The sequence below is a fragment of the Janthinobacterium sp. C22 genome (assembly GCF_057919405.1).
On the sequence record NZ_CP193659.1, the window covers coordinates 5,204,040 to 5,428,133 of the forward strand.

The window sequence follows — 224,094 nt, forward strand, 5'->3', positions numbered from 1 at the left end:
TGGCAAAGCTGCCGCTGATCGTGCCCGCATTGCTGCCGGCCAGTGCGCCCACATTGGTGCCGCCCGCCACGCTGCCGCCGGACAAGCCCACGTTCGCCACCACGCCCCCGCTGCCGATGGTGCCGAACAGGCCCACGTCGCTCACGCCCGCCTTGGCGATGTTCAGACTGGAAATGATATGGCCGGTGCCATCCAGGCTGCCCGTGAAGGCCGAAGCCGCCGTGCCGACGGGGATGAAGCCCGTGCTGCCCCAGATATCCTTGCCATTGGCCGCCGTCGTGGCGGCGCTGAAACTGCTGCCCAGCGTGTAGCTGGCAGCCTTGTTCATCGCCATCAATTGCAGCTGGTGCGTGGAATTGATGGTATTCGACCACTCCGACGCCAGCATGGGGCGCGTGCCGGCGCTTGCGCCATTGATCGCGCCATCGCCGCTGACGAGGACCCAGTTGTTGCCCGTCGCGCCGCCCGTGGTCGTGAAATTGAAGCCCACATAATTACTCGATACCAGCATCTGCGCTGTGCTCAGCCCTTGCGCATTCGAGGTGGCGCCATTGAAGCTTTGGCCGATGCCATTCAGGCCGGAATTAATCGTGCTGTCAAAATAGGCGCGGTTGACGCTACCGCCGTTATGCTCGCCGACGATGGCGCCCACGCTGGCGCCGCCACCCGTCACCTTGCCTGTGGTGTACACATTCGTGATGGTGCCGCCCACGTTGTAGCCGACGATGCCGCCCGCCAGCGAGGTGTTCTGCACGTCGCCCGTCGCATAGCTGTTGCTCAAGGTGCCGCGCAACAGGCCCACCAGGCCGCCGACGTAGCCGCCGGTGGAGATGACCTTGCCTGTCGCATAACTGTTGCTGATGCTTGACTCCGAGCTGTCGCTCGTGCCAACCAGGCCGCCAGCACTGCCCGAGGCATTCATCGTCCCGGTGGCGTAACTGTTACTGATACTGCCCGTATTCACGCTGACCAGGCCTCCGCCGTAGTTGCCGCCAGAATTGACCGTGCCGGTGGCATAGCTGTCGCTGATCGCGCCGCGGTTAATCACAACCATGCCGGCCGCCATGTAATGCGGCGTGGTGACGGTAGCGGCGCTGGAGCTGTTCTTGACAAAGGCGCCCAAGGCATTGGTGCCCACCAGGCCGCCCGCCGCCGCATAGCCGCCGGCCGTCACCGTGCCTGCACTGGCACTGTTGCTGATCGTGCCATTGTTAATGCCCACGAGGCCACCGAGATTGACATAACCTGAGCCGGTGACGCCGCCGCTGCTGCGCACATTATCGATCTTGCCGCTGTTGACGGCAGCCAGTGCGCCTATGCCCGCATAGGTGCTGCTATAGTTGGCGGCCGATCCGGCAACGCTGACGCCGCTAAAACCCAGATTGCGCACGGCAGCGGCGGCGCCGATATTGCCGAACATCCCGACAGGCACTTCAGGGCGGTTGATCGTCAATCCCACGATTTCATGGCCCAGGCCATCGAGCGTGCCCGTGAATGGCGTCGCATCGCTGCCGATGGGCGCGAAGCCCTTGCCGCCATCCCAGCCGGAGGTGCCGCGCGCATCGATATTGCTGCCCAGCACATACTTGCCGGACAAATTGCCCTGCATGCCCTGCACGTCGCTGCCGGTCGTGCTGTTGAACGCGCCCAGGCTGTTGATCACCTGATACACGACGACGCTGCCATTGCTGCCCAGCTTGGTGCTGAAGTTATTCCCCGATGGCAAGTCCACTTCGGCCTTGACGTTGTACGTGGACAAGTTACCGGCGGCGAGCCCGCTCTGTCCGTATTCGAGCGCCAGGCTGGCCGTGCCCGCGCCGCGCATGGCCTTGTTGATATTGATATTGTTCTGTGCCGTCAGGGTCAGCTTGTTGGCCGTCCAGTTGACGTTGTCGTTGACGTTGATGTTGCCCTGCGTGCCGCTGCCGCCGGACACGCTCTGGATCTGCACATTGCCCGACTTCAAGGAGTTGCTGAGGAAAGCGCCCGTCATGTCGCCGCCGGAAACGGCGATATTGAAGTCGGTCGGGTCGATCAGCCAGGTGCCGGACAGGCCCTTGGCCGACGCCGTCGTCACCTTCAGCGCATCGTCGATCTTCACGTGCGCGGCCGAGGTGTCGATGAAGCCGCCATTGCCTTCAGCGGGCGCGCTGGCGTCCAGGGTGCCGGCCGCGTTCACCGTGCCGCTTTGCATGTCACCGAGCAACTTGATCGTGCCGCCGCGCGTGTCGATGGTGTGCGCCTCGATCACGCCCGTGTTGTTGACCACGGTTTTCAGCAAGTCGCCCGCCGCCTGCGCCGTGAGCACCACGCTGCCGCCGTCCGCCTGGATCATGCCGCCATTGTTGACCAGCGCGCCCACGGCGCCCTGGTCCACCGCCACGTTCAGCAAACCGTCACCGGCCACGTCCAGGGTGATGGCGCGGCCCGCCGCCAGGGCTACCGAGCCCAGGCGCGCCTGGATCGTGCCTTCGTTCGAGACGTTGGCGCCCAGCAAGGCCACATAGCCGCCCGGCGCGCTGATGCTGCCCTGGTTCAAGACCTTGCCGCTGCCGTTGCCGGAAAACTGGTACTTGCCCGCCATGAAGTCGCTATTCGAGATGTCCAGGGTGGAGGCCACCAGGCCCGCCGTGTTCACGGACGCGCCCTGCCCGAACAGCACACCGTTCGGGTTGACGATGAACACCTTGCCGTTGGCCGACAAGTTGCCCAGGATGGTAGTACCGTCGCCGCCCAGCACGCGGTTCAGGGCCACCGCATTGCTGTTGGGCTGCTGGAACTGCACCGACTCGCCCTTGCCGATATTGAAACTGGCCCAGTTGATGACGGCGTTCTGGCTGCCCTGCTGGATGACGGTGGAGCCGGGCGCGCCGTTGATCGTTGCCTGGCCCGCCACCACCGTGCCGCCCGCCGGCCCCGCCAGGGCCAGCGAGCCATAACCGAGCATCAGCGCCGCCGCCATGCTCTTCAAGGCGAAATGCGCCCCGCCCCCGCTGCATCCGGGCATCGAGCGCTTGCCTGCGGATTTGACGTTTTCGGAAACGGCGGCGTAAGCGCCGGTGGCCTGGTTCCAGATGGAGCGGTAGATGCGGTTCATGGCAATGTCCTGATGTCTTTATTGATGTAGTAATTTAGAAATATTTGATCGCTTGCAGCCAGAAGCGGCCTGCCGCATCGGGTGCCGAGGTCGCCTTGGCATTGCCCAGCTTGTGCGCGTAATACGCTTTCAGGACGAGCGCATTGGCGCCCGTCCACGTCACGCCCACGCCGGCGCCGCTGAGGGTGCGGCGGTTCTCGCCCGCACTCCAGGCGTCGCGGTTCAGCTTGACGGTGCCCGTATCGGCAAAGGCCAGCACCTGCAGCTGGCCGGGAAACGCCGTGAACGCCGTCACGTTCTGGCGCAGCTCCAGGTTCAGCACGTAACCCTGGTCGCCATACGCCTCGCCGCCCGGATAGGCGCGCACGCCGCCCACGCCGCCGATACCCATCTTTTCGGAAACATCGAGGTTTTTCGACGCCGCCTGGCCGCTGATGATGCCGAACAAGCTCGTCTCGCCGCCCAGGCTTTGCACGCGCGCCGCGTTGAAGGCAAGCTTGTTGAAGTGGCCGTTGCTTTTCACCGTCAGCTGGTCGATCAGCAAGGCTACCGGCGTCTCGATATCGATCTTGCCCGTGGTGTACGTGACGGAATAGGTGCTGACGCCACCGCCGCCCCAGCCGTCCTTGCTGTCGCCATTCAGGTTCAGCATCCACACTTTGGCCGTCTTGTCGTTGACGCTGCCCGTCGATTCCGTCCTGTCCTGGAATTTCTTGTCGTCGTAGCTCACTTGCGCATACAGATTGTTGCTGCGCGAGCGGATCAGCGGATAACTGCCATACGCGCTGGCGATCTTCGCCGTTCCCTTAGCGTCGAGCACGGCAAATTCCTTGCCCAGCTTGTAATCCATATACGTGTAGGCGCCGCCCAGACGCAACAGGCCCGCCTGTCCCTGATAGGCCAGGCGGCCGTAGTTCAAGCCGTCAGCCGAGGTAAAGGCGCGCACGGTGGCCACGTCGCCGATGCCGGCCAGTTCATTGATGTTCAGGGTGGCGCCGATGCGGTTGCGGCCCGTGTAGCGGTTGCCCTGGTTGTCCAGGTCGATGCTGCCGTTGAAGCGCGCGCCAGGCTGCACGTCGACGATCAGGTCGGACGCACCCAGGGACGCCCCCGGCGCCAGGGTCGAGCTGACCTGCACGCCCGGCAAGTCCGACAGCAGCAGCAAGCGCCGCTCCAGTGGCGGCGTGGCGATCACCTGCCCATCCAGGCCGGCCAGTATCGTGCCGGCCAGGCCGTCGGACAGATTGCTCTGATTGCGCAACTGCACCTGGCCATATTGGCCCGGCAGCACGTGGATGGCGACGATGCCATCGTGGATATCTTGCGCGGGCAGATAGGCTTGCGCAAGGAAATAACCGCGGTTCTGATAATAGCTGGCAATTTTTGACGCCATCCCGCGCAGTTCGCCCAGGGTCAGCTCGCTGCCCGGGACAAAACCCGTGGCGGCGACCAGTTCACTCTCGGCAAAGACGGGCGGCGCCGTGATCTGCAGGCGCCGTACCGTGATGCGCGTGGTATCGCCCACCGTGGTGGCCGGCACATTACCCTGCTGCACGCGGATGGCCGGCGGCGCTTTCGGCAACTGTGGCGCGGCGGGTATCTGCTGCAATTGGCTACCGGAACTTGGCGGATCGACGGCCCAGGCGGTCTGGATCAGCGCCAGCAAGGTCAATGGAAGTAATTTGGTATTCAAGGTCATCCTTTCAGGCGGCGCGCCCGCGCCAGGCACGCCGTTTCCGGCTGCACTGGCGGGGAATACAAGAGCTTGAAGAAAAATATTCTTTTGCCACCAATGTTAAATAGAATGGCAACTAAAAAATAAAATTCTCAACGGCAACATTGCTCCATTTTAGCGCGTCATGAGACGCGAAAATACCTGTCCGGGGGAGTAACTCACTCTGTTGGTGCAGCCAAAACACGTGCGTCAGCAAAATCCGTAAAATCACCTGAAAACGCATCTTTCCGCTCAGAAATTCGTTGTCTTCACGCAACAAACTTCCCTGATTCTTACTATCGAGATGCTACTTTTCACTGCCCAAATATTGGTTTCAATGATGAATTATTGATATTGTCGCAAGATAAAACAATGTTACTATTTTGCATACACCGCTTCTCTTCCAGCGGCGCAATTTCTTGCACCATCAGCGCATGTAACATTCTTGCAAAAATGAATTTCCAATGAATCAATATCGATAGTGGAAATGACTGAAAAAACAGGCGGGACAGCCAGCTTGCATGTCGGGCACAGGGCCGACATGCAAGCTGGCTGCGGATAGGAAGAGAAGGTGAAGTGCGTTACCTGTTCAGCACGTATTTCGCCAGGGTCGCCGCATCGGCTACACTGAGCTGGCTGAATGGCGGCATGGGCACGGGGCCCCATTTGCCGGCGCCGCCATTGCGGATGTTGGCCGCCACAGCGGCAACGCTGTCCTTGCCCTTGTATCTGGCCGCCACTTCCGCAAAGCCGGGGCCGACGACTTTCTGGTCGAGGGCGTGGCAAGCCATGCAGCCATTTGCCGCCAGCAGGGTTTTCACATCCTTGCCGCCGGCGGCCGGGACAGCCGCTGCGGCGGGCTTCGTTGCGACGGCAGGCGCCGCGGCGCCCGCTCCGCGCCATAGGTTTTCACCAGGTAGTCGACCATGGCCGGCACGTCCGCGTCGTCAAACTGGGCGCCGAACGGCTTCTTCATCTTCTTGACGGTCGCTTCCCAGTAGGCGCGCGGCGAAGCGGGCGGCTGGCTCGATGCATACTGGGCCGCGTGACACGTCATGCAGTTGCGCTGCACCAGCTGGTAGCCGGGCAATTCGCTGGGTTTGTAGGTGGCCGTTTCCGGCGGCAAATGAATTTCCAGCGCGCCCGCGCTGCCGGCAAGCGCCAGCGTCACGGCGGTAGCAAGTGTTCTGATCAGCATCTGGTTCTCCTCACACTGCGTCGATGCGCGTGGTTTCCACCACGTTGCGCATATAACCCATGGGATTCCACAGGGCTTTCATCGGCTGGCTCTGGCCGATGCGGTTGACGGCGCGCACCATCAGCACGTGCTTGCCCTTGCGCGGCGCCTTCATGACCATGGTCCACTCGCGAAACGAGAAGCGGCCCAGGTCCTTGCCCAGCTTCGCTTCCTGCCACGTCTGGCCGCCGTCCACCGACACCGTCACCTCGCTGATGCCCTGCCCGCCATCGAAGGCGATGCCGCGCAAGGCCAGGTCGCGCCCCGCCTTCACCCGCGCGCCATCCTGCACGCTGGTAATAAAAGAGCGCACGTTGAGGCGGCTGATCGGCGTCGTCTTGCCCACGGGGGCGCCCGGCTCGATGAAGCCGGTGCCGTTGTCGGGAATGCGGTAGCCCGTGCTCATCCAGAAGCCGTCGAAGGGTTTGTCGAGCACGGTGATGTCGCTCAGGTGCTTGACCCAGTAAGTGCCATAGTAGCCCGGCACGATCAGGCGCAGCGGGTAACCGTTCAGGAAAGGAATGTCCTCGCCATTCATGGCCCAGGCCAGCATCACGTCGCCGGCCATGATGTGCTCGACGGACAAGGCTTTCTGGAAGTCGGGGCCGTCGCCCACGGGCGGCGTTTCCAGGCCATCGAAGGCCACCTGCACGGCACTGGCCCCGATGCCGGCCTTTTCCAGCACGGTTTTCAGGGGGACGCCCGTCCAGCGGGCATTGCCCATGGCGCCATTGCCCAGCTGCCCGCCGTTGGCGCGCGGGGCGAAGAAGCCGCGGCTGTTGCCCGAACATTGGGTCACGGCCACCACCTCGACGGGGTCGGCCAGCTGTTTGAGTTCGGCCAGCGACAGCTCCAGCGGCGTCTTGACGAGGCCGCCGATGCGCAGGCGGTAGCTGCCGCCATCTATGCTGGTCGGCAAGCCGCTCCAGTGATAGCGCACGAAAAACGCGTCGTTGGGCGTGATCGCGCCTTCATTGAAGACGCTGAACGGCGTTTCCAGCTGGGGCGGACGGCTGGTCAGTAAAATCAGCGGGCGCTTTTGCGGGAAGGCCACCAGTTCGCGCTCGCCATTTTCAAACGGCAAAGTAAGGGAAGCGGAGGCAGCCAAGGCTGACCCAGGCCCCGCCACGGCGGCGGCGCCCAGGGCGGCCGTCGTGCGCAGGAAGCGGCGCCGGCCTGCAGGCAACAAGGTTGTATCAGACATGTTTGAGCTCCACTTTGGTGTCGGCCGCTTCGCCGCCGTTGCGGTCATCGTTGACCAGTTTCTTGATGTAGTACATGACGCTCATGATGACCACGCTCAACAGGCCGAACCAGAACGACACGCGCTGCTCCGTATCGGACGACACGCTCATGGCGCCCAGGATCACCAGCATGGCGAAGATGGTGAAATACGTCAGGTAGGGAAACAGCCACATGCGCACCTTGATGCGTTCCGGGCATTCGCGCTCCAGGCGGCGGCGCAAACGCAATTGAGATATCGCGATCAGCAGGTAGACGAACAGGATCAGGATGCCGTAGGAATTGACGATGAAGGGGAATACGAGGTCGGCCGACACATACGAGACGGCAATGGCGAAATAGGCGAACAAGGTGCTGAACAGGATGGCGCGAATGGGCACGCCATTCTTGCTCAGCTTGACCAGGCCCGTCGGTGCGTCACCGCGGCGCGTCAGCGCAAAGATCATGCGCGACGAGGCGTACAGACTGGAGTTCAGGGCCGACAGCACGGCCGTCAAAATGATGGCGTTCATGATGTGGGCCGCGTACGGGATGTTCATGACGGTCAGGGCGCTGACGAAAGGCGTGGCGATGGCCGGCGAATCCCAGGGCACGATGCAGACGACGACAAACATGGAACCGACATAGAACATCAGCACGCGCGTGACGACGGAATTGGTGGCGCGGGCGATGGCCTTGGCCGGGTCCGACGTTTCGGCGGCGGCGATGGTGACGATTTCGGCGCCCGAATAAAAGGCCGTGGCGGCGACGGCGCCACTGAGCACGGGGCCCCAGCCGTGCGGCATGAAGCCGCCATGGCTGGTCAAAAAGCCCAGGGTCGGGATGCTGTTAGGCAAGCTGCCCGTGATGAACAGGGCGCCGACGAACAGGAAGACGATGATGGCGACCACCTTGATCGAGGCAAACCAGAATTCGAATTCGCCGAAGGCTTTCACCGAGAACAGGTTGAGCACCGTCATCGACACGAGCAAGACCAGGCTGATGGCCCACGAAGGCACGTCGGGCAGCCAGAAGTTGACCAGCTTGGCGCCGGCGATGGCTTCCAGGGCGACGACGACGACCCAGAAATACCAGTACATCCAGCCGCTCATGAAGCCGAGGAATTTCGAGACCTTCGGCTTGTCGTCGAAGGCCAGGCGCGCATATTCGTAAAAGGAGCCGACCACGGGCAGGGACGAGGCCAGCTCGCCCAGCATGCGCATGATCAGGACGACCAGGCCGCCCGTGAGCAGGAAGGATAGGATGGCGGCCGGGCCGGCGGCCTTGGCGATGACGCCGCTGCCGACAAAGAGGCCGGCGCCGATCACGCCGCCGATGGCGATCATGCTCATGTGGCGTTGCTTCAGCGAGTGCTGCAAGCCCGTGTTATTGTGGTTGTCGCTAATCATGTTTGTCTCCTGTTAAAACACCTGACAACGCCTACTGCGCGTCGCGATTTGCGGCCTCCGATGCTCACTGTGCATCCGCACAGCTCCGCTTCTCAGCCACAACTCACTGCCGCTCGCTACGGCGATTGTCATGTGTTGTCAATATCTGAAGCTCGGTGCGCCCTGGCCTGCTGCGGCCTGTTCTTGCCGCGCGGCTTTGTTTTATTTGGGCAACACCGTCAAGCAGCATCGATACATCATCAAATCAGTCTGGTTGGCTGCATGCCATAAGTCAATCTGGAAATGCAGCGGCCCGGCGCGGCGCCCAAGGGGCAAGCGCGCTGGAGGATACGTACGGGGTATGGCTCAGTTATTGCTGGTTAAAAAATGGGAGCGGCGGCAACACTTGTGGCATTAGCGCCACTCCCGGGAACGTCTTACACCTTGCCCTTCCATGGCACGAGGGTACGTTCGAGGTAGCGCATCATCAAATCAAACAGGAAAGCGAAGAAGCCGATCACGATGATGCCCATGATCACCACATCGCTGGCCAGGAACTCGGAAGCGCTGAGCACCATGTAGCCGAGACCGCGCGTGGCCGCCACCATCTCGCCCGCCACCAGGGTGGTCCAGCCCACGCCGATGCCGATGCGCATGCCGGTGAGGATTTCCGGAATCGCCGCGCGCAGGATCACGTGCACGATCACCTGGAAACGGGTGGCGCCCATCGAGTACGCGGCGTGGATTTGCTCCAGCGACACGGAGCTGACGCCGGCGCGGGCCGCGATGGCCATCGGCGCGAAGATGGCCAGGAAGATCAGGTAGACCTTCGAAAACTCGCCGATGCCGAACCAGATGATGACCAGTGGCAAGTAAGCGAGCGGCGGCAACGGACGGTAGAACTCGATCAAGGGATCGAAGATGCCGCGCGCCACGCGGTTCACGCCCATCATCACGCCGATGGGAATGGCCAGCACACAGGCCAGGCCGAATGCGCCAAACACGCGCACCAGGCTGGCCACCGTGTGTTCCCACAGGGTGGCGCCGCCGAAACCGGTGGTGGCCGCCATGATGAATTTTTCATAGACAGCTTGCGGCGACGGCAGGAACAGCGGTTTCACGAGGCCGCTGGCCGTCACGCCAAACCACAGCAAGAGCACGGCGATGACGGTGACGGTGGCGATGCGGCTGGAATTGCCCTGCCCCGGCGCGCCGAACGCTTCGCCGGGCATGGCGCAGCGGGGAGCGAACAGGCGGCCAAAGAAACCGGCGCGCTTGGCGGTAGTGGGAGGAAATCCCACGACGGATGGGCTATGCATGGGACACCTCCAGCTCTTTATTGACGGCGCGCTCGTCGCCATAAATGATGTTGAGCACGGTTTCGCGCATCTTGATGAAGTCCGGGCTCGATTTCACGGCGCGCGCATCGCGGCATTCGAGGAAGCGCTTGTTGAAATCGAGTTCATACGTGTGCGTGATGCGGCCCGGACGGGGCGACATGACGATCAGCCGGTTCGCCAGGAACAGCGCCTCGTCGACGCTGTGGGTAATGAAGAAGAACATGGTGCTGGACTTGGCCCAGATATCGAGCAGCAACTCCTGGATGGTTTCGCGCGTCAGCGCATCGAGCGCCGCCATCGGTTCATCCATCAGCAGCATGGCGGGATTGCACGTCAGCGCGCGGGCGATGCCCACCCTTTGCTGCATGCCGCCGGACAACTGGTAGATCATATTGTCGTGAAAGTCCTTCAAGCCCACGAGCGCCAGGTTCTTGGCCGCCTGTTCGCGCCGCACGGCTTTCGGCACGCCTTGCAGCTTCAGGCCGAATTCCACATTTTCCATCACGTTCAGCCACGGCAGCAAGGCATGTTTCTGGAACACCACGCCGCGGTCGGCGCCAGGCCCTTCCACCTTATTGTCCCCGAGCATGATTTCCCCCTTGGACGGGGCAATAAAGCCCGCCATCAGGCTCAGCAAGGTTGTCTTGCCGCAGCCGGAAGCACCGAGCGCGACGACGAAGTCGCCGCTATTGATGGTGAGATTGATATTATTTAAGGCATGTACGCGTTCACCGGCCGTCTTGCCCGGATAAATCACGCTGACATCCTTGACGTACAGATTTTCCATCGTGTCCCCACAGTTCTGTTCAACGCACTCTGTTCAGTCAGCGCGCCCGCAGGCGCGCCATCGCACAACGTTTACTTCAGCAGGCCGGCGGCCTGTGCATACTTGGGTGTCACATATTTGGCGTAGTCAGGGGCCAGCGTATCGATCTTGCCTTCGCCCTTCAAAAATTGCGCCGTGGCCAGCAAGGCTTGCGCCACGCCGCCCTTCGCGCCGCCACCGAGCCAGGCCGGCGAAGCCTGTTCCTGCAACGATGGATAGGCGTACAGGGCCACGGAAGCTGCCACGTCCTTGGCAGCCGCGCCCGAATGCTTGACGTTGGCTTTGACTTGCGGGGAATCGATGGTCCACGCCTTCGGATTGGCACGGTAGTCGGCGTCGGCAGCGGCCATCACCTTGACGAACTTGGCCATGAAATCGGCATTCGCCTCGCCCCAGGCGCGCTCGACGGCCATGCCGTCAAACGTGGCCTTGCCCTTCTTGCTCAGTTCGCCGGAAGTAACGAGCACCTTGCCGTTTTGCTTGAGTTTGCTCAAGGCCGGGTCCCACACGAAGGCCGCGTCGATATCGCCCCGCTCCCAGGCGGCGGCGATCTGGTTCGGCTGCATGTTGAGCAATTTCACTTCCGTGGGCTTGATGCCCCACGTTTCCAGCGCGAACATGGTGTGGAAGTGTGTGGTGGAAACAAACGGCACGGCGATCTTCTTGCCGCGCAAGTCGGTCGGTTTGCTGATGCCGGCGCCATTGCGGGCCACCATCGCTTCGGCTTCGTTGATGTCGTCGATGATCCAGAACAGCTGCAAGTCGACGCCGCGGCTGACGGCCGCCGTCAATGGGCTCGAACCGATGACGCCGATCTGCACGTCGCCGGAAGCCATGCCGGTGGCCACCTTGGCGCCCGAATCGAACTTGCGCCAGTTGATTTTGTAGCCGGTGGTCTTTTCCACCTCGCCGCTGGCGATCGCCACTAGGAAGGGACCGTTGATTTCCTGATAGGCAATCGTCACTTCCTTGCCCTGCGCGAAGGCCGTGCCGCTCGATGCGACCGCCACGCCCAGCACCAGGGTGCCGAGGACGGCGCGGCGCATCGTTGAAAAAACCGTTTTGCTCGTATTTGTGTTCATGTCTCACTCCAAGTTATTGTTATGTGTGAACGTTCGGGCAATCTCATCCTTGCGGATGGCGCCGCTGGTTGCTCTTTGTCAACCATACGGCGGCTTAGTACGGCTGCTGCTATTTAAAACACTTCATCCTTCAAGTGATACCAGCGGTACAGGAAGCGCTGGCCCAGGCGGCGGAACGGGGCGAACGCCTGCGACTCGACCAGTTCCATCATGTTGGGATACGGCAATTTCGAATTAAAGATCGGCAAGCCCGTGTCGCTGGCCTTGCCCGCGATGCGCTCGGCCATGCGCCGGCCCGCCTGTGCCGAATACATGACGCCGTTGCCGCCGTAGCCGAGCGAATAGAAGATCGATTGCTTCGGGTCCGGTTGCACGATGCGCGGCATCATGTCGTGGCTGACGTCGACCCAGCCCCACCACGAGTAATCGATGGGAATACCGGTCAGCGCGGGGAACTTGCGGTGCAGATCGTTGATCAAAAACTGTTTATATCTGTCGTCCGGCGCGTCGGCGCCCGTGATGGCGCTGCGGCTGCCGATCTGCACGCGGTTGTCCGGCATCAAGCGGTAGTAGTGGCGCAGGATGCGCGTATCCGTGATCACCTGGTGGGTGCGGAAATTGCACGCCTCGATTTCCGCCGGGGTCAACGGGCGCGTGACGATGGAATTCGACAAAATCGGCAGCAGCCGGTTCTTCACTTGCGCATGCAGGTGGGGCGAGGTGTAGCCGCCCGTGGCCACGGCCACGGAGCGGGCACGCACCACGCCGCCCGGCGTTTGCAGGTAATGCACGCCGTTGCGCGTCTCCCAACCCATCACGGGACTCGATGGATGCACTTTGGCGCCCAGCGCGCGCGCCTTGCGCAGGTAGCCGAAGGCCAGCTTGCCCGCGTGGATGCCGATGCCTTCCGGCTCATGCAGGGCGCCCGCCGCTTCCTTGTCGTCCACATACTCGCGCTTGACGGTGTCGGCGTCGAGGATGCGCGCGTCGTACTTGAAGATGTCGCGCATGACCTTGGCTTCTTTTTCCAGCGCGGGCATGGCTTTCGCCTTGTGGGCGATGTACAGGTGGCCGCCCGGCTGCGGGTCGCAATCGATGTCGGCCGTGATCTTCTTGAAGGTTTCCATGGCGTCGCACACTTCCGTGTGCAGCTTGAGGGCCGTGTCCATGCCGTATCGCGCGATCCACTGCGAGCGCTTCAGGCGGCCCGTCGTGCACTGGGCCTGGCCGCCGTTGCGCGTGCTGCAGCCCCAGCTGACCCGGTTCGCTTCCAGCACGGTGGCCTTGATGCCGTGTTCCTGGGCCAGGAAGATGGCGCAGGAGAGACCGGTAAAACCCGAGCCGATGATCGCCACGTCGACGTCGATGTCATGCGTGATGGGACCGTCGTCGGCGGGCGGCTCGCCGGCCGTGCCGATCCAGTAGGTGGGCGCGTAGGCATTGCCGTGGCCGGGCCGCTGGGCCACCAGCGGATCGTAGGCGGGATCGTAGGCCGTGCGGGCGGCGGTGCTGTTGCCCAGTACGTCAGATGGGGTGTCGACAGGTTTGTTCATGATCATTCCTGGTGAACGTGCTGGCTTAAGCTTTGACGACGGGTGGGCGATCCTTGCGGAAGGCGTTCTTCACGGCGATCTTGCCATCGCGGAAAGTAAAGATGTCGACCATGCGCGCCTCGATGCGCGTGCCGTCCGCCTTGGTGCCGGCAAAGGTCGATTCCGTCACGCCGCGCTGGCCGCTGACGAAATGCACGGGGTTCAGCCAGGCCGCGTCGGGAAAGGTTTGCCAGGCCAGCTCGAAACCGGCGCGCACGGCGTCGCGGCCGATGAAACTCTTGCCCAGCAAGTCAGGACCGGCCACAGCGTGGAATTCGCAGTCGTCGGCCATGGCGGCCATCAAGGCCTCGATATCGTGGCGGTTCCAGGCATCGCCGAACGCTTGCAGGAAGTCGATGGTGACGGCGTCGGTGTGCGGTACAGGGTGGTTCATGGTGGTCTCCGTAAATCGTTTTTGATACGCTACGTTCCGTTTTTTGTCTTTTATTGAATTTAAGCCTTAAGCATGGCCTTGTCAAATCAAATAATCCAAAAAACGGGACGCCTTGTATTCTTTAATGAAATTATGATGTTTTCGTGACAATCTGTGAGAATTTGGTCACAACGCTTTGTCGGATTACGCCGGGCTTTCGCCCGGCTAATCCGACCTACACAGTCGCGTAGGTTGGGCAGGTTGGGTAGGTTGGATTAGCCTGAAAGGCGTAATCCAACAACCTCAGCGCATCAAACGTAGTCTTTATACTTATCCAGATGACGCACCGGCTTGCTCAGCGCATCGCGGCGGAACGGGTCGCCCAGCTCGCGCGTGCACATGATTTCGATGATGGTCGTCTTGCCTTCATTCATCTGCATGTCGATCGCCTTCTTCAGGGCCGGCCCCACGTCCTCCAGCTTGTCGACCGTGATGCCTTCGGCGCCCATGGCCCGCGCGATCTCGGCGAAGCTCTGGTTGTCGAGCTCGCCGGCGACGAAGCGGCGGTTGTAGAAATCCACCTGGTTCTTCTTTTCCGCGCCCCACTGGCGGTTGTGGAATACCACGGCCGTCACGGGAATGTTGTGGCGCACGCAGGTCATCGTTTCCATCAAACTCATGCCCCAGGCGCCGTCGCCCGCATACGACACGGCCGGACGGTGCGGTGCGGCCACCTTGGCGCCGATGATGGTCGGGAAGGCATAGCCGCAGTTGCCAAAGCTCATCGCCGCAAAGAAGCTGCGCGGCTTTTCGAAGCGCAGATAGCTGTTGGCCACCGAGTTGATGTTGCCGATGTCGGTCGATACCATCACGTCTTCCGGCATGGCTTTTTCCAGCTCGCGCAGCACCTGGCGCGGGTGCAGATAGTTGCCCGGCTCCTTCTTCTGCTCTTCGATCATATCCAGGCTGTAGGCATCCTTTTCATGGGTCCAGTTGGTCAGCTCCTCTTCCCATGCGGCCTTTTCCGCTTGCACGGTGGCGTAGCGCGCGTCGCGCGTGGCATCGCAGTCGAGCGTCTTGCCGTCCAGGCGGGACAGGATGGCTTTGGCGGCCGCCTTGGCGTCGCCGCAGATGCCCACCGAAATCTTTTTCACCAAACCGAGCATCTTGTTGTCGGCGTCGATCTGGATGATCTTGGCATTCTTCGGCCAGTAATCCATGCCGTGCTGCGGCAGGGTGCCGAACGGTCCCAGGCGCGAACCGAGGGCGACGACGACGTCGGCCTGGGCGATCAGTTTCATCGCCGCTTTCGAGCCTTGATAGCCGAGCGGACCGCACCACAGCGGGTGGCTGGCGGGAAACGAGTCGTTATGCAGATAGCTGTTCACCACGGGCGCGCCGAGGCGCTCGGCCAGGGCCTTGCACTCGTCGATCGCTTCGCCCATGACGACGCCGCCGCCCGAGATAATCACGGGGAACTTGGCCTTGGCCAGGAGCTCCGCCGCATCATCGAGGCTTTGCTCGCCGCCGGCGCCGCGGTCCAGGCGGTTCGGTTTTGGAATCTCGGCCTTGATTTCGCCATAAAAATAGTCGCGCGGGATGTTCAGTTGCGTCGGCCCCATTTCCGACATGGCGCGGTCAAAGCAGCGGCCCGTGAATTCCGCCATGCGGGCAGGATTGGTCACGTGGCCTTGATATTTCGTAAATTCCTCGAACATCGGCAGCTGGTTCGCTTCCTGGAAGCCGCCCAGGCCCATGCTCATCGTGCCCGTTTCCGGCGTGATGATCACGACCGGGGTGTGCGCCCAGTAGGCGGCGGCAATGGCCGTGACGCAATTGCTGATGCCGGGGCCGTTCTGGCCGATGACAACGCCATGGCGGCCCGAGACGCGGGCATAGCCGTCAGCCATGTGGCCGGCGCCCTGCTCGTGCACGACGGGAATCAGGCGGATGCCGGCCGGGGCAAAGATATCCATCGGGTCCATGAAGGCCGAGCCCATGATGCCGAACATGTCGGTCACGCCATTGGCGGCCAGGGTTTCCACGAACGCTTCGGACGGCGTCATCTTTTGCGGGCCTACAGGTATCGCGGCTGCGGCGGCTTTTTGCTCGGTCATGTCATTCATGGGTGTCTCCTGGTCTGTGGTAATGAACTGCAGCGTATTTATCAATTTATTTATCAAAAAACGGTATATTTTGTTCCGAAATTTGATATACAATTCAATTTAAGCGTTCGGCAATCAAAAGTCAAACAGAATTTCGAGGAAACGGTACAATTTGAGTTCGAAAATGAAATAAGCTGATGTAACACTCAGATACCCAACCGAGGCCACCATGGACATGATTTCATCCCCAAAACTTGAGCCGGAAAAACTGGAAGGCGACACGCCCACGATGCGTTTGTTTGCCTTGCTGGAAGTGATTGCCGAAAAAGACCAACTGCTGTCGCTGCAAGCGCTGGTGGAAGAAACGGGGCTGCCGAAACCCACACTGCACCGCATGCTGCAACAGCTGGAAAGCGTGGGCGTGCTGCAGCGCGAAAGCGACGGCCGCCACTACAGCACGGGTGTGCGCCTGCGCCGCCTGGCGTCTAACCTCTTGATTAACAACACCTTCCATGGCGCCCGCCGCATGGTCTTGCGCCAGCTGGTCGAGGAAGTGGGCGAAAGCTGCAACCTGACGGCCTTCAGCGGCAGCGAAGTGGTGTACCTGGACCGCGTGGAAACGGCGGCCCCGCTGCGCTTCTACCTGCATCCCGGTTCACGGGTGCCGGCCCACTGCTCGTCCAGCGGCAAGCTGTTCCTGGCGCAGATGACGCCCGTGCAACGGCGCCGCCTGCTGGGCCACATGGAATTGACGCGCTTTACGGACAAGACGGAAACGGACCCCGCCAAGCTGGAACGCGAACTGGAACTGGTGCGCCGCAACGGCTATGCGCTGGACGACGAGGAATTCCTGCCCGGCCTGCTGTGCGTGGCCGTGCTGGTGCCGAACCCGAACGGCCGCTCGAACCTGGCCGTGGCGATCCAGGCGCCCATCATCCGTTTGACGCACGACAAGGCTTTACATTTCTTGCCAGCATTGCAACGCGCCGCGCAAGCCCTGGCCGCCATCGAATCGGAAACCATGCCGACGACGGGCGGGGACGACGACGCATTGCAGACAGGTAATTCATAACCGCTGCGGCACCCATGCTGCGGCTTGACCAGGAGAACAAGGTGCCAGATTCACGCCAACATCCCCCCGCCGCCGCAGCGCAAACCTTGCAGTCCGTGCGCAGCCTGTTCCACATCGACAGCGACCTGCTCGTGCCCGTCTTCACGGAACGCGATCCGCACGTGCCCGACATCGATCCCGCCTACCGCTTCAACAAGGACGTGACCCTGGCGATACTCGCCGGCTTCACGCACAACCGCCGCGTGATGGTGCAAGGCTTGCACGGCACGGGCAAGTCCACGCATATCGAGCAGGTGGCGGCGCGCCTGAACTGGCCCTGCGTGCGGGTCAACCTCGATGGCCACATCAGCCGCCTGGACCTGGTCGGCAAGGATGCCATCGTGCTGCGCGAACAGCAGCAGGTGACGGAATTCGAGGAAGGCATCGTGCCCTGGTCCTTGCAACGCCCCGTGGCCCTGATCTTCGACGAGTACGACGCGGGCCGCCCCGACGTGATGTTCGTCATCCAGCGCATCCTCGAGCGCGATGGCAAGTTTACCTTGCTCGACCAGAACAGGGTCATCACGCCCCATCCCCATTTCCGCCTGTTCGCCACCTCGAACACGGTGGGCCTGGGCAACCTGAACGGCATGTACCACGGCACGCAAGTGCTCAACCACGCGCAGATCGACCGCTGGAATATCGTTGCCACATTGAACTATTTGCCGCAGGACGAAGAAACGGACATCGTGCTGGCGCGTGTCCCCGCCATGAATGACGCGGCGGGCCGCCAGCTGGCAAGCCGCATGGTGGCCGTGGCCAGCCTCACGCGCCACGGCTATGCGGCGGGTGACCTGGCATGCCTGATGTCGCCGCGCACGGTAATCACCTGGGCGGAGAATTGCCAGATCTTCCGCGACCCGGCCCTGGCCTTCCGCCTTTCCTTCCTCAACAAATGCGACGAGGCCGAGCGGCCCATGGTGGCCGAGTATTACCAGCGCTGTTTCAATGAGGAATTGCTGGCGACGGCGCCATGAACGCCGAAGCGACGGCGCCTGCCCCCTACACGCGCGCGCAGCAGGAAACGGACGAGTTGTGCGCGGGCGCCATCCGGGCGCTGAGCGGCCTAGCGGCGATCCGCTACCGGGGCCGGCGCCTGCACGACGGCCACCGCCCCCTGCCCATCCACGCCGCCCATCTGCAGCCCGATGCGGCGCTGCAGGATTTGCCCTCGCTGCGCGGCGCGGCCGACAGCGTGGCCCTGCGCCTGCTGCACACGGATGCGGCCCTGCACAAGTCGCTGTGCCCGGTCGAACCCGTGGCGCGGCTCGTCTTCGAGCTGCTGGAACAGTTAAGAGTGGAAACGCTTGCGCCGGATCAGCATGCCGGCGTCATCGCCAACCTGCGCCACCGCTTTACTGCATGGTCGCACGCGTTCTACGATTCCGGCCTGGCCGAAGGCGCGTCGGGTTTGCTCTTGTACACCGTGTTCCAGATGTGCTGGTCACGCCTGACGGCCAGGCCCGTGCTGGAAAAGACGGAAGATTTCATCGAGGCGACGCGCTGGTCCCTGTCCTCGCAGCTGAGCGGCGACCTGGCGGGCTTACGCCGCCACCGCGCCGACCAGCTTGCCTTTGCCCGCCACGCACTGGCCATCGCCCATGCCGTCGACGCCATGCTGAAAGAGGCGCAGGCGGCGCGCGACGGCAGCCAGGACGACGGGGGCGACGCGAAGGCGCAGGCGGCCTTCAAGCTGCTGCTCGATTTCGACAGCGATAACGACAATGTTCCCGATGCCGCCCCGCTGGGCGACAGCCGCGCCTTCAGCGACGGCGATGGCGGCTACAAGGCGTACTCCACAAGCTACGACCGCGAAGACAAGGCGGGCGAGCTCGTGCGCCGCGCCCTGCTGCTCGAGTACCGCGAACGCATGGATGCGCGCATCGCCAGCCTCGGCATCAACACGGCGCGCCTGGCGCGGCGCTTCACGCAATTGCTGGCCGTGCCCCAACGCGACGGCTGGTCGTTCGGCGAGGAAGAGGGCTATATCGACGGCAGGCGCCTGGCACAGCTGATCAGCTCGCCGTCCGAGCGCCGCTTGTTCCGCAAGGAACAATTCCTGCCGCAGGCCGATTGCCTCGTCACCTTTCTCGTCGATTGCTCCGGCTCCATGAAGACGCATGCGGAATCCGTGGCCGTGCTGCTCGACATATTGCTGCGCGCACTGGATCAGGCCGGCATCACGACGGAATTGCTGGGCTTTACGACGGGCGCCTGGAACGGGGGCCGCGTCAAGCGCGACTGGATGCGCGCCCGTTCGCCCGCCCATCCGGGCCGCTTGAATGAACTCGTGCATATGGTCTTCAAGGATGGCGAGACGAACTGGCGCCGCGCGCGGCCTGACATCGCCGCCCTGCTGAAGGCGGACCTGTACCGCGAAGGCGTCGATGGCGAAGCCGTGGATTGGGCGTGCAAGCGCATGCTGGCACGCCCGGAGCGGCGGCGCATCCTGCTCGTCGTATCAGACGGTTGCCCGATGGATACAGCTACGAATCTGGCCAACGACGAGTTTTACCTGGCGCAACATCTGAAACAGGTGGTGGCGCGCCGCGAAGCGCAGGGCGCCGTGGAAATCTGCGGGCTGGGACTGGGACTGGACCTGGGCGCTTACTACAGCCGCAGCCTGGCCACCACCCTGCCCGCCTCGCTGAACAATGAACTGTTCAGCGAGATCGCCCAGCTGGTTGCCGGGCGCAGCCGGCGCTGATCAGGCGCGGGGCTTGCGGCGCCGCATCATCACGCCGGCCAGCGCCAGCCCCGTCAGCAGCATCACATAGGTTTCCGGTTCCGGCACGGCGCTCACGTATTCATACGTCACTGCCACGCGGCCGGAAGCGGCCGTCTGGAACTGCGTCAGCAAATTGCCCGCGCCGCTGCCCGTCGAGGAACCGATGGCATTCAAGCCCAGGTAAATCAAACCGCCGCCCGCCGAGGAAAACAGGGCAAAGTCGCTGGCGCTGGCGGTCGTGTAGCTATTCGACCCCGTGCTCGAGCGGGGCCCCGTGTCCGCGCCCGAAGTCCCCGCGAAATCGATGCTGCCATCAAAGGCGCTCAGGGCGAATGTCTGCGTGAACAGCGGATTGGCCACCAGCAGGGTGGAATTGTCGGGACGGTACAAGGTCAGCAGCGAGGCCAGGCTCAGGGTCACGTCGGAAGCGCCCGCATCCAGGCTTTCCGCCCTGCCGCTGCCCTGCACGCCCCCTTCCAGATGGAATTTGATCGACGTCAAGGTGCCCAGGCTGCTGTCGAACTTGCCCAGCCCCAGGGTATCTGACCAATTGGTGGCGCCCAGGGCGCGGTCGGCGCTGAAGCTGATGGTCTGGGTGGCCGCCTGCGCGGAAGATGCAGCGCCAAGGCTTAGCACGGCGGCTGCGGCCAGTGCGATGAGAGATTTTTGCATCGATGACTCCTGTTCATTCAATGAGGAAGAGTGGATCACGCAGTGATTCACGCAGGAAGCGCGAGGGAGGTCCCTCGCGCCACAGCCCGGCCATTCAGCTAACCAGACAATTCATTGTAATAAATGAAAGATTCACAATATACTCAGTTTGTTGCAATTTTAAAAATAAGTATTGTTATTTTGATTTCCCATGCAACGATCATGCAGCGGGACGAAGAGAGCGCCGCGCCGTTGCTGGCGCCTCATTCGACGCAGTAACGCACGGCATGCGCTTCCATCGGCAGCGGGATTTCCCAGTTCCACAGCATCGCTTGCAGCTTCTTGTTGCTGAGCGAGGTGTCGCGCTGGCCGTTGCGTCGGAGTAATTCCTTGCGCGGCTGTTCCAGGTACACGAGCTCCACCTGCGCATGGTATTTGTACAGCAGGTTGAGCGTCTTCTCGCGCATCAGCTTGGACAGATGCGTGGCGTTCCACACGAACGGTTCGTGCTTGCGCAGCAGTTCGCGCGCCCGCTCTTCCGCATAGTCGCCCACCTGCCCCTCGTTCTTGCCATGCTTCAAGCCTAAGGCCGTCCGCGCATCGTCAAACGACACGACGGGCAGGCGCGGATGGTGCTTGTCCACCCAGGTATTCTTGCCGGACGCGGGCAAGCCCGACATGACGATCACGCGCGAACCCGGCTCCTGGAACAGGGAATAATCGGGATGCGCCTCGGCGCCGCGAAAGTACTTCACGCGCGTGTGGTCGTCGACGAAGACCCTGCGCTGGCCATAGCAGCCTTCCTCGCGCGCCAGTTCGCGGAACAGCTCGATGGCGTCGAGGATGCGCTGCGGGTCCGGGCAGATGCGGCCGCGGATATCGGCCTCGGCCAGCATGGCCAGCAGGCGGATATCGACTTGCCACGACAGTTCGCGCACGGTAAATTCCGGCGTCACGCCGCGCCGCGATTGTTCCAGCGCAAAGAACGGCACCTGGTGCACGTTAATCAAGCGGCAGATTTCCTCGCGCGCGGCAAACGGCACGTCGTAGTCCCACAGGGCGATGCGCGCATCGAGCGCGCCCTTGCGCGAGTGGCCGGGCTGGCCGATGGCGCCCGTCACGGGGTCGATCACCGTCGTGCTGCACTTGGCCACGTCGTGCAGCAAGGCGGCCAAGAACACGATTTCCTGTTCCGCCCGCGTCGCTTGCTGATATTCAAGCATGCCCAGCAAGGATTCCACCGCCATCATGGTATGCGTCCACACATCGCCTTCCGCGTGGTACACGGGGTTTTGCGGCGTCGTCTTCGCCAGTTCCAGCTGCGGGAAAGCGGCCAGGCAGGCGCTGAAGTCGGGCGACTGGCCCGCTGTGGGCACCAGTTGCTGCAGGGTTTTCCAGTTCATCATTTCATACTCCTTGAGAAGGCTGCCAGTTCGTCGAGCGACTGGCAAGTATGCAAGCCCAGGCTTTCCCACGTCACCAGCGGCTGCGGCGCGTACAGGTCGACGCCGTCGGCCAGCAGGTTCGGGATCAATGGCCGCGTGCTGTGGTGCGAACCGCTGTCGAGGATGGTTTGCGTAAAGTCATGCCGCACCAGCTTGTAGCGGGCCAGCACTTGCGCGTCGTCTTCCACTTTCAGGTACAGGCCTTCCGCGTGGTCGGACTTGTCCGTCTGCTTCCAGCACAGGTCCAGCGGCAAGCGCTCGCGCGCCACCACGCCTTCGAAAGCGTCGCGCCACAGCAGGGACTTGGCCAGCGAATGGCGCAGCAGCTGCCACAGCTGTTTCGGCGACGCGGGCATGGTGCCCGCATACAGCACGGGGACCGACAGCACGGGCGAGCCGGCCAGCATGGCGCGGCGGCGCGCCGTCGACAAAAACATCTGGCTGCGGCGGCAATACACGTCGAACTCGTTGAAATAATGGGGCAGGCGGTCGTAAAACACGGAATGCTTGCTGTAAGACCACTCGCCAAACAGCACAAATTGATCTTCAAGCATATGCAGCAAGGCGTGCTCATGCGCATGGGCCCACGGTTTCAACAGGTTGAACTGGCGTTCGCTGCCGCCGCCCGCCAGGTAGTGGCCGCGCGACTGCAGCAGCACCTCGCCCGCATCGCTGAACGACACGGCGGAGTTGGCGCCATCGATTTTTTCCTCGATGACGACGTATCGGCCGGCCAGCTTTTTCAGGGGCATCTGGTCGGAACCGTCGTCGCCGTCCTGCAGGCGCGAGCCTTCCAGGTGCGGCGTGCGCGGGTATTTAAATAAAGGCAAAGATTGTAAAAACATAGCGTCCCACGCCGCGTTCACCGGGGCGTGTCCATACAGGGTCAGGGGTGCTGACGACGTGTTCGGGCGTGGACGATCAGGACGGTGGTCCTGGATACGTGTGCGGAAAGAGCAAAAACAGTGCCGCAGCAATCGGGGGCGTCAACGCGCCGAACGATGCTGCAGAGAGCATTTCGTCAGCGTTAGCAGGTGATGGCGAAGAAGCGAGGCACTTTTGGCTCCAATAAGGAAGAGGTTCGAGAAAGAACCGCGAATATAAAGGCTGTTTGATTATTTTGCAAGTGGCTCATCCTATCGTGCGCATCCCTCGCTTTGCAATCCCCGCAAAATTTGCTAAGCTGGCGGCACTTCCTGTCGCTGCTGCGTGGAAAACAAACATGGCCCTTGCAAAAGGGCCGTGCATTCGTTATTTCCGGAGCAGAATCGTGTTTCCCATATCCAGATTACAAAAAGCCCTGCGCCGCCAGGGCATCGCCGTCGCCTATGCCGACGGCATTTATACACTCAGCAATCCGCACGCCCAGGCGTCCGTGCTGCTGCCCCACAACTTTCCCCTCGAGGAAAAAGCCGTGCGCCAGCTGATGGAGTTTGCCGCCGTCGCCGTGCCGGGCCAGGATGGCCATGTGTGCAAGGCCTGCGCCACGCCCGACTTCCACCCTGGCAGCATCGCGCCCGTCGGCAGCATCGTCGCCACCAGCCCCGACATGGTGATCCCCGCCATTCCCGGCACGGACATCGCCTGCGGCATGCGCCTGATCACGACGGGCCTGACCCTGGCCCAGTTCGAAGCGCGCAAGCCGCAGCTATTGAGCAAGCTCAAACACGTGTTGCTGGAAGACGGCCGCAACGTGCCGCTGCGCTCGAAGGCGTTTGCCGCCCTGTTCGACGTGGGACCGGAAGCGTTCATCGACAGCCTGCACAAGGATGGCATGTGCGGCCTGTGGCCCCGCGTCGACAAGGAGCGTTTGTTGCGCGAGCTCGACGCTTGCATCGCCCTGCGCGAACTGGGCGGCGGCTTGCGCCATGCGCCCGAAGCGCTGGTGGGCACGCGCGAAGTGATACGCGACCCCAGCCTGGGCACGACGGGATCGGGCAACCATTTCGTGGAAATCCAGCTGGTCGATACGGTCATGGACCGCCACGCTGCGTACCGGCACGGGCTGGTGCCCGGCGAAGTGGTCGTCATGATCCACAGCGGCAGCCGCGACGTGGGTTTTTTCGTCGGCAGCCGCTGGATGGACCGCGCCAGGGAGGCGTGGCCGAAAGGCGTGCGCCACCCGCAGTCTGGCCTGTACGGCTTGACGGGCGAACTGGCCGGCGAATACATGGATGCCATGGGCGTGGCCTCGCGCTACGCCTGGGTCAACCGCATGGTATTGGCCGAACTGGTGCGCGACAGCCTGTCGCAAGTGTTTGCGCAGGATCAATCGCGCCTGGTGGTGGACGTGCCGCACAACGTCATCCTGCGCGAGCATGGCATGAACATCCACCGCAAGGGCGCCACGCCGGCGCGCGAGGGCGACCTGGCGCTGATCCCCGGCTCCATGGGCGACTATTCCTATGTGGCAACGGGGATGGGCAACCCCGACTGGCTGTGGTCGTGCTCGCACGGCGCGGGGCGCAGCATCCGCAGGCAAGCCATGCGCGCCATCCGGCCCACGGTGGGCGGCGACGAGATGACCTTCCAGTGCGTGACCCTGCGCGAGGAACGCCGCGTCGAGGAAGCGCCGATGGCCTATAAAAAGATCGGTCCCGTCATCGCCGCGCAGGAGGAAGCGGGCTTGCTGCAATCGGTGGCGCGCTTGAAACCTTTATTGACGTTCAAGGCCTGAGCAACTGCGGCACGGCCGCCGCCATCAGCGAGAGGCCGATGGCGGTCAGCACGGCAAACGCGATGCGGCGCATGCCGCGCTGGGCGATCGGCGGCGGGTAGCGCTTGCCTGCCATGGTGGCCAGCACGCCGACGGGCAAGGCCAGCGCGCACAGCAGCAAGACTTTCGCGTCGAGCTGGCCCTGGCTGCCCGCCATCAGCGAGCGCCCGCCCGCGCTGATGGCGAACAAAAAGATCAGGCTGTAGCGGATGGTGGTCAAACTCATTTCCTGGCGATAAAACTGGTACACGAGCGGCGGGCCGGCCAGCGAAAACAGACCCGAGAACAGGCCGCCGCACACGCCGCTGATGAAAAAGCTGCGCTTGTCCGCCGCGCCCGGTCCCGGCGGCGCCTGCAGCAGGATGCTGACGCCGCCATACACGATGGCTGCGCCCAGCAACAGTTTCAGCACGGGCGCATATGCCTGGTCCAGATATCCCAACAGCAACACGCCGGCCGCCATGGCCGGCAGCAAGCCGATGCTGGCGGCGCGGATGGCGCGCCAGTCCAGGTGGTGCAAGGCGCCCGGCAAGGCCACCAGGCAATTGGCCAGGGACAACAAACTGACGAGGGCCGCCAGCGCGGGCACGGGCGCCAGGCCGAGGCCGCTGGCCACGCCCATGACGATCATGCCCAGGCCAAAGCCCGTGACGGTCTGGAAATACGTGCCGGCCGCCACCACGCCCAGCAACGCCAGCACGGGCAGGCTGAACAACTCAGCGCCCACCCTGGGCCTGCACGGCCGTCACGGCAATGACGTTGTAGACGTCGTCGGCGCTGCAGCCGCGCGACAGATCGTTGGCCGGCTTGTTCAAGCCTTGCAGCAAGGGGCCGATGGCGACGGCGCCGCCCATGCGTTCGGCCAGCTTGTAGCCGATATTGCCCGCGTCCAAGTTCGGGAACACCAGCACGTTGGCGCGGCCGTTGACGACGGAATCCTTGACTTTTCTCTGGGAAATCTCGGCCACGATGGCCGCGTCCAGCTGCACGTCGCCATCGATGGCCAGCAGCGGACGCTGGGCCTTGACCCGGTCCGTGGCCGCATGCACCTTGTCAACGGCCGCGTGGTGGGCGCTGCCGCTGGTGGAAAACGACAGCATGGCGACCCGCGGTTCTTCCATCAGCAAGGCTTGCGCGCTGTCGGCGGCGGCCATGGCGATGTCGGCCAATTCCTCGGCCTTCGGGTCAACGACGAGGGCGCAGTCGGAAAAGATGAATCCGCCCTTCAGGCTGTGAAACGGTTCGCACAGCATCATCAGGAAAAAGCTCGACACGAGCTTGAAGGCCGGGTCGACGCCGATGATCTGGATGGCACTGCGCACCACGTCGGCCGTCGTGTGCACGGCCCCCGCCACGCAGCCGTCGGCGTCGCCCAGGCGCACCATCAGGTTGGCGTAGCACAGCGGATCCTGCACGGCGATGCGCGCCTGCTCCACCGTCATACCCTTGGCTTGACGCAGCACAAACAATTGCTGGGCATAGTGTTCCGACTCGTCGGACGTGGCCGGATCGACCAGGCGCACCGCGTCCAGGTCCAGTCCGTGCTCCTGCGCCAGGGCGAGGATGGCGGCCGGCTTGCCGACGAGGGTGATGTGCGCCAGGCCTTCGGCAGCGGCACGCGCGGCAGCCTGCAGCACGCGCGCATCGTCGCCCTCGCACAACACGATGTTTTTCGGCACGGCGCGGGCTTGCTCGATGATGCGGTGCAGGGCTTTCATGGGTACTCCAATTCGGTAAAAAAGTGCCGGAACCATGGAAGCATAAAGATGGTTCCGGCACATAAAACCCGGCAAGCCGGGGTCATACAAGGATCGGTCGGGATGGCGTCGGATGACGCCGGGCCTGGCTACTGCCCGGGTGGTGTCGGATGACGCCGGGCTTTGCCCGGCTAATCCGACCTACACAGTCGCGTAGGTTGGGTAGGTTGGATTAGCCTGAAAGGCGTAATCCAACAACCTCAGCGCATCAAACGTAGTCTTTATACTTATCCAGATGACGCACCGGCTTGCTCAGCGCATCGCGGCGGAACGGGTCACCCAGCTCGCGCGTGCACATGATTTCGATGATGGTCGTCTTGCCTTCATTCATCTGCATGTCGATCGCCTTCTTCAGGGCCGGCCCCACGTCTTCCAGCTTGTCGACCGTGATGCCTTCGGCGCCCATGGCCCGCGCGATCTCGGCGAAGCTCTGGTTGTCGAGCTCGCCGGCGACGAAACGGCGGTTGTAGAAATCGACCTGGTTCTTCTTCTCCGCGCCCCACTGGCGGTTGTGGAACACCACGGCCGTCACGGGAATGTTGTGGCGCACGCAGGTCATCGTTTCCATCAGGCTCATGCCCCAGGCGCCGTCGCCCGCATACGACACGGCCGGACGGTGGGGAGCCGCCACTTTCGCGCCGATGATGGTCGGGAAGGCATAGCCGCAGTTGCCAAAGCTCATTGCCGCAAAGAAGCTGCGCGGCTTTTCAAAGCGCAAGTAACTATTGGCCACCGAATTGATGTTGCCGATGTCGGTCGACACCATCACGTCTTCCGGCATGGCTTTTTCCAGCTCGCGCAAGACCTGGCGCGGGTGCAGGTAGTTGCCCGGCTCTTTCTTCTGCTCTTCGATCATGTCCAGGCTGTACGCATCTTTTTCATGGGTCCAGTTGGTCAACTCCTCTTCCCATGCGGCCTTTTCCGCTTGCACGGTGGCATAGCGCGCGTCGCGCGTGGCATCGCAGTCGAGCGTCTTGCCATCGAGGCGGGACAGGATGGCTTTCGCGGCCGCCTTGGCATCGCCGCAGATACCGACCGAAATCTTTTTCACCAAACCGAGCATCTTGTTGTCGGCGTCGATCTGGATGATCTTGGCATTCTTCGGCCAGTAATCCATGCCGTGCTGCGGCAAGGTGCCGAACGGCCCCAGGCGCGAACCGAGGGCGACGACGACGTCGGCCTGGGCGATCAGTTTCATGGCCGCTTTCGAGCCTTGATAGCCGAGCGGACCGCACCACAGCGGGTGGCTGGCGGGAAACGAGTCGTTATGCAGATAGCTGTTCACCACGGGCGCGCCGAGGCGCTCGGCCAGGGCCTTGCACTCGTCGATCGCTTCGCCCATGACGACGCCGCCGCCCGAGATAATCACGGGGAACTTGGCCTTGGCCAGGAGCTCCGCCGCATCGTTCAGGCTTTGCTCGCCGCCGGCGCCGCGGTCCAGGCGGTTCGGTTTTGGAATCTCGGCCTTGATTTCGCCATAAAAATAGTCGCGCGGGATGTTCAGTTGCGTCGGCCCCATTTCCGACATGGCGCGGTCAAAGCAGCGGCCCGTGAATTCCGCCATGCGGGCAGGATTGGTCACGTGGCCTTGATATTTCGTAAATTCCTCGAACATCGGCAGCTGGTTCGCTTCCTGGAAGCCGCCCAGGCCCATGCTCATCGTGCCTGTTTCCGGCGTGATGATCACGACCGGGGTGTGCGCCCAGTAGGCGGCGGCAATGGCCGTGACGCAATTGCTGATGCCGGGGCCGTTCTGGCCGATGACAACGCCATGGCGGCCCGAGACGCGGGCATAGCCGTCAGCCATGTGGCCGGCGCCCTGCTCGTGCACGACGGGAATCAGGCGGATGCCGGCCGGGGCAAAGATATCCATCGGGTCCATGAAGGCCGAGCCCATGATGCCGAACATGTCGGTCACGCCATTGGCGGCCAGGGTTTCCACGAACGCTTCGGACGGCGTCATCTTTTGCGGGCCTACAGGAGCGGGTGGATGCACTGCGGCGGCTGCGGCGGCTTTTTGGTCGGACAAATCGGTCATGGCTCAGTCTCCTTACGGTTTTATAAAAAATCGGTATATTTTGTTCCGATATTTGAAATACGTGTTCAATTTAACGGTTGCGAAATGCGCTGTCAATGAAAATTCATGAAAAATCGGACTGTTTCATTCCTGAATCCGGAATCCGTGACTTAGACCCATTCCTGAAACAACAATGGCGGCTTATCCGCAACAGACAAGCCGCCATCGCCACCTGCACTGCCGCGTTTAGAACTTCAGGCGCATGCCGGCCGTGAAGGCGCTCGAGTTATGCCCAGGCAAGGGCACGCTGCCGCCGCTCGATGCGTCGCCGACGAAGTTGGTGCCCCCGCCATCGTTGCTGATGCGCCCGTATGAGGTGTACAGGTTGGTGCGCTTCGACAAGGCATAGGTGTAGCCGATGGCCAGCTGGCGCCCGCCGCGGCGCGCATTCGTGCGGTCATCCTTGCGGATATACGAGGCCATAACGCTGCCCGCCGCGCCCACGGGGGCCGACGCGCCCAGCATGTAGTTGCGGAAATCCGTGCCCGCATCGTCCTTGTCCGTTTCATACGCGGCGTGCAGCTTGGCGGGACCGAAGTCGTAAGTGCCGCCCAACAAGGTGACTTTCGCCGTGTTCAGCGGCGTATCCTTGCGGTTGTCATGCGCCAGCGTCAGCACGAGCGGACCGTTGGCGTAGTCGATGGAAAAGTCGATGGTGCGGCCCAGGGTATTGCTGTCCGGCTTTTCACCGAGGCCATACATGATCGATGCCGACAGGCCCTTCACCTTCGGCGTCTCGTACATGATGGAGTTTTTCGTGCGCAGGCTGGCCACGCTCATCAGGTTGATCGAGGCGCCCGTCATGCCCGTCTCGAAGGGGTCGATATTGTCCAGCGCGGTGAACAGCGGGTTGTGCTGCAAGCCCAGGTTCACGGTGCCGAAGCCGCCGGACAGGCCCACGTAGGCCTTGCGCCCGAACAAGGCGCCCTGGCGGTTGGCGCCCGTGTCCACGTCGAGGCCATTTTCCAGCAGGAAGTTGGCTTTCAAGTTATTGCCCAGGTCTTCCGTGCCCTTGAAGCCGATGCGGCTGCCCGACTGCACGCCGGTGGCCAGCTTGGTGACGGAACCGTCCGCGCCGCCGTGCTCGGACGTGAAGCCCGCGTCGAGCAAGCCGTACACGGTGACGGACGACTGGGCGCCGGCGCTGCCGGCGAAGAATGTGGCGAAAATTGCTGCCGCTACGAGTGTGTGTTTCATGTCATCTCCAGGTATTGTGGTTTTTATGGGTGCTTCAAACAGAATCAACAACGGTGCTGCAAACTGCGGCAAATGCGGCGGCTCAGGCGATCAGCCCGGCCATCGGCGACGAGGGCGAAGCGCTCATGACGCCCGCTCTCCGGGGCATGCGTCCGGCCAGATAGGCCTCGCGTCCGCCCTGCACTGCCAGTTTCATGGCGCGCGCCATGCGGATAGGCTCGCGCGCCGCCGCAATGGCGGTATTCATCAAAATGCCGTCGCAACCGAGTTCCATGGCGATGGCGGCGTCCGACGCCGTGCCGACACCGGCATCGACCAGCACGGGCACACGGGCTTGCTCGATGATCAGCGACAAGTTCCAAGGATTGAGTATGCCCATGCCCGAGCCGATCAGGGACGCCAGCGGCATGACGGCGATGCAGCCGAGGTCTTCCAGCATGCGCGCCTGGATGGGGTCGTCGCTGCAATACACCATCACCTGGAAGCCGTCGCGCACCAGCTGTTCCGCCGCCTTTAACGTTTCCGGCATGTTCGGGAACAGGGTCTTTTCATCGCCCAGCACTTCCAGCTTGCACAGCGGATGGCCGCCCAGCAGCTCGCGCGCCAGCTGCAAGGTATAGACGGCGTCGCGCGCGTTGTAGCAGCCGCCCGTGTTGGGCAGGATCGTGTATTTCGACGGCGGAATGAAGTCGAGCAGGTTCGGCTCGCCCTTTTCCTGGCCGATATTCACGCGCCGGATGGTGACGGTGACGATTTCGGCGCCGCTCTCTTCGATGGCGAGGCGCGTTTCCTCGAAATCCTTGTATTTACCGGTGCCCACCAGCAGGCGCGACTGGTAGGTGGTGCCGGCCAGGGTCAGGCCGCCGGTTGGCTGGCGGGGGTGGCGTCGTCTCTCATCGTGGTGCTCTCCTAAGTTGAACCAACGCGGCCTCTTGCCGGGGGCTTCGCCGCAAAACGCAAAATCGACTTCCGGCCGCCGTCCCGACACGAGGTCGGCGATCGCCCTGCCCGCGCCGCAGCCCATGGTCCAGCCCAGGGTACCGTGGCCCGTGTTGAGATAGAGCTGGCGGTAGCGCGTCGTACCGATATACGGCACGTTCGACGGCGTCAGGGGGCGCAAGCCGGCCCAGTAGACGGGATCGCTGTAATCGCAGGCGTGGGGGAACAGCGCCTGCACGCGGCGCGTGATGGCGGCGCAGCGCACGGGGTTCAGCTCGCGCGTGTAGCCGTTCAGCTCGCACGTGCCGGCCACGCGCAGGCGCGATCCCAGGCGCGAAAACACCAGCTTATGGCCGTCATCCGTCAGCGATACGCTCGGTGCGCTGACGGGGTCAATGATCGGATACGTGGCGGAATAACCTTTACCCGGATACAACATCAGGCGGATGCCCAGCGGCTGCAGCAGCGGTGCGGAAAAACTGCCCATGGCCACCACCACGGCATCCGCATGCTCGATGCGGTGGCGGCCTTGCGCATCGATGCATTCCACGCCCGTGATGCGTGCGCCATCGGCCAGCAGCCGCGTCACCGTCGTGCCGTACTGGAAATCCACGCCGGTGACCGCCGCGCGCGCGGCCAGCGCCTTGGTAAACAAGTGCACGTCGCCCGACTCGTCGCTGGCCGTGAAGTCGCCGCCGACGATCTGGCCGCGCGCATGCGCCAGGGCCGGTTCCAGCCGGATCACTTCGTCGGCGCTGACGGTATTGCGCGGGCAGCCCAGTTCGCGCAGGAGCGCGGCGCCCGCCTGCGATTTATCAAACTCCTGCTGGTCCGTATAGAAATGCAGGATGCCCCGCTCGAGGTGGTCATAGGCGATGCCCGTCTCGCGGCGCAAGGCTTGCAGGCTCTGGCGGCTGTACTCGGCCAGGGCGACGATCTGGCGCATATTGCGCGCCACCCGCGATGGCAGGCATTCGCGCAGGTAATGCAAGGTCCACTGCCATTGCAGCGGATCGAGGCGGGGACGGAGCAGCAGCGGTGCGTCGTCCTTGCCCAGCCAGCTCAGGACCTTGCGCAGGGTGGCGGGATTCGCCCACGGCTCCGCGTGCGAGACGGAAATCTGTCCGCCGTTGGCAAAACTGGTTTCCTGCGCCGCGCCCGCCTGGCGCTCGAGAACGCGCACGTCGTGGCCCGCCTGGCGCAAATACCAGGCCGATGCCGTGCCGACCACGCCGGCGCCGAGAACGAGGATCTTCATGGCGAATGGCCAGCGCTCAGCGCGTCAGCAGCACGGCGATGGCGACGAAGGCGGCGATCCACACCGTCTCCATCACCAGCATGATCACGGGACGCCAGCCCAGCGAGGCCAGCGACTGGAACGAGGTTTTCACGCCCAGGGCGGCAATGGCGATGACGAGACAGGCGCGCGAGGCATTGTTGATCCAGCCATTCACTTCCTGCGGAATCAGGCCCAGGCTGTTGGTGATGACGAGCCAGACAAAGCCGATCAGGAAGAACGGCACGAGCGGCGGCGCATCGACTTCGCTCTTGCCGTCCTTGCGCTTGAACATGATCGACAGGCCCAGCACGACGGGCACGAGGCACGCCACGCGCGTCAGTTTCACGAAGGTGGCGACATCGCCCGTATGGTTGCTGACCAGATAGCCGGCGCCCACCACCTGCGCCACGTCATGAATCGTGCCGCCGATGAACACGCCCGCCTCCGTCGGGTCAAAACCCAGCAGCTTGACCAGCAGCGGGTAGACGATCATCGCCAGGGTGGACAGCGAGGTCACGCCCACCACCGTCAGCAGGGTGAATTTTTCGTTCTCCTTGGTTTGCGGCAGCACGGCCGAGATGGCCAGCGCGGCCGAGGCGCCGCAGATGGCCACGGAGCCGCCCGACAAAATGCCTTCCGTGATGGGGCGTTTCAGCCATTTGGCCAGCAGGTAGCCGAAGCCCAGGGTGGCGATCAGCCCGCCGACGACGATCAGCAACGGCGTCACGCCGACCGAGGCGATCTGGTTGAAGGTGATGCGCGCCCCCAGCAGGGCCACGCCCGTGCGCAGCAGCACCTTGCTGCAAAACTCGATGCCGGGCTTGCAGGTGGGGTCGGACGCGAGGAAATGGAAAGCCAGGCCGAAAAACAGCGCATACAGCAGCTGGGGGCCGCCGTAATTGCTGGAAATAAAGGTGGCCGACAGGGCGATCACCAGCGCGATGGCCACGCCGGGCCAGCTGCGCAGCACGGCGCGGGGCCGCCAGATGGCGATGGCGGAAGACAAATAGGGGATGTTCTTGTCGACAACGCGTGTTATCGCTGAGGAGTTGGTTTTCATGCGGGTCCGCTCATAATGTTTTAAAAATTGGGACATTTCATCTCGTTTTTTAATAATACACGATGAGCTAGCGAAGTCCATGCTTTTCCATGAAAATCGAAACCGGATGTTCCGGAAACCGACATTTTAATGATGCCGGCACCATAAACGACAAGCGGCGCGGCCCTTGGCAGGGACGCGCCGCTCTTTACTTAAGCGTTAAAAAGTTACTTTTTGTTCAAGCGGGTGATCAGGCTGGACGTGTCGTAACGGTTGCCGCCCGCCTGCTGCACTTCGCCATAGAACTGGTCCGTCAAGGTCGTCACGGGCAAGTCGCTGCCGTTGCGCTTGGCTTCGGCCAGGCAGATGCCCAGGTCCTTGCGCATCAGGTCGACGGCGAAACCGAAGTCGAACTTGCGCGCTATCATGGTCTTGCCGCGGTTTTCCAGCTGCCACGACTGCGCCGCGCCCTTGGAAATCACGTCCACCACCAAGGCCGCATCGAGGCCCGCGTTTTCCGCAAAAGCGATGCCCTCGCTCAAGGCTTGCACCAGGCCCGCGATGCAGATCTGGTTGACCATTTTCGTGAGCTGGCCGGAACCGGAAGCGCCCATGTAGGTGACGGCGCGCGAGAACAGGGCGATGACGGGCTCGGCACGTGCATACGCTTCCGCATCGCCGCCCACCATCACGGTCAGCTTGCCGTTTTCCGCACCGGCCTGGCCGCCGGACACGGGCGCGTCAAGGAAGAACACGCCCTGCTCTTTCGCCGCCGCGTGGATGGTGCGCGCCGCTTCGGCGGACGCCGTCGTGTGGTCGATCAGGATGCTGCCCGGCGCCATGGCGGACAGCAAGCCGCCCTCTTCCAGGATCACTTGATACAGATCGTTATCGTTGCCGATGCAGGTGAAGACGAACTCGGCACCCGCAGCGGCGGCGGCCGGCGTGGCGGCGCTGCTGCCCTTGTATTGCTCCAGCCAGGCGGCCGCGCGGGCCGGGTTGCGGTTGTACACGGTGACGTCGTGCCCGCCCGCCGCCAGGTGACCTGCCATGGGGAAACCCATGACGCCCAAACCGATGAATGCCACTTTTGCCATTTTGTCCGTCCTGTCGATGTGTGAATCCGATTATTGTTGCACAAACAGTCGCCGCCGGCAGCATCAAGGCGCGGGGGCGCGCCGATAATACAGGTCGAACTCTTCCTCGCCGTCCGCCACGAAGCCGTGACGCACATAGAAGCGGTTCGCCTCGCTGCCGCGCAAGGCGCCCACGCGCACGCTCTTGCGGGCCGCATCGGCCTCGGCAAACACGCGCGCCAGCACGGCCGCGCCCATGCCTTGCCGCTGGCATTCCGGCGCCAGGTAGAGGTGGTCGAGCAGCAAATAATCCGCTTGCGGGCGCAACACATAGAAGCCGGCCAGCGCGCCGCCATGGCGCAACTGCCAGGTGCAATCGGGGTCGTAGGTGGACAGGAAACGCTGGCGCGCCCGCTGCGGATCATAGCGGCCGATGCGCTCCAGGCTGTCGCGCATGGCGGCCACGCGCAGGCTGGCCAGCGCCTCGCCATCGGCGATGCTGGCAGGGACGAAGGTCAGCATGGCGTCACAGCACTGCGCACAATGCCGCCATCAACGCCGCGCACTCAGCCGGATTGCCGATGCTGATGCGCAAATACTGGCTGATGCGCGGAGCGTTGAAATGGCGCACGATCACCGACTTGGCGCGCAAGCCGGCCGCCAGTTGCGCCGCATCATGCTGCGGGTGGCGGGCAAAGATGAAATTGGCCACCGACGGCAGCACTTCGAAGCCCAGCGCCGCCAGGTCCGCCGCCAGCTGTTCGCGGCTGGCGATGACGGCCTGGCGCGTCTGCTGGAAATACGCTTCATCATGCAGCGAAGCGACGGCGCCGGCCAGGGCCAGCCTATCCAGCGGATACGAGTTGAAACTGTTCTTCACCCGTTCCAGCGCCTCGATCAAATCCGCATGGCCGAAGGCGCAGCCGACGCGCAAGCCGGCCAGCGAACGCGATTTCGAGAACGTCTGCACCACCAGCAAGTTCGGATACTTGTCGATCAGGGCCACGGCGCTCTCGCCGCCGAAATCCACGTACGCTTCATCGACCACGACCACGGCGTCGGGATGGTCGCGCAGCAAGGTTTCCACGCCGGCCAGCGGCAAGTCCACGCCCGTGGGCGCGTTGGGATTCGGGAAGATGATGGCGCCGCACGGCCCCGGTAGTCTTCAGGACGGATGCGCATGGCCTCGTCGAGCGGCACGGTACGGTAATCGATGCCGTACAGCTTGCAATACACGGGATAGAAACTGTAGCTGATGTCCGGGAACAGCAGCGGCGCATCGTGCTTGAGCAAGGCCATGAAGGCCAGCGCCAGCACTTCGTCGGAACCGTTGCCGACGAACACTTGCGCGCTGTCGAGTCCGTGGTAGGCGGCCAGGGTTTGCTTCAGTTCGCTGGCGGTGGGATCGGGATACAGGCGCAGGCTGTCGTTGGCCGCGTCGCGCAATACTGCCAGCACCTGCGGCGACGGGCCGTAGGGGTTTTCGTTGGTGTTGAGTTTCACCAGGTCGGGCAGTTTCGGCTGCTCGCCGGGGACGTAGGGGGTCAGCTCGCTGACGATGTTGCTCCAGAATCGGCTCATTGCTTTTATGGGTGGGGTCGGGATGGGAGGGGGTAGATTAACATAGGCTGAGCGGGGTCAAGGTGGAATGCAGGGTGAGGGGTAGCGTCAAACTTCGGACCCAAGCTGGCGAGAGAATGGCCGACTTGCAGCACGCAACAACACTGACATAACACTTGGCGAGGAATAGCAAGGCTATGGACGATACTCTCGGGACACTGTTTGACAGCGGTGAAAAAAGCGAGGAGCATGAAATGAAAAGCATGGAGGATTTGGTCATGGACGAGCAAGTCACCACATTGGCAAAAGATATGGCAGACGTAAAAGCGGATGTTGCCGTTCTAAAGACGGATGTCAGCGGCTTGAAACTGGACGTGGCGGTGGTGCGTTCCAATTATGCGACCAAGTCCGATGTGGCTGAGGCGAAGTCGGCTGTCATTCTGTCGTGCGTGGGGACGATAATTGCTATGTCGGGCGTCGTGTTTGCGGTGGCGCGGCTGGTGCACTAGCTTGCGTTACGTTAGTGGGGCGCTGGATTTCAAGGCCTGAATGGAGGAAAAAACGCCTTGCGCTGCGCGCTTTGGGCGGTTTTTTCTACCTGGCCTTGATGTGTCGCAGGCTTTTTGGCATCGCTAATAAAAAAGCTCCCTTGCGGGAGCTTCTCTTATGTATTCTGGCGGAGAGGGTGGGATTCGAACCCACGGTACGATTTAACGTACGCTTGATTTCGAGTCAAGTACATTCGACCACTCTGCCACCTCTCCGTTTACTGCGGTCTATTCGTTCAAACTGGCATGCCTGTTTGAACGAGGCGCTATTTTAGCATGGGTGTTGTTGGGTTGGGTAGGGGTTTATTGGTGATTTGCAACTCAATGCTGGACGCCAACCCGAAAAAACAATTGGGCGATTCGGGGAGTCTCGCGCGAGTACGCGCTCGTCTTCGAAGCTGCCGCCTTGGCGCACGCGTAAAAACCAATTGGGCGATTCGGAGAGCCCCGCGCAAATATGCGCGGGGCTTCGAATCCCACGCGTACGCCCCGCAGGGGGCGTACTCCTCTTCGCCGCCACAAATAAAAAAGCTCCCTTGCGGGAGCTTTTTCTATTTGTTCTGGCGGAGAGGGTGGGATTCGAACCCACGGTACGATTTAACGTACGCTTGATTTCGAGTCAAGTACATTCGACCACTCTGCCACCTCTCCATTTACTGCGGTCTTTTCCCGCATTGCTGCGAGAAGGCAAGATTATAGCAGCCGCCTGAAAAAATGGAAGGACTATTTTAAGCCTTCCATTGCAGCAAGCTGCCTGGTCTTTTTTACGCCTTCAGATGCGTCAGGCCGCCCATGTACGGGCGCAGCACTGGCGGGATTTCGACGCTGCCGTCCGCTTGCTGGTAGTTTTCCAGCACCGCGACCAGGGTGCGGCCCACTGCCAGGCCGGAGCCGTTCAGGGTGTGGGCCAGTTCCGGCTTGCCGGCGGCGTTGCGGAAACGTGCCTGCATGCGGCGGGCCTGGAAGGCTTCCGTGTTCGACAGGGACGAGATTTCGCGGTAGGTGTTCTGCGCCGGCAGCCACACTTCCAGGTCGAAGGTCTTGCTGGCCGTAAAGCCCATGTCGCCCGTACACAGCGACATCACGCGGTATGGCAGGCCCAGGCGTTGCAAGATCGTTTCCGCGTGGCCGACCATTTCTTCCAGCACCTGGTACGAGGTGTCCGGGTGCACCACTTGCACCATTTCCACTTTGTCGAACTGGTGCTGGCGGATCATGCCGCGCGTGTCGCGGCCATAGCTGCCCGCTTCCGAACGGAAGCATGGCGTATGGGCCGTCATTTTCAGGGGCAATTGATCGAGCGCCAGGATTTCATCGCGGGCGATGTTGGTCAGCGACACTTCCGACGTGGGGATCAGGTAGAAGGTCTCGCCCTCGCCTTCCACGCCGCCTTTTTTCACCGAGAACAGATCGGCTTCGAATTTCGGCAGCTGGCCCGTGCCGCGCAGCGAATCCGCGTTGACCATGTACGGCGTATAGCATTCCGTGTAGCCGTGCTCGTCAACGTGCGTGTTGAGCATGAATTGCGCCAGTGCACGGTGCAAACGGGCGATGCCGCCCTTCATCACGGAGAAGCGCGAACCGGTCAGCTTGGTGGCCACTTCGAAATCGAGGCCCAGCGGGGCGCCCACGTCGACGTGATCCTTGACTTCGAAATCAAACGTGCGCGGCGTGCCGACCTTGCGCACTTCCACGTTGCCCGACTCATCCGTGCCTACCGGTGCCGATTCGTGCGGCAGGTTCGGCACGGCCATGATGAAGTCGCTCAGCTTGGCTTGCACCAGGGTCAGGGCCGCTTCATCGGCTTTCAGTTCATCGCCCAGGCCGGCCACTTGCGCCATCACGGCCGAGGTGTCTTCCCCTTGCCTTTCAACATGCCGATTTGCTTGGACAGCGCGTTGCGCTTGCCCTGCAGTTCCTCGGTGCGCGTCTGGATCGCCTTGCGTTCGGCTTCGAGGGCGGTAAAACCTGCCACGTCGAGCTGGAATTTGCGCGTCGCCAGGCGTTCTGCGACGTTGGCGATGTCTTTACGGAGAAGTTGGATATCTATCATGGGTGGATGGCGGTGCCGATGTATCGAAAGCACTCATTGTACCAAGACCCTGTTCACTTCGATGAGTTTTGCGCAAGGTCAACCATCGTCATGGCAGCCTGACCGGGCACTCGCGCCCGCTTTACGGCGGATACTTAAATGAAAGCGGCTTTTTCAGCGTCCGTCAGGCGGCGGGCGCTGACGGTGACGACGGGCATGCTGCTGTCGGCGGCCTGGGCGATCACGGTGTTGCTGGCGCTCACTTCCAAGGTATTCGCGCCGGCGGTGGCGAAGCTGGCGCCGATGGCGATAATGGCGGCGGCGACAAAGGTGATTTCCATGTTTTTCAGTACGTTCATGATGTGACTCCTGGTTAGTTTGTTTCGTTGACTGCTGCTGGTATGGTGCTACTTTAGCCAACGGCGGCAAACAAGGCCACCGGCTTGCGACCGGCGGCGAAAAACAGGGAGCGAACGGTGAAAAACGGGGACTGAAACGCAAAGAATAGTTACAAGGCCTCATGCACCAGGCGGCCCAGCCGGCCGATGGCCTGCTCGATGCGCGGCGTCCACGCATTGCCGCAATTGAGGCGCAGATAATTGCCGAACTTGCCCGAGGCCGAGAACAGCTGGCCCGGCATGTAGGCCACGCCGCCGGCGATGGCCTGGCCATGCAGGGCCAGCGCATCGACCTGCGGCGGCATCTGCACCCACAGCACGAAACCGCCCTGCGGCTCGGACAGCATGCAGTCCGCCGGAAAGCTGGTCGCCACGGCATCGGACATGCGCGCGATGCGCTGCACCAGGGTGCGCCGCATCTTGCGCAGCTGCTGGTCGTAGCTGCTGCCTTCCAGAAAGTCGGCCAGCACGGCCTGGAAGAAATGGCTGGTGGCGCCGCTCGACACGGTTTTCAGCAGGGCCACTTCCTGCGCGTAGCGCCCGGCCAGCACGTAACCGACGCGCGACGCGGGCGTGATAGCCTTGGAAAACGAGGAACACAGCAGCACATTGCCGCTCGTATCGTAGGCCTTCACGGGCCACGGGCGCTGCGGCGCAAAGCACAGGTCGCCATACACATCGTCTTCCACCAGCGGAATATTGAATTCCGACAGCAAGCCCGCCAAGCGCTTCTTGTTCGCTTCCGGCATGACGCAGCCCAGGGGATTATTCGCGTTCGGCACGAACAGGCAAGCCTGCACAAGGCCGGCGCGCAGGGCCAGTTCCAGCGCGTCGAGCGACGGCCCCGTCTTCGGGTCGGTGGGGATTTCCAGCGCCTTCATGCCCAGGCTTTCGATCATCTGCAGCAGTACGAAATACGTGGCCGACTCGATGGCGATGGTGTCGCCCGGTTTGGCGACGGCGCGCAGGCACAGGCTGATCGCTTCCGTGCAGGAATTCGTCACGACGATCTCGCGCGGGTCCAGCTTGCCCCAGTCCAGCGCGCGGCGCGCGACCTGCCGCAAAAATTGCCTTCGCTGACGTCGTAGCAGCTGACCTTGCTCAACAAGGCGGGCTCGCGCCGGGCCACCGCGCTGATGGTGCGCTGCATGCGCTTGATGGGCAATATCTCGTCGGGCGGCCACGCCGTGCCCAGCTGCACGATAGCGGGCGCCTCGTTTTCCTTCAGCACGCGCATCAACAGGTTGTTGATGCCGACAAAGGCCGGCTCCTTCAGATGCTGCGCGTCGGCACTGCAGGGCCGGCGCGGCGCGCGGTGGCGCACGAAATAGCCGGACTGGGGCCGCGCATCGACCTGCCCCCGGTCTTCCATCAGGCGCAAGGCTTGCATCACGGTGCTGACGGAAATGCGTTTTTGCTGCGCCAGGTGGCGGATCGACGGCAAGCGGTCTCCAGGCGCGAACACGCGCGCGTCGATCAGGGCGCCCAGCTCGTTGGCCAGGTGCTCGTACAGATTCAAATGCGCGCTCATATTCATCCCTTCAGTATGCGGCTGGCGCGCGCGGCACGCACAGATACAGTTGCCCGTTTTTTTGACAAGCACAGTGTACGACGAAGCGCACTGTGTGCATGACAATTTCGTTTTCCTGCATCTGTCATGGTTCAAGCCAAGGGCCTAAGCTGTTCCTGTCAGCACAACAGGAGCGATGCCATGCATACCGACCACGAATTACGCAGCGAACGGCCCTTGCGTCTGGAGAAAGCGCACGCCAGGGTCATCGAATGCCTGTCCGGCACGGCCTGGATCACGGCCTACGCCCAGTTCGAGGATTGCGTGCTGCGCAGCGGCGAACGCTACACGATCCCGAATGACGGCCTGGTGCTGGTCGAAGCCGTCGGCAGCGGACACATCCGCGTGCACGGGGCGGCCGCCCCGCGCCCCGCCCTGCTGCGCTGGCTGAACCTGGCACTGCCTCACACACTGAATACTAGGAATACATGAGTCACAAACCATTGCACGTCCTCGTCACGGGCGCCGCCGGCAGCATCGGCACCGCTTTCTGGAAGCGCCGGCACGGGGAATTCTCCCTGCGCCTGGCCGACCTGCGGACGGATGGACTGGTGGAAGCGCCCTGCCCGTCCATGCAGCTCGACGTCAGCAATTACGCCGCCTGCCTGGCCGCCTGCATGGATACCGACGTGGTGCTGCACCTGGCCGGCGTGCCGCACGCCAGCGCCGATTTCGATACGCAATTGCTGCAGCCGAACATCATCGGCACGCACAACATCTTCCGCGCGGCGCAGGCTCAGGGAGTGAAAAGAGTGGTGTTTGCCAGCAGCGCGCAAGCCATCGAAGGCTATCCGCTGGACGTGCAAGTGCACGAAACCATGCCGGCGCGCCCGGCGAACATGTATGGCGCCAGCAAGGCCTTCGGTGAAGGCGTGGCCTCCGCGTTCGCGCACCAGCATGGCATGACGGCGATCGCCGTGCGCATCGCCAACGTGGCCCGGTTTGTGCCAGGCCAAGAGCACAGCGCGCGCGACATCGCCGCCTTCATCAGCGAGCGCGACGTGGTACAGCTGCTGGCCTGCTGCATCGCGGCGGACGTGCCGCCCGGCTACCACGTCGTGCATGGAGTGTCGGACAACCGTTATAAACGGCTATCCATCGACGCGACGCGCCAGCTGGTCGGCTACGCACCGCAGGACGACGGTTTTACCTTGCTGGGCTTGTAGCCTCAGCCCTTGCCGGCCGGTTTTCCTGCTTTTCTGTCCAGCTCGCGCAGCCACGCCAATTTGTCGGCTATTTTACTTTCCAGGCCGCGCGGCACGGGCTGGTACCAGCCCGGTTCCGCCATGCCGTCCGGAAAATACGTTTCGCCAGCCGCATAGGCATCGGGCTCGTCGTGCGCGTAGCGGTAGGCGTGGCCGTAACCGAGTTCCTTCATCAGCTTCGTCGGCGCATTGCGCAAGTGCACGGGCACTTCCTTCGATTTATCCTTCTTGACGAAGGCCATGGCCGTATTGAATGCGTTGTAACCCGCATTACTTTTCGCGGCAATCGCCAGGTAGATCACGGCCTGGCCCAGCGCCAGCTCGCCTTCGGGCGAACCGAGGCGCTCATACGTTTCCGCCGCATCATTGACCATGGTCAAGGCGCGGGGGTCGGCCAGGCCGATGTCTTCCCAGGCCATGCGCACGATGCGCCGCGACAAATAGCGCGGGTCGGCGCCGCCGTCGATCATGCGGCAAAACCAGTACAGGGCCGCGTCCGGGTTCGAGCCGCGCACGGACTTGTGCAGGGCGGAAATCTGGTCATAGAAATTGTCGCCGCCCTTGTCGAAGCGGCGCGAATTGAGTGTCAGCGCATTGTCGACGAAAGCCGCGTCGATCTTGGTCGTCCCCGTCGAGCTGGCGGCCGTCTCGGCCTGCTCCAGCAGATTGAGGAAGCGGCGCGCGTCGCCGTCCGCGTAGCCGATCAGGGTATCGGCCGCCGCCTCGTCGAAGCTCAGGTGCGTCAGCGCCGTGCTTTGCGCCTTGGCCAGCAGCTGCTTCATCTCGTCTTCGTTGAGCGATTTCAATACATACACTTGCGCGCGCGACAGCAGCGCCGAGTTCACTTCGAAGCTGGGGTTTTCGGTGGTGGCGCCAATAAACGTCACCAGACCCGACTCGACGAAGGGCAGCAAGGCATCCTGCTGCGATTTATTAAACCGGTGGATCTCGTCGACGAACAGCAAGGTGTGTTTGCCGAACTGGTCCAGGCTGTGGCGGGCCTGGTCCATGGCTGCGCGGATATCTTTCACGCCCGCGAACACGGCCGACAGGGCGATGAATTCGCTGTCGAAGGCGTTCGCCATCAGGCGCGCCAAGGTCGTCTTGCCCACGCCGGGCGGCCCCCACAAGATCATCGAATGGGCCTTGCCCGCCTCGAACGCCAGGCGCAGCGGCTTGCCCACGCCCAGCAGATGCGTCTGGCCAATGACTTCGTTGAGGGTAGCAGGCCGCAAGGCTTCGGCCAGCGGCTGGCGCGGTGCGGTGGAAAAGAGATCCGCCATAATATGTACCGGGTAAGAATGCAAAAGCCCCGCATCGCTGCGAGGCCGGTCAACAGCAAGACGTCAATAATCAGTTATTAATGACGTCCGCGCCTTTTGGCATCACGAATTTGAAATGGTTCGCGGCCAGCGCCGGATTTTTCTGGAAATTCTTGAACGCCAGCACCGACGTCTGGCCGAACGAGTCGCGCAACTCCATCGCTTCCGGCACGCCGTTGCGCAGGCCGATGCTGATTTCGTCGAAGGTCGTGTCCTTTGCTTTCGGCGTCGCTTTCAGCCATTCCAGGCCATCGCGCGTGCCCGCTTCGGCCAGGGTGAAATTCTTTTCCAGGTCGTTGCTGCCGAACAAGATGGCCGCTGGCGAGGAGCCGAGCGCGTCGCCCAGTTTCTTGACCGTCACCTGGCTCAAATCCTTGTCGTAGATATACAGCTTGTCGCCGTCCGCTTGCAGCAGCTGCTCGTACGGTTTCAGATAGGTCCAGATGAACTTGCCCGGACGGGCGAACTCGAAGGTGCCGCTGGCGGACGTCGACACTTTCGCCTTGCCGCTGGCATCGGCCTTCTTGACCTGGCGCTGCACGAACTCGCCCTTGGCCGACTTGGTGCCGGCCGCAAAGCTCTTGAATTGCTCCAGCGCGCTGGCCGAGGCGCTGGCCGCGAACAGCAGGCTGCAGGCGACGCTGGCCGCGCCAATGATCATTTTTGCTGCGAAAGTCGTGTTCTTCATACTATTTTACCCTTGTTCGCTACTCGCCGCCGGCACCAGAATGTCCCGGTTGCCATTGGATTGCATGGTTGATACCACCCCGCTCTGCTCCATCTGCTCGAGCAGACGGGCCGCGCGGTTGTAGCCGATGCGCAAATGACGCTGCACCAGCGAAATCGAGGCGCGGCGGTTTTTCAGCACCACCGCCACCGCCTGGTCGTACAGGGCATCGGCCTCGCCGCCGCCCTCGCCCGGCGCGCCGCCTTCGGCACCGTCGCCTTCCAGGGTGCCGCCTTCGAGGATGCCCTCGATGTAATTCGGTTCGCCCTGCAGCTTCAAATGGCTGACGACGCGGTGGACTTCCTCATCGGAAACAAACGCGCCGTGCACGCGCATCGGCAAGCCGGTGCCGGGCGGCATGTACAGCATGTCGCCCATGCCCAGCAGCGTTTCCGCGCCCATCTGGTCGAGAATGGTGCGCGAGTCGATCTTCGACGAGACCTGGAAGGCGATACGCGTCGGAATGTTCGCCTTGATCAGCCCCGTGATCACGTCTACAGATGGGCGCTGCGTGGCCAGAATCAAGTGCAGACCGGCGGCGCGGGCCTTTTGCGCGATACGCGCGATCAATTCCTCGACCTTTTTACCCACCACCATCATCAGATCGGCCAGCTCGTCGATGATGATGACGATGGTCGGCAGTTTTTCCAGCGGTTCCGGCGAGTCCGGCGTCAGGCTGAACGGATTCGGGATGTGCTCTTCGCGCTTTTTCGCGTCGGCAATCTTCGCGTTGTAGCCGGCCAGGTTACGCACGCCCATCTTGCTCATCAGCTTGTAGCGGCGTTCCATCTCGTTCACGGCCCAGTTCAGTGCATGGCCCGCCTGGCGCATGTCCGTCACCACGGGCGCCAGCAAGTGCGGGATGCCTTCGTAGACGGACATTTCCAGCATCTTCGGATCGATCAGGATCAGCCGCACGTCGAGCGGGTCGGACTTGTACAGCAGCGACAAAATCGTCGCATTGATGCCGACGGACTTGCCGGAACCGGTGGTGCCGGCCACCAGCAAGTGGGGCATCTTGGCGAGATCGGCCACGACGGGCTTGCCGGCGATATCCTTGCCCAGCGCAATCGTCAGGCTGGACACGCCATCGTTGTAGACCTTGGAGCCGAGGATTTCCGTCAGGCGCACGATCTGGCGCTTGGTATTCGGCAATTCCAAGGCCATGTAATTCTTGCCGGGAATGGTTTCCACCACGCGGATCGAGGTGAGCGACAGCGAACGGGCCAGGTCGCGCGCCAGGCCCACGATCTGGCTACCCTTCACGCCCGTGGCCGGCTCGATTTCATAGCGCGTCACCACAGGGCCGGGGTAAGCGGCCACTACCTTGGCATCCACGCCAAAGTCCGATAATTTCTTTTCGATCAGGCGGCTCGTGAATTCCAGGGTTTCCACGGATACCGTTTCCACCACGGGCGGCGCTTCGTCGAGCAAGGACAGCGGCGGCAGCTTGCCATCGCCGAGCCCCTCGAACAAATGCGCCTGGCGCTCCTTTTCCACGCGCTCGGATTTCACCACGGTCACCACTTGCGGCTCGATCTTGACGGGCGGCGCAGCCACGTGCTTTTCCACGTGCTTGGCCCGTTCGATGACCACCACTTCGTCGCGGCGCACGGCAGCCACTTCGCCCTGGCGGCGGTCTTCGCGGTCCTGATAGCGCAGCACGAACCAGTTGAAAACGTCTTCGATGGCGCCGCCGATGCGTTCGGCTACTTGCAGCCAAGAAACGTGGAAGAACAGGGAAAATCCCAGGCCGAACAGCAGCAGCAGTAATAAAGTAGCGCCGGTGAAGCCGAAGGCCACGTGGGCCGAATGCCCCGCCAGCTGGCCCAGCACGCCGCCCGGGTCGCGCGGCAGCTGCACGTGCAGGCTCTTCGCCATGCGCAGGTATTCAAGGCCCATGCTGCCGATCAGCATGATGGAGAAGCCGACGATGCGGATCAGCATCTCGACATGGTGCTCGCGCTCCACCTCTTCCTCTTCCAGCAGGAAGCGCTTACTCAGGCGGCGATAGCCATTCCACACGGTGCGCAGCAGCCAGACACACCACCACCAGGCGGAAAAGCCGAAGATATACAGCAGCAGATCGGAGAAGGTCGCGCCGAGCTTGCCGCCCAGGTTGGCCACCTTGTCGACATTGGTGGCATGCGACCAGCCGGGGTCGAGCTTGTTGAAACTGGCCAGTATCAGCACGAAATACAGGGCAAACGCGGCCAGCGCGAACCAGCGCGCCTCGGACAGCAGCCGTACCAGCCGGTTGGGCAAGGGCCGGCGTTCGACCGGTTTTCGGGTGTAGCTATTTTGATTGGCCTGGGCTGGTTTAGTCATTCTGGGAAGCGCTGCAAGGTGAAAAATGTTTCTGAAAGGGAATTTCCCATAATAAGGAAGTATTCTAAGCCATATATGCCCCGGACGGCCCCACGATTCGTCGCTGCAGGCGGCTTGGTCTATAATCGAGGATTGATTGCGCAAGCGCAATGCGCCCTTGTTCTTCGCGCGTATGCCCCCAATTCGGATAGACCCCACTCATAGAGAAGCCTCCCATGACCACTACCAAACACGCCCGCGTTTTGATCCTCGGCTCCGGCCCAGCCGGCTACAGCGCCGCCGTCTACGCCGCCCGCGCCAACCTGAACCCGATGCTGGTCACCGGCGTGGAACAAGGCGGCCAGTTGATGACCACCACCGACGTGGAAAACTGGCCCGGCGACCCGATGGGCGTGCAAGGCCCGGACCTGATGCAGCGTTTGCTGCAGCATGCCGAGCGTTTCAATACGGAAATCGTGTTTGACCACATCCACACCACCTTCCTCAATGAAAAGCCGATCCGCCTGAAGGGCGACAGCCACGAATACACGTGCGACACGCTGATCATCGCCACGGGCGCATCCGCACAATACCTGGGCTTGCCGTCGGAAGCGGAATTCATGGGCAAGGGCGTGTCCGCCTGCGCCACCTGCGATGGCTTCTTCTACCGCAACCAGGAAGTGGCCGTCGTCGGCGGCGGCAACACGGCCGTCGAAGAAGCGCTGTACCTGTCGAACATCGCCAATAAAGTTACGCTGATCCACCGCCGCGACAAGTTCCGCGCCGAAGCCATCCTGATCGACCGCCTCAACGCCAAGGTTGCCGAAGGCAAGATTGTGTTGAAATATAACCACACTCTGGACGAAGTGACGGGCAACGAAGGCGGCGTGACGGGTCTGAACATCAAGTCGACCATCGACGGCAAGGTCGAAGCGCTCTCCGTGCATGGCGTCTTCATCGCCATCGGCCACAAGCCGAACACGGGTATCTTCGAAGGCCAGCTGGACATGCACAACGGCTACATCAAGACCAAGACGGGCCTGGAAGGCATGGCCACCGCCACCAGCGCACCGGGCGTGTTTGCCGCCGGCGACGTGCAGGACCATATCTACCGCCAGGCCATCACCAGCGCCGGCACCGGTTGCATGGCAGCACTGGACGCCCAGCGCTACCTGGAAGGCCAGGAGTAAGCGTCGCATGGCGTCGATGAAAGACTTTGCCGACCTGAAAGCGGTCAGCAAGCAGCTCAAGGAGCAGGCCGATGCGCGCGCCCAGGCTGAAGCGGAGCGCGTCAAACAGGTCAAGGTGCAGGCCGTGGAGAGCAATCTCTTCAAGGCCAGCATCGGCGGCGTCAAGCGCCTGCCCGAGTCGGACCGCTACGTTCCCAGCCTGCCCAAGACGGGCGCCATGGCGGCCCAACAGCCGGCGCGCAAGTTGTCTCCGGAAGAGGACGATGCTGCCGTGCTGCGCGAGTCGCTGTCGGACTTGTTCGAAGTCGACCATTACCTGGAAAACGATCCGGCCCTGAACTACGCCCGCCCCGGCGTGGGACCGGACGTGGTGAAAAAGATGCGCAAGGGCCACTGGCCCATCCAGGATGAGCTGGACTTGCACGGCTTGCGCCGCGACGAGGCGCGCGACGGCATCGGCGCGTTCCTGAACCAGGCCACGCGGCGCAAGCTGCGCTGCGTGCGCGTGATCCACGGCAAGGGTTTTGGCTCGAAAGGCCAGGAACCGGTCTTGAAATCGATGGTGCACAGCTGGCTCGTGCAAAAGGATGAAGTCATCGCCTTTTGCCAGGCGCGCCGCTCCGAAGGGGGCGATGGCGCGCTCGTCGTATTGCTTTCTTCCGCCCTGCAGCCCATCCGCTGAGCACCGCAGCAAGAAATTACAATTCAGTAACAAGTTAGCCCACGCGCACGGCCCCGTTTGTCACCATTCGGGGCCGTGTCATGTTAACCTGTGACAATTATTTCCTGCTTAGCGTCTCGTGCACGCGCTCCACCCATGATGCCACCCCAATTGCCGCCTGGCTCGCTGATCAAGATCATTGAGGTCATCGCCATCCTGGTGGGTGCGTTTTCCGGCTTCATCGAAGCGCGCCGCAAGCGCATGGACCTGGTCGGCGTGTTCGTCGTGGCCTTCATCACGGCGTTTGGCGGGGGACTTTGCGCGACATCCTGCTCGACAAGCGGCCATTGTTCTGGGTGTCGCACCAGGAATACGCGATCCTGATCTTCGTGCTGGCCCTGACGGCCGCGCCCCTGATCCAGCATTTGCGCCAGATCGTCTCGGAACGCCTGATCGTCATCGCCGACGCCATCGGCCTGGGCATGTTCGCCATCGCGGGCGTGGCCGAAGCGACGCGCGCCGGCATGCCGCTGTTCATCGCGTCGATGATGGGCGTGATTACGGGGATTTTTGGCGGCGTGATGCGCGACATCGTCTGCAACGAAGTGCCGATGGTGTTTCGCGACGGCAAACCGTACGCAATCTGCGCGTTCTTCGGCTGCTGGGCTTATTTATTGCAGATGCACTTCGGCGCCGAGCACGACTTCGCGCTGTGGACCAGCGCCAGCGGCATCACGATCCTGCGCCTGATCTGCTGGAAATTCGACATGCGGCTGGGGCGCTGATGCGCAATCCGGCAGCTTGGGTGGCTCAGCAGCGTCGGCTTACGCGCTGGCGCGCTAAGCCGACCTACGCGTATCGACGTACATCAGGCGTAGGTCGGATCAGGCTCGAAGAGCCGTAATCCGACACCATTGTTGCCGTAGCCGCCAGCAAAAACTTAGACGGCGTCCGGCCCCGTCTCGCCCGTGCGGATGCGGATGACCTGCTCCACGTCGCGCACAAAGATCTTGCCGTCGCCAATCTTGCCCGTGCGGGCCGCCTTGATGATGGCGTCGACCACCAGTTCCGACACGCTGTCGTCCACCACCACTTCGACTTTGACTTTCGGCAAGAAGTCGACCACGTACTCGGCGCCACGGTACAACTCGGTATGACCCTTCTGGCGGCCAAAGCCCTTCACTTCCGTCACGGTCAAGCCCGTCACGTTCACGTCGGCCAGCGCCTCGCGTACTTCGTCGAGCTTGAATGGTTTGATGATGGCGGTAATCTGTTTCATGGCTTTCTCCTTATTGATAATCGTCAGTTCTTCATTAGCTGGCTTAACGGGACCCCGCAAAACCGTAGCGAGCAAGTTCAATACCGGGTTGAGTAGCGGAGCCGTACTTTAGTACGGTGAGCAACGGATGCCCGGTAGTGAGCTGCGCAGTAGGTTTGGCGGGGTTCCCCACGTTATTCGTAAAACTTCGACGTAATGGGATAGCGCCAGTCGCGGCCGAAGCCACGGTGCGTGACGCGAATGCCCACCGGCGACTGGCGCCGCTTGTATTCATTGATCTTGATCAGGCGCGTGATTTTCGCCACGTCGGCCGGCGGGTAGCCAGCCTCGATAATCTCGGCGATCGGCCGGTTTTCTTCCATGTACAGCTGCATGATGCCGTCGAGTACGTCGTATGGCGGCAAGGAATCCTGGTCCAGCTGGTCGGCGCGCAATTCAGCCGACGGTCCGCGCGTCAGGATGCGCTCGGGTATCACGTCCGACACGCTGTTGCGGTACGCGCACAGCCGGTACACAAGGGTCTTGGCGATATCCTTGATCACGGCAAAGCCGCCCGCCATGTCGCCGTACAGGGTGCAATAACCGACAGCCATCTCGCTCTTGTTGCCCGTCGTCAGCACGATACTGCCATGCTTGTTCGACAGGGCCATCAGCAAGGTGCCGCGGATGCGCGCCTGGATGTTTTCTTCCGTCGCGTCTTCCGCCAGTCCGGCGAACTCGTCAGCCAGGGTGGCGCGGAAGGCATCGAAGGTGTGCTTGATCGGAATTTCATCGTAGCGCACATTAAGGCGTTTTACCATGTCGCGTGAATCGATCCACGAGATATCGGCCGTAAATTGCGATGGCATCATGACGGCGCGCACCTTGTCGGCGCCCAGCGCATCGACGGCAATCGCCAGGGTCAGGGCGGAATCGACACCGCCCGACATGCCGATCAGCACGCCAGGGAAGCCGTTCTTGCCGATATAGTCGCGCACGCCCAGCACCAGCGCCTGGTACACCTGCGCTTCCGTCGTCAGCGGCGTGGCCAGCGGCTGCGGCACGGGCGTGGCGCCGTCGAACTCGACCAGTTGCAAGTCTTCCTCGAAGTGGCGCAGCTGGGCGCAGATCGTGCCGGCCGCATCCATGACAAACGAGTCGCCATCGAAAATCAGTTCATCCTGGCCACCGACCAGGTTGGCGTACACGAGGGCCATGCCTTGCGCGCTGACGTTCCTGCGCATGGTGTCATAGCGCAGATGCTGCTTGTTCATGTGGTAGGGCGAGCCGTTCGGCACCAGCAGCACTTGCGCGCCGGCCGCGCGGGCGCGCATCGGCGCATGCTCGAACCACGTGTCTTCGCAGATATTGATGCCGAAACGCACGCCTTTCACGCCGAACACGAAAGCCTGGTCCGACGACGTGAAGTAGCGCTTTTCATCGAATACGGTGGTGTTCGGCAAATCGTGCTTGCGGTAGGTGCCCAGCACTTCACCGTTCAGCAGCACGGAGGCGGCATTGTGGCGCACGCCCTTCTCGTCCTGCAGCGGCACGCCCACCACCACATGCAAATCCTTGAACTGCGCCAGGTCGGCCGCCAGCCCCGCAAACGCTTCCTGCGTTTTTGCGTAGAATGCATTGCGCAGCAATAAGTCCTCGGGTGGATAGCCGACCAGCGACAGTTCCGGCGTGAGCACGATATCGGCGCCCGCCTCGAACGCGCGGCGGGAAAGGTCGAAGATCTTGGCACGGTTGCCGGCCAGATCGCCGACCGTACTATTCATTTGAGCAATTGCGACTTTGACTGTCATGATGATGATGGATATTTCGTTCTATTAAACAAGACAGGGGCGCGCAGACCGACGGCGGCGCCCCGAGAGTGATGAATGCACACTACAACAATGAATTATCGCACGGCTATCGTCACTACCCTGGCTGAAATTGGCGAAGCGACCTGGTCTGAACTGCTGGCGCGCCAGGCGGATGCGAATCCCTTCCTTTCCTACGCCTTTTTGCATGCGCTGCACGAGTCCGGCTGCGCCAGCGCGGACACGGGCTGGCAGCCGAATTACCTGGTGCTGTGGCAAGGCGAGACCCTGGCCGCCGCCCTGCCCCTGTACCTGAAGATGCACTCGTATGGCGAATACGTGTTCGACTGGGCCTGGGCCGATGCCTATCAGCAGCATGGCCTCGAATATTACCCGAAACTGCTGTCCGCTATTCCCTTTACGCCCGTCAGCGGCACGCGTTTGCTGGCCCGCGATGGCGAAGCGCGCGCCGCCCTGCTGGCCTTTTTGCAAGCCCAGCAACAGGCCAGCGACGTGTCGTCCTGCCACATCCTGTTCCCGCCGGAAAGCGAGGCGCGCCAGCTGGCGCAGGCCGGCTACCTGATGCGTAGTGGCGTGCAGTTTCACTGGCTCAATCCCGGCTACACGGATTTCGAGCAATTCCTCGCCACCCTGGAACACAAGAAGCGCAAGAATATCCGCGCCGAGCGGCGCAAGGTGCGGGAAGCGGGCGTGACCATGCGCCAGGTGCGCGGCATGGACGCCACGGACGCCGACTGGAAGCTGTTCCACCGCTGCTACAGCAATACCTATGCCGAGCACCGCTCCTCGCCCTATCTGAGCCGGGACTTCTTCCAGCGCATAGCCGCCAGCATGCCGCAAAACATTTTATTGGTGATCGCCGAGCGCGACGGCCGGGCCATCGCCGCCTCGCTGGTGATCCACACGGCCGACACCCTGTATGGACGCTACTGGGGCGCGCTCGAGCACGTACCGTGCCTGCATTTCGAGACGGCTTACTATCAGCCGCTGGAATTTTGCATCGCCAACGGCATCGCCACCTTCGAGGGAGGCGCCCAGGGCGAGCACAAGATGGCGCGCGGCTTCCTGCCGCAAAAGACCTGCTCCGCCCACTGGCTGGCGCACCCGGCCTTTGCGGACGCCGTGCAGCGCTTCCTCGAACGGGAACGGGGCGGCATCGACGCCTACCTCGATGAATTGAACGAGCACAGCCCGTTTCGCGCATAAAAAAACGCTCCCGGCCATGACTGGCGGGGAGCGTTTTTCTTACTGGGTGCTCTTATGCTTTTGCGGCATCTGCCTTGTAGGCGGCGACGCCGCCCAGGATTTCTTCCTTGGCCACTTCAGGGCCATACCAGCCGTCGATCTTGACCCATTTGCCTTTTTCCAGATCTTTGTAGTGCTCGAAGAAATGCTGGATCTGGCGCAAACGCAGTTCGTTCAAGTCTTCCGGCTTTTGCCAGTGGCTGTAGATCGACAGGACCTTGTCGACTGGCACGGCCAGCACTTTTGCGTCTTCGCCCGACTCGTCGGTCATTTTCAGCACGCCGATAGGACGGCAGCGCACGACCACGCCCGGGATCAGCGGGAACGGGGTGATGACCAGCACGTCGACCGGGTCGCCGTCCGGCGACAGGGTGTTCGGCACGTAGCCGTAGTTGCACGGGTAATGCATGGCGGTACCCATGAAGCGATCGACGAAGATCGCGCCGCTTTCCTTGTCGACTTCGTACTTGATCGGATCGGCATTCATCGGGATTTCGATGACGACGTTGAAATCGTTCGGCAGGTCGCGGCCGGAAGAGACGTTATTCAAACTCATGGGGTTCCTCATTAGCGGATGGTGTTTTAACCGCGCAATTATAGCGAAGTACAGGCAGCTTGTGCGATGCAGCAGCGGCCCGGCGGCGTTTTGCGCGTCCTGCCAGCAACAGTGGCATGCATGGGCCGCTGCCCCCGCAGCCTGCCAGAGAAAGAATAAACAGGCGGCCAAAAATAATAAGTAAAAACACGTAAGTAATACTACGCTCACGCCTGAATTAATATCTGGAATATCTGCGTATTTTCATTTCAATATCACCATGCGGAAAACATGGTTATTATAATCGGCATTGCATTTATTGCAGCCACTTCTAACAACAATTTCATTATCATGCATCCGGCGATGCCTGCACATAATGACGCGGGCGTTTCAACATGCTTCGCCAAACGCCCACCCAGCCCCGCAATCTGCTCTTCCAGCATAATATTTGCTCTTATTTGAAGAGTTTATCTGATTCAAATGGCGTCCTTGCCAAAAAATGGCGCGACCGGAAGACAATCTTCAATTCTGATAAACTGTCACATTCTGGTGATTCCAAACTTTGTATATTCTGCAATCGACGCCTTCCCTGAATTCAATATGGCGCTTTCAACGCGCCACCGATAAATCCTTGCAAAAAGGAATATGATGATTCCCTCCTTCCGGTCCGGGCCTCTATTAAAGGTCACCGGCGTTATTTTCATTCTGTTTGGCCTCGCCCTGCTGGGCGGCGGCATCTGGCTGGCCACGCTCGGCGGCTCCTGGTACTACCTGCTGGCCGGCATAGGCATGCTGATCGCAGGCGCGCTCGTCTTCAAAGGCAAGCGCAGCGCGCAACCGTTCATGGCGCTGCTGCTGCTCGCCACCCTCATCTGGTCCGTGATCGAAGTGAAATTCGACTGGTGGCAATTGCTGCCGCGCCTGGACATCTGGTTTGCCGCCGCCGTCTGGCTGCTGCTACCCTTCGTCAGCCGCCGCCTGGCGCCACCCGCCGCGGAGAAACAGGGGCAATTGGGCAAGACGGCCCTTTCCGCCGCCGTGGCCCTGACCGTCATCGCCGGCGTCATCGCCCTGTTCCAGGACTACCATGACCTGCATGGCGACGTGCCTGCCGAAAACATGGCCGCCACCGCCAGCGGCGACCTGGCGCCCGGCGTCGAGCACAATGACTGGTCCGCGTATGGCCGTTCCGGCTATGGTGACCGCTACGCGCCGGCCGCGCAGATCACGCCGGCCAATATTTCCGGCCTGAAAGAAGCCTGGACCTACCACACGGGCGACTTCAAGGGGCCGAACGATCCGGGCGAGATCGCCAATGAAGTCACGCCGCTGAAGGTCAATGACATGCTGTACCTGTGCACGCCGCACAATATCGTCATCGCGCTGAACCCGGACACGGGCAAGGAAATCTGGCGCCACGATCCGAAGATCAACCGCGACGCGGCCAGCTACCAGCACATGATCTGCCGCGGCGTCGCCTACTGGGACGTCAACGCGGGCCGCGCCAAGAACAACCCGGCCCCCGAAGCGGCCGGCATGGAATGCCCGCGCCGCATCCTGGCGCCGACCATGGACGGCACCATGATCGCCGTGAATGCCGATACGGGCGAATCGTGCAAGAGCTTTGGTAATAACGGTGTCGTCAACCTGTATAAAAACATGGCCATGATCAAGCGCGGCTTCCTGATGCCCACCTCGCCGCCGGCCGTCTCGCAGAAAATGGCCGTGATCGCCGCCAGCGTGACGGACAACCATTCGACGGAAGAGCCGTCGGGCGTAATCCGCGGCTACGATCCCGTCACCGGCAAGCTGATGTGGAACTGGGACCCGGCCACGCCGGAAGATACGCAGCCCTTCCCGGAAGGCAAGAACTACACCAACAACTCGCCCAACTCGTGGGGCGTGGCCAGCATCGATGAAAAGCTGGGCATGGTCTACATTCCGATGGGCAATGAAACCCCCGATACCTGGGGCGGCAACCGCAACAAGAATGGCGAGAAATTCAACAGCGCCATCGTCGCGCTCGACCTGGCGACGGGTAAAGTGCGCTGGGTCTACCAGACCGTGCACCACGATATCTGGGACATGGATATCGGCGGCCAGCCTTCGCTGGTCGACATCGACACGCCAAAAGGCAAAGTCCCATCGGTCGTCGCCACGACGAAACGGGGCGACATCTACGTGATCGACCGCCGCGACGGCAGCCTGGTCGTGCCGGCGCCAGAAAAACCCGTGCCAACGAGCAATCCTGCCGCCGGCGACACCCTGTCGCCCACGCAGCCGTTCTCGGCCCTGACCTTCTTGCCTGAACGCAATATCAGCGAAGCGGACATGTGGGGCACCACGCCGTTTGACCAGCTCGCCTGCCGCATCATCTTCAAGGAACGCCGCTATGAAGGCCCGTTCACGCCGCAAACGGCCGGCAAGGGCGCCGTCATCTCGCCGGGCCCGCTCGGCATCTTCGAATGGGGTGGCGCGGCCATCGACCCCGTACGCCAGTTGCTGATCGTCAACCCTGACTACATGGGCTTCCTGGAAAAACTCGTGCCGCGCGCCGAAACGACCGCCAAGGGCGGCACGGGCGGCGAAATGGGCTTGCAGCCACAGACGGGCGTCCCGTTCGCCGTGGAAATCAAGGCCTTTTTGTCGCCGCTGGGCTTCCCATGCCAGGCACCGCCGTGGGGCTATGTGGCCGCCGTCGACCTGCGCACCATGAAAAAAGTGTGGATGCACAAGAACGGCACCACGCGCGACAGCGGTCCCGTGCCGATTCCCTTGCCACTGGGCGTGCCCAGCCTGGGCGGCATGGTCACCACGGGCGGCGGCGTGACCTTCCTCAGCAGCACGCTCGACTACTACATCCGCGGCTACGACGTCAGCAACGGCAAAGTCATCTGGAAAGCCCGTTTGCCGGCCGGCGGCCAAGCCACCCCGATGAGCTATGTGTCGAACAAGTCGGGACGCCAGTTCGTCGTCGTCATGGCCGGCGGCCACGGTTCGCTGGGCACGAAGATGAGCGATACCCTGGTCGCGTATGCCTTGCCCGAAGGCACGGCGGTACCGAAGAAGTAATCAGCAACGCACTCCGCCATGGAGTGTGCGCATAAAAAAGCCGTTCAGTCTGCACTGAACGGCTTTTTTACGTCTGGAGCAACAGCTTACAGGATGGTGGCCAGTGCGCACTGCCGGTAATGGGCGGCGGCCTGTTCCGTCTGCTGCAAGGCATCGTGCATCTGTGCCAGCTTCAGGTGGGCGTCGCGCACCATCTGCGGCTCGTTCGCGTCGGACAAAGCCTGCTCCAGGTGGCGCTGGGCCTTGCCCCACAGTTTTTGCTTGAGACACAGGGTGCCCAGGGTCAGCGCCAGTTCCGCATCGAGCGGACGCTGTTTCAGCCATTGCTCGCAATGCTCGATCTGCAGCAGCAGGGCCGGCGTGCCGGCGGGCGCCGCCGCTTCGCGGTAGGCGCGCACGACGCGCTCGTCCCAGTCGGCCGCCAGCGACTCTTCGCACACGAGGCGCGCTTCGTCATGCAGGCCGCGCGCATTCAGCGCGGTGGCGGCGCGGCAGGCGATATACGGCTTGACCCGGTCCGTGCTCGGCACGGTGGACCACACGCGCATCAGCGATTCGGCATCGTGCGACGGGTCGGACAGCAAATGGTCGTAGGCCAGCTCGCGCAGGCGCGACGACAGGGCCGGATGCAGGGCGCGGTGCTTGTCGAGCGAACGCACGAGGCGCAGCACTTCCGGCCAGTTCTTCGCCTGCTGCTCGGCTTTCAGCGACCATTGCAGCGCGTGGATATGGCGCGTGCCGCTGGCATTGAGTTCGCGCACGGCGGCCAGGGCCGCTTCCGGCTGGTGGTCGTCGACCAGCAATTCCGTCACCGTCATCAAACGCGCCGTCTTCAGGCTGGCGTCGCCTTCGACGCGGGCCAGCCAGCTGTCGCGGCGCTCGGACTGGCGCATGCGGTGCGCGGCGCGCGCGCCGATCAGCGCGGCCAGGCCGGCGTTCTCATCCAGCTCGGCGGCGCGCAGGGCGGCCTTTTCCGCATGGCCGAAACGGCCTTCGAACAGGGCTTTCAAAGCTTCGCGCAAGCCCTTGTTGCCATCGCGCTCGCGCTTGCGCTGGCGGTAGGCCGCCACTTGCGCCGGCATGCGCACGGTGGCGCGCACGGCGCGCACCAGCAGATACAGCAGCACGAACAGCACGACCTGCAGCAGCAGGAAGAAGTTCAGCGACAAGTCGATGCGGTAAGGCGGATAGAACAACACCACGTTGCCGGGGTTGAAACGGGCCGTCACGGCGATACCGATCGCCGCGGCCATCAGGGCGAGTAACCAGAGAAATAGACGCATGGGCTCAGGACTTCGCTTTGTAGTTGCGCACAGCCGCCAGGCTGTCGGACAAGGTTGGCATTTCGATGGCCAGATTGCTGCCCTGCACCTGGCGCAGCAGGGCTTGCGCCGTCTGCGTACCCTTGGCGCGGGTGTCGAAATACTTGGCCAGCGCATCCTGGGCGGCGATCAAGTCGTTGCGGAAAGCCGTTTCATTGCGCGACAACAAGGCCATGCGGGCATTCAGCAGGCGCAGCTTGACGTTTTCGCGCAAGAAATACGACTGCGTCGGCGACAGCATCAGCGCTTCCGGCGTGTCGACGCGGCGGATACGGATCAGCTGGCGCACGTCGGCCCACATGTCGCCGCTCCAGGTATTGAAGCCGTCGCGCACTTTTTGCAGCAGCGGTTCCGGCGCCGGCGGCCCCACCAGCTTGCCGGCGGCATCGCGCACGGCCTTGGCCTTGCCCGGTTTTTCCGGCGCGGCCGGCAAGGCCGGCGTCTCGTCGGACAGCATCGGCAGAGAATCGATCTGGGCGATCACGGCGTCGAGGCGCAGGGCCACGCCCGTCGAATCGACGCTGGGCAGGGCCTTGAGTTTTTCCATGTCGCGCCCGATGGCGCGGCGGATGGTGATGAATTGCGGCTTGTCGGAGCGCGACAGGCTGCGGTCCGCGTTTTGCAGGGCGATCAGCGCACCTGGCACGTTGCCGGCCAGCTGCAGCTGCTGGCTGGCCGTCGACAGCACTTGCTCGATTTCCGTCAGCGCCCACTCGTCGCGGTTCTTCGACAAGTCGTTATACAGTTGTTCCAGCGCCAGCTGCTGGCTCTGCGTTTCGCTCTGGCGGTTTTCCAGCGCGCCCACCTTGATTTGCAGCTCTTTCGTGCCTTCTTGCACGTTGCGCGCCAGCACACCCGTTTCGGCATTGCTGACATCGCCCTTTTGCAGGCGCTTGGCCACTTCTTCGCGCAGGTTGCGGATCTGCTTGCTGGTCGACCAGCTTTGCGCCGCCAGCAGCACGGCCAGCACGATGACGGCGATGCTCATCGGCTTTTGCAGCTGTTCCAGCAGGGTCGGCGCGCGGCCGGCAGGTTGGTCGGCCGCCTGCGGCGCCGTCTTCACGGCGCTGCCAGGCGTTGCATTCGGTTCGGAGAGTGTAGGCATTTCGTTCATGGTCGTGATTGTAACGCGGCGAGCACTCCTGCGTCGCCTGATCCTGTCAGGGTGACACGGGCAAAACCCAGGGCCGCCGCCGTTTGTGCAATGCGCGCGTGCGGCACGATCAGATGCTGCTGTTGCATTTTTGCAACAGCCGTCTTTTCAGCATCCAATTCCTCAAGAAGCGCCAGCAAACCGCGCAGCGCTTCCGAGCTGGTGATGATCCAGTCATTATTATGCTGCAACAGCTTTTCCAGGGTCGCCCGCAAGGCCGGCGTCAGTCTTGGCACCTGGCGGCGGTAGGCCGTGACGAACTCGACTTCGGCGCCTGCCGCGCGCAAGCCGTCGGCCAGGTAATCGCGTCCGCCGTCGCCGCGCACGATCAGCACGCGCTTGCCGCGCAGGGCCGGCAAGTCCAGCGCCAGCAACAGATGTTCAGAATCGCTGCGCGCCGTATCGAGCGGACTCGTGATGCCGGCATTCGCGTCCGTGACGCCGTGCGCCGCCAAGGCCAGGCGGCTGCCCTCGCCCACCACGGCCAGCGGCACGCCTGGCGGCCAGGCGGGCAGGTGCGCAAAGACGCAATCGATGGCGTTGGGCGAGACGAAGGCCACCAGGTCATATTCCGCCAGGCGCGCCAGCACGGCTCGCAGCTGCGCGCATTCATCTGCGCCATCGAGCGCGTGGATTTCCAGCAGCGGCAACAGTTGCACGGGCAAGCCCAGCGCCGCGATCCTGGCGGCCAGCGGCCCCGCTTGCGCCGCGGGCCGCGTGATCACCACGGTGTCAGGCATGCGGCGCCAGGCCTTCATGGTTGTCTGGCGTAACGGCGCACGAGGCCAGGATGCCGGCGGCGTCCTGGCCGCGCAGCAATTCGGCCACCTGTTCGCCCAGCAGTTCCGGCGCAGCGGCCGGACCTTCGAGCTCGGCGCTGGCCATGCGCGCGCCGTCCGGCGTGGCGACCATGGCGCGCAGGCGCATCCGTTCGCCCTCGACGGTGGCGAAGGCGGCCAGCGGAATCTGGCAGCTGCCGCCGAAAATCTTCGACACCTTGCGCTCGGCCGTGACGGCTTGCGCCGTATCAGCATGGTTCAGCGGCGCCAGCAGGGCCGTCATGTCGACGCCGTCGGCGCGCCCGGCGCGCACCTCGATCGCCATGGCGCCCTGGCCGGCGGCCGGCAGGCTGTCTTCCGGCGCCAGCACGGCGCGGATGCGCGCCTCAAGCCCCAGGCGTTTCAGGCCGGCGGCGGCCAGGATGATGGCGGCGTAGTCGCCACGGTCCAGCTTGCCCAAGCGCGTGTCGAGGTTGCCGCGCAGGGGCAAGATCGTCAGGTGCGGATAGCGCGCGGCGATCAGCGACTGGCGGCGCAGGCTGCTGGTGCCGACGACGGCGCCATGCGGCAGCTCGGCCAGGCTGGCGTAATCGTTCGACACGAACGCGTCGCGCGGGTCTTCGCGCTCGAGGATGGCGGCCAGGGCAAAGCCTGCCGGCAACTCCATCGGCACGTCTTTGAGCGAATGCACGGCCAGGTCGGCGCGACCTTCTTCCATCGCCACTTCCAGCTCCTTGACGAACAGGCCCTTGCCGCCTACCTTGGACAGGGCGCGGTCCAGAATCTGGTCGCCGCGTGTGGTCATGCCGAGAATTTCAACGCTACACTGCGGATACAGGGCGGCCAGGCGCGCACGCACGTGCTCAGCTTGCCACATGGCAAGACGGCTCTCGCGCGTGGCGATCACCAGGCGGGCGGGAATCTTCGGGGTCAATTCGTTCGGGGTCAATTCGGATGCTTTCAAAACAAGTTCTTTCGCTGTGGCTGTCGTTGTCATTATCGTTGCCAATTCGCCCGTCCGATATCAATTTGTATCGGAATGGCGCCCGGCGTCGCTATAATCGTTATCCCTTAGCCTAGAAGGCCAAGTCAGGCTAGCGTCCATGTTGAAGACCACAAATTTTATCATGCGCCCCCTCCCCTCTGCGGCCAAACGCCCGGTGCGATCCACATTCCCTTGCTTTTACACTTACTTTGGTTCTTTATTATGCTCAATGACGCAGTAGCACCAGAAATAGTCCCGGCGGCCGGCTCCGACAAGGACGCGCCGCTGAAAGAAGATATCCGCCTGCTGGGCCGCCTGCTGGGCGACGTGCTGCGCGAACAGGAAGGCGACGCCGTCTTCAACGTGGTGGAAACCATACGCCAGACGTCCGTGCGCTTCCGCCGCGAAGCGGACGCGGGCGCGGCGCTGGAACTCGACGCCATGCTCAAGGAACTGAGCCGCGAACAGACGATTTCCGTCGTGCGCGCCTTTTCCTACTTTTCGCACCTGGCCAACATCGCGGAAGACCAGCACCACATCCGACGCCGCCGCGCCCACCTGCTGGCCGGCTCGCCCGCGCAAAAGGGCAGCGTCAGCTTCGCGCTGAAAAAACTGCGCGCCGCCGGCGTGCCGCGCAAGACCGTCGATACCTTTTTCCAGGACGCCCTGATCGCCCCCGTGCTGACGGCCCACCCGACGGAAGTGCAGCGCAAGAGCATCCTCGACGCCGAGCACGACATCGCCCGCCTGCTGGCCGAGCGCGACCTGCCGCAGACGCCGAAGGAACGGCATGCCAACATGCAGCTGCTGCGCTCGCGCGTGGCCACCTTGTGGCAGACGCGCATGCTGCGCTACTCGAAGCTGACGGTGGCCGACGAAATCGAAAACGCCCTGTCCTATTACCGCATCACCTTCCTGCGCGAACTGCCGGGCCTGTATGACGACATCGAGGACGATATCGCCGCCGAGTACCCGAACGGCGACGGCACCATCGAACCGATCAACGCCGCCTACGTGCAGATGGGCAGCTGGATCGGCGGCGACCGCGACGGCAACCCGAACGTCAACGCGGGCACCATGCAGCATGCGCTGGCGCGCCACGCCACCACCATCCTCGATTTCTACCTCGACGAAGTGCATGCGCTGGGCGCGGAACTGTCCGTCTCGACCCTGATGGTGGGCGTGAGCGCGGAACTGCAGGCGCTGGCCGACCAGTCGCCGGACGCCTCGCCGCACCGCAGCGACGAACCGTACCGCCGCGCCCTGATCGGCATCTATGCGCGCCTGGCCGCCACGGCCCGCGCCCTGGGCGCCACCAACATCCTGCGCAAGGAAGTGGGCGCGGCGGCACCCTATCCGGACGCGGCCGCCTTTGTCGCCCACTTGCGCACCATCGTCGCCTCGCTCGAGTCGCACCATGGCGCGGCCCTCGTGCGCCCGCGCCTGGCCACCCTGGCGCGCGCGGCCGACATCTTCGGCTTCCACCTGGCGTCGCTCGACATGCGCCAGACCTCGGACGTGCACGAGCGCGTGCTGGCCGACCTGTTCGCGAAAAGCGGCGTGGCCGCCGATTACGCGGCCCTGTCCGAGGAAGACAAGCAGGCGCTGCTGCTGAACGAACTGGCCCAGCCGCGCCTGCTGTACTCGCCCTACATCAGCTACGCCACGGAAACGGACTCCGAGCTGGCGATCCTGCGCGCGGCGCGCGACATCCGCCAGCGCTACGGCGCGCGGGCCATCCGCAACTACATCATCTCGCACACGGAAACCGTGTCCGACCTGCTGGAAGTGTTGCTGCTGCAAAAGGAAACAGGCTTGCTGCGCACCGACTGGCAAGCTGGCGACAGCACGTGCGAGCTGATGGTCATCCCCCTGTTCGAGACGATCCCCGACCTGCAGCGCGCGGCCGGCATCATGAGCCAGCTCATGGCCTTGCCTTTGGTCAAACAATTGATCGCCAAGCAGGGACAGTTGCAGGAAGTCATGCTCGGCTACTCCGATTCGAACAAGGATGGCGGTTTTCTCACGTCGAACTGGGAACTGTACAAGGCGGAACTGGCGCTGGTGTCCGACTTCCAGAAGGCCGGCGTCAAGCTGCGCCTGTTCCATGGCCGCGGCGGCACGGTGGGCCGGGGCGGCGGGCCCAGCTACGAAGCCATCCTGGCCCAGCCGCCGGGCACCGTCAACGGCCAGATCCGCCTGACGGAACAGGGCGAGATCATCGCCTCGAAGTTTTCCAATGCGGAAATCGGCCGGCGCAACCTGGAACTGCTGGTCGCCGCCACCCTGGAAGCGAGCCTGGCGCCGCAGGCCGCCAACCCCGCCCATGCGAGCGAGCTGGCGCAGTTCGAAGCCGTGATGGCGCAGCTGTCGGACCGCGCCTATCGCGCCTACCGCCACCTCGTGTATGAAACGCCGGGCTTCACGGAGTATTTCTTCTCGGCTACGCCGATTGCGGAAATCGCCGAGCTGAACCTCGGTTCGCGCCCCGCCTCGCGCAAGGCCAACCAGCGCATCGAGGACTTGCGCGCCATTCCCTGGGGCTTTTCCTGGGGCCAGTGCCGCTTGCTGCTGCCGGGCTGGTTCGGTTTCGGCAGCGCCATCGAAGCCTGGATCAACGATGGCGAGCCAGCGTCGAAGGATGACAGGATCGCCACCCTGCGCGCCATGTACGCCCGATGGCCCTTCTTTGCCACCCTGCTGTCGAACATGGACATGGTGCTGGCCAAGACGGACCTGGCGATTGCCTCGCGCTATGCGGAACTGGTGGCGGACCAGAATTTGCGCGAACGCATCTACAAGCGCATCACGGAAGAGCATGGCAACACCCTGCGCTGCCTGGAGCTGATCACCGGCAACACCGAGCGCCTGGCGGGCAATCCGCTGCTGGCCCGTTCGATCCAGAACCGCTTCGCCTACCTCGACCCGCTGAACCACTTGCAAGTGGAATTGATCAAGCGCAACCGCGCCCTGTCCAGCGCCAGTAAAGTCGATGAACGGGTGCACCGCGGCATCCAGCTGTCGATCAACGGCGTGGCGGCCGGCCTGCGCAACACGGGCTGATAGCATCGCACTGCATCGGCATGCAGGGGCCGGCACCGCAAGGGCCGGCCCTTTTGCTTTCCTGATGGAAAAATATTCTCAAGAAAACAACATTTGGTATTACACTAGCGTCGGATACTTTTCCCACTCCGGCGCCGTGCGCACCGCAGCGGCCAACCATGACGCCAGGGACGCGGATGAGCAAATGGTCGATTGAAACCTTGAGTACGGCATGTGCCGCCCTCACCCTGATCATGCTGGGCTGGCTGGCCGGTGCGGCCTGGCAGGAACTCGACTTCTGGGAACATATCTGGCTGTCGCTGCTGCTGGCGGCCGTCGCCGGCACGGCCATGTGGCTGCTGCGCGCGCTGCGCGCCCACCTTGCCAGCACGCGCAAGCAGCTCGACGCCAGCGCCATGCGCTACCGCCACTTGAGCGAAGCGGCGCAGGACGGCATGTGGCAAACGGATGCGCACGGCCGCATCCTGCACGTCAACCAGCGCCTGTGCGACATGCTGGGCGTGCCCGCTGAGCGGCTGCTGAACCATTCGATGGAGGAATTCCACGACGAGGCGACCTTGCTGCGCCTGTGTCCGCTGCGCCAGACGGCCACGGATAGCTGCATGGGAGAACTGCGTTACCAGCATAGCAACGGCTCGGAACGCTGGGCCATGATCAGCGGCCGCTGCCTGTACGACCAGCAGGGCACGCTGACGGGCGCCCTCGTGCTGGCCAGCGACATCACCGAACACAAGCGGGCCGAACACGCGTTGAGCGTCGCCCATGCGGAACTGGAAAGCCGCGTGGCCCTGCGCACGGCCCAGCTGCTCGACGTCAATCTCCAGCTGTCCGCGGAAATCGCCATGCGCGCGCAGACGGAAGCGGCCCTGGCGCGCAGCGAAGAACGGCTGCAGGACATCATTTCCATGATGCCCCTGTCGCTGTTCCTGAAAGATGCCGATTCGCGCATCCTGCTGATGAACCAGGCTTGCGAACAGCAATGGGGCGTGCGCCAGGAAGACATCGCCGAGGGGCGCGACCTGCAGCATTTTCCCAGCGACCAGAGCGTGGGCTTCCACGCGGCGGACCAGGAGGCGTTTGCCAGCCGCAAGGTGGTGATACGCGAAGAACTGATATGGAATGCGCAGTTGCAGGAAAATCGCCGGGTGCAGACGCACAAGAAACCCATCTTCGACGCCGAAGGCCGGCCGCAGATGATCATCGCCATGGCCATCGACATCACCGACAGCAAGCGCAACGAGGAAAACCTGGAGCGCACCCTGGCCCAGCTGCGCGAACTGACCGACCACCAGCAAACCATCAAGGAAGAGGAACGCCGGCGCATCGCGCTCGACATTCATGACGACCTGGGCCAGAACCTGATGGTGCTGCGCATCGATGTGTCGCTGCTGCACGCGCGCACGGCCAGGACCCACCCGCGCCTGCACCGCCACGCCCAGCGCGTGCTCGACACCATCGACGCCACCATCCGCTCCGTGCGCACCATCATCAATGACTTGCATCCCAGCACCCTGGAGCTGGGACTGGGCCCCGCCGCCGAATGGCTGATCCGCCAGATGGAAGGCCGCGGCGCCATCCGCTACCGGCTCACGCTCGACAGCGAGGCGCCGGACCTGGGCCTCGATCAGCGCCAGACATCGGCCATCTTCCGCGTGCTGCAGGAATCGCTGTCGAACATCGTGCGCCATGCCCAGGCCAGCGAAGTGGAAGTGGCGCTGGAGCAAGATGCGGATTCCATCGTGCTGCGCATCAGCGACAACGGCATCGGCATGCAGCCGGGCGACGACGGCAAGCGGGCCGCCTTCGGCCTGAAGAGCATACGCGAACGTGTCCACGCGCTGGGCGGCGAACTGCGCATCGACAGCCAGGCGGGCCAGGGCACGGCGCTGGTCATCTACCTGCCTCACGCGGGCAGGCGCGCCATGCCGGCCATGCCAAAACACAAAAATTACCAAAAACAGTAGCGAATTAAATATGTATTTTTGATAAATAAAAGTGTAGTAGGTTTTTTCCTTGAGGAAACTATCATGCCGCCACGGTCCGCCCGCTTCCCCGCCCTGCTGCTCGGCCTGCTCCTGCTGGCTGCCGCCCCCATCGCCAGCGCCACCATTTATGCCGAACGGGGCTTTGGAGAAAAGGATGGCAATGGCAGCATCGCGTCCGACCTGAACCCGGCAGGGCTGGTGGCCGGCATCATCATGGAAGAGGAAGGACGGCGCCGCGCCGTGACCTACCAGCATGGCCGCCTCCGCGAACTGGGCACCCTGGGCGGCGATGAAGGTTTTACCAAGGCCATCAATATGCATGGCGTGGTGGTGGGGTCGGCGCAGACGGCCGCCGGCGCCTGGCACGCCTTCCGCTACGACGCGGCGGGCGGCATGCGCGACCTGGGCACTCTGGGCGGCAACAGCAGCTATGCCACGGCCATCGCGCGCGACGGCCAGGTGGCCGGCTATGCCGATACCAGCGGCGGCGATTTCCACGCCTTTGTGACGAAAGCCGACCACAGCCTGCAAGACCTGGGCACCCTGGGCGGCGCCAGCAGCTATGCCAGCGGCCTGAACAGCCATGGCGTGGCGGTGGGCACGGCGCAGCGGGGCGATGGCTACCGCCGCGCCTTCGTCTACCGGCCCGGCGCGGGCATGCAGGAAATCGGCACCCTGCCCGGCGGACGCATCAGCTCGGCCACCGCCATCAACGACGCGGGCCTGATCGTGGGCGCCTCGGAAACGGAGAAGCGCCGCTGGCACGCGTTTGCCTGGGACGGCAAGCGCATGCTCGACCTGGGCGCCATGATCGGCCAGGGCGACAGCTACGCCACGGCAGTCAACGCGGCCGGACACGTCGTCGGCAGCGTCAACATCAACGGCTTTGAACCGATGACCTTTGTCTACAAGGAAGGCGTGATGACGGTGCGCCGCCGCGACGACGGCCTGTACCTGACCAACAAGATCACGGACGCCGGCCTGGTGGTGGGCGCCATCTACACGGGGCATAAATTCCAGGCCTTCGCCGTGCCGTCGCAAGCGTCGCCGGCACCGCCACGCCGCAACCCGCTGGACTGGCTCTTCCTGAGCGTCATCGCCGCCGCCTGCGGCGCGGCCCTGTACCGCGCACAGCGCCACCTGCGCGCCGGCCTGCTGGGACAGCGCCGGCATTTGCTGTAAATCAATACGGGTACGGACGAAAAAAGAGGCTTGCGCCTCTTTTTTTATTGCCTGCTGACCGCTTAGTTCTGCGTCAGGAAAGTCTTCAGCTTGTCCGAACGCGAAGGCTGGCGCAGCTTGCTCATGGCTTTCGCTTCGATCTGGCGGATGCGCTCGCGCGTCACGTCGAACTGCTTGCCCACTTCTTCCAGCGTGTGGTCGTTCGACATTTCCACGCCGTAACGCATGCGCAGCACTTCGCTTCGCGCGGCGTCAGGGAATCGAGTACTTCCTTGATCACGTTGCGCATCGATGCGTGCAGCGCGGCGTCCAGCGGCGCCAACGTCGTGTTGTCTTCGATGAAGTCGCCCAGTTGCGAATCGCCATCTTCGCCCATCGGCGTTTCCATGGAAATCGGCTCTTTGGCGATCTTCATGATTTCGCGCACCTTGTTTTCCGGCATTTCCATCTTGACGGCCAAGGTCGCCAGGTCCGGCTCGCTGCCCGTTTCCTGCATGATCTGGCGCGAGATGCGGTTCATCTTGTTGATCGTTTCGATCATGTGCACCGGCACGCGGATGGTGCGGGCCATGTCGGCGATCGAACGCGTGATCGCCTGGCGGATCCACCAGGTGGCGTAGGTCGAGAACTTGTAGCCGCGGCGGTATTCGAATTTATCGACCGCCTTCAGCAAGCCGATGTTGCCTTCCTGGATCAGGTCGAGGAATTGCAAACCGCGGTTGATGTATTTCTTGGCGATCGAAATGACCAGACGCAAGTTGGCGACCGTCATTTCGCGTTTCGCGTGACGCGCGCGCTTTTCGCCGGCCGCCATCTGCTTGTTGATCTTGCGCAAGTCAGCCAGCGGCAGGGCCACGCGCGCTTGCAGGTCGATCATCTTCTTTTGCAGTTCCTTGACGGCAGGCACGTTGCGGCTGAGGATGGCGCTGTACGGATACTTGCAGTCGACTTCGCGGTCGACCCATTCCAGGTCGCATTCATTGCCCGGGAATACCTTGATGAAGTGGGCGCGCGGCATGCCGCATTTGTTCACGCACAGTTCCAGCACGGCGCGCTCGATGTGGCGCACTTCTTCCATCTGGCCGCGCAGGGTGTCGCACAGCTTTTCGACGACCTTGGCCGTGAAGCGGATGCCCAGCAATTCCTGCGAAATGGCTTCCTGCGCCTTGACGTAGGCTTTCGAGTTGTAACCCTCGGGCGCCTTGCGCATCTTGTCGTACTGCGTCGAGATGACGTTGAATTTCTCCAACGCATTCTTTTTCAGCTGGGCCAATTGCTCGCTGGAGAAACCGGCCGCGCCGCCATTGGCGTCGCCGTCTTCTTCCTCGGCTTCCTCTTCCTCTTCCTCGTCGTCACCGCTGGCGGCGGCGGGGGCGGAGCGGCAGCTGGTGCCGGGGCATTGCTTTCGTTCAAATCAACAAAGCCGTCGACCACTTCATCGACCTTGATCTCGTCGCGCGCGATCTTCTGCGACAGGGCGACGATTTCGCCGATGGTGGTGGGGCAGGCGGAGATGGCCTGGATCATGTCCTTCAGGCCGCCTTCGATGCGCTTGGCGATCTCGATCTCGCCTTCGCGCGTCAGCAGCGCCACGGCGCCCATTTCACGCATGTACATGCGCACGGGGTCGGTGGTGCGGCCGAAGTCGGAGTCGACCGTCGACAAGGCGGTCGCGGCAGCCGCTTCCACTTCATCGTCGCTGGTGACGGTGGCGACGTTGTCGGTCAACAACAGGCTTTCCGCGTCAGGGGCGCGCTCGTAGACGGCGATACCCATGTCGTTGAAGGTGGCGATGATGCCCTCGATCGCTTCCGGATCGATGATGTTTTCCGGCAATTGGTCATTGATCTCGGCATAGGTGAGGAAACCGCGTTCCTTGCCCATGTTGATCAAGCCCGTGATCTGCTTGCGGCGGCGTTCCAGGTCCGCTGCCGAGGCTTCCGGATCGCCCAGCGCGTCCGCCAGGCCGCCCTTGGCCTTGCGGTCGCGCGCTTTCGACACGGCCTTCAGTTCGGCGCGCTCGACGGCGTTGAGTGCTGCCACTTCATCGTTTTCCGGCGTGAATTCGCTCGGCTTGCGGCCGCGGCGGCCTGGTACCTTGACGGTCGGCAAGAAGTAATTCGAGGTGTCGATGGCGGCCAGGGCATCGGCGTCCGTGGTCTTGCTGACCACTTGCGCGCCGGTGATGATGGTCACGGGCGCCGCCTCAGGCTTGGCGCGCACGACCTTAGAACGGGCTGCCGTCACCACCTTGTTCGTGGCGGCGCTTTCGCTGACCTTGCGCGGCACGGCCGGGGCCTTGGCGCCGGGGGCGATCTTCACGCTCGGCGTCTTGACCGGCGCGGCGTCGGCCACCTCGGCCACGTCGGCAACGGCTTCGACAGCCGCCGCTGGCGCTTCTGCAGCCGGCTCGGCCGGCGGCACGGCGGCCAGGCGCGAACGGCTTTTCTTCACCACGGTGACGACGGTCGGCGCCGTCGTGACGGTGGCTTCCGGATTCGCTTGCGCATTATCGATGAAGTAAGATAAAGTCGTTTTGGGTACGGCAAGTGGTGCCGCGGCTGGGCGTGGCGCCTTGGCGGACAACGTTAAAGTTTTTGGCGTATTCTTCATGAGATATCTCTTAATGCGAGACCAGATGGTGTCGGCGCGAAGTGAATGATTCCACCTAAGCCTGCGAAACCGGACTCGATGGAGCGTATTGTTGCGGCTGCCGTCAAGGGCAGCGGCGCCTGTCTATCGGGACGTTCAAAGCCCGCGCATCCAGCGGCGGCGGGGCCGAAGCCGGGTCAGATAAATAAGCGATGTACATTGCGGAATGAAAAAAGCCCGTACCAGAACGGGCTTGAATCTATTGTTGTTCAGTGAAGACACAGCGGAGAGCAAGATTATGCACGAAGGCCAGTTATCTGGATAATTGATAAGCAAAATATCTGATATCAAAAATATCAATAATGATGGCCCTGCACCGCACTGCTCCTATCCCCTGCACACCTGAGCCAGACCGTCAAATACGGGGTCCAGTCATCAGCGCAAGCCGACATTATACACATTTCCCGCATTTCGCGCTGCGTCCGCTGTAGGGCGGACCCGCTTGTTACAGCGCAAGTTGCCAAAAAAGACAATGCACTTGCCTGTGGCGCGTGCTATGCTCCCCTTTTATAGCCCAACCAATGATGTCGATGACCAGCTCCACGCCAGACCAGCAAGCCACCACTCCTGACACGCCAGTCGATGCAGCCCCAGCGGCGGCACCGGCCGCAGCGGCAACCACGCCGGCGCCTGCCGGCCTGACCGCGCGCGCCCTGCTGAAGCAGTTCCAGGAGCAATTCCCGCCATTCCGCGATTGCCTGCCCTTGTCGATCGGTATCGACAAGCAGATCCTGGCACGCCTGCCGGACCTGGACCGCAAGCTGATGCGCACGGCGCTGGGCATCCACACGGGTTCGCTGCGCTACCTGCGCGTGATGGAAAAAGCCAAGATCCGCTACGACCTCGACGGCACCGCCGGCGCGGAAGTGACGCAAACGCACCGCGACCATGCCACGCAAGTCTTGCAGCAACGCTTCAAGAAGGAAGCCGAGCGCAAGAAAGCCGAGCGCGACGCGGCCGCCGCCGAAGAAGCGAACCGCTTGCGCCTGGAAAAACTGAATCAGCTGACCGCGAAATTCTCGCGCAAAGGCTGATCCGGTTTCATGGACACAGCTGCCGCACCGCCACTGCCCCCTATCAAGGCATTGCCCTCGACCACGTCAGGCTGGTACGCACCAGCGATGAGGCAAAAGCGGCCATGGCTGCCCTGCTGGCAGCGGACGCCATCGGCTTCGATACGGAATCGAAGCCGACGTTCGTCAAGGGCGAGTCTTCCACGGGCCCCCATCTGATCCAGCTGGCCACCGACGACATCGCCTACCTGTTCCGTAGGCAGCACGCCGGCGCCGGCCCTGGCCGAACTGAAAGCCATCCTCGAATCGACCACCACCCTGAAAGTGGGTTTTGGCCTGTCCGACGACGTCAAGCGCCTGCGCAACAAGCTAGGTATCGCGCCGGCCCAGGTGCTCGACCTGTCCGTCGCCCTGCGCGGCGGCCAGCGCAACGACCTGGGCGCGAAGACGGCCGTGGCCAAGTTCTTCGGCCTGCACCTGCAGAAATCGAAAAAGATCTCCACCACCAACTGGGCCACCTCGCGCCTGACGGAAAAGCAGATCCTGTACGCGGCCGACGATGCGCAAGTGGCCCTGCGCGTGTACCGCCGCTGGATCGCCGACGGCGGCAAGGTCGCACCGCAAAAGCCCCCACGCGCCGGCACCCCGCCTGCCCCGCCGCCGGTCGCCGCCTGAGCCGGACGCCTTCCCGCAAGATGAGCAAGAACAAGTCCATCGGCACCACCCCTGACGCGATCGCCGCCGCCGAACAGGCGCTGGGGCGATCGCTGCCTGCCTCCTACGCGCAATGGTTATTGGTCAACAATGGCCGCGCGCTGGGCGCCTTGAGCATCTTTCCCGTCTACGACGCGGCCAATGCGCGCAAGACGTGGGAATCGATAGAACGCCATTACCGCACGAGCTGGCAGGAATGGCTGGAGAATACGGGCGCGAACGGTGACGATGCCAGCGCCCTGCTGCCCTTTGCCCAGTTCGGCACGGGCGATTACTATTGTTTTGATTATGCGCAAACGGGACCCGCCGGTGAGCCGGTGGTCGTGCTGTGGTCGCACGAAACGGGGACCGCCACCGCGGTGGCGCCCGACTTTGCATCATTCCTGATACTGCCCGGCCGCCCGGGATAAAACCCGGCGGCCGGCGCCAGCTTATTTGACGGGACGCCAGGTCAGCGGATAGCGGTAGACGACGCCATTGCTGGCCTTGACTGCGGCAATGATGGAAAACACCAGATTGCCCAGCGCCACCAGCCAGAACATGAAAATGCCGATGATGACGAAAGTCAGGATGAAGCAGACGATGTACCAGAGGATCAGGGTGATCTGGAAATTGAGCGCTTCGCGGGCATTCTCGGCCGAGAACTTGTCCGCATCGTCCTTCTTGATCAAGTAAATGATCAGCGGCGCCACCCAGCTGGTGAACAGGCCGCCAATATGGGACAGGATGGCGATCGTCGTATCTTGCGTACGACCCACTTCCGGCTGCGTGTTATCCATTATCATTCCCATCATTAGTTATAGATACATCAATATAACAGTAATATTTCTTTTTGGAATGAAACACTTGCTGCCGCAAGGGACTTTTTTCATGCCGCCGCCAGCGCCAGCCGCCCCAGGGTGGCGATGGCCGCTTCCAGCTGCGGGCTCCACGGGTGGCCGTAATTGAGGCGGATGCAGTGGCGAAACGCGCGCGTGGCGGAAAAGATGGGGCCGGGCGCGATGCTGATGCCGGCCGCCAGCGCGCTGCGGTGCAAGGCCAGCGCATCGATGCCCACCGGCATCTCGACCCAGACGAAATAGCCGCCCTGCGGCCGCGTGACCCGCGTGCCGGGCGGAAAATGCACGGCAATCGCTTGCAGCATGGTGTTTTGCTGCGCCGCCAGGGTCAGCCGCAGTTGGCGCAAATGGCGGTCGTAGCCGCCCTGCGCCAGGTAGTCGGCCAGCGCCATCTGCAGCGGGATCGGCGCCGACAGGCTCGTCGTCAGCTTCAGGCGCTCGACCTGGCGCGCGTAGCGGCCTGCCACGGCCCAGCCCAGCCGGAAACCGGGCGCCAGGGTCTTCGAAAACGAACTGCAATGCATGACGAGGCCCGCGCCGTCGTGGCTTTTCGTCAGGCCAGGACGCTGCTTGCCGAAATACAGCTCGCCATACACATCATCCTCGATCAGCGGCACGCCATGGCGCGCCAGCAGTTCGACCAGGGCGCGCTTCTTTTCCGGCGGCATCAGGCTGCCCAGCGGGTTCTGGAAACTCGTCATCAGCCAGCATGCCTTGGGCTGGTGGCGCTGCAGCAACTCTTCCAGCGCCGCCAGGTCGACGCCGTCACGGGGGCTGGTGGCGATCTCGACGGCCTTGAGTTCCAGCCGCTGCAACGCCTGCAGGCAGGCATAGAAGCTGGGCGACTCGATCAGCACCGTGTCGCCGGGCCGCGTGACGGCTTGCAGGCACAGGTTCAGCGCTTCCAGCGCGCCATTCGTGATGACGATGTCGTCGCTGGAAACGGGCACGCCGTCGAGCTGGTAGCGCAGGGCGATCTGGCGGCGCAGTTCCGCATTGCCCAGGGATAAATCCGTGACGGTGCTCCACGGGTCGAGGCGGCGCATGCTGGCCGAGACGGCCCGCGCCAGCCTTTCCATCGGAAACAGATGCGGGCTGGGAAAGGCCGAGCCGAACGGGACGATATCGCGTGCCCCGACGGCGCCCAGCACCTCGAACACGAGGTCGCTGACGTCGACGGTGGTGCTGGCGTCGAGCGGGTGGGAACTGTCCGGCTCGGGCGCCAGCGCGGCGCGCTGCGGCGCCACGTAATAGCCGGAGCGGGGGCGCGAGACGATCATGCCGCGCGCTTCGAGCAAATAATACGCCTGGAACACTGTCGACGGGCTCACGCCCCTGCGCGCATGCTGCTGGCGCACGGACGGCAATTTATCCCCAGGCAGCAACAGCTGCGTGGCTATCATGGCGGCGACTTCTTCCGCCATTTCCTCGTATCGTTTCAACCCTGCTCCTCAAACTGATCCGTAGTTTTTTTGCACAACTGATCCTGTCACAGTGACAGCACCCGGTATATGCTAGGGTAACAACATCCGGGCAGCAACACCGGCACGCCATATCGACCGACGAGACAGGTTATTTTCCCATGCAACGTTCCATGCTACTGCATTCCCCTCCCGTGCTGGTGCTGGCCCTGGCTATCGCCTGGCCCGGCATGGCGCTGGCCGCGCCGGCCACCGTTTCCGCCAGCCACGACAGCCTGGAGCAGCGCATCAAGGCGTGCACGGCCTGCCATGCGCCGAAGGAACGCCACGACGCCTTCTTTCCCCGCATCGCCGGCAAGCCTTCAGGCTACCTGTACAACCAGCTGCTGAACTTTCGCGAGGGACGGCGCCAGTATCCGATGATGAACTACATGGTCGAGCACTTGCCCGACGATTACCTGCGCGAAATCGCCGAGTATTTTGCGGCGCAGCACCCGGCCCCGCCGCCAGCCCAGCCCAGCAGCGCCGGCACGATGGCCCTGGCGCGCGGCAAGCAGCTGGTGCTGCATGGCGATGCGAGTAAGAAGATTCCCGCCTGCATCGCCTGCCATGGCGAGAAGCTGGCCGGCGTGGCGCCCGCCATCCCCGGCTTGCTGGGCTTGCCGCGCGACTATATCAACGCCCAGCTGGGCGCCTGGAAGAACGGCATCCGCCGCGCCCACGCGCCCGACTGCATGGCGCACGTGGCGCAGCGCCTGTCCGACGCGGACGTGGGCGCCGTCTCCGCCTGGCTGGGCACACAGGTGGCCAGCGCCGACGCCCGCCCCGCCAGCGGCATCGCCCTGCCCTTGCCACTGCATTGCGGCGGCGTGCCCGGCTCCAGCGCGCAGGTGGCGCCATGAAAAAATGGATGATCGCGGCTGCCGGCCTGGTACTGATCGCCGGCGCCAGCGCCAAATTCCTGCTGTGGCCAGACGACGACATGGGCCCGCCCGCCGTTGCCAGCACCCTGGGCCAGGAACAGCTGGTCGCGCGCGGCGCCTACCTGGCCAAGGCGGGCGACTGCATGGCCTGCCACACGACGCGCGGCGGCGTGCCGTACGCGGGCGGACGGGCCTTGCAGACGCCGTTCGGCAAGGTGCTCTCGCCCAACATCACGGCGGACAAGGAAACGGGCATCGGCAGCTGGACGGCCGACGATTTCTGGCGCGCCATCCACAACGGCAAGTCGAAAGACGGCCGCCTGCTGTATCCGGCCTTTCCCTACACCAGCTACACCAAGGTGCGGCGCGAAGACAGCGACGCCCTGTATGCGTATTTCCAGAGCGTGCCGCCGCACAAACAGACGAACGCGCCGCACGCGCTGCGCTTCCCCTACAACCAGCAGATCGCGCTGGCCGCCTGGCGCGCCTTGTATTTCAAGCCTGGCGTGTACCAGCCGCTGACGGGCAAAAGCATGGAATGGAACCGGGGCGCCTATCTGGTGCAGGGCCTGGGCCACTGCAGCGCCTGCCATAGCAGCCGCACCACCCTGGGCGGCAGCGACGACGGCCTGTCGGGCGGCCTGATCCCCGTGCTGGGCTGGTATGCGCCCTCGCTGACGTCGGACGCGGAAGCGGGCCTGGGCGACTGGGACACGGCGCATATCGTGGAATTGCTGCAAACGGGCGTCTCGCCGCGCGCCACCGTCTTCGGTCCCATGGCCGAGGTGGTACGGCAAAGCCTGCAGCACATGAGCGGTGCCGACGTGCAGGCGATGGCCGTGTACCTGAAAAGCCTGCCCGGCCCGGCGCAGCCCGCACCACGGACGCCGCGCGACACGTCAGAGCAAGCCCGGCAGCAACTGGCGCTGGGCGCAAAACTGTATGAGGCGCAATGCGCAAGCTGCCACCAGGCCGACGGCAAGGGCGTGCCGCCCGGCTACCCGCCGCTGGCCGGCAACCGCGCGCTGACGACGCAGTCGGCCGTCAACGCCATCCGCCTCGTGCTGAACGGCGGCTTCGCGCCCGGGACAAAAGGCAACCCGCGCCCCTACGGCATGCCGCCGTTCGGTCCCGTCATGGATGATACGGAAGTGGCGGCCGTGGTCACGTATCTGCGCGCGTCGTGGGGCAACGATGCGCCGGCGGTTTCTGCGCTGGAAGTGAATAAATACCGCAGCGTGCCGCTGGAATAATCGAGTAACGCAGCGGAAATCCGGGGTCAGACCCGCCGGGTCTGACCCCGGCACTCATTTAACGGGTGAGCTCGTAAAAAAACCGGCAAGCGCCGGTTTTTTCATCGCAAGCAGCAATCCTCAACGGAACTTGCTCTTGTGCCCAGTCTTGAGGTCCAGCGCATAGCGCACGCCGTTGTCCGTCAGCATGACTTCATCGGGCGGCTCCTCGCCGGCCAGGGCGCCGTCGATCAGCGGCAAGCCTTCGCCCTTGCGCATCAGGTCGTCGCAGCGCTCGTACACGTTGACGCAGCCCGTGGACGCCATCAGCGATTGCACGATGGCTACTTTCCACGCATCGACGCCGCCGGCGTTGAATTCGCAGATCAGGTAACCTGGCACGCCGCCGAACAGCTGCACCACCAGGCCGGGCAAGCCCTCGTCCTCGCCCTTGATCAGCGTCAGCAGCTGGTTGTCGCCCGCCTTCTTGATGGCGGGCAGTTTTTTCTCGATGGCGGCCTTGACCCTGCGCTTGATCAGCGCGTGGTCGACCGGTTCGTCTTCCTTGAAGCTCCAGATGCGCGCGCGGATCTGCGACTTCGAATTGTAGGCGGCGCGGGCGATGAATTGTTTCGAAGAACTCTGCACGATGGCCGTCGAGCCGGGCTTCATTTTTTCCTGCGGCTTGCCTTCGACTTTTTCAATCGCGGACGCGTAAATCCACGATTGGCCCAGCAAGCTCTTTTCCTTGCCCTGTTTGATGGTGATGATCAGCATGTAATTCCAGTAGTGTGAGCGGCGCGTGCCGCTCGTCGTATGTCCCACCGACATCATACCTCATGCCATCCTGTCGCATCCTCCTGCATTCCATGCCGCTGCCGGCGCAGTCTGTCGCAGCGCGCTACGCAGGCGCGGCCGGCTGGCATACCATGCACGCAGTCCAATTCAAAACAGGGAGCAAGAATGACACAGCCACTTTTCCACCGCCGTCACGCCAGCGCCGCGGCCGCCCTGCTGCTGGCCGCCTGCGCGCTGGCCATCCCGGCCGCGCCGGCGCTGGCCTCGCCGCTCGACTGGATTGCCGGCAACAGCATCCAGGGCAGCGGCAAGCTGCAAAAGCAGACGCGCGAAGTGGGCAGTTTCCATGCCGTGGCGCTGAACGTGCCGGGCACGGTCGAGCTGCGCATCGGCAACACGGACAGCGTCACCATCGAAGCCGACGACAATATCCTGCCGCTGATCGACACGGCCGTGGAAAACGGCACGCTGCGCATCCGCCCCGCCAAGCGCAACGCCAGCTTCCGCCAGAGCAGCCTGACCATCGTCATCCAGGCGCGCCAGGTGGAGCGCGTCAGCGTGGGCGGCTCGGGCAACATCACGGCAACGGGCTTGCGCGCCGACAATCTGCGCTTCGACGTGGGCGGCTCCGGCTCCATCAACGCGCGCGATCTCGACAGCCGCCAGGTGTCCATCGCCATCGGCGGCAGCGGCAGCTTCAAGGCCAGCGGCAAGACGGAGCAGCTGACGGCCTCGATCGGCGGCTCGGGCAATATCCAGGCGGGCCGCCTGGCCGCGCGCGCGGTGCAGGTAAGCATCGGCGGCTCGGGGAGGCGCAAGTGTGGGCCAAGGATGAGCTGACCATCAGCATCGGCGGCTCGGGCGAAGTCAGCTACTACGGCGACCCGCGCATCAGCCGCAGCATGCAGCGGTCGAGCAGCATCAAGCACCTCGGCAGCGCGCCGAATTGATCAATCACAATGCAAAAAGCCCGGAGCGATCCGGGCTTTTTGCATTTCAGACAGACTATATCAGCGTGCCGGCTTGACCGGTTCGCGGTCGATCAGCACGGTGTTGACGCTGTCCGTCAGCCAGATCTGGCCATCCTGGATCGTGCATTGCAGCTGCATGGTGCGCTGCGCCAGCTTGCTCATGTCTTGCGCCGCCTCGGATGGCAGGTTGATCACGGTCAAGTTCTTCGCCCGTTCCAGCTTGTTCGCGATCTGCTTCCACCAGATGTGGCTGGTTGCGCCATAGCTGTAGACGATGACCTGCTCCGAACGGCCGCAGGCCTTCAGGATGCGCTTTTCGTCCGGCTGGCCCACTTCGATCCACAGCTGGATGGCGCCCGTCAAATCCTTCTGCCACAGGTCGGGCTCTTCCGTATCGAACAGGCCCTTGGTGAAGGTCAGCGCCTCGTCGGCGTGGATGGCGAACGCCAGCAGGCGCACCATCATGCGCTCATCCGTCTCGGACGGGTGGCGCGCCAGGGTCAGCGCGTGATCCTGGTAGTAATTGCGGTCCATGTCGGCGATCTGCAGATCGGCTTTGAAAATTGTTGCTTTGAGGGCCATCGTGTTTCTGTCTCGGTAAAGTGAATAATGAAGCCGGTATCAGCGGAAAACCACCGTCTTGTCGCCATTTTTCAGGATGCGGTGCTCGACGAACCATTTCACGGCGCGCGCCAGCACCACGCACTCGACGTCGCGGCCGATGGCCGTCAGGGTTTCCGCATCCATCGCATGGTCGACGCGCTCGACGTCCTGCTCGATGATCGGGCCTTCGTCCAGGTCGCCCGTGACGAAATGCGCCGTCGCGCCGATCAGCTTGACGCCGCGGTGATGCGCCTGCGCATACGGCTTGGCGCCCTTGAAGCTGGGCAGGAAGGAATGGTGGATATTGATGGCGCGGCCGTCAAGCGCCTGGCACAGGCCGGGCGACAGGATCTGCATGTAACGCGCCAGCACCACCAGGTCGATCTTGTGCGTGTCCATCAGCTCGATGATCTTCGCTTCCTGCGCCAGCTTGGCCGCTTCCGGCGCGCCGGCCGCCAGCGGCAGATGATGGAAGGGAATATTGTAGCTGGCCGCCAGCTGGTAGAACTCCATGTGGTTCGACACGATGGCGGGAATTTCCACGTTCAGCAAGCCGCTCTTGTAGCGGAACAGCAAATCGTTCAGGCAATGGCCGATCTTCGACACCATCAGCATGACGCGCGGCTTGACGCGCGCATCGTGCAGTTGGCCATGGAATTGGCCATTGAGCTGCATGACTTGCGACAAGGCGGCGAAGTCGCTGCGCAACTGGGCGTCGCTGACGGCGCCGTCTTCCAGCGCGAAATGCACGCGCATGAAGAACAGCTGGGATTCCTGGTCGCCGAACTGGGCGGAATCGAGGATGTTGCAGCCGTGATCGGCCAGGAAGCCGGAGACGCGGTGCACGATGCCGCGCTGGTCCAGGCAGGACAGGGTCAGGATGTATTCGGGATGCGTCATGGTCGCGGAATAAGGCAAAAAATTAGGGCTATGCTCGGCTCAGCCACGCGCGCCGGCCATCGGCTGCGCTGCCGCGAGCCGGCTATTGTCGCACGGCCGGGCCTGTAAACCTGCATTTTCCGCACAAGCAGCATGGCTGCCGGCGACGCCAAGCGGATTGACGTTCATTTGATCTGGCGCAAAGTCATCGCATTTTTCCTTCTGCCAGGCCTTATTCTCGCGCCAAACCGGTACCTGGCGTGGAACCTGGCACGCCATCCGGCGTCTATCTCTTTGCTTGTTTCACCATACGCCGCATCCGGTGCACCGGATGTTTTCTGGATCCGCTTTTCATTGAGGTAGAACATGTTCACAAACAGTATTTTTCCCAGTCTCAGCCCGGCCCTGAAGTCCCATCTCGAGGCCCAGTGCAATTTCGCCACGGAATTATCGCGCAAGATGTTCGATACGGCGCAGCAATTGAGCGAGCTGCATCTGCGGCTGGCGCAAGACTTGCTGCACGAGTGGAGCAACGCCAGCCAGCAACTGCTGGGCGCGCGCGACACGGGTGAGTTCATGTCGCTGGCCGCCGGCCAGTTGCAGCCCGGCAGCCACAAGCTGCGCCAGTACCAGCAGCAGCTCGGCAATCTCGTCGCCAACGCCAATGTCGAGATGAACCGCACGGCAGAGAACCACTTGCCCGAAACGAGCCGCACGGCCGTGGCCTTCGCTGACGAAGTGGTGCGCAAGACGGCGGAGGAAACGGAAAAAGCCACGCAGCGCCAGCGTGAAATGATCGAAAAAATGCACGCCACGGGCCACCGCGACGGCGCGGGCCGCAGCCACGATACCAACAGGCAATCCGATCAGGCGCGTTGAGCGCCTGCATAGACCACTTGACCCCCACTCGACAGCAAGGAGAGCGACATGGCTAGCAATCAAGGTAATGAACAGGGCAAAGGCGCTGGCAGCAGCCAGAAGGCCGGCGAATCGGGCAGCGCCAAAGGCACGAGCAAGCGCGGTTTCGCCGCCATGAATGAGGAACAGCAACGCGAAATTGCCAGCAAGGGCGGCCAGGCAGCCCATCAAAAGGGCACGGCGCATGAATTCGACTCGGAAGAAGCACGCCGGGCCGGGCAGAAAGGCGGCGAAGCCGTCAGCCGCAACCGCGAACACATGGCGGAAATCGGCAGGAAAGGCGGCGAAAGCCGGCAATCGGCCCAGCGCGCCAATGAAAACCGCAGCAGCACGGCGGCGCGCAGCGGCGGCAGCGAGCAGGGCCGCACCGGCCGGCAGGGCGGCAAGGACGAGGACGACAAGGGCTGACGGGGCAGGCAGGGCCCAGCGCGGCTTGACGCACAAGGCGCAGGAAGGCACGGGGCTTGGCGGCCCCGTGCAGGGGATGGCGCAGCGCCGGGCACGGCGGTATGGTACATTCTCGCCTTACCGACACCGCCGCGCCCCGCCCCGCCCTTCCCCGCATGCAGCCATCCCTGAAATACCTGAGCGCCTATTCCGAACAAACGCAAGCGCAAGTGCAGCAACTGATCGCCCAAGACAAACTGGGCGAGGTCCTGTTAAAACGCTATCCGAACGCGCACGACGTGCGCAACGACAAATCGCTGTACCAGTATGTGCAGGACTTGAAGAATGAATTCCTGCGTAATGCCGAGCCCATCAACAAAGTGGCGTTCGACAGCAAGATCCACGTGATCCAGCATGCGCTGGGCCTGCACACCTCGATTTCGCGCGTGCAGGGAGGCAAGCTCAAGGCCAAGCATGAAATCCGCGTGGCCACCATGTTCAAGGAAGTGCCGCTGGAATTCCTGCGCATGATCGCCGTGCACGAACTGGCGCACGTCAAGGAAAAACAGCACGACAAGGCCTTCTACAAGCTGTGCACATATATGGAACCGCAATACCACCAGTACGAATTCGACGTGCGCCTGTACCTGACCCAGCTCGACCTGTCTGGCCAGCGCCTGTGGTCGTGAAATCCTGGTCGTGAAATCCTGTTCGTGAAGTCCTGGTCATGACGTCCTGGTCATGACGTCCACGTAAAAATGCCGCCCGGCATACACAGGGCGGCATTTTTCCTGATGCGTCGGCATGGCCGGCGCCATGTTCAGGCTCAGGCGGCGTTCTTGCGGCGAAGCATGAAGCCCAGCAGGCCCAGCCCGCCCAGCAGCATGCCATAGGTCGCCGGTTCCGGCACGGCGCTGACAGTGGCGGCGATATTATCGACCTGGAAGGTGTGCAAGGCGCCTTCGCGCCACGTGGCCGACAGCAGATTGCTGAAACCCGTGAACGTGTAGTCGGCGAAGGTGTGGCCGCCACCGAGGGTGAAGGTCTGGGTCACCGTGCCGCCGCCCACCTGGTGGCCGACGAAGGTCACGTCAAAGGAACCGGGCAAGCTGACGAAGTCGGCCAGGCTGATCGAGCTCAGCGAGAATGCGGCGCCATCGGCACGGCTCAGGGTGGTCGTCGACAGGGGCGTCGCACCGAGACCGGCCGAGCCGGCATAGGCGAAACTGTCCTGGTGTGCCGAACTCAGCAAGCCTAACCAGCTGCTGTCGAAATTGTAGCCGCCTTCGGAATAGGATTTGAAGGTGGAAGCAAAGTAGCCGGCTTGCTCCAGCGGATCGAAGGTGATCGTGGTGGTCTGTGCCTGGGCACCAGCGGAGGCGGCGAGAATGGCGGCGACAGCGGTCGCTCGCAAGAGGGTCATAGGTTTCAAAATAGCATCCTTTCGAGATGATGAAGTAGCGTGGCTGTGGCAACTTGAAACGGGTCGGCACCTTTTTTGGGGAGTCTGTACAACGCTCGTCGGTGTCCGATATTCCTAACTTTTGAACCCTGCCAGTAGACCACACCCATGCCTGAAAAGCATCTTCATTTTCAAAAAAACATGCCAACATAGTAATTTTTTTGCCATATTTTTATTAATTAAATCACCAAGCCCGATCAGTTTTCCCGTGCGGAAATAAAAAAGCCATGCAGTGCGCATGGCCTTCTTCAAGCGGCAGGAAAACTAGTTGGCCGGCAAGGATCGCGGTGCCAGGCAAAAACGGAATTACGGCGCACACTCCTTCAGACGCAGCACCAGCGCTGCAGGATCGGCGTCGGCATTCAGGAACGCCGCGTGCTGCGGGCGGATGAAGCCCTGCTCCTTGCCGTTTTGCACAAAGGCGATCAAGCCGTCATAAAAACGGTCGACATTGAGCAAGCCGATGGGCTTGGCGTGCAAGCCCAGCTGGGCCCACGTGAGCATCTCGAACAGCTCTTCCAGCGTGCCATAGCCGCCGGGCATGGCGATGAAGGCATCGGACAGGCTGGCCATCATCGCCTTGCGCTCATGCATATCCTTCACGATGAACTGGCGCGTCAAGCCCATGTGGCCCACTTCGCGCTCCACCAGCTGGGTGGGAATCACGCCCGTCACCTCGCCGCCCAGGCGCAGTACTTCATCGGCGATCACGCCCATCAAACCCACCTTGCCGCCGCCATACACGAGCGAGATATTTTCCGCCACCAGCACGCGCGCCAGTTCGCGCGCCGCCACGGCATAGTCCGGCGAGACGCCCGCGTTGGCGCCACAGTACACACATAAAGCCTTGATCACAGTAATCCCTAGCCTTTCAATTCATCGATCGCCGCCTCGACCTCGAGGCGTTCCTTGGCGTCCAGTGCCACGCACTGGGCCGCCTTTTCATACAGGGCCAGCGCTTCCGCCAGCTTTTTCTTTCCATCGAGCATATTCAACGCGCGCGCATATTCGCTGTGCGCCAGCGCCGAATGGGGCGTCAGGGCCAGCGCCGTCTTGAAGTGCTGGTAGCCGTCTTCCTTGTTGGCGCCGTAGGTCAGGCTGCCGATCATGGCGCCGACCTTGTCGATAATTTCCGTATGATAAATCCCAAACGCGATATGCGCTTCCGCATGCATGGGCGCCACCGTCATCGTGCGGTCCAGGCTGTTGCGCACGCGCGCCCCCATGCCCTGCGCCAGGGCCTTGACGACGGACGTGCCCAGCGCGTAGCGGCCCAGGCTGTAGGCATGCCAGTAGTAGCCGGCCGGATTGTCCGGCTGCTCGCTCTGCTGGCGCTCGCAGCGCTCGGCCACTTCTTCGTACATGTCGAGTTTCTGGCTGTCGTCCACTTCCAGGTGCGTGGCATAGATGCAGGTGGCCTTGTGCGCGACCGCATAGCCGGGCACGCCGACGGCCAGGCCCAGCTTCACGGCACGCTCGAAGTCGCCCGCATGGAAGGCCAGCCAGGCCTGCAGCAGCGCCGGGTGCGTGGGAAACGGTTCCACGTCGCCCGCATGCAGGCGCGACCAGGCCGCTTCCAGGGATTGCGGCGTGTAGACATATGCAGCGTCCGGATAGGGAAATTGTTGCCAAGCCATATCTCTCTCCTGTAAATGACGACGCGGCGCCAGCAGCCGTGTCAGTCGTTCTTGAGTTTGGTCACATACTCTTCCGACAGTTTGCGAAACAGCAAATGCGTTTCATTGCGCAAATAGGGCCCGATCAGGGACAGCACCTGGTAGCAGCCGCGCGCCAGCGCATCGGACATCGATTGCTGCTCGCTGTACTTGCGCGGGTTGCGCACGTACTCGTACGACAGCCAGTAGGTGGCGACGACGACCATATTCGTCGCCATGGCAGCCACTTCCATGTCCGACGCCTCGAGCGACTGTTCGCTGCGCAAATCTTCGCACAGCTGCGTGGCCACCTTGATCTTGTGGGCCAGGATCAGCTTGAAGTGCAATTCCAGCTTGCGGTTGCGCGACAACAAATCGTTGAGGTCGCGATAGAAAAAGCGGTAGCGCCAGATCAGTTCGAACATCAGGTGCAGGTACAGCCAGACGTCCTCGATATTCGAGCGGCGCCCGTCGGGCACGGTGAGGATGCGTTCGATTTCCGCCTCGAACTGGACGAAGATCGAGTTGACGATGTCGTCCTTGTTACGGAAGTGGTAATACAGGTTTCCCGGCGAAATGTTCATCTCTTCCGCAATCACGGTCGTCGTGATATTCGGCTCACCAAACTCATTGAACAGGCGCAGCGACAACTCCAGGATGCGTTCGCGGGTACGGCGTGGTGCTTTTTGTAGCATGGCGGGCAATCTCTCTGTGTTCTGCCTCAAGCATACCACCTAAGATAGCCGTAATGAAACACTCCGCCCCATGGCGCCGGCGAATAAGGCAGACAAAAAAAGCCTGCGCAAGCAGGCTGGAGGAATGCTGCGCCAGCTCAGGCGGCCGGCGCTTTTTCTTCGGCGCCGGCCTGGCGGCGAGTTTGCCAGCGGGTTTGTTCACCGGCTTGCTCGCGGGCTTGGCCGGGGCCTTGGCGACGGCTGTTTTCGGCGCTGTTTTCGGCGCCGCCTTCACGGCGGGCTTGGCCACGGCCTTCGGCTTGGCCGCCGGCGCGGCCTTGGCCGACAGCGCCGCCACCTGCACGTTCAAGGCATCGATCCTCGCGTGCAGCGCGGCGATATCGTGTTGCATGGGCACGCCGATGGTGGCCAGCGCCCGCGCCACGCGCTCTTCAAACACCTGTTCCAGCTTGTCCCAGGAACCGCTGGCCTGCTTGCCCACGCCGTCGGCCAGCTTGCCGACGCTGCCGCTGACATCGGCCACCTTGTCTTCGGCCCGCTTCTGGAATTCCGTGCCCTCCTTCACCAGCCGGGAAAACACGCGTCCGCCCTCTTCCTGCGCCTTGGCGAAGGCGCCCAGGCCCGCCTGCCAGATCTGCTGCGCGGACGAGCGCACGGCGCTCGCCAATTCCGTGTCTTCCGCCAGTTCCTTCAATTTCTTCACCATCGCCAGCTCCCGTCATGTGAAAGGCCATGCCACTTCATGGATATTTTTATTCTAGTGAGCAAAACTAGAGACGGGAGTCTAATTCGATAGCGAACTGCGCCCCAAGGTGCGCCAGCGCACGCGGCGGCCGGTCGCTTGCACGCGGCCAGCGCCTAAGCCGCCGCTTTCACGGGGCCATGCAGCAGCTTGTGCAGGCGGAAGCCTTCGCGGATATTCTCGCGCAGCACGGCGCCCTTCCACGGCTTGGTATAGAAGCGGTCGACGGCGCCGCGGTTGATGGCCGCCATGATGGGCGTCAGGTCGGCAAAGGCGGACAGCATGATGCGGAAGGTGTCGGGACACAGGTGCTTGACCCGCTCCATGAACTCGGTGCCGCTCATGAGCGGCATGCACTGGTCGCACAGGATCACCTGCACCTTGTGGCGCGCCAGGATATCGAAGCCCTCGGCGGCCGTCTGCGCCGTCAGGATGCGGTAGCCGTCCTGCGCCAGGAAGTCGCTGAGCACGTCGAGCATGAAGACGTCGTCGTCGACGATCAGCAAGGTTTGCTGCTCGTCGCCGCCATCATCCTGCGGCGCCTGCAGCTGCTTGCCTTTCATCAGCATCTGCTCGAATTCTTCCTGCGGCACGGGGCGGCTGAAATAATAGCCCTGCATCTCGTCGCAGCCGTGGCGCCGCAGATAGGCCAGCTGCGCATCGTTTTCCACGCCTTCGGCGATCACTTCCAGCTTCATGCTGTGCGCCATGCTGATGATGGCCAGCACGATGGCCGCGTCGTCCGGATTGCTGGTCACTTCGCGCACGAAGGCGATGTCGATCTTCAGCTTGTCGATGGGGAAGCGCTTCAAGTAGGCCAGGCTGGAATAGCCGGTGCCGAAATCATCGATGGAAATCTGGATGCCCAGCGCCTTCAGGTTGCGCAGCACGGCGATGGTTTCCTCGGCGTTCGACATCAGCGAGCTTTCCGTCAGCTCCAGCTCCAGCAGGTCGGGCGCGATATCGTGCTTGCGGATGGCCTTGAGCACCTCTTCTTCCAGACCGCCGACGAAGAACTGGATGCCCGACACGTTGACCGACAGGTGCACGGGGCCGATGCTGCTGGCGCCCCACTCGCTGATCTTCTTGCAGGCCTCGTCGAGCACCCAGTTACCGACGCGCACGATGAGCCCCGTTTCTTCCAGCAGGGGGATGAACAGGGCCGGCGAGACCATGCCGTGGCCGGGACGGCGCCAGCGTATCAGCGCCTCGGCGCCGCTGATGCGCCCCGAGATGATATTCACCTTGGGCTGGAAGAACAGCACGAATTCCTCGTTGTCGATGGCGCGCCGCAGGGCATTTTCCATGTCCAGCCGCGCCATCGATTGCGCGTTCATTTCCGCCGTGAAGAAGCGGAAGGCGTCGCGCCCCGCTTCCTTGGCGCGGTACATGGCCGTGTCGGCATATTGGATCAGGGTATCCGCATCGGCCGCGTCATCGGGGAACACGGAAATGCCGATGCTGACCGTCACCGTCACCTCGTGGCCCTGCAGCTCGAAGGGCTTGCGCATCGCCTCGCGGATCTTGTCGACCACGCCCACGGCATGCTGGGCGCCTTCGGGCAGCAGCAGGATGGTGGCAAATTCATCGCCGCCAAAGCGGCCGATGGTATCGCGCACGCGCAGGCAATCGACGAGGCGGCTGGAAAACTGGCGCAGCAGGTCGTCGCCGATGGTGTGGCCCAGGGTATCGTTGATATTCTTGAAGCGGTCGATGTCCATGAACAGCACGGCCACGGCCCACTGGTGCTCGGCCGCCTGGGCCAGCGAATGGGTCAGCGAGGCGTAGAACTGGCCGCGGTTCGGCAAGCCCGTCAAGGTATCGAAATGGGCCAGCTTCATCAGGCGCTGCTCGGCATCCTTGCGCTCGGTGATATCGCGCGCCACGGCCACCAGGATCCAGCTCTGCCCAGAGCGCAGGGTGCGCCGCTGCACTTCCACCGACAGGGGCGAGCCGTCCTTGCGCTGCAGCTGCAATTCCGTCATCGGGCCGCCCTGGTCGCCGGCCAGCAGCTTGTTGTACAGTTCTTCCAGCTGGGCTTCGCCCTCGTGCGCGCGGCCCGGCCCCACGCGCAGGAAATCCTCGCGCTCGAAACCGAGCATGCGGCAAGCCGTCTGGTTGACGTCGACGAAGCACATGCCGGCGCGGTCGACGAGGAAAATCGCATCGGCCGTGGCGTCCATCGCCAGGCGGAAGCGGCGCAAGTCTTCATCGAGGCGGATGCGCGCCGCCATGTCCAGGGTCAGCTGCTCGTGGTGGCGCTTGATCTCGTCGTACAGCAGCAGGTTGTCGTAGGCGACGGCGATCTGCGCCGCCACCGTGGCGGCGACGCGCTCGTCGACCTCGGAAAACTCGTTCGCCCCCAGCTTGTCGACCAGGTACAGCCAGCCGTGGCTGCGCTCGCGCGAAGCGATGGCCACGCCCAGGAAGGAATGCACGGGCGGATGCGTGTCGGGCAAGCCCAGCGCGCCAGGATCGCCCTTCAAGCCATTGACCCGGTAGGGCTGGCGCTGCTCCAGCAAGCGGTTCAAAATGCCCGTGCGCGGCGCGCTGGCGATGCGCTCGAGGTTTTTCTCGGCGCCGCACGAGGAAAAATAGCTGAGCTTCTCGGCGCCCTCTTCCAGCACGCCGATGCAGGCGTACTTGGAGACGCAGATATTCTGCGCCACCTTGCAGCCCGCCTCGATCAGGGCGCGCGGATCGCGTTCGGCGCCCAGCTCGATGCCGAGCTCGATCAGGGCCGTCAGGCGCAGGCTCACCGCCTGCAGGCTAGACAGCGAGCGCGACAGGCGCTCCGTCATGACGCCCAGGTCTTCGGGAAGGGCGGCCTGGCCCTCGCGCTGGCTGGCCAGCTGCGAAATCTGCTGGCTGCTCGATTCGAGTTCGTCGAGGTAGCCGCTGACCTGGTGCTCGATGCCGGCCAGCTTGCCCGTGGCGGGCAGGGCCGCACCGCCGCCGGCCTCCGGCGCCGCCGGCACCTGGACCACCGCCGGCATCAGTCCCAGCGCCTCGTTGACGGTGCGCACGATGACTTCCGGGTCGGACGGCTTGGGCAGCACCCAGCGCACGCCGCACGCCTGCGCCAGCAGGATCGCCTCCTGCTCGCGATAGGTGGCCGTATAAAAGATGATGGGCACGTCGGTCAGCGCCGGGTCGGCATGCACGCGCGTGACGAATTCGTAGCCGTCCATGTTCGGCATGAGGATATCGGAGATGATCAGGTCCGGCCGCTCGGTGCGCAGGATCTCCAGCGCGTCGGCGCCATTGGCCGCCTCCAGCAGGCGGTGGCCGCCGTAGCCCAGCAGCGCGGTGAGGAATTCGCGGTTCAGCACATGATCATCGACGATCAGGATGGTGGCTATGTCGTTTTTAACTGGCGTCGACGGCGCCCCGGGTAAAAGACTCCAGCTCCGCCACGAACAGGTCGGGCTCGATCGGCTTGCCGATGTAGCCGTTGAAACCGGCTTCGAGCAGGCGTTCGCGGTCGCCCACCATGGCCAGCGCCGTCACGGCCAGGGCCGGGATCTTGCGCAGCAACGGGTCTTTTTCAGTTCCGCCACCACGCCATAGCCATCGAGCTTGGGCAAATGCACGTCGCAGATGATCAAGTCCGGCAATTCGCTGCGCGCCATGCGCACGCCCTCTTCGCCGTCGTAGGCGGCCAGCGGCGTGTACCCGAAGGCACGCAGCAGGTACACCATCAATTCCATATTGGTGGCGTTATCTTCGATAATCAGTATACGTGCGGACAATTAGCGCCCCCAATAAAAACTGCATGGACTCATTTTCTGCCTGCGTTCAACTTTCCGCTTGCGCGGCCAACATAACAATCCTACAACATCTTGCCATATATCCAGAGAAATAGGTGGCCACCGGATGTCTGCGGAACGGGGCAAGCGGCCTCAAGAACAAATTTCCACGCCTGTCTTCCGGCATTAGCTTAATACAGTACGCCAGTGGAAAACAGCATTTTCTGTCCCTTGCTCTGTTAAACAAGAGCAACAGCAGAGTCAAAAGAGACAGTCTTGCCATGCAGACAAAACACAACAGGGCTCAGGCGAAATGGGAGGCCGAAGGGGGCTGCGCGACTTCGTCCTTGATAGTGATTTCCGCCAGCAGCTGGCGCAGCACGCGCGCATCGCTGGCCAGCGCCACGTGGCCGATGCCGCCGAAGGGCAGATTGCGCGCGCCGGGCAGCTGCGCGGACGCTTGCGGCGCGACGATATTGTCGTGATGCGAATAGATCGACGTGATCAGTGCGCGCAGCGCCGGCGTCTCGCTGGCGGCCAGCTGCGCCAGCCAGGCGTCCGGCGCGCCATCGACGCGGCTCATCTGGCGGGCATTCGCGCCCGCCGCCAGATCGGCCAGCGCCGTGCCGTGGTGCGGCGTGCCGATGGTGATGATGCGCGCCACGCGGGCCGCGCCATGGCGGCGCAGCCAGGCGCGCGCCACCAGGCCGCCCATGCTGTGGGCAACGAGAATCACGCGGTCGCTGCCCGTGCGCGCGCACAGCGCCTCGATGGCTTGCTCGACCTGCGGCACGAAGTCTTCGATGTCGGCGCCTATCGGTTCCAGGTCGACGCCGTCGTGCGCGATGCCGGCCCGCGCCAGCTGCCGGCTCAGTTTTGTCCAGTAGCCGCGGTTGCACACATAGCCGTGGATCAGCAGCACGGGCGGCCCCTGGCCGGTGACGGTGTCGGCCACGTACAGGCGCGGACGCAGCATGCCCCACGACGACGTCCACAGGGTGGCGCGCAGCTCGCCGAAAAACAGGCGCGCGGCGCCCCCGGCGCCCAGCTGGTATTGCGCCGGCACGGGGCTGCCGGCACGCCGGCTTTCCCAGAAGTTGCGCGCCACGATCAGCGCCCGCACGGCCAGCAGCATGGCGCCCGCCAGCAGCAGGGCCATGGCGGGCGAGGCGACGCCCCACGCGTGCATGGCCAGGTACGCAAAGCCCAGCACGGCCAGCACCTGCAGCAGCATCAGCCACTTGAGGATGCGCGCGATCATGCCGTGGCCGAGGCGGGCATGGGAACGGGCGCGGGTTTACCCGTCAGCTCCCGCGCCAGGCCGCTGGCCAGGCGCGCGGCCAGCGCATAGATCGTCAGTTGCGGATTGGCGCCGATCGAGGTGGGAAACAGCGAGCCGTCGTGCACGGACAGGTTGCGCACGCCGTGGTAGCGGCCGTCGGCGCCCGTCACGCCCAGGCGCGCATCGTCGGACATGGCGCAGCCGCCCATCACGTGGGCCGACACCATGCGCGCCAGCAGCGCCTGCATCGGCAAAGCGCCGATGGCCTGCTTCGCCTGCGTCCAGCTGGTGTAATGGCTGGCCATCTCGTGCACGGGATACACGCTCCTGGCGCCGGCGGCGAACTGGATTTCCGCCATCGACAGCAGCGCGCGCCGCACGCCATCCCAGATGAACGGCGTGAGCGGATAGTCGAGCACGGGCGCGCCGAAGCTGTCGATGGAGACGCTGCCGCCGACCGACTCATGGTGAAAGCCGTCGCGCAGCAGGGCCAGCAAGGCATGCGCATGGGGGAATGCGCGCATGGTGCGCGCGTGCTCGTCGCCGAAGCCGCCCATGGTGGTGGCCATCAGCAGCGGGTGCAAAGGCGGCGCCTCGAGCTTGTAACCGATGGGGCCGTCGATGGGCGCCGTGTGCAGGAAATGGTCGGAATAAATCGTCTGCGGCGCGCCCGCGTAGGCGTCGACGCGCTGCGGGAACAGGCCCGCCGACACCACCGTCGGATGCAAGAAGGTGCGCCGGCCCAGCAAGCCGTGCGGATCGGGCGCCTGCGAGCGCAGCAGCAGGGCCGGCGAATTGATGGCGCCGCCGGCCAGCACAAAGTGTTTGGCGCGCAGCGTCAGGCGCACGCCCGTGGGCGCCTGCCCGGCCGCGTCCAGCGCCGTCACCTGCAGGCTGTCGACGCGCTCGCCCTTGAAGGTAAAGCGCTCGGCGCGCGCATGCACGAGCAGGCCGGCGCCCAGCGCCAGCGCCGACGGAATCGTCGTCACCAGCATCGACTGCTTGGCATTCGTCGGGCAACCCATGCCGCAGTAGCCGAGGTTCCAGCAGCCGTTCACGTTGCGCCGGATGGCGGCCGTGGGTATGCCCAGCACCATGGCGCCACGGCGCAATAAATCGTTGTTTTCATTGGGCGGCGCGGCCCAGTCGCTCACGTGCAGGCGTTTTTCCATCATGGCGAACCACGGCGCCATGGCGTCCACCGAATAGCCGGACAAGCCAAAGTGCCGGCGCCAGTAATCGAGGGTGCCGGGCGGCGTGCGAAAACTCGAGGTCCAGTTGACGGTGGTCGAACCGCCCACCGTGCGCCCCTGCAGGATATTGATCGCCTTGTCGCGCGTCTTGCGCGCGGCCGATTCCTGGTACAGCGCGGGATAGGCATCCGCTTCGCGCATCTTGAAGTCCAGCGAGGACTTCAAGCCGCCCTCTTCGACGATCAGGACGGTCAAGCCGGCCAGCGCGAGGATTTCCGCCGTCACGCCGCCGCCGGCGCCGCTGCCGATGACGACGACGTCCGCCTCCAGGGTGCGGTCGGTGCTCAGGGTGCTGGCGTCGATGACGTTCCAGCCCGCCGCGACGCCGGCGGCGATGGGATCAGGAATGGGGGATGTGCTCATGGATGCCTTATGCGCTCAATTCGGGCAGCGGTCCCGGATAGCCGATGGCGGCCCACTGGGCGGCATCGGCATACCAGGCGCCGAGGATCAGGTCGTGCAGCGCCAGGTAGGCCGTCTGCAGGGTGGCCAGGCGGTGCGTGCGCCACGATTGCAGAAAGGCGGCCACCTGGGCCGGGTCGGCCCCGGGCCAGCCGCCTTTTACGCCGGCGACGAAGCGCCGCGCGGGCGCCAGCGCCAGCAAGCCGAACAGGTCCTGCACTTCCTGCTGCGCCGCCAGGGGCAAGCCATGGATGGCCGTGTCCACGCCGGCGATGGCGCCATCGAGCGCCGCGGCCCGCGCGGAGGCTTCCTGCGGCAGCGCGCTGCCCAGCATGGCCGGCACGATGGCCGCCAGCGCCGCGCGCGCCCCGCCGTCAAGCACGAAGCGCCCCGGCGGCGCCGGTCCGCGCACCAGGCGGTAGGCGGCGCCGCCGGCCGCCAGCGCACAGGCCCCAAACACGCCCAGCTTCAAAAACGATCTGCGTCGCATTCCCATGTCTCCCCTTGTCTTGTACCGCCTTTTGCAGGCCAGTGTACGCCAAAGGCAGCGCCGCGCCGCGCGCAAAAACTAGAGCGGGCCGTCTAGTTTGCGCGACTGGAAGCACAGCAGCAGCATGGCCAGCAGCGCCGCCAGCGCCCCGCCGATGGCGATGCCGGACAAGCCGAAGGCGACGATCAGCACACCGCCCAGCGCCCCGCCGGCAGCCGTGCCCGCATTGAAGGCGGCGATATTCAAGCCCGCCGCCACCGCGTCGCTGCCCGGGCAATGCTGCTGCGCCAGGCGCAGCAGCCGCATGGTCGACAGGGTCACGAGGGCAAAGAACAGCAAGCCCAGGGTACCGCACAGGGCCAGCATGGCCAGGGGATGCGTGCGCAGCGCATAAAACCCCAGCAGGTTGAGCGCCAGCGCGGCCAGGGCAAGCATGGTGCAGCGCAGGGCGTGGGGGCGGTCCGCGCACCAGCCGCCCAGCAGGTTGCCGCCGATGGCGCACGCGCCAAAGCACAGCATGGCGGCACTGAGCCAGCCCGCATCGAGCCCGCCCAGCTGCAGCAGGAACGGCGAGACATACGTGAAAAAGCTGAAGGTGGCCACGCTGACCAGCGCCGCCACGCTGGCCGCCAGCAGCAGGGGCGGCTGCAGGATGGCGCGCAGGCTGGCCAGGGCCGACGTGGCAGCAAGCTGCCGGCGCGCGGCCGGCATGGCGTAGCGCAAGCCTGCGCCGCCGCACAGGGCCAGCACGCCGATGGCCGTAAATACCCAGCGCCACGACGAGACGGCGCCCAGCCACGTCCCCAGCGGCACGCCGCCGGCCAGCGCCAGGGTCAGGCCCAGCCAGACGATGGACAGCGCCCGTCCCGCGCGTGACGGGTCGACCAGGCTGGTGGCCGCATGCGACGCGACGGCCATGAACACGCCATGCGCGAGGCCGACGGCAAAGCGCACACCCAGCAGCGCACCCAGCGCCGGCGCGGCCGCCATGGCCACGCTGCCGGCCGCCAGCACGAGCATGGTGGCCACCAGCACCTGGCGCACGGGCCGGCGCGCCAGCAGGGCCGTCAGCACGGGCGCGCCGATGGCCGCCCCCAGCGCATACGCGGCGATGGCGCCGCCGGCCGCCGCCACGCTGGCGTGCAAGTCGCGCGCCATGGGCGACAGCAGGCCGGCGGCGATGAATTCAGACAAGCCGAAGGCAAAGCTGCACAAGGACAGCCAATAAATGGAAGGAGGCAGCGCGCGGCTGCACGGCGAAACGTTGGACATGGCATTCCCGACAATCAAAAACGCCATGCTGGCCCCTGGGCCATCATCTGTAAAATATCTTATTTATCTTGAAACGAGACGCTTAAAGTCTTATTGAGCAGCGGACCGCCGCAATTGCGCCAGCAACCGCTCGCGCACGGCAGACGTGCGCCGCGGGTCCCACGCCATGTACAGGTCGAGCTGGCGCAAGGCCTCGGGCGCGCTGCTTGCCAGCGGCAGCATGACGACGCCGGCAGGCCTGGACGCCGCCAGGCTGGCCGGCAGCAGGGCCACGCCGAAGCCTGCCGCCACCAGCCCCAGCACCGTCTGCAAGCGGCGCGCCTGCTGCACCACGCGCGGCACGAAACCCGCATGCAGGCACAGGCTGGCCAGCTGGTCGTGGAAACCCTGGCCCAGCTCGCGCGGCGAGGCGACGAAATCGTCACCGGCCAGGTCAAGCAGGTCCACGCGCGCCTGGCCCGCGCAGCGGTGGTCCGACGGCAGCGCGATCACGATGTCTTCGCCGGACAGGCGCTCGAAGCGCAAGCCGGGCGTGCCGCGCCCGGGCGCGCGCAGCACGGCGATATCGACCTCGCCCCGTTCCAGCCACTCGACCTGCTGCTGCGTCGACGCTTCGCGCAAGGTGAATTGCACGGCGGGCGAGGCGGCGCGGAAGGCGCGCAAGGCGTCCAGCACGTGAGCGTACGGCGTGATGTGGATGAAACTGAGGCGCAAGTGCCCCTCGATGCCTTGGGCCACCCGGCGCGTGGCGGCCACGCCCTCTTCCAGGCTGGCCAGCACCTGGCGCGCCGTGGCCAGGAAAGCGTCCCCCGCCGGCGTCAGGCTGACCTTGCGGTTGGTGCGCTCGAATACGGGGTAGCCCAGCGCGTCTTCCAGGCGCAGGATCGCCTGCGACAGGGGCGGCTGCGCCATGTGCAGCCGTTCGGCCGCGCGGCGGAAATTGAGTTCCTCGGCGACGGCGATGAACTGGCGCAGCAGCCGCGTCTCGATCATGGGCCTTTTTTGGCGACCGCCAGGATATGCCGCGCGATGCCGCGCAGGATATTGACTTCTTCCGTCTCCAGCCCCGTGCGCGAAAACAGGCGTTTTAAACGGGGCATCAGCTTTTTCGGGTTGTCGGCGTCGAGGAAATCGATGGCCACCAGCGCCTGTTCCAGGTGCGCATACATGCCGTCGACCTGCGCCAGGCTGGCCGCGTCGCCATGGAAACCGACGGGGCTGGCCGCCCGGGCCTCGTCCGACGCATCGAGGGCCGCCACGCGGCATTCATAGGCCACGACCTGCGCCGCCTGCGACAGGTTCAGCGAGGAATACGCGGGATTGGCGGGAATGTTGATCAGCACATTGCACTGCTCGACGATCTCGTTGGGCAAGCCGAAGCGCTCGTTGCCGAAGATGACGGCCGCGTGCAGGTCCGTGCCGGCGGCCAGCTGGCCGGCGATGGCGCGCGGCGCCGTGACGGGCGGCGAGAACTCGCGCAGCCGGGCCGATACGGCCGCCGCGTAATTGCAGCCTTCGAGCGCCTCGGCGATCGAGCCGACGATGCGCGCGCCGGACAGGATATCCTGCGCACCGCTGGCGAAGGCCACCGCTTCCGCATCCGTCAAGGCGTCGGGAAAGCGGGGATTGACCAGCACCAGATCGGAAAAACCCATCGTTTTCATGGCGCGCGCGACGGCGCCAATGTTGCCAGAGCGACTAGTTTCGACAAGAATAAATCGCAGGCGTTTGAAAAGAGACGTGTTGATTTCGGGCAGATTCATTTAAAATAGCGCTATTGCGCGGTATCGATACAGGAAATTTCGGGAAACGGAGTCACAAAACGCTGACGCCAGGCCGGGATTTTAACCACTTCGGCACCGCTCCGCTCTTTAATTCATTCTTGCACTCTATCGTACCGGCGCCGCAAGGCGGCCATGGGCGGTCGCGTGCTTTTAACGGAAGCTCACATGCACCCAATGCTCAACACGGCGATCAAAGCCGCCCGCCGCGGCGCCGCCGTCATCAATCGCGCCTCTTTTGACCTCGACCGCGTCGTCGTCACGGAAAAACAACATAACGATTTCGTCACCGACGTCGACCAGGCGGCCGAACAAGCCATCATCGAGGTGCTGTCCAAGGCCTACCCGGACCACGCGTTCCTGGCCGAGGAATCGGGAGCTTCCGCCAACTCGCACGACGAGAATGAATATCAGTGGATCATCGACCCGATCGATGGCACCACCAACTTTATCCACGGCTTCCCGCAATACTGCATCTCGATCGCCCTCGCGCATCGCGGCGTCGTCACGCAAGCCGTCATCTACGATCCGGTCCGCAACGACCTGTTTACGGCCACCAAGGGCGCCGGCGCCTACCTGAACGAAAAACGCATCCGCGTCACCAAGCTCGACCGCATCTCGAACGCCATGCTGGGCACCGGCCACGGCGCCGGCCCGCGCGCGCTCGACGAATACCTGAAGATGTACCAGATCATGGCCGAACGCAGCCAGGGCGTGCGCAGTGCCGGCTCGGCAGCGCTGGACCTGGCCAACGTCGCTTGCGGCCGCCTGGACGGCTTCTACGAAAAAGGCTTGAAGCCTTGGGATATCGCCGCCGGCGCCCTGATGATCACGGAATCGGGCGGCATCGTCGGTGAATTTTCCGGCGAATCCGAATACCTGTACAAGGGCGACGTCATCGCCGCCAGCCCGAAGATCTTCGGCCAGATGATCACCCTGCTGGCGCCATTCGCCTGATCGCCAGGCGCGCCCTGATGTAGAAAAGCTGCCGGAGGAAACTCCGGCAGCTTTTTTGCCCTGGCCAGCCCTCAGCCGCCCCGCATGGCCGGCAGCAGCACGCGGTAAATCTGCAGGAACGCCGGTCCCATCAGCACCACCATCAGCGACGGGAAGATAAAAAAGATCAGCGGAAACAGCAGCTTGAGGGCGATCCTGGCCGCCGTTTCCTCGGCGCGCTGGCGCCGCTTGGTGCGCAGCTGGTCGGACTGCACACGTAGCGACGCGGCGATGCTCGTGCCGAAGCGCTCGGCCTGGATCAGCAGAGTCACCAGCGCGTCCACATCTTCCACCCCGGTGCGCAGGGCCAGGTTGCGCAAGGCCTTGTCCTTGGCGCTGCCGGCGCGCAGTTCCAGCGTCACCAGTTGCAGCTCTTCGGCCAGGACCGCGCTTTTCAAGCCGATTTCCTGCGCCACGCGCGCCAGCGCCGCATCCATGGCCAGCCCCGCTTCGACGCACACCGTCATCAGGTCCAGCGCATCGGGAAAGGTTTCGAACACTTCGCGCTGGCGCTGTTTCAGGCAATGCGACAGCCAGAGATTGGGCAGGTAATAGCCGAGGGCCGCCGCCGCGACCAGCCACAACAGCATATTCTGCCCGCCGTGGCGCAGCAGGAAGTACGCCAGCAGCGGCAAGCCCACGGACAAGGCCGTCTTGGCCGCGTAAAACAGCGCGGGCGCGGCCTGGCTGCGCCAGCCGGCATGGACGAAGCGGCTGCGGATGGGCGAACTTTCCCAGCCCTCGTCGGGCAGCGACAGCCTGGCCAGCGGGCGCGTCAGGCTGACGGCATGCGCCAGCCAGCGCCGCCTGGCATGGCGCCCGCTATCGCCAGCGGCGCCGGCGTCGCCCAGCGCCTGCAGCCGCTCCTGCACGGCGCTGCCGGCGACCATGCGCAGCACCAGCAAGGCCAGCGCGAAAACGATCAGGAACAGCAGGCCCAGCAAAGCCAGCTGCGCCACGCTCATGCCGCTCATCGTGTTTTTTCTTTCATGTCACACCCGGATATGGATAATTTTTCTGATGCAGAGCACGCCAACCATCAGCAAGCCCAGCGCCACGCCGACCATCTTGCGCCCGCCCCCATCCGTGTACAGCACGGCGATAAACTGCGGATTCATCACGTGCATCATCAGCGCCGCGCCGAACGGCAGCAGGCCCAGGACCCAGGCCGACATGCGCCCTTCGGCCGACAGTACGCGCACCTGTCCCAGCAATTTCAGGCGGTCGCGGATGATGGCGCTGATGCTGCCCAGCAATTCAGTCAGGTTGCCGCCCGTTTCGCGCTGGATCAGCACGGCGATGACGACATAGCGCAAGTCCGTGCTGGGCACGCGCGCGGCCAGGTTGCCCAGCGCATCGGCCATCGCGACGCCGAAACTGACTTCGTCGAACACGGCGCGAAATTCCTCGGCCAGCGGCCCCGTCATCTCCTCGCCCACCATTTTCAGGGCGGTGGGAAAGGCATGGCCGGCGCGCATGGCGCGGCCCATCAGGTCGAGCGCATCCGGCAACTGCTGCTCGATGCGCACCAGCCGCCGGCTCCTGGCGCGGCGCACCAGCAGATACGGCAGCATGGCGCCGCCCGCGCCCAGGCCCAGGCGCACATACCAGGGCAGGGGCAGCGCGCCGGCCAGCAGCAGACCCACCGCCGCGCCGAGTACGCAATAGCCGAGGAAACCGGCCACGAGCCAGCGCATGCCCGCCTGCAGCAATAGCTGCTCGATGCGCCGCGCGCCGGGCAATCCCTCCAGCACGCCTTGCAGGAAGGGATGGACGCTCAGCGGACGCTGCTTGGTGATCGACAGCGCCTGTTCGCCATCACTGGCCGTATACATGGCTTGCAGGCGCCGCGCCACGCGCGCCGCGCCCGGCCCCCGCGCCGCCTGCCACGCCAGCCAGGCGCCAGCCACGAGCAGCAGGACGGCCAGGAAAATCAACAGATACACAAGGTAGGAAAGCATGGCGGGTCAGCGTCCCGCCGCCGTGGGTTCGAACAGCGAGGCCGGCACGCCGATGCCAAAGCTGTTCAGGCGCTCGAGGAAGCGCGGGCGGATGCCGCTGGCCGAAAAATGCCCGACCACCGCGCCGCCCTCGGCCACGCCCGTCTGCCGGAAACTGAAGATTTCCTGCATCGTGATGACCTCCCCTTCCATGCCCGTGATTTCCTGGATCGACGTCACCTTGCGCTTGCCGTCGATCAGGCGCGACACTTGCACCACCACCGACACGGCCGAGCTGATCTGCTGCCGGATAGCCTTGCTGGGCAGGTTGGCCGCCGCCATGCTGATCATGTTTTCCAGCCGCGTCAGCGCGTCGCGCGGCGTGTTGGCGTGGATGGTGGCCATCGAGCCTTCGTGGCCCGTGTTCATGGCGCCCAGCATGTCGAGCGCCTCGGCACCGCGCACCTCGCCCAGGATGATGCGGTCGGGGCGCATGCGCAGCGCATTGCGCACCAGCGCGCGCTGGCTCACTTCGCCCTTGCCTTCGATATTCGCGGGCCGCGTTTCCAGCCGCACCACGTGCGGCTGCTGTAATTGCAGTTCGGCCGCGTCTTCCACCGTGACGATGCGTTCGGTATTGCCGATAAAGCCGGAAATCACGTTGAGCATGGTGGTCTTGCCGCTGCCCGTGCCGCCGGAAATGAGGATGTTCATCTTCGCCTTGCCCAGGCCCTGCAGCACCTCGGCCATCTCCGCCGTCATGCTGCGGTAGGCGACCAGGTCGGCCAGGCGCAGCGGATCGACGGAAAAGCGCCGGATCGACATCACGGGGCCGTCGATGGCCAGCGGCGGGATGATGGCGTTGACGCGCGAACCGTCGGGCAGGCGCGCATCGACCATGGGGCTCGATTCGTCGATGCGCCGGCCCACGCGCGAGACGATCTTGTCGATGATTTTCATCAGGTGGGCGTCATCGTCGAAACTGACGTCGGTCAGCTCCAGCCGGCCGCCGCGCTCCACATAGACCTGCTGGTGGCCGTTGACGAGGATGTCCGACACGCCGGCGTCCGACAGCAGGGTTTCCAGCGGGCCGAAGCCCAGCATCTCGTGCTGGATGTCGCGCGTCAGGCTCCTGCGCTCGGCCTCGTTGATGACCACCGCCTCCTCGTCCAGCAAGCGCTCGACCAGGGCGCGCAATTCTTCGCGGATGCGCTCCTGCGACAGGCGCTGCATGCTTTCCAGGTCGACCCGTTCGAGCAGCAGGCCATGGATGCGCAGCTTGAGGTCGCGGTAGCCGCGGTTGTCGATGGCCGCCATGCGTTGCGGCGCGAGCGCGGCGATCTTGGCGCTGCCGAGCCGTTCGCGGATGGACAAGGCGGCGATGGGGGAACCAGCCATGAAATGCTCCTGTTCTATGATATGGATCAAGCGCGTGAATCAGGCGCGCCGCAGGACGCGGCCCAGCCAGCCCTGGCGCGCCGTGCCGGCCGCGCCGCCGGCCAGGCTGGCGGCGAATTCCTGCAGCGAGCGGGTGATCGGGCTGGCTTTGTCGAGCTGTAAAATCGGCACGCCCTGGTTGACCGAGGCGGCCGCCGAGGCGTAGTGATTCGGCACCGTGCGGTAGACGGACGTGCCATACGCCGCTTCCAGGTCGCGCAGGCGGATCTCGCCGCCCTTGTCGTGGCGGTTGACGATGATATGCACCTTGTCACTGGCGTATTCGAGCGAGCGGAACATGCCCAGCAGGCGCTTGCCGTCGCGGATGTAGGGCAAGGTCGCCTGCAGCACGGGAAAGATCATGTCGGCGTGGTCCAGCGCGCGCACGCTGACGGCGTCGAGGTTGCGGCCCACGTCGAGCACGATGAAATCGTATTGGCGCCTGGCCTGCCGGATGATGGCGTCGATGTGTTCGGGCGCCACTTCGCTGGCGTGGGCCGGGTCCTCGGGCGCGGCCAGCACGCTGTAGTTGGGCAGGATGTGCAGCATGCTCGATCCCAGGAACGAGGAATCGAGCCGGTGGATGTCGCGCGTGACGTCCGACAGCGTGGCCAGCGGCTTGTGCTCGGAGACGAACAGCGAGGCGTCGCCAAAATGCAGGTTCATGTCGATCAGGGCCACGCGCTGCTGGCCGCCGGCGGCCAGCGCATAACCGAGGTTGCTGGCGATGAAGGTGGCGCCGCTGCCGCCCTTGCACGAGATGAAGGCCAGCACCTTGCCATGGCCATGCTCGCGCCGCTCCAGCTTTTCCTCGATGCGTTCGAGCGCCGCATACAGGCTGGCTGGCGCGGCGGGAAACGGCAGCACGTCGCGCACGCCCGCGCGCATGGCCTGCAACAGGAATTCGGGCGGCTGCTGGTGGCACAGCACGATGAAGGCCATGCGCGGATGCAGGTTGCTGAGGCGCTCGATGGCGGCCAGGTCGGCGCCGTCGTTCGACGGGCGGTCGAAGATCAGCACGTCGGGCGGCGACGGCGCCGCCTGCAGCGGTTCGAGCGTTTCGCCGCCCGCGCTGATCTCGTCGAGCCGGTTGCGGCCGCGCAGCAGCTGGCCCAGCGCGGACAGCGTTTTTTCATCCCTGGAATTGATGGCGATTTTCACGATAGGCCTTGCTGGTTCTGTGATGACGGTGCCAGGCTCACTTGCGCGCCCCGACGCCGATGGTGAAGGCGGCCGCTTGCGGCGCGGGCGCGGCAAAGCTTTTCTGGTACGCCGCGTAGGCGGCCTGGGCGGCCTTGCCGTCCATGCCGGCCACGGGGTCGCGGTTCGCGCCCGCCTGCGGCGACAGCACTTGGCGCTGGCGCAGTTGCGCGACGCTGTGGCCGAACTGGCGGTCCAGGTTCGGGGTGGCGGCGCAGCCGCTGGCGGCCAGCGCGGCCAGCAGTAGGGGAAGGAAAACGGCATGCTGCATGATGGGCTCCTATTGAATGTCCGGGCCGGCCGGCGCTGACTGCGTGGCCGCTTCCTGCCGCGGCCGTGGCGCGGCGGCGCCTTCCATTTTTCCCTGCAAGAAGAACTCGCCGCGGCTGGGTGCCACATAGGCATCGGTCGGCAGCACGATCTCACTGTCGAGCGGCTTGACCAGGTGCGGCGTGATGATGAAGACGAGTTCCGTGCGGTCCGTCTGGAAATCGCTGCTGCGGAACAGCGCGCCCAGCACGGGAATCTCGCCCAGGAAGGGCAAGGCCTTGATATTGGTCGTCACATTGTTCTTGATCAAACCGCCGACGGCAAAACTCTGGCCGTCGAACAGCTGCACCGTCGTGGTGGTGCGCCGCGTGGTAAAGGCCGGCAGCACCGCGTTGGCGGCGGCGCCCCCGCCGGTGGTGATGCCGATGCCTTCGCGGTTCAGCTCCGACACTTCCGGCGCCACCTTCAGGTTGATGCGTCCGCCTTCCAGCACGGTGGGCGTGAACTTGACGGCAATGCCGAATTCCTTTTCCTCCAGCGTGATCTTGTTGGTGGTGCTGTCTTGCGCGACCGGAATGAAAATCTTGCCGCCCGCGAGGAAACTGGCTTCCTGGCCACTGATGGCCATGATGTTCGGTTCGGCCAGCACCTTGACCAGGCCGTCGCGCTTTTGCGCATCGAGCGTGAGACCGTTGCCATTCTTGCCGTTGACGGCGCCCAGCTGGCTGGGGTGGCCGCTAAGCAGGTTCGACAGCAGGCCGTAGCTCCAGTTGCCGCGCGTGCCGCTGATGCCCACGCTCGCGCCCAGCTGGTCGACCAGGGTCTTCGACACTTCGGCGATCTTCACTTCCAGCATGACCTGCTGCGGCGCCGCGACCGTCAGCATATTGATGACCTTGACGCCGGCGGCGGCATTGGCAGTGCTGGCGGCACCGTCGGCCGGCGCCGCCGCTTCGCCCGCGCCGCGCTGGGCATAGGCTTGCGCCATCTCAAGGATCTGGCTGGCCTTGACGCTGTCGCTGACCTGCCCCGACAGCACGATGCTGCCGCCGGCCGCGCCCGCCTTGACGGCGTGTTCGCCGGGGAAGACATAGGCCAGCTGCGCCTGCAAGCCCTCGACATCGATCTCGACTTCAATATCGACGATCACGGGGCGCTGCTGCCGGTCCCACAGGATCAGGTTGGTGCTGCCCGGGGCCAGGCCCCAGACGAACAGCTGGCTGGACGAGCCCAGCATCCTGGCGCCGGCCACGCGGGGATCGTTGACGGCGATCTGCGACACCGGCAGGCTCAGACTGCGCAAGGTGGACTTGCCCACGGCGATGCGCACGGGCGCGCCCAGGCGGGCGATATCGGCGCCCAGCGACATGGGCGGCGCCGCGACGGGCGTCATGACGGCCTGCCGGGAAGGCGCCGCCGCGCCGGCGCCGCCGGGCCAGGCCAGGCCCGCCGCCGCGCCGCCCAAGGCCAGGGTCAAGGCCAGGCGCATGCCCGCACCCGGGGCGTGCTTACTAAATGTGTTCATCGATCATCCTTGCTTGCCTGCTGATTTAAAATTGCTGGACGCTGGTATCCATGCCCTTGATGACGGTGACGCTGTCGCGCGCGGCAGCGCGTGCCGGGGCCGCCGGGCGCCGCGCCGCGCGCACGGGCGCTGCCGCCGGCGCCTTCAATTCCAGCAGCGACTCCTTGGTGGCGCCGCCCGTGTCGGCGGGCGCCGGATCGACCTGGTTGCGCAGCACCAGCGACAGGCTGCCCACGCTGCGCGCCAGGTCCAGCTTTTCCACCTGCTCCGGCGTCAGCTCCAGGGTCACGGCATTGACCACCTTGGGCTTGTTGTCGTCGCGGCCGGACTCCTGCGCCACGGCCAGCACCAGGATGCGTTCCAGCACGATCTTTGAAATGGCCAGCGGCCCGCCGCCCGCGGGCCTGGCACGGTCATCCTGCGTATGCACGAGAATGTCGACGAAGTTGCCCGGCAGCGCGAAGCCGGCCACGCCCACCACGTCGTTGACGCGCACGGTCATGGCGCGCTTGCCGGCAGCGACGATGGCCGACAGGCCACCGGTGGCGCCAGGCGGCGCGAGCTTGCTTTCCAGTACAGGCTCGCCCCTGCTGACGGCACTGCGCGTGATGCGCCCGTCCAGCGCGCCGGCCTCGCCAAACGCCCCCGGCGGCAGGGCGCCCGCCGGCCAGTCCATGCCGCGCAGCATGGCCGGCGTCACCTTCGCGCCCACGCCGATATCGACCAGCGCGACCATCACCGTCTGGCTGGCCGGCGCGCCCTGCCCTGACATCCAGCGCGCCGCCGCCAGCACGGCGCCGCCCGCCATCAGCAACGCCAGCAACAGCACGATCGCAACGCGGCTATTTCTCATGATTTATCCTCTTGGTAAAACTTGGGTTTCCGGACGGGCACATCATGCAAACCCGCCAGCCGCCAGGGCCAGCCAGATGGCGGTGCCGGCGGCAATGGCGATCGCGTACGGCAGGCTGCCGCTTGGCAGCGCGGGCGCGCCGACCTGCGGCGCCTCGCCTGCCGCGGCGCGCAGCCAGCCTTGCAGCAGCAATTGGCGGGCATTGGCCAACGTCTGGCGCAGCGTGCCCTGGCACAGGGCGACGGCCAGCGCCAGCACGCCGCCAGCAAGCAGGCTGCACAGCACGACAGACACGGCGGGGCGCGGACCGACAAAGGCGCCCACCATCGCCATCAGCTTGACGTCGCCCGCGCCCAGCGCCTTCAGCGCATACATGGGCAGCAGCAAGCCCAGGCCGACGGCCAGGCCGCCCAAGGCCAGCCACGGCCCGGCCGGCGTCAGCCCGGGCAACGCCAGGCTGTTGAGCAGCACGCCGAGCAAGGCGCCGGAAAATACCAGGCGGTTGGGAATGCGCCGGCGGCGCGCGTCATGCCAGACAGCGGCGGCCAGCAGCCCCCACAAGACTATGGCGGGGCTGAACGTCCAGAAAGAATGAGGGTCCATCGTGTACCTGATGCAAGCCGAGCGCATGACGGCATGCGCATCGTTGGGCGGGAAGCCGGCAGGCCGGTGCGCATGGGCAACCGGCCTGCCGGGGTGCGGCGCGGTGGGCAGGGGTGTTAGATCGCCGCGCCCGTCAACTTGGTGCCGATGGCCTTGAAGGCGCCATCGAGGCCGGTGGTGAAATAGCCGACGGCCGTGACCAGTGCGGCCGCCACCAGCGCGGCGATCAGCGCATATTCGATGGCGGTCACGCCATCTTCTTCGGCGATAAAGTTTTTAATGCAATTCATATTATTCCCTTTCAGGTCAAGTTTTAAACATGATAAAAACTGAAAATACAGTCTGAAAATAAAAACATTCACCTTGTTTTTATTTGCCAATTTCTGATGCGTGTATTTTATATAAACAAACATTAAATCGAATCAGAGAAAAGTCATTTTATGCGCAGTACAAACCATCTTAATTTTTTGTCTATAATCAGGACATATGTACTGTCATTCCGCGTGGACGGGCTCGGCCAGCCGGTTGCGGGTGGCGTACACATATAATTCCAGGCGGTTGGTGACATCGAGCTTGCTGTAGATCGATGTCAGATGATTGCGCAAGGTTTGCTCCGAGATAAAAGCGCGCTGGGCTATCGCACGGTTCAGCGCGCCATTTCCTTCCACCATCATGGCGACGATCTTGCGCTCCTTCAGCGTCAGCCTGGCGATCCGCTGTTCTTCCGGATCGGGCGCCGCTTCCGGCTTGTTCAGCACGCCCAGCATGCTGTCGAGCAACGCCGGATCCAGGCACAACTCGCCCTGATGCAGGCGGACGATGGCGTCGACCATTTGCTTGACGGGCGTCTCCTTGCCCACCACCGCGCGCGCGCCGCTGCGCACGGCGCGCCCGCATGCGGCCTGGTCCTGCGTGCCGCGAAACAGCAATGCCCGCGAGACGCCATTGCCGAGCAGCTGCGGCAGATAATCGATGGCGCAGGCGTCGCCGCAGCCCAGATCGGCGTCGAGCACGATGACGTCGGGACACAGGGTCCGGGCCAGCAGCAGCGCGCCGTCGATCTCGGTGGCGCTGGCCACCACCTGCATTGCCGGCTGGGCGCCGGCGAGCAGCTGCTCCAGTCCCCACAGCCAGGTCTTGTGGTCCGACACCAGCATGACGCGTATGACATTTTTTGTTGACATGCTTTACCTCTTAACGTGTAGCCCATTCCCTTCGGGGAATGTTGTTGATCCGAATCGGGTTGCCTACGTCGTCCGCGCGCGCCTCCGCAGCCGCGCGCAGGGGAGGAAGTCATGGGGGCACGAAGGAAGAGGCGCCGGGCCGGCACGCGCAAACGCGGTGCGTGACCCACGCCGGCGGGCGCCGCACGCCGGGCGCGTGCCGATGGATGGTCAGCGCGGCCAGGGCGGGCGGGCCGCCGGCGCGCCATCGCTGCTGCCACCGCTGCTGTTGCTTACATTGCAGCATGTTTATTGCTTCACCTTGCACAACAAGTCCTTGCCTGCACGCAGGACAATCCTGACACCAGGCCTGTTTTCATACCCGCGCATATTACTCCCGGCCCTGTAGGGACGGGACCCGCACACTTGAAATAAGGCAGTTAATTTCGATTATCTTGACCTGTAATAATTTAAATGGCGGCCATGCCCTTGAAAATCGATATAGAATAATCGCCAGTCAAATGGCGCAATGCCAGCCACCCGGCATTCTTCATCGCGGCACTTAACCGGATTACTCCCATGCGTTTAAAACAGGCCGACTCCCCCATATTCCGCAAGCCCGGCGCACAGGGCGGCGCCACCTTGCTGGAATTGGCCCTGATAACACCGGCCTTTCTCATGCTGATAATCGGCATCATCGAATTGAGCATGGCGTATTTTGCCAATATGACCATGCAGCACGCGGTGCGCGAAGGCGCGCGCTATGCCGTCACGGGGGCCAAGGACCTCGACCCCGACAGCGCCAACCAGCAGCGCTACCAGGCCGTGATGCAAAAAATACGCGACAGTTCCATGGGCATGTATGACAAGGTCAGCCCCGTGATCTCCGTCAACGGCAGCGATGCGGTCGGCGCCGCCATGTTCGGCCAGGCCGGCGATATCGTCGTCATCTCCGTCGATTGCCGCTGGGCGTTTGCCACGCCGATGATCCGTGCCCTGTTCCGCGACGGGCAGGCGCATTTCGTCGTGGCCGCCACCATGCGCAATGAAAGCTTTGGCGGCCTGTGATGCGCGCCCGCCCTCCTGCGCCGCGCGCCGCGCGCGGCATCGCCGCCGTGGAACTGGCCATCGTGCTGCCGCTGCTGGCGCTGCTGCTGTTCATGCTGGCCGACCTGTCGCGCGCCATCCAGGCCAAGACCATCCTGCTCAACATCAGCCGCGAAGGCGCCAACCTGGCCTCGCGCTCCACGTCCGACCTGGGCGGCTCGGGCCAGGCCATCATGAATGCGCTGGCCGCCAGCACGCCGCCGCTGGACATGAAGAGGCGCGGCATGATCTACATCACCAAGATCATGGGCTACACGGCGAAAAGCGGCTTGCGCAATATCGTGCTGGAACAATACCGCTGGGAGGCCGGCGCCAGGGCCAGCGGCTACCTGCCCGCCAGCCAGGTGTGGCAGTGCGGCAGCTGGAGCGACGGCACGTGCACCGGCATCGCCAGGGACGAGCATGCCCCCACGGTGGCATTGATGCAGAACCAGTTGGCCGATGGCGAACTGATCTACGCCGTGGAAACGTTCTACGATTTCGACATGCTGTTCGGCACCTTGAAATTTGGCAACAGCACGACGCCCGTGCTGGGCCCCGATCTCACTTCGATGACGGTATTCTGATGCGCACTCCACACACACGGCAAGGCGGCCAAGTGCTGATCATGGTGGCGCTGTCGGCCGTCGTCCTCATCGCCTCGGTGGGCCTGGCCGTCGATTCCGCCCTCGGCTACTTCGTCAAGGCCAAGCTCAATGCGGCCGTCGACTCGGCCAGCCTGGCGGCGGCGCGCGGCATCACGGCGGGCAATTCGGAAGCGGAACAGCGGGCCAGCGCGCGCCAGTCGGCCAGGGAGTTTTTCGACATTAATTATCCGGACAACTTCCTGCTCTCGACGCCGGTCCTCAATCCCGTCGACGTCACGTTCGACAGAGGCACCGTCACCATCGACGTCTCGGCCACCGCCTCGCTGCCCGTCTCGCTGATGGGCATACTCGGCTTCAAGACCCTGAACGTGGCCGCCAGCGCGCAAACCATCCGCAAGGACCTGGACATGGTGCTGGTGATGGATACGTCCGGTTCGCTGAAAAACAATGCGGACGCCGTGCGGGCGGCGGGCAAGTCCTTCCTGGACAAATTCAATTCCACGGTCGACCGGGTCGGCTTGCTGCACTTCGCTTCGGAAGCGCAGATCGATGTCCCGATCAGGCAGGTCGAGCGCGGTTTCGACCGCGGCAGCATGACCATGAAAAATGGAAAGATCGATCAATTCACGTTTGTCGGCGGCACCAATTCTTCCGCCGGCATGTTCCAGGCGCGCAAACAGCTGAACGATATCGAACAACTGAACCGCTCCAGCCTGCGCGTCATCGTGTTTTTTTCCGATGGCTCGCCGGCGGCGTTTTCCGCGTACTTTCCCAACAAGGACAACAAATGCAAGGACGCAGGCGGCCTCGCCACCTTTCCGAAACTGCAAAACCCGGCATTGGCGGGCCTGTACAGGATGAAAGTGAGCGACTCGCTCCAATACGGCGATTGCGCCGCCAGTCAGATCACCGGGCTTCCCACATGGTATAACGCGAATAATGACGCGGCGCTGCGCGAGTTTCCCATCGTCACCAATACGCCCCGCGTCGTGACCGCTTCCACCGCAACGGCGCAAGCGCAATGGACGAATGTGCACCGCGCCTCGCGCAACCTGGTCGAAGCGATGGCGGCAAAAGCGCGCCAGGAAGGCATTTTCGTCTTTACCCTGGGCATGGGCGCCTCGCTGAAAACCAAGGAAGGGCCGGACAACGAGCTGGGCGAAGACTTACTGCGCTGCCTGGCCAACACCACCGATGCAAAGGCGGCTTGCCGCAAGCCGGCCGAACCCGCGGGCCTGTACTGCTATGCGGCCACCGAAAGCGAGCTGAGCCCATGTTTCACGCGGCTCGCTTCGGCCATCCTGCGCATTTCCAGATAAGGCCCGGCCGCCATCTAGAAGGCAAAGCAGCTGCAGCCCAGGGTGCCCCAGAAGCCGGAAAAGTCGGCAACCGGCACGGCCGACTTGCGCGCCCGGTCGTGCGCATGCGCATGCACGCCGCAGGCACCCGCGCACTGGTGCGGCAGCATGGCTTGCGCCTGCGCCGGCCTGGCCACGGGGCGGTAATGGCCGGGCACCGTGCGCACGGGCGACCATTCGGGCAGCACAGGGATCGCCGGCGGCGCCAGCGAGGAAAATGGCCCCTGGCCGTAGACGACCTTGCCGCCCACCATGGTCAGCACGGATTCGATGGACTTGATCGCCTCTTCCGGCACCGCGAAATAATCAGCCGACAGCACGGCAAGGTCGGCCAGCATGCCTTCGCGGATGCGCCCCTTCTTGCCCTGCTCGCTCGAGAACCAGGCGCTGCCCGCCGTCCACAGCTCCAGCGCCGTGTCGCGCGAGAGCCTGCCCGCCGCATCCGTCAGGGCCAGGCCGCCCACGGTGCGCCCCGATACGAGCCAGTACAGCGCCGTCCATGGGTTGTAGCTGGCGACCCTGGTCGCATCCGTGCCGCCGCCCACGGGCACGCCCGCGTCCAGCATGCGCTGCACGGGCGGCGTAGCCTTGGCCGCCTGCGCGCCGTAGCGCTCGACAAAGTATTCGCCCTGGAAAGCCATGCGGTGCTGGATGGCCAGGCCGCCGCCCAGCGCCTTCACGCGGTCGATATTTTCCGGACTGATGGTTTCAGCGTGGTCGAACAGCCAGTGCAGGCCGCCGAACGGCGTGTCGCGGTTGACCTTTTCAAACACGTCGAGCATGCGGCCGATCGATTCGTCATAGGTGGCGTGCAGGCGGAACGGCCAGCGCTGCTCGACCAGGTGGCGCACGACCTTTTCCAGCTCGTCTTCCATGCCGGCCGCCAGCTCGGGACGCGGCTCGAGGAAATCCTCGAAGTCGGCGGCGGAAAACACCAGCATTTCGCCGGCGCCGTTGTGGCGATAGTAATCCGTGCCGTCGCCGGGCTTGATCATGCCAGTCCACTTCTGGAAGTCCTGCAATTCCGCGCCCTTGTTTTGCGTGAACAGGTTGTAGGCGATGCGGATCGTCAGCTGTTCCTTTTGCGCCAGTTCGTCGACGACGGCGTAATCCTCGGGATAATTCTGGAAGCCGCCGCCCGCGTCGATGGCGCTGGTGATGCCGAGACGGTTGAGTTCGCGCATGAACTGGCGCGTGGAATTGACCTGCAATTCCAGCGGCAGCTTCGGGCCTTTCGCCAGGGTCGCATACAGGATCATGGCGTTCGGCCGGGCGATCAGCAAGCCGGTCGGGTTGCCCGATGCATCGCGCACGATTTCGCCGCCCGGCGGGTTCGGCGTGTTCTTGTCGTAGCCGACGGCGCGCAGGGCGGCGCGATTCAGCAGGGCGCGGTCGTACAGGTGCAGGATGAAGACGGGCGTGTCGGGCGCGGCCGCGTTGATTTCGTCCAGCGTCGGCATGCGCTTTTCCGCGAACTGGAATTCCGTCCAGCCGCCCACCACGCGCACCCATTGCGGGTGCGGCGTGCGCAGCGCCTGTTCCTTCAGCATGCGCAGGGCGTCGGCCAGCGAGGGCACGCCTTCCCAGCGCAATTCCAGGTTGTAGTTCAAACCGCCCCGTATCAGGTGCAGGTGCGAGTCGTTCAGGCCGGGAATCACGGTGCGGCCGGCCAGGTCGATCAGCTGCGTGGCGGGGCCGCGATGGCGCATCACGTCTTCAAGGTCGCCGACGGCGAGGAATTTGCCATCGGCGATGGCGACGGCGGACGCCAGCGGCCGCGTCCGGTCGACCGTATGGAAACGGCCATTGAGCAAGATCGTGTTTGCGTGCATGGGTACTCCCGGATCAGGTGAAAACACGGCCCCGCCGGCGGGCGGCGGAGCCGGAGTCAGTGAAAAATCAATGGCCTTCGCTGGCGTTGAACATGGATTTGGCGTAGATCAAGCCCAGGCCATAGCCGCCGCCGTGCGCCACGGCCGTCGCCACCGTCTCGTTGTAGGTCTCGCCGCGGGCCCAGTCGCGCTGCAGTTCCAGCAGGTATTGCACGGACGTCATCGGCTGCGCGCCCGCCTGTATCATGCGCTGCATGGCCATCGCATGCGCTTCGTCGGAGACGTCGCCGCTGGCGTCGGCGATCACGTACACCTCGAAACCCTGCTCCAGCGCCGACAGCGCAGGGCCCACGATGCAGACGGAGGTCCACAGGCCGGCCAGCACGATCTTGCCCTTGCCGTAGCCATTCACCTTGTCGGCGATGCGCGCGTCTTCCCAGGTGTTCATACTGGTGCGGTCGATCGGCGCCTGCTCGGGGAAGACGGACTGGATCTCGTCAAAGATGGGGCCGGAGAACGATTTGGCGGCCACCGTCGTCAGAATCGCCGGCACCTTGAACTCCGCCGCCGCCTTGGCCACCAGGGCCGCATTGTTGCGCAGCAAGGCCAGGTCGATCGAGCGGGTGGCGAACGCCATCTGCGACTGGTGGTCGATCATGATCAGGGTATGATCGTTTGGAGTCAGCAGTTTGTGGGCGGCTTGGGCGGTGGCGATAGGCATGATGTTTTCCTTAGTGAAAATAATTGAATATGAAAAAAGAGAGGTCCTTGTGCGGTGCTTCTGCTCCTGCCCTTGCGTCACGCTGTGTGTGCCGGGCCAGTGCTGTGCAGTATGGACGAGATACTTTGAAAACAAAAACGGAAAGAATGCCAAGCTATGTGCAATTTTTTCGATGATATAAAATAAGCACACCGACAGACGCACAAGGGGAAGAACATGGGATTTGAATTCAGGATCGCGGCCAGCCTGGCGCCGCGCCAGCGCCAGCACCTCGAACAGCTGCTGGCGGCGCTGCCGCAGGCGCCGCGCGCGACCAGCGGCGCCATGCCCGACACCGACGCCAGGCTGACGGACGCCGGTCTGTATATATGCCAGCACCTGCGCCCCGACCCGTGGCACGGCCTGGACGCCGTGCGCGGCTACCTCGAGGCGCAGGGCGTCAGCTACACCGTCGACGAGATCGACGACTAGGCCGGCTACAGGGTCCCCTCCAGCATCAGCCGCCAGCTGCGGTAGCTGCCCGTATCGAGCGTGCGCAGCACGCTGCGCGCGCCATCCGCATACAGGCTGCGCGTGCGGTAATCCTGCCCCAGCAGGTTGGCGCCCGACAGACGCAGGCGCAGCCTGTCGCTGACTTTCCACAACGCGTACATATCGAGTTCGCGCCTGCCGCCCTGCCAGGCCAGCAGCTGGCCGGACTCGCGCGAGCGCCCGCCCGCCTGGTAACTCAGGTCTGCGCCCAGGCTCAGGGGCAGGCGGGCCAGCTGGTAGTCCCCTCCCACGTTGGCGCTCCACGGCAGCTGGCTGTCGAGGCGGCTATCGGGGCCGGGCACGGCATCGAGCCTCGACCAGTTGCGCGCCACGTTGGCCCGCAAGTCCAGCGCGGGGGCGCCCGCCCACAGCGCCGTCAAGGGCAGCTTCGCTTCCAGCGCGATCGAGCGCACGCCGGCATGTCCCTGGTTGACGGGCGTGCTCACCCAGCGCCCGTTGTCCTGATACAGGCGCTCCAGCATCACGTCGCTGATGCGCCGCAGCGAGGCGCTGGCGCCCAGCATGGCGCCCGCGCCCGGATAGTATTCATAGGCGGCATCGAGGCCCCACGCCAGTTCCGGGCGCAGCGCCGGATTGCCCTGGGTGTCGGGATTCGTGGGACTGTTGCCATTGTCGACCGTGTACGGGCGCGGGATCAGCTCGAAAATCTGCGGCGCCTTGTAGGTGCGCGTGACGGCCAGGCGCACCTGCTGCTTGCCGCCGGACTTCCACAGGCTTTGCAGCAAGGGGCTCCATACCTGCGCGCGCACGTCGACCGGCTCGCCGCCGCCCGTGGCGCTGGCCGTGCGCCAGGTTTCCCAGCGCAAGCCCAGGTACAGCGACCAATGCGCGGAAAGTTCCCATTCATCCTGCGCGAACAGGGCCAGGCGCCGCACCGTGGCCGCATAATCTTCGTCGCTGAGCACGGGAAGGCCGCCCGGCTCCAGCTGGCGTTCGCGGCGAAAATCCGTGCGCCGGCGGTACCCCGCATCCCAGCCCGCCGCCAGCGCGTGGTGTTCGCCCAGCGCGCGGCGGTAGGTGCCGCTCGCCTGCACGCCCACCTCGTCCAGGCCCGAATCGACCAGGCGCGTGATGCCCTGTCCCGGCGCCGCGCCGCGGCCCAGGAACTGATAATCATTGGCGCGGTGGTTGACGCTGGCGCCCAGCTTCACGTCGAGACTGGCGCCATGGTCGAGCTTGCGCAGCCAGTGCAGGTCGCTGCGCACGGTGCTGCTGTCCTGGTTGAAATGCGCCTGGGTCTCCGGATAGGCGGTCGTGCCGCCCAGGTAAGCCGTTTCCAGCGCGTGGCGGCGGCTGGCCAGGCGGCGCACGTTGACCAGGCTTTGCCAGGCCAGGCTGCCCTCCCCGCCAGCGCCCATTGCACGCGGGGCGCCAGCTCGATGCCGTCGCTCGTCACGCGCTCGGTGAGCGGCACGTGGCGCACCACCGTGGGCGCACCGCCGCCATCGAATTCGCGGTTCCACTCGTCGAGCAGCGCTTCGCGTCCCGTATGGCTGAGCGTGCCGGCCAGCGCGTACGACAGGCGTCCATCCTTGTCCGACCACTGCACGGTGGCGCTGCCGGCGGGCATGCCGTGGCTGGCGGACGCGCCCAGCTTGAACGTGCGTTCGCGCCGCCCGCCCGATTTTTTCAGCACGATGTTGATGGAACCGGCGATCGCCTGGGTGGAAAATTCCGCCGTGGCGGCGCGCATGATTTCCACGCGCTCGACCAGTTCCGGGTCCAGGGCGTCGAGCGAAAAGCCGGGCGCCACGGGCACGCCATCGAGCATGATCAAGGTATAGCCCTGGCCCAGGCCACGCATCTGGATTTGCCCGCCAGCGGCGCCCGCAGCCGCGCCGGACGGCCCGCCGATGGAAATGCCGGGCAGGCGCTTCAGGGCATCGGACAGCACGCGGTCGCCCTGGCGTATCAATTCATCGCGGCCGACGACGATGGCGGCGACGGTGTCGTTGCGGCGCTGCTCCGCCTTGCCCGCATGGACCGTCACGGAAGGGAGAATGTCTTCGGCACGGACGTGCGCCGTCAACGGCAGCGCGAGGCTGCACAACAAGATACTCAATCGCATGGGGATTCCCGAAAGAAAGGATATTTCAGTGAAAACCAAGAGCCTCACGCCGGGGCAGACCCTGCCGAGTCCGCCCCCGTTTGTTGTTCCTGGGTGACAAAAAACCGTACGGCGTCAGCGGCCGAACTGCTCCTTGCGCATGCGCAGGGCCCGCTCGCTGGCGTTGGCATCCAGGCCGGCCAGCCAGCGCTGCGGATCTTGCACGCGGCCGTCCTGGCGCACCTGGAAGTGCAGGTGCGGCCCCGTCGCGCGGCCCGTGTCGCCCACCGTGCCGATGCGCTGGCCGGCCTCGACGATGGCGCCGTCTTCCAGCGCGACGCTGTCGAGGTGGACGTACACCGATTGCAGTCCGCCGCCATGGGCGATGTGCACGGCCTTGCCCAGCCAGTCGTCCTGCGTCACCGTGGCGATGCCATCGGCCACTGCCTGCACGGGCGTGCCGCGCCGCGCCGCCAGGTCAATCCCGCGCAAGCCCTTCTGCGTGATGGGGCGCACCACGCCAAAGAAACCCGTGACGCGCATGGTGGCGAGCGGATTGCGCCACGGCGCATGGACAGGCGCCGCGGCCGAAAGCGGGGCCGGGCTGGCAAGGGACGCGGCCGATGTCCAGGCCCTTGCTGGCTGCATGGCCGGTGCCGGCTGCAAGGCCAGTGCCGGCTGCAAGGCCACGCTGGCCGCACCCAGCGCGCACAGGGCCAGGCCCATGGCCAGCCGGGCGCACCAGTGCATCTTGACGGCGCTGCTGTCGCGCATGCGGGCTACGCGCTCCAGCATGCTGTCGGGCTGGCCGCCAAACGCCAGGCCGGCAGGGGCACGGGTTTGCAGGCCCAGCTGGCGCACCAGCGCGGCCGCATATTCCCGGCGCTGCTGCTGCGGACGTCCAGCCAGCACATGGCGGTCGCAGCCCAGTTCCTGCGCCCAGGCCAGCTTGCCTGCCAGCCAGCGCGCTGCCGGGTTGAACCACAACAGCAGTTGCACGCCGCTGGCCAGCAGCTGGAGCACGGGATCGCGGCGGCGCGCATGCGTCAGTTCGTGTTCGATGACCAGTTGCTGCTGCTCGGCCGTGAATTGCCGCAAATGCGCGGGCAACAGCAAACGTTGCCGCCACACGCCCACCAGCATGGCCGAGATAGGCGCGTCGATTTCCAGCACGGCGGTGCGCTGGGCTTGCAGCTGGCGCAGTTGCTCCGGCGCAAACGCGCCATGCGCGGCCAAGGCTGCCGGCGCCAGCGGCCGCGCCGCCTGGAGCAAGGTCCGCAGCGTGCCGCGGCTACGCCAGCGGCGCCACGCCAGCACGGCCAGGCCCAGCGGATACACACCCAGCCAGAGCGTGGCCAGCATGCTCAGCCAGGTCATCACCGATGGCGCTGCCACCAGCGGCGCAGGCATGGGCGCGGAGCGTGGCGCGGGTGCGGCCATCGGCAAAGCCGCCTCGGGCGCTGCCTGCGCGGCGGCGGACAGGCTGAACTCGGGTACCACGCTGATCTGCTGGCCCTGCGGCAGCAGCGGCAGCAGGAACACGGCGGCCAGCACCAGCGCGGCCACCAGCCATGCGCTTCGCTGGGCCGCCAGCGCGGGCCAGCGCCCCTGCGCCAGGTGCAGCAAGCACTGCAGCAGCAAGCCGGCGCACAGGCAGGCGGCCGTCGCCTGCAACAAGGTCAGGGCGAACAGGGTCATGGCCTATTCCTTCGCGTCCGCAGGCCAGTCGTGCAGCAGCTGTTCCAGCGCCGCCAGTTCCTGCTGGTCCACCAGTTTGCTGCCCGTAAACATACTGACCGGCAAGGGGCTGTCGATCTCCATCACGCGCCGGCCAAAGTCGTGGGCAAACGCAGCCAGGGTGGCCACCTTGTCCACGTTGGACTCATACACGAGCACGCCGTGCACGCTGCGCTGCAGCAGCATGCCCTTGTCCAGCATGCGTTCGAGCGTCTTGCGCGTGGAGGAAAACGACCAGCCCAGCTCTTCTTCCACGCGGGCATGCAATTCGCGCGCGGACAGCGGGTGGTCTTTCCACAAGGCTTTCAATAAAGACAGTTCGGTGACGGAGGGCGTGCTCATGGTGTATCCTTTGAGTGACTATTGACACAATTATGCGACAACAGTCACACGCACGCAAGCGCTATTTGCGACAGCTGTCGCATGCACTCGGACGCCGCCATTAAAACTCGTCCCACTCATCGTCCCCGGGGCGCTGCTTGCCGGCCGGAACTTGCGGCGCATGGCGCGCCACGGGCTTGCCGCTGAGGCGGGCGGGAGCGCGCGCCACCTTGAGCGGCACGGGGCGGCGCACGGCGGGCCGGGGTGCCGGCGCCGCGATGGCGTCCGTCTGCGCCGTCTTGAACACGGCCACCGCATCGGCCAGCCGCGCCGCCTGCTCCTGCATGGCTTCGGCAGCCGCGGCCGCCTCTTCCACCAGTGAAGCGTTTTGCTGGGTCACGTGATCCATTTCGCTGATGGCCTGGTTGACCTGTTCGATGCCGGTCCGCTGCTCGTCGCTGGCGGCCGCGATCTGCCCCACGATGCTGCTGACCTTGTGCACGCTGTCGACGATCTCGTGCATGGTACTGCCCGCCTCGTCGACCAGGCGCGCGCCGCTCTCCACCTGCGTCACCGAATCGTTGATCAGGGCCTTGATTTCCCTGGCGGCCTGGCTTGATCGTTGCGCCAGGTTGCGCACTTCGGTGGCGACGACGGCAAAGCCGCGCCCCTGCTCGCCCGCCCGGGCCGCCTCCACGGCCGCGTTCAGGGCCAGGATATTCGTCTGGAAGGCGATGCCGTCGATGACGCCGATGATGTCGACGATCTTGCGCGAGGAGGCATTGATCGACCCCATGGTGTCGACCACTTGCGCCACCACGGCGCCGCCCTTGCCAGCCACGGCAGAGGCCGACGCCGCCAGGCCGTTGGCTTCGCGGGCATTCTGCGCGTTCTGCTGTACCGTGCCGGTCAGTTCCTCCATCGACGAAGCGGTTTCTTCCAGCGAACTGGCCTGCTGTTCCGTGCGCGACGACAGGTCGAGATTGCCCGAGGCAATCTGGCGCGAGGCCGTGGCGATGGCTTGCGTGCCGCCCCGCACTTCGGTGACGATGTGCAGCAGGCTGGCCGCCATCTCCTTCAATGCCTGCATCAACTCGCCTGTCTCATCCTTCGAGCGCACCGCCACCCGCACCGTCAGGTCGCCCTGCGCCACCTGCCTGGCCACGTCGATGGCCGAGCGCAAGGGTACGCTGATATTTCTTGCCAGCCACATCGCCACCAGGCCGGCCAGCACCAGGGCCACCAGGCCGCCACCGAGCAAGACCCAGCGCGTTTGCAGCTGCAGGCCGGCCAGCGCCTGCGAACGCTGCGCCAGCAGCGCCGTTTCCGCCTCGCCCACCTCCTTGAGCAGCGCGCGCATGGCATCCATGCCCTGCTTGCCGCGGCCCTCTTTTTCCAGCGCCAGCACGGGCTCGATGGCGGCCGTGCCCTGCGCCACGGCGCGCCGCAGGGCGATCACGGGATCGAGCGCGCGGGCCAGCCAGGCTTGCTGAGCGGCATCGAGTTTCGCCAGGCGTTCCTGCTGGGCAGGATTGTCGCTGGTCAGGGCGCGCGCCTTGTCCAGATGCGCGCGGAATGCCGCCTTGCCCAGCACATATGGTTCCAGCGACGCCTCCGCGCCCGTGATCACGTAGCCGCGCTGCCCCGTTTCCATATTGATCAGACTTTCCAGGATGGCATCATTTTCACTGAGCACCTGATAAGTATGGGTATTGATGGCGTTGGCGTCGGCCAGTTTCGAGAAGTTCAAAGTGGCAACAGCGACCAGGACGGCCAGCAGCAGGACAATGGCGCCAAAACCGCCGTACAGGCGGGTGGCGATGCGAAGATCGGCAATGCGCATGGTATTCCTCCAGGAACAAGAACCCCGGCAGCGCGGCCATCCCCCGCGCAAGGGGTGCAGACAGGAATTTTACCCAGAATTACGCCAGGGCAGCGCGCCATTGCCTCACTTTTCTTTACTTGCGACATTGCAAACCTGAAACAAAACAGGCGCGTTTTTGCCAGGCTGTTATACTTCGCGTGTGCGGCACATATGACCAGTCCCCTTGCCGCTGTCTTTCGACCCCTAATCTGATTGCCTGCGACTGGCGCCCCACGATGGCGACAGGCCGATCTCACAATAAAGTTACCATGTCCTTTTCCTCCCTCGGATTGTCCGACGCTATCGTACGTGCCGTTACCGAACACGGCTACACCGTGCCGACCCCCATCCAGTCGCAGGCGATTCCCGCCGTGCTCGCTGGTGGCGACTTGCTGGCCGGCGCACAAACCGGCACCGGCAAGACGGCCGGCTTCACCCTGCCCGTGCTGCACCGCCTGTCGACCGACGCGAATGGCGCGGCCATCACCAGCAACACCTCGACGCGTCCGATCCGGGCCCTGATCCTGGCGCCGACGCGCGAACTCGCCGCCCAGGTCGAGGAAAGCGTGCGCGCCTACAGCAAGTACACCAAGCTGAACTCGGCCGTGATCTTCGGCGGCGTCGGCATCAACCCGCAAATCAAGCAGCTCAAGCATGGCGTCGACATCCTCGTCGCCACGCCGGGCCGTTTGCTCGACCACATGGGCCAGGGCACGGTCGACCTGTCGAAGGTGGAAATCCTGATCCTGGACGAAGCCGACCGCATGCTCGACATGGGTTTCATCCGCGACATCAAGAAAGTGCTGGCCGTGCTGCCGCCGAAACGCCAGAACCTGCTGTTCTCGGCCACGTTCTCGGAAGAGATCAAGGCCCTGGCCGACGGCTTGCTGAACAAGCCGGCCATGATCGAAGTGGCGCGCCGCAATTCGACCGTGGAAGTGATCAAGCAAAAGATCCATCCCGTCGACCGCGACAAGAAGCACCCGATGCTGTCCTACCTGATCAAGTCGAACAACTGGACGCAAGTGCTGGTCTTTACGCGCACCAAGCATGGCGCGAATAAACTGGTCGAGCAGCTGGCCGCGGACGGCATCGGCGCCCTGGCCATCCACGGCAACAAGAGCCAGTCGGCCCGCACGCGCGCCCTGTCGGAGTTCAAGGACGGCACCCTGCAAGTGCTGGTCGCCACCGACATCGCCGCGCGCGGTATCGACATCGACCAATTGCCGCACGTCGTCAACTACGACTTGCCGAACATTCCGGAAGACTATGTGCACCGTATCGGCCGCACGGGCCGTGCCGGCGCCAAGGGCGAAGCCGTGTCGCTGGTCTGCGTGGATGAGCACGAAATGTTGAAAGACATCGAAAAGCTGATCAAGCAAACGCTGCCGCGCGAAGTCATCCCCGGCTTCGAACCGGACCTGAACGCCCGCGCCCAGCCTGTGCAACTGCGCAGCGGCACCGGCGGCCACCGCAACAACAGCCGCGCGCCAGCCGGCGCCGTGGTGCGCGTGAAAACGGGCGGCGGCGGCGCCAAGCCACGCAGCGCCGGCCCAGCGGGCGGCGGTGGCGGCGGCAACCGTTCCGGCAATGCGCCGCGTTCGGCGGCCTCCCACCGCTCCGGCGGCCGCGGCCGCTAATACCCGCTTGTAAGCGCGTATCGCAGCAATCAAAACCGTTCCAGGACTTGCTTCTGGAACGGTTTTTTCATGCACGCCACCTTTTGCCGATTTGGGCTAGGATAGTATCCATCTTCCTCACCTGCGTGCCGCCATGCCGAACTTCGCTGCCAATCTCAGCATGATGTTTACCGAACTGCCCTTCCTGGACCGCTTTGCCGCCGCCAGGGAAGCGGGCTTCGATGCCGTCGAGTTTTTGTTTCCCTATGCCGTCGAGGCGCGGCAGATCGCCATGCGGCTGGAACGCCACCATCTGCAGCTGGCCGTCTTCAACTTCCCGCCCGGCGACTGGGAGCACGGCGAGCGGGGCATCGCCTGCGACCCGCGCCGGGGCGAGGAATTCCGCAGCAACGTGCAGCTGGCGCTCAACTATGCGCTGGCGCTGGGGGCGAAACAGCTGCACTGCATGTCCGGCATCGTGCCGCCCGGCATGAGCCTGGAGCGGGCGCGGCAAAGCCTGATCGGCAACCTGCAATTTGCGGCCGACGCCTGCCGTCCGCACGGCATCAACGTGCTGATCGAGCCGATCAACCGCTACGACATGCCCGGTTACTTTCTGAACCATAGCCAGCAGGCGGCCGACATCATCGCCGACTGCCAGCGCGGCAATATCTTCCTGCAGTACGACATTTATCACATGCAGCGCATGGAGGGCGAGCTGAGCAACACCATCCGCGCCCTGCTGCCCCTGATCCGCCACATCCAGATCGCCGACACGCCGGGCCGCCATGAACCGGGCACGGGCGAGATCAACTACCGCCACCTGTTCAAGCTGCTGGACCAGGTCGGCTACGCGGGCTGGGTCGGCTGCGAATACCGTCCCGCCAGCGACACCTTGGCCGGACTGGGCTGGCGCGAGCAATTGACGGCCACGACGGGCACAATGGGCGCCTGATCGCAGCGCGCTTGCGCCCGCACAAGGCGGGCAGCGCAGGCCGGCACGACAATACCTTTCCATACAGTATTTCCTGTCGAGAGGTGACGTGTCCGCCCTGCCTGCCCGCCTTCGCCGCGCCCTGTGCCTCAACCTGTACCTGAGCCTCTTCCTGGCCGTCGTGCTGTGCGGCTGCGCCAACCCGCGCACCGACCTGGCGCAAGTGCGCGCCCTGGCCGCCGGCACCGATGCCTTGACCGCCTTCGGCGAACTGTCGCAGCGCCACGTGGACAGCTACCAGCGCGCCCGCCCGTATCTGTCGCCGGCCGAAGACGCGCGCGAACGCGTGCTCGATGCGCAGCGCCGCGCCGCGCAGGCGGACGTCGCGCGCCTGGCGCAGGCCGTGCGCCTGTACCTGCAGGCGCTGGGCCGGCTGGCGAATGCCGATGCGTATGACGTGCAGGCGGAACTGGCCGGCGCGGGCGCCGCCATCCGCGCCTGGCCCGGCAGCGGCATCGACGACCGCCACGTCAGCGCCTACACCCTGTTGCTGCAGCAGCTGTCGCGCCTGGGCGGGGCGGCCAGCCAGCAGGCGCACCTGGCGCAAGTGCTGCACGACGGCGACGCGCCCCTGCAAGCGCTGCTGGCCGCGCTCGACAGCTTGCTGGCGCTGTACGACAAAAGCGGCGACAACGAGCGCGACATCGTGCTCGGCTTGCTCGACGTGGAAATCGCGTATGCGGACACGCCGCGGCAGCGCCTGCTGGCCGTGCTGGCGAAAACCATGCAGCAAAGCAAAACCGAAGAATACCGGCTGCTAGGCCTGCGCCATACCCTGGCGCGCCGGCAACTGGCGGCACTGGCGCGCGGCCACGCGCAGCTGGCTGCCGCCCTCACCACCACGGAGGCAAGATGGACGGATCGGTAGGCAGGAGCGGCGGCAGCGAACGCCGCGAAGCGGCCCTCAGCAGCGCCATGCGCGTCGAGCAACTGGCCGACAGCCTGTCGCAGGCGGCCGTCACATTGCACGGCGCCGTCATGCGCGCCATCCGCAAGCGCGCCAGCCAGGGCGCCAACGGCATCAGCCACAGCCAGGCGCAAGCCGTCTTCGCCCTGGAAGTGGCCTTGCGTCAGCAAGCCAACCAGCTGTATGCCGATGCGGCCGGGCATACGGTAATGGGCCTGGAAACGGCGCAGCGCCAGCTCAGCGGCCTGCTCGACACGGTGCGCCTGCGCATCGCCCGCAACGACGACGTGCGGCACTGGATCAGCCTGGCGACGAGCTTGTTGCACCTGGGCAGCGCCGTGCTGGCCGGCAATCCCGAGCGCATCCTCAGCACCCTGGGCAAGGTGCGTGAGCGGCTGCAAGAGATGGCGCCGGACTGATTGAAATCGGCCGGCGAGCGCCTATACTGGGACGTCCCCGCCTGGCAATCGTGCCTGCGGGGCGATTGCCAGAGGAGACCAACATGCGTATCGAACCGTATTTGCAATTCGATGGAAACTGCGCGCAAGCGCTGGAATACTACCGCCAGCACCTGCATGGCACCGACCTGTGCCTGATGCCGTACCGCGGCACGCCGATGCAGGAGCAAGTCAAGGAAGACTGGTATGACAAGATCATGCACGGCTCCGTGCAGCTGGGTCCCACCATGCTGATGGGCTCGGACGGCGGCTGCGACGAGGGCGCCAAGGGCATGAGCGGCAGCTCGATCTGCCTGACCGTCGATACGCCGGAGGAGGCGGAGCGGGTCTTCGACGCGCTGGCGCGTGACGGCAACATCCAGATGCCCCTGGAGGAAACATTCTGGGCCAAGCGCTTCGGCATGCTGAAAGACCAGTTCGGCGTGGCCTGGATGGTCAACTGCCTGAAAGAGCCAGCATAGATCGGCCCGCGCCTGCCTGCGCCGCGTCAAACGCGGCGCGGGCAGTAGCGCAAGCAGAAGCGCCCATCCTGGACTACCATAGAGGAGTGACTCCTATCGGGGACCGCCATGAATGGATTGCCGCAAGACCAGCTACAGCGCCTGCAGGGCGTGCTGGAGCAACGCAAGCTGGCGCTGCAGGAACAGATCGAGAATGAAACGGCCGAGGCCGATGCGCGCGCCTCGCTGCTCAATGAAGTCGAAGCCTCGCCGGCCGACAATGCCAGCGTGCGCACCTTGAACGCCCTCGTCAGCGAAGCGGCCGAGCACAATCAGGCGCAGCTGGCCATCATCAAGCACGCGCTGGCCAAGTTTGCCGACGGCAGCTACGGGCTGTGCGACAACTGCGGCGAAGCCATCGGCCTGTCGCGGCTGAACGCGCGCCCCGAAGCGCGGCTGTGCATCGATTGCCAGACGCGGCTGGAGAAAGCCCGCCGCCCGCTACCATGACGGCAGCATGACGGCGGCACAACAACAAAGGGCAAGGCATCGCTGCCCTGCCCCCTGTTTTCCAGCGTGACTACCATGCTGCCTGCCGTCCTCCGCCAGCGTCTATGCGCCGGCTGGGTGGACGGGTCTCCTCTACTGCCATTGCCCAGCTTCAAGTGTCCCGCGGCACCCCGGATCAGCTCATGTGCTGTCCGCCATTGATGGCGATATTCGCGCCCGTGACGAATGCCGCCTCGTCGGACGCCAGGTATGCCACCAGGGCCGCCACCTCGTCCGGCTCGCCCAGGCGGCCCAGGGGAATCTGCGGCAGGATCTTCGTTTCCAGGATATCGGCCGGCACGGCCGTCACCATCTGCGTGCGCAGGTAGCCGGGCGAGACCGTGTTGACGGTGATGCCGTGGCGCGCCACTTCCAGCGCCAGCGCCTTGCTGAAGCCATGCACGCCGGCCTTGGCGGCCGCGTAGTTGCACTGGCCAAACGCGCCCTTCTGGCCATTGACGGACGAGATATTGATGATGCGGCCCCATTTCTGTTCCAGCATGGGTTCCAGCACCTGCTTGCTCATGTTGAACAGGCTGTCGAGATTGGTGCGCATGACCTCGGACCAGTGCGGCAACTCCATCTTGCGCATGCTTTGGTCGCGCGTGATGCCCGCGTTGTTGACCAGCACGTCGATGCGGCCGAATTGCGCCAGCACCCTGCCGACGGCTTCGCTGCAGGCAGCAAAATCCGTCACGTCGAGCGCCAGCGGATGAAAATAATACTGCTGCGCCTGCTGCTCGTCGAGCCAGCTTTCCACCCGCGTGTTGCCCGGTGTATGCGCCGCCACGACGGCAAAGCCCGCCGCATGCAGGCGGCGGCACAAGGCCGTGCCCAGGCCGCCCATGCCACCCGTCACCAACGCTACCTTTTGTTCCTTCATTGCTGTCTCTCCCCGCTTGTTATGGTTGTTCTGCGTGGGATCAAGTGTAGGTGGCGCTTTTGAAGCGGGCATTGCGCCAGATCAAAGGCCCGGTCTGCTTATTGCCGCGTTCGTCTGCGCTGTGTCCACATGCGAGAAATTATCAAAATCATACTCATCGGAGAGGTGATGGCACCTCGGCGGGCAAGGCAGATAATCCTTGCCTGATGGCATGATCCAAAGGAGAACGCGATGGAAATCCAGGACGACACAGAAGCATTGAGGGACTTGTTCAACGACATCAATCCCGGCATGAGCGACGTGGAATCGGTGCATCAGGCGGAGCTCGATCCACAGCATGCGCTGGCCCTGATGGCCAACCCGAAGGCGGCGCTGAAGGCCATGGGCATCCCCGTCAGCGACGCCTCGCAAGTGCAGGTGACCATGAAGAACCGTGCCAGCCGCGCCATGCTGGAGGTGGCGCAAAAGGCGGCGCAATTGCGGCGCATCATCGTCATCGTGATTCACTATCGCAACTGCGACGCCGATATCATCATCATCGCCATGAGCTGAAGCGACAAGCGCCGGCCGCAGTCGTGCGCGGCCGGCGCCCCGGACTGTGCCAGAATGGCCGCTACCCACAGCGAGAGGACAGGCCATGACGTACAAGACCGTATTGCTCCACATCGACGACGGCGCCGGGCGCGCCGCCCGCATCGCAGCGGCGGCCAGCATCGCTCAGGCGTGCGGCGGCCACCTGACGGGCGTGGCGCTGACGGGCGTGTCGCGCCTGCTGTACCAGCACCAGCCCGACCTCGATGCGGACCCGAACCTGAGCTTGCATCTGAACTTCCTGCGCGAGCGGGCCACGCGCGCCCTCGACGGTTTCGAACAGCAGGTGCGCGCGGCCGGCGTCGCCTCGTTCGAACAGCGCGTCGTCGACGACGAGGCGGCGGGCGGCATCAGCCTGCTGGCCCGCTATGCGGACCTGGTGGTCATCAGCCAATACAATGCCAAGGATAAATCGCCGTCCGTGATGCGCGACTTTCCCGCCTATGTGCTGCTGCATTCGGGCCGGCCCGTGCTGATCGTGCCGTATGCGCCGCCGCTGCCCCTGCTGGCGCCGCCGGCAGCGGCGCGCAATGTACTCATTTCCTGGAACGCCAGCAAGGAAGCGAGCCGCGCCGTGACCGCCGCCCTGCCCCTGCTGCAGCGGGCTGAACATGTGCATGTGGCCATCTTCGACGCCCAGGTGCATGCGGCCGAACACGGCGAACAGCCAGGCGCGGAACTGCTGCAGTACCTGGCGCGCCACGGCGTGGAAGCGCGGCTGCATTTGCTCGATGGCGGCGGCGTGCGGCGCGGCGATATCGGCGAAGCGCTGCTGTCGCAGGCCGCCGACCTGTCGGCCGACTTGCTGGTGATGGGAGCGTATGGCCATTCGCGCCTGCGCGAAACCATCCTGGGCGGCGTCACGCGCACGATTCTGCAGAGCATGACCATCCCCGTGCTGATGGCGCACTAGGCTCTTGGCAAGACGGCAGGGCTAGCTACCCTGCCAGGGCAGGCTGCGGATCTTCGCCACCTGGCGCTGCGCCAGCCACTGCCACAGCTGCAGCGCGTCGTCCTGCGGCAGGGCCGACATGTGGCGCGGGCTGGCCAGGGCGATTTCGCAATCGCGGTCCGACCATTCCTCGAAGGTGACTTCGCCTCCGCTAGCGACTTCGACCTGATACATCAAGCCATCGTCGTAGCCGAAGCGCAACAAGACGGCGGCCGGGCTGCCGTCCGGCGCGACGGCGCCGCCGCGGTACACCTCGGCCAGCGCATCGGCCAGCTGTGCCGGCGAGGGCGCGCAGATGTCGCGCCCATCGGCCCGTGTCAGAATGAACCATGCCTGTGTCATGACGCGCCCTCCTATCCATACTCGTTAGCATGCGAGGCAAGTACTACGGGCAGTCACCTGGGTCCAGTGTCACTTCGGGCGCGCGGAAACTATCCCTGTCGGCATTGTTTACCAATCATTAGCAATACTAACAAGGATCATACCTAAATTTCGTGCAGCGCGGAATTTATGCATATGGCACCACAGAGGCGCCGATTCACGCCACCAGCACGGGAATGCTGAGCGGATCGAAGTCATGCCAGTCGCCATTGGCGATCGTGCCTTCCGCTTCCTCGATATGCTCGGCGCCCAGCCGGTGCAGTGTCTCGAGCGCCCGTTCGCGCTCGTCGAGGCCGCCCAGCGCGACGGCGATCAGCATGCCCGGATGGCGTGGCTGGCGGTGGTTTTCGCCATTTTTCTCGGGCTCGCCCGCCTCCTTCATTTTATTGAAACTGTAGAGCGAGCCCACGTGGGCACCCACCAGCGCCCCCACCACCGGACCCAGCGGCCCCGTCGCCAGGGTGGTGGCCGCGCCGATGCCCGCGCCGACGGCGGCCCCGACGGCCACCCCCTCCACCACGCCCTCGGGCGTCTCCTTGGCGCCGGGCGAGATGTCGCGGTCGCCGCCGAGCGCGTGCAGATCGTGCTGGCCCGGCTGGTTGACAAAGAAGGCGCTGATGCGGCTATCGGGAAAGCCCGCCTGGTTCAGCGCGGCGCGCGCGGCGTCTACCTGCTCCTGCAACTGAAAATGACCTGCAATGATGCGTGACATGATAAGGCCCTCCTGGTCGGCTGCGGGCGCCCCGTGCGCCACCCCGATAGCGTGCGCCGGACGGCGCCAAGATACCGTTCGCTTGCGCACACAGCCCACACATCCTCAGGCCGGTGCCCCATATGGGCTGCGGATATCGGCCAGAAATTGCTGTGCACGCGCATGTTGCGGCCGCGCAAAGAATTCGCCGGGCGCGGCCCGCTCCAGCACTTGCCCGTGGTCCATGAACCAGACGCGATCCGCCACCTCGCGCGCGAAACCCATCTCGTGCGTCACGCACACCATCGTCATGCCCTCACGCGCCAGGTCGCGCATCACTTGCAGCACCTCGCCCACCATTTCCGGGTCCAGCGCGCTGGTCGGCTCGTCGAACAGCATCAGCGGCGGCTGCATGGCCAGTGCGCGGGCGATGGCCACCCGCTGCTGCTGCCCGCCCGACAGGGCCGCCGGCATGGCGCGCGCCTTGTGCGCCAGCCCCACGCGCTCCAGCAGGGCCAGCGCCCGCTCGTGCGCTTCGCGCCGGGTGAGGCCGCGCAGGCGCTGCGGCGCCAGCGCGCAATTGTCCAGCACGGACAAGTGCGGAAACAGGTTGAATTGCTGGAACACAAAACCGATATGCGAGCGCAAGGCATTCACGTCCAGCCCCGGCGCGTGGATGTCCTGGCCCGCCACCGTGATGCGGCCCGAGGCGACCGGCTCCAGGCGGTTGATGGTGCGGATCAGGGTCGACTTGCCCGAGCCGGATGGTCCGCACACGACCAGCACCTCGCCCTTGGCCACGTGTTCATTGATCTCGCGCAAGGCGTGATACTCGCCATAATATTTGTTGACGTTGTCAAAGGTAATCATGCTGCCGCTTTCAGGAAACGCGCCTGGCGCCGCTCAAGCCAGAAGGCGGCGCGCGACAGGCTGAAACACAAGACAAAATACGTCATGCCCAACAGGAAATACACTTGCACGGGCTTGGTCAGCACGAGGCCGTTCACTTGCGAAGCGATGAACGACACCTCGGCCAGGCCGATGATGTACCCGAGCGAGGTTTCCTTGATGGTCGAGACGAACTGGTTGACCAGCGAGGGCAGCATGTGGCGCAGCGCCTGCGGCAGCACCACCGAGCGCATGCTGTCCAGATAGTTCAAACCCAGCGAACGGGCCGCCTCCACCTGCCCGCGCGGCACGGCTTGCACGCCGGCCCGCACGATTTCCGCCAGATAAATGCCGTCGAAGAGGACGAGGGCGGCCAGCATGGTGCCGAACTGCCCGCTTTCATGTCCCGTGATGCTGGGCAGGAAGAAATACGCCCAGAAGATGACCAGCAGCAAGGGGATGCCCCGCACCACGTGGATCAGTGCGGCGACGGGCCAGCGCAGCAGCCGCCAGGGACTCAGGCGCGCCAGCCCCAGCAGCAAACCGAACGGCAAGCTCAGCACCAGCGCCAGGCTGGCCAGCACGACCGTCAGCGCCAGTCCGCCCAGCGGCCCCTCGGGATAGCGGCCGACGAGGAAATACAACCAGTAATCATGGAGGAGTTCCAGCATCAGGCCACCTTTCTTTGCAGCCAGGCCGCCAGGCCGGCGATCAGCAGGGAGACGGCCAGGTAGGCCGCGCTGGCGAAGACGAAGGTCTCGACGCTGCGGAACGAGGCCGCTTCCACGCGCTGCGTCTGGTACATCAGCTCGGCCACGCCGATGACGGTGGCGATGCTGGTGTTTTGCCACAGGGTCAGGGTTTGCGACAGCAGCGGTGGTGCGGCCAGGCGCAGCGCCTGTGGCACGATGCACAGGCGCATGGTGGCGAGAAAGCTGAAGCCCAGCGCCCGGCCCGCCTCGAATTGCTGGGCGGGAATGGCGCGGATGCCGCTGCGGATGTCTTCCGCCATGTAGGCGGCCGTATATAAAGTCAGGGCCGTGACGGCGCTGACGGCTTCGATATTGCCGGCATACAAACGCTCCTTCCACACATCGGGCAGCAATTCGGGCGCGCCGAAATACCAGAACAGGAAGTGGGCCAGCAAGGGCACGTTGCGGATCAGCTCGACATACGCGGCGCCCAGGCCATTGAGCAGGCGCGACGGGGCCAGCCGCAGCATGGCCACGCCGCAGGCCAGCGGCAAAGACAAGAGCAAGGTAATGCCCATCAGTTGCAGGGACAGCAGCAAGCCGGAAACGAGCCAGTCGCGGTAGTCGCCGGACAGCAAAAAGTGCAGATCAAACATGCGGGAGAGTCAGGCAAGGTTCAGGCGTCGATCTTGTCCGATTCGATCTTGAAATTACGTTTCTCAAATTTCACATTACTCGTCGGGCCATACCATTTGAAGAACAGTTTTTCCGCCTCGCCCGATTTTTCCAGTCCCCGCAGCACCTGGTCGACGGCCGTTTTCACGCCCGTCTCGCCCTTGCGGATGCCGAAGGCAAACACTTCCTGGCTGATGTTTTGCGGCAGCACAAGGTAATCCTTTTGCGCGGCGCCCAGCTTGGCGTAATTGTTCAGCAGGGACACTTCATCGTCGACATAGCCAACGCCCTTACCTTGCTGCAAGCCCAAATAAGCCTGACCCGCCGTCTCGAACGTCACCACGTCCACGCCGGGCACGGCCTTGCGGATATTCGGTTCCTGCGTGCCGCCCTTGACGGTCAGCACTTTCTTGCCGGCCAGTCCCGCGACCGTCGTGATGTTGCTGCTCTTTTTGACCAGCACGCGCTGGCCCGTGTAAAACGTGGACAGCGAGAAATCGACGAGCGCTTCGCGTTCCTTGTTGTGCGTCAAGGATGCCGTCAGGATATCGATGCGGCCCTGCTGCAATTCGGGAATGCGGGCGGCCACGGCCAGCTGCTTGATCACCGGTTTGACGCCCAGGCCCTGGGCGATGGCGCGGCACAGGTCCACTTCATAACCGACCAGCTGGCGCGACTTGGCGTCGATGAAACTGTTCGGCTCATCCGTGCCCAGGGTACCGCAGACCAGCTCGCCCTTCGCCTTGATGGCGGCCAGCTGGTCCGCTTGCGCCACTTGCGTGAAGGCGATGGAAGTGAAAAGAAGCGCGGCGAAGTGAAGGCGGGTCTGCATGGGATTCCTCTGGTGGATAACGAATGCCGCCATTAGACCGCGGCACGCTTATTTCCAAAAAGGAATCTTTTCACCCTTGCATATGAGCAAATCATCTAAGGCGCCAGCGCCTTGGTCTCGCCGCCCAGGCGGATGATTGCCGCCTTGGCCCCCACAGCGCCCGGATAGCGGGGATCGAGCTGCAATGCCTGGCGGTAAGCCTCGACGGCCTGCGGGCGCAAGCCTTGCTCCACATAAAACTCGGCCAGACTATCGTGCAGATTCGCGTTGCGCGGATGCAGGCTGACGGCCGCCTGCAGCACGGCCATGCCTTGCGCCACGGCGCCGCCGCCTTTCAAACGGTACGCTTCCAGGTTCAGCGCCGCCGGGCTGGCCGCGCCCAGCGGGTCGCGGGCCAGCGACACGCGCAGGGCAGCCGTGGCATCTTCCATCTTGCCGGCGCGCAGCAAGGTCAAGCCCTGCAGCGCATGCGCGCCGTCGCTGAGCGGATACAGTGCCACGGCCAGGCGGCCGGCCGCCAGCGCCGCCTCCGCTTCGCCGCGCGCGGCCGACGCTTGCGCCAGTTCAAGCAGCTCGGGCACGAAATCGGGATACGCACGCTGGCCGTGGAAGGCCGCGCGCAGCTGGCTATCGAGTGCAGGAATGGACGCGGAGGCGGGTGCGGCCGGCCAGGCGATGGCGGCCGTGCGGTCCCAGCTGGCGGCCAGGGCCACGATGGCTTGCTCGAAGGCGGGATCGAAGCGGGGCAAGGTGCCGGACGCTTTGCCTTGCGACAACAGAATATAGTCGCGCGCAAACGCCAGCGCGCCGCCGCGCGAGTAGGTATCCAGGTCGGCGCCCGACCGGCGCAACGCCTCGGCCATGCTGGCGCCTGCTGCCAGGAAGACGCTTCCGCCGGCCGGATGGCGGGCCGCCTCGATGAAGGCGCGCGCGGCCGTGGCGTCCGGCGCCAGCGCTTGTTGGTTGATTTGCGCAAAGGCTGCCCGCGTGGCGGCCGCATCCGCATACGCTTGATCCGTGCGCTCGGCGTAGGCCCTGCCCTCCTCGAACAGGCCTTGCGCCACCTGGTAAGCGCGCTGCGCGTCCGCATCGGCGATATACGTGTTCAGCTGCCACGGCTCGCCCGTGACCACCTCGAACAGGCGCTGCACGAAGGCCTCGGGATTGACGCGCTCGAGATTGGCGGCAACGGCAAGGGTGAGTTTGCGCGAGGGAAAGCTGTACAGATAGGTGACGGTTTCCGGCTGCTGGCCGCTGTGGGCGATGGCGTAGCGCCCGCCCGTGGGGAGGATTTCCCAGCCCATGCCGTAGCGCGTCAAGCGGCCCGCGCGCGTGGCCATCGGCTGCACCATGGCGGCCACGCTGGCTGGCGACAGGATCTTGCCTTCATGGACGCCCCTGCCGAAGGCCAGCATGTCGGGCACGCTGGCACGCGTGCCGCCGGCGGAAAAGCGGCTGCTGATGTCGACGAATTCCGCGTTTTTCAAGGCCTGGCCGTCCAGCCGGTAGCCGCGCACGCGGTGGGCGATCAGGGCGTGCGGGTCGTCCATCACGATGGTGTCCATGCCCAGCGGCCCCCACACATGGCGCCGCATGTAGCCGCCATAGCTTTCGCCCGAGGCGCCCTCGATGACGGCACCCAGCAGGTTGTAGCCATAGCTCGTGTAGCGGAAGCGCGTGCCCGGTTCGGCGATCAGGTCGAACTGCTCGAAGACGGCGAGGGACTGGCGCGTATCCTTGTGCTCCTTGAAATGCTGTTCCGCCTGGCTGTTGCGGTAGGCATCGATGCCGCCCAGGTGGCCCAGCAACTGGCGCACCATGACCGTAAACGGTTTGACGGGGAAATACGGCACATAGGTTTGCACGGGCGCATCGAGGTCGACCTTGCCCTGCTCGACCAGCTGCAGCACGGCCACCGCCGTCATGGGCTTGGTGACGGACGCCAGCCGGTAGCTGGAGCGAGCCGTGGCCGGCACGCGGTTTTCCAGGTCGGCATAGCCATAGCCTTTTACCCATTCCACCTCGCCCTGGCTGAAACCGACGGTCACGCCCGGGATGCGCTGCGCACTCATGCGCCGGGCCACCCAGCCGTCGAAATCCGCCAGGCGCGCGGCCAGCGCAGGGGCGGGAACAGATGCGGGAGCGGATGCGGCCTGCGCCACGCCGCAGAACAGCGCCAGCGCGCCGGCGAAACCGTAGTAGTTGCTGCTTTGCATAGTCATGCTTCCATGGTGAGGCCGCGTCCACCACGCGGCACTGATGCATGATAAGCATCATGACAGCGCCATGGGCGGGCGATGCATGAAATGCACGCGGACTGCATGAACGGCACCGGGGAGCATGAAAATGTTGCAAAGGGTTGGCAAATGAACAGCTACAATGCCCGCCATGCCCTCCCTCTTCCGCTACCTGTTGCTGTGCTGCCTGGCCTTGCCTTCTTTCGCCTGCGCCATGCATCCGCTCTGGCTGGACGAAGGCTGGCGCACCTGCGGCGCGAGTCCCTCCGCGCCCGCCGCCACACTGCGGCAGTTGCTCCGGCCGGGCCAGCTGCTGTGCATCGAGCGCGAACTGGTCCTGGCCGCCACGCCGTCGTCGACGCAGCTGCTGGTCCTGTCGGCGCTGGCTTCCAGCGAGCTGTGGCTCGATGGCAACTTGATCGGCAGCAATGGCCTGCCGGCCCGCCAGGCTGTCGATGAAAGGCCGGGCGACATCGATTTCGCCATCCACCTGACGCCACAACAGTTGACCGTAGGCAAGCACCACCTGCGCCTGCTGCTATCGACGCAGCAGGCGCCGGCCCGCCTGGTGTCACCATTCTATGCGCTGTACCTGGTCGACCGCCAAGAGTACCGCGCGGCGCTGGCCTGGTACCGGCTGCCGCCGCTGCTGCTGGCCGGCGCGCTGGGCGCCGTCGCCCTGCTCTTCCTCGCCTTGACGGCGCTGTACCAGCGGCAGCGGCACTGGACCATGTTTGCCGCGCTGTGCCTGGTGGCGGCGCTGCTGCTGGTGGCGGAACTCTGGCGCAGCGTTACCGGCTACGCCTACCCCTGGCACTTGCCGCGCCTGTATGCCGTCAGCGCCCTGACCTGGCTGTTTTCCGCCCTGCTGCCCCTGTATTTTTATACGGCCTGGCGCCTGCCCCGTTGGCCGCTGGCGGCGGCGGTGTTGCTCGCGTGCATTGCGCTGGCCGGCGCGCTACCCGCGCATTTCGACGCCCGGTGCTGGCTGATGTTTCTGACGGGCCTGACAGCGAGTCTGCTGCTCAACCTGGGCGCCCTGTGGCGCCGCCTGCCGGGCAGCCGCGGCGGCACCTTGATCGCGCTGGCCTCGTGCGCCCTGTTCCTGCTGACGGGCAGCCAGTTTGCCGAAGGCGGCTTCGCCCTCGTCGTGTGCTTCCTGCTGCTGCCCCTGTGCGCGCAATTGCTGGCGCAGCTGTTGAGCGAACGCAGCAAGGCGGCGCGCGCCCGGCAGCTGGAAAACCAGCTCTTGCGCAAAAGCATGCAACCGCATTTCCTGATGAATTCCCTCAGCCTGATCAGCGAACTCAATGCCCAATCGCCGCAGGCGGCCGAAACCTTCATCGAGGCGCTGGGAGCCGAGTTGCGCATGCTCAATGAGTTTGCCCAGCAACCGAGCATCGCCCTGACGCAGGAACTGGCCCTGTGCCAGAATTACCTGAGCATCATGGGCACGCGGCTGCAGCAGCCGTGCCGTTTGCAGTTCGATGGGGAGGCGGCGGGCATCACCGTGCCGCCCGCCATCTTGCTGACGGCGCTGGAAAATGCGTTCAGCCATAACCGCTACCGCCACGGCGCGGCCTTTATCCTGCGCATCGCAAAAGATGCGCAAACGCACGTGCTCACCCTGCGGATGCCCGAGGGCGAGGCACGCCCGCACGCGGGCAGCGGCGTGGGCGAACAGTACATCCGCTCCAGCCTGCATGCCGTATTCGGCGATGCGGCCAGCTATGCCTGTGAATATGCCAGCGAACAGCCGCCGACAGGCTGGCGCCTCACCTTTACCTTGCCGGCGGCCCCATGAACGTATTGATACTGGAAGATGAACCGCTGATCGCGCAAGGCCTGGAACGCGAGGTGCGCGCGCATTTCGGGACGCGCCTGGCGGCGCTGGTGCTGCATGACAATGTGCCGCAAGCGCTGGCCGCCCTGGCGCAGAACAAGATCGACTTGCTGCTGCTGGATTTGAACCTGCACGGCGGGGATGGCTATGACCTGCTGCGTCTGGCCCAACAAGCCCCGTTCCAGACCATCATCGTCTCGGCCCACGCGGAGCGCTCGATCACGGCCTTCGAATTCGGCGTGCTCGATTTCGTCGCCAAGCCCTTCAGCCGCGAACGGCTGCACAAGGCGCTGCAACGCTACACGGGGCGGCATACGCAAGCGGCCTCGCTGGCCGTCAAGAAACGGGGGCGCTGGAATGGATCGCCATGGCCGAGATCGACCACGTGCAAGCCGATGGCCACTACAGCAACATCGTGCTGCGCAGCGGCGAACAGTGCTTTCACGACTTGCCGATCGACAAGCTCATGGCCCTGCTGCCGCCCCATTTCCTGCGCGTGCACCGCTCCTACCTCGTCAACAGCCTGGGTTTCAAACGGCTGCAGATCGCCGCGGGCGGCAGATACGCGCTCGACACGCAAACCAGCACGGGCATCCCCGTCTCGCGCAGCAGCTATCCCGCGCTGAAACAGCGGTTGCTGGGCTGAAGCCCCGCCTACCAGTGGGGCGCGTAATTGGGAAACGGCGAGGCCATGTGTTCGGGCTCCACAGGCGGCGCCATCCAGTCGCGCGGGTCGACCTTGTAGTACTGCAAGAATTGCGCATACAGTTCTTCGTGGTGCTCGGCCATCTGGTACGGCTTTTCAAAGAAGGTTTCCGTCGCCACGGCAAAGAATTCGGCGGGATTCGTGGCGCCGTAATGGTCCATCACGCTGTGCTGCTGATAGATGGCGTCGTGGCGCAGGTTGTCGAAGTCGCGCGACAGCACGGTGGCCCAGCTGCGGTAGCTCGACACGCTGGGCAGGTAGGGCGCGCCATTCGCGGCGCCCGATTCGCTGTCGAGCTGGTGGGCGAATTCATGCAGCACGACGTTGTGGCCATCGGTCCAGTCGGCCGCACCGCGCTGCACGTGGTCCCAGGCCAGCACCACGCGGCCATCGCCCCAGGATTCGCCCAATAGACCATTGGCCGATGGCGTGACCACGCCGCCCGGCCCCACTTCATTGCGCGTGACGATGAATTCCGTGGGGTACACGAGGATGGTGTCGAGTTCCGGATACACCTGGGTCTGGCGATTCAGCAGCAGCAAGCACGCCTGACCGGCGATGGTGTAGCGCATCTCGTCCGTGATCTCCAGGCCGCCGCAGCCGACGAATTTCTTCTGATACAGGAATTGCACGACGAGCCGGCGCAACTGCTGCTGCAGCGGCGCCGGCATGCGCGGATACACGGGAATATTCTTTTCCAGCACGGCCAGGCCTTCCGGCGGCAAGGGCCTGGACAGGGCACGCTTCAAGCGCCAGCGGGGGAACCATAATGAAAAGACGATGGCGGCCGTGACGAGGGCGATCCACAGGAACGGATTCATGCGGCAGTCCGTTTCAGGCAGCGCAATGGCGGGAACGATAACAGGGCGGCGTAGGCAGACAAGGACAAGCTCCTTCAAGTGAACCCGCGCGTTGCGGGCAGCAGTCCAGCCCACATGGGGTTGATTAATATCTTTTCAATCCGCCAAGCTCAAAGGGCTTGCCCCAACGCCAAAAGCCGGGTTGTCACCCGGCTTTCGACATGCATCTGAGAATCGAAACAACAAGCATTCCGCCTGCCAGCCGCCAGGCGGCCCCGCAGGCGCGGAAATTACTCGGCCGATTTTTGCTGCGGCGCACCGAACAAGGCGGCCACCAGCGGATCGCGCGTCACGGGACCGCGGTTGACGCGGATGGCGTAATGCGTGTCATCGGCCAGGATGTGGAAGTGGCGGCCGCTGCCTGCCATGCTTTGCTCGCGCAGGCCGGGACGGTCCTTGCGCGGTGGCGCGCCTTCGCGTTTCGGCTGGACGATGGCGGCCAGGAAGGCGCGCACGCGCTCAGGATCCGGCGTCAGCTGGTACACTGCCTTGCCCAGGTAGGTGGCGGTGCCTTCGATGTAGCGGGCCAGTTCGATCACGCCCGCTTCGCGCAGGTCGCGGATGTATTTGCGGGCGCCCGATGGCGAAAACTTGAGGAACCAGGCGATTTCGTCGGCCAGCATCTCGTGCAGCGACAATTCGCCGATCAGTTTTTGCATGTTTTCGATGCGGCGCAGGGTGGCCGACGTCGAACGCACGCGCTCGATCGGTGCCATGGAAATGGGATTCATGCGTTCCGGGGGATGGGTGCTGCGCGTTCGACCATTTGCGAGCCTTTTTCGGGGCTACGAAGTTCCTGGTGCGCTGCCTTTAATTCGCTCTTCACGTGAGACTGAGTCATTGCATGCATTTGAATACTCCTTTTAAACGATTGCCGGTAGCCCGGATTGTTAAGTTCTTGGCAATTTTTATACCAGAACGCCACGAATCCTGAGCGTCTGGGCACAGAATGCCATCCTGCTCCTCACTGGTCTGTGCGTTAACGAACATTAGAAGCAAGAAAGTGAAAAATATTGCCCTGCTGAATTATTTCTCTCGCGGCATCTATAAAAGACATCTGAAAAACCCCGTATCCCATACGCGCACAAAGTGAAATAGCGAACAGAAGCGTCGGCATTCTTGCAATAAATTCAAGCTTCGCGCGCGGCGCCCGCCGTCCGCATCGCGCCAATTCTTAATATTTTGCAAAGGAACCATCATGAACATGCCTACTCTGCTGGCCGCCGCTGCCCTGGTCACCCTGTCCGCCTGCAAAAAACCGGCCGAGGCGCCGCTGCCTGAAACGGCGCCCAACCCCGCATCCGCCCCGCAGGTACTGCCCGCCCCCATGACGCCAGCCACGCCGGAAACGGGCCCGGGCAGCACCACGCCGCCCGCGCCGCTGACCGATCCGGCCACCGCGCCGGCCCTGCCGCCCGCCACGGCGCCGAAATAAGGCCCGCCAAAGCCGACCGATCAGGCGCCCGCGCGGCGCCGCCCCTACTCCACGGGGGAGTTACGCGTTGCCAGCCTGTTTGCAACGCGTTTTTTACGATTGGAGTCGGCCGCGCCATTTAGGTTCACCCGCATGCCGGCCCCCACGCGGCGCCAGCCCGCATCGCATCCACCGGCCAAAATGCGGCAATCCGCACAGCCTTTCCCCTCGCCGTGCGGAAAGGCGGAATCTCGCCATTTCCCATTTTCAATAGATTCAAATTAAACCTTTATAAACAATCACTTGCAATAAACGCCAAAATGCGCTCCACTGGCACGGAAGATGCTTTTATATTTTTGTAACCGCCACCAGAGCGGCAGCCTCACCCAATATAAAAACCATCTACCTTTTTTGGAGACAACAGCATGGCAAGCACCTTCCGCATCGCATCCGTCCTGAACACCAAGGCACTGGCCGTGGCCGTCGCACTGGCCGCGCAATTCCCGCTGGCGGCCCATGCGGCCGATCTGGTTCGCCTGGGCAACCTGAAATTCGCCCATTACGGCGCCGTCGCCTACATGAAGGAAATCGCGCCCAAATACGACCTGAAAATTGAAGAGCGCATCTTCGCCAAGGGCCTCGACATCGTGCCGGCCATGATCGCCGGCGAAATCGACGTCTCCGCCAGCGCGCTGGAAGCGGCCATCACGGGCCGCGCCACGGGCTTACCCGTGTACCTGGTGGGCGGCTTCGCCAAGGGCGGCGTGCAGATCGTCGGGCGTCCCGACCTGAACATCAAGGATATTGCTGGCCTGAAAGGCAAGAAAGTCGGCGTCACGCGCGGCGGCCCGCAGGAAATCCTGCTGTTTGCCGAATTGACCAAGGCCAAGCTGAGCTGGTCCGACAAGCCGGGCAAGGACGTGCAGATCCTGTACATGGGCTACCCTGACCTGAACCAGGCGCTGCTGACCAAGGATATCGACGTCATGAGCCAGTCCGAACCGTACTCGACGCAGGCCATCCACAAGAAATACGGCGCGGCCATCATCAAGCCCTACGACACGCCGCTGGGCGAGCCCGTGCGCGCGCTCGTGATGACGGAAAAGATGTACAAGGAAAAGCCGGCCGTGGCCCAGCGCTTCATGGATTGCTTCGTCGCCGCCACGCGGGCGTTCTTGGCCGACCCGAAACTGGCGGAAAAATACGTGCGCGAATCGATGTTCAAGAACCAGATCACGAGCGAGGATTACCGCGACGCCATCGACAACGCCATCTTCACGGAAGACATCACGCAAAGCCACGTGCAGCTGACCACCGACTACATGGTGAAATTCGGCGTGGGCCGCATGGCCAAGGCGCCTGCCGCCAAGGATTGGGTCAAGCTGGATCTGCTGGAAAAAGCCAAGAAGTCCTATGTCCCACGCTAACCACGACCACGCTAATCTGAAAGTGTCACGATGAATATTCAAATGATGAAACGCTTCGCGCACGGCGCCGCCGTGCCCGTCGCCGTGCTGCTGCTGTGGCAAGCCATGTCGACCTTCGGCTGGATCAACCCGCAAATCCTGCCCTCGCCCGTGGCCGTGCTGGTGAAGTGGTATGAATACCTGATGCCGATGCAAGCGTACACGCCCGAAGCGGGCAACTACCTGGTGTGGATGTTCTCCGGCGAACTGCCGCACGACGCCTGGGCCAGCCTGTCGCGCGTGCTGGGCGGCTTCGCCATCGGCGCCGGCCTGGCCTTGCCGCTGGGCTTGCTGATGGGCACCAACAAGACCATCTATAAACTGTTCGACCCGCTGGTGCAGGTGCTGCGCCCGATTCCACCGATCGCCTACATTCCGCTGGCGATCCTGTGGTTCGGCCTGGGCAACCCGCCCGCCTTCTTCCTGATCAGCATCGGTTCCTTCTTCCCCGTGCTGATGAATACCATCGCCGGCGTGCGCCAGGTCGACGGCATCTATATCCGCGCCGCACGCAACCTGGGCGCCAGCCAGATGACCATGTTCCGCCGCGTCATCCTGCCGGCGGCCACGCCGTATATCCTGGCCGGCGCGCGCATCGGCATGGGCACGGCCTTCATCGTCGTGATCGTGGCGGAAATGATCGCCGTGAATAGCGGCCTCGGTTTCCGCATCCTGGAAGCGCGCGAGTATTTTTGGTCTGACAAGATTATCGCCGGCATGTTTACCATCGGCCTGTTCGGCCTGGCCATCGACATGGCCATGAATGCCCTGAATAATCATTTGCTGCAGTGGCACCGCGGCCTGGAACACTGAGAGGAACGGCCATGACCACGATCAATATCAATGCAGTCAATAAAATCTTCACCACGGGCGGCGCGGACGTCATCGCCCTGAAAGACATCAACCTGGAAATCGCCAGCGGCGAGTTCATCTGCCTGCTGGGACCGTCCGGCTGCGGCAAATCGACCTTGCTCAACGCCATCGCCGGCTTTTCGCAGCCGACCTCGGGCCAGATCCTGGCCGGCGGCAAGCTGATCACCGAGCCCGGTCCCGACCGCGGCATGGTGTTCGAGGAATACGCGCTGTTCCCCTGGATGACCATCGAAAGCAATATCGCCTTCGGCCTGGAAATCGCCGGCAAGACGCCGGCCGAGATCACGGAACGGGTCGACATGCTGCTGAGCATGCTGGGCTTGACGGAATTCCGTGCCCGCTACCCGAAAGACTTGTCCGGCGGCATGCGCCAGCGCGTGGCGATTGCTCGCGTGCTGGCCCTCGATTCGCCTATCATGCTGATGGATGAACCGTTCGGCGCGCTGGACGCCTTGACGCGGCGCAACCTGCAAGATGAGTTGCTGAAAATCTGGAAAGTCTTCGGCACCACCATCGTGTTTGTGACGCACTCGATCGAGGAATCGATCTACCTGGCCGACCGCACCATCGTCATGACCTACCGTCCCGGCACCATCAAGCGCGACGTGGCCATCGAACTGCCCCGCCCGCGCGACCCGAGCGACCCCGAGTTCAACCGCCTGAAGCGCATGCTGGGCGAGATGGTGATGGAAGAGCAGCAAAGGCACCATAACGCCGAGACGATGGCCAGCACCGCCGATTGAGGTAGCTTGATTAAGCGACCGCAAACTTATTTGGGGTCTGACCCGGCGGGTCAGACCCCAAGGCTATTCGGCCCCCTGCTGGCCGTGGGCTCGCTGGCCGTGCTGACGTGGGCCTCGTATGCCTGGGTCAAGCAGCGTCAGCTCGATGAATTGCACCGCACGCTAGATTCGCGCGCGGAACTGTATGCGGCGTCCATCGGCGGCGCCCTGAACAAATACGAATTCCTGCCCCTGGCCGTGGCCCAGAGCGATGCGGTGGCGCAATTGCTGCAGCAGCCCAGCGCCGACAAGGTCACGCAGATCAATGCCTACCTGGTCGACATGAACCGCCGCGCCGGCGCCTTTGCCGTCTACGTGCTCGACGACAAAGGCACGACCCTGGCGTCGAGCAACTGGCAAGACCGCAGCTCGTATGTGGGCGTCAACTACGGCTTCCGCCCGTATTTCAAGAACGCCATCGCGGGCGGCATCGGCCGCTTCTACGGCATCGGCTTTTCCACCTTCGAGGCCGGCTATTTCATTTCGCAGCCCGTGCAGCGCGACGGGCGCATCCTCGGCATCGTCGCCGCCAAGGTCAACCTGGACTGGATCGAGCAATCGTGGCGCACGCCCGGTGCGGGCGAACAGATCTGGGTCAAGGATGCGAATGGCGTGATCATCCTGGCCACCACCCCCGCCTTCAAGTTCAAGACCCTGGCGCCTTTGTCGCCGGCCGCCAAGAAAGACATCAGCGAGCAGCGCCAGTTCCTGCAAGAAAATCTGCCCATCCTGCCGCACAAGGTGCAGCGCCAGTTCGCCGACGGCGCCAGCGTCATGACCCTGGAACGTCCCCAGGCTGGCGACTCCCCCGCCCTGTCCGGCAGTGCCGACAAGGCGGACTATCTGGCCGTGAACCGCGTGCTGGGCCCGCTGCAATGGCAAATCACCGTGCTGGCCGAGCTCGACCAGGTGAATGAGGCGGCGCGCAACGCGGCCATCGCCGCCGCGCTGGGCTGGGCCTTGCTGCTGCTGGCCCTGATGTATGCGCGCCAGCGCCGGCGCCGCATCGCCGACAAGCTCAATGCGCAACAGACGCTGGCCCGTGCCTATGAACAGCTGGAAATCAAGGTCGAGCAGCGCACGGCCGACCTCGTGCACGCGAACGGCCGCCTGCAGGCGGAAGTGGCCGAGCGCGAGCGGGCCGAGCAAACCTTGCGCTATGCCCAGGCGGAACTGGTGCAAAGCGGCAAGCTGGCCGCCATCGGCCAGATGGCGGCCGGCGTCACGCACGAGCTGAACCAGCCGCTGGCCGCCCTGCAGACGTTTTCCGACAATGCCAAGGTCTTTTTGGCACGCGGCCAGATCGATGACGCGCTCGACAACCTGTCGACCATTTCCGACCTCGTCAAGCGCCTCGGCTACGTCACCTCGCAACTGAAGGGCTTTGCGCGGCGCAGCGACGATGCCCGCAAGCCCGTCAGCGTGCGCCAGGCGTTTGCGCAAACCATGCTGCAAATCCGCACGCGCAAGCATTCGCAACGGCTGACCCTGCATGAAAGCTGGCTTGAGGACGACATCATCGTGCTGTGCAACGCCATCGGCCTGGAGCAGGTGTTCACCAACCTGATCACCAACGCCATGGATGCCGTGCCGGAAAGCGAACCCGTGCAGATCTGGTTCCAGGTACGCCGCGAAGGCGGCCTTGCCGTGCTGCATATCACCGATAATGGCCCCGGCATCCCGCTCGCTTCGCTCGACAAGATCTTCGACCCCTTCTATACCACCAAGGAACACGGGCTGGGCTTGGGATTATCGATCAGCGCTGGCATACTGCGCGCGGCCGGCAGCGCACTGGCCGTGCGCAACCGCAGCGCGCAGGAAGGGGCGGCGCACAATTTACCATCACCCTGAGCTGCGACCCGGGGGAGAATAAGATAGAGACGAAGGAATAGGGAATGCACGAGAATAATTTTGAGGGCATGCAAGTGCTGCTGGTGGAAGACGACGCCGTCGTGCGCAAGGGCGCCCGGCAATCGCTGGAACTGGCGGGCCTGCAAGTGACGGCCGTCGCCACGGCCGAGGAAGCGCTGCCCTACCTGGTGCCCGAATTTGCCGGCATTTTATTGAGCGACATCAAGCTGCCCGGCATGGATGGCTTGAAACTGCTCGATATCGCCGTGGCGCAGGATGCCAGCCTGCCCGTCATCCTCGTCACGGGCCATGGCGACGTGTCGATGGCCGTGGGCGCCATGCGCCGCGGCGCCTACGATTTCATCGAAAAACCGTTTTCCGCCGATCTGCTGGTGGAAGTGTGCCGCCGCGCCCTGGATAAACGCCACCTGGTGCTGGAAAACATGAACTTGCGCCGCCAGCTCGAACAGCGGGTGGGCATCGAGGCGCGCATCGTGGGCCGCAGCGCGGCCATGGCCAAGGTACGCCAGCTGGTGCTGACCCTGGCGCCGAAGTCGGCCGACATCATCATCCTCGGCGAAACGGGCACAGGCAAGGAACTGATCGCGCGCTGCCTGCACGACTTCAGCGAGCGGCGCGACCATCCTTTCGTGGCGATCAACTGCGGCGCCCTGCCCGAATCGATCTTCGAATCGGAACTGTTCGGCCACGAGGAAGGCGCGTTTACGGGCGCGCAGCGCCAGCGCATCGGCAAGATCGAGTACGCGAACGGCGGCACCCTGTTCCTCGACGAAATCGAAAGCATGCCGCTGGCCCTGCAAGTCAAACTGCTGCGCGTGCTGCAGGAACGGCAAGTCGAGCGTCTCGGTTCAAACAAACTCATTTCCGTCAATTTCCGCGTGATCGCCGCCGCCAAGGAGGATTTGAACGTGCTGGCGGAACAGGGCAAGTTCCGGCCCGACCTGTACTACCGCCTGAACGTGGCCAGCCTGACCCTGCCCGCGCTGCGCAACCGGCGCGAGGATATCCCCCTGCTGTTCGAGTTTTTCGTGCTGCAGGCGGCCCTGCGCTACGGCCAGCCGGCCGCCCTCGTCAGCGGCGAACTGATCGCCTCGCTGATGGCGCAGCGCTGGGCCGGCAACGTGCGCGAACTGCACAACGTGGCCGACCGCTTCGTGCTGGGCTTGCTGGACGACACCCTGAGCCCGGCCGGCTGCCGCGAGGCATCGCTGGCCGAACAGGTGGACACCTTCGAGATTTCCATCATCGAGGAAGCCTTGCGCCGCCACAATGGCAACGTCATCGACGCGGCCGCCAGCTTGAATATCCCGAAGAAAACCCTGTACGACAAGCTCAAGCGATTTGATATCTCGACGGAGCAATTCCGTTAATCTGAAGCAAATGGCCGACACAGCCATGGGGCGGCGTCCTACCCGTGCGGGCGGTCTCCTGTGTGAGAATGCAAGCTCTTATTCATTTCTGCACAGGACACTGCCATGAAAACCGCCGCTCTCTTGCTGGCCGCCACCCTGATGACCGTCGGCGGCGCCTGGGTGCAAGCCCAGTCGACGACAAACGTGAACCAGACGGGCAACCACACCAACAATGCCAACGATCCGGGCCAGCAATCGGACCAGTCCGACAAGCTCGACAACAAGGGCAAGCTGATCCACGACGGCAAGCCTGCCAAGACGCGCACCGACAAGCGCACGCGGCGCGGCAAGCCGACAGCATCCACACCCGCTGTGCCCAGCATCCCCCCGCCCCCGCAAAATAAGATCAGCGCTGCGCCACATTGCTCCAAGGCACGCTATCATCGCGCCTTTACAAGATAGCCGGGATGACAATGAAAGCAGCATGGCAAGCGATGGTGGCGGCAGGCGTATTCACGGCCGCGGGCGTACAGGCGGCGCCCACGGTGGGCGAGTGCATGGAACTGACGACGGGCGTCAAGTTCAGCAAGAACAATGGCGACGCGCAAGTCAACGTCGAGGAAGTCTTCGAAGGCAAGAAACTCAAGGGTATCCAGCTGATCCTCGACGGCGGCGTCTTGCTGGCCACGTCCTACCAGGATATCCGCGACGGCCAGGTCTTCCTGACGGGCACGGTCCATTACAACGAAGACGGCACCGTGCGCAGCAAGAACGTCTACGCGCCGCAGTCGGCCATCCCCGCCAGGATGCGTCCGGGCCAGGAAGTGCGCGTGCAATTCACCGACACGCAAACGAGCACCCACTACCCGCTGGCGGGCCTGTCCGACAAGATCACCACCTCCACGCGCACGGATCAACGCGATTTCTCGATCACCTTCCTGGGCTGGGAGCGCCTGGAACTGGGCGGGCGCCGCTTCCCCGACGCCTGCAAGTTCGAATTGCACGACGTGGGCGGCAAGAGCAAGGGCAAGAGCGGCGAATACGTGTGGTATGCGCAGGGTTTCGGCGTGATCATGACGGACAAGATTGACCAGGATGGCGACGTGCAGCCCGCGTATCGCATTGCGCTGACGAAGATCATCAGTGCGCCTTAATTATTTTTAACAGCATTGCGCTAGAATCGGCGACACCTTTTTTATTAGGAAATCATGTCGCCGATGAACACAAACGCTCATTTATGCAATTCCCAAATGTCAATGGCGTCGCTTGCCTCTGCCTCTGTCCACCAGCGTGCAAGTATTGCGTACCACGTTCCTGCAATGTAAACAGTTTCCTCATGTGCTGCGTTTCAAGCAACTCCTGCGAATATTGCCGAAGCTGCCATCTACTTACTGACAGAGATATACCCGGCCACTTGTAGAGCTTCAAGGTGATAGTAATGTCATTCCAGGCCAACATCAGGATCGATGAGAACAACCTGGCCTAACAATATTCTGGCTGAATTTTGTCAATTTTCTGATGCCTCCCCTCCATACCGCTTATCATCCCAGTCAGCATAGCCTATACATACAGGCTGTCCCCCGCCTATCCCTCCTCAGTAATTTCCGCCTCAGTCAAATTAGGGCGGTTAAATGCCCCAGCAAATCCCTTTCACCCATCAATCCCCGTCCTCGGTATAAATGCATACCAATCGCAGAGCAGCAAGTTTATATGAATTTCCCCATCCATGATCATAAGTATGGATGTCAATATTCCACAACCACATCAATTTGATCCAACGAACGAATTTCATGCAAGCCTTTCCCACATCGCAGAAAATATCCGCCAAAAAATCTGGCAACATGTGCCAATTCTGAAATATTAAGCAACAAATTATAGGTATTGAAAAATAAAATTTAAAAAAATATAAAAATTTCTAAATTAAAACTTTTTTTCATAACAACTCTCCATTTTTATTTTTTTGCAAATATAATTAAATAACACAAGGTTCGTGAATTAACCATTGTCGCCCCTGCCACTGCCATTAAATTTCACGCTTATTTATCTAAAACAATACAAATGGCACACTCGGACATGAATGAAAACCTCGATTTTCATAAAAATAAAAAATCAATATACGATCCAATTCACAAAGATCCAAATAAATTACTTGGTGAGATTTTTCGACGCGAAGCGATTCAACATTCCAAAAGATCAATGGGAGTTCCGATTAGACAATTGGGAGTCAGCGCGTGGATCTTATCTGTTTTTTCTTGCCCTACTCACCACCACCGTGGCTTTTTTATTTAACACAAAATACGCAAGAAAGGAAACAGTATCGGGCCATGTAACCCCATTGGAAGGTTCATTCCGCATTACTTCACAATACATCGGAATTGCTAATAAAATATTAATACATGAGGGTCAGCAAGTTAAAGCTGGGGAAGAGTTAATTGTAGTGACAGCCAATCCAGTACTGGAAGATGGTTCATCCCTTGCAGACAACTTAAAAAACATTCAAAAGACTCAGCGCGAAGCACAGGTACGACAAGAAACAGCGAAAATGAATCAATTAGCACAGCAAATGGAAGAGGTTACAACTAGGCAAAAAAGTGTCCGTGAGGATTTATTACGACTAACAGATGCTCGGAAATTATTGGAGCGTCGACTTGACCTACAACTACAAAATCTGGCTGCAAATCGCCAACTAGCGGAAAAGGGTATGGTTTCATCCGCATTCCTACGGCAACACGAAGATGCCGTTCTCTCGATACAGCAACAAATTCAGGAATCGCAACGAGAATATGAGCTGCAAAAAGGTCGCCTCGCCGAACTCATACCACAGCTGGGGCGTTTATCCGCTGATGCGGACCTTGCCAAACATTCAGCCGTATCATTACGAGCAGAAATGCAGGAAAAAGAATTAAATTCTGATTCCCAACTTTCTCGTCACCTTATTTCACCCATCGATGGAATCGTGACAGCTCTGCAAATTCATACTGGAGCGCCTGTCAGCCAAAATCAAACTCTGGCTGTCATTGTACCTTCAACAGGTGCTGCCAGTACCGATACACAGCTTGAGGTGGAACTATGGGCTCCATCCAAGGCAATTGGTTTTGTTAAGCAAGGCGCCAAGGTACGCATAATGTATGACGCATTCCCTTATCAGACCTTCGGGGTAGGTCATGGCATAGTACGTGACGTCTCAGGTAGCCCGGTAATGCCTGGCGACCTGCCACTTCCGCTGGATACCAAAGAGCAGTTATTTCGTATTCGAGTCAAGCTGGTGCGGATGAATCTTGAAGCGTATGGCCAAAACTGGACGTTATATCCAGGCATGCGTTTGTCTGCAGATCTAATTCTTGAAGAAGAATCATTAATTAACTGGATATTTGGTCCACTCCGTGCAGCGGCGAAACGCTCAATTTAAAGCCAATCTGAAATATATGAACTCAATTCACTACTCTCCCCTCCCATGGGCACAGTTAAATGCAGCCACACGGATCCGATGCCAACGGATCGACGCGCTCCTTAGCACGGCGTTAAAAAAACCATCATTAAGTTACGAACAGCTGAGCCATTTCACTTATGCGCCGGCGAATAGCATAGCTATTCGGGACGAAATTAGAACTGAGTTAATAAAACGTCAGAACACTGGTTATTTTCTTGGTCAAGAAAAAATCTGCATGCAGCGGGCCATCGCGGAGGGATTGCCGAATATGGAAGAATCGGTTTATACAACGGCATGTCAACTACGTAGAATTTTTTTCAAAGACGCTGAGCCGCTGAGAAAATTCGATGTTACAATAAAATATCTTCCTGAACTACACATTCCTCCTCCATCGGAAGCATCTCCTATATTCCTAAATGTTTCGAAATTCTCAGAAGGTCCAGCTATTTTTGGAGCATTGCAACTTTATCTGATTATTTTGTCCGTACATCCTTTTTCCGATGGCAATGGGAGAGTTGCCAGAACAATGTTCAATTTGCATCTGAAAAATAAATATGACCATGACATTTCCTATCTTCCCTTGGCAGAATTGAGCAAACTCAAGAATGGTGTATATGAGGAACTTTTGGCACGCGCCATTATCGATGGAAAATATCTGAAGATATTCAATTACATGTTAGACATCATAATCGAATATGTAAGATTCATGAGAACTCTCCCGACTCCCACCATGGAGAATGACGTAACTCGCAGTTATGCTCTTGCAGCCAGTCGCGTTAAAAGCCCTGACCCCACCAATCCAAATTCAGCACCGCCATACTTTATTTCAATAAAAAATGTGCTGGAATGCAAATTCAACAAAGACATAAATTATTCATTTTTTCATGCAATTATTTCGATTGAAAATGAACTTAAAAAATATGGACAAGTGAAGTTCGCACTTTCCTGCCTGGATCAATTAACTGAAAACGGCAAAAACAAAATAAATTCATTAACATTTTTTCTAAAAATTTTCCATAAGGAGGAGTTGATACTACGGGCACGCCAACTGCGGGCACGGCACGGCTGCATTGAAAACATTCAATTTGCAGAAATCACAGGTGATGCCTTACTTGACGCAAAAATACTGATCAATAATTCCGCTCAATACAGTTCAAAAAGTAATGATCACTACCATTGCCCAGTAATTTTGCATGATTTCACTGTCTAAATAAGTGGCATCACTACATTTAAATCACATAAAGAATGAAATGAACTATGCGTCAAATTCCTGATGATATGCTTGAACTCATTTGTGGTGGCTATGGCTGGTCAAGCGAGACCGGAACTATGCCCATTGTAGTTATTGAAGGCGGCCCCGGCGGATGGGGAGGTGGCTGGGGCGGCGGCGGCGGTAGTTGGGGTGGTGGAGACTTGACGCCGTCTGATCCCGGAGGAGGTAGTGGCGGTGGTCCTGACGTACCAGACGACAGCTGCACGCATTCCTCTCCTGCTCCGGCCATCACTCCAACAGGTGTTAATCTTGAGAGCTTGCGTGACATGATCATGAATGCAGCAAATCAGATCAAAGCGACCGCAGACTATCAGGATAATGAACATGGAGTAGTGATCGTGCGTGCTAGTGATGGCACGCTGCGCTCCAGCGCGATCAGTACAGGCGTCAGTGACGGCAATACTATCAATGTGGACTTACACACAGGTGAGAAAATTGTTGGCTGGCTACACTCTCATCCAGAGACCAATATAGAGCAAACAAAACAATCACCTTTTGACGTCGAGCAGCGAAAACAGTTAATTGCTGCAAATTACGCTGATGCTGGAATGCTCACTTACATTCTGGATGTCAAATCAAATGGCGTCTTTGAATATGCTGCAAACAGCAACAAAAATACAGAACCAAAGAATAACATCGCCACAGATACAACTTGTCACTAATGAATTCACCATAAATACATGAAAATTTTGTAGGCTAGTCTTATCGGATATCAAAAAAACGATATCCGATAATTAAATAACATCAAAATATATTACCAAAAATGAAAAATAAGATAACGCTCGCATTCTGGATGACAGTCCTTTTTTGCGGAAAATCATCAGGTGAAATTGTCACAGTATCTTCCGGCACAGCGGCAAAACAGGAGATTATTACTTATAAAACAGTATGCACGGATTCGATATATGAATTGAAAATAGACAAAAAAATGGGGCTATAAAATACTCCAACACCAGCATCAGGGAAGGCACCAATACTGAAATTGATATATCAAATTCCGAAATGGCAAAATTCTTTTTTGACAGATCGTACTTTGGTAATTTTGCAACATACTGCGGTGATGGATTGCACATTGACTATCGAGGATTCCAAGTCAATAAAAAAGTTCCAGACGTTGGGTTTAACTACAGAGCAACCATTTCCAATAATGGAAAAATTGCAAGAGATAATAAATTCAATGACTTACCAATCGATGAAACGCCTTGACATATATGAAATTGATTACTTGGAAACATAAATAAAACCATAAAAACTCTTAAAAATTATCTTACACAATCTAAAACTCTCCAATGATGGAAAGCTCCCCTTTTCACTATAAACATACTGCTGCTTTCAATACGAAAAGGTAATTATTGTGCGTCAAACAGAACTATCCGAATGCGGCCTTGCCTGCTTGGCAATTGTATCTAGAATAATGGGATCCGATATTGACATGTCGCTTCTCAGAAGAAAATATAAAATTTCTTCCAGAGGCATGACCTTGAAGGAGGTTAGAGATATAGGTACAGACCTGGGCATGGTAGGAAGAGCAATTTCCTGTGAAGTCAATGAACTACGCAATTTAAAATGCCCAGCAATTCTGCATTGGGGATTTCAACATTTTGTAGTACTTGAACGAGTAAAACGGGACAGGGTAGTTCTGAATGATCCTGCGTTGGGAAAACGAATTCTTGGCATGGAAGAAGTCTCGAAGAATTTCACCGGTGTTGCACTCGAACTAACACCTACCGCTCAATTTATAAAGCGCAAGCAAGCAAGTCCTTTGAGTTTGAGTTCATGGTTCAGAGTTGTTCCTGAAATGTATGCTCCGCTGCTCCAAACAATCCTATTATCATTACTACTACAGGCTTACATTATAGCTGCGCCATTTTACATCCAGCTGTCCATCGATCAAGCTGCATTAAAAGGCGATCGTGATATTTTAATGGTACTCGCCCTTGGCTTCGGATTGTTTTGCATATTTAATTCTGGAGCAAGCCTGCTGCGTGGTATCGTTACCACCAAGCTAACTGCATTATTAAATTGGGACATGACACTACGACTATTTCGGCACATGTTAAGGCTCCCATTACCTTGGTATCAACGCCGTAGGCTAGCCGATATCCTTTCACGCTTTGAGGCTATCGGACCAGTACGTGACCTGCTATCCGGAACATTAGTGGCGGTTGTCGTGGACGGCATGCTGGCGATAATAACGCTGATAATGATGCTTACATTTTCGGCAAAACTTACCTTGATAGTGTTGAGCGGCTTTCTCCTATACATAATTATCCGCCTTGCAGCCCTACCTCTCACCATACGCTACGGCATGGAAGCGATTACCTCAAGAATATCAGAAAATGGCAAACGTATTGAGAGCATTCGTGCCATTCAGACTTTAAAAGTCATGGGGGCCGAACCTGAGCGAGAAAGTGATTGGGCAAATAAATTTTCAAATACAATAAAGTGCGATCAAAAAGTAGCCCTGGCCAATTTATCTTTCTTAACCACGCAAAATTTAGTCGACGGATTAATACGTGTCGCCCTCATCTATCTCGGGGCTGCGGCAATAATAACAGGAGAAATGAGCGTTGGAATTTTTTATGCTTTTCTCACTTATCAAGCACAATTTTCCAGCAAAGCTAGCCTACTATTTGACCAAATAGTAAATTGGCGGATGACTGATATCTACTCATATCGCCTAGCAGATATAGTTCTAGCAGAAAAAGAAGAAGGCATTGATGACTACAGGACCAGTCAAACGGAAATTAATGGAAATTTTGAGATCTGCAACCTCAGCTTTTCATATGCCCCTCAGGAAATGCCTATTTTTAAAAATATTTCCTTGAAAATATCGGCCGGCGAGTTTGTAGCCATTGTCGGTCCATCAGGATCTGGAAAATCTACATTTTTGAAGGTTTTATGCGGTTTGTACCCAGCATCAAATGGTGAGGTTCATATCGATGGACGCTCGCTTTCCTCCTGGGGGCCGCGTGCGATACGTAGATCACTGGGCGTCGTCATGCAAGATGACGAATTACTCTCGGGTACTATAGCCGAAAATGTAGCATTCTTTGACGAAGATATCGATATGGATGAAGTCTGGTCATGTCTGTCACAGGCATCAATTTCGGAAGACATTGCGAAAATGCCATTGCGAGCGGAAACATTAATTGGCGACATGGGCAGCAGTCTCTCCGGTGGACAAAAACAGCGGTTGCTATTGGCACGAGCGCTTTATCGCAAGCCACGTGTCCTTATCCTGGATGAAGCCACGTCACATCTTGACATGGCCAGAGAATCCGAAATTAACAAGGCTTTAGGTAGTTTGAAGATCACCAGAATTATCGTGGCTCACAGAAAGGAAACTATCGAGGCCGCGGACCGCGTGATTTGCCTGGATAATGGGGTAGTTGCTTTTGATAACATCAAAAAGAAGAAAAATGCATTCCCTGAAATTTTGGTCAGGGAAATCCCTTCACCCATCGCCCACTAACAGGGAATTTTCAATTTTGCGCCCTTCGTTGCTTACAGCAACTGCGCCAGCGCATTCCCCCGCACCTGAAACGCCACCCGCGCCACCGTCTTGCCGGCATCGTCGACGAGGGCCAGCGCATGCTTGCCCGGCACGGGGCGCCAGCTGATGCTCTCCGCTGCGCCGCCCAGGTCCTTGCCGTCGAGCACCCAGCGCAAGCCGTGGCTGCCTTGTGCCTGGAAGAACACGCGCTGCAGGGCGGGCGGGATGTCGGGGTCGATGGCGAGGATGCTGTCCTCGGCCGGATACACGATGGCGGGCGGCTTGACGGTGTCGCCCAGCACGGCGATGACGGGGCTTTCCGTGCCGACGATAAACCATTCGCGGCGCGGCGCTTCCAGCGCGGGCTGGTAGGCCACCATCTGCTGCAGCACGCCGGGCGGCGCCTTCGGCGCGTGGCTGGGCACGTTCTTGTGCAGGTAATCCATGACGTCGCGCCACACGGGCGCGGCGCCCGTCACGCCCGACACGTCCCACATGGGCTTGCCGTCGAAATTGCCCACCCATACGCCCACCGTGTAGCGCTCCGAGTAGCCCATGCACCAGTTGTCGCGCATGTCCTTGCTCGTGCCCGTCTTGACGGCGCTCCAGAAATTCGTCCCCAGCTCGTTGCGCAAGCCAAAGGTCATGCTGCGCGCGGCGCGGTCGGCCAGGATGTCGCCGACGATGAAGGCGGCGCCCGGCTCCATCACGCGGCGCCGGTCCTTGCCAGCCTGCCCAGGCTGCAGGCTGGCCGTGCTGTACAGCCCGCCATTCGCCAGCGCGCGGTAGGCGTTGGCCAGTTCCAGCAGGGTCACTTCCGACGAGCCCAGCGCCAGCGACGGGCCGTAGTATTCGGCCGGCTCCGTCAGGCTGGACAGCCCCACGTCCTTCAGGCGGTTATAAAAACCGTCCTGCCCCGTCAGCAGCACCGTGCGCACGGCGGGAATGTTGAGGGAGCTGGCCAGGCTGGTGCGGGCGCTGACGTAGCCCTTGAAATTGCGGTCGTAGTTTTGCGGCGCATACATGCCCGACGCCGTGGCGACGTCCAGCGGGGAGTCGTCCATGACGGAGGCGGCCGTCATCAGCCGGCGCTCGATGGCCAGTTCATACAGGAATGGTTTCAGGGTGGAACCGGCCTGGCGCAGGGCCGTCACGCCATCGACGTGGCTGCCGCCCGCATTGCCCACATAGGCGAGGATCTCGCCGCTGCGGTTATCTAAAACGACGATGGCGCCGTCGTTGACATTGCGCTCGCGCAAGGACGCCAGTTGCTGGCGCAGGTTTTCCTGCGCGAAGCGCTGCAAAGGGCCGTCGAGCGTGCTAGCGACCTGCGCGCCCGGCTGTTTCAATAACTGCTGCGCCACCTGCGGCGCGGGGGCCAGCTCCGCATACAGCGCATTGCGCTGCAAGGCCGTCTGCACGCGCTGGCCGATCAGCTGGCAGCTGCTGTCCATGCGCCATTCCTTTGCCAGCGCACAGGCGCGCCGCGTGACGGTGGCCGGCGGCGCGTTCGGCGCCCGCACCAGGCTGGCCAGGATGATGCCATCCGTCTGGTTCAGGCCGGACGGCGCCTTGCCGAACAGGCTGTACGAGGCGGAGGCGATGCCTTGCAGTTCTCCCCGGAATGACACGAGGTTCAAATACGCTTCGAAAATCTGCGCCTTGCTCCAGCTGTCCTCGATGGCTTGCGCGGCGCGCATCTGGTCCCATTTCTGGCGCAGGCTGCGTCCGCCCGAGGACGCCTGCAAGTCCGCATCCAGCTGGCCCGCCAGCTGCATGGTGATGGTGGAGGCGCCCCGGGATTTCTTGGAAAACAGATTGTCCCAGGCGGCCGTGGCCAGCGCGGATACATCCACGCCGCCATGGCGCATGAAGCGCTGGTCTTCCGCCAGCAGCACGGCCTGCTGCACGGCGGGAGAGATGTCGGCCAGCGGCACCCACGGCAAGCGCCGCACCTTCATGTCCACGCGCAACGATTGCAAGGGTGCGCCGCCGCGGTCCAGCAGCTGCGCTTCCGAACTGCGGTAGGCGGCCTGCACCTGGGCCGGCGTCAGGACCGCCTCGGCGAAGACCGGGCTGGCCAGCAGGCCGCCCATGATAAAAATCAAACTCTTCACTGGCCCACCTTGACATTCGCATTCGGCGCTTCGCCAAACATCTCGGGCGAATACATCGCTTCGATGCGCGTGGCCGGCAGGCTGAAATCCCCGGCATTGTTCAGGCGCACCGTGTATTCCACGCTCCAGTTGCCTTTCGGCACAAACGCGTAATACGCGCGGAAGGCGTCGAACGCGCGCTCCTCGAACGTGGGCCAGACCCAACCCGTGGACTTTTCACCGGCCGTCAGCAGCTGCGAATCGCGGCCCAGGCCATTGCCCAGCACGCTGGCGCTGGCGGGAATCGGGTCGTCGACCACCACCCAGCTCATGTCCGCCTGCGCCGATAAATCCAGGCGGACGCGGTAGACGTCGCCGCGCGACCAGGCACCCGCCGTCTTCTGCTCCACGGGCGTGATGGTTTTCCTGATCGTGTAGCCGCTGGAGACGGGCGCCTTGAGCGGGATGGCCGCCAGGCTTTGCACGGTGGCCCACGGCTTGCCCGTACCGCTGTGCGCCAGGCCCAGGGTGTCCATGCCCTTCGGCCACGCCTGCAGCACGGGGCCCACTTTCGCCGCGCCATTCCACACGAGCGCTTGCGTATCGCCGCCCAGCTTGACGGCGCTGGCGCCCGTCACTTGTGTGGACTCGAATTTGGCCGAGAATTTGGCGATGGCCAGGGTACCCCAGGCGTTGGCCACCGTCGTATCCCAGCGGCCCTTCTTCTGGCGGCCCATGCTGCCGCGCACCAGGCGGCCGATATCGTCCTTCCACGCCGGGTCGTCCATCACGGCCAGCAATAAACGGTTGGCGTTGACGTCGCCGGACACCATCAGCCACCACCAGTTATCCTTGCGCTCGGTGGAAAAGCCCATGGTCGTGCCCTGGAAATTCAGGCGCGCACGCAAGATCTGCTGCGCCTCGGCCAGCAGCGCATCGCGGCGCGCCAGGCCGGGCGTGCGTTGTAGCAACAAGCTCCAGTCGATGACGGCGGAAGTGGGCCACAGGTTCGGGCTGATGCTGATGCTCTCCAGCGCATCGGGCGGCACCTTGCCCGAACGCGACAGCGCTTCCAGCGCGGCCAGCTTGCGCACGGCCAGGTCGGTCGTGGCCAGCGCGGAACGGCGCACGATCTTGCCCTGCACGAAGGCCGTCAAGGCGGCTTCCATGCGGTTCTTCGTCTGTTCCGGAATCGCATAGCCCGCTTCCTGGTGGCCGACAGCACGTAGGCCGTCAGGCTGTCGCTGCCCTGCTCCATGATGGGGAAGTATTTCAGCATGCCATCGCTGTCCAGATAGGCGGGCAGGGTGGCGGCCAGCTTGTTCCACGCCTCCTGGTCTTGCAGGGCGATGGCTTTCGACGTGTTTTGCTCGAAGCAGGTGTACGGATAGGCGGCCATGTACTCGCGCACGCCGGGCAACTCGCCGCCCAGCCTGGCGACAAAGCTGGTCTGGATGCCGCCCCGGCCCGGCAAGGCGCCGGCCGGCATCTGCACGGACATATTGACGGGTTTCTCGATCTGCAGCAAGGTGGCTTGATACGTGCGCACGGGCGTGGCCTGGCCTACCTTTTGCGTGATTTTCAGCTTGTCCGTGTGGCTGCCCGCCTTGGCGACTATCTCCCAAACGACATTCTGCGCACCGAGCGGCACCTGGTAATCCCAGCCCGTTTCGCGCGCTTCGCCGGCAGCCAACGTCAAGCTTTGGCGCGGCAGCGCCTTGCCTGCCGCGCTGGCGTTGAGTTCCACGTTCAAGGATGCGGCCGAGGTGTTGCGCACAGTAAAACCCGCGCGCAGCTGGTCGCCTTCGCGCACGAGGGTCGGCAAGCCCGACATCAAGATCAAGTCTTGCGAGCTGCGGATGTCCGTGCTGCCCGTGCCAAACAATTCCTTGCCCGCGCTGGCGATGGCAACGATGCGGAAGCCCGTCAAGGAATCGTTGAGCGGCACTTGCACCGTCGCTTCGCCCTTGGCGTCGAGCTTGACGGTGCCCTTCCAGAACAGCAGGGTGTCGAACAGCTCGCGGCTGGCGCCCTTGCCGCCGCCACCGCCGGCCGGGAAGGCCTTGCGGCCGAAATGGCGCTTGCCGATCACCTGCATCTGTGCCGTCGCCGTTTCCACTTGCAAGCTGCGCTGCGCCATCATGGTATCGAGCAACTTCCAGCTATCGTTGGGCATCAGTTCCAGCAGCCCCGTGTCGACGGCCGCCAGCGCCACTTCGGCGCCGGCCGGCAAGGCCTTGCCGTCGGCGCGGCGCACGCGCACGGACACTTCCGCCTTGTCGCGCGTCTTGTACACTTCCTTGTCGGACACCACCATGACGTTCAGCTCGTGCGCCTGCCACCCCACGTTCAGCGGCGCGATGCCCATCTTGTAGGCCGGCTTGCCCAGGTCAACCAGGGCCGTCGGCTGCACGCCATCAACCCTGCCCCGCACGACAAACACGGACACATACACATTCGGCGCATAATTCGGTTTGACCGGGATGGTCACCACCGGTTCCCGGCCATTGAGCTGGCGCACATAGGTGTCGAGGATGCCTTCGCGCTCGACCGTGATCAGCGCCGTGCCCGCGCGGAACGGCATGCGTACCTGCAAGCTGGCTTCCTGGCCCGGTTCATAGCGTTTCTTTTCAGGCAAGACGTCGATGCGGTCATTGTCGCTGGCGTTGAACCACCAGTCGCCGCTGCCGGCCACCCACGTTTCGCGGTTGGCGACGGCCGCGTTGCCGGCACTGTCCTGCGTGCGGGCGCGCAACACCAGATTGCCGCTGGCGGGCGCCTTCACGTCGCAGACCAGCAAGCCCTTGTTGTCCGTCTTGCCCGAGCACGCTTGGCCCAGCTTGACGACTTCGCTGCTGTTTTCATACGCATAGAAGCCGCCGATCAGGCGCCGGCGGTGCGAATAGCTGTTGCGCTGGAAGAAGTCGACGGCCACAGGGGCATTCGCCACCGGCTTGCCATTGGTACCGAGCACGGCCACCGTGAACTTGAAGGCATCCTTGCTCAAGGCCCAGGCATCGGGCTTGATGCCGATCACATAGTTGGAGGGCCACAGCGGCACGCGCGTGGCCACCGAGGCCGTCTCGCCATTCGCATCCTGGAAAGCCATTTCCGCCACCAGGTCGCGCGGCACGGACAGCTGCGGCAGCTGGTCGATGACGATGCGCGCGCCGCCCGCCTTGTCCAGGGTCAAGCTTTGCGTGCGCGCGGCAGCCGCGCCGGCGCCGGCGGGGCCGCCACGGCCCTCGTCCTGCCACTCGCCCTCATCGTCGTCATAGCCCGTGCCCTGCTTGACAAGACCTTCCTTCACGTCGCCATTGCTGAAGCTATAGTCGGGATAGTCGGCAAACGTCACGCTCTTGTCCTGCAGCACCGTACGCAGCTTGACGGGCGCGTTGGTGGCGGCGCCGCCGGCCAGGTAGCTGATTTGCGCATCCAGGGCCAGCTGCCTGGCCTGCACGGCGGGCGCTTTCGGGCCCTGCAGCACGGCTTTCATGGTCGGCACGCGAAACGCTTCCACGCGGAATCTGCCGGACGGACGGCCAGCCATCGTCACGCTGTATTCGCCCTGCTTGGCGTCGGCGGGGATGAGCCAGTCGCTTTCCGCCGTGCCGCCGGCGGACCAGCGCAGCGGTAATTGATAGTTCTGGTCGCTGCCCTGGTGCGTGATGACGATGGAGGTGGCGCTGCCGGGGCCGTTGTTCTTGTCGACCAGGCTCATGCCCTCGCCCGTGTGCTTGCGGATGAAATGCTTCATGTGCACGGTTTCGCCGGCGCGCAGCAAGGTGCGGTCGAATACCGTCGCCAGCAGGGTGTTGTCGGCGCGCGTGTCGTCCGTGGGCAGGTTGAAACGCCAGGCTTCGATGCCGCCCACCCAGTCCGACAGGGTGAACGTCATGTCGCCGCCGCTGCGCGCACTGATAAAGTAGCGGCCATTGTTCTTGCAGCTGGAAGCGGCCAGCTCGCCGGGGATGTGCGCCACGCCGTCCGCGCCCGTGGCGCCCTGCCACAGCAGCTTGCCGGCGCAGTCGCGCACGGCCACTTGCGCTTTCGCAACAGGCGCGCCCTTGTCCAGCGACGTGACCCACACGAGCGACGATTGCGCGCCGTGCTTGAAGTGGGCCGCCAGGTTCGTCACCAGCGCGGCCGTGCGGATATACGCCGTCGTCGGCTTGCCCAGCAGCACCTTGCCGAGGATGGGGCTGGCCAGCTCGACTACATAAAAGCCCGGTTTCTGCAGCGGAATGCCGATCACTTCAAAGGTTTTCCTGCCATCGGGGCGCGGCAGGCTGATGGGGCGCGTGCCGGCGGCGTCCGCCAGCACGGATTTGCTCATGTTGCCCGCATACTGGGCGTACGGCTGCCAGTACTCGCCCCCGGCGCCATTGCCGGCCAGGCGCTGCATCCACTCGATGACGAACTTGTCGTCATTGTCGGGCACGCGCAAGGTGGCACCCGTGGCGGCAGCGGATGGCTGGGCGATTTCCTTGCCCGACAGCACGGGCTCGATATTGCGCACAGTGACGGGCAGCAAGCCGTCGCCCTTCGCTTCGATGATGCCGAACGGGGCCGGGAACTTCAGCAGCGGCGGCTGTTCGCCCGTGCGCACCGTCATGGGGAAGCGCGCGCGGTTGAGCAAGGCGCGGCCCGCATCGTCCTTCAAGCCCGGCGGCAAGCTCAGCACCAGGCTGGCCTGCACAGGGAATGGGCCATTGAAGACGGCGCCATACAGGAATTCCGCCTTTTCTTCCTCTTTGGAAATCGTCGGCGCATACGTCTTGCCGCCGCCCTTCAGGGTCATGGCGCGCACCAGCGACGCGCTCACGGGCGCGGAAAACTGCACGCGCATGGGCAGGAAGGGGATGCACTGCTCCTTCGGATTGCTGCGCTCGCAGCTGAACTTGGCCGTAAAATCGGGCCGCGTCTTGAACTGCAGGGTTTGCGCCTTGTCCGTAGCGATGCCGCCGGCGCTGGCGATGCCCTCGCCCCACACCAAGGATACCTTGGCGTTGGCGGGGAAGCTGCGCTTGCATTGCAGCACGGTCACGGGCAGCGGCGGCGCGCCCTTGCTGGCGACGGGCATGCCCGCTTTCCAGACCGTGCCCCGCTTCTTGAAGTACACGGTCAGGTAGCGGTCGAGAAAGCTCTTGCGCAGGGTCAATACCTGCTCCAGTTCCTTGCCTTTGAGCAGGCGCACGGGAATCTTTTCATTGATGCCATCGGCGCGGCAATACGCGTTGGCGGCCACGCTGGCCTCGTTCGGCGCGGCGTCCAGGCCCAGCACGAAGATCTGGTTTTCATCGATGTAGGGCTGGCCATCATAGGGCACGGCCTCGACGATGGCCGGACCTCCCATGGAAAAGCGGTAGGATGCCGTTCCCTGCAAAGGCTTGCCCGCCAGATCCTTCAGCCCCGGCTGCAAGGTGAAGCTGCAGGCCACGCCGGCCGGCAAGTCGCGCTCGAAATCGAAGTTCCAGTTGCGTTCGTCAGCCCAGCGCCCCGCGCCCGCCACGACGGCCGGCTCCGCCTTGCCGCAATCGATGGCGAACGGCGCGGGCAAGCCCATGTCGCCGAACGGCACCATCGGCGTGGCGAACTGGGCCCGTACCTGGCGCACGGCCTTGACCGTGCCGCTCGGTGAAAACAGGGACACGCCGCTATCGGCCCAGGCCGGCGTCGCCAGGCCCAGCGACAGCAGCAGACACAGCGGGCCCAGCTTGCCAGGCAGCGGGGAAGTAAGAATATGGCTCAGGTCAGGCACGGGTAACTCCTTGATGAAAAGTGGCGGAGCTGGCTGCGGCGCGCAAAAGTTGCTTGGCGGAAACCTGAAAAAGCAACAGAACGCGGCAGGAATACAACATCAATGTAATATTAGTTATCAAGCTCATCATTGTTGCTAATATACAGTGGCATGCAGGTGACAAGTCGTACGATTGCCTCTTGCCGCGCCGCCAGGAAAAGCCCGCGCTTGTAAAAATTTCACCAATAAAATTAGTTTTTTCAACACCAAAGTCTTTGTCGTGAATCTGCAACACCATTGATATACCGCAATGCTTTGTGCGCCAGCGCACCGACCACCTGAACCTGCAAACGTATTCTCTAGTCCAACAGCAGTGCATTTATCGCAAGAAAGCGCACCTGGAAGTGTGGTCTATCTCTAGCAATAGCACGTGTAGCAAGATGTCGTTTTGATGCCGTAGAGAAAATCTCTTATCAACGTTGGGAGTTACTTGTGAATAATCTAAAAAAATCGCCGTTGCCGCCGCAGTCCTGTGCTCCGCCCTCGGCGCACAGGCCCAGGAAATCAATCCCTCCTGGTATATTCAACCTAGCATCAACGCACTCAAGCCAGATTCCGACTTCGCCACGGACAAAACCGGCTATGGCGCAGGCTTGCGTTTCGGTAAGCCTGTTTCCCAGGACTGGGATATCCAGCTGGGCACCACGTATGCCCGCTCCAAGGATGGCGGTCAGCGCTACCAGCAAAATACGCTGGGCGTAGACGGCTTGTACATGTTCTCGCGTAAAGCCTTCCGTCCTTTCCTGCTGGTCGGTGCCGGCATGCAGCGCGACAAGGACACCAGCTTCGCCTTCGGTGAACGCACGAAGAGCTCGCCATACGCGAGCGTGGGCCTGGGTTTCCAGTCCAGCATCACGGAGCAGCTGTCCCTGCAGGCTGACGTGCGCAACGTGCACGGTTTCCTGCGCGGCAATACCTTCGATCCAAGCAGCAAATCCAACAACTACTATGTCACCGTGGGCCTGAACTACGCGTTCGACAAACCGGCTGCGCCGCCACCACCACCGCCGCCGCCGCCAGTGCGCGAGGAAGTCGTCGTCGTCGTGCCGCCGCCACCACCGCCACCGCCGCCAGCACGCTTTGAAAAAGTGACGATGTCGGCAACGGAACTGTTCGCGTTCGACAGCGCCAAGCTGGGTCCGACACAGACCAAGCTCGACGAAATCGCCCGCGTGCTGAACGCAGCGCCGGACGTCAACAACGTCGTCATCAGTGGTTATGCCGACCGCATCGGTTCACCCAAGTACAACCTGAAACTGTCGCAGCAGCGCGCTGATGCAGTCAAGGAATACCTGGTGGCCCACGGTGTCGCCGCCAACCGCCTGACGGCCGAAGGCAAGGGCTCGACCAATCCTGTCGTCACCTGCGATAACAAGAAACGTGCCGACCTGATCAAGTGCCTGGAACCAAACCGCCGCGTTGAAGTGGAACAGATCACCATCGAACGCCGCGTGCAGTAAGCTCGACAGTGGTACGCCACTTGTGAATAGAAAAAGGGGCTCGCGCCCCTTTTTTGCATTGAAAGCCATCATGAATTTCTCTACCCGCTATCCCAGGCTGGCCGGCCTGGCGCCGCTCAGCAGGCAGATGCGCAGTGTCATCGTCTGCTCCGTCACCGAATGGCTGGAGCACCGCGCCTCGAGCAAGGGCGCCGCCCTCGCCTATTACACCCTGTTTTCCATCGCCCCCATCCTCGTGCTGGTGATCGCCATCGCCGGCTTTTTCTATGGCCCTGCCGCCGCGCGCGGCGAGCTGATGGGGCAACTGCAAGGATTGCTGGGCACGCAAGGCGCAGAAGCCATCCAGCTGGTGCTGGCCGGCGCGAAAAACCATGAACAGGGCCGCATCGCCACCCTCATCGCCAGCGCCCTGCTGCTGTTTGGCGCCACCAGCGTGTTTGCCGAACTGAAGGCCAGCCTCGATGAAATCTGGCAAGTGCCACCGCTGAAGGAAGCCGGTGCCTGGGATATGGTGCGCACGCGCTTGCTCTCCTTCGGCCTGGTGCTGGTGCTGGCCTTCCTGCTGATGGTGTCGCTGGTGGTCAACGCCGCCATGGCCATCCTCGCCAACTTCTGGGAAGGCGTGTGGAAAGATACGGCCGTGCTGTTTACCATCCTGTCGAACCTGATCGGCTTTGCCGTCATCGCCAGCCTGTTTGCCGTCATCTATAAGATGCTGCCGCGCGTGCGCCTGTCCTGGCGCGACGTGGTGATCGGCGCCGTGGGCACGGCCTTCATGTTTTCACTGGGGAAATATGCGATTGGCGTGTATATCGGCAATAGCGGCGTGGCCAGCAGCTATGGCGCCGCCGGTTCACTGGTGGCCCTGCTGCTATGGGTGTATTACTCGGCGCAAATCTTCTTCCTGGGCGCCGAATTCACGCGCCAGTTCGCCCTGCAGTTGGGCAGCATGAAGGATATGCCGAAGACGGACGATGGCGACGTGCAAGTGAAGATACTCAAACGCCACCAGTCGTAAGCCGGCGTTCCTGATGCAACAACGGCGCCCGCGGGCGCCGTTTGCGTTGCCACAAGCTATTCGCCCAGCAGTTCCGCCACCACTTCCATGCCTTGCACGCGCTCGGCCACGACCTTCGCGATGACGATGATGGGCACGCCCAGCAGCAAGCCCCAGACGCCCCACAGCCAGCCCCAGAACAGCAGGCTGACGAACACGGCCGTGGGATTCATGCGCGCGATGCGCCCCGTCATCCAGGTGGTGACGAAGGTGCCCACCAGGGTGGCGATGGCCATCGACGTGCCCGTCACCAGCAAGACCATTTCCAGCGATTCGAACTGCAGGAAGGCGACCAGGCCCGTGGCGATGGTGATGAGCAAGGGGCCGAAGTACGGCATGATGTGCAGCAAGCCGGCCACGATGGCCCAGGCGCCCGCGTTTTCCAGGCCGATCACGCGCAGGGCGATCCACATCAGGACGGCCAGCAAGACATTCGTGACGAGCAGCATGAACATATAGTTCTGGATCGAGGTATTGATGTCTTCCAGGATGTGCACGGTGACCTTCTTGCGGCTCAACGACGGTCCCGTCAGCTTGACGAGCTTGCGTTTGAAGGTGTCGCCCGACAGCAGCAGGAAAAACACGAGGAAGATGACCATGGTGGCCTGGCTGAGAAAGCCCACCAGGCCCAGCGAACCGGCCCAGACCCAGTCCATGATCTTGAAGTTGGGCGCCTCGGCGGCGGCGGCGCGGCGGTTGTTGCGGCGCGCTTCGGCGCCGGCGGCCACTTGCTCGATTTCATTGGCCACGGCCTGCATTTTCTGGAAGGTACTGTTCTTGCCGCCCGTATTGGCGGCGATCAGCCGCGACAGCTTGTGCGTGGCGGCCGGTAACTCTTCCACGATGGATTCGAATTCGCCCTGCACGCGCTCGACGACGACGAGGGAACCGAACAGTATCAGGGCCGTGACGGCCGTGGCGCCGATGGCGCGCGGCAGGCGCAGCTTTTCCAGCCAGGCCACGACGGGATTGAGGGTATAGGCAATGAAAATGCCGAAGATGACGGGAATGAGGAATTTCTGTGCCCACTGCAGCGCATAGATGAAGCTGACGGTGGCGATGATGCCCAGGGCCATGCCGCGCGCGTTGACGTGCAGCGGCAAACGCAGCGAGGCGTCCGGGTGCTCGACGGGCGCGCCGGGAGGTGGCCCGGCAGGCTCGGTGGAGGCAGCCGCCACCGGCTCGGGCGGGGTATCTGTAGGCTGGATATGCATGCGATTCCCGCGACGGTCGGTGGAGGGCCGCAGTGCCAGCCATAGGGCTGGCCGCTGCGGCAGGTCAGGCCATTACTTGACGCGGATGTCGTTTTTCACCGACTTCACGCCCTTGACGCCACGGGCGACTTCGCCCGCTTTGGCGGCATCGGCTGGCTGGGCCACGAAGCCGCTCAGCTGCACCACGCCCTTGAAGGTTTCAACGTTGATTTCCGTCGATTTCAGGGTCGGCTCGTTGAAGATGCTGGCTTTCACTTTGGTGGTGATGGCCGCGTCGTCGATGTACTCGCCCGTGCCTTCCTTGGTTGGGGTCGAAGCGCAGCCTGCAACGGCGAACAGGGAAGCGACGAAAAGGCCAGTAGCGATAGATTTAGTGAATTTCATGGTTTTTTCCTTAGGAGTGGTCAATCAATGTGCTCACAATGAGCTTCTTATACCAGCGTGGTGCCTGCGCGCCGGAGGGCACTCAGTAGCCAAACTGGGTTTTTGCAGCCTTGATACAGTCATCCTTGGCTGCGCCGGCTAATGCATCGCATTTTTCTGTCGCGACCTTGTACTCGGCTTTTCTTTTTGCTTCACGCGCATCGCTGCGCGCTTCGATGACTTTCTTGTCCGCCTTGGCGTCGGCCAGGGCCGCCACCTTGGTGGACTTGGCCAGCTTGACGCAGACATCCTTGTCGTTGCCCGTCAGCGCATTGCAGCGGGCCAGGTCGACGTCGTAATTGGCATCGGCAATCTTGATGCGCGCCTTGGTATAGGCACGCAAGGTATTCGTGTATTGCGCCTGCGCCACGGCTTCATCGTAGGCGCGCACGGCCTTCGCTTCAGCGATGCAGACATCCTTTGGGTTGCCCGTGATTTTTTCGCACTCGGCATGCGCCAGCTTGTAGTTCAGGCCAGCCTGTTCATTGGCCGCCTTGTAGGCTGCTTTCGCTTCCGGCGTGGCCGCCACTGCCTGGCCGCCCCAGGCGGCGCATGCCAGGCTGACGACGATGGCGGTGAAAAGCTTATTCTTGTTCATGTTGTATTTCTCCCTGGTGGTAGCAAGCATGTCTGCTTGGCATGACTACCGTTTTACGTGGATCGTGGCCACTCTTCTGTACGCTGCCGTACACAAGTAATTTATTTTGAAAGCGGAAGGCAGACAGGGAGAAATAACAACGTTTTGGCGGATCGTTCCAGCCAAAAGTGCCGTTTTGATACCAAATAGGTACGTGCGGCAGCGTACAGACCGGGGACGGGGGCATGACTAAGATGGCACTACACCCTCACCTCGTCAGGAGAATAAAATGAAAACCAACGCCACCTTGGCTGCACTGATGCTTGCCGCCACCGCCGTATTGAGCGGTTGCGCCACCGGTCCTTCCCAGTCACAACAGTATTACCCGGCCAACCAGCCTGAGTCCGCCATGTACGGCACCGTCGATTCCATCCAGATCGTGCAGGGTGGCGGTCAAACCAGCGGCGCCGGCGCCGTGGTCGGCGGCATCGCCGGCGCCCTGCTGGGCAATACCATCGGTTCAGGCAGCGGACGCACGGCCGCCACCGTGGCGGGCGCCGTTGCCGGCGGCGTGGTCGGCAACCAGGTGGAAGGCCGCAAACAGCAAGCCCAGGCTTACCAGATCAGCGTGCGTCTCGACAACGGCGAATACCGCACCGTGGTGCAGGACAACGCGAATGATTTGCGCCCAGGTAATCGCGTGCGCGTCGTCGACGGCCGCGTCTACCGCTATTAATTTTCGGCGGAGCTTGTCAGCAGGCATCCGCCATCCGCATGAGTCGTACGATAACAAGGAGTTGCCATGGGCACCATCATTCTGATCATTTTGATCCTGGCCCTGGTCGGCGTCCTGCCTACCTGGCCGCATAGCCGCAACTGGGGCTACGGCCCCAGCGGCATCGCCGGCCTGGTCGTAGTGATACTGATCCTGCTATTACTGACGGGCAGGTTGTAAAAAAGGCGCTTCGGCGCCTTTTCTATTTCAAGGAGGAAATATCATGACTATCCACAACACACTCTTGGCCGCCCTGTTCGCCTGCAGCGTGGCACCACTGGCACTGGCCCAGACGGCCACGCCGCAGCCGGGCGACCCGCAACGCTGGTACCAGGAAGACATCACGGCGCAAGCCCAGCTGCGCACCCTGCGCAAGGAAATCGCCGCCGCCCTGACCGAGGCCAAAAAAGCGTGCCGCCTGGAGCCATCCGCCACGCGCGCCAACTGCCTGAAGGAGGCGCAGGATACTTACCGGCAAGACATGGCGAATGTGGAAAAACTGCGTGCAGCGGCCCATCCGCAGTGATGCGTCGTGCTGTTGCGACGCCAGACAAAATTGCAACGCCTGACAAAACCGTCGCGAGCGGAAGGGAGAGGTGGCTAAGAAGCGCAACCGTACTCTAGTACGGTGAGCATCGCAGGCCGCCTATACCGACGCGCAGCAGGTTTTGACAGGCGTCACTAAGCGGCGTCGCGCTCGTAGGGCGGCAACTCGTGCACCACGAGCGGCGTGTCTTCCGTGACGAAGGCCAGCCAGCCGGCCGCCTTGATCGCGCGCAAGCCATCTTGGTAGCCCTGCTCCCAGCGCCACTCGATGGAGCCCTTGGAGAAATTGATATCCTTGGCCGCCATGTGCCAGTCGCGCCCCGCATACGGCAGGCGCACGATATGCATGGTGCTGTCGCAGCCCAGCGCTACGAGCTCTTCCGTCTGCTGGCGGTTGTGCTTGGTGTCGGGCAGGCCGGCGTACAGCTCGCGCAATTTGCGCTGCAAGGTGTGCGTATTGACATAATCGGCGATATGCCGCTTCGAGCGCGACGCGAAGGTGACGTCCTTTTGCCGCGTCTGCACCTCATCGAGGGTGGTCGGTTCCGGCCCTTCCGAGCTCCACAGGTCCACCATGAAGACCAGGGTGTCAACGTGGGGCGTGTCGTCGAGCACGGTTTCCAGCGGCGTATTCGAGTACAGGCCGCCATCCCAATATAAATCGCCATCGACGCGCACGCCGGCAAAGCCGGGCGGCAGGGCGCCGCTGGCGCGGATATGGTCCGCCGTCAGGGCTTGCTGCTGGCTGTCGAAACTGGTGAGGCTGCCACATTTGACGCGCAGGGCGTTGACCGTCAGGCGCATGCCGCCGGGCTGGTTCAGGTAATCGAAATCGACCAGTTCCTCGAGGGTATCGGCCAGCTCGCTGGTGTCATAGAAGCTGGCCTCTTCCGGCTTGACGGCGATTCCGACGGGAAACAGACTGAAGGCGCGCGGCTTGAAGAAGCCGGGCACGCCGCGCAGCACCGTATCGAGCGTGGCCAGCCAGATGTTCGAGCGGCGCTGCCGGTCCGAAACGAGGTTCATGTCGATGCTGTCGCGGTGCGCCACGCGCTGCCAGAACTGTTTCAGGCGCACCAGCCTGTCCTCGTGCTTGTTGCCGGCCAAAATGGCGGCATTGATGGCGCCGATCGAGGTACCCACCACCCAGTCGGGCGCCAGGCCATGTTCGTGCAGCGCGTGGTAGACGCCGGCCTGGTAAGCGCCCAGTGCGCCGCCGCCCTGCAGCACCAGCACGATGCGCAGGCGCGAGGGATTTAACTGATTGATCGGTGTCTTCGAATTCGTCATCAAGATGGCCCCTCTGTCCGCCGCGCAAAATGCGGCGTGAATCATTGTAAGGGATTGCGCCTGCTCGTGCCGGACGTTGGGTACGGGCAAAAGAAACGCCGTCAATGACGGCGTTCCTGTGCAACACGGCTGGCGTTCAGCGCTTGCGGCGCAGCCAGCTGGCGGCCACGGCGGCCACGGCCACGAGGACCAGGGCCGGCTTGACCAGCTTCTTGCGTCCGATAAACGATAGCGCCGTCAGCACGTAGGGCATGGCGCCTTGCAAACGCATGCCGCCCGGCGCCAGCAGGGACTCGACGCGGTGGCCGGCAAAGCCGACCGCCGTTTCCACCACGCCCTGCAGCATCGACTCGGGGCGCAACGCATAACCGACGTTGGCGCGCGCATGCACGATGCCGACGCGGTACATTTCGCCCTGGGCGATCAGCAGGCGCTTGCGGGCGGCTTGCGCCGCCAGTTTGTCGTTGTCCGACATGAATTCTCCTCGTAAGGCCGCTTACATCAGCATGTCGCGGTCGGCCTTCAATTCCGCCATGGTGGCGGGCATGGACAGCTTTCCTTGACGCAGCATGGCACGCGCATACATGACCAGGGCGATGGCCAGCAGTACGAACACGACCGTCATGATCGCCAGAATCTTCCAACCCAGGCTATCCCAGGCCAGGAAGACGATCAGCACGCTGCCGTAAGCAATGGCGAACAAGCCCGCCACCGTCGCCAACGCGAAAATGACAATCAGCTGCAACATGTGATTGCGCACTTCCGACAGTTCGATGGTGGCCAGTTCCAGCCGCGACAACATCAGTCCGACGGCGTTTTTGGCCAGGCCGGCGACCGAGCCGATCAATCCCGGCCCCTGGTGAGACGAAGCAGACTTGTCCATATCGCTCCTGAAGTGGATTACTTGCGGCCCAGGATGAAGCCGACCAGCACGCCGACGCCAGCGGCAACGGCCACCGTGCGCCATGGGTTTTCCTTGACATAGCCGTCAGCCTGGGCAGCCATCTGCTTGGTCGCGACGATGGCCGATGCTTGCGCTTCATGCGCCTTGGCCAGGGCGGCGTCCAGGGTTTTCATGCCCTTGACGCGCACTTCATCGGCTTTTTCGCCGGTCAGGGCGGCAGCGGCACTGAACAGGGCTTGCGCATCCTTGACCAGGGTTTTGACATCGTTATTAACGGTGGTGATATTGTTTTCCAACATGGTTTAGCTCCTTAGCTGTGGATGAATGTAGTTACTATACCTACTTTACTCAAAAACACTATTCCATTAGATCGCGCATATCATCGGCGTGCTCTTCCTCGACAGCCATGATCTTGATCAACAAATGGCGTGTGGTTGGGTCTTTGTCGCCGATTTTCACGATCATCTGGCGATACGACTCGATCGCCACCCGTTCCGCGATCAGATTGGCACGCACCATGCTTTGCACGTCTTCGGAGTCATCATACTCGGCATGGCTGCGTGCAAGCAATGTTGCAGGATTAAAATCTGGCTTGCCATTCAATTGCACGATGCGCTCGGCCAGCCAGTCCGCGTGTTCCTGCTCCTGCTGCGCATGCTCGAGGAACTCGGCCTTGATGGTGCCATTGTCGCGGCCGCTGACGGTGTAGTAATGGCGTTTATAGCGCGCAATACACACCAGTTCGGTTGCCAGCGCCCCATTCAACAGGGTGATCAACTCCTGGCGGTCGCCCTGATAGCCGGCCGTCACGGCGCCGTCGTCCAGGTTGCGGGCGGCAGCGCGGATGGCGGCCGTGTCGATGCCAGCTGGAATCTCAACAGATGTTTGGGTCATGATGTTTCCTTTCAAGTCTTGCATGGGTATCCACCGGCCAACCTTCGGCCGGTGCTGCCTACTAACAAATCAAACACTAGGCAAAACCGTAGTTTGGCCTGGTGTTTTAACGGCGGGCGGGAATGGCCGTGTTATCTTCCGACAAGACGATTTCCACCCGGCGATTCAGCTGGCGGTTCGCCGCCGTATCGTTGCCGGCGGCCGGATAGGCGGCGCCATAGCCTTTCGTGGCGATGCGGTCGCGGCTGATGCCTTGCTCCAGCAGCGCATTGCGCACGGATTCGGCGCGGCGTTGCGACAATTCCAGGTTGTGCGCGGAGCCGCCCGTGCTATCCGTGAAGCCTTCGATCAGCACGGTGCGTTGCGGGTTGTTTTTCAGCACGTCGGCCAGCTTGCGCGCCGTATTCGCGCCATCGGCCGTCAGGTTCGCCTTGTCCGTGCCAAACAGCACGTCGCCCAAGGTGATCACCATGCCGCGTTCGGTTTTCTTGGCGGCCAGGTCAGCCAGCTGCGCTTCGAGTCCGGCGGCGCGGGCTTGCGCATCGCGCGCCGATGCTTCGGCCGCTTGGGCCTGGGCCTTGGCCGCTTCCGCATCCGCTTGCGCCGCCTGGGCGCGGGCCGTGGCCTGGTCAGCCTGCTGCGTGCGCGCATCGAGGCGCAGCTGGTCGCGCTGCTTGCCGGCGTTGGCGATATCGGCTTCGGCCGCCTTCTGCTTGGCGACTTCTTGCGCCGTGGCTATCTTTTGCTTGGCCAGGTAGGCCAGCTTGTCGACTTTTTCGCTATCTTCCTGGCGCGTGGCGGCTGCGTTTGCCGCTTCCAGGGCAGCGCTCGCTTCGCGGAATTCGCGCGGCGCGTAGGTCGATACCATCGGGTTCGATTGCGCCGCCATGTAGTCGCCGCGCGTCTGGTCGAGCAGGCTGGTGGTGGTCGGTGCGGAGCTGCAGGCGGCAACGAGGGCGGCCATGGCCAGCAGGCCGGGGATGGTGGTGTAGGTAGCTTTTTTCATGATGGGATCCTGTTATTCGTTATTGTTTTGGGGCTTGCTGATTGGCACGGTCGAGTTCTTCGCGCATGACGCGGATGTTCTCGTTGATTTCATCGGCGGCGCTGGTGGCCTTGGCCGAGTTGGCCTTGCTTTGCGCCAGCTTGGCATCGGCTTGCGCCTGGTCGGCCAGCTCGCGCGCCGTCTTGTAGTCGCGGTCTTTCAGGGCCTGGTTAGCCATGCGCATTTTTTCGCGGGCCGAACGCATTTCATCGGGTGCCAGGTCGGCGGCGCCGGCGCTGGCGGCGTTATCGACGGCGGCGCGCGACACGGCGACATCGGCCGTGGCTGGCGTTTTCAGACTGGAGCAGCCCGTCATCAGGACGACGGCCGTGGCGCAGGCGGCCAAGGCGGCCAGCGGGGAAATCTTGAAATCTCGGTTTGTCATTTTTTCTCCTGGAGAATGTTTAAGCGGTAGGTATCAACGTCGGTGCATCTGGAATCAGGAACTGCGTTTGATGTATGACGTTATAGGCTCCGGCTTCCCGCATATCCGTTCGGTGCCGCACATAGAGTAGGAAATCGACAATACTTGCATCGGCAACGTGCGCCAGCGCACGTGCCGGACCGCAAAAGCGAGAAACGGGCCCGGCTTTGAAGCGATTCCTGTAGCATCGTGAATACTTGTCCAGAAAGAATCTCTCCCATGCCACGCTTTACCTCCCTCTCGCGCCGCCAGAAAATCGCCCTCGCCAGCGCCGCCGTGCTCGTCGCCCTGCCCGTCACGGCGTCCATCGTCCTGCTGAACATGGACTGGAACCGCGCCAAGCCCTGGCTCAATGCGCGCGCCAGCGAAGCACTGGGGAGACCGTTCGCCATCGCGGGCGACCTGACGCTGACGTGGCAGCAGCCCACGACTGGAGGCAAACAAAGCTGGCGCGACTATTTGCCTTGGCCGCACTTGCAGGCCAAGGACGTGCGCCTGGGCAACCCGAGTGCCATGGCCGGGACGGGTGACCAGGCGCAGCTGGCCAGCGTCAGCCAGCTGGCGTTCTCTCTCAATCCTTTGGCCCTGCTGGACAAAAAGATCGTCATCCCGGAATTGCGCTTCGACACGCCGCAGGTGCGTTTGCTGCGCAACAAGGACGGCAAGAACAACTGGACCTTCGACAAGCAGGAGCAGCCATCGCCGTGGCAGCTGGAACTGCAAAGCGTGGTCTTCAGCAAGGGCACGGTGGTGCTCGACGATGACGTGACGGGCACGGCCATGCGCGCCGATGTCGACACCATCGCCGGCGATACGCGCTATGGCATCGCGTGGACGCTGTCGGGCAAATACCATGGCGAAACCATCAAGGGCGGCGGCAAGGCGGGCGGCGTGCTGTCGCTGCAGCAGCAAGGCACGCCCTTCCCCATCCAGGCCGACATGCGCGCGGGCGGCAGCAGCGTGGCCATCGAAGGCACCCTGACGCGTCCGGCAAACCTGGCCGCACTCGACGTGCGCCTGAAAATTTCGGGGCCCAGCATGGCCCGGCTGTACCCCTTGACGGGCGTGCTGCTGCCGGAAACGCCGCATTTCAGCACGGAAGGCCATTTGACGGGCACGCTGGCGCCGCGCGGCGGCGAGTGGGTCTACGACCAGTTCAGCGGCAAGGTGGGTTCGAGCGACATCAGTGGCAAGCTGGCCTTTTCCGCCAGCAAGCCGCGCAAGCGCCTGACGGGCGAAGTCCACTCGCGCCTGCTGCAATTTTCCGATCTGGGCCCGCTGGTAGGCGCCGATTCCAGCGCCAGCAAGAAGGAGCGTGGCGTGCCGTCGACGCAGCCGGCCGGCCGCGTGCTGCCGGTGGAAACCTTCAAGACGGAGCGCTGGACCAGCCTGGACGCCGACGTGCGCTACACGGCCGACAAGATCACGCGCGACGCCGAATTGCCGATCAGCAAGCTCGACACGCACGTGGTGCTGACGGACGGCGTGCTGTCCCTGACGCCGCTCAACTTCAACGTGGCGGGCGGCACCCTGAGCTCGCAGATCAAGCTCGACGGCAGCGGCAAGGTCATCGCCAACGGCATCGCCGCCGAACTCAAGGCCAGCGCCCGCCATCTGCATATCCAGCAACTGTTCCCCCGCCTGCCAGCCCTGCAAGCGAGCGTGGGCGAAATCAATGGCGACGCTTCACTGTCGGCCACGGGCAATTCCGTCGCCAGCCTGCTGGGCAGCTCGAACGGCGAAGTGCGCGCGCTGATCAACCGGGGCAGCATCAGCAAGCTGCTGCTGGAAGAAATGGGCTTGAATATCGGCAGTGTCGTGCTGGCCAAGCTGGCCGGTGACAAGCAGGTCAAGCTCAATTGCATGGCCGCCGACTTCGCCGTCACCAAGGGATTGATGCAGACGCGCCAGTTCATCGTCGACACGGATGACGCCGTCCTGCATATCGATGGCACGGTGAACCTGGCCGTTGAACGGCTGGACCTGACCTTGCGGCCCGACAGCAAGGGCTTGCGCGTCTTTTCGCTGCGCTCGCCCCTGTATGTGCATGGCACCTTCAGCAAGCCCGACGTGAGCGTCGACAAGGGCGTGCTGGCCCTGCGCGCCGGCGGCGCCCTGGCGCTGGCCGTGGTGGCGCCCGTGGCGGCACTGCTGCCGCTGGTCAATACCGGCCCCGTCGAAGACAGCGAATGCGCGGCGCTGCTGGCCCAGGCGCGCGTGAAACCGGTGGCGCCGAAGCCGGGCAAGACGGCGCGCAAACACCGCTGAACAAGAGGGGAAGAGAGGGCAGCCGTGCACGATTACAATTGTTACACCCCTATGTGCGTTGCCGAACAGACCCTGCCTTGTCACAATCCTATTCTGTGATCGTGCCTGAAACACCCAAGACGTGGCGATACGAAGTCCCCCGGCCCATACCATGCCGGCGCCACGAGGTCCGAATTCATAGGAGAACTATCATGCAAATCATTAAAAAAATCGCCGCTACCACTTCCGTTGCCGCTCTGCTGCTGAGCTTGACTGCTTGCGCCAACATGTCCAACCAGGATAAGAACACGGCCATCGGCGCCGGCGTCGGTGCCGTTGCCGGTTCCGTGCTGACGGGCGGCAGCGCTGTCGGCGCAGTCGGCGGCGCCGCAGTCGGCGGCGTGATCGGCAACCAGGTCAAGCCGAAGTAATCGGCCATCCGAAGAGCGGGGTGGGCGCCCAGGCGCCTGCCCCGCTTTTTGCGTCCGGCTTCCGTTGACGACATTGAAAAGTTATTCTGAGGAAATTAAACGAAGACGTTGGCCATGCCGATGGCGCCGCTATCCTTGACCAGCTCGTAGCAGCGGCAAGAAACGGCTTCCAGGCCGGCGGAATCGAGGATTTCGATGTTGCCGCGACTGTAAGTAATCAGCTTTTGCTGTTGCAGCGCGCTGGCCGCCTTGGTCACGCCGACGCGCCGCACCCCCAGGGTGTGGGCGAGGAATTCATGGGTCAGGTGAAATTTTTCGGACTGCAGGCGGTCGCGCGTGATCAGCAGCGACCGGGCCAGCCGCGCCTCGAGCACGTGGAAACGGCTGCACACGGCAATCTGGATGGCTTGCGCCAGCAGGGTGTCCGTGTAGCGGTACAGCAAACGCTGCAGGGACTCGAGCTGAGCGAACTCGGCGCAGAAATCGGTCCGCGAGATGCGGCTGGCCGTGCCGGAACGTTGCACCACCGCCCGTACTTGCGCCAGGTCGTGGCCCAGCGCGACGGATGCGCCCAGCACGCCTTCGCGGCCGACGGAGCCCACTTCCAGGGTCATGCGGCCTTCCGCCACGGCCAGCAGCGAGATCAGGCAGTCGCCGGGGAAGTAGATGTGGCCGATAGGCTGGCCCGGCTCGTACAGCACCTCGCCCACCTCGACCGTGACGGTATCGAACAGCGCCGTCAGGTGCCGCAAGTCGTGCTCGGGCAGGCTGGCCAGCAGACGGTTGCCCGCGTCAAGCGTGCCCGCAGGCGTGCCCAGGCCGGATCGGCCTGCGTCGCGGGACAGGGTCATGCTGGCGTTCGTTAGTGGCATTGCTTTTCCTTGGTGCCGTTACAACTCGACATAATTTTTACCTAGCCTACGGTGCCATACCATCCCTGTATGTACGGTGACGCACGGAAGCGAGGCAAGCGGCACAGCACACTGGCAATACACGCGAATCGCACGGATAACACGCACTACCCATTTCATTATTTATAAAAACCAAGGAGCTCTCCATGACCACCACCACCAAATCCCTCCATCCGCTGGTGCTTGCCGCCGCCGTCGCCGTCCTGCTGTTTTGCGGCGTGGGCACGGCGGCCCTGATGGGCTGGCTGCCCTCGTCGCAGGGTGATAGCCAGCCGCTGGCGGCCAGCACTTCCGCCGAGCAGATGGCCAGCCTGCAGGCGAACCAGCCGCCAGCGAACCTGCAGCCTGCCGCCGCACAGCCGCTGGCCGCCCTGCCGCCGCAGCAACAGCAGCCACAGCAGCAGCCCGTGCGCCAGCCACAGCCCCAACCGCAACCGCAATACGCGGCCGCCCCCGCGCCGGCGCCGCAGGTGTGCGGCAATTGCGGCGTGATCGAAGCCATCCATGAAGTCAATACGCGCGCCGAAGGCAGCGGCGTGGGCGCGGCCGGCGGCGCCGTCGTCGGCGGTTTGCTGGGCAACCAGGTCGGCGGCGGCCACGGCAAGCAGCTGGCCACCGTGCTGGGCGCCGTTGGCGGCGCCGTGGCCGGCAACCAGATCGAAGGCAGCGTGCGCGCCACGCGCAGCTACAACATCGTCGTGCGCCTCGATAACGGCAAGACGCGCACCGTGCACCAGAGCGCCGCGCCGAACTGGCGCCAGGGCGACCGCGTGCGCGTCGTCAACGGCGGCTTGCGCGCCATCGGCTAAGCTCCCGGCGGCCAGCGCGCCGCCCGCCAGCGCAGCAAATCAAACACACGCCCGGCCTGTCCGGGCGTTTTCTTTGGCAATGTTCGCTGGCGTACAGATGAGCTTGCCGTCCCGCGAGATGATGCATTCAAGAAAGTTCAACGGATATCTTCAAGGAGATGCGATGGAAAACGACAAGACAGGCAGCCACCGGATCTGGCTCGGCTTTATCGGCGGCGGCATATTGGCTACCGCGCTGGGCTTCTGCGCGCTGGACCTGGCCCCCGCGGCCAGCAGCGCCCCCGTGTTTGGCGTCATGCTGCTGCTGACGGGCGGCATGGTCAGCTGCCTGGCCGGCGCCGTCGGCATGGCCGGCATGCTGGCCTGGATACCGGGCATGGATGGCGAGCAGGAACGCCGGCCGATGCGCGAACAGAATCTGGCCAAATAAGCTGGCCCAATAAAGCAAATAAGTTGGGTAAATAAGGCTTGTGTACGGCACCGTACAGAAAGTTTCAGAAACAAAGTAGACAATAAGTCATGGCATCAGCGCTCAGCGACCAAGTCGCCGCGCAATGACAAAAACCGATGACAGCACAAGGCCAAGGCAGTCGCCGTCATCCACACATTACTCTCGGAGGACACATCATGCTGTATACAATCGCCGTCGTACTCATTATTCTTTGGCTGCTGGGCCTGGTAACTTCTTATACCATTGGCGGCTTCATCCACATCCTGCTGGTCGTCGCGGTCATCATGATCCTGCTGCGCCTGATCAGCGGGCGCGGTTTATAGAGGCTGGCGCACTGGCCAGACAGGGCGGCGCGCGTGCAAACGGGCGCCGCCTTTTTGCCGCTTTTTGCGTCCGTATGCACGCACTGGCACGCCGCGGCATTTTGCAGTAACGTGTGCAGGTAATTCCTGGGTATGTCCCAATAACAAAACAAGGAGAAAATCCATGAAACAAGCATTCAAAAAAGGTCCTGGCGCCACATCCCTGATCGGCATGCTGGTGATCGCGCTGGCCGCCACCGGCTGCGCGGACATGTCCTCGACGCAACGTGGCACGGCCACGGGCGCCGGCATCGGCGCGGGCCTCGGTGCCTTGATCGGCGGCACCACCGGTGGCGGCAGCAGCGGCCGCACGGCCGGCGGCGCCCTGATCGGTGCCGCAGCTGGCGCCGTGGTCGGCAATATCTGGTCGAACCGCATGGAAAACCAGAAGCGCGCCATGGAACAGGCGACACAGGGTACCGGTGTGCAAGTGTCGCAGACGGCCGATAACCGCCTGAAAATGGAAATCCCGAGCGACATTTCCTTCGACACCAACCGCGCCGACATCAAGGGCAACTTCCGCCCGATCCTCGACCGCTTCGCCGCCACGCTGAATGAAAACCCGAACACCACGGTCAGCATCATCGGCCACACGGACAGCACGGGCAGCGATTCCATCAACGAACCGCTGTCGGTGGAACGCGCCGCCCACACACGCGACTACCTTGCCATGCGCGGCGTCTCGCCGACGCGCGTCGTCACGGAGGGCCGCGGCGCCCGCGAGCCGATCGCCTCGAATGCGGATGCCTCGGGACGCGCACGCAATCGCCGCGTGGAAATCTACGTAGCAGAGCTAGCCCCACGGGGTAACACCGAACCAAACCTACTGCGCGTCGGTATAGGCGGCCTGCGATGCTCACCGTACCAGAGTACGGTTGCGCTTCTCGGCCACCTCTCCCTTCCGCTCGCTACGGTTTTGTTCGGTGTCGGGACGTTGACATCAAAATCAAGATCGTAAAAAAACCCGCTGGCACGGTCACTTGCCAACGGGTTTTTTTCATTTAAAGCAGCTTATTTTGAAGTAGCTTATTTCGACGTCGTTGCCTTGGCGCCGCTCTCGCCCTCTTTCGCCACCTTGGCAAAGTCGCCCGCCGTCACGACCGACACGGCCGCTGGCTTCAGGTATTCGCGCAGGCCCTGGTTCACTTGCGCCAGGGTCAGGGCGGCCACTTTGGCTTCCAGGTCCTTGTCGTAGGCCATGGTGCGGTCTTCGGCAAGGTAGCCGGCCAGTTCGCGCGCCAGGCCGCTGTCCTGCGTGCGGCCCACTTCCTGCGATTGCAGCCAGCCTTTCTTCGCCTCGGCCAGTTCCTCTTGTGTAAAGCCGTCGGCCAGCGCCTTGGCGATTTCCTCGCGCAGGGCCGCTTCCACCTTGACCGTGTTTTGCGGCGCGCTGATGGCGTAGGCCATCCAGTAGCCGGCCGGTTCGCGCGACGGCACGGACACTTGCGAGCCGACGCCGTACGACAGGCCTTCCTTCTGGCGGATGCGGTCGGCCAGGCGGCTGCGCAAGGCACCGCCGCCCAGCATGTGATTGGCGATCAGCAAGGCCGGATAACTGGCCGCGTCATCCTTGAGGGGAACCGGCTGGACGGCGAACAGCACGCTGTTGGCCTTGTCCGGCGTTTCCAGCGTGACTTTCTCGCCGCTGACGGGCTTGACGGCGTCGGGAATGCGCACATACGGCTGCTGCGCCTTCCAGCTGCCGTACAGGCTGGCCACTTGCGCCTTCAGCGCGGCCGGGTCGAAGTCGCCCACGGCGGCAAAGGTGGCGTTCGCCGCGCCATAGTAAGCGCCATGGAAGGCTTTCACATCGGCAACCTTGATGGCTTTCCATTGCGCCAGCTCGGCCGGCAAGGTGGCCACATGGCGCACATGGCCTTCCGGCGTGGCGTCGAGCAGGCGTCGGAAGGCGTTCACGGCCAGCGGCTGCGGTTCAGGCAATTCCTGCTCCGCGCGGCCCACGCGCTCGCGCTGCAATTCCAGGAATTCCGTTTCGCTCAGGGCCGGTTTTTGCAGCACTTGCGCCAGCAGGTCCATGGCGGCCGGCAAGTTCTCGCGCTTGCCCGTCAGCATGGCGGTCACGCCCTCGGCGCCGCCCGTGATGGCCACCTGCATGCCCAGCTGGTCGAACTTGTCCTTCACTTCCTGACGCGACAGTTTATCCGTGCCGCGCGATAACAAATTGGCCGTGTAGCCGCCCACTTGCGCCTTGCCGCGCAAGCTTTCTTCGCTGCCGAGCTGCAATTTCAATACGACGCTGACGTTGCTGCCCTTGGTTTTCTTCGGCAGCAAGGCGCCCTTCAAGCCGTTCGGCAAGGTGAAGCGCGTGGTGCGCGCCTCGATATTGTCAGGGCTGGGGTCGAACGCCTCGCCCTGTGCCACCACGGCGCGGCCCGTGTAGCCGGCCAGCTGCGGCGCCACGTCCGCGTAGGCCGGCACGACCGTGCGGTCCGGCGCGTCGGTGGGGATGAAACGGCCCAGGGTACGGTTCGAGCTCTTCAGGTATTTCTCGGCCGCCGCCTGCACCTGCGCCGTCGTCAGCTTGTCGAGCTGGTCGCGCTGCAGGAAGAACAGACGCCAGTCGCCGGCCGCCAGGGACTCCGTCAGGGCGATCGTCATGCGCGCCGTGTTCGAAGTGATCAGCTCGACCTGCTTGTTCAGCTGCTGTTTCACGCGCGCCACTTCCGCATCCGTGATCGGCTGCGATTTCAAGTCTTCCAGCACTTTCAGCATGGCCGCCTGCGCCGCATCGAGGTTGCCATCGACGGGCACCAGCGCGCCGAACAGGTTGTAGCCCGGTTCCAGGTTGCTCACCGAGTTGTATTCGATCTTGCTGGCCAGCTTGGTTTCCACCAGCGCCTTGTGCAGGCGGCCGGCCGGCGCATCGGTCAGCACGTGGCCGAGCACCTCGATGGCAACGGCGTCCGGGTTGCCGGACGGCGCCACGTGGTAGCCGGCGCCGACGAACTGCGTGCCGCCGCTGCGGCGCACCGTCACGGCGCGCTCGCCATCCTGCACCGGTTCGGCCGTGTAGGTCGGTTCGATCACGCGCGTGGGTTTCGGTATCTTGCCGAACAGCTCATTGATCTGTGCCAGGACCTTGGCTTCATCGAAGCGGCCCGCTACCATCAGCACGGCGTTATCGGGCTGATAATATTTATGATAGAAGGCGCGCAGACGGGGGATGTTCACCTGCTCGATGTCGGAGCGGGCGCCGATGGTCGACTTGCCGTAGTTATGCCAGTCGTAGGCGATGGCCTGGATGCGTTCGCTGGTCACGCCGATCGGGTCGCTCTCGCCCATCTCGAACTCGTTGCGCACGACGGTCATTTCGCCCTTTTGCGTCTTCGGGTTCCACAGGTCGTTCTGGTCGATGGCCGCGTTGACCATGCGGTCCGCTTCCATGGCCAGCATCTGGCGCAGGTTGTCGTCGTTGGCGGGGAAGGTGGCGTAGTAATTGGTGCGGTCGTACCAGGTGGTGCCGTTGAACTGCGCGCCCGTCGAGTTCAGGATCTCGACGGGGGTCTTGGTTCCCTTCTTGACGCCGAAGTTGGCGCTGGGCTTGAACAGCAAGTGCTCGAGCAAGTGGGCCATGCCCGTTTCGCCATAGTTTTCATGGCGCGAGCCGACCAGGTAGACGATGTTGGTGGTAAGCGTAGGCTTGCTGGCATCCGGGAACAACAGCACGCGCAAGCCGTTGGCCAGGCGGTATTCGGTGATGCCTTCGACGGAGGTGACCTTGACGGCGGCGACGCGGCTGGCGGCAAGCTTGCCGGTTTTCTGGGCCGGCGCGGCATCGACCGGGGTGGCGGCCAGGATGAACGACGGCGAGAGGATGCCGGCGGCAAGCAGGAGGGCGGTAATTGGTTTCAAGTCGGAGTCCTGGTGGCACTACGTTATAAAGATGCGCAAGCGCAATGAAAGATACGCAAGCACAATGCGATACGAACGCAAGAATGATCACGGTGCCCGCGCTGCGTCTTCGCCGCCACGTGAAATTATTGCTCTCGCAATTTACGTCATGCTTGTCAGTTGCGCAAGTCCTGTCATCGGGCTGTTATGTGCCCGTGCTATACTCCACGGTTCCAGAACTATCTGCCTGTATATGAGACGAGCTCTCGTCCTGCTCTGCCTTTTTGTTTTCATCGCCCTACCCCAGGCGTTCGCCAGCATGGCTTACGCCAGCCCTTCCCCATTCCAGCATGCAGTCGCGGCCGGCACTACCGCCGCGCCTGCCTTCGTCGCCGATTGCCTTGCCCCCGACGCCCATGTGGGCTTGCCCGGCGACAACTGCGACGCCGACGAATGCGACAACGACCCCATCACGCTATACCCGACCTCGCGCCAGGGAGCGCCGTTTTGCGCCATCATTTGGCAAGCGGGACCGGGGGCACTTGCCGAAGCGGACGCGCGGCAGGCCACCCGGCCGCCGCGCGTCCGCCGCCACACCACGCACTCGCAACACGGTTCCCTGGGGCACGAGCCACCAGGCAAGCTTGAAACTTACTGACTTTACAAGGTTACACACATGGAATGGTTATTTGACCCGACAATCTGGGTCGGCCTGCTGACGCTGGTCGTACTGGAAATCGTACTGGGTATCGACAACCTGATCTTCATCGCCATCCTGGCCGAAAAGCTGCCGCCGCACCAGCGCGACAAGGCCAGGGTGCTGGGCCTGACCCTGGCCCTCGTCATGCGCCTGGGCCTGCTCTCGCTGATTTCCTGGCTGGTCACCCTGACGACGCCCTTGTTTTCCATATGGACCTTCTCGTTTTCGGGGCGCGACCTGATCCTGCTCGTCGGCGGCCTGTTCCTGCTGTTCAAGGCCACCACCGAGCTGCACGAACGCCTCGAAGGCGTCACGCATGCCCAGACGGGCCCGAAAGTCTATGCCGGCTTCGGCCTCGTGGTGGCGCAGATCGTCGTGCTCGACGCCGTCTTTTCACTCGACGCCGTCATCACGGCCGTCGGCATGGTGGAAAACCTGTACGTGATGATGGCGGCCGTCGTCATTTCCATCGTCGTCATGATGCTGGCTTCGAAGGTGCTGACGCGCTTCGTCAACGCCCACCCCACCGTCGTCGTGCTGTGCCTGAGCTTTTTGCTGATGATCGGCCTCTCCCTGGTGGCCGAAGGCCTGGGCTTCCACATTCCGAAGGGCTATCTGTACGCCGCCATCGGTTTCTCGATCGTCATCGAGTTCTTCAACCAGCTGGCGCGCCGCAACTTCCTCAAGCTGCAATCGAATGCGCCGCTGCGCGACCGCACGGCGCAAGCCGTGCTGAGCCTGCTGGGCGGACGCAAGGGCCGCGAAGCCGTGGAAGAGCACGAAGTCAAGGAATTGCCCGACGTCTCCGCCTTCGGCGTGGAAGAGCGCAACATGGTCAGCGGCGTGCTGACCCTGGCCGAACGCTCGATCCGCTCCGTGATGACGCCGCGCGGCGACGTCTCGTGGGTCAACCTGAACGACAGCAGCGAGAAGATGCTGCAACTGCTGCGCGACACGCCGCACAGCATGATTCCTGTCTGCAACGATGACCTCGACAATGTGGCCGGCATCGCGCGCAGCAAGGACCTGATCGAAGACCTCGTCTCGCATGGCAAGATCGATCCGGCCAGCATGCGCGAAGCCGTCGTCGTGCCGGAAGCGGCCGGCGTGCTGAAAGCCATGGAAACCCTGAAGCGCTCGCGCGGCCAGTTGGTGCTGGTGGTCGACGAATTCGGCACCGTGCAAGGCGTGCTCACGCCGATCGACATCCTGGAAGCCATCGCAGGCGAATTCCCCGACGAGGACGAACAGCCCGACGTGGAAGTGCTGGGCCCCGGCCACTGGCGCATCGATGGCGCGACGGACCTGCATTACCTGGAGCAAGTGTTCGAGACGGAAACCCTGGTCAGCGAAGACGGCGAATACAACTCGCTGGCCGGCTTCCTGCTGGCGCATTTCGAGAACATGCCAGCCGTGGGCGAAGTGCTGGAGCTCGACGGCTTGCGCTATGAAATCGTCGAGGCCGACGAGCGCCGCATCGCCAGCGTGGACGTGCGCCGCATCGAGCCCGATCACAGTTTGTAACACAATGGCAAGCGTGCTCCGCTTGCCATGCCGTATGCTGGGGTCTGCCTTTTTGGAGACGCCAACATGAAACACTCGCTGCTACGCCTGACTCTGCTCGCTTGCGCCGCCTTGGGCAGCCAAGCCCAGGCCGCCACCATCAAGCCCGGCCTGTGGCAAGTCGACAGCAAGATGGCGTCGCCCGACGCCGCCACCGACAACGCCATGTCCATGGTGCTGCAGCAGCTGGGCAACCTTCCTCCCGATCAACGCAAGCAACTGGAAAGCATGGCGGCCAGCCGCGGCATGGCCATGCCCACCGTGGGCGCCGACGGCGCCGTGCGCGTGACGGCCTGCGTGACGCCGGAGATGGCGGCGCGCAAGCAGATTCCCACGGGCCAGCCCGGCGACTGCACCTCGAAGAACAGCGACACCGCGGGCGGCATGCATGTATCGTTCACCTGCGCCAACCCGAAATCGAGCGGCGAAGGCCAGCTCACGTTCACCGGCGACCGGGCCTTCAATATGCAGTTGGCGGTGACGACGAGCGCGCGCGGCACACCGGAACAGGTGAATGTGACGAGCAACGGCAAGTGGCTGGGGGCAACGTGCCCGGCCCCATCCGCCGCCGCTCAGAAGCCGTGACGGAAACCCATGTTGAATGCGGCGTCGCCACGCCCCGCGTCGCTGGCATTGCCCACCGTGTAGCGGGCGCCGTTCTTGTTGTGGATCTTCGCGTAGGACGCGTAGAAATCGCTGCGTCTTGACAGGGAATACGTGAGGCCGACGGCCACCTGATTGGCGTCGCGGTTGGCCAGGTCGCGGTCGTCCTTGCGCACGTACGAGGCCAGCAGCTTGAAGCCGCCCACGGGCACGGACACGCCCAGCAGAGTGTCGCGGCTGTCCGATGACGACATCGACAGGGCCAGCGAGCTGTAGGCATTGTTCGGGTCCCACGGCGAGCTGCCATAGCCTTTATTCACGCCCACGGCGGCAAAGGCGGTGGCCACTTTCAGGTCGATGTTCGCCGCGATCAGGGTGTTGCGCGACGACATATCAATGGCGGGCAAGGTGCCGGAGGCGAGGATGAAGTTGTTCTTGCGCTGGTGCGACACGCTGACATTCACGGCGCCGGCCGAATAGCCGAGGGTGGCGCCATACGCGCGGTTGTTGGCGCTGCTGTATGGCGACTCGCCGAAGCTGTAGATGGCGCTGGCCGTCACGCCGCGCAAGGCGGGCGTCGCGTATTTGACGGTATTGTCGTAGCGTTTCACGCTGTAGCCGGCCAGGTTGCTGGCGCTGCCGGCCATGCCGCCCTTGAAGGGGTCGGCCACGTCGGTCAGGGTCAGGTATTGCAGATTGTACTGGCGCCCCAGGGTCAGCGCGCCCAGGCGGCTGTCCAGGCCCACGTAGGCCTGGCGGCCGAACAGACGGCCATCTTCCGACTGGCCCGTGTCGTTCTGGATGCCCGCTTCCAGGGTAAATACGGCGGAGACGTCGTTGCCCAACGCTTCGCGGCCCTGCACGCCCAGGCGCGAGCCGGAGGCGACGCCGCCGGACAGCTTGGCGCCGGCGCAACCGGCGGCACAGCCCCGTTCGGCCACGATGCCCGCGTCGAGCACGCCGTACACGGCAACGTTGGTGGATGCGGCACTGCCCGCGCCATCGGCAGCCTGGGCCGTCGCGCCCAGCGCGAATGGCCCCATCCCTATCACAGCAAGCGCAAAATACGAGGTCTTCATGATAAATATCTCGGTCACGTGAATTGAAACTTCCCGGTATTGATCAGGACATGCGCTGTGTGTCTGATCTCAGTGTTACCTTATCCTCGCTTTTTGTCCAGCCATCCGTGCGTTGTACAACAGAAACTTCAGCTTAGTCCCAAGAAACACGTCGCACACTGACAACACGCAAGATTGACCATGATTGTGGCAACTGCGGCAAAATGGCGTGAATTGCAGGCCCTGCCGTAAAGCAATGTTCGGTGGCGAACGTTGCGCGATCTGACGCAGGCGGTACACTACTGGTTTTACCGACAGCGGCTCGCCCGTTTTTTTGCATGCTAGCTATCCTCGAACGCATTGACCCCAACTCCAGCAATATCGACTTGCTGGTGGAATTATTCAACTCACTGCGTCCCAAGCGCCCCCACGACAGCGCTACCGCGATTGCCAACGTGCGCACCCTGCGCCAGCTTCTCAAAGGTAACCCCGCGCAGGCGCGCGCCCTGCACGAATACGTGCTGCGCGTGCTGGCCGCGCGCCGCCACGCCAGCCTGTACACCGATATCGGCGTACTGTCGAACAGCGGTTTCTTTACAGAATTAAAACGCCGCATCGCCTACCGCATGCTGCCGCCCGCCCTCGGCGACGAATACCTGAACGACGCGCTCGACCAGGTGCTGTACTTGAAGACCGATTATTTGTGGATCAGCAACGTGCCCGCCACGGACTGGCTGGAACTGTTCGACGTATTGACCAGCGATGAGGTCGAACTGGCCGTCGGCGATGGCAATATCATGCTGCCGGGCATGCTCGACGCCATCCGTACCCTGTCCTACCGCGTCTGCGCCATGGGCCTGGAACCGGAACTGACGCGTTTCCACAATGAAATTGAAGTGTTCCAGTCGCCGTTCATGGTGCAGAACACGGAAGTGAACGCCTATCTGGACGCCTATACGAGCCTGCTGCAGGGCGATATCGAGCACATCGAGGATGCGCGCCATTTGCTGGTGATGCTGGACCAGTGCGACGCCGTCATCGCCAAGATCCGCAAGAAGGCGCTGTACCAGGGCACCAGCATTCCCCTCACGTATTTATTGGTGGCGCTGGCGCAGAGCATCGACCGCTTGCGCAAGCTGCTGTTCCTCGTCGACACGAGCGGCGAGCTGCCGGCCTCGGGCAACGTGGACATCGACGCCATCACGGTGGACGCCACGCAAGACTTGCTGCACCCGCAGCCCGTCAGCCGCCGCCGCGCGGGCGCCGTCGGGCTGGCGCTGGAACTGATACGCGCGCATAACCACAAATACAAGGTCAGCGACCTGTTTTCCGACAATATCAACTTGCTGGCGCGCAATGTGACGGAAAACGCCAGCCGCACGGGCGAGCACTACATCGCGGAAAACCGCCGCGAAATGGGTGCCATGTTCCTCTCGTCCGCCGGCGCGGGCGTGATCATCGGCTTCATGGCCCTGTTCAAGATCTTGATGTCCTACCTGCGCTCGGCGCCGCTGGTCGAAGCCTTCATGTTCAGCATGAATTACTCGATCGGCTTCATGTTCATCCACTTGCTGCACTTCACGGTGGCCACCAAGCAGCCGGCCATGACGGCGTCGCGCATCGCCGCCGGCCTGCACAGCAAGGATGGCCGGAACATCGACCTCGACAGCATGGCGGAACTGATCAACAAAGTGTTCCGCACGCAAAACATGGCCGTGCTGGGCAACCTGGCCACGGCCATCCCTACGGCGTGGCTGATCGCGCTCGGCTACAAGGCGATCACGGGGCACAACCTGGTATCGCCGGAAAAAGCCATGCACCTGCTGCACGATATCGACCCCATCGGCAGCCCCGCCATCTTCTACGCCATGATCGCGGGCGTGTGCCTGTTCGTCGCGGGCCTGATTTCCGGCTATTACGACAACCAGGCCCTGTACACGCGCTGGGCGCAGCGCATCGCGCAATTGCGCGGCCTGGGCCGCGTGATCGGCCAGGATCGCTTACAACGGCTGGGCCTGTACCTGGAAAACAACCTGGGCGGCCTGATGGGTAACTTCTATTTCGGTATCCTGCTGGGCTCCATCGGCACCCTGGGCTTCCTGATCGGCTTGCCCATCGATATCCGCCACATCACCTTCTCGGCCGCCAACTTTGCGACAGCCCTGGTGGGACTCGATCACAATATGAGCTGGCAACTGGCCGTCAAGTCGCTGTCGGGCATCTTCGCCATCGGCACGGCCAACCTGCTCGTCAGCTTCGGCCTGGCCCTGTGGGTAGCCCTGCGTTCGCGCCAGGTGCGCTTCAAGCACGGCATGCAACTGTTGAAGATACTGGGCAAGCGTTTCCTGCGCTCGCCCATCGTCTTCTTCTTCGGCTCGAAAAACCCGCCGCCACTGGCACTGGCCGATGACTCGGCAAACCTGTCACCCACGACCAAGGCTCAAAAATGACCGCTCGCCGCATGCAACCCTGCCTCACCGCCCTACTGCTGTGCTGGACCCTGGCTGCATGCGCCGCGTTGCCAAACGTTAAAAATCTCAATACCACCCTGGAACCCGTGGCCAAGCCCAAGGTGATCACGGGCAAGGGCGCCGTGCTGAACGTCAACAGCCGGGCCGCCCTGCTCAACAAGCGCTGGGCCAGGTCCGGCATGGACTTGAAGACCCAGGCCGCGCTGGAAGAGGCGGCCACGGGCGTGCCTTTGATCAAGGGCAACAAGGTGACCCTGCTGTTTGACGGCCCGCAAACCATGGCCGCCATGTTCCAGGCCATCAGCGAAGCGAAGAACAGCATCAACCTGGAAACGTATATCTTCGACCAGGACCCGCTGGGCCTGAAATTCGCCGACATGCTGATCGAGAAGCAGCAGGCGGGCGTGACGGTCAACGTCATCTACGACAGCGTGGGCACGATCGGCGTGCCGCAGGCGTTCTTTGAGCGCATGCGCGCGGCCGGCGTGCACCTGGTGGCCTTCAATCCCGTCAATCCCGCCAAGCTCAAGGGCGACGACTGGAAGATCAACAACCGCGACCACCGCAAGGTGCTGATCGTCGACGGCAAGACGGCGTTTACGGGCGGCATCAATATCAGCGATACCTATGCGAAAAGCTCGCTGTTCCGCTCGAAATCGAAGCCCACCGACAAGAAGGACGTGGGCTGGCGCGACACCCACGTGAAAGTGGAAGGCCCGGCCGTGGCCGCCTTCCAGTGGCTGTTCATCCGCACCTGGGCCCAGCAAGACCAGGCCGACTTGCCGGACGCCAATTATTTTCCCGTGCTGTCCGAAGTGGGCGACAAGCTGGTGCGCGTGGTGGCCAGCGAACCGGACGGCGGCTTTGAAATCTACAAGGCCTACATCCTGGCCATCCAGGAAGCCAAGAAATCCATCCACATCACGTCCGCCTATTTCGTGCCCGACCAGCAGACGGTCGACGCGCTGGTCGCGGCAGCGAAACGGGGCGTGGACGTCACCGTGGTGCTGCCCGGCGTGTCCGACAGCGGCCTCGTGTTTCATGCGGGACACGCGCTATACGACCAATTGCTGGCCGGCGGCATCCGCATCTTTCACTTGAAACTGGCCGTGCTGCACGCCAAGACGGCCGTCATCGACGGCGCCTGGTCGACGGTCGGCTCGACCAACATCGACATGCGCAGCTTTTTGCACAACAGCGAGCTGAACGTGATCGTGCTGGGCGACAGCTTCGGCCGCGAAATGGAAAACGCCTTCCAGGAAGACTTGCGCGACTCGGAAGAGATCACCAAGGCGAAATGGGAAACGCGCCCCATCTCCGACCGCATGAAGGAGTGGGCGGCCCGTTTCATGAACTACTGGCTGTAAGCACCGATCAGGCGGCTGGATATTTGCACAAATATGCACTATATTGCACCAATAGTATGACGATCGTCGTACTGCTCATATCTGGAGTGGACCACCATGGGAACCGTGCGCAAGACCATTACCTTGACGGACCAGCAGGACGACTGGATCAAGGCGCAAATTGACGCGGGGCGCTATACGAACGACAGCGAATACATCCGCGACCTGATCCGGCGTGAACAGGAACGCAGCGCCGAACTCGATGCGATCCGCGCGGCGCTGGTGGAAGGCGAGGCCAGCGGCGAACCCCAGCCTTTCGACGCCAGGGCTTTCAAGCAGAGAATGCTGGCAGCGCATGGCTGAATACCGGCTGACGCCCGCCGCCGAACGTGACCTTGAGGCGATCTGGGCGTATACGTCGCAGCGGTGGAGCGTGCAGCAGGCCAGTCTTTATCTTGACACCATGACGGCAGCCTTCGATGACCTGGCACGCGCGCCCGAGACGGCACCGGCATGCGAGCAGATTCGGCCCGGCTACCGGCGCCGCAAAGTCGGACGGCACATGATTTATTTCCACATCACTCACTATGGCATTGCCATCGTCCGCATTTTGCATGACCGCATGGATGCGGCACGCCATCTGTAATTAACACATCATCGATCACAGCGGCCGCAAGCTGGCCCACACCCCGCCCTGGCGTTCGAACGCTTCCGTGCTGACCTTTTCAAAGTCGGCGCTGTCTTCATTCCAGCTGTAGCGCTCGACCCGGATGCAGCTGTTTTCCACGCGCAGCACATTGAACGAGTTCGACTCGCCCCTGCCCCGCGTGGACGTGGCCGTGCCCGCCTGCACCATCAGGGCCGCGTAACCGGCGATCTTGTAGCGCTCGGCCGTGTTGCCCGCCACGCTGGCATGCAGATGTCCCGCCAGCAATAAATCCACGCCGCATTCGGAAAACATCTGCAGCGCCTGCGGCGCGCGGTCCACCAGGTCATCCTCGTCGAAGTGCTCGGGCAAGTCGAATGGATGGTGCGTGACGATGATGCGCGTCAAACCGGGCGACAAGCGGCCCAGGCGTTCACGCAGGAAATCGATCTGCTCGTGGCTGATGCGGCCATCCTTGAACGTCAATGAGCGGGCCGTGTTGATGCCCAGCACGGCGATTTCCTCATCCACGTATTCGGGCGACAAATCGTCCGTCACATGGCGCCGGTATTTCACCAGCGGCGTCAGGAAGCGGGAAACGACGTTGTACAGGGGCACGTCATGGTTGCCCGGCACCACGATCTGCGGCCCCGGCAAGCTGTCGAGAAAGTGCCGCGCCGCCTGGAACTGGGCGCTGCGGGCCCGCTGGGTGAGGTCGCCGGAGACCACCACCACGTCCGGCTCCAGGCGCTCGACCAGCGCGCGCAAGGGCGCCAGCAAGTCCCCGTCGACCCGGCCGAAATGCAAATCCGATAAATGCACGATGGTACGCATGGCGCTCTCCTAGCTGGCTGCGGGCACGGGCGCCGGCACGATCACCGCGAGCGCGGCCGTGCGGATGCGGTAGCGCAGCGGCGTATTCATGACGGTCACTTCGCCATCGGTGGCCACGCGCAGGCGGCGGTGTCGCGTGGCGATCTCCAGGTCGGTGGCCGTCAGCACGTCGAAATCCTTGGCCTGCGACAACTTGCCGAACAACGCGTGCAAGGCCAGCTTCAGCAAGCCCAGGCGGCCCGGACGCTGCGCCACGTACAGGCTCAGCTGCCCGCCATCGAGCCGCTCGCGCTCGCCGATATTCAAGCCTTCCATCAAGTATTCATTATTGCCGATGAAGACGAAAGGCGTGCGCCGCGCATGCACGGCGTCGTTGAGTTTCAATTGCACGCTGAGAAAGGGATAGCGGCGCAAGGCGGCCACCAGCGCCCAGCTGAAGGCCAGCCACTTGCCCCGTCCCAGGCGGCGCTGCTGCTTTTCGCGGTCGCGCACGATATCCGGATACAGGCCCAGGCTGGAATTGTTCAGGAAGATGCGGCCATTGACTTCGCCCACGTCGACCTGGTGCGGCACGCCCCGCGCCACATTGGCGATGGCGGCATCGAGCGCCAAAGGAATATTCAAATCCTTGGCGAAATGGTTCAAGGTGCCCAATGGCAAGACGCCAAACGGCGTGCCGCTGCCGACGACGACGGAGGCGACGGCATTGATGGTGCCGTCGCCTCCGCCGGCCACGACGATGGGCGCGCCATCGCGCAAGGCTTGCTCGGCCGTGGCGATCATCTCGGCCCCGCTTTGCGCCAGGGTGATGGCGGCGTCGAGGCCCACGGCCAGGAATTGTGCTTCGAGCTGCTGCGCCCAGTCGGGCGCATAGCCGCAACCGGCGCCCGCATTGATGATGACTGCAATCTTGCTCAGGATCACTCCCCTTATCTGGTTTGCCGGATATGCCGGCGGCGGCGCAGGGTCGACACGCCGGCGATGCAGATGGCCAGCCAGCCATAGCTTTCCGCCATCGCCGCCAGCACATCGCTCAGGTAATGCGCGCCCAGGTAGATGCGGCTGAAGCCCACGAGCGACGCCATCAGGAAGGCTGCCAGCGCGATGGCGATGCGCTTGCCCCAGGCGCCCGGTGCCGTCTGGCAAATCAGGTAGGCGGCCAGCAAGCCGTACAGGGCTGTCGAGGTGGCCGTATGGCCGCTGGGAAAGCTGTACGTGCTCAAGGCCGTCTGCAGGATGGGCTCGTCAAAGCTGGGCCGCGCGCGGACAAAAATGTACTTTAACAGCAGGTTCAAAAACATGACGCCCGGCATGGTGATCACCAGGGTAAACAGCCAGTAATCGGCGCCCTTGCGGTGCAGATACCAGCCCAGCAAGACGGCCAGGGTGATGGCACCGATCACGCCATGCATATGCGTGACGACCAGCAGGCAACTGGTGATCCACGGCACGGCATGCTGGTTGAACCACTGCGCCACCTGCAAGTCGATCACCGTAATTTGGGCCATGCCCATCACGGCTTCGGCGATCTCGTGGAAGACCACGATGGCCACCAGCATCAGCGCCACGCCCACCGTCATATGCAGACCCAGCTCGCCTTCGGGCGACAGGCGCGCCTCGACGAAGCGCCGCAGTTTCATGGTCCAGCCCGTGGTCATGCCCATGTCATTATTCTCTTGCAAACTGATCTCTCTTTCATGTTCCTGGCGATGATCAAAAAAACCACACCAGCAAAAAAATACTGTTTATTCATACAGTAGCTGTGTTTTCATACAGTAGTTATGCTATTCTGATGACTCGTTCAACACATCTCCCTCAAAGGAATTGTCATGGCAACATTGAATAGCGGTTTTGGCTCACGGTTCGGCCTGGAATACGCCCCAAGCTCTTTCCTCGTCCGCATGGGCAAGCGCGAAATCCTCGTTTGCCGCGACTTCCGCAAGCGCTACTACACCGTCAATCCCTTGATCGAGTGCGGTACGGGCATCGAGCCGGGCTATGTTGAAGTGCTGCTGATGCGCCGTTGGCTCCTCATTCTATCCAAGGCGCATTAAGAATGCCTTTAAAGCATGGTGCTTGCACCCTGTTGTAAAGTCAGCTCCGCCCGGCCACGCCGGGAGCGCGCCAGTACCGGCCAGCGGCAACGCTGGCCGACCCCTCATTACTGCGTGCGTTCCGGGGCGGCCGGGCTGGCAGGTGTATTCGGGCCTGTCTTGACAGGCGCCACCTTGTCGAACACATTCGCTTCGTACCACAGCGTAACGAACAGCACCATCACGACGGGGCCGATGAACAGGCCCACGAGGCCCAGGGTTTCCACGCCGCCCAAAATGCCGAACAGCACGGCCAGGAAAGGCAAGCGGGTGGCGTTGCCGATCATGCCGGGGCGCACGAAGTGGTCGGCCACGAACAGCACCACGGTGCCCCAGGCGGCCACGCCGATGGCGGCGCCCACATTGCCCTGGAAGACCAGCAAGGCGGCCGCGCACAGGTAAGCGAGCGGCGCGCCGAACGGGATGATGGCCAGGATGCCCGTGGCGAACGCCCACAGGGCCGGCGACGGCAAGCCGGCGATGGCATAGGCGAAGCCGATCAGCACGCCCTCGGCCAGACCCACCAGCACCAGGCCGTTGACGGTGGCGCGGATGGCGGTCGGGATCTTTTGCGCATAGCGGCCCCAGCGTTCAGGGCGCAGGAAATGGCTGCCGACGGCCGTGATCTGGCGCGTCAGCGCTTCGCCATCCTTGTAGAAGAAAAACAGGCATAAAAAGGCCAGGCCGAAGTCGACCAGGCGGTGGAAGACGTCCGCGCCCAATACCTTGAGCATGTCGCGCGCGGAATGAAAGCCGCCCACGGCGCTGCCCGCAAAGAAGTGGCCGAGGCCGTGTGGCTGGCTCAGGGTGGCTTGCCACCAGTCGCCGATGGCGCTGCCCGCCAGGGGAATATGCGGCACCCAGTCCGGCACGGGCAAGCCGTCCGTATTCGCATGCACGATGAAATTGGCCAGCACGGGCACTTCGCGCGCCGCCTGCGCCACGCCGAACAGCACGGGGATGATGAAGATGCAGGCAAACGCCAGGGTCAGCACGGCTGCCGCGATGATGGTGCGCTGGCCCAGCGCCGCGCGCACGCGCAGGTACAGGGGCCAGGTGGCCACGCACAGGATGCCGGCCCACACGAGCGGCAAAAAGAAACGCTGCATGACGAAGGCCGTCACGGCGATCAGGGCCAGGGAAAAGCCTGCGCTGACGATGTCGCGCTGGGTATCGGTCATACCACTCCATTCGTGCCCGGCGCCACAGGCCGCCAGTATTCGCTATGCGCCAGTTGCGCAGGCATAGCGTAACACGCCACCCGCCAAGCTTATACCAGTCCCAGCTCCACCGGCTTGACGCCGGCAAACACGTGATCGAGTTGCGCCGGCGTCAAACCGAAGGTGCGGCGCAGCAAGCCGCCCAGCACGGCCCGGTATTCATTCAGCACGGGCATGTCGCGGTTCTGGAACAGCGTCGCCTGCGAAATCGCCACCTGTTCGCCCGCCACCTGCTTGCCCTTGATCCCGCCACCGAGCACCCAGAACACGCTGCCGTGGCCATGGTCCGTGCCGCGGTTGCCGTTTTCGCGGAAGGTGCGGCCAAATTCGCTGACCACCACCACCACGGTATTGCGCCATTCGCTGCCCATTTCCTGCGAAAACGCGGCCAGGCCCCGCCCCAGCTCGTCGAAGCGCCCCGCCAGATAGCCGCTGGCGCCGCCCTGCCCCACGTGCGTATCCCAGCCGCCCACGTCGACGAAACCGAGGTTGTATTTGTCCTTCATCAAGCGGGCGATGCGCTGCGCTTCCAGTTCAAAACCCTTGGTACTGATGGCGTTGCGGTTGGCCGCCTGCATTTCTCCCGTCAATTCCCGGCTCACGTCCGCGCGCACGGCAAAGCCTGCGCTGACCGGTTGCTGCAAGGGTGTGCCCTTGTACATGGCGGCGATGAGCTGGCTTTGACGCGCATCAATACCGGACTTGCCCACGGAGCGCAGCCCCATGTTCGGCACTTGCACGCCGCCCTGGAAGATCAGGGGCAGCTGGTCCGTGAAGGAAATGGCGTGATTGCCGCTGTTGAGGCTTTGCGCCAGCCGGTTCAAAAAGCCCGAGCGGAAATCGCGGCGCCCGCCCAGTTCCTGCCCCAGTTCAATGCTGTCCTGCGTCTCGAAATGGCTGCGCGTCAAATCCGTCGTGCCCGCAAACGGGATGAAGGCCGCCTCGCCGCCAGTGAACATCGGGTAGATGGTCTCGCGCAAGGCGGGATGCAGGGCCCAGTCGGCGTTCAAGGCCAGCGCGCCGTTATCCGCACCGGGCTTCGCGATGGCGATATTCGGCCGCGATGCATAATAAAAATCGCTGCCGAGCGGCACCAGCAGGTTGTTCGCGTCATAGCCGCCGCGCAGGAAGACAAACAGCAGCTTCGCATTCGTGGCGGGCGCGGCCAGCAGGCTGCCCGCGTGCGACAACAGGGCGCGGCGGCCAGGGCTTTCAACAGGTCACGACGGTTCATGGTGATCCTTTCAATCTAACGGTGCATCATTTCCGGTGAAGACAACAGGAAAGTGTTCCACTCCTGCGGCGAGGCGGCCTGCTCCAGGGCCTGGCGCGTGGCGGGACTCAGGCCTGGCTGCAGCGACTGGTAATACAGGGCGCTGGCCAGCTGGGGAAACGCCACCTTTTCCTGCGGCTGCGGGCCATCCGTCCTGAACAGGCCGGCGCTGCCCGAACCGATGGTGCGGGCGATATCGAAGCGCGTCGTCATCTGGCCGGGGCTGGCCCAGGAGGCGTCCGTCAGCGGATAGCCATCGGGCGTCTGGCGCCCGTACAGGGGCTGGCCCATGCGCGCGAGCCAGCTCAGCATGGGGCCCGCGTTCAGGATGGGCTTGTCGTCGTAGCTGAGGCGCACGGCCGACACCACATAATGCATGGGATCCTTGAATTTCTTGCCCAGCGACTGCCTGAACTCGGGACTGCTGAACATGGTCTGCAGCACGTCGGCGATCATGCCGTCGCTTTGCTGGAAGGTGGCCGCCATGCGCGCCACCAGGGCTTCAGGTGGATTGTCGCCGACGAAATACTGGGCCAGCTTGCCGCTGATAAAGTGCGCGGTGGCGGGACTGCGGCTCAGGCGATCCAGCGCTTCGTCGAGTTCGGCCAGTCCCCTGCCCTTCACCGTTTGCCCCAGAAATTGTTTATCGCCGTAATCGTGGCGGTTCGGATTGAATTCGAACAAGCCACGGCGCACGTATTGCGATTGCAGCGCCGGTTTCACCTTCGGCGTATCCGTGCCCAGGTTGACGCCCACCCCGGTCAGGATGCGCGCCAGTTCCTGCACGTCCGTCTGGCTATAGCCCCCGTTCACGCCCAGGGTGTGCAGCTCCATCAGCTCGCGCGCATAGTTTTCATTGATGCGCTTGACGGCATTGGCTTCATTATCGAGGTAGCGCAGCATGGCCGGATGGTGGACGGTGGCGCCCAGCAAGTCGCGGAATTTCCCCAAGGCATGCGGCACGATGGCGTTCGCCTCGTAGTCGCCGACCATGGCGCGCAAGTTGTGTTTGCCTTGGTGTACGCTGAAATGGTTGAGCCAAAACCAGCTCAGCTGCTGCTGCAGCTGGTTCGGCGAATACACGTCCAGCAACAGCGAACGCGTGGCCGCCTCGCGCGCCAGGCGATTCAGTTCCTGCTGGTACTCCTTTTGCGCCTGCTGCTTCGCCATGTCGTCCATGACGCCGGCCGACGCCTTGCGCTTTTGCTCCACGGACATGACGAGCTGATCGAGCGGCACCTGGCTGATGGTCATGGCGTCGATCTGCGCCTGCACGGCGGGCGGCAGCGTGGTTTTGCCTGGGTGCAGTTGCGCCCGCAGCCAGGCGTTCCAGCCTTTCTCTTGCACTTGGCGCACGCTGCCCCCGTTCACGCCCCAGCTGACCCGTTCCAGCATGGCAATGTCCTGCGCGAAACTGGCCGGCGCGCGATGATCGGCCTGGACGGCAGGTTCCGTCGCGGCACAGCCGGCCAGCAACAGCAGGGACATCAAGGTCGTCGGCAATAATCGGTTCGGGGTCATGGCAATCCTTCAAGCGGTTTCATGCAGAATGCCTGAGAGTACGCCCAGGTTGACCTGCGCATGATTGCCATTTGCAACGAGTTGTAATCAAGCAGGATTGCTCATTAGGAAACTTTTCGCGGGTACGGGCACATGACTGATGAATAATCTCGGATAAAATGTTATCGGGAGAATTGCGTATTGCAATGGCAGCTACGTATTTTCTCTTGAATCAGACATTATCCATACAATACGTCCATATTAAAAAGAAATGAAAATATTATTTATCGCTGCATTCGGAATGTTATCGCTCATACAAACGCCGTCAGCCTCCGCGGAGAATCTGAATGGAAAAACGCTGTATGTCCAGCGATGTGCCGTATGCCATGGCGCAGAGATCAAGGGCACAGGGCCATTGGCGAATAAAAGCACGCCTCCCACACCGGACCTGACAACGGCCGCTTTCAAGAAACGCCTGAAGGATTATCCGGGTGTGATCGTATCCTCGGTCATACTGCGTCCGAATGGCGATTTGATTCCAAAGACCTTGAAAGAGAATGGCGTCAAGATCGCGCCATACGCCTGGCGGGTAAAGGATTTTCGCGATTTGAATCAATACATGAGCGATGTGATTTTCAAAAACCGCTGATCTTACAATCAGCGAAGTACGCCTCGCGCAGGAATCATCCGCAATTAATCATGCTGTTTGAATAACTCCGCACACTTGTCGCGCAAGAAATCGCGCAGCTGCAGCACCAGCGGCGTCACTTGCGCCCGGTGCATGCAGACCAGGTGCAGGGGCGTCGCCTCGCCCGCCACGTCGGGCAGCAGCACGTGCAGGCGGCCGGCCGCCAAGTCGCCGGACACGTCGAGCCGCGATTTATAGGCGATGCCCAGCCCCGCCACTGCCCAGCGGCGCACCAGCTCGGCATCGTCGGCGCTGCGGTTGCCGCTGACGGAAATCGTCACTTGCTCGCGCTGGGGCAGGCGGTAAAAGGTCCAGCGGTCGTGCAAGCCGTCTTCCAGCGCGAAGCGCAGGCAATTGTGCTGCAGCAAGTCTTCCAGCGCCAGCAAGGGGCCATGTTCGCGCAGGTAGCCGGGCGAGGCCACCAGCACCCTGTCGTTGGCGGGGGCGATGGGCATGGCGATCATGCTCGAATCGTCTTGCTGGCCGTAACGCAGGGCAATGTCCACTTGCTGGCGCACCATGTCGGCCACCCGGTCGCTGACGCTGAGCTGGTACTGCAGCTTCGGGTGGCGCGACTGGAATGCGTCCAGCCAGCCCAGCATCAGGTTGCGGCCCAGGTCGGAAGGCATGGCAATTTTCAAGGTTCCACCGAAACTGTCCTTGCCGGCCAGCAGCGCATCATGGCCCGCGCGCAGCAGGCGCAAGGCTTCGCGCGCGTGCTCCAGGTATTGCGTGCCTTCCGGCGTCAGGCTCAGCGAACGGGTCGTGCGGGCCAGCAGGCGCAAGCCCAATTCCCCTTCCAGGCGCTTGACGGCGGCGCTGGCCAGCGCTGGCGAGATGCCGATCTCGCGCGCGGCCGCCGACAGGCTGCCCCGGTCGGCCGTGCGCACAAATACCTGCAAGTCATCGAGTCGCAGCAATTTTCAGCATTCCTTTGAAAGTGTTTCGGTACGCGCCCTCTTTTTCGCTGGCGAGAAAATGGCCATGATACGTCATCAAGCCTGTATGGCGTAGGTCGGATTAGGTCCAAAGGACCGTAATCCGACAACATTGTTGGCGTGGCCGATGGTGGTGTCGGATTACGCGCGGTACAGCCGCGCTAATCCGACCTACCCGACTCCATCACTGTTTTACCAAAGGAAGAATATGAAAGCCATCGCCTACCACCACAGCCTGCCCATCACGGATGCCAACGCCCTGCTCGACATCGATCTGCCCGTGCCCGTCGCCACGGGACGCGACCTGCTCGTCGCCGTCAAGGCCGTCTCCGTCAACCCCGTCGACACCAAGGTGCGCAAGAACCGCGCGCCGAAAGACGGCCAGCCCGAAGTACTGGGCTGGGATGCGGCCGGCGTCGTCACGGCCGTCGGTCCCGACGTCACCCTGTTCCGTGGGAGACAAGGTCTGGTACGCAGGTGCCATCAACCGCCCCGGCAGCAACAGCGAATTTCAATTAGTCGACGAGCGCATCGTGGGTCACATGCCGGCCAGCCTGGACTTTGCTCCGGCCGCCGCCCTGCCGCTCACGGCGATCACGGCCTGGGAATTGCTGTTCGACCGCCTGCAGCTCAGCCGCGACAGGAGTCTGACCGGCAAGTCGCTGCTGGTGATCGGTGCGGCCGGCGGCGTCGGTTCCGTGCTGGTGCAGCTGGCGCGTCAATTGACGGGCGTCACCATCATCGGCACGGCGTCGCGCGCGGAAACGGCCGATTGGGTCAAGCAACTGGGCGCCCACCACGTGATCGACCACAGCCTGCCGCTGGCCGCCGAAATCACGCGCCTGGGCTTGCCGCCCGTCGATTACGTGATCAGCCTGAACCAGACGGACAAGCATTTCGAACAGATCGTGGAACTGATCGCGCCGCAAGGGAAATTTGCCCTGATCGACGACCCCGAGCACATCGACGTGCGCAAGTTCAAGGGCAAGAGCGTGTCCCTGCACTGGGAACTGATGTTTACCCGTTCCCTGTTCCAGACGGCCGATATGCTCCAGCAGCATGCACTGCTGGAAGAACTGGCGCAGCTGGTGGATGCGGGCGTGATCAAGACCACCGTGGCCGAGCGCTTCGGCACGATCAATGCGGCGAATTTGAAACGCGCGCATGCCTTGCTGGAGAGCAATACGGCCAAAGGCAAGATCGTCCTGGAAGGTTTTAACTGATCAGGTAATCAAAATGGCCCGGAAATCATTGACGTTCGTCAATGTCGGGCCCGTGATCACACTATCTCCCAGCGCCTGGAAGAAGCCGTGTCCATCGTTGTTGTCGAGGCTGTCGCGGGGCTTGATGCCCAGCGCCCAGGCGCGCCGCAGGGTGTCAGGCGCCAGACAAGCGCCGGCGATCTCTTCCTGGCCATCGACGCCATCCGTGTCGCCGGCCAGCGCGTGGATGCCCGCTTGCCCGTCCAGCGCGATGCCCAGCGCCAGCAAAAATTCCACGTTGCGCCCGCCGCGACCGTTGCCGCGCACGGTGACCGTCGTTTCGCCGCCCGACAGCAGCACGCACGGGGCGGGAAACGGCTGGCCCCGTACCGCCGTCTGCAGCGCGATGCCGGCCATGACCTTGCCCACGTCGCGCGCCTCGCCTTCCAGGCTGTCGCCCAATATATACGGCGTGACGCCGGCCGCGCGCGCCACGGCGGCCGCCGCTTCCAGGGCCATCTGCGGCGTGGCGACCAGGGTCGTGCGCGTGCGCGCCAGCCGCGGATCATCGGGTTTCACGGATTCGCCGCGCCCGCTTTCCAGCGCGGCGCGCAGGCTGTCCGGCAATGCGATCCCATAGCGGCGCACGATGGCCAGCGCGTCGGCGCACGTCGTCGCGTCGCCCACCGTGGGGCCGGACGCGATATCGCCCAGCTTGTCGCCGGGCACGTCGGAAATCGCCAAGGTCACCACTTGCGCCGGATGGCAGGCGGCCGCCAGCCGGCCGCCCTTGATGGCGGACAAATGGCGGCGCACGCAATTCATTTCGCCGATAGTGGCGCCCGACGCCAGCAGCGCGCGGTTCAGGGTTTGCTTGTCTTCCAGGGTGATGCCGTCCAGCGGCAAGGCCAGCAGCGACGAACCGCCGCCCGAGATCAGGCACAGCACCGTATCGTCCGCCTGCAGATTGCTAACCAACTCCAGCATGCGGCGCGCCGCCGTCATGCCGGCAGAGTCCGGCACAGGATGCGACGCTTCCACGATCTCGATGCGCTCGCACGGCACGGCATAGCCGTAGCGCGTAACGACGAGCCCCGACAGCGGCCCCGGCCAGTGCCGCTCGACGGCTTGCGCCATGGCGGCCGAGGCCTTGCCGGCGCCGATGACGATCAGCCGCCCCTTGGGCGCGGGCGGCAGATGGGGCGGTATGCAGTGCGATGGCTGGGCCGCTTCGATGGCGGCCTGGAACATGGCTTGCAGCAAGGCGCGCGGCGCTGGGGTCGTCGTCATGGTGTCTCCTCCGGTATCCGAAGCCGATCATAGCAGGGACGGCGCCGCCCGGCGGCTAGAATGGCGTCTTGACCACATCACAGGAACACCATGAGCGACGCCATCGAATGGACCAGTCTTGCCCGCACCTTCGGGCTGTTTACCGTCACGGCCGTGGCCGAATTGCTGGGCTGCTACCTGCCCATGCTATGGCTGAGCAACAAGGGCAGCGCCTGGCTGCTGTTACCGGCCGCCATCAGCCTGCTGGTCTTCGTGTGGCTGCTGACCTTGCATCCGGCCGCCAGCGGACGCGTGTATGCCACGTATGGCGCCATCTATATCGCCACGGCGCTGGGATGGTTGTGGCTGGTGGACGGCGTCACGCCCGCCTGGACGGATGTGACGGGTGTGGGCCTGGCCCTGGCCGGCGCCGCCGTGATTGCCATGGGACACAAGGCAGCGTAATTACGCCGCGTGCTGGCGGAAATTCGTTTCCGCCGACCACGCCGCGCTGGCGCGGGCCAGCAGCACGGCTTCGCCATCGGCCAGCCAGTCGTCCGCGTCGGCGATCTTCCACATGGCTTGCAGCAGCTTGCGGCGCAAGTCCGGGTCCGTGATTTCATCGAGCAGGCTGTCGATCACGCCATGGGCCAGCTGCACGGCGCCATGCACGGTCGACGTCAGCATGTCGTCGCACAGGTCTTGCAGCAGTTGCTGGAAGGCGGCCGGCGCCAGGTCGATATGCTCGAGAATCTTGCTGCGGTGCATGGCTTGCAGCTCGGCGCTGGCCAGATTGCCGTCGACCACCATCATCAGGGCCAGGATACGTCCCGCTGCCTGGGGACTGTTCGCTTCATAGGTACGCATGATTTCATTCTTTCATTGTGATTGATCAAAAGACGCGCCACCGCCTTGCGGGGCGCGCCGTACTGCAGTTTTACTTTTTGTCGCTGCGGGTGATGAACACGCTCGCCACGCAGCTCGATACGATCAGCACCGCCACCACCAGCAGCGACGCTTCGACGGGCACGTGGTACCACGGCATGATCAGCATCTTGGCGCCGATGAACACCAGCACCATCGCCAGGCCATACTTGAGCATGTGGAAGCGGTCAGCCACGTCCACCAGCAGGAAGTACAAGGCACGCAAGCCCATGATGGCGAACAGGTTCGACGTAAAGACGATGAACGGGTCCGTCGTGATGGCGAAGATCGCCGGGATCGAGTCCACCGCAAACACCAGGTCCGTCACCTCGATCAGGATCAGCACCAGAAACAGCGGCGTGACATAGCGCAAACCGCCCTTGGCCACGAAGAAACGCTCGCCGTGGTCGCCGTCCGCCACCCGCAAGTGACGGCGGGCAAAACGCAGCACGGGATTGTTCGCCACGTCCGGTTCCGCATCGGCCGCCACCAGCATGCGCATGCCGGTAATCAACAGGAAGGCGCCGAACAGGTACAGCACCCAGCTGAATTCGCTCACCACCCACGCGCCGGCCATAATCATCACGGCGCGCATGACGATCGCGCCCAGCACGCCGTAGATCAGCACGCGGCGCTGGTACTGGATCGGCACCTGGAAGGCGCTGAAGATCAGCAGGAAGACGAACACGTTATCGACCGACAGGGCTTTCTCGATCAGGTAGCCGGAGAAAAACTCCAGCGCCTTCTGGTTGGCGATCTCGGGACCGGCCGTGCCGTTCAGATACCACCACAGGCCGCCGTTGAACAGCAGGGCCAGGCTGACCCACACGAGCGACCACGTCGCCGCTTCCTTGACGCCCACCTTGTGCGCCTTGTTGCCGCCGAAGACGAACAGGTCCAGCGCCAGCATGAACAGGACGAATACGATGAAGCCGGCCCACATGGGTGCCGTTGCAATGCTCTCCAGGCCGTTCATCGGCGGCCTCCGCAACTGTCTGTGTCTATCCTGATGCCCATGGCATTCTCCTTGCATGAATTGAGCAGTCATCATAGGCTGAATATAAACATCGAACAAATCGAATATAATTTACGAATACATCGAAAAAGTCGATGCATTAATTTGCCGGGAACAAACATGTCCACACTCAACTTCAAGCACTTGCGCTATTTCTGGATGGTGGCCAAGACGGGCAGCATCGCCCGCGCGGCCGAGCAGCTGCACCTGACGCCGCAATCGATTTCGGGCCAGCTCAGCGACTTTGCCGACACCCTGGGCGTGGAACTGTTCCGCCGCAGCGGGCGCAAGCTGGAATTGACGGAGACGGGCAGGCGCATCCTCAGCCATGCGGAAGAGATTTTCAGCACGGGCGACGAATTGCTGGAAATCGTGCGCGACCAGTCGCGCACAGCGACGACCACGTTTCGCGTGGGCTGCGCCGATTCCGTGTCCAAGCTGATCGCCTGCCGCCTGGTCGAACCGGCGCTGGGCCTGGCCGAACCGCTGCGCATGATCTGCCGCGAAGGCCGGCTGGCCAGCCTGCTGGCGGACCTGGCCGTGCACCGGCTGGACCTGATCATCGCCGACCGCCCCATGCCGTCCCACTTGAGCGTGCGCGGCTACAACCACCTGCTGGGCGAAAGCGGCATGACCCTGTTCGGCACGCCGGCCCTGGCCGCCACCCTGGAAGGCGGCTTTCCGCTATGCCTGAACGGCGCGCCGCTGCTGCTGCCGGGCGAGGATTTCGCCATCTATGGCCGCCTGCTGCAATGGCTGGGCGACAACCACCTGCACCCGCGCATCGTGGGCGAGTTCGACGACAGCGCCATGATGCAGGCCTTCGGCCAGTCCGGCGCCGGCCTGTTCTTCGCCCCCACCGTGATCGCGCCCCAGGTGTGCGAACAGCATGGCGTGGTGGCGCTGGGCCGGGTCGACAGCCTCGTCGAGCAGGTGTATGCGATCACCACGGAACGCCGCCTGAGCCACCCCGCCACCATCGCCATCAGCCAGAGCGCGCGGCGCGAACTGTTCGTGTAGCAGTTCCACAACTGAAGTTCCACAATTAAAACCCCGCAAATACATTTGAGCAAATACATCTATATAATGGCAAGCCTCCCCGACGCCCTGCGCGCCCCTTCCAGGACTTGCCGCAATGAAGCACTTGCACGACATCCCCTCTGCCTTCAAGCATGAATTTGCCAACCCGCGCCTGTGGTGGTCGCGCGCCGTCGTCGTCGGCATGGCCGCCGTCGCGGGCCTCGTCGTCGTGGGCTTTACGTGGCTCGCGGAAACAGCGCTCGATTGTTTTCTCTTTTTAACGGCAAGGCCTGGTGGTTCGCCCTGCTGTGGACACCGGCCTGCGCCGCCCTGCTGGTCTGGCTGACGCGCCGCTATGCCATGGGCGCGGCCGGTTCCGGCATCCCGCAGGTGATGGCGACACTGGACCCGGCCGTGGCGCCGGAACAGCGCTCATTGTTTGTGTCCCTGAAACTCAGCGCCGCGAAGATCGGCCTGACGGCGGGCGGCTTGCTGGGGGGATTGTCGCTGGGACGCGAAGGGCCGTCAGTGCAGATCGCCGCCGGCGTGATGCTGGCCGCGCGACGCTGGCTGCCGCGCCACGCGCAGGTGAGCGCCCATTCGCTGCTGGTGGCCGGTGGCGCGGCCGGCATCGCGGCCGCCTTCAACACGCCGCTGGCGGGCGTCATGTTCGCCATCGAAGAACTGTCGCGCTCGCCCGAGCAGCGCAACAGCGGCTTGATTGTCGCCGGCATCGTGCTGGCCGGCATGATGGCCGTCTCGATCCACGGCAACGCCACCCACTTCGGCATCATCCATCCCGGCCCCATCGGCCTGGCGCTGGCACTGCCAGGTTTACTGGTAACGTTGGTCGCGGGCGTGGCCGGGGGCCTGTTCGCCCGGCTGCTATTGGCGTCCGCCCGGAGCAATCCGCTGGGAAGATTATCGGCGTGGAGAACAGGCCGGCCCGTGCTGTTCGCCGCCGTCTGCGGTTTGCTGGTGGCGGCCATCGGCATCGCCAGCCACGGCGCCACGTTCGGCAGCGGCACCGTGGCCACGCGCGCCATGCTCGAAGGCTCGTCCGATGTGGCGCCGGCCTTTGTGGCCTTCAAATATGTGGCGACGTGGCTGACCGTGTGGTCGGGCGTGCCGGCCGGCATCTTTGCACCATCCTTGGCCATCGGCGCCGGGATCGGGCATGACATTGCGCAATTGCTGCACTACCCGCATGCGCCCGCGCTGATCGCGCTGGGCATGGTGGGATTCCTGGCCGCCGCCACGCAGGCGCCGCTGACGGCGTTCATCATCGTCATGGAAATGGTCGACGGCCACGGCATGGTACTGAGCCTGATGGCCTGCGCCGTGGTGGCCAGCACCGTCTCGCGCGTGCTCAGCGAACCGCTATACGGCGCGCTGGCCCAGTTGCAGCTGCAACGGCTGCCGGCGCCACCGAACTAAAAATGGCTGCAGGGGCGCAGCAAGCTGCCCTCCTGCCATGCGCAGAGGGTCCGCGTGCCGTCCTCGGCCCAGTTGCGCTCCAGCCCGTGCTTTTCCCCATGCACATAATGGAGGTGCGATTTTTCGCGGCCGTCCGGCCACCAGGCCTCGTACAGGCCCTCGCGCTGGCCGTCCAGATAGGTCCCGCACTCGGCCAGCCGGCCATTCGGATGAAACGCTGTCACTTCGCCCGACAGCACGCCATCGGCAAAATGGGCGCGGTTGCTGACCTGGCCATGCTCGTCAAAGCTCAGGTATTCGCCATCGGCGGGCTGGCCCGCGTGGTACCGCAATTCACGGCTCAGCTGGCCATTCGCATGGTAGTGGCTATGCAAGCCCTCGTACTCGCCGCCGCGGTAAGCCTTGCGGCTTTTTAGCGTGCCATCCGCATACCAGGCGACGTTCACGCCATCGAAGTCGCCCTCGCCGTTGCGCTCTTCCAGCAGGGCCGGCTGGCCATCGGCGAAATACACGCTGCGCTGATAGACGTAGCGGGGCGACTCCGGGTCCGCGCCGCGCAGCCAGGCATCCATGTGCAGCTTGCCCGGCGGCTGCGCGAAATACAGCTGCCAATGCCAGGCCTGGCGGACCGCATCGTGGCGCAGCGGCGCGCGCTGCTCGTACATGGCGGCGGCACGCCCGGCAGGCTGGTAATCCGCGTCGAAATACAGGATGGCCGGCGACGGCTCGGAAGGCAAGGCCGGGGCGGCCGACTCAGTGGCCATGGAAAGGGATGAACCGGCCAGGACGGTAGCCAGCAAAACGGGAATGACGATCTTCAAGGCATGCTTTCATCAACGGTGCGATGGCGCCGATGATAAGGGCAAGCGGAGCGGCCCGGCCACACGCTTGCCGCGTGATTACATGGTGAACGGAAACGGCTGCATGCCACCCTGCCTGTCATCGGGGGCGACGACGGCCAGCAAGGCGTTCAAGCCCTGGTTCAGGTGCGCCAGGCTGTCGGGGTCCAGCTGGGCCAGCGCGCTGGGCAGCAAGCCGCGCGCCGGCTGCGGCGCGCCGGCGATCACGGCTTGCCCTTCCGCCGTCAGGGTGAGCGTAACGACGCGCTGGTCGGGCTGGTCGCGCGCCTTGCGCACATAGGTTTTCTTCACCAGCGCCTCGACCAGGTTGCTGGCCGTCGTCTGGTGTAGCGACATCTTGCCGGCCAGCTCGCCCATGCGCAGGCCCGGCCGCTCCAGCAATTCCTGCATCACCCACAGTTGCGCGCCCGACACGCCGCATTGCTTCTCGATCTGTGCCGAATGCCGCTGCGCCGCGCGCATGACCACGCGCATGTTTTGCAAGGCCATGCCTTGCGCCCTGGCCATTGCCGAAACTTCCGCTTCCACCACCATTGCCTCCAGTTATCAGACCCGGCTGCGCGCCTGCTGGCGGGCCGGAATCCCTGCATGATACCTGCAAAGGCGGGTGGATTCCTAGCGCATGGGGACTGGCTCTCCGGCTTGCCAAACCTGCTCCAGCACCAGCTTGCCGGCCGCGTCCCACTGGCGTTCGATGCCGTGCTTCTGGCCGCGTTCGTACGGCACGATCTGCCGCAGGCTGCCATCGCCGTACCAGGTCTGCAGCAAGCCATGGCGCTGGCCGTCGCGCATGGGCGTGACACTGGCGCGCATGCCGTTGTCATGCCATTCCGTTAAGTCGCCCTGCTCGCGCCCTTGGGCATCCTGCTGCCAGGCAACGGTCGGCTGGCCATTGCTGCCCCACTTCTGCATGCTCAGCAGCTTGCCCTTGCGGTACAGCGCTTTCTGCGCCAATTGGCCATTGTCATGGCTGTCGAACGACCAGCCGTCGGGCTCGCCATTGCGCCACGTCATGCTGGCGAGTACCTTGCCATCGGGCGCCAGGGTGACTGCCTCGCCATCCTGCTGGTCATGGATGAAATGGCTGCGCTGGAACAGCTTGCCGTCTGCGTAAAACAATTGCTGCAGCCCATGCATCCTGCCGCCCTTCAGGAAGGCGCGGCTGCTCACCTTGCCATTCGGCCCATACGATACATACTCGCCATCGGCCATCTGCTGGCCGTGGTAAGTGATGCGGTTCATCAGCTGGCCATTCTCATGGTAAGACTCGACAATACGGTCGCGCCCGTTCGGCAGCCGGGTCACTTTTTGCTTGAGCTGGCCGTTGTCATAGAACGACGTGCCGCCGGCCGGTGCCTGTGCCTGCGCCGCCAGCGGCAGCACCGTCATGAGCGCTGCCAGCAGCGCCAGGCGCATTTGCTGTGCATACCGCATGCGATCCCCCTATTTCGCGGCCACGGGCTGGCCATCGTGCCACGCCTGCTCCAGCACCAGCTTGCCGGCCTTGTCCCACTGGCGCTCGATGCCGTGCTTCTTGCCGTGCTCATACGGCACGATCTGCCGCAGGCTGCCGTCGCTGTACCAGGTCTGCAGCAAGCCGTGGCGCTGGCCATCGATAAACGGCGTCACGCTGGCGCGCACGCCGTTGGCATGCCAATCCGTCGTGTCGCCATGGTCGCGCCCCTGCGCGTCTTTCTGCCACGCAAACTTGGGCCGGCCATTCGGCCCCCACGTTTGCAAGCTGAGCACGGCGCCTTTCCGGTACAGCGTCTTGTTCGACACGACGCCATTGCCATGGCTTTCAAACGACCAGCCGTCGGGCTGGCCGTGCACCCAGACGGTCCTGGCCAGCACCTTGCCATCCTCGGCATACATGACAAACTCGCCCTCGCGCTTGCCATCGACGTGCCGTCCCCTTCGGAACAGCTTGCCATCGGCATAAAACGATTCCTCCAGGCCATCCATCTGGCCATTGCGGCGATACGAGCGGTTGCTGACGGCCCCGTTCGCGCCATACGACACGTGCTCGCCATCGGCCATCTCGTCGCCGTGGTACAGCGTGCGGCTCATCAGTTGGCCGTTCTCGTGGTACGTTTCCGAGATGCTGTCGCGCCCGTTCGGCAACGCGGTCACTCTTTGCTGGACCTGGCCATTCTCGAAGTACACGCAGCCGCCCAGCAGCTCCTCGCCCTGGGCATTGAAATAGGTTTCCCGCAACAGCTGGCCATTCTCGTGGTAATACTTGCGAAACTTTACGAACCTGATCTGACTCAGGTCCAGATCCGTGGCATAGGTTTCAAAGGCCAGCACGCCCGGCGTATCGGGAAATTCGAGCCGTACATGCCAGGCGCCCAGCGCCTCGTCGCGCACGGGCGGCGTGCGCAGCGCATACACGGCGCGGCGCTGGTTGCTGGGCATGAAATTTTCATCCAGATACATGGTCCGGTCTTCCTCCTGCAAGGTTGGCGTTGGCGCTGGCGACTGCGCCGCCGGCTGTGCCTGCGCCGCCAGCGGCAAGGCCGCACCCAGCGCGGCGGCCAGCAGCCAGCGCATCGTCTGTTGATTTTTCATGTTGCTGTTCATGTTGCTTTGCGGCCACTATCATAAAGGCAAGCGCCGTTCGCCATGGGCACGATTGCCGCCCCCGCAATAAAAACCCGGGACCAGACCTGCTGGTCCGGCCCCGGTCCGGGGACATGCGCTGGCGCGGCAGGCGCGCCACACATCAGCCCATGCCATCCTTGACGGGCGACAACTGGCTCGCATGCAGCCGTGCATACGCGCCGCCCTGCTGCAGCAAGGCGGCATGGCGGCCCGACTCGACCAGGCGCCCGCCCTGCATGACGACGATGCGGTCGGCGCTTTCGATGGTGGATAAGCGGTGGGCGATGACGATGGTGGTGCGGTTGCGCATCAGCACTTCCAGCGCCGCCTGCACCGAGCGCTCCGACTCCGTGTCCAGCGCGCTGGTGGCTTCATCGAGCAGCAGTATCGGCGCATCCTTGTACAGGGCGCGCGCGATGGCCAGGCGCTGGCGTTGCCCGCCCGACAGGCGCGAACCGTTCTGCCCCGCCTGGGTCGCGTAGCCTTGCGGCAACTGCATGATGAAATCGTGCGCGTAGGCGGCGCGCGCCGACGCTTCGATCCTGTCCTGATCCGGGGCCGGGTCGCCGTACGCGATATTCGCCGCCATCGTATCGTTGAACAGGATCACATCCTGGCTGACGAGGGCGAACTGGCGCCGCAGGGCCAGCAAGGCGTAGTCGCGCACGTCGACGCCGTCGAGCAGGATCTGGCCGCCGCTGACGTCATAGAAGCGCGGCAGCAAGCCCAGCAAGGTCGTCTTGCCGCCGCCGGAACCGCCCACCAGGGCCACCGTTTCGCCGGCGCGGATGTCGAGCGTGATATCGCTCAAGGCCGTGGGCGCATCGGGGTCGTCGCTGTTGTAGCGGAAGTGCACGTTCTGCAGGGACAGATTGCCCTGCACGGTGGCCGGGGCGATGGTGCCCGGGTCCGGTTCCAGCGGCGTGTCGATCAAGCCGAAGACGGATTCGGCCGCCGCCAGGCCCGCTGCAGCGGCTCGTTGATCTTGGTCAAATTCTTGATCGGCGACTGCATGGCCATCAGCGCCCCCATGAAGGCGACGAAGGCGCCCGGCGTGATGGCGCCGCTTTGCGCGCGCAGCATGGCGAAATAGATCACGGACGACAGGGTGATGCCGACGAGCATCATGATGAAGCCGGAATTCATGGCCGACGTGGCCGCGTGCTTGACGGCCAGCTGGCGGTTGCGCTTGACGACATCGACGAAGCGCGCCTGTTCATAGTCTTGCCCGCCGAAGATTTTCACCACGCGCTGGCCGCCGATGCTTTCGTCGAGCACCGACGTCAGCTCGCCCACGGCTTGCTGCGAACTCTTGCTCAGATGGCGCATGCGGCGTCCCGCCAGGGTCACGACGATGGCCACGATGGGCATCGACGCCATGCAGAACAGGGCCAGTTTCACGTCGATGCTGAACAGCAGGATCAGGTAGCCGATGGTGGCGACGGAATCGCGCACCATCACGTTGAGCACGTTCAAGCCCGCCTGCGACACCTGGCTGGCGTCGAAGGCCACGCGCGACTGCGTCAGGCTGGTGGTGGTGGTATCGAAAAAGCGGCTGGGCAGGCGCATGATGGTGGCGAACATCTTTTCGCGCAGATCGGCCTGCACGCGGCTCGATAGCCAGACGGAACCGTAATCGCCGGCAAAGCTGGACACCATGCGCAGCACGGCCAGGCCCAGGATGGTGGCGGGAATCACCCACAAGTCCACCTGCCCTGCCTGTGCCGGCAAGAAACGGTCGACCCAGCCCTGCAGCATGCCCATCACGCCGGACACGGGCGCGACCTGCGTGCTGGCCGTCGTGCGCATGGCGTCGACGACGTTTTGCAGCTGGCGGATTAACAACACATCGGTGGCGGACGCCACGCCCACGGCCAGCAAGGTGGCGGCAACGATGGCGCCATAGCGGCGAAACTGGCCGGCCAGGCGGAAGAACAGGAGGCGACTTTGCTGCATGCAGGTGACAGAAGTGAGGGTAAAGCGTGATTCTAACCGCTGCCAGACTTACCTATGAGAAAGTCGTCACCTTGCCGGCGCAGGACCGGCAAGGGAAAGCACGGGCGATCAGCTCTTCGCCACTTTCCACGCGGCCGTGCCAGCCTTGCAGACTTTCAGCTTGAGGGTCTGTTCCTGGCCCTTGGCGTTCAAGCCCACCTGCACCTTGCGGCACGTTTGCGCATCCGTCTTTTCCGTGTCGCTGGCCGTGATGTCGGCGGCGATGCGCACGGAATTGCGCAAGCCTTCATTGCTCCATTGCACGGTTTCGCCATCTTTCTTGTCGTTGAGCACGTCGGTGACGGCCTTCACGAAGACGGGCTTGTCGTTCTTGTTCAGGTAAGCCATCGGCGTATCTGCCAGGAAACCCAGGCCGACGGCGGAAGCGGAAGCGCTGAAGACGACGCTGCCCAGTATCAGGGTGGACAGCAATGTGGCGGGACGAATACGCATGGAAAACTCCTTTTAAGTAAAAATAGGGACCGCCGGGGCGGCCCTTAGCCGGGATCCGCCGGCGAAATACCCACGGCCAGCAAGGCGTCGATGCTGGGCACGAAATAGATCGCCGACGACAGCGCCGTGGAAAAATCCAGCAGCCTGTCCGTCTTGGTGACGCCATCATAGCCTACGCCGTACATTTGCCGCAGCATGCCCATGGTCACCGTGATGTCCTTGCAGAAACCGACAAACATGACGCCCGCCCCGGTCGCATTGGCGTAATTGGCATTGCGGCGCACGATATCGACTTCCTCGCCATCGCGGATAAACTGGTTGCGGCCCACGTGGGAATCGACGGGCAGCGGCGACAATTCATGGCTGCCGGCCTTGGTGCGGCCCCACACCTGCTCCGCCGCGTGCACGGGCAAGGCGCGCAGGCGCTCCACGTCCATGCGCCATTTCTGCAGCAGCACGGTCGAGCCGCCCGCACCTGCCTCGCCATCGGGAATGATGGCCACGCCATTCGCGCGGAACGGATTCGGATTGGCGACGCCGTCGGCAAAGCCGTCGAAGGTCACGTTATTGTGATACGGAAAACACACCTGCTCGCTGGCCAGCTCGGCGCAGGGACTCAGCAAGGTGAGCGTCGTGCGCATGCTGTCGTACAGGGTGGCCGCGTTCGACTGCGTGATCCAGACCCAGAAATCGTGCTGGGTGGCGGGCGCCGTCTTGCCGTTGGCGCCCACCAGGTCGTGCGCGAACGATGCCATATTGTCCGGCACGCAGCCGGGGCAGGCTGCGCGCCACAGCTCGGGCTTGAATCCCAGCACCACATTGGCCGTGCCGCCCGTCAACTGATGGTGGCGGTTCAGGGTGGGGTCCAAGATGCCCGTGCCCCCGGATTCCCACAGTTTGCCCAGCAGCCTGAACAGCTGCTCCGGTTCAACGCCGGCCTTCACATTGAACTGCAAATGCACTTCGTCGCGCGCGACGACGGACAGCATGCTTTGTGGAATTGCCATAACCAATATTCCTTTTTTCGTTTTCCAGGTGAATCTTAAACCAGAAGTGCCGGATGGAAGTTTCATTTAGGCAACATGCGATATCTGTAACTATAGGTCGTCATGAATTGGACGATAATGCAATGACGTAGAGCAAGAATCAAGAATGGATACCAATGAAATTGTATGAAAAGCTCGTCAGTGACATCGAGCAACTGGTGGCCCAGGGCGTGCTCTTGCCCGGCGAACGCATTCCCTCCGTGCGCCAGACCAGCCAGCAGCACAAGCTGAGCATCACCACGGTGCTGCGCGCCTACGTCAAGCTGGAAGGCATGGGCGTGATCGAAAGCCGCCCCCAGTCCGGCTACTTCGTGCGGCCCCGCGCCGACGGCGATGCGCAGCCGGCCGACCTGTGCATGCAGGCATCCCAGCCGAGTACCGTGCCGGCCGAAGTGCACGTCAGCCGCCTGGTGCTGTCGACCCTGCGCTCGATCGGCTTGCACGACGCCATCCCGCTGGGCTCGCCCTACCCCGATCCCGCGCTGTTTCCATGGGAACGCATCAACCAGTACGCGAGCGCCGTGGCGCGCCGCAACCGCGACTGGAGCATGACGGACGACCTGCCGCCGGGCAACCCGCAACTGATACGCGAAATCGCCCGCCGCTACCTGGAAAACGGCCTGGCCGTCGATCCCGACGAAATCATCGTCACCGTGGGCGCCACGGAAGCCATCAACCTGTGCCTGCAAGCGGTGGCCAGGCCGGGCGACACCATCGCCGTCGAATCGCCCACCTTCTATGCCATGCTGCTGGCCGTCGAGCGGCTGGGCATGAAGGTGGTGGAAGTGTCCACCGATCCGTATGACGGCATCAGCATCGAAGCGCTGGCCGACATCATGGCCCGGCAACCGATCGCCGCCGTCATGGTCATGCCGAACTTCCAGAATCCGCTGGGTTTCCAGATGTCGGACCAGCGCAAGCGGGCCCTGGTCCAGCTGCTGGAGCAGCACGACGTGCCCGCCATCGAAAACGGCGTCTACAACGAACTGTATTACGGCGACGCCCACCCGTCCTCGCTCAAGTCCTGCGACCGCAAGGGCCTGGTGCTGCACTGTTCCTCGTTTTCCAAGAGCCTCAGCGCCGCCCAGCGCGTGGGCTGGGCCCTGGCCGGACGCTACCGCAGCAAGGTGGAGGAACTCAAATTCCTCAACACGCTCACCACCTCGTCGTTCCCGCAGCTGGCCATCGCCGAATACCTGCAGAACGATGGCTACGAACAGCATCTGCGCCGCACCCGCAAGGCCTACGCCCAGCAGGCGCGCATCATGGCCGCCGCCGTGCTGCGCTTCTTTCCCGCCGGCACCAAAGTCTCGCAACCGCAGGGCGGCTACGTGCTGTGGGTGGAGTTGCCCGGCAACGTGGACTCCATGCAGCTGTACCGGCGCGCGCTGGAATGCAAGATCACGGTGGGCCCGGGACGCATGTTTTCCGTCAGCCAGGCCTACAGGCATTGCATCCGCCTCAACTACAGCTATCCGTGGAGCGTGGAGGTGGAACAGGCGATCATCTTGCTCGGCAAACTCATCACCGAATTCTTGTAGACCATTCACCCACCCACCAGCGACATGCGCACGGTGGGATACTGCTTGCGCTGGGCGCCGCCGGCCTGGGCCAGCGCGCCGCGCACTTCCGAGTAGCGGTCGCCACGGCGTTGCCAGTGCCGGCGCAGCACGGTTTCCAGACCTTGCGCGCCTTGCGCAGGATCAAGCTGGGGCCGCAGGTCGAGGCCGTCGTGGGCGAACAGGCAGGTAAACAGCTTGCCGTCCGACGAGACGCGCACGCGGCTGCAATCGCCGCAGAACGGCTGCGACACGCTGGAAATGAAACCCACTTCGCCGCCGCCATCGAGATAACTGTAGCGGCTGGCCGTCTCGTGCAGGATCGGCTTGCCTTCGCCCAGCGATACGAGGGGGAACTCGGCCGCGATCAGCGCGCGCGCCGCGTCCGACGTGACGACGTGCGTGCGCGACCAGGCGCCGATGCCGCCCACGTCCATGAATTCGATCAGGCGCAGGATCACGCCCGTGTAGCGGAAGTGGTGCGCCAGCGGCACGATCTGGCTATCGTTGACGCCTTTCTGCACGACCATGTTGACCTTCACGGGGTGCAAGCCGACGGCTTGCGCTACCTCAATCCCGTGCAGCACTTTCTCGACGGGAAAGTCGACGCCATTCATGCGCTGGAAGATGCCGTTGTCCAGACTGTCGAGGCTGACGGTGACCCGCTCCAGGCCCGCCTCCTTCAGCGAACGCGCTTTGGCCGCCAGCAAGCTGCCATTCGTCGTCAGCGCGATGCTCACGGCGCGCCCGTCCGGCGTGGTGAGGCGCGCCAGCATCTCGATCAGCCGTTCCAGGTTCTTGCGCAGCAGCGGCTCGCCGCCCGTGATGCGGATCTTATCCACGCCCAGGCGCACGAAGGCGCGCGCCATCGTTTCGATCTGCTCGAAGGACAGGCGCTCGCTTGATGGCAGGAACGGGTAATCGCTGGGGTACAGCTCGGCCGGCATGCAATAGGTGCAGCGGAAGTTGCACTGGTCGATGACGGAAATGCGCAAGTCCGTCAGGGGCGGCCCAGCATGTCCACGCAGGGCGCGATATGGTCTGGCTGCCGGAGCGCTGGCTGCGGATACAGGATGGTGTTCATTGTGCTTCCCCCTTGATGTGCATTCGTCAGGACGTAGCATAGGGCGAATGGGGACAGGCCAGGAGGTACAGTCCGGCGCCAGCCGATAGAGTACAGATGCGGTTTTACTCTGCCGGCGGCGGCGCGAACACGCTGGCGCACAGCTCGGCACCCGCCGCGGAGAGCAGCGCGCTGCCGCCGCCGCTCTCGGCCGTGGCGACCACCACCAGGCCCGCGCTGGACAGCGCATTGAGCTGGCGCAACAAAGTGCTCATCTGTACCCCTGCCCGCTTGGCCAGCTTGGCCAGCGACCACGGCTTCCCCGGCGCCTCCTGCCGCGCCTCCCACAGCAGCGCCAGCAGCGCGATCAGCGCCGCGTCGATGCCGTCTTCCTTGTCTTCCTTGTCTTCCTTGTGCATGTTTTTTCTCCTTGTCCACATCATAAATCACGGCCGGCGCCGGCGCGACCGGCATCGTCGTCTTGCCATCTGTACTCTGTTTTTTTGTCCGGAACTGTGCGCCTACGGGGCAGTCCGCCGCCCCTACCATGTGATTGTCCCATCGCATATCACCAGGAGAGTCATCATGAGCAAGCCAAAGTCCGACGCGCGCATCGCGCCCTACACCCATGCCGCGGCCGGTTGGGGTGCCCTCAAGTATGTGGCCATCAACCTGTTCAAGGAAAAAGTCAGCGCGGGCAATTACCGCTCGCTGTTCGAGCAAAACCAGCCCGACGGCTTCGACTGTCCCGGCTGCGCCTGGCCCGACCGCGAACACGCGTCGACCTTCGAATTCTGCGAAAACGGCGTCAAGGCCGTGGCGGCCGAATCGACGAGCAAGCGCGTGCGCCCTGAGTTTTTCCAGGAACACACGGTCACGGAATTGATGGAACAGTCGGACTATGATCTGGAACAACATGGCCGCTTGACGGACCCCATGGTGTACGACGCCGCCAGCGACAAATACCAGGCCATTTCCTGGGACGACGCCTTCGCCCTCGTGGCGCACCATTTGCACGCGCTGGACGACCCGAACCAGGCCGCCTTCTACACGTCGGGCCGCGCCAGCAACGAGGCGGCTTTCCTGTACCAGCTGTTCGTGCGCGCCTACGGCACGAATAACTTCCCCGATTGCTCCAACCTGTGCCACGAAGCGACGAGCCGCGGCTTGCCGGAAACCGTCGGCATCGGCAAGGGCACGGTGCTGCTGGACGACTTCGAGCATGCGGACACCCTGCTGCTGTTCGGCCAGAACCCGGCCACCAACCACCCGCGCATGCTGGGCGAATTGCGCGAAGCGTCGCGCCGCGGCGCCACCATCGTTTCCATCAACCCGCTGCACGAACGGGGCCTGGAACGCTTCACCAGCCCCCAGCATCCGCTGGAAATGCTGACGGGCGGCAGCACGAACATCTGCTCGCTGTTCATCTGCCCGACATTGGGCGGCGACTTCGCGCTGATCAAGGCCATGGCCAAGCGCGTCGTCGAGCTCGATGACGACGCCATCGCCCACGGCCAGGAGCGCGTGCTCGACTGCGATTTCATCGCCGAACACACGAGCGGCTTCGACGCCTTCGCGGCCGACCTGCGCGCGGAAAGCTGGGACTTGCTGCTGGCCGAATCGGGCGTGGCGCGCGACAAGATCGAAGAGTTGACGCAGATCTATGTCAAGGGCAAGGCCGTCATCGCCACCTGGGGCATGGGCGTGACGCAGCACAAGAATTCGCTGGCCACCGTGCAGATCCTGTCGAACTTGATGATGATGCGCGGCAATATCGGCAAGCGCGGCGCGGGACTGTGCCCCGTGCGCGGCCACTCGAACGTGCAGGGCGACCGTACCATGGGCATCGAGGAACAGCCGACCAAGGAATTCCTCGACCGCCTGGGCCTGGTCTTCGGTTTTGAACCGCCGCGCCACCACGGCTATGACGCCGTCGGCACCATCGAGGCCATGCTGGAGAAAAAGGTCAAAGTATTCGTCGCCCTGGGCGGCAATTTCTCGATGGCCACGCCGGACACGCCGCGCACCTGGGACGCGCTCCGGTCGTGCGACCTGACGGTGCACATCGCCACCAAGCTCAACCGCAGCCATCTGGTGCACGGCAAGGATGCGCTGATCCTGCCCACCCTGGGCCGCACGGAAATCGACGTGCAGCAAGGCGTGGCGCAAGGCGTGACGGTGGAAGACTCGATGAGCATGGTGCACATCTCGTTCGGAATGAACCAGCCCGCCTCGCCCAATCTGCGCTCGGAAATCGCCATCGTGGCCGGCATGGCGCAGGCGACCGTGGGCAGCGAGAAGATCGACTGGCTGCGCTATTCCGGCAACTATGCGCTGTTGCGCGATTCCATCGAGCAAGTATTCGACGACTTTTTCGACTACAACTTGCGTGTGGCCAAACCGGGCGGTTTCCACCTGGAAATTGCCTCGCGCGAACGGGTGTGGAAGACGGACAGCGGCAAGGCGCAATTCCTCGTCAACGCCATCGAGCTGGACACACCGATCCACCGCGCGCGCCAGCAGTACGGCAAGCGCCTGATGGTGCTGATGACCACGCGTTCGCACGACCAGTACAACACGACGATCTACGCCATGGACGACCGCTACCGCGGCGTGTTCGGCCAGCGCCGCGTCGTCTTCATCAGCAAGGACGACCTGTCCATGCTGGGCTTTGCGGCCGGCGACTGGGTCGACCTGATCGGCGTGTGGCATGACGGCATCGAACGCCGCGCCGACCGCTTCCTGCTGGTCGAGTACGACATTCCGCGCGGCTGCATCGGTGCCTACTACCCGGAAACCAATCCGCTGGTGCCGCTGGGCAGCGTGGGCCACGGTTCGCGCACGCCGACCTTCAAATCCATCCCCGTGCTGCTGTCGCCTTCAGCCGCCCTCAGTTGATCAGGAGAACGCCATGTTCGGTTTCGATACCCTGGACCTGTCGCGCGCGCAATTTGCGATGACGGCCATCTTCCACATCCTGTGGCCCATATTGACGATCAGCCTGTCGCTGTTCCTGTTCGTCGTCGAGGCGCTGTGGCTGCGCACCAGCGACCCCGTCTACTACCGCCACGCGCGCTTCTGGAGCAAGTTGCTGGTACTGAACTTTGCCGTCGGCGTCGTCAGCGGGATTCCCCTGGAATTCCAGTTCGGCACCAACTGGGCGCCGTTCTCGCACCATTCGGGCCAGTTCATCGGCAACATCCTCGGTTTCGAGGGCGCCATGGCCTTCATGCTGGAAGCGGGTTTCATCGGCGTCATGATGTTCGGCTGGGGCCGCGTACCGAAGGGCGTGCACCTGTTTGCCACCGGCATGGTGGCGCTCGGTTCCAGCATTTCCTCGTTCTGGATCATGGTCGCCAATTCCTGGATGCAGACGCCGGCCGGCGTGCGCGTGCTTGATGGCAAGATCATCGTCACCGATTACGTGGCCGCCATCTTCAATCCCGACATGGCCTGGGCCGTGGGCCACATGTGGGTAGCCGCCGTGGAAACGGGCTTGATCGTCATCGCCGGCATTTCCGCCTGGTATATGTTCAAGCGCCGCGAACCGGCCTTCTTCGCCCGCTCGTTCAAGCTGGCGCTGATGCTGTTGCTGGTCATTGCACCGTTGCAAGTGTGGCTGGGCGACTCGAGCGGCGTCGACGTCTTCAAGACCCAGCCCGCCAAGGGCGCGGCCATCGAAGGCCACTGGCACACGAATCGCGATGGCGAAGGTGCCGCCTGGTCCTTGCTGGCCTGGCCCAACCAGACCGAGCAGAAGAACGACTGGTCGCTGGAAGTGCCCGGCATGCTCAGCGTGATCGCCACGCATAGCGCCACGGGCAAGATCACGGGCCTGGCCGACATCGCCCGCGCAGACCAGCCGCCCATGCTGCCGCTGCTGTACTACGCGTTCCGTGCCATGGCCGGCATCGGCATGTGGTTCGTGCTGCTGGCGTTCTGGACCTTCGTCGCCTGGCGCAAGGTGGGCGGCCGGGTGCAGGAGTTCGTGCGCAACCGCAAGCTGCTGCTGGCCTGGGTGCTGACGATACCGCTGCCCTACATCGCCGTCGAGTGCGGCTGGATCGTGCGCGAGGTGGGACGCCAGCCATGGGTCGTGTACGGCTTGCTGCGCACGCGCGACGCCGTTTCCGACGTGGCGGCCCATGCCGTGGCCGGCAGCATGCTGATGTTCTGCGTGTTTTACATCGTGCTGTTCCTCACTTTCTTCGTGTTCGCCAGGAAATGGCTGCAACAAGGCCCGGACGTGGCGCTGCCCCTGCCCGATGCCGTACATGCCACGGGGTATTGAAATGCGCCCCCATCAATCAAGGAGTTTGTAATGGATATCAATTCGCATGCCATGCTAGGCAACGCCTGGTTCGGCCTGATCGGCCTGATGCTGGTGTTTTACGTGGTCACGGACGGCTTCGACCTGGGCGTGGGCATCCTCAGCCTGTTCACCCGCCGCGAGCAGGAACGCAACCTGATCTTCCAGTCGATCGAGCACGTGTGGGACGCCAATGAAACCTGGCTGGTGGTGGTGGGCGGCGCCCTGTTCGGCGCCTTTCCCAGCGCCTACGCCACCCTGCTGGAAGGGCTGTACATCCCCATCATGCTGCTGATCGCCAGCCTGATCATGCGCGGCGCGTCAATCGAGTTCCGCCATGCGGCCGGCAACAAGCGCCTGTGGGACGTGATCTTCGGCGTGGGCAGCCTGCTGGCCGCCGTGGCGCAGGGCGTGGTGCTGGGCGAGGTCATCACGGGCTTGCAGCCGGGCCCGCTGAGTGCGGTCTTCACGGCCTGCACGGCGCTGGGCGTGGTGGCCGGCTATTGCCTGCTGGGCAGCACCTACCTGATCAAGAAGACGGGCGGCCAGCTGGAAGCGGCGGCGCGCCGCTACGCGACCACCAGCGTGCTGGCGACGGTCGCGGCCGCCATCGTGCTGTCTGCCGGCACCATGGTCTTCAGCGCCATCGGCCACGACCGCTGGGCGCAGCCGGGCGTGTTCGGCATGCTGCTGGCCCTGGCCGCCATCGCCGCCAGCGCTTTTATCTACATCCTGTGGGCCGTGCACGTGAACGGCGTGCGCGGACCGTTCCGCGGCGCCATCGTACTGTTTTTGGCCTCGTTCGCGGGCCTGGCCATCAGCTTCTTCCCGGACCTCGTGCCGGGCAAGCTGAGCATCGCGGCGGCCGCATCCGACGAGCCGACCCTGATCTTCATGCTGATCGGCATGGGTTCCATGCTGCCGATCATGGTCGGCTACAACCTGTTCCAATACTACGTTTTCGAGGGCAAAGTCGTGCCCCGCAAGCATTGATCGGCATCAGATCATGATCATTCGGCCTACCACCAACTGGTTCCGCATGCTGTTCGTCTGGAACGGCTCGGTGCTGCAAGCCATCATCCCGCAACTGCTGCTGATGCTGGTCGTCAGTTCGCTGGCCTTGCTGACGGACGGCCGCATCTTCGGCGTCAAGATTCCGCTCGATACGGCGCCGTTTCCCATGGTCGGCATCAGCCTGGCGATCTTCCTCGGCTTTCGCAACAACGCCAGCTATGCGCGCTTCGTCGAGGCGCGGCATATCTGGGGGCAATTGCTGATCGCCGCGCGGGCCCTCGCTTCGCAGGCGCTCACGTATCTGCCGCAGGAAACGAGCGGCCTGGACCACCAGTTACTGCTGCGCCGCCTGATCGCCTTCGTCTACGCGCTCAAGCACCAGCTGCGCCAGACGGACCCGCAAGAAGACCTGGCGCGCTACCTGCCGGCCACGGAAGTGCAGCAATTGCAGGGCGTCAACTTCAAGCCCGTCGCCTTGCTCCATTCGGTGCGCGCCATGCTGCACGAGGCCGTGCAGCGCCAGCCGGGCCAGATGCAGCTGCTGTGGATGCTCGACACCCAGCTCAACGACCTGGCCGCCACGGTGGCCGGCTGCGAGCGCATCAAGAACACGCCGATCCCGTATCCATACGGCGTGCTGGTGCACCGCACTGTCTACATGTACTGTTTTTTACTGCCGCTGGGCCTGGTGGACGCCATCGGCGTGGCCACGCCCCTCATTTCCGTCTTCGTTGCCTACACCCTGTTCGCGCTGGAAGCCATCGCGCAGCAGATCGCCGAACCATTCGGCCTGGCGCCCAATTGCCTGGCCCTCAACGCCATGACGCGCGAAACGGAACGCTCGCTGCTGGAATTGAACGGCGACCCGCTGCCGCCCTCGATACGGCCCTGCCCCCGCTATCAGATCGATTAACTGGAGGACACACAGCATGGAATGCGACATCACCACCATCGAACGCGACGGTTTCCTGGAAGTCCACATGGTGCGCCACCAGGGGGCGTGGCCACGGCGGGCCGCGACATGGTGGCCGAGGAATATCCCGTGGCCCTCGTCTACAACGGCATCGCCCACGCGGTGATGATGGCCACGCCGCGCGACCTCGAGGAATTCGCCGTCGGCTTTACCTTGACGGAGGGCATCGTCGGCAGCGTGCGCGACATCTACGACCTCGACGTGTGCTGCGGCGAAGACAGCGCGGAAGTGCGGCTGACCATCGCGCAGCCTGATTTGATCAAGCTCAAGGCCCGCCGCCGCGCGCTGACGGGGCGCACGGGCTGCGGCGTGTGCGGCATCGAAAGCCTGGCCCTGCTGGACCTGGTGCCGGAAAAGATTACGCGGCCCTTGCCGCCGCTGGTCGCCAGCAGCGCCATCCTCGGGCGCGCCGCGCGCGAACTGCTGCCCTACCAGGAGCTGATGCACAAGACGGGCGGCGTGCATGCGGCCGCCTGGTGCACGGCCGAGGGCGCGGTGGTAAAAGTGTTCGAGGACGTGGGCCGGCATAACGGCCTCGACAAATTGATCGGCTACCTGGCGCTGCACCGCATCGCCATGCACGACGGCTTTGTCTTCCTGTCGAGCCGCGCCAGCTATGAACTGGTGCGCAAGTCGGCGCGCATGCATATCGGGCTCGTCGCCACCATCTCGGCGCCCACCTCGCTGGCGATTCGCATCGCGCGCCAGGCCGGCATGCAGCTGGCCAGCTTTTGCCGCCGCGACGGCTTTGTCGACTACACGGCGGGCGAAGGGGAAATAGCGGCCAGCATGCACCGTGAACAGCCGATGCACCTTTTTTGCCATAAAACAAGTGCACGCTTGACTTGCCACCGCTGCGGGGCTTCAATGGTCATTGTTTTCACTTATTAACTTTGTCCGCGTGCCAGTCACGGCGCGGCAGCGATGAAAGGATGGTTCGATGGCCCTGGCACAAGAGCAGCATCTGGCGGATACCTGGCAGACGGGCGGCTTGAAGCCGCGCGCCTGCGACTGCGGCGGCACCGTCTTCACCATCCTGCACCAGCGGGTGATGGCGGACATGCGGCGCCGGCAATTTCTCGGCGGCACGGCCGCCATGTTGGCGCCCTTCATCGGCTTGTCCACCAGCAATGCCATTGCCCAGCAGCCGCAAGCATCCGACCGTCCCATATTGCTGACCAATCTGCGCCTGTTCGACGGCACGGGCAAGGCGCCCCGCTCCGGCATCCACGTGCTGGTGACGGGGGCGACGATTACCGCCCTGCTGCCGGCCGGCGAAAAAGTCGAGGGCGCGCAAGTGATCGATTGCCAGGGCAAGCTGGTGATGCCGGGCCTGATCGACGCCCACTGGCACACCATGCTGGCCGCCATCAACCAGGTGACGGCCATGACGTCCGATGTCGGCTATCTGTACCTGGTGGCGGCGCAGGAAGCGCGGCGCACCCTGCTGCGGGGGTTCACGTCCGTGCGCGATCCTGGCGGCCCCGCGTTTGCATTACAACGCGCCATCGATGAAGGCATCGTCGACGGTCCCCGCATCTTCCCATCCGGCGCCATGATTTCGCAAACCTCGGGCCACGGCGACTTCCGCATGCGTTCCGATATCCCGCGCGCAGCGAATGCGCCGCTGGGCATGGCGGAAACGGCGGGCATGGCCATGATCGCCGACGGCGAGGCGGAAGTGCTGCGCCGCGTGCGCGAACAGCTGATGCTGGGCGCGACGCAAATCAAGATGATGGCCGGTGGCGGCGTCGCGTCGATGTACGACCCGCTCGACAGCACGCAGTATTCGGAACGCGAACTGCGCGCCGGCGTGGAAGCGGCCGCCGACTGGGGCACGTATGTGATGACCCACGTCTACACGCCAAAAGGCATACAGCGTGCCATCCGCGCGGGCGTGCGCAGCATCGAGCACGGCCAGCTGGCGGACGACGAATCCGCGCGCATGATGCGCGACACGGGCACGTGGTGGAGCCTGCAGCCTTTCCTGCAAGATGAGGACGCGAATGTGTACCCGGATGCGGCGCGCAAGGCCAGCCAGGCCATCGTCTCGGAAGGCACGGTGAAGGCGTATGCGCTGGCGCAAAAGTACGGCATCAAAACGGGCTGGGGCACGGATATCCTGTTCAACGCGAAAAACACGCCGACCCAGGGCCGCCAGCTGGCCAAGCTCACGCGCTTTTACGATCCCCTGACCTTGCTGGCGCAGGCGACGGGGCAGAATGGACAATTGCTGGCCCTGTCCGGCCAGCGCGCACCCTACCCGGGCACCCTGGGCCGGCTGGCGGCAGGCGCCTTGGCCGACTTGCTGGTGGCCGAGGGCGACCCCACGAAAAACCTCGATTTCCTCGCGCATCCCGAGGAAAGCCTGTTCCTGATCATGAAGAACGGGCGCATCTACAAGGACAAATTGAGCGCGCCGCTGGCAGGCTGAGGCTACCGGCGTTGGCAAGCGGGCAAGGCTTGCCGCATAATGCGGGCATGTTCAAACTGACTTTTCTCGGCACGTCTTCCGGCGTGCCCACGCGCCACCGCAACGTCACCTCGCTGGCCCTGCAAACCACGCACAACCGCGACTGGTGGATGATCGATTGCGGCGAAGCCACGCAGCACCGGCTGCAGCGCCTGCCCTTGTCCGTGCACGACCTGGTAGGCATCTGCATCACCCACGTGCATGGCGACCATAGCTATGGCCTGCCGGGCCTGCTGGCCAGCGCCTCCATGACGGGGCGCAAGAAGCCATTGCTGCTGATCGCCCCGGCCGCCATCAAGGCATGGATCGACGCCACCCTGTTGCATACGGAACTGTTCCTGACGTATCCGCTGATCCACATCGACGTGGACAGCGCACCCGTCGTGCATGCAGCAGCGGGCTTGACCGTCTCGCGCCATGCGCTGTCGCACCGCGCACCGAGCGTCGGCTATCGTTTTGCGCTGGAAACGAGCAGGTGGAAACTGGACAAGGCCGCCCTGCAGGCGGCCGGCGTGCCGCCCGGCCCCGCATGGGGACTCTTGCAGGCGGGCCAGGATGCACTGCTCGACGATGGCACGATCTTGCACGCCGCCGCGTTCCGCCAGACGGAAACGCAGCGCGCCGCCGTGGTGATCGGCGGCGACAACGACACGCCAGCGTTGCTGACGGATGCCTGTGCCGATGCGCAACTGCTCGTGCATGAAGCCACCTACACGGAAGCCATGCTGCAAAAGGTGGGCCCCGGCCCCACGCACAGTTCCGTGCAGCGCGTGGCGCGGTTCGCCGAAGCCGTCCGCTTGCCGAACCTGATCCTCACCCACTTCAGCGCCCGCTATCACAATGCGGAAGGCATGGCCGAACTGGAAGCGGAAGCACGGCTGCATTACTCGGGTGAACTGTTCCTCGCGCGCGATTTCGACAGCTATGAACTCGATGCGGCGGGCTTGCTCGGCAAGCTGCCGGGGAAGTCTAGTGGGGATTGACGCCGTATTGCTCCGCATACTCGGCGGCCAGCGCGCGCGCCGCCTGCTGCTGTGACGGCGTGAGGATTTCCAGCAGCTGGTCGCGGTTCTTGATCGATTGCGCGCTGCCCGCCTCGGCCGGCATGGCGATCCACGCATATGCCTGCACGTAATCGAGGTCCACCCCCTGCCCTTGCGCGTACAGCAAGCCATATTCATTCTGTGCGGAAAGGGAACCGGCTTCGGCCGCCTGCTTGTACCAGAACGCTGCCTCGGCGTAGTCTTGCGGTACATCAATACCCTTGCGGTAGGCCTGCGCCAGGTTGAATTGCGACTGGCCATCGCCCGCCTCGGCCGCCTGGCGCCCGTAGGCCAGCGACTGCCGCATATCTTGCGCGACGCCATCGCCGCTCGCATACATCAGGGCCAGGTTGGCCAGCGACGGCGGAAAGCCCGCCTGCGCTGCCGCCGTGAACAATTCCACCGCTTTCGGCAAGTCTTGCGTCACGCCATGGCCCTGGTAATACAGGCTGGCCAATAAATGCTGGCCGGCCGGATCGCCGGTGCGCGCCGCGGCGTCGAATTGTTTAAAGGCCTCGGCGTAATGTCCATCGTTATAAGCGAGGATGCCCGCTTCATTCAAAGATTCGGGGGAAGATGTCATCAGCATTCCTTATCGGGGATTTTTTGGCATTGTACACAGCACTGTTCCGCACAGAATGCACAATAGAAACCGTGTGGCGCATTGCCCAAATCATGCGTTATGATCATTCTCCACCTGATGCAATCGGGGCATTGTGCCCGAAGAATAACGCCATGAAATTGATTGTTCTGCTCTTATCCCTGATTGCCACGTCGGCTTATGGCGGCACCTTGCACCTGGACAAAGCCGCGACAGGCAAAGTGCGGCAAGCGGCCGATATCCGCTATGTCAATCACGATGAAAAACAGACCTACCGGCTGAAAGCCGGCAAGCAGTGGCTCAATGGCAGTTGCAGCAGCAGTGGTACGGGCAATTTGCATGCGCTGCTGCTGGACATGAATTTCGACGGCCATGCCGACCTGTGGGTCACAGGTTATACGGATAGCCAGGGACGCATCCGCTGTTCCGATGTGTGGCTGTGGGATGCGCAAGCAAAACAATACAGTTTCAACAAAGCCTTATCCGCGATTCCAAATCTCGATATCAACATCGCCGAGCAAAGAATCGAAGGCGGCATCGCCAATTGCGGCTGCGCGGCGCAATGCTTTCATGAAGACAGCTATAAGTGGCGGGCAAATACATTAATCGCCATCGCCCGGCGCGCACAGGATTGCGAGCGCTACCGGGAATACCGCCTCAATGATAAAAATGACCTGATCATCGTCAAGGATGAAATCATCGATAGCGCCAATCCCGGCCAGCAAGCCATCGAACATACCAAAGTCGTTGACTGGCAGCGCCACGCGCACATTATGCGCAAACCGTGGGAGTAAATCCTTCACTACCATCCAACAATTCACAACAATTCACGCACACATGACGACACACCCCGCATCGATTACTTTTCATGCCGCCAGGGCGGAAGATACCCCGGCCTTCATCGCCTTGCGCGGCAAGACGCGGCAAAACGCCGTTTCCAAGGAACGCCTGGCGGAAGTGGGCATCACGGCCGACACCTGGGCCGACATGATGCGCTCGGGCAGCCTGCCCGGCCAGGTCTGCCATCACGACGGCCAACTGGCCGGCTACTGCTTTGGCGAGCGCGACACGGGCGAAATCATCGTCCTGGCGCTGCTGCCGGAATTCGAAGGCCTGGGCATCGGCAAGACCTTGCTGGAACTGGTGATGGCCGAGCTGCGCGCGCAGGGCCACCAGCGGCTGTTCCTCGGCTGCTCCAGCGACCCCGCTTCGCGCTCCTACGGCTTCTACCGCTACCTGGGCTGGACCGCGACGGGCGAGACGGACAAGTATGGCGACGACGTGCTGGAGTTTCGCTGGACGGCCTAGCGCCTAGCCAGGCACGCGGCTGGCATCCCACACGCGCAGGATCTGCGTAATGGCGGCGTCAAACACGGCGTAACCCACGCCGTCGCGGGCCTGGATAGACACGCCCGACAAAAAACTGTCGAAGACGGCCGCCAGCGCCGCAGCATCCGTACCCGCCGGCAACTCACCGCCGGCCATGCCCCGCTCGACGCAATGCACGAAACCGGCACGCGTGCGCGCGCGCGAAGCCGTCAGCGGGGCTGCCACGGCCGCATGTTCGGCCGTCGGCGCGCTCATGCAGCCGAGCGCCACCATGCAGCCGGGCGGGTGGCCCGGCTCGGACTGCATGCGGGCCGACTGGCGCAAGGCCAGCTCGATGGCTTCGCGCGGCGCCAGGCCATCGTCCCACAAACATTCCGTCACGCGCGCAAACGTGTCCAGATAGCATTGCGCCGCCTCGCGGAACAGCGCTTCCTTCGAGCCGAACGCCGCATAAAAGCTGGGCGCGGAAATGCCCCCGCCCAGGCTCGCCTTGAGCTGGCTCAAGGACGTCGATTCATACCCTTGCTGCCAGAATAAAAACATGGCCTGCTCGACGGCTGCCTGCCGGTCGAACGTGCGCGGCCGTCCCATTTGCGCCATCCACCGCTCCTTCTCGTCTATTCACCACCACTTACATACTACTCGATACAGAAGTCATTGACAACGCGGCGCACCATCACCTATATTTATACCGATCGATACATATGTATCGCCACGACGGCCGGGGGCACTCCCGCGCCTGGCCGCCCCGTCACATTTCCAAGGATAGCCGCTTTGAATCACGCCACGCTCACCACCGGAGCCAGCCCCGCGCTGGCCGACCGCCTCCCCGTTTCGGGTTTATTGGCCCTGGCCATGACGGGTTTTATCTGCATCGTCACGGAAACCTTGCCCGCCGGCTTGTTGCCGCAGATTAGTACGGGACTCGGCATCAGCGCCGCGCTGGCCGGGCAAATGGTCACGGCCTATGCGCTGGGCTCCCTGCTGGCGGCCATACCGCTGACCATCGCCACGCGCGGCTGGCGCCGCCGCAACGTGCTGCTGCTGACCATCATCGGCTTTCTCGTGTTCAATACCGTCACGGCGCTGTCCTCCCACTACTGGCTGACCCTGGCAGCCCGCTTCTTTGCCGGCATGGCGGCCGGGCTGGCGTGGAGCTTGCTGGCTGGCTACGCGCGGCGCATGGTGGCGCCCCACCAGCAAGGCCGCGCCCTGGCGCTGGCCATGGTGGGCGCGCCCGTCGCCCTGTCGCTGGGCGTGCCGCTGGGCACCTTGCTCGGTTCGCTCGTCGGCTGGCGCGCCGCGTTCTGGATCATTTCCGCGCTGACGTTGGTCCTGATCGGGTGGGTGCTGGCGAAAGTGCCGGACTACCCTGGCCAGCGTGCGCATGAGCGCCTGCCCCTGCGCCGCGTCTTCACGACGCCGGGCGTGCGCCCCGTGCTGGCCGTCGTCATCGCCTGGATGCTGGCGCACAACATTCTCTACACCTACATCGCCCCGTTCGTGGCGCCAGCCGGATTGACGGGGCGCATCGACCTGGTGCTGCTCGTCTTCGGCGCCGCGGCCATGGCCGGCATCTGGATCACGGGGAAATTGGTCGAGCGCCACCTGCGCGCCACCGTGCTGGCCAGCCTGGCGACCTTTGCCGCCACGGCCCTGGTGCTGGGCGTCGCATCGCACGTTCCTGCCGTCATCTATGTCGGCATGGCCGTCTGGGGCCTGAGCTTTGGCGGCGCAGCAACGCTGTTGCAGACGGCACTGGCCGACACGGCCGGCAGCGGCGCCGACGTGGCCTTGTCGATGAACGTGGTGGCGTGGAATGGCGCGATTGCGGCCGCAGGCGTGGTGGGCGGCGCCCTGCTGGAAACCTGGGGCGCGGACGCTTTCCCGTGGGCCATGGTGGCTTTGCTCATGCTGGCATTCGTGGTCGCCTGGTCGGCCCGCGCGCACGGTTTCCGGCCGGGACGGCGCAGCGGCGGCGCGCCCGTGGCCGGGCATTGAGATTGTCTTATTGCGTTGCCGGCACCGTCACGATGTGGGGCACGTGTCCCGTATGCGCGAGGAAACGGACCAGGGTGGCATGC

General features: G+C 63.2%; 205 protein-coding genes, 2 tRNA genes and 10 pseudogenes (2 of these 217 running past the window's edge). 90 read left to right on the forward strand and 127 right to left on the reverse strand.

All coding sequences use genetic code 11. From position 1 onward, the window contains the following. The 12 genes from ACRHIG_RS24300 to xsc (ACRHIG_RS24355) form a co-directional block, all read right to left on the reverse strand. On the reverse strand, nt 1-3,097 hold the start of the coding sequence (locus tag ACRHIG_RS24300; RefSeq protein WP_489628179.1) for a YDG domain-containing protein. It extends 6,485 nt beyond the left edge of the window; the window shows 3,097 of its 9,582 coding nt (coding positions 1-3,097); the start codon lies at nt 3,095-3,097; its stop codon lies off the left edge, out of view. 34 nt (nt 3,098-3,131) lie between these two features. Further along, nucleotides 3,132-4,790 (reverse strand): ShlB/FhaC/HecB family hemolysin secretion/activation protein, encoded by a 1,659-nt coding sequence (locus tag ACRHIG_RS24305; RefSeq protein WP_475413604.1) that lies wholly within the window; start codon nt 4,788-4,790, stop codon nt 3,132-3,134. A gap of 602 nt (nt 4,791-5,392) precedes the next feature. After that, complete coding sequence (locus ACRHIG_RS24310) at nt 5,393-5,632, reverse strand: c-type cytochrome (protein ID WP_489628180.1); 240 nt, start codon at nt 5,630-5,632, stop codon at nt 5,393-5,395. Beyond that, nucleotides 5,629-6,009: a SorB family sulfite dehydrogenase c-type cytochrome subunit gene (gene sorB / locus ACRHIG_RS24315; protein WP_489628181.1), complete on the reverse strand. Its 381-nt coding sequence runs from the start codon at nt 6,007-6,009 to the stop codon at nt 5,629-5,631. The genes ACRHIG_RS24310 and sorB overlap by 4 nt, the downstream gene beginning before the upstream one ends. 10 nt (nt 6,010-6,019) lie before the next feature. Next, entirely contained in the window at nt 6,020-7,252 is a 1,233-nt protein-coding gene (sorA, locus tag ACRHIG_RS24320) for a SorA family sulfite dehydrogenase catalytic subunit (protein WP_489628182.1), read from the reverse strand. Beyond that, nucleotides 7,245-8,678, reverse strand: coding sequence for an amino acid permease (locus ACRHIG_RS24325; RefSeq protein WP_489628183.1), 1,434 nt, complete (start codon nt 8,676-8,678; stop codon nt 7,245-7,247). The genes sorA and ACRHIG_RS24325 overlap by 8 nt, the downstream gene beginning before the upstream one ends. Nucleotides 8,679-9,094: 416 nt before the next feature. Next, entirely contained in the window at nt 9,095-9,889 is a 795-nt protein-coding gene (locus ACRHIG_RS24330) for an ABC transporter permease subunit (RefSeq protein ID WP_475413723.1), read from the reverse strand. A gap of 79 nt (nt 9,890-9,968) precedes the next feature. After that, on the reverse strand, nt 9,969-10,784 hold the full coding sequence (locus ACRHIG_RS24335; RefSeq protein ID WP_489628184.1) for a taurine ABC transporter ATP-binding protein: 816 nt from the start codon (nt 10,782-10,784) through the stop codon (nt 9,969-9,971). 71 nt (nt 10,785-10,855) lie between these two features. Further along, entirely contained in the window at nt 10,856-11,905 is a 1,050-nt protein-coding gene (gene tauA, locus ACRHIG_RS24340) for a taurine ABC transporter substrate-binding protein (RefSeq protein ID WP_489628185.1), read from the reverse strand. A gap of 113 nt (nt 11,906-12,018) precedes the next feature. Then, nucleotides 12,019-13,458, reverse strand: a complete 1,440-nt coding sequence (locus ACRHIG_RS24345; RefSeq protein ID WP_489628186.1) for an NAD(P)/FAD-dependent oxidoreductase — start codon at nt 13,456-13,458, stop codon at nt 12,019-12,021. Between the two features lie 25 nt (nt 13,459-13,483). Then, on the reverse strand, nt 13,484-13,891 hold the full coding sequence (locus ACRHIG_RS24350; RefSeq protein ID WP_230541661.1) for a nuclear transport factor 2 family protein: 408 nt from the start codon (nt 13,889-13,891) through the stop codon (nt 13,484-13,486). 290 nt (nt 13,892-14,181) lie between these two features. Next, complete coding sequence (gene xsc / locus ACRHIG_RS24355; RefSeq protein WP_489630866.1) at nt 14,182-15,987, reverse strand: sulfoacetaldehyde acetyltransferase; 1,806 nt, start codon at nt 15,985-15,987, stop codon at nt 14,182-14,184. A 223-nt stretch (nt 15,988-16,210) separates the two neighbouring features. On the opposite strand from xsc (ACRHIG_RS24355), the gene ACRHIG_RS24360 reads away from it, so the two are divergent. Genes ACRHIG_RS24360 through ACRHIG_RS24370 form a run of 3 tightly spaced genes read left to right on the forward strand, consistent with a single transcriptional unit; the run spans nt 16,211 to nt 19,793 of the window. Next, the gene (locus ACRHIG_RS24360; protein ID WP_475413612.1) at nt 16,211-17,047 is read left to right on the forward strand and encodes an IclR family transcriptional regulator; all 837 of its coding nucleotides are present in this window, start codon (nt 16,211-16,213) and stop codon (nt 17,045-17,047) included. Between the two features lie 41 nt (nt 17,048-17,088). Then, complete coding sequence (locus tag ACRHIG_RS24365; RefSeq protein ID WP_489628187.1) at nt 17,089-18,063, forward strand: AAA family ATPase; 975 nt, start codon at nt 17,089-17,091, stop codon at nt 18,061-18,063. After that, nucleotides 18,060-19,793, forward strand: a complete 1,734-nt coding sequence (locus tag ACRHIG_RS24370; RefSeq protein WP_489628188.1) for a cobaltochelatase CobT-related protein — start codon at nt 18,060-18,062, stop codon at nt 19,791-19,793. Before ACRHIG_RS24365 ends, ACRHIG_RS24370 begins: the two co-directional genes overlap by 4 nt. Here the strand turns inward: ACRHIG_RS24370 and ACRHIG_RS24375 are convergent, their stop codons facing one another. The 3 genes from ACRHIG_RS24375 to ACRHIG_RS24385 form a co-directional block, all read right to left on the reverse strand. Continuing rightward, complete coding sequence (locus tag ACRHIG_RS24375) at nt 19,794-20,486, reverse strand: choice-of-anchor E domain-containing protein (RefSeq protein ID WP_489628189.1); 693 nt, start codon at nt 20,484-20,486, stop codon at nt 19,794-19,796. A gap of 242 nt (nt 20,487-20,728) precedes the next feature. Further along, nucleotides 20,729-21,871 (reverse strand): AAA family ATPase, encoded by a 1,143-nt coding sequence (locus ACRHIG_RS24380; protein WP_489628190.1) that lies wholly within the window; start codon nt 21,869-21,871, stop codon nt 20,729-20,731. After that, entirely contained in the window at nt 21,868-22,755 is an 888-nt protein-coding gene (locus ACRHIG_RS24385; protein ID WP_489628191.1) for an RNA ligase family protein, read from the reverse strand. Before ACRHIG_RS24385 ends, ACRHIG_RS24380 begins: the two co-directional genes overlap by 4 nt. A 425-nt stretch (nt 22,756-23,180) precedes the next feature. Here ACRHIG_RS24385 and ACRHIG_RS24390 point away from each other — a divergent pair, with 425 nt between their 5' ends. Further along, complete coding sequence (locus tag ACRHIG_RS24390) at nt 23,181-24,587, forward strand: RtcB family protein (RefSeq protein ID WP_489628192.1); 1,407 nt, start codon at nt 23,181-23,183, stop codon at nt 24,585-24,587. Here the strand turns inward: ACRHIG_RS24390 and ACRHIG_RS24395 are convergent. The 10 genes and pseudogenes from ACRHIG_RS24395 to hisC all read right to left on the reverse strand — a co-directional run bounded on the left by ACRHIG_RS24395 (nt 24,577) and on the right by hisC (nt 35,571). Further along, on the reverse strand, nt 24,577-25,341 hold the full coding sequence (locus ACRHIG_RS24395) for a TSUP family transporter (RefSeq protein ID WP_475413619.1): 765 nt from the start codon (nt 25,339-25,341) through the stop codon (nt 24,577-24,579). The genes ACRHIG_RS24390 and ACRHIG_RS24395 overlap by 11 nt on opposite strands. A 1-nt stretch (nt 25,342) precedes the next feature. After that, on the reverse strand, nt 25,343-26,344 hold the full coding sequence (pta, locus tag ACRHIG_RS24400) for a phosphate acetyltransferase (protein WP_489628193.1): 1,002 nt from the start codon (nt 26,342-26,344) through the stop codon (nt 25,343-25,345). A gap of 247 nt (nt 26,345-26,591) precedes the next feature. Next, nucleotides 26,592-28,346 (reverse strand): sulfoacetaldehyde acetyltransferase, encoded by a 1,755-nt coding sequence (gene xsc / locus ACRHIG_RS24405; protein ID WP_475413725.1) that lies wholly within the window; start codon nt 28,344-28,346, stop codon nt 26,592-26,594. Between the two features lie 300 nt (nt 28,347-28,646). Continuing rightward, entirely contained in the window at nt 28,647-29,657 is a 1,011-nt protein-coding gene (locus tag ACRHIG_RS24410; protein WP_489628194.1) for a porin, read from the reverse strand. An 82-nt stretch (nt 29,658-29,739) separates the two neighbouring features. Continuing rightward, complete coding sequence (locus ACRHIG_RS24415; protein WP_489630867.1) at nt 29,740-30,516, reverse strand: thiazole synthase; 777 nt, start codon at nt 30,514-30,516, stop codon at nt 29,740-29,742. Between the two features lie 60 nt (nt 30,517-30,576). Next, nucleotides 30,577-31,854: pseudogene (locus tag ACRHIG_RS24420) on the reverse strand (D-amino acid dehydrogenase); the annotation flags it as partial. A 16-nt stretch (nt 31,855-31,870) separates the two neighbouring features. Beyond that, on the reverse strand, nt 31,871-32,935 hold the full coding sequence (locus tag ACRHIG_RS24425) for a YeiH family protein (protein ID WP_083287284.1): 1,065 nt from the start codon (nt 32,933-32,935) through the stop codon (nt 31,871-31,873). 206 nt (nt 32,936-33,141) lie between these two features. Further along, nucleotides 33,142-34,011 carry an NAD(P)-dependent oxidoreductase gene (locus ACRHIG_RS24430; protein ID WP_489628195.1) on the reverse strand — a complete coding sequence of 290 codons (870 nt, stop codon included), beginning with the start codon at nt 34,009-34,011 and terminating at the stop codon, nt 33,142-33,144. A 63-nt stretch (nt 34,012-34,074) separates the two neighbouring features. Next, nucleotides 34,075-34,512 (reverse strand): GNAT family N-acetyltransferase, encoded by a 438-nt coding sequence (locus ACRHIG_RS24435; protein ID WP_489628196.1) that lies wholly within the window; start codon nt 34,510-34,512, stop codon nt 34,075-34,077. Between the two features lie 4 nt (nt 34,513-34,516). Then, nucleotides 34,517-35,571, reverse strand: a pseudogene (gene hisC / locus ACRHIG_RS24440) (histidinol-phosphate transaminase). A 176-nt stretch (nt 35,572-35,747) separates the two neighbouring features. Between hisC and ACRHIG_RS24445 the strand changes: the two are divergent. Next, nucleotides 35,748-36,059: a hypothetical protein gene (locus ACRHIG_RS24445; protein ID WP_076572513.1), complete on the forward strand. Its 312-nt coding sequence runs from the start codon at nt 35,748-35,750 to the stop codon at nt 36,057-36,059. Nucleotides 36,060-36,224: 165 nt separating this feature from the next. Here the strand turns inward: ACRHIG_RS24445 and ACRHIG_RS24450 are convergent. From ACRHIG_RS24450 to ACRHIG_RS24475, 6 genes and pseudogenes are all read right to left on the reverse strand, one after another. After that, nucleotides 36,225-36,314 (reverse strand) — tRNA-Ser (locus ACRHIG_RS24450). Between the two features lie 345 nt (nt 36,315-36,659). Then, nucleotides 36,660-36,749 (reverse strand) — tRNA-Ser (locus tag ACRHIG_RS24455). Between the two features lie 113 nt (nt 36,750-36,862). Further along, nucleotides 36,863-38,151: pseudogene (serS, locus tag ACRHIG_RS24460) on the reverse strand (serine--tRNA ligase). A 134-nt stretch (nt 38,152-38,285) separates the two neighbouring features. After that, nucleotides 38,286-38,489 carry a hypothetical protein gene (locus tag ACRHIG_RS24465; protein WP_475413628.1) on the reverse strand — a complete coding sequence of 68 codons (204 nt, stop codon included), beginning with the start codon at nt 38,487-38,489 and terminating at the stop codon, nt 38,286-38,288. 149 nt (nt 38,490-38,638) lie between these two features. Next, entirely contained in the window at nt 38,639-39,592 is a 954-nt protein-coding gene (locus ACRHIG_RS24470; RefSeq protein WP_489628197.1) for an aminotransferase-like domain-containing protein, read from the reverse strand. Further along, complete coding sequence (locus ACRHIG_RS24475) at nt 39,529-40,059, reverse strand: GntR family transcriptional regulator (protein ID WP_489628198.1); 531 nt, start codon at nt 40,057-40,059, stop codon at nt 39,529-39,531. The genes ACRHIG_RS24470 and ACRHIG_RS24475 overlap by 64 nt, the downstream gene beginning before the upstream one ends. 180 nt (nt 40,060-40,239) lie before the next feature. Between ACRHIG_RS24475 and ACRHIG_RS24480 the strand changes: the two genes are divergently transcribed. Both ACRHIG_RS24480 and ACRHIG_RS24485 read left to right on the forward strand, forming a co-directional pair. Further along, nucleotides 40,240-40,530 (forward strand): DUF2917 domain-containing protein, encoded by a 291-nt coding sequence (locus ACRHIG_RS24480; RefSeq protein ID WP_489628199.1) that lies wholly within the window; start codon nt 40,240-40,242, stop codon nt 40,528-40,530. Continuing rightward, nucleotides 40,527-41,264 (forward strand): NAD-dependent epimerase/dehydratase family protein, encoded by a 738-nt coding sequence (locus tag ACRHIG_RS24485; protein ID WP_489628200.1) that lies wholly within the window; start codon nt 40,527-40,529, stop codon nt 41,262-41,264. The genes ACRHIG_RS24480 and ACRHIG_RS24485 overlap by 4 nt, the downstream gene beginning before the upstream one ends. 2 nt (nt 41,265-41,266) lie before the next feature. Here ACRHIG_RS24485 and ACRHIG_RS24490 read toward each other — a convergent pair whose 3' ends face one another. The 3 genes from ACRHIG_RS24490 to ACRHIG_RS24500 all read right to left on the reverse strand — a co-directional run bounded on the left by ACRHIG_RS24490 (nt 41,267) and on the right by ACRHIG_RS24500 (nt 45,680). Further along, nucleotides 41,267-42,586: a replication-associated recombination protein A gene (locus ACRHIG_RS24490; protein WP_425252029.1), complete on the reverse strand. Its 1,320-nt coding sequence runs from the start codon at nt 42,584-42,586 to the stop codon at nt 41,267-41,269. 70 nt (nt 42,587-42,656) lie between these two features. Beyond that, entirely contained in the window at nt 42,657-43,313 is a 657-nt protein-coding gene (lolA, locus tag ACRHIG_RS24495; protein WP_489628201.1) for an outer membrane lipoprotein chaperone LolA, read from the reverse strand. 6 nt (nt 43,314-43,319) lie between these two features. Further along, on the reverse strand, nt 43,320-45,680 hold the full coding sequence (locus tag ACRHIG_RS24500; protein WP_475413633.1) for a DNA translocase FtsK: 2,361 nt from the start codon (nt 45,678-45,680) through the stop codon (nt 43,320-43,322). Nucleotides 45,681-45,895: 215 nt separating this feature from the next. Between ACRHIG_RS24500 and trxB the strand changes: the two genes are divergently transcribed. The 3 genes and pseudogenes from trxB (at nt 45,896) to ACRHIG_RS24515 (ending at nt 48,295) form a co-directional block, all read left to right on the forward strand. Further along, the gene (gene trxB, locus ACRHIG_RS24505) at nt 45,896-46,849 is read left to right on the forward strand and encodes a thioredoxin-disulfide reductase (protein WP_034758671.1); all 954 of its coding nucleotides are present in this window, start codon (nt 45,896-45,898) and stop codon (nt 46,847-46,849) included. Between the two features lie 7 nt (nt 46,850-46,856). After that, nucleotides 46,857-47,531 (forward strand): Smr/MutS family protein, encoded by a 675-nt coding sequence (locus ACRHIG_RS24510; RefSeq protein WP_230517714.1) that lies wholly within the window; start codon nt 46,857-46,859, stop codon nt 47,529-47,531. A 135-nt stretch (nt 47,532-47,666) separates the two neighbouring features. Continuing rightward, nucleotides 47,667-48,295: pseudogene (locus ACRHIG_RS24515) on the forward strand (trimeric intracellular cation channel family protein). Between the two features lie 155 nt (nt 48,296-48,450). Here the strand turns inward: ACRHIG_RS24515 and ACRHIG_RS24520 are convergent. Next, nucleotides 48,451-48,789: a P-II family nitrogen regulator gene (locus tag ACRHIG_RS24520; RefSeq protein WP_034758685.1), complete on the reverse strand. Its 339-nt coding sequence runs from the start codon at nt 48,787-48,789 to the stop codon at nt 48,451-48,453. A gap of 173 nt (nt 48,790-48,962) precedes the next feature. Next, nucleotides 48,963-50,579, reverse strand: a complete 1,617-nt coding sequence (locus tag ACRHIG_RS24525; RefSeq protein ID WP_489628202.1) for an NAD+ synthase — start codon at nt 50,577-50,579, stop codon at nt 48,963-48,965. A gap of 90 nt (nt 50,580-50,669) precedes the next feature. Here ACRHIG_RS24525 and ACRHIG_RS24530 point away from each other — a divergent pair, with 90 nt between their 5' ends. Continuing rightward, the gene (locus tag ACRHIG_RS24530; protein ID WP_489630868.1) at nt 50,670-51,803 is read left to right on the forward strand and encodes a GNAT family N-acetyltransferase; all 1,134 of its coding nucleotides are present in this window, start codon (nt 50,670-50,672) and stop codon (nt 51,801-51,803) included. Nucleotides 51,804-51,855: 52 nt separating this feature from the next. Here ACRHIG_RS24530 and ppa read toward each other — a convergent pair whose 3' ends face one another. Together ppa and ACRHIG_RS24540 are read right to left on the reverse strand one after the other, a co-directional pair. Further along, nucleotides 51,856-52,398 carry an inorganic diphosphatase gene (gene ppa / locus ACRHIG_RS24535; RefSeq protein ID WP_086139428.1) on the reverse strand — a complete coding sequence of 181 codons (543 nt, stop codon included), beginning with the start codon at nt 52,396-52,398 and terminating at the stop codon, nt 51,856-51,858. 254 nt (nt 52,399-52,652) lie between these two features. Continuing rightward, nucleotides 52,653-52,820, reverse strand: a complete 168-nt coding sequence (locus ACRHIG_RS24540; RefSeq protein ID WP_489628203.1) for a hypothetical protein — start codon at nt 52,818-52,820, stop codon at nt 52,653-52,655. A 205-nt stretch (nt 52,821-53,025) separates the two neighbouring features. On the opposite strand from ACRHIG_RS24540, the gene ACRHIG_RS24545 reads away from it, so the two are divergent. Then, complete coding sequence (locus ACRHIG_RS24545; protein WP_489628204.1) at nt 53,026-55,449, forward strand: membrane-bound PQQ-dependent dehydrogenase, glucose/quinate/shikimate family; 2,424 nt, start codon at nt 53,026-53,028, stop codon at nt 55,447-55,449. A gap of 86 nt (nt 55,450-55,535) precedes the next feature. On the opposite strand, the gene ACRHIG_RS24550 is transcribed toward ACRHIG_RS24545, so the two are convergent. From ACRHIG_RS24550 to hemC, 4 genes are read right to left on the reverse strand one after another with little or no spacing between them, the layout of a single operon-like run. Further along, a complete protein-coding gene (locus tag ACRHIG_RS24550) occupies nt 55,536-56,732 on the reverse strand; it encodes a heme biosynthesis protein HemY (protein WP_475413637.1) in 1,197 nt (398 codons plus the stop codon). 4 nt (nt 56,733-56,736) lie between these two features. Next, the gene (locus ACRHIG_RS24555) at nt 56,737-57,885 is read right to left on the reverse strand and encodes a uroporphyrinogen-III C-methyltransferase (protein WP_475413638.1); all 1,149 of its coding nucleotides are present in this window, start codon (nt 57,883-57,885) and stop codon (nt 56,737-56,739) included. Beyond that, nucleotides 57,882-58,664 carry a uroporphyrinogen-III synthase gene (locus ACRHIG_RS24560; RefSeq protein ID WP_489628205.1) on the reverse strand — a complete coding sequence of 261 codons (783 nt, stop codon included), beginning with the start codon at nt 58,662-58,664 and terminating at the stop codon, nt 57,882-57,884. The genes ACRHIG_RS24555 and ACRHIG_RS24560 overlap by 4 nt, the downstream gene beginning before the upstream one ends. Further along, a complete protein-coding gene (gene hemC / locus ACRHIG_RS24565; protein WP_489628206.1) occupies nt 58,657-59,667 on the reverse strand; it encodes a hydroxymethylbilane synthase in 1,011 nt (336 codons plus the stop codon). The genes ACRHIG_RS24560 and hemC overlap by 8 nt, the downstream gene beginning before the upstream one ends. A gap of 243 nt (nt 59,668-59,910) precedes the next feature. On the opposite strand from hemC, the gene ppc reads away from it, so the two are divergent. The 3 genes from ppc (at nt 59,911) to ACRHIG_RS24580 (ending at nt 65,918) form a co-directional block, all read left to right on the forward strand. Then, nucleotides 59,911-62,751 carry a phosphoenolpyruvate carboxylase gene (ppc, locus tag ACRHIG_RS24570; protein ID WP_489628207.1) on the forward strand — a complete coding sequence of 947 codons (2,841 nt, stop codon included), beginning with the start codon at nt 59,911-59,913 and terminating at the stop codon, nt 62,749-62,751. A 200-nt stretch (nt 62,752-62,951) separates the two neighbouring features. Beyond that, nucleotides 62,952-64,715, forward strand: a complete 1,764-nt coding sequence (locus ACRHIG_RS24575) for a PAS domain-containing sensor histidine kinase (RefSeq protein WP_489628208.1) — start codon at nt 62,952-62,954, stop codon at nt 64,713-64,715. Nucleotides 64,716-64,778: 63 nt separating this feature from the next. Then, the gene (locus ACRHIG_RS24580; RefSeq protein WP_489628209.1) at nt 64,779-65,918 is read left to right on the forward strand and encodes an HAF repeat-containing protein; all 1,140 of its coding nucleotides are present in this window, start codon (nt 64,779-64,781) and stop codon (nt 65,916-65,918) included. A gap of 62 nt (nt 65,919-65,980) precedes the next feature. Here ACRHIG_RS24580 and rpoD read toward each other — a convergent pair. Continuing rightward, a pseudogene (rpoD, locus tag ACRHIG_RS24585) lies at nt 65,981-68,435 on the reverse strand (RNA polymerase sigma factor RpoD). A gap of 656 nt (nt 68,436-69,091) precedes the next feature. Here rpoD and ACRHIG_RS24590 point away from each other — a divergent pair. The 3 genes from ACRHIG_RS24590 to ACRHIG_RS24600 all read left to right on the forward strand — a co-directional run bounded on the left by ACRHIG_RS24590 (nt 69,092) and on the right by ACRHIG_RS24600 (nt 70,707). Next, on the forward strand, nt 69,092-69,604 hold the full coding sequence (locus tag ACRHIG_RS24590) for a ProQ/FINO family protein (protein WP_489628210.1): 513 nt from the start codon (nt 69,092-69,094) through the stop codon (nt 69,602-69,604). Between the two features lie 303 nt (nt 69,605-69,907). Beyond that, nucleotides 69,908-70,258, forward strand: a complete 351-nt coding sequence (locus tag ACRHIG_RS24595) for a 3'-5' exonuclease family protein (RefSeq protein ID WP_489628211.1) — start codon at nt 69,908-69,910, stop codon at nt 70,256-70,258. Nucleotides 70,259-70,278: 20 nt separating this feature from the next. After that, nucleotides 70,279-70,707: an SMI1/KNR4 family protein gene (locus ACRHIG_RS24600; RefSeq protein ID WP_489628212.1), complete on the forward strand. Its 429-nt coding sequence runs from the start codon at nt 70,279-70,281 to the stop codon at nt 70,705-70,707. Nucleotides 70,708-70,728: 21 nt separating this feature from the next. On the opposite strand, the gene ACRHIG_RS24605 is transcribed toward ACRHIG_RS24600, so the two are convergent. Continuing rightward, complete coding sequence (locus tag ACRHIG_RS24605; protein WP_326457244.1) at nt 70,729-71,076, reverse strand: DUF4870 domain-containing protein; 348 nt, start codon at nt 71,074-71,076, stop codon at nt 70,729-70,731. Between the two features lie 89 nt (nt 71,077-71,165). Then, the gene (locus ACRHIG_RS24610) at nt 71,166-72,578 is read right to left on the reverse strand and encodes an aminotransferase-like domain-containing protein (protein ID WP_489628213.1); all 1,413 of its coding nucleotides are present in this window, start codon (nt 72,576-72,578) and stop codon (nt 71,166-71,168) included. 152 nt (nt 72,579-72,730) lie between these two features. Between ACRHIG_RS24610 and ACRHIG_RS24615 the strand changes: the two genes are divergently transcribed. After that, nucleotides 72,731-73,459 (forward strand): c-type cytochrome, encoded by a 729-nt coding sequence (locus ACRHIG_RS24615; protein WP_475413649.1) that lies wholly within the window; start codon nt 72,731-72,733, stop codon nt 73,457-73,459. After that, complete coding sequence (locus ACRHIG_RS24620) at nt 73,456-74,733, forward strand: c-type cytochrome (RefSeq protein WP_489628214.1); 1,278 nt, start codon at nt 73,456-73,458, stop codon at nt 74,731-74,733. Before ACRHIG_RS24615 ends, ACRHIG_RS24620 begins: the two co-directional genes overlap by 4 nt. A 120-nt stretch (nt 74,734-74,853) precedes the next feature. On the opposite strand, the gene ACRHIG_RS24625 is transcribed toward ACRHIG_RS24620, so the two are convergent. Continuing rightward, nucleotides 74,854-75,489, reverse strand: coding sequence for a class I SAM-dependent rRNA methyltransferase (locus ACRHIG_RS24625; RefSeq protein WP_475413651.1), 636 nt, complete (start codon nt 75,487-75,489; stop codon nt 74,854-74,856). A 186-nt stretch (nt 75,490-75,675) separates the two neighbouring features. Between ACRHIG_RS24625 and ACRHIG_RS24630 the strand changes: the two genes are divergently transcribed. Further along, complete coding sequence (locus ACRHIG_RS24630) at nt 75,676-76,350, forward strand: head GIN domain-containing protein (RefSeq protein ID WP_489628215.1); 675 nt, start codon at nt 75,676-75,678, stop codon at nt 76,348-76,350. Continuing rightward, a complete protein-coding gene (locus ACRHIG_RS24635; RefSeq protein ID WP_489628216.1) occupies nt 76,329-76,460 on the forward strand; it encodes a hypothetical protein in 132 nt (43 codons plus the stop codon). The genes ACRHIG_RS24630 and ACRHIG_RS24635 overlap by 22 nt, the downstream gene beginning before the upstream one ends. A 60-nt stretch (nt 76,461-76,520) precedes the next feature. Here the strand turns inward: ACRHIG_RS24635 and ACRHIG_RS24640 are convergent, their stop codons facing one another. Together ACRHIG_RS24640 and purU are read right to left on the reverse strand one after the other, a co-directional pair. Further along, entirely contained in the window at nt 76,521-77,063 is a 543-nt protein-coding gene (locus tag ACRHIG_RS24640; protein WP_070291303.1) for a YaeQ family protein, read from the reverse strand. 39 nt (nt 77,064-77,102) lie between these two features. After that, nucleotides 77,103-77,984 (reverse strand): formyltetrahydrofolate deformylase, encoded by an 882-nt coding sequence (gene purU, locus ACRHIG_RS24645; RefSeq protein ID WP_475413653.1) that lies wholly within the window; start codon nt 77,982-77,984, stop codon nt 77,103-77,105. 345 nt (nt 77,985-78,329) lie between these two features. Here purU and ACRHIG_RS24650 point away from each other — a divergent pair, with 345 nt between their 5' ends. The 3 genes from ACRHIG_RS24650 to ACRHIG_RS24660 all read left to right on the forward strand — a co-directional run bounded on the left by ACRHIG_RS24650 (nt 78,330) and on the right by ACRHIG_RS24660 (nt 79,957). After that, the gene (locus ACRHIG_RS24650; RefSeq protein ID WP_475413654.1) at nt 78,330-78,842 is read left to right on the forward strand and encodes a phasin family protein; all 513 of its coding nucleotides are present in this window, start codon (nt 78,330-78,332) and stop codon (nt 78,840-78,842) included. 48 nt (nt 78,843-78,890) lie between these two features. Next, entirely contained in the window at nt 78,891-79,289 is a 399-nt protein-coding gene (locus ACRHIG_RS24655; RefSeq protein ID WP_475413655.1) for a KGG domain-containing protein, read from the forward strand. A gap of 155 nt (nt 79,290-79,444) precedes the next feature. Further along, nucleotides 79,445-79,957: a YgjP-like metallopeptidase domain-containing protein gene (locus ACRHIG_RS24660; protein WP_070304061.1), complete on the forward strand. Its 513-nt coding sequence runs from the start codon at nt 79,445-79,447 to the stop codon at nt 79,955-79,957. A 137-nt stretch (nt 79,958-80,094) separates the two neighbouring features. Here ACRHIG_RS24660 and ACRHIG_RS24665 read toward each other — a convergent pair whose 3' ends face one another. From ACRHIG_RS24665 to ACRHIG_RS24720, 12 genes and pseudogenes are all read right to left on the reverse strand, one after another. Next, nucleotides 80,095-80,700, reverse strand: coding sequence for a PEP-CTERM sorting domain-containing protein (locus ACRHIG_RS24665; protein WP_489628217.1), 606 nt, complete (start codon nt 80,698-80,700; stop codon nt 80,095-80,097). 336 nt (nt 80,701-81,036) lie between these two features. Further along, the gene (locus ACRHIG_RS24670) at nt 81,037-81,582 is read right to left on the reverse strand and encodes an LOG family protein (RefSeq protein ID WP_489630869.1); all 546 of its coding nucleotides are present in this window, start codon (nt 81,580-81,582) and stop codon (nt 81,037-81,039) included. Between the two features lie 11 nt (nt 81,583-81,593). After that, nucleotides 81,594-82,367: a hypothetical protein gene (locus tag ACRHIG_RS24675; RefSeq protein WP_489628218.1), complete on the reverse strand. Its 774-nt coding sequence runs from the start codon at nt 82,365-82,367 to the stop codon at nt 81,594-81,596. A 41-nt stretch (nt 82,368-82,408) separates the two neighbouring features. Further along, nucleotides 82,409-83,080 carry a TetR/AcrR family transcriptional regulator gene (locus ACRHIG_RS24680; RefSeq protein WP_034758777.1) on the reverse strand — a complete coding sequence of 224 codons (672 nt, stop codon included), beginning with the start codon at nt 83,078-83,080 and terminating at the stop codon, nt 82,409-82,411. Continuing rightward, on the reverse strand, nt 83,013-83,786 hold the full coding sequence (locus ACRHIG_RS24685; protein WP_489628219.1) for a phasin family protein: 774 nt from the start codon (nt 83,784-83,786) through the stop codon (nt 83,013-83,015). The genes ACRHIG_RS24680 and ACRHIG_RS24685 overlap by 68 nt, the downstream gene beginning before the upstream one ends. A gap of 152 nt (nt 83,787-83,938) precedes the next feature. After that, a pseudogene (locus ACRHIG_RS24690) lies at nt 83,939-87,574 on the reverse strand (EAL domain-containing protein). Nucleotides 87,575-87,875: 301 nt separating this feature from the next. Further along, on the reverse strand, nt 87,876-88,832 hold the full coding sequence (locus tag ACRHIG_RS24695) for an alpha/beta fold hydrolase (protein ID WP_489628220.1): 957 nt from the start codon (nt 88,830-88,832) through the stop codon (nt 87,876-87,878). Beyond that, the gene (locus ACRHIG_RS24700) at nt 88,829-90,469 is read right to left on the reverse strand and encodes a GMC family oxidoreductase (RefSeq protein ID WP_489628221.1); all 1,641 of its coding nucleotides are present in this window, start codon (nt 90,467-90,469) and stop codon (nt 88,829-88,831) included. Before ACRHIG_RS24700 ends, ACRHIG_RS24695 begins: the two co-directional genes overlap by 4 nt. A gap of 7 nt (nt 90,470-90,476) precedes the next feature. Next, nucleotides 90,477-91,004 (reverse strand): hypothetical protein, encoded by a 528-nt coding sequence (locus ACRHIG_RS24705; RefSeq protein WP_489628222.1) that lies wholly within the window; start codon nt 91,002-91,004, stop codon nt 90,477-90,479. A 72-nt stretch (nt 91,005-91,076) separates the two neighbouring features. Next, nucleotides 91,077-92,270: an MFS transporter gene (locus tag ACRHIG_RS24710; protein WP_489628223.1), complete on the reverse strand. Its 1,194-nt coding sequence runs from the start codon at nt 92,268-92,270 to the stop codon at nt 91,077-91,079. A 90-nt stretch (nt 92,271-92,360) separates the two neighbouring features. Continuing rightward, the gene (locus ACRHIG_RS24715; RefSeq protein ID WP_489628224.1) at nt 92,361-93,263 is read right to left on the reverse strand and encodes a LysR substrate-binding domain-containing protein; all 903 of its coding nucleotides are present in this window, start codon (nt 93,261-93,263) and stop codon (nt 92,361-92,363) included. Next, nucleotides 93,260-94,033 carry an RNA methyltransferase gene (locus ACRHIG_RS24720; RefSeq protein WP_489628225.1) on the reverse strand — a complete coding sequence of 258 codons (774 nt, stop codon included), beginning with the start codon at nt 94,031-94,033 and terminating at the stop codon, nt 93,260-93,262. The genes ACRHIG_RS24715 and ACRHIG_RS24720 overlap by 4 nt, the downstream gene beginning before the upstream one ends. Nucleotides 94,034-94,228: 195 nt before the next feature. Between ACRHIG_RS24720 and ACRHIG_RS24725 the strand changes: the two genes are divergently transcribed. Continuing rightward, nucleotides 94,229-95,008, forward strand: a complete 780-nt coding sequence (locus tag ACRHIG_RS24725; RefSeq protein ID WP_475413728.1) for an inositol monophosphatase family protein — start codon at nt 94,229-94,231, stop codon at nt 95,006-95,008. Nucleotides 95,009-95,079: 71 nt separating this feature from the next. On the opposite strand, the gene ACRHIG_RS24730 is transcribed toward ACRHIG_RS24725, so the two are convergent. The 10 genes from ACRHIG_RS24730 to ACRHIG_RS24775 all read right to left on the reverse strand — a co-directional run bounded on the left by ACRHIG_RS24730 (nt 95,080) and on the right by ACRHIG_RS24775 (nt 104,059). Beyond that, complete coding sequence (locus tag ACRHIG_RS24730) at nt 95,080-96,012, reverse strand: type II secretion system F family protein (RefSeq protein WP_489630870.1); 933 nt, start codon at nt 96,010-96,012, stop codon at nt 95,080-95,082. A 27-nt stretch (nt 96,013-96,039) separates the two neighbouring features. Next, nucleotides 96,040-97,008, reverse strand: coding sequence for a type II secretion system F family protein (locus ACRHIG_RS24735; RefSeq protein WP_489628226.1), 969 nt, complete (start codon nt 97,006-97,008; stop codon nt 96,040-96,042). A gap of 6 nt (nt 97,009-97,014) precedes the next feature. Continuing rightward, nucleotides 97,015-98,361: a TadA family conjugal transfer-associated ATPase gene (locus tag ACRHIG_RS24740; protein ID WP_475413730.1), complete on the reverse strand. Its 1,347-nt coding sequence runs from the start codon at nt 98,359-98,361 to the stop codon at nt 97,015-97,017. A gap of 63 nt (nt 98,362-98,424) precedes the next feature. Then, nucleotides 98,425-99,585, reverse strand: a complete 1,161-nt coding sequence (locus ACRHIG_RS24745; protein WP_489628227.1) for a CpaE/TadZ family protein — start codon at nt 99,583-99,585, stop codon at nt 98,425-98,427. Nucleotides 99,586-99,622: 37 nt separating this feature from the next. After that, the gene (locus ACRHIG_RS24750; RefSeq protein ID WP_489628228.1) at nt 99,623-99,895 is read right to left on the reverse strand and encodes a hypothetical protein; all 273 of its coding nucleotides are present in this window, start codon (nt 99,893-99,895) and stop codon (nt 99,623-99,625) included. A gap of 9 nt (nt 99,896-99,904) precedes the next feature. Beyond that, nucleotides 99,905-101,419, reverse strand: a complete 1,515-nt coding sequence (locus ACRHIG_RS24755; RefSeq protein ID WP_489628229.1) for a type II and III secretion system protein family protein — start codon at nt 101,417-101,419, stop codon at nt 99,905-99,907. 25 nt (nt 101,420-101,444) lie between these two features. Then, nucleotides 101,445-102,272 carry a Flp pilus assembly protein CpaB gene (gene cpaB, locus ACRHIG_RS24760; RefSeq protein ID WP_489628230.1) on the reverse strand — a complete coding sequence of 276 codons (828 nt, stop codon included), beginning with the start codon at nt 102,270-102,272 and terminating at the stop codon, nt 101,445-101,447. A gap of 42 nt (nt 102,273-102,314) precedes the next feature. Beyond that, a complete protein-coding gene (locus ACRHIG_RS24765; protein ID WP_489628231.1) occupies nt 102,315-102,875 on the reverse strand; it encodes an A24 family peptidase in 561 nt (186 codons plus the stop codon). Nucleotides 102,876-102,991: 116 nt separating this feature from the next. Then, complete coding sequence (locus tag ACRHIG_RS24770) at nt 102,992-103,165, reverse strand: Flp family type IVb pilin (RefSeq protein WP_070304077.1); 174 nt, start codon at nt 103,163-103,165, stop codon at nt 102,992-102,994. Between the two features lie 204 nt (nt 103,166-103,369). Continuing rightward, nucleotides 103,370-104,059: a LuxR C-terminal-related transcriptional regulator gene (locus tag ACRHIG_RS24775; protein WP_489628232.1), complete on the reverse strand. Its 690-nt coding sequence runs from the start codon at nt 104,057-104,059 to the stop codon at nt 103,370-103,372. A gap of 558 nt (nt 104,060-104,617) precedes the next feature. On the opposite strand from ACRHIG_RS24775, the gene ACRHIG_RS24780 reads away from it, so the two are divergent. The 3 genes from ACRHIG_RS24780 to ACRHIG_RS24790 are packed head-to-tail and all read left to right on the forward strand — an operon-like array spanning nt 104,618 to nt 107,051. Next, complete coding sequence (locus tag ACRHIG_RS24780; protein WP_475413674.1) at nt 104,618-105,106, forward strand: TadE family protein; 489 nt, start codon at nt 104,618-104,620, stop codon at nt 105,104-105,106. Further along, nucleotides 105,106-105,711, forward strand: coding sequence for a TadE/TadG family type IV pilus assembly protein (locus ACRHIG_RS24785; RefSeq protein ID WP_489628233.1), 606 nt, complete (start codon nt 105,106-105,108; stop codon nt 105,709-105,711). The genes ACRHIG_RS24780 and ACRHIG_RS24785 overlap by 1 nt, the downstream gene beginning before the upstream one ends. Continuing rightward, nucleotides 105,711-107,051, forward strand: coding sequence for a vWA domain-containing protein (locus ACRHIG_RS24790; protein WP_489628234.1), 1,341 nt, complete (start codon nt 105,711-105,713; stop codon nt 107,049-107,051). Before ACRHIG_RS24785 ends, ACRHIG_RS24790 begins: the two co-directional genes overlap by 1 nt. Before the next feature lie 14 nt (nt 107,052-107,065). Here ACRHIG_RS24790 and ACRHIG_RS24795 read toward each other — a convergent pair whose 3' ends face one another. Then, nucleotides 107,066-108,922: an amidohydrolase gene (locus ACRHIG_RS24795; protein ID WP_489628235.1), complete on the reverse strand. Its 1,857-nt coding sequence runs from the start codon at nt 108,920-108,922 to the stop codon at nt 107,066-107,068. 67 nt (nt 108,923-108,989) lie between these two features. After that, nucleotides 108,990-109,643, reverse strand: coding sequence for a hydrolase (locus tag ACRHIG_RS24800; RefSeq protein WP_489628236.1), 654 nt, complete (start codon nt 109,641-109,643; stop codon nt 108,990-108,992). A 216-nt stretch (nt 109,644-109,859) separates the two neighbouring features. On the opposite strand from ACRHIG_RS24800, the gene ACRHIG_RS24805 reads away from it, so the two are divergent. Next, the gene (locus tag ACRHIG_RS24805; RefSeq protein ID WP_489628237.1) at nt 109,860-110,114 is read left to right on the forward strand and encodes a hypothetical protein; all 255 of its coding nucleotides are present in this window, start codon (nt 109,860-109,862) and stop codon (nt 110,112-110,114) included. A 5-nt stretch (nt 110,115-110,119) separates the two neighbouring features. Here the strand turns inward: ACRHIG_RS24805 and ACRHIG_RS24810 are convergent, their stop codons facing one another. From ACRHIG_RS24810 to ACRHIG_RS24830, 5 genes are all read right to left on the reverse strand, one after another. After that, complete coding sequence (locus ACRHIG_RS24810) at nt 110,120-111,460, reverse strand: TonB-dependent receptor domain-containing protein (protein ID WP_489630871.1); 1,341 nt, start codon at nt 111,458-111,460, stop codon at nt 110,120-110,122. Beyond that, nucleotides 111,343-112,263 carry a TonB-dependent receptor plug domain-containing protein gene (locus ACRHIG_RS24815; RefSeq protein WP_489628238.1) on the reverse strand — a complete coding sequence of 307 codons (921 nt, stop codon included), beginning with the start codon at nt 112,261-112,263 and terminating at the stop codon, nt 111,343-111,345. The genes ACRHIG_RS24810 and ACRHIG_RS24815 overlap by 118 nt, the downstream gene beginning before the upstream one ends. Nucleotides 112,264-112,377: 114 nt before the next feature. After that, nucleotides 112,378-113,940 (reverse strand): M56 family metallopeptidase, encoded by a 1,563-nt coding sequence (locus ACRHIG_RS24820; RefSeq protein WP_489628239.1) that lies wholly within the window; start codon nt 113,938-113,940, stop codon nt 112,378-112,380. 3 nt (nt 113,941-113,943) lie between these two features. Next, entirely contained in the window at nt 113,944-114,321 is a 378-nt protein-coding gene (locus tag ACRHIG_RS24825) for a BlaI/MecI/CopY family transcriptional regulator (RefSeq protein WP_436542119.1), read from the reverse strand. A 100-nt stretch (nt 114,322-114,421) separates the two neighbouring features. Beyond that, on the reverse strand, nt 114,422-116,143 hold the full coding sequence (locus ACRHIG_RS24830; protein WP_489628240.1) for a methyl-accepting chemotaxis protein: 1,722 nt from the start codon (nt 116,141-116,143) through the stop codon (nt 114,422-114,424). A gap of 290 nt (nt 116,144-116,433) precedes the next feature. On the opposite strand from ACRHIG_RS24830, the gene ACRHIG_RS24835 reads away from it, so the two are divergent. The 6 genes from ACRHIG_RS24835 (at nt 116,434) to ACRHIG_RS24860 (ending at nt 121,092) form a co-directional block, all read left to right on the forward strand. Continuing rightward, on the forward strand, nt 116,434-117,804 hold the full coding sequence (locus ACRHIG_RS24835) for a DEAD/DEAH box helicase (RefSeq protein ID WP_489628241.1): 1,371 nt from the start codon (nt 116,434-116,436) through the stop codon (nt 117,802-117,804). Nucleotides 117,805-117,937: 133 nt separating this feature from the next. Then, nucleotides 117,938-118,738, forward strand: coding sequence for a 2-oxo-tetronate isomerase (otnI, locus tag ACRHIG_RS24840; RefSeq protein ID WP_475413683.1), 801 nt, complete (start codon nt 117,938-117,940; stop codon nt 118,736-118,738). Between the two features lie 88 nt (nt 118,739-118,826). After that, nucleotides 118,827-119,645 (forward strand): hypothetical protein, encoded by an 819-nt coding sequence (locus tag ACRHIG_RS24845; RefSeq protein WP_489628242.1) that lies wholly within the window; start codon nt 118,827-118,829, stop codon nt 119,643-119,645. Continuing rightward, nucleotides 119,630-120,103 (forward strand): hypothetical protein, encoded by a 474-nt coding sequence (locus ACRHIG_RS24850; RefSeq protein WP_475413685.1) that lies wholly within the window; start codon nt 119,630-119,632, stop codon nt 120,101-120,103. Before ACRHIG_RS24845 ends, ACRHIG_RS24850 begins: the two co-directional genes overlap by 16 nt. Before the next feature lie 83 nt (nt 120,104-120,186). Further along, nucleotides 120,187-120,603, forward strand: a complete 417-nt coding sequence (locus ACRHIG_RS24855) for a VOC family protein (RefSeq protein WP_475413686.1) — start codon at nt 120,187-120,189, stop codon at nt 120,601-120,603. A 108-nt stretch (nt 120,604-120,711) separates the two neighbouring features. Beyond that, complete coding sequence (locus ACRHIG_RS24860; RefSeq protein WP_475413687.1) at nt 120,712-121,092, forward strand: TraR/DksA family transcriptional regulator; 381 nt, start codon at nt 120,712-120,714, stop codon at nt 121,090-121,092. Between the two features lie 175 nt (nt 121,093-121,267). On the opposite strand, the gene phbB is transcribed toward ACRHIG_RS24860, so the two are convergent. Further along, the gene (phbB, locus tag ACRHIG_RS24865; RefSeq protein ID WP_489628243.1) at nt 121,268-122,014 is read right to left on the reverse strand and encodes an acetoacetyl-CoA reductase; all 747 of its coding nucleotides are present in this window, start codon (nt 122,012-122,014) and stop codon (nt 121,268-121,270) included. Between the two features lie 231 nt (nt 122,015-122,245). On the opposite strand from phbB, the gene ACRHIG_RS24870 reads away from it, so the two are divergent. Together ACRHIG_RS24870 and ACRHIG_RS24875 are read left to right on the forward strand one after the other, a co-directional pair. Next, nucleotides 122,246-122,566: a hypothetical protein gene (locus tag ACRHIG_RS24870; RefSeq protein ID WP_071324588.1), complete on the forward strand. Its 321-nt coding sequence runs from the start codon at nt 122,246-122,248 to the stop codon at nt 122,564-122,566. A gap of 85 nt (nt 122,567-122,651) precedes the next feature. After that, nucleotides 122,652-123,518, forward strand: coding sequence for a universal stress protein (locus ACRHIG_RS24875; protein WP_489628244.1), 867 nt, complete (start codon nt 122,652-122,654; stop codon nt 123,516-123,518). Nucleotides 123,519-123,539: 21 nt separating this feature from the next. Here the strand turns inward: ACRHIG_RS24875 and ACRHIG_RS24880 are convergent, their stop codons facing one another. The 7 genes from ACRHIG_RS24880 to ACRHIG_RS24910 form a co-directional block, all read right to left on the reverse strand. Then, the gene (locus ACRHIG_RS24880; protein WP_475413690.1) at nt 123,540-123,899 is read right to left on the reverse strand and encodes a hypothetical protein; all 360 of its coding nucleotides are present in this window, start codon (nt 123,897-123,899) and stop codon (nt 123,540-123,542) included. 196 nt (nt 123,900-124,095) lie between these two features. Then, complete coding sequence (locus ACRHIG_RS24885; RefSeq protein WP_489628245.1) at nt 124,096-124,650, reverse strand: glycine zipper domain-containing protein; 555 nt, start codon at nt 124,648-124,650, stop codon at nt 124,096-124,098. 105 nt (nt 124,651-124,755) lie between these two features. Continuing rightward, on the reverse strand, nt 124,756-125,499 hold the full coding sequence (locus ACRHIG_RS24890; protein WP_489628246.1) for an amino acid ABC transporter ATP-binding protein: 744 nt from the start codon (nt 125,497-125,499) through the stop codon (nt 124,756-124,758). After that, nucleotides 125,496-126,188, reverse strand: coding sequence for an amino acid ABC transporter permease (locus tag ACRHIG_RS24895; protein ID WP_475413693.1), 693 nt, complete (start codon nt 126,186-126,188; stop codon nt 125,496-125,498). Before ACRHIG_RS24895 ends, ACRHIG_RS24890 begins: the two co-directional genes overlap by 4 nt. Next, nucleotides 126,188-126,865, reverse strand: coding sequence for an amino acid ABC transporter permease (locus ACRHIG_RS24900; protein ID WP_489628247.1), 678 nt, complete (start codon nt 126,863-126,865; stop codon nt 126,188-126,190). The genes ACRHIG_RS24895 and ACRHIG_RS24900 overlap by 1 nt, the downstream gene beginning before the upstream one ends. A 20-nt stretch (nt 126,866-126,885) precedes the next feature. Then, nucleotides 126,886-127,716, reverse strand: coding sequence for a transporter substrate-binding domain-containing protein (locus ACRHIG_RS24905; protein WP_215408276.1), 831 nt, complete (start codon nt 127,714-127,716; stop codon nt 126,886-126,888). Nucleotides 127,717-127,811: 95 nt separating this feature from the next. Then, nucleotides 127,812-129,932, reverse strand: a complete 2,121-nt coding sequence (locus ACRHIG_RS24910) for a serine hydrolase domain-containing protein (protein WP_489628248.1) — start codon at nt 129,930-129,932, stop codon at nt 127,812-127,814. Nucleotides 129,933-130,104: 172 nt separating this feature from the next. Here ACRHIG_RS24910 and ACRHIG_RS24915 point away from each other — a divergent pair, with 172 nt between their 5' ends. The 3 genes and pseudogenes from ACRHIG_RS24915 (at nt 130,105) to ACRHIG_RS24925 (ending at nt 132,442) form a co-directional block, all read left to right on the forward strand. Beyond that, nucleotides 130,105-131,757 (forward strand): histidine kinase, encoded by a 1,653-nt coding sequence (locus ACRHIG_RS24915; protein ID WP_489628249.1) that lies wholly within the window; start codon nt 130,105-130,107, stop codon nt 131,755-131,757. Then, nucleotides 131,754-132,032, forward strand: a pseudogene (locus ACRHIG_RS24920) (response regulator); the annotation flags it as partial. The gene ACRHIG_RS24915 and the pseudogene ACRHIG_RS24920, both read left to right, overlap by 4 nt. Before the next feature lie 131 nt (nt 132,033-132,163). Next, nucleotides 132,164-132,442, forward strand: a complete 279-nt coding sequence (locus ACRHIG_RS24925; RefSeq protein WP_489628250.1) for a LytTR family DNA-binding domain-containing protein — start codon at nt 132,164-132,166, stop codon at nt 132,440-132,442. 8 nt (nt 132,443-132,450) lie between these two features. Here ACRHIG_RS24925 and ACRHIG_RS24930 read toward each other — a convergent pair whose 3' ends face one another. After that, nucleotides 132,451-133,323, reverse strand: a complete 873-nt coding sequence (locus ACRHIG_RS24930; protein ID WP_475413699.1) for a M90 family metallopeptidase — start codon at nt 133,321-133,323, stop codon at nt 132,451-132,453. 269 nt (nt 133,324-133,592) lie between these two features. Beyond that, a complete protein-coding gene (locus ACRHIG_RS24935; RefSeq protein ID WP_223278908.1) occupies nt 133,593-134,093 on the reverse strand; it encodes a winged helix-turn-helix domain-containing protein in 501 nt (166 codons plus the stop codon). A gap of 467 nt (nt 134,094-134,560) precedes the next feature. On the opposite strand from ACRHIG_RS24935, the gene ACRHIG_RS24940 reads away from it, so the two are divergent. From ACRHIG_RS24940 to ACRHIG_RS25000, 13 genes are all read left to right on the forward strand, one after another. Beyond that, nucleotides 134,561-134,797, forward strand: a complete 237-nt coding sequence (locus ACRHIG_RS24940; RefSeq protein WP_475413700.1) for a hypothetical protein — start codon at nt 134,561-134,563, stop codon at nt 134,795-134,797. Nucleotides 134,798-135,201: 404 nt separating this feature from the next. Continuing rightward, the gene (locus ACRHIG_RS24945; RefSeq protein ID WP_489628251.1) at nt 135,202-136,203 is read left to right on the forward strand and encodes an ABC transporter substrate-binding protein; all 1,002 of its coding nucleotides are present in this window, start codon (nt 135,202-135,204) and stop codon (nt 136,201-136,203) included. A 30-nt stretch (nt 136,204-136,233) separates the two neighbouring features. Then, nucleotides 136,234-137,055, forward strand: coding sequence for an ABC transporter permease (locus ACRHIG_RS24950; protein ID WP_489628252.1), 822 nt, complete (start codon nt 136,234-136,236; stop codon nt 137,053-137,055). 11 nt (nt 137,056-137,066) lie between these two features. Then, nucleotides 137,067-137,858 carry an ABC transporter ATP-binding protein gene (locus ACRHIG_RS24955; RefSeq protein WP_489628253.1) on the forward strand — a complete coding sequence of 264 codons (792 nt, stop codon included), beginning with the start codon at nt 137,067-137,069 and terminating at the stop codon, nt 137,856-137,858. A 30-nt stretch (nt 137,859-137,888) separates the two neighbouring features. Beyond that, nucleotides 137,889-139,748, forward strand: coding sequence for a sensor histidine kinase (locus tag ACRHIG_RS24960; protein WP_489628254.1), 1,860 nt, complete (start codon nt 137,889-137,891; stop codon nt 139,746-139,748). 44 nt (nt 139,749-139,792) lie between these two features. Further along, on the forward strand, nt 139,793-141,139 hold the full coding sequence (locus ACRHIG_RS24965; protein ID WP_489628255.1) for a sigma-54-dependent transcriptional regulator: 1,347 nt from the start codon (nt 139,793-139,795) through the stop codon (nt 141,137-141,139). A gap of 105 nt (nt 141,140-141,244) precedes the next feature. Then, nucleotides 141,245-141,583, forward strand: coding sequence for a hypothetical protein (locus ACRHIG_RS24970; RefSeq protein WP_489628256.1), 339 nt, complete (start codon nt 141,245-141,247; stop codon nt 141,581-141,583). A gap of 11 nt (nt 141,584-141,594) precedes the next feature. Further along, nucleotides 141,595-142,275 (forward strand): hypothetical protein, encoded by a 681-nt coding sequence (locus tag ACRHIG_RS24975; RefSeq protein ID WP_489628257.1) that lies wholly within the window; start codon nt 141,595-141,597, stop codon nt 142,273-142,275. Between the two features lie 923 nt (nt 142,276-143,198). Beyond that, nucleotides 143,199-144,530: an HlyD family secretion protein gene (locus ACRHIG_RS24980; RefSeq protein WP_489628258.1), complete on the forward strand. Its 1,332-nt coding sequence runs from the start codon at nt 143,199-143,201 to the stop codon at nt 144,528-144,530. Between the two features lie 16 nt (nt 144,531-144,546). After that, nucleotides 144,547-145,761 (forward strand): Fic family protein, encoded by a 1,215-nt coding sequence (locus ACRHIG_RS24985; RefSeq protein WP_489628259.1) that lies wholly within the window; start codon nt 144,547-144,549, stop codon nt 145,759-145,761. A 47-nt stretch (nt 145,762-145,808) separates the two neighbouring features. Next, the gene (locus tag ACRHIG_RS24990; protein WP_489628260.1) at nt 145,809-146,486 is read left to right on the forward strand and encodes a hypothetical protein; all 678 of its coding nucleotides are present in this window, start codon (nt 145,809-145,811) and stop codon (nt 146,484-146,486) included. Nucleotides 146,487-146,826: 340 nt separating this feature from the next. Then, the gene (locus ACRHIG_RS24995; protein WP_489628261.1) at nt 146,827-147,030 is read left to right on the forward strand and encodes a hypothetical protein; all 204 of its coding nucleotides are present in this window, start codon (nt 146,827-146,829) and stop codon (nt 147,028-147,030) included. A 148-nt stretch (nt 147,031-147,178) separates the two neighbouring features. Continuing rightward, nucleotides 147,179-149,299, forward strand: coding sequence for a peptidase domain-containing ABC transporter (locus tag ACRHIG_RS25000; protein WP_489628262.1), 2,121 nt, complete (start codon nt 147,179-147,181; stop codon nt 149,297-149,299). A 32-nt stretch (nt 149,300-149,331) separates the two neighbouring features. Here the strand turns inward: ACRHIG_RS25000 and pbpC are convergent, their stop codons facing one another. The 4 genes from pbpC to ACRHIG_RS25020 are packed head-to-tail and all read right to left on the reverse strand — an operon-like array spanning nt 149,332 to nt 157,487. Continuing rightward, nucleotides 149,332-151,416 carry a penicillin-binding protein 1C gene (gene pbpC, locus ACRHIG_RS25005; RefSeq protein ID WP_489630872.1) on the reverse strand — a complete coding sequence of 695 codons (2,085 nt, stop codon included), beginning with the start codon at nt 151,414-151,416 and terminating at the stop codon, nt 149,332-149,334. A 17-nt stretch (nt 151,417-151,433) separates the two neighbouring features. Beyond that, a complete protein-coding gene (locus tag ACRHIG_RS25010; RefSeq protein ID WP_489628263.1) occupies nt 151,434-152,585 on the reverse strand; it encodes an alpha-2-macroglobulin family protein in 1,152 nt (383 codons plus the stop codon). Beyond that, nucleotides 152,570-157,177: an alpha-2-macroglobulin family protein gene (locus ACRHIG_RS25015; protein WP_489628264.1), complete on the reverse strand. Its 4,608-nt coding sequence runs from the start codon at nt 157,175-157,177 to the stop codon at nt 152,570-152,572. Before ACRHIG_RS25015 ends, ACRHIG_RS25010 begins: the two co-directional genes overlap by 16 nt. Then, the gene (locus ACRHIG_RS25020) at nt 157,170-157,487 is read right to left on the reverse strand and encodes a hypothetical protein (RefSeq protein WP_489628265.1); all 318 of its coding nucleotides are present in this window, start codon (nt 157,485-157,487) and stop codon (nt 157,170-157,172) included. The genes ACRHIG_RS25015 and ACRHIG_RS25020 overlap by 8 nt, the downstream gene beginning before the upstream one ends. Nucleotides 157,488-157,665: 178 nt before the next feature. On the opposite strand from ACRHIG_RS25020, the gene ACRHIG_RS25025 reads away from it, so the two are divergent. Next, complete coding sequence (locus tag ACRHIG_RS25025) at nt 157,666-158,676, forward strand: OmpA family protein (protein WP_489630873.1); 1,011 nt, start codon at nt 157,666-157,668, stop codon at nt 158,674-158,676. A gap of 70 nt (nt 158,677-158,746) precedes the next feature. Then, the gene (locus tag ACRHIG_RS25030; protein WP_475413708.1) at nt 158,747-159,694 is read left to right on the forward strand and encodes a YihY/virulence factor BrkB family protein; all 948 of its coding nucleotides are present in this window, start codon (nt 158,747-158,749) and stop codon (nt 159,692-159,694) included. A 56-nt stretch (nt 159,695-159,750) separates the two neighbouring features. Here the strand turns inward: ACRHIG_RS25030 and ACRHIG_RS25035 are convergent, their stop codons facing one another. The 3 genes from ACRHIG_RS25035 to ACRHIG_RS25045 form a co-directional block, all read right to left on the reverse strand. After that, complete coding sequence (locus ACRHIG_RS25035; RefSeq protein WP_489628266.1) at nt 159,751-160,947, reverse strand: AI-2E family transporter; 1,197 nt, start codon at nt 160,945-160,947, stop codon at nt 159,751-159,753. Between the two features lie 72 nt (nt 160,948-161,019). Next, nucleotides 161,020-161,331 (reverse strand): BON domain-containing protein, encoded by a 312-nt coding sequence (locus ACRHIG_RS25040; RefSeq protein ID WP_034758914.1) that lies wholly within the window; start codon nt 161,329-161,331, stop codon nt 161,020-161,022. 82 nt (nt 161,332-161,413) lie between these two features. Continuing rightward, nucleotides 161,414-161,968 (reverse strand): hypothetical protein, encoded by a 555-nt coding sequence (locus ACRHIG_RS25045; protein ID WP_071078642.1) that lies wholly within the window; start codon nt 161,966-161,968, stop codon nt 161,414-161,416. A 268-nt stretch (nt 161,969-162,236) separates the two neighbouring features. Between ACRHIG_RS25045 and ACRHIG_RS25050 the strand changes: the two genes are divergently transcribed. The 3 genes from ACRHIG_RS25050 (at nt 162,237) to ACRHIG_RS25060 (ending at nt 163,248) form a co-directional block, all read left to right on the forward strand. Then, a complete protein-coding gene (locus ACRHIG_RS25050; RefSeq protein WP_034758920.1) occupies nt 162,237-162,683 on the forward strand; it encodes an outer membrane lipoprotein in 447 nt (148 codons plus the stop codon). Nucleotides 162,684-162,749: 66 nt separating this feature from the next. Next, nucleotides 162,750-162,902: a DUF3309 family protein gene (locus ACRHIG_RS25055; protein ID WP_010396415.1), complete on the forward strand. Its 153-nt coding sequence runs from the start codon at nt 162,750-162,752 to the stop codon at nt 162,900-162,902. Between the two features lie 43 nt (nt 162,903-162,945). Further along, nucleotides 162,946-163,248 (forward strand): hypothetical protein, encoded by a 303-nt coding sequence (locus ACRHIG_RS25060; protein WP_489628267.1) that lies wholly within the window; start codon nt 162,946-162,948, stop codon nt 163,246-163,248. A 155-nt stretch (nt 163,249-163,403) separates the two neighbouring features. Here the strand turns inward: ACRHIG_RS25060 and ACRHIG_RS25065 are convergent, their stop codons facing one another. From ACRHIG_RS25065 to ACRHIG_RS25095, 7 genes are all read right to left on the reverse strand, one after another. After that, nucleotides 163,404-164,558, reverse strand: a complete 1,155-nt coding sequence (locus ACRHIG_RS25065; protein ID WP_475413711.1) for a patatin-like phospholipase family protein — start codon at nt 164,556-164,558, stop codon at nt 163,404-163,406. A gap of 136 nt (nt 164,559-164,694) precedes the next feature. Next, complete coding sequence (locus ACRHIG_RS25070; protein ID WP_034786335.1) at nt 164,695-165,033, reverse strand: hypothetical protein; 339 nt, start codon at nt 165,031-165,033, stop codon at nt 164,695-164,697. Nucleotides 165,034-165,054: 21 nt separating this feature from the next. Continuing rightward, nucleotides 165,055-165,441, reverse strand: coding sequence for a phage holin family protein (locus ACRHIG_RS25075; protein ID WP_034758936.1), 387 nt, complete (start codon nt 165,439-165,441; stop codon nt 165,055-165,057). Nucleotides 165,442-165,458: 17 nt separating this feature from the next. Then, entirely contained in the window at nt 165,459-165,761 is a 303-nt protein-coding gene (locus ACRHIG_RS25080) for an ElaB/YgaM/YqjD family protein (protein ID WP_035826246.1), read from the reverse strand. A 58-nt stretch (nt 165,762-165,819) separates the two neighbouring features. Then, the gene (locus ACRHIG_RS25085; RefSeq protein ID WP_475413712.1) at nt 165,820-166,380 is read right to left on the reverse strand and encodes a ferritin-like domain-containing protein; all 561 of its coding nucleotides are present in this window, start codon (nt 166,378-166,380) and stop codon (nt 165,820-165,822) included. 82 nt (nt 166,381-166,462) lie between these two features. Further along, the gene (locus ACRHIG_RS25090) at nt 166,463-167,362 is read right to left on the reverse strand and encodes an OmpA family protein (protein WP_475413713.1); all 900 of its coding nucleotides are present in this window, start codon (nt 167,360-167,362) and stop codon (nt 166,463-166,465) included. Nucleotides 167,363-167,381: 19 nt separating this feature from the next. Then, the gene (locus ACRHIG_RS25095; RefSeq protein WP_046682424.1) at nt 167,382-167,786 is read right to left on the reverse strand and encodes a DUF4398 domain-containing protein; all 405 of its coding nucleotides are present in this window, start codon (nt 167,784-167,786) and stop codon (nt 167,382-167,384) included. Between the two features lie 258 nt (nt 167,787-168,044). Here ACRHIG_RS25095 and ACRHIG_RS25100 point away from each other — a divergent pair, with 258 nt between their 5' ends. Next, nucleotides 168,045-170,093 (forward strand): AsmA family protein, encoded by a 2,049-nt coding sequence (locus ACRHIG_RS25100; RefSeq protein WP_489628268.1) that lies wholly within the window; start codon nt 168,045-168,047, stop codon nt 170,091-170,093. A gap of 191 nt (nt 170,094-170,284) precedes the next feature. Continuing rightward, complete coding sequence (locus tag ACRHIG_RS25105) at nt 170,285-170,503, forward strand: YMGG-like glycine zipper-containing protein (protein WP_076570450.1); 219 nt, start codon at nt 170,285-170,287, stop codon at nt 170,501-170,503. A 95-nt stretch (nt 170,504-170,598) separates the two neighbouring features. Here ACRHIG_RS25105 and ACRHIG_RS25110 read toward each other — a convergent pair whose 3' ends face one another. Further along, the gene (locus ACRHIG_RS25110; RefSeq protein ID WP_475413715.1) at nt 170,599-171,375 is read right to left on the reverse strand and encodes a Crp/Fnr family transcriptional regulator; all 777 of its coding nucleotides are present in this window, start codon (nt 171,373-171,375) and stop codon (nt 170,599-170,601) included. A 185-nt stretch (nt 171,376-171,560) separates the two neighbouring features. Here ACRHIG_RS25110 and ACRHIG_RS25115 point away from each other — a divergent pair, with 185 nt between their 5' ends. The 4 genes and pseudogenes from ACRHIG_RS25115 to ACRHIG_RS25130 all read left to right on the forward strand — a co-directional run. After that, entirely contained in the window at nt 171,561-172,223 is a 663-nt protein-coding gene (locus tag ACRHIG_RS25115; RefSeq protein WP_475413716.1) for an outer membrane lipoprotein, read from the forward strand. A 163-nt stretch (nt 172,224-172,386) separates the two neighbouring features. Then, nucleotides 172,387-172,653 carry a hypothetical protein gene (locus ACRHIG_RS25120; protein WP_475413717.1) on the forward strand — a complete coding sequence of 89 codons (267 nt, stop codon included), beginning with the start codon at nt 172,387-172,389 and terminating at the stop codon, nt 172,651-172,653. 197 nt (nt 172,654-172,850) lie between these two features. Next, complete coding sequence (locus ACRHIG_RS25125) at nt 172,851-172,997, forward strand: lmo0937 family membrane protein (protein WP_121670992.1); 147 nt, start codon at nt 172,851-172,853, stop codon at nt 172,995-172,997. A gap of 211 nt (nt 172,998-173,208) precedes the next feature. Continuing rightward, a pseudogene (locus tag ACRHIG_RS25130) lies at nt 173,209-173,835 on the forward strand (YiaD family glycine zipper/OmpA-like lipoprotein); the annotation flags it as partial. A 227-nt stretch (nt 173,836-174,062) separates the two neighbouring features. Here the strand turns inward: ACRHIG_RS25130 and ACRHIG_RS25135 are convergent. Then, nucleotides 174,063-176,909: a M16 family metallopeptidase gene (locus ACRHIG_RS25135; RefSeq protein ID WP_489628269.1), complete on the reverse strand. Its 2,847-nt coding sequence runs from the start codon at nt 176,907-176,909 to the stop codon at nt 174,063-174,065. A gap of 298 nt (nt 176,910-177,207) precedes the next feature. On the opposite strand from ACRHIG_RS25135, the gene ACRHIG_RS25140 reads away from it, so the two are divergent. The 3 genes from ACRHIG_RS25140 to ACRHIG_RS25150 all read left to right on the forward strand — a co-directional run bounded on the left by ACRHIG_RS25140 (nt 177,208) and on the right by ACRHIG_RS25150 (nt 179,736). Next, nucleotides 177,208-177,546, forward strand: a complete 339-nt coding sequence (locus ACRHIG_RS25140) for a hypothetical protein (RefSeq protein WP_489628270.1) — start codon at nt 177,208-177,210, stop codon at nt 177,544-177,546. A gap of 18 nt (nt 177,547-177,564) precedes the next feature. Next, nucleotides 177,565-179,112: a TerC family protein gene (locus tag ACRHIG_RS25145; protein WP_489628271.1), complete on the forward strand. Its 1,548-nt coding sequence runs from the start codon at nt 177,565-177,567 to the stop codon at nt 179,110-179,112. A gap of 66 nt (nt 179,113-179,178) precedes the next feature. Then, on the forward strand, nt 179,179-179,736 hold the full coding sequence (locus ACRHIG_RS25150; RefSeq protein ID WP_489628272.1) for a DUF3617 domain-containing protein: 558 nt from the start codon (nt 179,179-179,181) through the stop codon (nt 179,734-179,736). Here ACRHIG_RS25150 and ACRHIG_RS25155 read toward each other — a convergent pair. Then, nucleotides 179,724-180,833, reverse strand: a complete 1,110-nt coding sequence (locus ACRHIG_RS25155; protein WP_489628273.1) for a porin — start codon at nt 180,831-180,833, stop codon at nt 179,724-179,726. The genes ACRHIG_RS25150 and ACRHIG_RS25155 overlap by 13 nt on opposite strands. 317 nt (nt 180,834-181,150) lie before the next feature. Between ACRHIG_RS25155 and ACRHIG_RS25160 the strand changes: the two genes are divergently transcribed. The 4 genes from ACRHIG_RS25160 to ACRHIG_RS25175 all read left to right on the forward strand — a co-directional run bounded on the left by ACRHIG_RS25160 (nt 181,151) and on the right by ACRHIG_RS25175 (nt 185,275). Then, on the forward strand, nt 181,151-183,262 hold the full coding sequence (locus tag ACRHIG_RS25160) for a site-specific recombinase (RefSeq protein WP_489628274.1): 2,112 nt from the start codon (nt 181,151-181,153) through the stop codon (nt 183,260-183,262). Continuing rightward, nucleotides 183,259-184,650, forward strand: a complete 1,392-nt coding sequence (cls, locus tag ACRHIG_RS25165; protein ID WP_489628275.1) for a cardiolipin synthase — start codon at nt 183,259-183,261, stop codon at nt 184,648-184,650. The genes ACRHIG_RS25160 and cls overlap by 4 nt, the downstream gene beginning before the upstream one ends. A gap of 96 nt (nt 184,651-184,746) precedes the next feature. Further along, complete coding sequence (locus tag ACRHIG_RS25170) at nt 184,747-184,992, forward strand: type II toxin-antitoxin system ParD family antitoxin (protein ID WP_070224900.1); 246 nt, start codon at nt 184,747-184,749, stop codon at nt 184,990-184,992. Further along, nucleotides 184,985-185,275, forward strand: a complete 291-nt coding sequence (locus ACRHIG_RS25175) for a type II toxin-antitoxin system RelE/ParE family toxin (protein WP_475415966.1) — start codon at nt 184,985-184,987, stop codon at nt 185,273-185,275. Before ACRHIG_RS25170 ends, ACRHIG_RS25175 begins: the two co-directional genes overlap by 8 nt. Nucleotides 185,276-185,290: 15 nt before the next feature. Here ACRHIG_RS25175 and ACRHIG_RS25180 read toward each other — a convergent pair whose 3' ends face one another. Genes ACRHIG_RS25180 through ACRHIG_RS25190 form a run of 3 tightly spaced genes read right to left on the reverse strand, consistent with a single transcriptional unit; the run spans nt 185,291 to nt 187,791 of the window. Continuing rightward, nucleotides 185,291-186,109, reverse strand: a complete 819-nt coding sequence (locus ACRHIG_RS25180; protein ID WP_475415967.1) for a metallophosphoesterase family protein — start codon at nt 186,107-186,109, stop codon at nt 185,291-185,293. 9 nt (nt 186,110-186,118) lie between these two features. After that, on the reverse strand, nt 186,119-187,033 hold the full coding sequence (locus tag ACRHIG_RS25185; RefSeq protein WP_489628276.1) for a diacylglycerol/lipid kinase family protein: 915 nt from the start codon (nt 187,031-187,033) through the stop codon (nt 186,119-186,121). A gap of 5 nt (nt 187,034-187,038) precedes the next feature. Next, a complete protein-coding gene (locus ACRHIG_RS25190; RefSeq protein ID WP_489628277.1) occupies nt 187,039-187,791 on the reverse strand; it encodes a phosphatase PAP2 family protein in 753 nt (250 codons plus the stop codon). A 147-nt stretch (nt 187,792-187,938) separates the two neighbouring features. Between ACRHIG_RS25190 and ACRHIG_RS25195 the strand changes: the two genes are divergently transcribed. Continuing rightward, nucleotides 187,939-188,163, forward strand: a complete 225-nt coding sequence (locus ACRHIG_RS25195) for a hypothetical protein (RefSeq protein WP_010396348.1) — start codon at nt 187,939-187,941, stop codon at nt 188,161-188,163. A 107-nt stretch (nt 188,164-188,270) separates the two neighbouring features. On the opposite strand, the gene ACRHIG_RS25200 is transcribed toward ACRHIG_RS25195, so the two are convergent. From ACRHIG_RS25200 to ACRHIG_RS25210, 3 genes and pseudogenes are all read right to left on the reverse strand, one after another. Next, nucleotides 188,271-189,383, reverse strand: a complete 1,113-nt coding sequence (locus ACRHIG_RS25200; RefSeq protein ID WP_489628278.1) for an AI-2E family transporter — start codon at nt 189,381-189,383, stop codon at nt 188,271-188,273. Between the two features lie 89 nt (nt 189,384-189,472). Continuing rightward, nucleotides 189,473-190,656 (reverse strand): annotated as a pseudogene (locus tag ACRHIG_RS25205) (DUF1501 domain-containing protein). 15 nt (nt 190,657-190,671) lie between these two features. Next, a complete protein-coding gene (locus ACRHIG_RS25210; RefSeq protein ID WP_489628279.1) occupies nt 190,672-192,216 on the reverse strand; it encodes a DUF1800 domain-containing protein in 1,545 nt (514 codons plus the stop codon). A 250-nt stretch (nt 192,217-192,466) separates the two neighbouring features. On the opposite strand from ACRHIG_RS25210, the gene ACRHIG_RS25215 reads away from it, so the two are divergent. After that, nucleotides 192,467-192,844, forward strand: coding sequence for a c-type cytochrome (locus ACRHIG_RS25215; RefSeq protein WP_475415973.1), 378 nt, complete (start codon nt 192,467-192,469; stop codon nt 192,842-192,844). Between the two features lie 44 nt (nt 192,845-192,888). Here ACRHIG_RS25215 and ACRHIG_RS25220 read toward each other — a convergent pair whose 3' ends face one another. Continuing rightward, complete coding sequence (locus tag ACRHIG_RS25220; protein ID WP_489628280.1) at nt 192,889-193,803, reverse strand: LysR family transcriptional regulator; 915 nt, start codon at nt 193,801-193,803, stop codon at nt 192,889-192,891. Between the two features lie 226 nt (nt 193,804-194,029). Here ACRHIG_RS25220 and ACRHIG_RS25225 point away from each other — a divergent pair. After that, nucleotides 194,030-195,044, forward strand: a pseudogene (locus tag ACRHIG_RS25225) (zinc-binding alcohol dehydrogenase family protein). On the opposite strand, the gene ACRHIG_RS25230 reads toward ACRHIG_RS25225, so the two are convergent. Continuing rightward, nucleotides 195,045-196,313 carry a glycerate kinase type-2 family protein gene (locus ACRHIG_RS25230; RefSeq protein WP_489628281.1) on the reverse strand — a complete coding sequence of 423 codons (1,269 nt, stop codon included), beginning with the start codon at nt 196,311-196,313 and terminating at the stop codon, nt 195,045-195,047. Between the two features lie 90 nt (nt 196,314-196,403). Between ACRHIG_RS25230 and ACRHIG_RS25235 the strand changes: the two genes are divergently transcribed. Then, the gene (locus tag ACRHIG_RS25235; RefSeq protein ID WP_489628282.1) at nt 196,404-196,757 is read left to right on the forward strand and encodes a YnfA family protein; all 354 of its coding nucleotides are present in this window, start codon (nt 196,404-196,406) and stop codon (nt 196,755-196,757) included. On the opposite strand, the gene ACRHIG_RS25240 is transcribed toward ACRHIG_RS25235, so the two are convergent. Then, complete coding sequence (locus ACRHIG_RS25240) at nt 196,758-197,159, reverse strand: TerB family tellurite resistance protein (protein ID WP_070224889.1); 402 nt, start codon at nt 197,157-197,159, stop codon at nt 196,758-196,760. Between the two features lie 70 nt (nt 197,160-197,229). Further along, complete coding sequence (locus ACRHIG_RS25245) at nt 197,230-198,192, reverse strand: TerC family protein (RefSeq protein WP_328571087.1); 963 nt, start codon at nt 198,190-198,192, stop codon at nt 197,230-197,232. Between the two features lie 159 nt (nt 198,193-198,351). Between ACRHIG_RS25245 and nhaR the strand changes: the two genes are divergently transcribed. The 3 genes from nhaR to ACRHIG_RS25260 all read left to right on the forward strand — a co-directional run bounded on the left by nhaR (nt 198,352) and on the right by ACRHIG_RS25260 (nt 200,688). Then, on the forward strand, nt 198,352-199,251 hold the full coding sequence (gene nhaR / locus ACRHIG_RS25250) for a transcriptional activator NhaR (protein ID WP_099409922.1): 900 nt from the start codon (nt 198,352-198,354) through the stop codon (nt 199,249-199,251). Between the two features lie 115 nt (nt 199,252-199,366). Beyond that, a complete protein-coding gene (locus ACRHIG_RS25255; protein ID WP_489628283.1) occupies nt 199,367-199,597 on the forward strand; it encodes a hypothetical protein in 231 nt (76 codons plus the stop codon). After that, entirely contained in the window at nt 199,516-200,688 is a 1,173-nt protein-coding gene (locus tag ACRHIG_RS25260) for a chloride channel protein (protein WP_489628284.1), read from the forward strand. The genes ACRHIG_RS25255 and ACRHIG_RS25260 overlap by 82 nt, the downstream gene beginning before the upstream one ends. Here ACRHIG_RS25260 and ACRHIG_RS25265 read toward each other — a convergent pair. The 8 genes from ACRHIG_RS25265 to ACRHIG_RS25300 form a co-directional block, all read right to left on the reverse strand. Further along, nucleotides 200,685-201,509 carry a toxin-antitoxin system YwqK family antitoxin gene (locus ACRHIG_RS25265; protein ID WP_489628285.1) on the reverse strand — a complete coding sequence of 275 codons (825 nt, stop codon included), beginning with the start codon at nt 201,507-201,509 and terminating at the stop codon, nt 200,685-200,687. The two genes, ACRHIG_RS25260 and ACRHIG_RS25265, sit on opposite strands and share 4 nt — an antisense overlap. Before the next feature lie 78 nt (nt 201,510-201,587). Next, nucleotides 201,588-202,037 carry a MarR family winged helix-turn-helix transcriptional regulator gene (locus ACRHIG_RS25270; RefSeq protein WP_489628286.1) on the reverse strand — a complete coding sequence of 150 codons (450 nt, stop codon included), beginning with the start codon at nt 202,035-202,037 and terminating at the stop codon, nt 201,588-201,590. Nucleotides 202,038-202,163: 126 nt separating this feature from the next. After that, nucleotides 202,164-202,982: a toxin-antitoxin system YwqK family antitoxin gene (locus ACRHIG_RS25275; protein WP_489628287.1), complete on the reverse strand. Its 819-nt coding sequence runs from the start codon at nt 202,980-202,982 to the stop codon at nt 202,164-202,166. A 9-nt stretch (nt 202,983-202,991) separates the two neighbouring features. After that, nucleotides 202,992-204,119, reverse strand: coding sequence for a toxin-antitoxin system YwqK family antitoxin (locus ACRHIG_RS25280; RefSeq protein ID WP_489628288.1), 1,128 nt, complete (start codon nt 204,117-204,119; stop codon nt 202,992-202,994). A gap of 154 nt (nt 204,120-204,273) precedes the next feature. After that, entirely contained in the window at nt 204,274-205,086 is an 813-nt protein-coding gene (locus ACRHIG_RS25285) for an ABC transporter ATP-binding protein (RefSeq protein WP_489628289.1), read from the reverse strand. Beyond that, on the reverse strand, nt 205,083-206,108 hold the full coding sequence (locus ACRHIG_RS25290; protein ID WP_489628290.1) for an ABC transporter permease: 1,026 nt from the start codon (nt 206,106-206,108) through the stop codon (nt 205,083-205,085). Before ACRHIG_RS25290 ends, ACRHIG_RS25285 begins: the two co-directional genes overlap by 4 nt. Before the next feature lie 108 nt (nt 206,109-206,216). Next, a complete protein-coding gene (locus ACRHIG_RS25295) occupies nt 206,217-206,600 on the reverse strand; it encodes a hypothetical protein (protein ID WP_326458365.1) in 384 nt (127 codons plus the stop codon). 44 nt (nt 206,601-206,644) lie between these two features. Next, nucleotides 206,645-207,607, reverse strand: coding sequence for a Dyp-type peroxidase (locus ACRHIG_RS25300; RefSeq protein WP_489628291.1), 963 nt, complete (start codon nt 207,605-207,607; stop codon nt 206,645-206,647). Nucleotides 207,608-207,762: 155 nt separating this feature from the next. Between ACRHIG_RS25300 and ACRHIG_RS25305 the strand changes: the two genes are divergently transcribed. Next, a complete protein-coding gene (locus tag ACRHIG_RS25305) occupies nt 207,763-209,187 on the forward strand; it encodes an aminotransferase-like domain-containing protein (RefSeq protein ID WP_489628292.1) in 1,425 nt (474 codons plus the stop codon). Between the two features lie 5 nt (nt 209,188-209,192). On the opposite strand, the gene moaA is transcribed toward ACRHIG_RS25305, so the two are convergent. Both moaA and ACRHIG_RS25315 read right to left on the reverse strand, forming a co-directional pair. Beyond that, the gene (gene moaA, locus ACRHIG_RS25310; RefSeq protein ID WP_489628293.1) at nt 209,193-210,329 is read right to left on the reverse strand and encodes a GTP 3',8-cyclase MoaA; all 1,137 of its coding nucleotides are present in this window, start codon (nt 210,327-210,329) and stop codon (nt 209,193-209,195) included. A gap of 64 nt (nt 210,330-210,393) precedes the next feature. Next, the gene (locus tag ACRHIG_RS25315) at nt 210,394-210,687 is read right to left on the reverse strand and encodes a helix-turn-helix domain-containing protein (protein WP_489628294.1); all 294 of its coding nucleotides are present in this window, start codon (nt 210,685-210,687) and stop codon (nt 210,394-210,396) included. Between the two features lie 166 nt (nt 210,688-210,853). On the opposite strand from ACRHIG_RS25315, the gene ACRHIG_RS25320 reads away from it, so the two are divergent. The 7 genes from ACRHIG_RS25320 to ACRHIG_RS25350 all read left to right on the forward strand — a co-directional run bounded on the left by ACRHIG_RS25320 (nt 210,854) and on the right by ACRHIG_RS25350 (nt 220,020). After that, a complete protein-coding gene (locus tag ACRHIG_RS25320; RefSeq protein WP_489628295.1) occupies nt 210,854-213,166 on the forward strand; it encodes an FdhF/YdeP family oxidoreductase in 2,313 nt (770 codons plus the stop codon). A gap of 13 nt (nt 213,167-213,179) precedes the next feature. Then, nucleotides 213,180-214,559 (forward strand): cytochrome ubiquinol oxidase subunit I, encoded by a 1,380-nt coding sequence (locus ACRHIG_RS25325; protein ID WP_489628296.1) that lies wholly within the window; start codon nt 213,180-213,182, stop codon nt 214,557-214,559. A 30-nt stretch (nt 214,560-214,589) separates the two neighbouring features. After that, nucleotides 214,590-215,570: a cytochrome d ubiquinol oxidase subunit II gene (locus ACRHIG_RS25330; protein WP_489628297.1), complete on the forward strand. Its 981-nt coding sequence runs from the start codon at nt 214,590-214,592 to the stop codon at nt 215,568-215,570. A 13-nt stretch (nt 215,571-215,583) separates the two neighbouring features. Next, complete coding sequence (locus ACRHIG_RS25335; RefSeq protein WP_489628298.1) at nt 215,584-216,504, forward strand: bestrophin family protein; 921 nt, start codon at nt 215,584-215,586, stop codon at nt 216,502-216,504. Between the two features lie 87 nt (nt 216,505-216,591). Next, nucleotides 216,592-217,455 carry a formate dehydrogenase accessory sulfurtransferase FdhD gene (gene fdhD / locus ACRHIG_RS25340; protein WP_489628299.1) on the forward strand — a complete coding sequence of 288 codons (864 nt, stop codon included), beginning with the start codon at nt 216,592-216,594 and terminating at the stop codon, nt 217,453-217,455. Nucleotides 217,456-217,504: 49 nt separating this feature from the next. Further along, nucleotides 217,505-218,998 (forward strand): metal-dependent hydrolase family protein, encoded by a 1,494-nt coding sequence (locus ACRHIG_RS25345; protein ID WP_489628300.1) that lies wholly within the window; start codon nt 217,505-217,507, stop codon nt 218,996-218,998. 47 nt (nt 218,999-219,045) lie between these two features. Continuing rightward, nucleotides 219,046-220,020 carry a ribonuclease Z gene (locus ACRHIG_RS25350; RefSeq protein ID WP_489628301.1) on the forward strand — a complete coding sequence of 325 codons (975 nt, stop codon included), beginning with the start codon at nt 219,046-219,048 and terminating at the stop codon, nt 220,018-220,020. Here the strand turns inward: ACRHIG_RS25350 and ACRHIG_RS25355 are convergent. Beyond that, nucleotides 220,007-220,663: a tetratricopeptide repeat protein gene (locus ACRHIG_RS25355; RefSeq protein ID WP_489628302.1), complete on the reverse strand. Its 657-nt coding sequence runs from the start codon at nt 220,661-220,663 to the stop codon at nt 220,007-220,009. The two genes, ACRHIG_RS25350 and ACRHIG_RS25355, sit on opposite strands and share 14 nt — an antisense overlap. Here ACRHIG_RS25355 and ACRHIG_RS25360 point away from each other — a divergent pair. Together ACRHIG_RS25360 and ACRHIG_RS25365 are read left to right on the forward strand one after the other, a co-directional pair. Next, nucleotides 220,657-221,475, forward strand: coding sequence for an XAC2610-related protein (locus tag ACRHIG_RS25360; protein ID WP_489628303.1), 819 nt, complete (start codon nt 220,657-220,659; stop codon nt 221,473-221,475). The two genes, ACRHIG_RS25355 and ACRHIG_RS25360, sit on opposite strands and share 7 nt — an antisense overlap. A gap of 43 nt (nt 221,476-221,518) precedes the next feature. After that, on the forward strand, nt 221,519-221,989 hold the full coding sequence (locus ACRHIG_RS25365; RefSeq protein WP_489628304.1) for a GNAT family N-acetyltransferase: 471 nt from the start codon (nt 221,519-221,521) through the stop codon (nt 221,987-221,989). Nucleotides 221,990-221,992: 3 nt separating this feature from the next. On the opposite strand, the gene ACRHIG_RS25370 is transcribed toward ACRHIG_RS25365, so the two are convergent. Then, the gene (locus tag ACRHIG_RS25370) at nt 221,993-222,610 is read right to left on the reverse strand and encodes a TetR/AcrR family transcriptional regulator (RefSeq protein WP_489628305.1); all 618 of its coding nucleotides are present in this window, start codon (nt 222,608-222,610) and stop codon (nt 221,993-221,995) included. Between the two features lie 255 nt (nt 222,611-222,865). On the opposite strand from ACRHIG_RS25370, the gene ACRHIG_RS25375 reads away from it, so the two are divergent. Continuing rightward, nucleotides 222,866-224,011, forward strand: a complete 1,146-nt coding sequence (locus ACRHIG_RS25375; RefSeq protein WP_489630874.1) for an MFS transporter — start codon at nt 222,866-222,868, stop codon at nt 224,009-224,011. Between the two features lie 7 nt (nt 224,012-224,018). Here the strand turns inward: ACRHIG_RS25375 and ACRHIG_RS25380 are convergent, their stop codons facing one another. Beyond that, a protein-coding gene (locus tag ACRHIG_RS25380) for a prolyl-tRNA synthetase associated domain-containing protein (RefSeq protein WP_489628306.1) crosses the window boundary here: on the reverse strand, nt 224,019-224,094 show its final stretch. It continues 419 nt past the right edge of the window; only the last 76 of its 495 coding nucleotides appear in the window; its start codon lies off the right edge, out of view; it ends in the stop codon at nt 224,019-224,021.

What these genes read in the sequence shown, in the direction of transcription:
- sorB (WP_489628181.1), bottom strand. Translation starts at nt 6,009, where the DNA reads ATGCTGATCAGAACACTTGCTACCGCCGTGACGCTGGCGCTTGCCGGC.
- sorA (WP_489628182.1), bottom strand. Translation starts at nt 7,252, where the DNA reads ATGTCTGATACAACCTTGTTGCCTGCAGGCCGGCGCCGCTTCCTGCGC.
- ACRHIG_RS24325 (WP_489628183.1), bottom strand. Translation starts at nt 8,678, where the DNA reads ATGATTAGCGACAACCACAATAACACGGGCTTGCAGCACTCGCTGAAG.
- ACRHIG_RS24330 (WP_475413723.1), bottom strand. Translation starts at nt 9,889, where the DNA reads ATGCCCGGCGAAGCGTTCGGCGCGCCGGGGCAGGGCAATTCCAGCCGC.
- ACRHIG_RS24335 (WP_489628184.1), bottom strand. Translation starts at nt 10,784, where the DNA reads ATGGAAAATCTGTACGTCAAGGATGTCAGCGTGATTTATCCGGGCAAG.
- tauA (WP_489628185.1), bottom strand. Translation starts at nt 11,905, where the DNA reads ATGAACACAAATACGAGCAAAACGGTTTTTTCAACGATGCGCCGCGCC.
- ACRHIG_RS24345 (WP_489628186.1), bottom strand. Translation starts at nt 13,458, where the DNA reads ATGAACAAACCTGTCGACACCCCATCTGACGTACTGGGCAACAGCACC.
- ACRHIG_RS24350 (WP_230541661.1), bottom strand. Translation starts at nt 13,891, where the DNA reads ATGAACCACCCTGTACCGCACACCGACGCCGTCACCATCGACTTCCTG.
- xsc (WP_489630866.1), bottom strand. Translation starts at nt 15,987, where the DNA reads ATGACCGAGCAAAAAGCCGCCGCAGCCGCGATACCTGTAGGCCCGCAA.
- ACRHIG_RS24360 (WP_475413612.1), top strand. Translation starts at nt 16,211, where the DNA reads ATGATTTCATCCCCAAAACTTGAGCCGGAAAAACTGGAAGGCGACACG.
- ACRHIG_RS24370 (WP_489628188.1), top strand. Translation starts at nt 18,060, where the DNA reads ATGAACGCCGAAGCGACGGCGCCTGCCCCCTACACGCGCGCGCAGCAG.
- ACRHIG_RS24375 (WP_489628189.1), bottom strand. Translation starts at nt 20,486, where the DNA reads ATGCAAAAATCTCTCATCGCACTGGCCGCAGCCGCCGTGCTAAGCCTT.
- ACRHIG_RS24380 (WP_489628190.1), bottom strand. Translation starts at nt 21,871, where the DNA reads ATGATGAACTGGAAAACCCTGCAGCAACTGGTGCCCACAGCGGGCCAG.
- ACRHIG_RS24385 (WP_489628191.1), bottom strand. Translation starts at nt 22,755, where the DNA reads ATGTTTTTACAATCTTTGCCTTTATTTAAATACCCGCGCACGCCGCAC.
- pta (WP_489628193.1), bottom strand. Translation starts at nt 26,344, where the DNA reads ATGAAAGCCCTGCACCGCATCATCGAGCAAGCCCGCGCCGTGCCGAAA.
- xsc (WP_475413725.1), bottom strand. Translation starts at nt 28,346, where the DNA reads ATGACGCCGTCCGAAGCGTTCGTGGAAACCCTGGCCGCCAATGGCGTG.
- ACRHIG_RS24410 (WP_489628194.1), bottom strand. Translation starts at nt 29,657, where the DNA reads ATGAAACACACACTCGTAGCGGCAGCAATTTTCGCCACATTCTTCGCC.
- ACRHIG_RS24425 (WP_083287284.1), bottom strand. Translation starts at nt 32,935, where the DNA reads ATGAAAACCAACTCCTCAGCGATAACACGCGTTGTCGACAAGAACATC.
- ACRHIG_RS24430 (WP_489628195.1), bottom strand. Translation starts at nt 34,011, where the DNA reads ATGGCAAAAGTGGCATTCATCGGTTTGGGCGTCATGGGTTTCCCCATG.
- ACRHIG_RS24435 (WP_489628196.1), bottom strand. Translation starts at nt 34,512, where the DNA reads ATGCTGACCTTCGTCCCTGCCAGCATCGCCGATGGCGAGGCGCTGGCC.
- ACRHIG_RS24445 (WP_076572513.1), top strand. Translation starts at nt 35,748, where the DNA reads ATGGACGATACTCTCGGGACACTGTTTGACAGCGGTGAAAAAAGCGAG.
- ACRHIG_RS24465 (WP_475413628.1), bottom strand. Translation starts at nt 38,489, where the DNA reads ATGAACGTACTGAAAAACATGGAAATCACCTTTGTCGCCGCCGCCATT.
- ACRHIG_RS24475 (WP_489628198.1), bottom strand. Translation starts at nt 40,059, where the DNA reads ATGAGCGCGCATTTGAATCTGTACGAGCACCTGGCCAACGAGCTGGGC.
- ACRHIG_RS24480 (WP_489628199.1), top strand. Translation starts at nt 40,240, where the DNA reads ATGCATACCGACCACGAATTACGCAGCGAACGGCCCTTGCGTCTGGAG.
- ACRHIG_RS24485 (WP_489628200.1), top strand. Translation starts at nt 40,527, where the DNA reads ATGAGTCACAAACCATTGCACGTCCTCGTCACGGGCGCCGCCGGCAGC.
- ACRHIG_RS24490 (WP_425252029.1), bottom strand. Translation starts at nt 42,586, where the DNA reads ATGGCGGATCTCTTTTCCACCGCACCGCGCCAGCCGCTGGCCGAAGCC.
- lolA (WP_489628201.1), bottom strand. Translation starts at nt 43,313, where the DNA reads ATGAAGAACACGACTTTCGCAGCAAAAATGATCATTGGCGCGGCCAGC.
- ACRHIG_RS24500 (WP_475413633.1), bottom strand. Translation starts at nt 45,680, where the DNA reads ATGACTAAACCAGCCCAGGCCAATCAAAATAGCTACACCCGAAAACCG.
- trxB (WP_034758671.1), top strand. Translation starts at nt 45,896, where the DNA reads ATGACCACTACCAAACACGCCCGCGTTTTGATCCTCGGCTCCGGCCCA.
- ACRHIG_RS24510 (WP_230517714.1), top strand. Translation starts at nt 46,857, where the DNA reads ATGGCGTCGATGAAAGACTTTGCCGACCTGAAAGCGGTCAGCAAGCAG.
- ACRHIG_RS24520 (WP_034758685.1), bottom strand. Translation starts at nt 48,789, where the DNA reads ATGAAACAGATTACCGCCATCATCAAACCATTCAAGCTCGACGAAGTA.
- ACRHIG_RS24525 (WP_489628202.1), bottom strand. Translation starts at nt 50,579, where the DNA reads ATGACAGTCAAAGTCGCAATTGCTCAAATGAATAGTACGGTCGGCGAT.
- ACRHIG_RS24530 (WP_489630868.1), top strand. Translation starts at nt 50,670, where the DNA reads ATGAATTATCGCACGGCTATCGTCACTACCCTGGCTGAAATTGGCGAA.
- ppa (WP_086139428.1), bottom strand. Translation starts at nt 52,398, where the DNA reads ATGAGTTTGAATAACGTCTCTTCCGGCCGCGACCTGCCGAACGATTTC.
- ACRHIG_RS24540 (WP_489628203.1), bottom strand. Translation starts at nt 52,820, where the DNA reads ATGCTGGAAGAGCAGATTGCGGGGCTGGGTGGGCGTTTGGCGAAGCAT.
- ACRHIG_RS24545 (WP_489628204.1), top strand. Translation starts at nt 53,026, where the DNA reads ATGATTCCCTCCTTCCGGTCCGGGCCTCTATTAAAGGTCACCGGCGTT.
- ACRHIG_RS24550 (WP_475413637.1), bottom strand. Translation starts at nt 56,732, where the DNA reads ATGCGTCTATTTCTCTGGTTACTCGCCCTGATGGCCGCGGCGATCGGT.
- ACRHIG_RS24555 (WP_475413638.1), bottom strand. Translation starts at nt 57,885, where the DNA reads ATGAACGAAATGCCTACACTCTCCGAACCGAATGCAACGCCTGGCAGC.
- ACRHIG_RS24560 (WP_489628205.1), bottom strand. Translation starts at nt 58,664, where the DNA reads ATGCCTGACACCGTGGTGATCACGCGGCCCGCGGCGCAAGCGGGGCCG.
- ppc (WP_489628207.1), top strand. Translation starts at nt 59,911, where the DNA reads ATGCTCAATGACGCAGTAGCACCAGAAATAGTCCCGGCGGCCGGCTCC.
- ACRHIG_RS24580 (WP_489628209.1), top strand. Translation starts at nt 64,779, where the DNA reads ATGCCGCCACGGTCCGCCCGCTTCCCCGCCCTGCTGCTCGGCCTGCTC.
- ACRHIG_RS24590 (WP_489628210.1), top strand. Translation starts at nt 69,092, where the DNA reads ATGATGTCGATGACCAGCTCCACGCCAGACCAGCAAGCCACCACTCCT.
- ACRHIG_RS24600 (WP_489628212.1), top strand. Translation starts at nt 70,279, where the DNA reads ATGAGCAAGAACAAGTCCATCGGCACCACCCCTGACGCGATCGCCGCC.
- ACRHIG_RS24605 (WP_326457244.1), bottom strand. Translation starts at nt 71,076, where the DNA reads ATGGATAACACGCAGCCGGAAGTGGGTCGTACGCAAGATACGACGATC.
- ACRHIG_RS24615 (WP_475413649.1), top strand. Translation starts at nt 72,731, where the DNA reads ATGCTACTGCATTCCCCTCCCGTGCTGGTGCTGGCCCTGGCTATCGCC.
- ACRHIG_RS24620 (WP_489628214.1), top strand. Translation starts at nt 73,456, where the DNA reads ATGAAAAAATGGATGATCGCGGCTGCCGGCCTGGTACTGATCGCCGGC.
- ACRHIG_RS24625 (WP_475413651.1), bottom strand. Translation starts at nt 75,489, where the DNA reads ATGCTGATCATCACCATCAAACAGGGCAAGGAAAAGAGCTTGCTGGGC.
- ACRHIG_RS24630 (WP_489628215.1), top strand. Translation starts at nt 75,676, where the DNA reads ATGACACAGCCACTTTTCCACCGCCGTCACGCCAGCGCCGCGGCCGCC.
- ACRHIG_RS24640 (WP_070291303.1), bottom strand. Translation starts at nt 77,063, where the DNA reads ATGGCCCTCAAAGCAACAATTTTCAAAGCCGATCTGCAGATCGCCGAC.
- purU (WP_475413653.1), bottom strand. Translation starts at nt 77,984, where the DNA reads ATGACGCATCCCGAATACATCCTGACCCTGTCCTGCCTGGACCAGCGC.
- ACRHIG_RS24650 (WP_475413654.1), top strand. Translation starts at nt 78,330, where the DNA reads ATGTTCACAAACAGTATTTTTCCCAGTCTCAGCCCGGCCCTGAAGTCC.
- ACRHIG_RS24655 (WP_475413655.1), top strand. Translation starts at nt 78,891, where the DNA reads ATGGCTAGCAATCAAGGTAATGAACAGGGCAAAGGCGCTGGCAGCAGC.
- ACRHIG_RS24660 (WP_070304061.1), top strand. Translation starts at nt 79,445, where the DNA reads ATGCAGCCATCCCTGAAATACCTGAGCGCCTATTCCGAACAAACGCAA.
- ACRHIG_RS24675 (WP_489628218.1), bottom strand. Translation starts at nt 82,367, where the DNA reads ATGGCTTGGCAACAATTTCCCTATCCGGACGCTGCATATGTCTACACG.
- ACRHIG_RS24680 (WP_034758777.1), bottom strand. Translation starts at nt 83,080, where the DNA reads ATGCTACAAAAAGCACCACGCCGTACCCGCGAACGCATCCTGGAGTTG.
- ACRHIG_RS24685 (WP_489628219.1), bottom strand. Translation starts at nt 83,786, where the DNA reads ATGGTGAAGAAATTGAAGGAACTGGCGGAAGACACGGAATTGGCGAGC.
- ACRHIG_RS24695 (WP_489628220.1), bottom strand. Translation starts at nt 88,832, where the DNA reads ATGATCGCGCGCATCCTCAAGTGGCTGATGCTGCTGCAGGTGCTGGCC.
- ACRHIG_RS24700 (WP_489628221.1), bottom strand. Translation starts at nt 90,469, where the DNA reads ATGAGCACATCCCCCATTCCTGATCCCATCGCCGCCGGCGTCGCGGCG.
- ACRHIG_RS24705 (WP_489628222.1), bottom strand. Translation starts at nt 91,004, where the DNA reads ATGGGAATGCGACGCAGATCGTTTTTGAAGCTGGGCGTGTTTGGGGCC.
- ACRHIG_RS24710 (WP_489628223.1), bottom strand. Translation starts at nt 92,270, where the DNA reads ATGTCCAACGTTTCGCCGTGCAGCCGCGCGCTGCCTCCTTCCATTTAT.
- ACRHIG_RS24715 (WP_489628224.1), bottom strand. Translation starts at nt 93,263, where the DNA reads ATGATCGAGACGCGGCTGCTGCGCCAGTTCATCGCCGTCGCCGAGGAA.
- ACRHIG_RS24720 (WP_489628225.1), bottom strand. Translation starts at nt 94,033, where the DNA reads ATGAATCTGCCCGAAATCAACACGTCTCTTTTCAAACGCCTGCGATTT.
- ACRHIG_RS24725 (WP_475413728.1), top strand. Translation starts at nt 94,229, where the DNA reads ATGCTCAACACGGCGATCAAAGCCGCCCGCCGCGGCGCCGCCGTCATC.
- ACRHIG_RS24730 (WP_489630870.1), bottom strand. Translation starts at nt 96,012, where the DNA reads ATGAGCGTGGCGCAGCTGGCTTTGCTGGGCCTGCTGTTCCTGATCGTT.
- ACRHIG_RS24735 (WP_489628226.1), bottom strand. Translation starts at nt 97,008, where the DNA reads ATGCTTTCCTACCTTGTGTATCTGTTGATTTTCCTGGCCGTCCTGCTG.
- ACRHIG_RS24750 (WP_489628228.1), bottom strand. Translation starts at nt 99,895, where the DNA reads ATGCAGCATGCCGTTTTCCTTCCCCTACTGCTGGCCGCGCTGGCCGCC.
- ACRHIG_RS24755 (WP_489628229.1), bottom strand. Translation starts at nt 101,419, where the DNA reads ATGAACACATTTAGTAAGCACGCCCCGGGTGCGGGCATGCGCCTGGCC.
- cpaB (WP_489628230.1), bottom strand. Translation starts at nt 102,272, where the DNA reads ATGAGAAATAGCCGCGTTGCGATCGTGCTGTTGCTGGCGTTGCTGATG.
- ACRHIG_RS24765 (WP_489628231.1), bottom strand. Translation starts at nt 102,875, where the DNA reads ATGGACCCTCATTCTTTCTGGACGTTCAGCCCCGCCATAGTCTTGTGG.
- ACRHIG_RS24770 (WP_070304077.1), bottom strand. Translation starts at nt 103,165, where the DNA reads ATGAATTGCATTAAAAACTTTATCGCCGAAGAAGATGGCGTGACCGCC.
- ACRHIG_RS24775 (WP_489628232.1), bottom strand. Translation starts at nt 104,059, where the DNA reads ATGTCAACAAAAAATGTCATACGCGTCATGCTGGTGTCGGACCACAAG.
- ACRHIG_RS24780 (WP_475413674.1), top strand. Translation starts at nt 104,618, where the DNA reads ATGCGTTTAAAACAGGCCGACTCCCCCATATTCCGCAAGCCCGGCGCA.
- ACRHIG_RS24785 (WP_489628233.1), top strand. Translation starts at nt 105,106, where the DNA reads ATGCGCGCCCGCCCTCCTGCGCCGCGCGCCGCGCGCGGCATCGCCGCC.
- ACRHIG_RS24790 (WP_489628234.1), top strand. Translation starts at nt 105,711, where the DNA reads ATGCGCACTCCACACACACGGCAAGGCGGCCAAGTGCTGATCATGGTG.
- ACRHIG_RS24795 (WP_489628235.1), bottom strand. Translation starts at nt 108,922, where the DNA reads ATGCACGCAAACACGATCTTGCTCAATGGCCGTTTCCATACGGTCGAC.
- ACRHIG_RS24800 (WP_489628236.1), bottom strand. Translation starts at nt 109,643, where the DNA reads ATGCCTATCGCCACCGCCCAAGCCGCCCACAAACTGCTGACTCCAAAC.
- ACRHIG_RS24805 (WP_489628237.1), top strand. Translation starts at nt 109,860, where the DNA reads ATGGGATTTGAATTCAGGATCGCGGCCAGCCTGGCGCCGCGCCAGCGC.
- ACRHIG_RS24815 (WP_489628238.1), bottom strand. Translation starts at nt 112,263, where the DNA reads ATGCGATTGAGTATCTTGTTGTGCAGCCTCGCGCTGCCGTTGACGGCG.
- ACRHIG_RS24820 (WP_489628239.1), bottom strand. Translation starts at nt 113,940, where the DNA reads ATGACCCTGTTCGCCCTGACCTTGTTGCAGGCGACGGCCGCCTGCCTG.
- ACRHIG_RS24825 (WP_436542119.1), bottom strand. Translation starts at nt 114,321, where the DNA reads ATGAGCACGCCCTCCGTCACCGAACTGTCTTTATTGAAAGCCTTGTGG.
- ACRHIG_RS24830 (WP_489628240.1), bottom strand. Translation starts at nt 116,143, where the DNA reads ATGCGCATTGCCGATCTTCGCATCGCCACCCGCCTGTACGGCGGTTTT.
- ACRHIG_RS24835 (WP_489628241.1), top strand. Translation starts at nt 116,434, where the DNA reads ATGTCCTTTTCCTCCCTCGGATTGTCCGACGCTATCGTACGTGCCGTT.
- otnI (WP_475413683.1), top strand. Translation starts at nt 117,938, where the DNA reads ATGCCGAACTTCGCTGCCAATCTCAGCATGATGTTTACCGAACTGCCC.
- ACRHIG_RS24850 (WP_475413685.1), top strand. Translation starts at nt 119,630, where the DNA reads ATGGACGGATCGGTAGGCAGGAGCGGCGGCAGCGAACGCCGCGAAGCG.
- ACRHIG_RS24855 (WP_475413686.1), top strand. Translation starts at nt 120,187, where the DNA reads ATGCGTATCGAACCGTATTTGCAATTCGATGGAAACTGCGCGCAAGCG.
- ACRHIG_RS24860 (WP_475413687.1), top strand. Translation starts at nt 120,712, where the DNA reads ATGAATGGATTGCCGCAAGACCAGCTACAGCGCCTGCAGGGCGTGCTG.
- phbB (WP_489628243.1), bottom strand. Translation starts at nt 122,014, where the DNA reads ATGAAGGAACAAAAGGTAGCGTTGGTGACGGGTGGCATGGGCGGCCTG.
- ACRHIG_RS24870 (WP_071324588.1), top strand. Translation starts at nt 122,246, where the DNA reads ATGGAAATCCAGGACGACACAGAAGCATTGAGGGACTTGTTCAACGAC.
- ACRHIG_RS24875 (WP_489628244.1), top strand. Translation starts at nt 122,652, where the DNA reads ATGACGTACAAGACCGTATTGCTCCACATCGACGACGGCGCCGGGCGC.
- ACRHIG_RS24880 (WP_475413690.1), bottom strand. Translation starts at nt 123,899, where the DNA reads ATGACACAGGCATGGTTCATTCTGACACGGGCCGATGGGCGCGACATC.
- ACRHIG_RS24885 (WP_489628245.1), bottom strand. Translation starts at nt 124,650, where the DNA reads ATGTCACGCATCATTGCAGGTCATTTTCAGTTGCAGGAGCAGGTAGAC.
- ACRHIG_RS24890 (WP_489628246.1), bottom strand. Translation starts at nt 125,499, where the DNA reads ATGATTACCTTTGACAACGTCAACAAATATTATGGCGAGTATCACGCC.
- ACRHIG_RS24895 (WP_475413693.1), bottom strand. Translation starts at nt 126,188, where the DNA reads ATGCTGGAACTCCTCCATGATTACTGGTTGTATTTCCTCGTCGGCCGC.
- ACRHIG_RS24900 (WP_489628247.1), bottom strand. Translation starts at nt 126,865, where the DNA reads ATGTTTGATCTGCACTTTTTGCTGTCCGGCGACTACCGCGACTGGCTC.
- ACRHIG_RS24905 (WP_215408276.1), bottom strand. Translation starts at nt 127,716, where the DNA reads ATGCAGACCCGCCTTCACTTCGCCGCGCTTCTTTTCACTTCCATCGCC.
- ACRHIG_RS24910 (WP_489628248.1), bottom strand. Translation starts at nt 129,932, where the DNA reads ATGCAAAGCAGCAACTACTACGGTTTCGCCGGCGCGCTGGCGCTGTTC.
- ACRHIG_RS24915 (WP_489628249.1), top strand. Translation starts at nt 130,105, where the DNA reads ATGCCCTCCCTCTTCCGCTACCTGTTGCTGTGCTGCCTGGCCTTGCCT.
- ACRHIG_RS24925 (WP_489628250.1), top strand. Translation starts at nt 132,164, where the DNA reads ATGGCCGAGATCGACCACGTGCAAGCCGATGGCCACTACAGCAACATC.
- ACRHIG_RS24930 (WP_475413699.1), bottom strand. Translation starts at nt 133,323, where the DNA reads ATGAATCCGTTCCTGTGGATCGCCCTCGTCACGGCCGCCATCGTCTTT.
- ACRHIG_RS24935 (WP_223278908.1), bottom strand. Translation starts at nt 134,093, where the DNA reads ATGAATCCCATTTCCATGGCACCGATCGAGCGCGTGCGTTCGACGTCG.
- ACRHIG_RS24940 (WP_475413700.1), top strand. Translation starts at nt 134,561, where the DNA reads ATGAACATGCCTACTCTGCTGGCCGCCGCTGCCCTGGTCACCCTGTCC.
- ACRHIG_RS24945 (WP_489628251.1), top strand. Translation starts at nt 135,202, where the DNA reads ATGGCAAGCACCTTCCGCATCGCATCCGTCCTGAACACCAAGGCACTG.
- ACRHIG_RS24950 (WP_489628252.1), top strand. Translation starts at nt 136,234, where the DNA reads ATGAATATTCAAATGATGAAACGCTTCGCGCACGGCGCCGCCGTGCCC.
- ACRHIG_RS24955 (WP_489628253.1), top strand. Translation starts at nt 137,067, where the DNA reads ATGACCACGATCAATATCAATGCAGTCAATAAAATCTTCACCACGGGC.
- ACRHIG_RS24965 (WP_489628255.1), top strand. Translation starts at nt 139,793, where the DNA reads ATGCACGAGAATAATTTTGAGGGCATGCAAGTGCTGCTGGTGGAAGAC.
- ACRHIG_RS24970 (WP_489628256.1), top strand. Translation starts at nt 141,245, where the DNA reads ATGAAAACCGCCGCTCTCTTGCTGGCCGCCACCCTGATGACCGTCGGC.
- ACRHIG_RS24975 (WP_489628257.1), top strand. Translation starts at nt 141,595, where the DNA reads ATGAAAGCAGCATGGCAAGCGATGGTGGCGGCAGGCGTATTCACGGCC.
- ACRHIG_RS24980 (WP_489628258.1), top strand. Translation starts at nt 143,199, where the DNA reads ATGAAAACCTCGATTTTCATAAAAATAAAAAATCAATATACGATCCAA.
- ACRHIG_RS24985 (WP_489628259.1), top strand. Translation starts at nt 144,547, where the DNA reads ATGAACTCAATTCACTACTCTCCCCTCCCATGGGCACAGTTAAATGCA.
- ACRHIG_RS24990 (WP_489628260.1), top strand. Translation starts at nt 145,809, where the DNA reads ATGCGTCAAATTCCTGATGATATGCTTGAACTCATTTGTGGTGGCTAT.
- ACRHIG_RS24995 (WP_489628261.1), top strand. Translation starts at nt 146,827, where the DNA reads ATGGCAAAATTCTTTTTTGACAGATCGTACTTTGGTAATTTTGCAACA.
- pbpC (WP_489630872.1), bottom strand. Translation starts at nt 151,416, where the DNA reads ATGGGCGGCCTGCTGGCCAGCCCGGTCTTCGCCGAGGCGGTCCTGACG.
- ACRHIG_RS25010 (WP_489628263.1), bottom strand. Translation starts at nt 152,585, where the DNA reads ATGGAAGCCGCCTTGACGGCCTTCGTGCAGGGCAAGATCGTGCGCCGT.
- ACRHIG_RS25030 (WP_475413708.1), top strand. Translation starts at nt 158,747, where the DNA reads ATGAATTTCTCTACCCGCTATCCCAGGCTGGCCGGCCTGGCGCCGCTC.
- ACRHIG_RS25035 (WP_489628266.1), bottom strand. Translation starts at nt 160,947, where the DNA reads ATGCATATCCAGCCTACAGATACCCCGCCCGAGCCGGTGGCGGCTGCC.
- ACRHIG_RS25040 (WP_034758914.1), bottom strand. Translation starts at nt 161,331, where the DNA reads ATGAAATTCACTAAATCTATCGCTACTGGCCTTTTCGTCGCTTCCCTG.
- ACRHIG_RS25045 (WP_071078642.1), bottom strand. Translation starts at nt 161,968, where the DNA reads ATGAACAAGAATAAGCTTTTCACCGCCATCGTCGTCAGCCTGGCATGC.
- ACRHIG_RS25050 (WP_034758920.1), top strand. Translation starts at nt 162,237, where the DNA reads ATGAAAACCAACGCCACCTTGGCTGCACTGATGCTTGCCGCCACCGCC.
- ACRHIG_RS25055 (WP_010396415.1), top strand. Translation starts at nt 162,750, where the DNA reads ATGGGCACCATCATTCTGATCATTTTGATCCTGGCCCTGGTCGGCGTC.
- ACRHIG_RS25060 (WP_489628267.1), top strand. Translation starts at nt 162,946, where the DNA reads ATGACTATCCACAACACACTCTTGGCCGCCCTGTTCGCCTGCAGCGTG.
- ACRHIG_RS25065 (WP_475413711.1), bottom strand. Translation starts at nt 164,558, where the DNA reads ATGACGAATTCGAAGACACCGATCAATCAGTTAAATCCCTCGCGCCTG.
- ACRHIG_RS25070 (WP_034786335.1), bottom strand. Translation starts at nt 165,033, where the DNA reads ATGTCGGACAACGACAAACTGGCGGCGCAAGCCGCCCGCAAGCGCCTG.
- ACRHIG_RS25075 (WP_034758936.1), bottom strand. Translation starts at nt 165,441, where the DNA reads ATGGACAAGTCTGCTTCGTCTCACCAGGGGCCGGGATTGATCGGCTCG.
- ACRHIG_RS25080 (WP_035826246.1), bottom strand. Translation starts at nt 165,761, where the DNA reads ATGTTGGAAAACAATATCACCACCGTTAATAACGATGTCAAAACCCTG.
- ACRHIG_RS25085 (WP_475413712.1), bottom strand. Translation starts at nt 166,380, where the DNA reads ATGCAAGACTTGAAAGGAAACATCATGACCCAAACATCTGTTGAGATT.
- ACRHIG_RS25090 (WP_475413713.1), bottom strand. Translation starts at nt 167,362, where the DNA reads ATGAAAAAAGCTACCTACACCACCATCCCCGGCCTGCTGGCCATGGCC.
- ACRHIG_RS25095 (WP_046682424.1), bottom strand. Translation starts at nt 167,786, where the DNA reads ATGACAAACCGAGATTTCAAGATTTCCCCGCTGGCCGCCTTGGCCGCC.
- ACRHIG_RS25100 (WP_489628268.1), top strand. Translation starts at nt 168,045, where the DNA reads ATGCCACGCTTTACCTCCCTCTCGCGCCGCCAGAAAATCGCCCTCGCC.
- ACRHIG_RS25105 (WP_076570450.1), top strand. Translation starts at nt 170,285, where the DNA reads ATGCAAATCATTAAAAAAATCGCCGCTACCACTTCCGTTGCCGCTCTG.
- ACRHIG_RS25110 (WP_475413715.1), bottom strand. Translation starts at nt 171,375, where the DNA reads ATGCCACTAACGAACGCCAGCATGACCCTGTCCCGCGACGCAGGCCGA.
- ACRHIG_RS25115 (WP_475413716.1), top strand. Translation starts at nt 171,561, where the DNA reads ATGACCACCACCACCAAATCCCTCCATCCGCTGGTGCTTGCCGCCGCC.
- ACRHIG_RS25120 (WP_475413717.1), top strand. Translation starts at nt 172,387, where the DNA reads ATGGAAAACGACAAGACAGGCAGCCACCGGATCTGGCTCGGCTTTATC.
- ACRHIG_RS25125 (WP_121670992.1), top strand. Translation starts at nt 172,851, where the DNA reads ATGCTGTATACAATCGCCGTCGTACTCATTATTCTTTGGCTGCTGGGC.
- ACRHIG_RS25140 (WP_489628270.1), top strand. Translation starts at nt 177,208, where the DNA reads ATGGCTTACGCCAGCCCTTCCCCATTCCAGCATGCAGTCGCGGCCGGC.
- ACRHIG_RS25145 (WP_489628271.1), top strand. Translation starts at nt 177,565, where the DNA reads ATGGAATGGTTATTTGACCCGACAATCTGGGTCGGCCTGCTGACGCTG.
- ACRHIG_RS25150 (WP_489628272.1), top strand. Translation starts at nt 179,179, where the DNA reads ATGAAACACTCGCTGCTACGCCTGACTCTGCTCGCTTGCGCCGCCTTG.
- ACRHIG_RS25155 (WP_489628273.1), bottom strand. Translation starts at nt 180,833, where the DNA reads ATGAAGACCTCGTATTTTGCGCTTGCTGTGATAGGGATGGGGCCATTC.
- ACRHIG_RS25160 (WP_489628274.1), top strand. Translation starts at nt 181,151, where the DNA reads ATGCTAGCTATCCTCGAACGCATTGACCCCAACTCCAGCAATATCGAC.
- cls (WP_489628275.1), top strand. Translation starts at nt 183,259, where the DNA reads ATGACCGCTCGCCGCATGCAACCCTGCCTCACCGCCCTACTGCTGTGC.
- ACRHIG_RS25170 (WP_070224900.1), top strand. Translation starts at nt 184,747, where the DNA reads ATGGGAACCGTGCGCAAGACCATTACCTTGACGGACCAGCAGGACGAC.
- ACRHIG_RS25175 (WP_475415966.1), top strand. Translation starts at nt 184,985, where the DNA reads ATGGCTGAATACCGGCTGACGCCCGCCGCCGAACGTGACCTTGAGGCG.
- ACRHIG_RS25180 (WP_475415967.1), bottom strand. Translation starts at nt 186,109, where the DNA reads ATGCGTACCATCGTGCATTTATCGGATTTGCATTTCGGCCGGGTCGAC.
- ACRHIG_RS25195 (WP_010396348.1), top strand. Translation starts at nt 187,939, where the DNA reads ATGGCAACATTGAATAGCGGTTTTGGCTCACGGTTCGGCCTGGAATAC.
- ACRHIG_RS25200 (WP_489628278.1), bottom strand. Translation starts at nt 189,383, where the DNA reads ATGACCGATACCCAGCGCGACATCGTCAGCGCAGGCTTTTCCCTGGCC.
- ACRHIG_RS25210 (WP_489628279.1), bottom strand. Translation starts at nt 192,216, where the DNA reads ATGACCCCGAACCGATTATTGCCGACGACCTTGATGTCCCTGCTGTTG.
- ACRHIG_RS25215 (WP_475415973.1), top strand. Translation starts at nt 192,467, where the DNA reads ATGAAAATATTATTTATCGCTGCATTCGGAATGTTATCGCTCATACAA.
- ACRHIG_RS25230 (WP_489628281.1), bottom strand. Translation starts at nt 196,313, where the DNA reads ATGACGACGACCCCAGCGCCGCGCGCCTTGCTGCAAGCCATGTTCCAG.
- ACRHIG_RS25235 (WP_489628282.1), top strand. Translation starts at nt 196,404, where the DNA reads ATGAGCGACGCCATCGAATGGACCAGTCTTGCCCGCACCTTCGGGCTG.
- ACRHIG_RS25240 (WP_070224889.1), bottom strand. Translation starts at nt 197,159, where the DNA reads ATGCGTACCTATGAAGCGAACAGTCCCCAGGCAGCGGGACGTATCCTG.
- ACRHIG_RS25245 (WP_328571087.1), bottom strand. Translation starts at nt 198,192, where the DNA reads ATGAACGGCCTGGAGAGCATTGCAACGGCACCCATGTGGGCCGGCTTC.
- nhaR (WP_099409922.1), top strand. Translation starts at nt 198,352, where the DNA reads ATGTCCACACTCAACTTCAAGCACTTGCGCTATTTCTGGATGGTGGCC.
- ACRHIG_RS25255 (WP_489628283.1), top strand. Translation starts at nt 199,367, where the DNA reads ATGAAGCACTTGCACGACATCCCCTCTGCCTTCAAGCATGAATTTGCC.
- ACRHIG_RS25270 (WP_489628286.1), bottom strand. Translation starts at nt 202,037, where the DNA reads ATGGCCTTGCAAAACATGCGCGTGGTCATGCGCGCGGCGCAGCGGCAT.
- ACRHIG_RS25275 (WP_489628287.1), bottom strand. Translation starts at nt 202,982, where the DNA reads ATGCGGTATGCACAGCAAATGCGCCTGGCGCTGCTGGCAGCGCTCATG.
- ACRHIG_RS25280 (WP_489628288.1), bottom strand. Translation starts at nt 204,119, where the DNA reads ATGAAAAATCAACAGACGATGCGCTGGCTGCTGGCCGCCGCGCTGGGT.
- ACRHIG_RS25290 (WP_489628290.1), bottom strand. Translation starts at nt 206,108, where the DNA reads ATGCAGCAAAGTCGCCTCCTGTTCTTCCGCCTGGCCGGCCAGTTTCGC.
- ACRHIG_RS25295 (WP_326458365.1), bottom strand. Translation starts at nt 206,600, where the DNA reads ATGCGTATTCGTCCCGCCACATTGCTGTCCACCCTGATACTGGGCAGC.
- ACRHIG_RS25300 (WP_489628291.1), bottom strand. Translation starts at nt 207,607, where the DNA reads ATGGCAATTCCACAAAGCATGCTGTCCGTCGTCGCGCGCGACGAAGTG.
- ACRHIG_RS25305 (WP_489628292.1), top strand. Translation starts at nt 207,763, where the DNA reads ATGAAATTGTATGAAAAGCTCGTCAGTGACATCGAGCAACTGGTGGCC.
- moaA (WP_489628293.1), bottom strand. Translation starts at nt 210,329, where the DNA reads ATGCTACGTCCTGACGAATGCACATCAAGGGGGAAGCACAATGAACAC.
- ACRHIG_RS25315 (WP_489628294.1), bottom strand. Translation starts at nt 210,687, where the DNA reads ATGCACAAGGAAGACAAGGAAGACAAGGAAGACGGCATCGACGCGGCG.
- ACRHIG_RS25320 (WP_489628295.1), top strand. Translation starts at nt 210,854, where the DNA reads ATGAGCAAGCCAAAGTCCGACGCGCGCATCGCGCCCTACACCCATGCC.
- ACRHIG_RS25325 (WP_489628296.1), top strand. Translation starts at nt 213,180, where the DNA reads ATGTTCGGTTTCGATACCCTGGACCTGTCGCGCGCGCAATTTGCGATG.
- ACRHIG_RS25330 (WP_489628297.1), top strand. Translation starts at nt 214,590, where the DNA reads ATGGATATCAATTCGCATGCCATGCTAGGCAACGCCTGGTTCGGCCTG.
- ACRHIG_RS25335 (WP_489628298.1), top strand. Translation starts at nt 215,584, where the DNA reads ATGATCATTCGGCCTACCACCAACTGGTTCCGCATGCTGTTCGTCTGG.
- ACRHIG_RS25345 (WP_489628300.1), top strand. Translation starts at nt 217,505, where the DNA reads ATGGCCCTGGCACAAGAGCAGCATCTGGCGGATACCTGGCAGACGGGC.
- ACRHIG_RS25350 (WP_489628301.1), top strand. Translation starts at nt 219,046, where the DNA reads ATGTTCAAACTGACTTTTCTCGGCACGTCTTCCGGCGTGCCCACGCGC.
- ACRHIG_RS25360 (WP_489628303.1), top strand. Translation starts at nt 220,657, where the DNA reads ATGTCATCAGCATTCCTTATCGGGGATTTTTTGGCATTGTACACAGCA.
- ACRHIG_RS25355 (WP_489628302.1), bottom strand. Translation starts at nt 220,663, where the DNA reads ATGACATCTTCCCCCGAATCTTTGAATGAAGCGGGCATCCTCGCTTAT.
- ACRHIG_RS25365 (WP_489628304.1), top strand. Translation starts at nt 221,519, where the DNA reads ATGACGACACACCCCGCATCGATTACTTTTCATGCCGCCAGGGCGGAA.
- ACRHIG_RS25370 (WP_489628305.1), bottom strand. Translation starts at nt 222,610, where the DNA reads ATGGCGCAAATGGGACGGCCGCGCACGTTCGACCGGCAGGCAGCCGTC.
- ACRHIG_RS25375 (WP_489630874.1), top strand. Translation starts at nt 222,866, where the DNA reads ATGACGGGTTTTATCTGCATCGTCACGGAAACCTTGCCCGCCGGCTTG.